Source organism: Paenibacillus sp. FSL P4-0113, assembly GCF_038009305.1.
In the GTDB taxonomy this organism is placed as follows: Bacteria; Bacillota; Bacilli; order Paenibacillales; family Paenibacillaceae; genus Paenibacillus; species Paenibacillus polymyxa_D.
In genome coordinates this window covers 4,370,656-4,601,341 of sequence record NZ_JBBPAZ010000001.1, presented here as the reverse complement: position 1 = coordinate 4,601,341, position 230,686 = coordinate 4,370,656, and the positions used below count along the sequence as shown (strand labels likewise).

The following is a 230,686-nucleotide window of genomic DNA, read 5'->3' as shown; positions in this document are numbered from 1 at the left end:
ACTATCTTGCCCCGTGGCTGTTAACGCATACCCTACTCAATTCACTCATGGAATCCACAAATGCTAGGATCGTCAATGTGGCTTCTGAAGCGTCACGCAACCATGGCGAATTAAAATTACCGGAGGATTTAACAGATATATCTGCATTTACCGCAAGAGGTTCATCTAAGATATACGGAAAGACTAAACTTCTTAATATCATGTTTACAGAAGAACTTGGACGTCAGTTGTATGGAACCGGAATCGTAGTTAACGCACTTAATCCAGGATTTAACGTTACCGGCCTTGGCCGTGAGTTAGGATTTTCTTCAGTACTTGCAAAAATATTGAACGCTTTGCACATCGGAGACCCACGAAGAGGAGCAGAAATTATTATTCGTTTAGCAACAGAATCTCAATATCGAGAAGTGACAGGTGGATATTTTAATGTTGGCACTGGTAAGCCGATTGTGCCGACATATCCTGGTGGGGATAGCAAGATGCAACGCCTACTTTGGAGTACTACTACCGAATTGTTACGGCAAAAAGGGGTTATGGCATGAAATAGGAGCTATTATCAAATAATGCCCTCCAACGAATGGTTCATTTTGTAAACTAAATCTCTCTTTTAACCGATAAATACATATGCTGGTTCTGTACTTAAATATCTCCTCCCATCTTTACATATTCAAGTACAAACGTGTATTTTTCCTAAAAGGGGGCTTCCTATGAACTATCTAGACGAGCATATACTTAGCCTCAAAGCTAAAATGGTGGATCGGAAGACAGCTAATAACGATAATGTGAAATCCATTCCAGCTCAAACTCAGAAATCGGAACAGGACGGTTCCATGTTTGAAGAAACAAAGCTACTTCATATTGAAAACGATTATCTCGCATTGGAGCCCATTACAATACTACACGGAGAAATTGGTTTCTACATTCCCAAGTCCTTTACTCCTATGCCAATGGAGCAAGCTATAATCAAATATCCTTCAGAGCATCGACCAAAGGTCATTTATACCTCATCTGAGGAGACTATCAATATCACCTTTAATCCTACAAATACCGCTCTGGAAGCGGAAGAGCTGCCCGATTTTGTAGAGCAAATGGCGGATATTTTACGGTCTGTACAACCGATTCGCAACTGGTTAGGTACCGAAATGGTTATCAACGGTTCCGGACTTTCAGTTGGGCAGATTCGTTTTGTGGCGGCGGGGATCGACGGTAATTTATACAACGAAATGCTATTCTTCATCCACAATGGACGAGTTGTCATAGGTTCCTTTAGCTGTCTGGAGGTAGATCTCGAAATCTGGTTACCTGTAGCAGAATACTGGGTTCAATCCCTTTCTGTCCTTCCACCCTCCACCTATTCTACAAATGAGAAAGGAATGACTACACCATGAGTCTGGGATACGATCAAATTCACATTCACCCTTATGAACAAATGGATCTAGAAGAGCTTACCTTAACGAAAAAAGTTAACGAGCATACTCGGCTTTATTTTACAGGTGTTATCCCCGAAGACTTGCAAGACAGTTACGTGGAAACGACAGAAAAAAATACCATCATTGAAGTCAGCCAACAAGATGAGTCTGGCGCAAGCAAGCCGTTATTTAGCGGCATTGCCCTCTCGGTCGAGGTAAAAGTCGTGCGAGGTGTGTACTATCTGGAGGTGGAAGCTATTTCCCATACGTACCGGATGGACATCAAGCAGCGTACTCGTTCTTTTCAGTATACGAAAATGACGATTCCTCAAATGCTGGAGCACATAGGTAAGGACTATGAAGGACTGGATGTGATCGACGGGGCTACTGGCGGAGAAGCCATCGGGCGGCTTGCCATTCAGTATCAGGAGACAGACTGGGCTTTTTTAAGACGCATAGCCTCCCGTTATCATACGAGTCTGATGCCTGTAGCCCGTTTTGACAGTCCCAAATTTTATTTTGGTATTGAGGACAGCCCTGCACAGGCGATACTGGATCATACCCGTTATACCGTACGTAAGCAATTGCTTCCTTTTCGTTATTTTCAGGAGAATGAACAGACCAAACTGAGTGAACACGATTTTACTTTTTATGAGGTAGAAACAGATGAGGTACTCGACTTGGGCGCTCAGTTGAATTTTCAGGGGCATAACCTGTATGTCATGGAAGCCTACACCGCCATGAGTCAAGGACTGCTGCGGCATCAGTATGTGTTGGGTTCTTACCAGGGATTTCGGCAAAAAAGCTACTACCAGGATAAGCTGGCAGGAGCCTCATTAAGCGGTGTTGTACTGGACGTACGTCAGGATCAGGTACGCATTCATCTGGATTGTGATGAACAACAAGACGCAAGCAAAGCACACTGGTTCAACTATTCTACTGTTTACAGTGGCGGTGGCCATACTGGCTGGTACGTCATGCCAGAAAAAGGCGATTCCGTTTCTCTCTATTTCCCCGGTAGTCGGGAAGAAGACGGCGTGGCAGGTAGTGCGGTGAGACGGGCAGATCGCAAGAGTACGCATAACCATTTTTCCAATCCGCAAATGAAAATATGGCGTACCCCGCATGGCAAGGAAGTTCGACTGGGACCGGATGAACTGGTCGTTACAGCCAAGGACGGCGCTATTTACATCAAACTGGATGATAAAGAAGGCATTCATATCACCAGCAGCAAGCAAGTGAATATTTCGGCAGGAGGCAATCTCAGCCTGTCTGCGGGAAAGACGATGAGCCTGTCCGCAGGTAGTCAGCTCCGTATGGATTGTAACGGCAGTCATATTGAATTAAGCGGGTCAGCGGATATGAAAGGCAGCGAAGTGAAGTCAAATTAAGGATGATTAGCAATGGAAAAGCAAACAGATGTGTTAGATCAGCAACAAGCAGCTCTTCAACAGGCTTGGTCTCTCATTCGCAAAGAATGGGCGTTGAAATGTACATCAACACAAACACAACGATTACAGCATATAGTAGAACATTTTCGCGCCTTTTGTGAGCTGGTTCGGCAAAAGCAACTCACAGGTCGTAAAGGTCATATCGGTTACATCACCTACTCCATGCTGCGCACCACATGGCTTGAACAGAAGCCCGTTTATCTTGTTGAAGCTACGGATGCCTTATGGATACTTGATGCTGAGCCCGTTCAGTTGGAATACGATGCAAGTTGGATTTTTCTCTATTGGACTCAATTACATGAACAACTTGGGGCTGAAACCTTGAACCAGCAAGTCTCCCTTTCCGAACTTGAATTAGAGCAGATCATGCTGGAAGCAGCGGGATATCTTCATACGATGATCGTTAGTCTGGTTCGTCAGGCTATGAAGCAAGCAGTCCACCTACCAGAGTTTGAGGCGTTGGATCGTGAAGAAGCTTTTGAGATTCGCGTCGGAGAGTATATGGATCATAGTGTCTCCGTGTACCGGGAAGATCGAAGACCCGTGGATGCTAACATCATAAAGTCTTGGCTGGAGGAAAAAGAAGGATCGGCCTACAGCTACCAAGCACTGTCTCAAGTGCAATTGTCGGATGGAGATTACAGTTCCTTGGATTTTCGTTATACAGTCTTTCGCCAGATCGGGATGCAACAAAGCCGATTGCATCACTGTATCCTCGTAGGCACGGTATGGCAAGAAGCTCAGCTAGATGGAACCGACTTTTCGCACAGCCTGCTTCACGGAGCCGATTTCCGTGGCTGTTCCCTGCAAGAGGCTGTACTGGACGAAGTTTTAAGCAATAGCGAATATGGATCGGATGCTTGGCTGGATTGGGAACCGTTAGGATTGGATGGAGTGGATTTTACAAGAGCTAATTTACAGGGAGCTCGTTTTCAACAGGCACAGCTTCAAGGAGCTACTTTCCAAGATGCCGCGCTGCAAAGAGCTTTATTTAACGGCGCGGATCTAACAGGTGCCTGCTTTGTAGGAGCTGATGTCACTGACGCTTCGTTTATAGGTGCATGTTTAGTAAAAGCTAATTTTACAGGGGCAAAGCTACACCGGGCAATCTTTACTGATATCCAACTAAGCGAAGCCATTGGTCTTGCTGCTGTAGAAGCACCCCTGGTTACACAGGTAACAGATACAGTGAGTAAGGAGAGTGGGGGTAAATGAGATATTTTCGACTCATGGTGGACGAGCGCGTAAAGCATCGGGTAGAGACTGCGCCCCTGTCTCCCTTGCAGGTGGAAGAACTCCTTTCGGGTCATACCATTCAGGCGGAGGACACTCCCCTGTTTTTAGCAGTACATACAGATCCACGAACCGTATATCCGGATTTTCTGGAGTTCCCTTTGCCACTGGTTTCAGACTCCATGAAAGTCCTGTTGGAAAAATATATGCCGGAGCTGGAATGGAAGGTCGCTATACTTACCGATTTTCAGAAGGCCAGGCAGGATGTGTACTGGATATTGCGTCCACCTGTGGTGGATTGTCTTTCCTCACAAACCGAGTGGTATCCTGACCATACCTTGAAGCAGTTGGTACTTAAACACGGAAAAATCCAATCGTCTATATTTCGGATCGCCGGCTTGTTGGAAGCTCATATCTATATCAATCTCGCGGTAGCGGAAAGTCTGCTGCGTCGTCCATTTACAGGTGTTCGTGTGCAAAAAGTGGAGATGTCCACAAAGGAGGAATAATCCGTATGGAAGAAGCAAGTGTGCAGCCTGGGTCAGGTGCGAAAAAAAGCTATGTCGTGGCAGGTGCGATTTTAAGCTGTAGTTACGGTACACAGCCTACGCGTTTGAAGCGCCCTTTTAGCCACGGGGTGTATGTCAAAAATAAAGCCCAGATGAATATTGGAGATTATGTGCCTGGAGTGAACATAAAATCTTTTGGAAATTGCTCCAGTCCGCTGAATCCGACTGTGCAAGCCAGTGAGATGGTCGATATTTATGGGGTGAAAAAGGCTCCATGTATTCCTGTTCTTACGATGCCTTGGCTGAACGGAAAAAGCGACATGCGCATCGAAGGCCAGCCTGCTCTTACACAGAACTGTACGCATCAATGTCTTTATTGCGGGCACATACAAATCGAAAATGACGGTCAAGAGCTGGATTAATTAGTTGCAGCCTACCAAAATAAAAACAAAATGCGCTGGTGAGAGAATGGCTATCTTCTCCACCAACGCATGAAATAGGTTATCATCGAGTTGTTCAACATGATTACATTACATTAGGTACCGCAAAAGGTTCGGTATGAGCAGTTGGATTTCTCAGGCAATGTAGAGTAAATAGCCTGTTCGTCAGAATAAGCATAAGGGTTCGAAAGAACTTCAAGGAGTTGCTCCATCACATGGTAGTCTTCTCGTTCCACCGCAGCTTCCAATGCTTCTTCTACTCGGTGGTTGCGCGGGATGATTGCAGGATTGCTGCTGCGCATCAGCTGATGCGATGAATCTTGGGATTCCTGCTGTCTGCCCAGTCTCGCCTGCCACTGCTCGTACCACTGGGTGAATTCCTCAGTGCTGAACAGAACCGTATCCTCCAGCTTGTCCAAAGTTAGGGCACGGAAGGTATTGGTGTAGTCAGCACGATGCCTCTGCATGATATTCAGAAGATCCTCAATAAGAGATTCATCCTCCTGCTCTTCGTTAAAGATCCCTAGCTTCGCTCGCATTCCTGCAAGCCAGTGACTGTGAAACATTTTTACAAAATCTGAAATTGCATCCTCAGCCAGTGTGACAGCCTGCTCCCTGTTGTCATGCAGCAGTGGCAAGAGCGTCTCAGCAAATCTCGCGAGATTCCACGCAGCAATATGCGGCTGATTGGCATAAGCATAGCGTCCCTGCCTGTCGATGGAACTGAATACCGTCTCAGGATCATAGGTATCCATGAAGGCGCAAGGACCATAATCAATGGTTTCTCCGCTAAGGGTCATATTGTCGGTGTTCATCACCCCGTGAATAAAACCAACCAGCTGCCATTTGGCAATCAGCTCGGCCTGACGCTTAATCACTTCCTGAAGCAGTGAAAGGTAACGGTTTTCGTCATTGGCAACTTCCGGGTAGTGTCTTTCCAATGTATAATCAGCCAGAGCACGGAGATCTTCGGACGTGCCCCATGCTGAGACGTATTGAAAAGTTCCGACGCGAAGATGACTGGCAGCCACACGGGTCAGAATGGCACCGGGCTGCTCGGTTTCCCGGATGATCGTCTCACCTGTGGATACCACCGCCAAGCTGCGGGTGGTAGCAATACCTAGCGCATGCATCGCCTCACTAATGATGTATTCACGAAGCATCGGACCAAGTGCCGCACGCCCGTCACCACCACGGGAGTATGGCGTTCTGCCAGAGCCCTTGAGCTGAATATCAACCCGTTCACCCAAGGGATTGATCTGTTCGCCAAGCAGCAGAGCACGACCGTCTCCTAACATGTTAAAATGCCCGAATTGATGTCCTGCGTAAGCTTGAGCAAGAGGCGTAGCCCCTTCAGGAATTTGGTTGCCGGCCAGCTCCGCTACGCCATCATTCCTTTGCAGCGCCGTGCCGTTCAACCCCAGTGATGCTGCCAACGGATGATTAAGTATAATCAGCTTTGGTGAGCGGACAGGAGTTAGGTTGAGCTTTGTAAGCATGGATTCCGGCAGACGAGAGTAACTGTTGTCGAAGTTCCACCCTATTTTATCTGCTATTTCTTTTCTCTCCGTCATAGTGTCTCCTTTTCTGCTGTGGTATCTTGGATTTTCCCCTTTTAGTTTTTACCTCTGTCCATTTATTATCCACTTTTCACCATGCTATTGTGCTTTTTAGCTTTTAACAACCTTTTTATTGTAATCGATTATCAAACATTAATTGTATTTGAATACCGAACGGGTCTTCAATAATACCGTAGGCTTGGCTAAACATATTATTAGATAAAGGCACGATAATTTTCACGCGATTATCTGTAATTAAGCTATGATAAAAATGTTTAATTTCTTCTAAGTCAGCACTTTGAATACATAATGAAGTGTTATTACCAACTGTATATTTTTCACTGGGATTCATTGTATCTTCTGCTATCATTACTTTTGTTTTTCCGATGGATAAGACAGAATGAGAAATATAATTTTCATTTTCATCCGTAATCTGTATGGAACTGTCACGTTGGGCCATGTCTTGATAGGTAACCAGAAACAATTCCTCTGCGTTGAAGTGTTTTTTGTAAAAATGTATAGCTTCCTTTGCCTTTCCGTTCATGGATAAGAAAATAGCTACTTCCAGTGTTGCACTCATGATATCAATCTCCTTTATATATAATCTTAGTCAGGATTTTGTAAAATCCTCAGGTAGATATCTTATGAATTTGATATATTCTCTTAAGCTTATTATCATATAAAAAGGTATCAAAACATGACACCTTTATAAGGAGGTTTAGATGAAGAAATCAGAAAGATTAAATGATATGATCAGATACTTAAACAGTCGAGAGTTCTTTAATTTAAATGACCTGATGGATAAATACCATATTTCAAAAAGTACAGCTCTACGTGATATTCATTCATTAGAACAATTAGGTATGCCTATTTTTTCGGAACATGGCAGACATGGGCGATATGGTATCTTAAAAAATAGGTTGTTATCTCCCATTATTTTCACGATGGATGAAGTATATGCTCTGTACTTTGCAATGTTGACGTTAGAAGCTTATCAATCCACCCCCTTTCATTTAAGTATTAATAAACTCAATGAAAAGTTTGAACACTGTCTTTCTAAAACACAAATAGACCAGATTCATAAAATGAAAAAGGTCTTACAATTTGAAGTATATCAGCATACTCATGTTAGTCGTTATTTAGATAAAATTCTAACAAGCATTCTTAATGAGAGTACCTGTAAAGTTAAATATGTAAAAAATAATCAGAAAAAAAGTTACTATATTCAATTTTTCAAAATTTCCGCTAAGTTTGGTCAATGGTATGCTACTGGCATAGAGTTAAATACGAATAAATATAGAGTTTTCAGATGTGATCGAATAACCTTAATAGAAGAAGAGGAGAGCAATTCTGACTTTTCTATAGATGAGCTCCTTAATCGTTCATTAGAAATGTATCAATCCGAGAAGAGCATTGACTTTGAAGTAGAGATTGTAGAACAAGCGAAGGACATTTTCTATAAAGAACATTATCCCTCTATGAAAATAGAAAATGGTGATAAGACAGTCATTAAGGGATTCTATAATCCTGGAGAAGAAGAGTTTATCGCTCATTATTTTATGAGATATGGTCATTATGTACGATCTGTGAAGCCTGAATCTTTAAAACAGATTATTAAAGAAAAAGTTGAGCATCTCTTGAACCACTATCAAAAATTATAAGATCATCGAAGGTTTGTTCAACATTTCCTCTACCTTTTAGCAAGGAAAAGAAGGATCAAGCTCCTTTTCCTTGCTAACGATGACATTTGAATTATGGCTTCCGTTTGGCGATAACAGCATAGGAGACCGTTCTTGTGAATCCAGTTGGATTCCATGCAGTAAAGAACCATCTGTCTTCCGCCGCAGAATAGTTATCGAGAAGAAACCCTTGCTGATTTCCAGAGAAAATCCATGAACCGCTAATCAGATTGTAGGCGTTACCGTTAATCGTAGTGCTTCTAAAGCTATTTGGGGGGATAGTAACCGCAGCGAAAGTGAAACGCGCAAATCCATCTCCAAGTTGAGTTACACGAATGGCTTTTTTAAGATTCATAACCACGTGACTTCTTTTTTTTAACTTTCTTCCCAACTTGGCTTCCGCATTTTTAATTTTCATTAAGGTTGCCTTTCTCAAAGAAATCATCTCCTTCATTGTTTTACTTATAGTTAATGATGGAGTAGATACTTTTGAATGGACAAAATCCCCGGTAAATTGGCTGGATTTTCTGGAGGTGCTAAAACAAAGAGCCCTTCCTTAAATAAAGGAGGGCTTGACACCGCTACTCTTATTATTTTCCGTTTCTATACCGATTTTGTTAAGCCAATACGAGTGATCATGGTGTCATACGGATCTAATTCCATCGTTTGTTTGCCATATTCCGTATCAACCGTCGTTCTTTGAAGTTGATCGCTATTGTTAATAACCACCAACATTTTACTTTCTGGATAATAAGCACACTCTGTATATAGGTTATCCGTAATGTACTTCGTTTCATGTAACTCATTACCTGCAAAGCGAATCATATTCAGCAACAACCTTGTGTTTTCCCAGCTGAATTCGAATGAAGGAAGGTAAATTCCCTTTCCTTTACCGAAGGCATGTGTAGACAGTGTTATCATACCACTTGCTTCCTCCACTACCGCAGCTGACCCATCCGTAAGATAAATGCTATTCTTTGGCGTTATACTTGCCCCCTCAGGCACCAAACCATACTCATCCCTAACCTCATATGTCCATCTTCCATGACCTACCCTGGAGCCTGTATCCTCATCCAGTCCGAGAACATGCGCCATTCTAAAAAAGCTGTCGTGACCTTCTACCGCCGAAGGCTGATTGATGCCAATAAAGGTACCCCCCTCATAAACCCATTGGGTCAGTAAGTCCACACACTTGTTGTCATTCCAGTACTCCCCACCACTCCATGCTGAACCAGCAGAGCCGGCATTGATCACTACATCACAATCCTGTAGAATTCCCTGACGGATATCTTCAAAATCAATGAACTGCACTTCAATCGGCAATCCGGATAAAGCTTCATTGACATGAATCAAATCATGCATATACGTTTCATGGAAATGTCCGGACAAGGTCCACGATCTCAATTCACCCCAGCTGTGCAGAATAGCTACCTTCGTCTTCATATGATAGGGTTTGCCTTCGTGGTGCAGTTCTTTAATTTCTCTGAATTCATTGGCAATCTTTTCGATGTAATCGCAAAAATCCGGGTAAGGCTCTACAAGGTGCAAATATCCGCCCAATCCAATCCGGTCAATAGGCTCCCGCAGCAAGGCGCGCCGGATATTAATCCAATACTTTTTGGCATCCAGCGTGGGGTCGCCCCCCTCCATAAAGGTAGGAAGCCCGCCTAAGCCAACCGGAAATAAGTATGGATGCAGCCGAATCTCATGCGTATTCACTTTCACACCTGAACACAGCCTCGCCTCATAACCTGAGAACACACATTTGATCAATCCGTCAAAACCAAGCTCTTGGAAACGGTCATTATAGGGCTCCATACCAACCCAACTGTCATCATAAAACACATAGGCCAGCTTGTCGTGCTTATGCACAATATCAATTAATTTCTTGCCAAATTCGATTACAAAATCATTGATAAATGCCATCCAATCCAGCTTGCGCTGCTCAGCCGGGATATGACTGACGCGGTATTTCCCGCCATTCACAAAATCCTCGGCAGTCATCGAATACCCGTATTTCTTGGCAAACAGATCAAGCGCCCTTGAGCTTACCGTAAAATCGTATGAACCCCAGTCTGAGAACAGATGGCGATTGCGCTCATTACTGCCCCAGATCCAGACGAAATTATAAAATAAGGAGGTAAACCGAACAACCGTGGTTTCCTTATGATGAAGACACCAATCTTCCATCCAATCCAGCAGATATTGTTGCGTTTCTGCATAGATAGGATCAATCTGCATCAAATGCTCTTTGTCCCAATGATTCGTGGTGTGATTGTACATGGAAATCTCTTCCCAGATCCGGTAGGCCATAAAGCTTACCGTGTATTTATGCCAAGGAACAATTCCGGTAATGACCACATTTCCGGATTCCCTTTCATAATTCCACTGTTCTCTTGGAACTTCCTCTCCGGTCGTTCTGTCAAAAACCTGCCAATAGTTAAACGCTTCTTTGGAATCATTCACTTTGAACTGTTCAGCAAAAAAATCCTCCATCAGATAGATGGACACATAATCTTGTACAGCTACCTTTGGATTTGTAATTAAAAAACACTGCTGCAGCTTATCCAGATTACGGGACGCCCACTCATTATGATCTCTGATGATACAGATTGTCGAATATATGCCGTACCCAGCGTTAATAATCTCATCGGACAATTGCGTGCCGTCACTATCACGGATGACATCGGCACCCCACCGTTCAGCTAATTTCAGGGTCAGCGCCTCATAACCGGATTCTCCCGGTAGTGTAAAGTTCCCCGTAGTTTGTTTGGACAACTTGCTTCCCTCCTAATTCAACATATCAGACAGAAAGGCCAATGCCAGGCCTTGACCCCAGCCCTGAATCCAGTCCTTTGGAATATTGCGATACCCATCCCGATCTTTCATAACCGCTGTGCCGCCCGACACACCTAGTACCCGACCGTCCTCGCTAATATGGTTCAAGATGCCCTCCAATGCCTTTTGCACGTATTTGGTATGCAGCGGATTGCCGTTATTGATCATGGCCGCCGCGATACCGCAAGATGCCGACACTTCTTCATAGGACTCCTCGTCATCCAGTACCGTCCGCCACAAACCATTCTCCGTTTGAACACCCTTTAGTGCCGCCAGTTGATCCCGAAGCGAACACTCTACGTCCATGCATTGCGGATACAAGTACCAGTCTTTTAAATGAATTTTGACTTGCGACATGGTATATGCTCCCCAAGCATTCGCTCTCCCCCAGAAAAATCCGGACATGTGATCCTGCTTGACATTATTGTAGCCATGGTACCAGAGACCGCTACTAGGGTCTTGCAGGTATTTGATATGCCAGTAATATTGATTTAAGGCGTCCTGGATCATTGCCTCATCCTTTAATTTGGTTCCTACACGGAGCAGAAAAAATGCCGCCATAAACAATGTGTCCGCCCATGCCTGTTCTGGAAAATCATTAGCCACGGATACCGTATGCTGCAAAACATGGTCTCCGAACCGGAGAGCATTGTTTTGGATGTAATCCACCTTGCTCATCACAATATCCCAATATTTTGGATCTCCTGTTTCTTCATACAATGTGATCAGCATATGGCCCATAGCACATGTGTTTACCGTCCAGTGCGGCAGACCCAGCTCGATATATTCATCTGCCCACTGCACAAGCATATTCAAATACTCTTTATTTCCTGTTTTTGTATAGGCTCTGGATACACCATAATAAGCCACACCGCAAGGCCAGTCCCACGTCAAATCCATCGCCATGGTTTTTCTGACGACTTTGTCGATAACTTTTAATATCTCTTCCTTGTCACAAACCAATTGAAGCATCTTTATTCCCCTCTCTTAGCGCCCACGCTCCCAAAAGCGCTTGAGAGCTGTTCGTCACTATTTTGAAAACGCTTTACTTATTCCATTGTACGCAGTAAAATAGTCTCCATCTAAGCATATTCGCAACAAAACTGCGCATTTCCAATCATTTATGTGAGGATTTTACAAAATCCTGATGTATATCTGCTGGTTAAAACCAAAGTCATGGGGGTATTGAATATGCCCAGAAAAAAGAAGCCCGTTATAGAATATCGACACTATAGCTTGCCCATAAATTTCCCTGTCTTGCTATTAATCGGTGAACGTTGGAAGATTTCTGATATTAAAAGTGAGCATCTCCATTTCCATAACCATTTGGAGATTGGTATATGCTATTCAGATAGCGGCGTCATGGAGATCAAAGGAGAATCTGTACCCTTCAAAGCCGGCGATGTGACCTTCATCCCCAGGTATCTTCCTCATACCACGTATAGTTCGCCAAATACAGCCAGTCTGTGGTCTTATATCTTTTTTTCACCAGAGGATCTCTTTCAACATTCATTTAAAAGTGCTTACAGCAACTTCGAACCAAATTTGTGGGTGGTGAAGGGAAAAAACTGTATATTGAATAAGGAGCAGTATCCCAAGGTTTATACACTTGCAACTTCGATCGTAGAAGAATTAAAACAGCAGAATCCTTACTATCAGGAAAGTGCCTATGGCTTATTGCTATCCCTTTACATAGAACTCCTTAGAATTCATTCCAGGAATGAACTGTTGGCAGATCAAGAAACAGAGCATAGCCTGAAAAACGATTTTGTCATTTCTCCGGTTTTGGAATACATCACGAAAAACTATATGAACCCCATTACGATGGATTTTTTGGCCGACCTGTGCCATTTAAGTACAACTCATTTTCGAAGAAAATTCCATGAAATTATGGGGACGTCGCCTCTCGATTTCCTAAACAGCACCCGAATCGAAGAGGCTTGCAAGCAGTTAAAAAGCACGGAGGATTCTATTCTTTCGATCTCCGAACAAGTCGGTTTTCACTCCATTTCCAGCTTCAACCGTTGCTTCTCCAGGCTTATGGGAAAGCCGCCAAAAGAATGGCGTAAAGGGGCACAATCTGAAGCGCAATCTGCGAAAGCGTCTATACTGGAGTTTACGGGATGGGTTTAGCATAACAGCAGAAATAAACTTGATAAAACGAACTCAACCTCATGAATATGGATTAAACCTGAGCCATATAAATATAGTCTGCATGTGGAGCCTAAAAATAAACGTAATGATGAAATCGGTGAATCTCACAATATGACAACAGATGTTATATTATACTTTGGTTGAAGTTTAAACAAAGGAGATGCTTATGATGAATCAAGAACTAAATCAACAATTAGGTGAGATTATTGAGCAGTTCATACATTCATTTATAGCAGAAAACAATAACATTCGATCTCAAAAAGTAATCAACACTGCAGATGGGGATACAATAGCTCATTTAAGGGGAATTGGTTTTCCGAAAAAAGGAAGACCGATACAAGAGGTCGTCGATGAAATGAGAAAAAACGTCTATCCTCACCAAACCTTCATGCAACACCCTCGCTTTTTCGCATTGGTTCCTGGTCCAATGTCTCTTTACTCGTGGTTAGGAGATATCATGACTAGCGCTTATAATACCCACGCCGGAAGCTGGATGCTGAGTTCGAGCGCAAGCCTTTTAGAGGGGGAAGTGATCCGATGGATGTGTGACCAAGCAGGATATCCCAATACTGCTGGAGGCTTATTTCTGTCGGGCGGGTCACTGTCGAATTTGACCGCTTTAGCGGCTGCACGCAATGCAAGGTTATCCGAGCAGGAATATGCCATTGGAACTGCTTATGTTTCAGATCAAACTCATTCATCGGTCGCCAAAGGGCTACGCATCCTCGGATTCCGTAGTGATCAAATCAGAAAGGTTCCAAGTGATAAAAATTTTTGTATAGATGTTTCAGCCTTAGAGAAAAAAATAATGGATGATCAGACGGCTGGCATGAAACCTTTTGCGATCATTGCCACGGCAGGCACAACCAATACAGGAAGCATTGACCCGCTAAACGAAATTGCTGACCTATGTGAAAAACATAATATTTGGTTGCACGTGGATGGAGCTTACGGTGCGTCAATTTTGGCTTCTTCGAAATATAAGTCTCTTTTGAGCGGGATATCGCGTTCAGATAGTATCACCTGGGATGCACACAAATGGCTAATGCAGACCTATTCCTGTAGCGTGGTTTTAGCCAAAGATAAGCAGCAACTCAAAAACTGCTTCAGCACACGCCCAGAATATTTGAAGGATGCCGAGACTAATGAAGAATATATTAATTATTGGGATTTGGGTCCAGAGTTAACCCGGCCTGCTCGAAGTCTGAAACTATGGGTGACACTGCAAGCTTTAGGCACGAATGCTGTCGGTGAAGTTATAGAGCATGGAGTTCAACTCGCAGAATGGGCTGAAGATGAAATCAAAAAACATAATCATTGGGAAATTGTATGCCCCGCACAATTAGCGATTGTTAATTTTCGATATGCACCACCTGGGCTATCCGACCAGGAATTAGATCCACTCAATAAAAGGATCTCCCAAGAAATGGTGACGAACGGGTACGCCACAGTGCTTACGACACAACTCAATGGAAAAACGGTTCTCAGAATCTGCGCAATTCACCCGGACACTACGGAAGATGAGATAAGAAATACAGTTCAGCTTTTATCGAATATAGCAAGATCATTGAATGAGAGAAAAGTTTTTTTGCGATGAAAAATTTTGAAACTAATTGCTACGATTTCTGTAAATAAGCGAAAATATTCAGCATCACACAAATAAGAGGGGCACGCCGCCCCTCTTTGCTGTTTTCCCAGACATCCAAATTATTTGCCATTGTGCAATGCAGCAACAATGAACAGCACTTAATCCTGACACGACGTGCCCCCATCAATGAAAGTTATTTATTTTCATAACGTACTACGCCGTAGTTCATAAAAATACTGCACAATGGGATGCTTTAACTTCATCTTCTCGGTCATGTTTAATATTCGTTTTTTTCCAACTCGTCTGTCCACTAAAGCTAAAATATTCAATAAGATATCATTACTCTCTAAGCTTTCCTCTATAGAAGTAGTTAAAAATTTATTAGCTACAACATTAAAATTAGACTTGCTTAATGAGGCCTGTGCTGAGAAAAGCTCCTTTGCATGTTCTGATATTTTTCTACCTCTTGCAATTACTTGTAGACGCTCCTCGGGAACGTTACCATTAGTATCTTTTCTGACCGTTTCAATGTCTTCATTGCTGATAGGAACTTGGATATCTGGATCATTCTTGATTTCCAACTCCGTCTGATACCATTTGATCGAACTAGTGATATCATTCATATTGAGTATGTTCTTCTTATCTACAGTTATATAACAGATTCCAGACTTATCAGGCAAATAACGGTAACTGGTCGCTCGGTATTCGACTCTTCCGTCTAACGCAGGACAGCGGAAGCTCTCCAGTTGTTGCTTCAATTTACTCCAGGACATATATCCTCCTATGTTTTCAATGCCTACTAACAGCCCGTCTCCCAACTTGGCAATTTAATTTCCACGTTCCTCTACCTCATCATGATCCTTGCTTCCAAACTCATCAAGCAATGTACGCACTTCACTTGTTGATTTGGCGTTCATTAAGCTGTTTCTGAGTTCACTTGCCCCTCGGAATCCACGGACATATATTTTGAAGAAGCGGGCGAGAGGGCTGAACGAACGTGGCTCCTGCGCTGAATAATGATCATGGAGATCTAGATGAAGCCGTAGCAGTTCAAGCAATTCCTCACTGCTGTGTTCCTTCGGCTCCTTCTCAAACGCAAATGGATTCTGGAAAATACCACGCCCAATCATAATGCCATCCACACCATATTGCTCAGCGAGCTTCAAGCCGGTCTGACGGTCCGGAATATCCCCGTTAATGGTCAGCAGTGTATCTGGTGCCACCTCATCACGAAGTTTCTTAATCTCCGGAATTAGTTCCCAGTGAGCGTCTACTTTACTCATTTCCTCTCTTGTCCGCAGATGAATGGACAAATTCACAATGTCTTGTTTCAAAATATGGGTCAACCAGTCGCGCCATTCGTCTACGGTAGTGAAACCGAGCCTTGTTTTTACACTGACGGGCAGTCCCCCGGCTTTGGCGGCCTGAATGATATCCGCTGCGATTTCGGGACGGCAGATCAGGCCGCTTCCCTTCCCATTCTCGGCTACATTCGCTACAGGACAACCCATATTAATATCGATGCCTTTGAAGCCTTCTTTCGCCATACCGATGCTCATTTCACGGAAATATTCCGGCTTATCTCCCCAGATATGGGCCACCATGGGCTGTTCATCCTCTGTAAAAGTCAAACGCCCGCGTACACTTTTGTTCCCCTCCGGGTGACAATAACTCTCTGTATTCGCAAACTCCGTAAAAAACACATCCGGTCTGGCTGCTTCACTTACGACATGGCGAAACACAACATCCGTCACATCTTCCATCGGTGCCAGTATAAAAAAAGGTCGTGGCAAATCACGCCAAAAATTATTCGTCATATCAAAAACTCCTCTATAAATACCAGGACAAATCTTTGGTCCCAAAATGGTAAAGCTAACCTGTTCATGTCCTTGCTTCTTCTTCACATATAACATGTTTAAGCAACGTAGTTCAAACGGCAGTATATGTTAAGCATAGACATCTAAATGAGTATATCATACTCAATAGAGGAGCATACTCCCCAAAAGACTCGCAAAAAAAGGAAGAGCGCCCGCCCCTCCTTGCCATCTTCTATAACGTACTGCGCCCCAGTTCATAGAAATACTGCACGGCATTACTTCCCCCAGCCTATGCCGTTCCCATGCGAATAGCTTAAAAAAAGAGCCGAGGAATAATATCCTTGACCCTTTTCGTCAATTTCTACACATGAATACCTAAAATTTTCAGCTGATGCCACACGAGCATATTTATCAACATCTACACGATTTCGGTACGTTTCGATAATCTTATTGATGTTTTTATCAGTAAGTTTGTTTTGATTTTTACCTTTTTCAAACGCCAATACACCTCAACTATTAATCTTTTCTGACCAATAGTGAACAGCACTCCACATGCACCGTATGCGGAAACATATCTACGGGTTGCACTTCCACAGTAATATACCCGCCATCCTCCAATATCCTTAAATCCCGCGCCAGTGTGCTTGGGTTACAGGATACGTACACCACGCGCTCTGGCTTCATCTCCAGAATGGTGTCGAGCAGGCGTGGATCACAGCCCTTACGGGGCGGATCGACAACGATAACATCAGCTGTGATCCCTTGCTCTTTCCATGCAGGAATGACGTCCTCGGACGCGCCTACCTCAAACTTCACATTGCGCATTTCGTTCAACAGCGCATTACTCCGTGCATCGTCGATGGCTTCTTTGACGATCTCCACCCCATACACCTGGTCTGCATGCTGAGCGAGGAACAGAGAAATCGTACCGATGCCGCAATACGCATCAATCACCGTTTCTTTGCCTGTGAGCCCGGCATATTCGACGGTTTTGCCATACAGCACTTCCGTTTGTACGGGATTCACCTGATAAAAGGATCTCGCAGAAATCGCAAACTGGACGTTTCCAATGTAGTCATAGATCACGTCACGTCCCCACAGTACACGAGTCTCGTCGCCAAAAATAACGTTCGTTCGCTTTGTATTCACGTTCTGGCATATGCTTGCCACGTGGGGAATATGCTCACGGATACTGCCCATCCACGCATCTGCATGCGGAATATCTCGTCCATTCGTGACGAGCACCAGCATCATTTCACCCGTGCGAAAAGCGGTCTTTACAACGACATGGCGCAGTAGCCCACGTCCGGTTTCTTCATTATATGCACTGATGCCCAGCATTCGGCCAATCTCTTTCACACGTGCGACAACTTCGTCATTACGCTCATCCTGAATGAGACAGGTATTCATATCCACAATGCGATGGCTGCCACGTGCATAGAAACCGCCGACAAGCCCGCCTTCGGTGACACCAATCGGCACCTGGGCTTTGTTGCGATATCGCCAAGGCTCACTCATACCGAGTGTAGGATGCACGACTACGCCATGTACACTCGACAAATCAACGGACGTGCCGTCGTCACTAGTCACACTCAGCTTCCCGATACGCTCCAGCACGTCCACGACATGCTGGCGTTTCCAGCTGAGCTGCGCTTCGTAGCTCATATGCTGGATCTGGCAGCCACCGCATTGATCGTAGATGGCGCACGGAGCTGCAATCCGGTCAGGGCTAGCCTGCGCAATATCCAGCAGCTTGGCATAGCCGTACTGCTTTTTCGTTTTCAACACCTTTACTCGTACCTTTTCACCTGGCAATGCACCCGGAACGAACAGCGTAAAACCCTCGACACGTCCTACACCCTCGCCATCGTGGTTCATGCCGATGATGTCTATCACGGCCTCATCGTTCTTTTGTACAGGCAGATCGCTACGCTCTACACTAGACCGGTTACGATTGGAAGCATCATGACTTCGTCTACCGTTGGAAGAACGACGAGTATCTCGTCCGTTCTTTCTCTTCTTCCGATCCGAATCATTCACATTTTCATTCACATTTCCATTTTTATGTTTGATTTCGGCTTGAAGTAGCCCATTTCCAGCTCTAACTTGAGACTGTTCTGGTTCGCTCTCTCTTGTCGCCTTCATAGTGTTTTGGTGCTGATTTCCTTGAACAGGAGTTGCTGTTGCTGCATTCCGGCGGCTTTTTCCACGTCCGCTACGGTTATTCGTCATGAATGTCACTTCTTTCTGATCTTCTTTTTATGCGGTATTTTCTTTCGTACGTCTAATTTGAATGGTCATCTAAACATACAAACATCAACTCGAAAATGCCGTTACTCCCCACGGAGAACGGCAAGAACCAATATGCTCACACAAAAAAACAACTACCTACTCTGCATTCCATATACTATATTGCGTTGCCGTCCGGAAGCAGAAATATTTCCTCATCATTCCTCACCGGAAAACATTCAAATGATGAGGTAAATTCCGGAAGGTCGCTGGCAAAGTGCCCCCCAGTTCGCCATCCAGATTAAGCTGGACATAGCCGGGTGAGGTCACTTCCATGTAATCTGTTTTGAAATAAACAATCTTCTTGTCCTGCAAATGCTCACCACGCAGCGCGAGTGTTACCAATCGGATCATTTCCGCCAGATTGCATTTCCGCACAGCGATGACGTCAAGCAGTCCATCATCTATTGTCGCCCCAGGAGCAAGCTTTTCAAACCCGCCCACCGAATTCGTATTCGCAATCAGGAAAAGCATAAATTCGTCGTGGATCACTTCCTGACCCGATGCCTTGATGATCAGCTCCTGTGGAGCAAGGCTGACCATTTTCTCCATACCTTTAAAATAGTACGCCAACTGGCCAATCATCGTTTTGAGCTTGCTCGGAACTTCATACGTAAGCTCGGTTAAAGTTCCCCCGCCTGCAATGTTGATAAAGTAGCGGTCGTTCGCTTTTCCGATATCCAGTGGCTTCGGATTTTGACGAATAACGAGGTCGCAATAATCCTCCCAGTGCTTGGGGATGCCCAGTGCTCTGGCGAAATCATTCGTCGTCCCCAGAGGAAACACACCTAGGGGCGGGCGGTTTTCTCTTTCAGCCATCCCGTTAATGACCTCATACAATGTACCGTCGCCACCAGCGGCGATAATCATGTCATACCCACGCTCAATGGCCTCTATTGCGGCACGTGTTGCGTCCCCTTCACCCGTAGTTGCATGGCAAGAGGCTTCAATACCACCTTCATCCAGGCGCTGCAAAACATCCGCAAGACGACGCTTCATTTCCTCACGCCCAGAGGTCGGATTATAGATTAATCTAGCTCTTTTCATTCCGTTACGCCACCCGTATATTTAATGATATTTATATTCACATCGCAGTTCATCATATTCAGTCTGTACAAAATATCATCATACTGGAAAAAGACCTCTTTTACAATAAAAGAAGCCAGACTTTGCCCAAATAAGGAAATTTAAGGCTGAAATGACGTTATAGCCGAACCAGACTATCTATTACTTGACCTCGCTTGCTTCTGCATGCTTTGCAATAATTCATGAATTTGCCTGTCTATCCAGCTTGTGAGCAAAGGATGCGGCAATAAAGGATCTCCCGAATAACGGTATTCGAGCCCCTGCAAGCGTTTAGGAATTATGTGACTTGTAAAATATCCCGAACTCAAAAATAGCGGCGCCACAATAACATCATGACCCCGATCCTGATTCCAGTACGCTGCCTTGTCGTACACACTCTCGGGATTTAGCAAAGCGTAGTCCGTGATGATACCACTCACGTTTTGCACCGTACGGGCCAACGAAGAAATCCCCTGCTCCCAGCGCTGAAAAAAGCCGTTATGCACACTGCCGTGACCTACGAGTAAAATAACCTCTCTCGCAGGGTCGGCTGATAGCGGGCGAACCTTGTCCCACACCATGTGAGCAACATCTTCTCCGTCATCCAGCGGTCTACCAAAATGCACTCGCGCTTTCAATCGAAACGGCTCCAAATCTGTTTCTTTGTCCGGCGCATCTTTGACACCCAGCGCATAGCTAATCTCATCTACATGCGTACTACCTGATGACACAAACAAAGGAATAACCAATATATCTGTTACACCCAAGGCTTCCAGACGGTCAATACCATTTTGAATCAATCTTTCTTTAACCGTTTCCAAAAATGAAACCTCTACCGGTATTTCTTCCGGCAAATGAAGCTTTGCAACTGCCTGATCCACCTGTTCTACCCAATATGGCTCCCTAGAGCCATGGCTGATGACCAGTATCCCAGGGCTCCGCATTAGCGTCCCAGACGTTCCAGAGTCATTTTGTATCCGTCATTACCGTAGTTCAGACAACGTTTAACACGTGAAATGGTAGCTGTACTGGCTCCTGTCTCTGCTTCAATCTGATTATATGTGCTGCCTTTGCCTAGCATACGGGCAACCTCTAGACGTTGGGAGAGGGATTGAATTTCGTTAATCGTGCACAGATCATCAAAAAACACATAGCATTCTTCCAAATTTTTAAGAGTTAAAATAGCTTCGAACAATTGATCAATACTTTTATCATTAAGCTTTTTAAGCTGCATGGATTATCATCTCCCAAGGTTACGATCTCTCCTCATTGTACCTGAGGAATAGTCAGTTTTTCAAGCATTAACGGTTTCACGCATTACAGAACAACATTATGATCATAGAAACATACCGTACGAATGCCCAAATCCGCTTTTATACCTGATTTCGGGACACGCGCCTAAACCCACTGTGCGTTTGTAACATACAGTAGAGTATCAACCTGCAAAGGAATGTGATCTCATGCCTGGACATTACTATCATCGGAGAACGCAAACGCGTTCCATTTCCGATCCGTATAGTTCAACTCCCTATCCTGGACTCGATCCATACAGCGAGGTTCCGCAAGTCGATTCCTCCGCACTGGTTCCTTACGAGGCGCCAGCGAGTATAACAGACTCTGCCGTGGTTACACCAGACCCCGCCCCTGCCAAAGGAGGACTGCTTGGCGGCCTTGGCAATCTTGGTAATCTCAACGATATTAAAGGTATTATTGACCGTATGGGCGGTATTGACGGGATTGTTGCTACGGTCGGCAAGGTACAAAAGATCATGTCTAGCGTGCAGCAATTTGCTCCGATGGCAAAACTGATTATGGGCTCGCTCCCAGCATTCAACAAAAACGCAAGCAAAAAATCTACAACACAAATTACTGAGGAACTGGATGAATATACACCACCACGCCGACGCCGGAAAAAGACACAGCGCAAAAGTACCACTACCCCGCGCAGACGTCCGCGCAAACGCACAAGAAAGTAGACTATACTATTTGAACCAGCCTCGGCGCATAAACCAGACTACCATGGCAACACTCAACAAAAACATGAAAAACAGTACGCCAAAATATCCATATTTCCAGCCCAACTCGGGCATATTCGAAAAATTCATACCATAGATTCCTGCAATCAGCGTCAAGGGCATAAAAACGGTCGTAATTACGGTTAGCGTCTTCATAATTGAATTCATGCGATTGGAATTGAGCGATATATAACTGTCTCTCAGGTCGGCTGTCATCTCGCGGTCGGCCTCCAGCATGTCTGTCAGCTTCAATAAATGATCATATATATCGGTAAAATAAGCCATATGATCTCCTTGGCCCTGCACATGCTGCGAATTCAAAACTCGGTACATCAGATCACGCATAGGTACGATGGTACGGCGCAGCTTGAGCAGCCTGCCACGCAGGTCAAACACCTGCTTCATTAATTCCTCTACGGATTCGCGACCGCCCAAGCCCTCCAGCTCAGCCAATTCATCCTCAATCATAAAAAGGCTCGGAAAATAGTTATCTACCAGTTTGTCCATCACCGTGTAGGCTGCAGCCAGCGGTCCTCGCGACCATATTTTGCGTTCATTCGCATGCTGGACAATCCGCTCCCAGGCTTGATCCAGCTCCTCTAACTCATGATGGTGATATGTTACCAAAAAACGAGCGCTGATAAACATATCCACTTCTTCCGCAGCTAACGTATCTACATCGAGCGCATGCACGACCAGAAACTGCACATCCTCGTAATAATCCAATTTGGGACGTTGCAGAACATGCATACAATCCTCCACAGCCAATGGGTGAAAATGAAAATAACTTGTCAGCAGCTCCGTCTCGCGATCTGTAGGCTCGCTAAAATCTACCCACATCCATATGTAATCCTCCATGACGATCTGATCCAATGGTTTTCCCACTGTTACCTGATGATCATGACCTATAGCCAATGTACGTATCACCGTACGTCCCCCTCGCTTACACTTCCGTCTGATATGTCATTTATATTTTATATAAGCCAATCAGCATTATACAAATCTCAAGCTCTACATTCCCATACACTAAATAAGAAAAGGATATCTCCGGGTCAACAAGCCGTCCCAAGATATCCTTTATCCTCGTGCAGAGCAGTTCTTATCTTCAAAGCAAGCCTTCCACTTCAGAATTTTGCAAAATCCTCACTTATGAAAATAAACATCATAAGCCACTAAGCGGTCGGAGGCTTACCTCGCCCCTCGGCGCAGCAAGCACCGAGCTGCGTCGCGCCCTCTTCCCCTGCACCCACTCATTCAAAAGTGAGGCAGGCTCATGGCACGAAAAGGGCAATCAGCGAGCCGTAGCGTAGCGGTCCATTTGAATCTGGAGAAGCGGAGCGTTCGCCTTTGCCCCTGTATTTTAACCTTTTCATGTGTTATACAATCCAAAAAAATTCAGGGGCAACAGCGATCGAAAGATCAAATGGAACGCGGAGCGTCTTACAACGAGATCCCCGCCTACATCCACAAACCCTGCCTCACTTTTAATCCTCTTACAATACTTTTTCTAAGAAACTAATAGTCCGTTCATTTTTCGGATTACCAAATACCTCTTGTGGCGTTCCTTCTTCTACGATGTAACCACCGTCCATAAAAACAACACGGTCGCTTACTTCGCGTGCAAAACCCATCTCATGCGTTACGATCATCATCGTCATGCCTTCACGCGCCAGATCATTCATTACGCCAAGCACTTCGCCCACCATTTCAGGATCGAGCGCCGAGGTCGGCTCGTCGAACAGCATAATGTCTGGGTTCATGGCCAGCGCACGTGCAATCGCCACACGCTGCTTCTGACCGCCGGAAAGCTGTCCTGGCAGTGCATCTGCCTTATCGGCCAACCCCACACGATCCAGCAGCTTCATGGCCGTTTCCCGGGCCTCTGCCTTGGACTGCTTCCCCAGTTCAGTCGGCGCGAACATAATGTTCTTAAGCACGGTCATATGCGGAAACAGATTGAAGTGCTGAAATACCATACCTATATTTTCACGAACTTTGTTAATGTCCACGTTTTTGTCACTCAAGTTGTAGTCATCGACAATGACCTCACCTGCGGTAATTTCTTCAAGCATGTTCATACAACGCAAAAACGTACTTTTTCCCGAACCAGAGGGGCCAATGACACACACAACTTCGCCTTCACGTACTTGCATGTCGATGCCTTTTAGCACTTGATTACTACCATAGCTTTTTTTCAGGTTTTTAACGATAATTTTACCCACGGCGAACTCTCCCTTCAAGACGGTTGGAAATTTTGGTCAGGACTGTAATGACGATAAGATACATCACCGCTACTACCAGCCAAATATCAAAGGATTGGAATGTCCGCGCAATAATGATCTTACCCGATTGGGTCAATTCGACCAGACCGATAACAGACAAAATGGACGTATCCTTCAACGTAATAACCAACTGATTGATAAACGACGGGATCATGATTTTCACAGCTTGTGGCAAAATGATTTTAAGCATAGCCGTCCGATAGGGTAGACCAAGCGAACGGGCTGCTTCCATTTGTCCCGGATCAATGGACTGAATACCACCACGGATAATCTCAGTTACATACGCACCCGCATTCAGGGATAGCGTCAATACAGCCGCAACAAAAAGTGGCATTTTGAAGTCCAGTGCCTGTGGAATACCAAAGTAAATAAAGAAAGCAAGCACGATCAGCGGAATACCGCGGAATATATCGACGAAAACAGTTGTAATACCACGGAACACCTTGTTATGGCTTACTTTCATAAAGCCAAACACCAAACCTAGGATAAAGGCTACGAGTAAAGATACAAGTGTGTACAACAACGTATTTCCCATGCCTTTAATCAGCGAAGGCAGCGAAGCGGAAATCAGCCCCCAGCGGCTGGTCTCTACAGGCGCCACACCTTTGCCCGATTCGCCAAGGTATTTAGCCAAAATCTTATCGTATTCCCCGCTATTACGCAGATTAACAAGCCCTGCATTAAATTTCTCCAGCAACTCCTTGTTTTTGCCTTGGTTAACAGCAAACCCGTAAGAAGCACCTTTTTCCTTATCTGTTACCAGCTTAAGGCCGTTATTCTGGTTTACACCGTATGCCAGTACCGGATAGTCATCAAAGCAGGCAACCGAATTACCTGTTTTAACTTCATCATACATTTGAGAAGAATCGTCGAACGGTACTGTAGTAAAGCCGTATTTGGCCTTAATGGACTCTGCGAATGTATAACCTTCCGTTCCTGTTTTGACAGCGACACGCTGCCCTTTCAAGTCCTCATAGCGTTTAACCGTATCATTATCCTTACGGACCGCCATGACGACGCCTGAATCAAAATAAGGCTCAGAAAAATCAAATTTCCGCTTGCGTTCATCGGTAATACTCATCCCGGCAATGACACCATCCACTTGATTCGTTTCAAGGGCCTGCACTGCCGCGTTAAAGCCAAGAGGCTTAATGGTATATTCAAAATTCTGATCCTTGGCAATAGCTGCCAGCAAATCCATATCAATTCCGACGAATTTACCATCTACATCTTCAAACTCAAAAGGCGCGAACGTTGTATCCGTGCCGATATCATACTTTGTTTTATTTTCTGCATGTGCCACTACACCGAAATTACCGGCCAGGGCAACCACAAAAAACAAACAAATGATAAGTGCTATTAGTTTTCTAGATTTTTGCATAATTTCCTCCAGTCAGTTGAACGGTTCAAAGTTTTCTGTTTATTTTACAGGAGTTATTAAAAATTGACTACTTTGATGTCAGGTATTTTTGAAAAACGTTTCATGGAACTATCTGGAGGTGTAAACTTTGAAGAAGCCGTTTTGCCCCAGAATGCCAATAAGCCCCTGCCGCAAAAAGCGGACGGAAGCTTATTGTGTGTTCTATAGTGTGTACCTATTTTTCAAGAAATAATAACGAACTAGAAAAGAATTTTGAAAATCAATCCAGATAACAGCGCAGCAATCGGTATCGTTATCACCCAAGTAATAATAATTCGACCGGCCAGCGACCAACGCACAGCGGAAAAACGCTTCGCAGAACCCACACCCAAAATAGCCGAAGTAATGGCATGAGTGGTACTTACGGGCAAATGAAGCAATGTAGCTGTGAAAATAACAGAGGCTCCCGAAATGTCGGCTGCAAATCCGTTAATTGGCTCGATTTTAAAAATCTTGGTTCCCATCGTCTTGATGATTTTCCAGCCCCCGATAGATGTACCTAGCGCCATGGCTGTTGCGGCTGAAATTTTTACCCACATGGGTACTTCCAAATGGTCCTGATACCCCGACGAAACGAGTGCGAATGTAATAATCCCCATCGCCTTTTGAGCATCATTCGTACCATGCGTGAACGACTGAAGCGCTGCTGTAATGACCTGCATTGTACGGAACCCTTTGTTCACCGTATGCGGACTACGATGAGCGAAGATGTATTTTAAAATCATCATCACGATGTAACCGACAACAAAAGCAATCAACGGGGAGAAAATAAGTCCTTCGACAATCCCGATGAAGCCGCTCCAGTTTAATTTTTCCGATCCTGCACCTACATACACCGCTCCAGCCAATGCACCAATCAATGCATGAGAAGAGGATGAAGGAATACCGAACCACCAGGTTAAGAGGTTCCAGATAATCGCAGCGATCAGCGTCGCAATGACGATATCAATTCCATTCGTAAGCTTGGTTGGATCAGCCACACTTCCACCAATCGTCTTCGCAACCCCTGTAAACAATATTGCCCCGAGAAAGTTCATGACCGCAGCCATAATAATCGCACGTCGCGGGGTCAATGCACGGGTCGATACCGAAGTTGCAATCGCGTTCGCCGTATCATGAAACCCATTAATAAAATCAAATGCCAGAGCAAGAAAAATAACAATACCCAATACCAGTAAACTTGTATCCATGTAAAAGGACTCCTTACGAGTTACGCATAATGATGGATTCCAGCATATTTGCAACATCCTCGCATGAATCCGTTGTCGTTTCAAGGCGTTCGTACAATTCTTTGCGTTTAATCAGTTCAATAGGGTCAGTTACAGTTGCAAACAGGTTTTTGATGCAAATACGCAACAATTCATCCCCCTGATTTTCCAAATCATTCAGACGAATAGTGTATTCACGAATGGCCAGCAATTTTTTCTGTGAAAGCAGATGTACAGCTTTCTGAATTTCGTAAGCTGATTGACGCAGAATATCAGCGAACTGCACAATATACTCGTCCGGCTCCGTAATGTTGTACATATAAAAACGGGAAGCCGTCGCTTCAAGACCGTCCAACACATCATCCATGGTTGTTGTCAGTTCCATGATGTCGTCGCGTTCCAACGGCGTAATGAAGGTCTTGTTCAGTTCAGTAATAATCGTGTGTGTGTAATCATCACACTTATTTTCATACTTCTTCATTTCATTTGTAAACAAAGTCACATCTTGAAGATTTGAAGTATGTTGGGCAAAATAATCGGCTGCTTGCACGATCGTATCTGCCATATTTTCCAACGTCTCGAAGAATATATCCTTTTTCTTCAATCTCATAACGATTACCCCTTTACGAAAATATCCGCAACCTGTTTCGACTGCAATAGACAACCTTTGCTATCTTATCACACTCATCAATGTTTTTGTAATGTTTGTAAAAGCAAATTTCATGATATACGTATACAGTGCCCGACATATAAGCTCATTATCCGACAATTTTTTCCTAAAAAGGTGTAATTCGTTTTCTAATTCACTTCTATGGTTACATGTTCCTTTAGTGGTGTATCTGCAGGCACCACATGTATATAGGATGTACCTGGCGTTAACGGAATTTCAACCCCATTCTTCATAAAACGAATCGCATCACCTGGCGTATGTTGCCACTCAGCCTGTATTAACTGTCCTTGTTGAAACACCATGGCCTCTCCGCTGCCGTCCAGTTCAACACTTAATCTGCCTACATCATCCAACGTTCGATGCCTGGTGCTCATCACAATGACATTGGCTGCTGAGAGCTGTTGGTTATTATTTTGATCCACATGTGACTTTTCGTTCACAAAACGCTTATATTGTTGATCCGCTGGATCATAGGTATAAGATACCCGGTAGCTTTTAAGCAAAAACCGGATTTGTAAAGATGTTGCAGTCTCGTCCACCATAACTGGGGTTTCGCCGGATTTAAGGTAAGTATATACTGGAACGTCCGTATGCGTAGCATACCCTTTACTATCGCTTCCTTTGCGCAGTCTATTCACGTCCGTGTATAGATTATGCGGAGGACGACGATCTTTGCTTCGCCAGAAGTATGCCCCTCCATTTGAAATCTCATCTAAATGTTCCTTCCGCTGCTGCTGTAAAATCGCATAGGCATCTGTGCTTCCCCCTGCGTGTATCGGCAACGCACCATAAGTTTCGCCCAGCTCAATCAAATACGGACGAATGCTACGGACCGGACCAACCTTTACATCTCCGCCATGACTTTGGAAAAAAGCGACCAGACGGGTAATTCCGCCTTCTGCAAGAACTTCATATACCATATCTGCCTGACTAAGTCCTGCCTGCGGACGTGCTGCTGGAGCATTGTTAATCATGACAGCGAGCGGTCGCTCCAAAACTGGCTGCTCCACCGGAAGACCGGTAAGCGGAGCTGTAAATGCCGGAGTAGACTGCTCCTTCGGCGGTTCAAGCGCCTCCTTCTCTGTTTTATGCTTGGTCGGTTGAGGAACGGGTTCAGTATCTCCCGTATTGGACATAGCAGAACAAGACATCAGCGTCATGCATAACAGAGCTGAGGCCATTACACGCAACCAATGATTTCGTTGGGAAATGGGCCCGGACAAGTTCATCCCTCCACTTCGTTATTTTTCTCATTATAAGCTTTATTTCCTGTTTTTGTCTTGATTGAAGCATGACCTCTCTATAGAATACTTATCTGAAGACATTAAAATTTTAAAAATATTCATACTTTGTGATTTTTATCACAAATAACTGTAACTGAACCTACTACAATAAAGGTGTAGCAAAGATGATCATCCCAACAAAATGAAATACAACCAACATTATAGATTAAGAAAGAGGAGTGGTTTGAATGTTTAATAGCTGGTTACGTGAGAACAAAGTCGCAATGTGGTTGCTGACTGTCGTACGGGTTTATCTAGGTTATGAATGGATGACTCACGGACTTGAAAAGCTGACAGGTGGATTCGATGCAGGCGGATTTATCTCGGGGGCCATTGCTAAAACAGGTGGAGACCATCCCGCTGTACAAGGCTGGTGGGGATCGTTCCTCGAAGCCTTTGCCCTGCCGAATGTAGGTTTGTTCAACGTCCTGATCCCGTTGGGTGAGTTCTTGGTCGGGGTTGGCCTGCTTCTCGGTACATTGACTACACTGGCTGCTTTGATGGCCATGGTTATGAACTTCTCGTTCCTGTTCTCGGGTACAGTAAGCACCAATGCAATCTACCTGCTGTTTGAAATCTTCCTCGTAGTTGCTGGCGCAAATGCCGGAAGAATTGGCTTTGACCGTTGGGTACTGCCCTTCCTGCGTGGACTGTTTGGTAAAAATAAAGATACCTTTCCAGCGGACCCTAGTCGAAAAATCGCTTAAACATCCCCCAAATAACCGTTATCCTCCGGGATAATGGTTATTTTTTTGCGCTGTTATGCTCACAAGGAGGATTTTAGCTCCTCCTAACTCGGACTCTTTTATCGGATTCATTATCCTCCCCAAACGTTTACAAGTTGGATACAACATGGAATGCTCACGATACATTTACCCTATACACTACAGTTACATCAAAGAACGTAATGGAGGGTTATATCATGAAAAAAATCACCAAAGCCTATCTCATGCTCGCAGCAGTAACTTTCACAGTGCAGACTATGGGATCGGGATATACGGCATCAGCCCAAGCGGCGACGTCTACTACGACATCTCAGGCAGAAAGTGTACAACATATCTCCAAGACCTTCGAGCAGCTACTAGGCCAACCCGGCAAGCTATCTCAGGCATTCACTTATTTGCAAAAGCATATTCAATCCATTCCAGCTTCTCAAGCTACCCTCATGGTGCTTCATCTGGAAAATGCACAGAACCAGCAATTGGATTCCTATGCACAGACCCTATACCCGACCTCTGTTCAAACCAAAATAAATCAAATCTATAAACCCGGTGATTCGTTCACAAATGTAATCAGCCGTACAAGCGATGCGAACCTGAAAAAGTTGCTAACTCAAACAAGAGATGCCGGCTACAAACTTGAAACCGCAGAAGGCATGTATTACCCAATCATCAACTATGAAAAATATAAAGTATTCGGGAAGCACACCACGGCAGATATCCGCAGCTATATTGACATCATGTCGATGGAATCCGGACAGGCTGCTACCAAAGATGCCGCGCTCCGTATCGGCTATCAACAGTTAGCCGGACGAGTGCTGGCACAGGAATTGTTTTTAAACCAATATCCACATTCCAATCGTACACAAGCTATAAAAAAATTGCACGATCTGTACTTTTTCTATACTTTCTACGGCACGAACAATACGCCATTATTCGATCATGATACCGGGAAGATTCATCCGTATGCCAAAAAAGGGTATCAATGGTTCGTTCAACGTAATATGGATTCGAAGAGCACCTATATTCAAAAGCTGAAAGCATTTATGACACTGTTGGATCAAAATGGAGATCAACGTACTTCGCAGGTATCCACTTGGCTAAAAAAGAACGTGCCTTCTAATTAATCGAAGACGCAAAAAACACAAAAGAACTTCCATTCCCACACAGCATGTGGATTCGGAAGTTCTTTTTTACATTTACGTATCACTTTCTTGACCAAAAGCCCAACAATTGAGACTCAGCGAGCCAAGGACATACGACTGAAAAAGCTTATGCGCGGAGCGCTCCTGATCCGCAGCCCCCATCGCATAAAACAAAGGTGAAAAATGCTCTATTCCATAAGAAGGTACCGCTTGTTTGGCATATGGAGCCTTCTTGTCATATTGGAATAAGTGACGTAAATTCCAGTCTTGAAGCTGCTGTGCAATCCAGTCATCATATTGAACGGCCCAATCGGCTGGCTCACTCGTCTGCTTGAGTGTCCGCAAGTTGTGGACCAATCCGCCGCTACCGATAATCAAAATCCCTTGTTCTCGCAACGGCGCCAGCATCCGTCCAATCTCGTATTGCTCTTGAGGAGCGCGCCGAGAATCAATAGATAACGGTACGACCGGTATGTCCGCATCAGGATATATATGCCGCAAAACCACCCATGCTCCATGATCCAGTCCCCGGTTCCGAACCGGCTGGTGGAACAAGTTATGCTGACTGAACAGATGCTCTATCTCCTCATACAGCTTTGGATCGCCTGGTGCAGGGTAATCGATTGAGTACATTTCTTCAGGAAAGCCATAGAAATCGTGCAACGCTGCATGCTGATCATCCGCGCCAATACATTGATCGGGGCTATCCCAATGCGCGGAAAAAATGACAATTCCTTTGGGTCGGGGCAGGCTCGCGCCCAGCTTTGCAAGAAAGCTGGTATATGCGTTATTTTCTACAGCCAGTGTCGGTGAACCATGCGCAACAAAAATTGAGGGTAATGTCATCGCTGCCAACCTCCACACGCCAGTATAGTGTTACTCTTCCATTTTACTCCGGCGGAGGCGCAATTTCCAATACAATCCGTTACACACTGAAATCAGATCATCCAGTGCTGCCAATCACGTTGAATATTTTCCTGTTCATCCAGCCATTCAAGCGTCCGATCAATGAGCCGTTGCCGCTCTTTACCTGACGAGAAAGTGTGATCTCCCTGGAAAATAATCTCTTTATCACAGCGTCCCTCTGGACGCATCCAGAATATCTTTTGAAACAGAAATGCATAATCGACAGGAATAATATCATCCGAGGTTCCATGAATGACGAGCACATCCCCGTTAAATTTAACGGCCTCCTGGAACGGCTGAAATTGAGCTAACGACTCAAAGTAAGCAGGCGTAAACTTATAGCCCAAATAATCGGCATGACCAGTTTTAACAGACTCATCGTACACGCTTCGCTCCGTAATTTTGACGATGTCATTGAACGGATAGCCCACTGCTGACCAAAGGACCAGATTTTGTACTCTCTTGTCCCGTACGGCTGTGAGAAGAGCAACCGCGCCCCCCAGACTGTGACCGATCAGCGTCACCTTGGTCGGGTCAATGTCCGCACAATTGACGGCGTAATCCAATACGGTACGTGTCTGATTAATCATGGACTCGAGCCCCTGCTTGCCGTATTCACCTGTGCTCTCCCCACAACCGGCAAAATCAAAGCGCAGGACAAAATATCCCCCTTCGGCCAGTTCACGCGCAGTCTTGACGAATAATCGATCTACGCCGATACGATTGCCTACAAAACCGTGACATATAACAACGAGGGGAACTCGTCTCTGACGCTCTCCCTCATTTGTACGGTTTGGATAATGAATTGTTGCGGCCAGCTCTTCATGTTCAAAACGAATTCCAATTTGCCGTTCCATCCTGATTCCCCCTGTTTCAAGCTTCACTACACATTTATGAATTCGAACTCATATAGTAACGTGGAATATCCATCCAGGATATTTATTCACTTTAATTCCGATGAGTTTAATAAGTTTTATAGTAAAGTCAGTCTATCATCGCCCTGCTTCCTTGTCAACCTGTCAGTTCACATCGTTAAAAAAGTAAACAAATAGCGCTCCCCGATGCGATTCCGGAGAACGCTATACTACACTTATGTGAGTGAATCCACTACATTTAAAGTGACATTCGTTATTCGTAGCTGTTCCTGAACATTTGGTGGGTCTCCGTTCGTCCTTCCCACTGCAGTTTACAAGAGTCGCCGTTATGTTCATCCTCATGCCACAGGCTGCGGTAGTTCTGTGCACCTAGCTCACCTGCAAATTCTGTATCCTCAGCCACTTCGATATCGTCCACTATACGGTACGTTGGAGATGTTCCTTGAACGCTCCGGTGACTCACATTTGTAGACGAGGCCGCCCCGCTATTCCCATTCGAAGCGTTTCCCAGTCGTTTTTGGACTAAATAATCTGCCTGGTTCTCCAGTTTCATGATGCCACATCCTCTCAACGTTTATATTCAGGTTGCTCCACGTGCTCACCCTCTATCCAGTTTGAGGAGAATGCAACGGTAATATACATGCTATAGATAAAGTCTTTTGCCATCCGACGCTTCCTCACGTATACTGTCTTTGTTACGAAATGGCGGTTCCATCAGCTTGGAATACGCTCATAAAGCAGGAGGAAGCAATGAATAAAGCAAAAAATTATACGCTTATTGCATGGGTTGCCTTGTCCATGTTTTTTTTGACACAGGCGATTATCGGATGGTTTGTCACCTTTACAGGCGGAGATCTCAAACCCTTTGAAGAAATCAGCCTATCCACTCTTATCATCATCGCCGCAGGAGCCATTCTACTCGTTGAAGCCCTGATGAATTTTATGGATCGTCTCGAAGAAGGCGAGGAGATACAACATCCAAACCCCGTCCCCGTAAAGCCCCAGATGAATCTTAAATCCATCTTGATGTATGTTGTGTTAGTTGTCGTGATTCTTGTCGCCGGACTAGCGCTGCGCAGTGTACTGCCAGTATTCAGGATCTCACCTTGGGTAAATTTAATTCTCGCCGCCATCGGCTTTATTGGACTCAAACCAATTTTTCTGCGTAAAAAACGTTCATAGCCCGCAATTTTCATTATATGGAGCTGCCCCATTTTGGGTCATAGCAGCTCCTTTTCATTTCGATCAGGCAATCGACTTACAGCTGGGGTGTGCGCCAAAAAGCCGTATTCCTGGCCTGCAAGAAGCTGCATGGAGGAATACGGCTTGATATATTTTAGAACTTATTTGGAAAATAGTTGTTCTGCATTATCCAGAGCAATTTTGTGTCCCATTGCGGAATAGTCCAGCCAAGGCTGTCCGTCCAACATGTAGACATGCCCTTGCTTCACCGCTTTGAGACCTTGCCATACTGTGTTTCCTTTCAGCTGCTTGTATACCTTTTGGGCATCCGCGCCTTTACTGATGATAACAAGAATCGCATCGGCATCATAATCCGGTAAAACCTCTTGGGAAACCACCTGATAAGCCTTGTTGATCTTTTCTACACCTTTGGCTGGCTTCAAGCCCAAATCCTGATATAACAGCGGTCCTACCGGACGCTTCATCCCCATAACACGAACCTCTTTCGCCGTCACACGTACAGCCATAACCGTTCCGTCCCCAATTTTTGAATGAATCAGCTTTTTGACTCGTTCCCTCTGTGTATCATAGTCTTTTAGAAATGCGTCTGCCTGTGCTTCATGTTTGACCATAACGGCTATTTTTTTCAATTGATCTTTCCATGTGCCTTCATCCAGATCAAAAACGTCGGTCGGCGCAATTTTTTCAAACTTGGCCACATCGGTTCCCGAATATTTTTTGTCTAAGAAAATATGATCAGGTTGAAGCTCCAGTACCGCTTCCATATCCGGATCAGTGACAACACCTAGCTTACGGGTACTTTGAAGACGATCTTTTACATGCGGTAGAAAATCCTTCACATCTCCGCCAATGACCGAACCAGCCGGAGTAATGCCCAATGCCAGCAGGTTGTTCGTCAAATGAATTGACATCGAAGCAATACGCGAATCCGCACTAATGGTTGTCTGCGCACTGTCCGCCGCTTTCGTATCGGCAGTCTGTTTGTCGGCTGCTTGTCCGCAAGCAGATAGCATGATCATGCATACAACAAGAGTTGTGACTACCCATGAACGTTTAAAACCTGAACCCTCAAATTTGTGTTTTCTCATGTTTATTCTCTCCTATGCTATAGAAGCTCTACATTATAATGATCATTATAGAAGGCTTCTTCTGTCATTTTGTTCGGGACAACAAGAATAGAAAATACGGAGCTCCTACCACAGCAACCACCACACCTGCGGGAATCGCATTTGGCTGAAACACCGAACGCCCAATCGTGTTGGCGGTGACCAGAATGACGACCCCGACCAAACAGGCTACTGGCAGCAAATGCTGGTACATCGGCCCAACCAGACGGCGAGCCAGATGAGGCGCAATCAGCCCGATAAAGCCGATGCCTCCGGCCATAGATACACTGGCACTAGATAGAGCCACAGCTGCGCCTAGCAGTAATAGGCGCTGGCGCTTCACACTTGTACCGATTCCAGCCGCGGTCTCGTCACCCAACGACAGGTTATTCAGACTGCGCGTCTGCGACAGAACGTAGGGTAATACAATGACTAACCAAGGCAGCAAAGCTGCTGCATGTATCCAGTCCCGGCCCCAAACGCTGCCAGCCAACCAACGTGCGGTAAATGCGTATGTATCCTCATCCAGCCGTAAGGACCAATACAGCGTTATAGCGCTAAGGCCCGAGGCTACACCGATACCGGACAAAATCAGACGCACGGGCACGATTCCTCTGTTACGGCTATAGGACAACAAAACAATCAGCACCGCCGCAATGACACCTCCTGCAAAGGTAAACAAGGGGATCAGGACGGCGGCCGAACCGTCCAAGTCGCGAAAAAAGCTAACGAACATTACCAGTCCCAACGCAGCCCCTGCATGAAGACCGAGCACTCCCGGATCAGCAAGTCCGTTCCGCGACAAGCCTTGCATGACCGCCCCGGCTGCGCCTAGTCCCGCTCCAGCCAGCACCGTTACAGCAATACGAGGCAGACGATACTCGAACAGAACGATATGATCACGTCCGCTGCCACCGCCAAACAACGTATCCAGCACGCGTAGCGGTGGAATACGAATCGTTCCGGTATTCAAACCCAAAACAAGGACGGCAAAGCTGATTCCCGCCAATACCAAACAAACGAGCCAAGCCTTTTTCGTTCTTGTGTCCCCAATCCCTAAAGAGCGACTCACTATAAATCCCTCCTTTCCTTACGGGCGAGAAAGAGGAAAAAGGGTACTCCGATAAAAGACACCATAATTCCAATAGCTAGCTCCTCTGGCGGATTTGCCATTCTCGCTCCCAAATCTGCCAGCACCAGTAACACGGCTCCCAATAACGCAGACAGCGGCACGATCTGGCGATAATCCACACCGATTAGCTTGCGAGCGATATGTGGGATAACCAAACCTACAAAGCCGATGGCTCCAGCAGCCGATACAGAGAGTCCGGCCAGTACCACTACGGTCAGCAGACCCAAAAGCCGAATGCGCCTGAGATTCAACCCAAGGTTTAACGCCACCTCATCGCCCATCGAAATCAGCGAAATAGAACGTGCCAGCCCCATAGACCAGGCGATCACAATAAGCAAAATCGGTGCAAGAATCTCAAGCTGCGACCATTTGATCCCGGCTACACCCCCCGCATACCAGAAGGCTAAATCCTGACTTAAATCAAAATAAATCGCAATCCCCGAAGTCATGGAACCTAACAGGGCAGCCGTCACAGCTCCAGACACCGTCAGTCTCATAGGTGTCAATCCACCAGGCGCAGATGCTCCCAGACCAAATACCAGTAAGGTACTCATTAGCGCCCCCAGGAACGACAATACTATTAACGTCCCATAAGGAAGATCGGGAAAAAAGGCAAAACTCACTGCAACTACAAACATCGCTCCTGCGTTAATGCCCAGCACACCTGTATCTCCCAGCGGGTTGCGCGTAATGCCCTGAATCAGAGAACCTGCAACCGCAAGCGCAGCTCCAATAACAGCTGCACCGAGTACACGCGGCAATCTCAACTCATGAATGATCTGATGTGTCATCAGCGAACGATCATAGTGAAATACTGCCGACCACACGGTGCTTACGGTCAAGTCCTTGGCTCCGAGAGAAATGGCGGCGAATATGGCCAAACCCAACAATACAGCCGAAGCTGTGAACAACAACGCCTGCCGAATCCTACCCGCTCGAAGTACTGGACGTGCTGTTATGACTACTTCAGGAACTGCCCTCTCTGTCCGAGCTGTATGTTTGTCCATGCTGTCTTTAGACTGCATTTGATGAGGTCACTCCCTCCGTACCTGAAAAAATCATTACGTTTTCCAAAATGATAACGATAATGATAATTATTATCAACTTGATACATAATAGCATGTTTCTATGACATTGCAAGCCAAAAACTGTTCCCCATAAGAGGAACAGTTTTTGAATATATCTATATGATTTTACTACATAGGTGACTCCAAACGGTCCTCTCTTTAGTACGTAGGCCAGCCTGCCGAATCCCATTTTAAATCACTAATCAGAAGTTTTGGATTACCTTTATCAGTGGCATCGTAGGCATGACGCGCAATGACACTGTTGTTATAGACGGATTGGCCACCAGGTCCCTTCCAACGGTCATTCCCCGCATCCAGTATCGTTCCGCCGCCGTCCATCAGGCTTTTGCCGCTCTTGTCCACATACGGTCCGGTAATACTAGTAGAGCGCCCGTAAATAATCTTATAATTACTGTCTACGCCTTTGCAGCAGTTATCAATGGAAGCAAACAGATAATAATAGCCGTCCCGGTATGTAACATGTGGCGCTTCCAAACCACCAGCCGTACGCTTGGCGATAGAATAGATCTGGCCCGTAGGCTTCATCGTATTTTTATCCAGTCGAGTCACTTTCAAGCCTGAATTCCATGAACCAAAGGAAAGCCACGGGTTACCGGAAGCATCAATGACGAGATTCGGGTCAATCGCATTATAATCGTTGGCATCCGTCGTACGCAGCACGAGTCCATCATCTCTCCAGCTTCCCGCACCAATGCTTGTTGCTGAAGTTAATCCAATGGCCGAAGTGCGCGACCCGAAAGTTGAAATGGAATAGTAAACCCAGACACGTCCATTGTACTTCTGAGCGTCCGGTGCCCACACATCGTTAGGCTTTTGCTTAGGTACATACGATTTCCACCATGATGGCGGCGACAGGAATATTTGCGGCAATCTGTAAAAATTGCGTCCGTCGTCCGATCTTTGAACCTGTATCCCCTGCCCTGTGGAGAAAATATACCAAGCGTTGCCTTCCTTCGTAATGGACGGATCATGTACTGCCACATCACCAGTTAACGCCCAGTGCTCTGCGGATGCAGATGGCATCACTGAAAGTAACAAAGCAGCCGAGGTTACAGCAGCAAACGCCGTTCGGGTCAATTTACTCCGTACTGATTTTTTCCATGCTTTCAACATTTCTTTCGCACCTCCGAATGAGTATCTTATAATGAAATTCAGGTGACACACCTATTACATTAGTGTTTATACTTATGAAGTTACCCATATATTAACCTATCACATTCTGTTTTGTAAACGCTTTATCTCAAATAAAAAGAAATTTATAAACTACGCATAACGCTTTACATACGAGGATTTTGCAAAATCCTGATACAAAAAAAGGAGCCCGCAGGCTCCTTTTCAAATTAGCATATTAAATAGATTTTCGTTTTTATTCAGTTCCGTATATTTAAGCCCCTTGCGGTTCATTCGTTCAATTAAAGGAAAATAGTCTTCCTTGTGGAACAGCTCAATGCCGACCAGAGCTGGTCCATTTTCCTTATCATTCTTTTTCGTATATTCAAACCTAGTAATATCGTCGTCCGGTCCAAGCACATCCTGTAGAAACTCACGCAGTGCCCCAGCTCTTTGCGGGAAATTCACCATAAAATAATGCTTCAGTCCTTCGTAAATTAGGGACCGTTCCTTAATCTCCTGCATTCGATCTATATCGTTGTTACCACCGCTGACGATACAGACAACCGTTTTGCCTTGAATCTGCTCGCGGTACAGATCAAGTGCTGCAACAGGCAGTGAACCCGCAGGCTCCACAACAATCGCATTTTCATTATACAGCTCCAGAATCGCGGTACATGCTTTACCTTCCGGTACCTTCACAATATCGTCCAAGGTATGTTTACAAATATCGTATGTCAGCTGACCCACACGCTTCACCGCAGCTCCGTCAACAAACTTATCTATTTGATCCAGTGTAACCACCTTGTGTAAACGCATCGCTTCCGTCATCGACGCCGCGCCAAGGGGTTCCACACCAATTACCTTGGTGGATGGACTCACGGTTTTAACATACGTACCTACGCCTGCCGCCAAACCGCCGCCGCCAATCGTTACGAACACATAGTCCATAGGTGTATCTAGACTCTCCATCACTTCCATCGCAATCGTACCATTGCCCGCAATAATTTTCGGCTGATCAAACGGATGGATGAAGGTCATTGCCTGCTCGCTACACACCTTCATGGCCTCATCATAGGCATCGTCAAACGTATCTCCAGTCAAAATGACCTCTACACTGTTTCCCCCAAAGCGACGAACCTGCTTCACTTTCTGATTAGGCGTTGTACTCGGCATAAATATTTTACCGTGGATACCAAGTGCATTACATGAAAAAGCCACACCTTGCGCATGATTCCCTGCACTCGCACACACGATGCCTTTTTCCATTTGTCCGGGAGTCAAGCTACGAATCATGTTGTAAGCACCACGGATTTTAAAGGACCGCACGACTTGGAGATCCTCTCTTTTCAGATACACATTACAGTTATATTTGGCCGATAGGACGGCATCCCTCTGTAAAGGTGTACGTACAATCACCTCACGCAGCATATGATGCGCCCGTACAATATCCTCCATGCCAACGGTTGACGCCATGGCCGGGTCAGTTTTCTGGGTTTCTGTTGGTTCCATAGGTTCTCCACGCTCCGCCTGAATATTTCTGTATTTGAAATCTTTCAAATATCATACCACGTTTACCCATAGCTTGTGCAGATGATAGCATGAAAATGAGCATGAAAATGAGAATGAAAATCAATCAAATCTAAAAAAAGGAAGACCGGGACAATGCCCGATCAACCTTTTCTGACGTTGCACATTTCTTGTATTCAATCGCTCCATTGAATACCTTTCCGATTACCCTTTTACTCCACCTGCCGTCATTCCTTCAATAAAGTAACGCTGGAAGAATAGAAACACGACCAGAATCGGTAAAATAGCCAAAACGGAGCCCGCAATCAGCACATCATAATTGTTGCCATATGGCGTCAGCAGACTGGACAGTCCAATGGGCAGTGTCAGCATGTCGTTGGTCCGCAATACAATCATCGGCCACAGGAAGTTATTCCAACTGTTCATCGCCTGCAAAATAGCCATTGCCGCAAATGCAGGCGCCATTAGAGGCATCATAATGCGTACGAAAATGCCATATTCTGAGCAGCCGTCAACCCGCGCAGCATCCATAAAATCCTTGGGTACTCCACTCAAATATTGACGGAAGAAAAAGATTGGGATCGGCGCGACGACGAAGGGTAGAATTACACCCCATACTGTATTAATCAGCTTCATGCCGATCATTAGCTTGTAGAGCGGCAGCATGATAATTTCTACCGGAATCATCATTACAACCAGCACCAGTGTGAAAATCACATTTTTCAATTTAAAACGGTACATCTCCAGACCATAGCCCACCATCGCGGACAATATCAGACATAACACCGTAAACAAGACGGTAATAACAATACTGTTCCAGTACCATTGAAAATAATCCGTCGTCCCCTGAAAGATGAACGCATAGTTTTTCAAGGACATGATGTCCCACTCCAGCTTAAGATTCAAGCCGTAGCGCAACAGCTCCGTCGATGGCTTGAACGAGGCAAGCGTCACGGCAAATAGCGGAAACAGGGCAAACCCGGCAAACAGAATGAACAGGACAACGAGCAATGCGGATAATGAGCCTTTTTGTTTCTGAGCCATCGCTTAATCCTCCTTCCGGAACATGCCGAAAAATTTGAGCTGGATCAGGTTCAGCACGAGTGTAAATACGAGCAATACAATGCCCACCGCAGCTCCGAAGCCCATACTGTTCTGCTCCAGACCTTGGCGATAGAGATAGCCAACAATCGTTAAACCAATATCGTTCGGGGAGTTATTTCCGTTCCACAACATGTAGCTTTCCGTGAACATGGACAACCCCGCATAAATGCTAATCGTAAATACGTAGATCGTCACTGGTTTCAGCATAGGAATCGTAATCCGCCAAAATGAATCGAATCGACTGGCTCCATCAATCTGCGCAGCTTCATACAACTCGGGGGGAATGTTCTGGAGTCCCGACATGTAGTACAGCATATTTACGCCCAACCATCTCCACAAGGCCAGCACGATCAACGCTAAAAAGCCGGTGTTGGCGTTCATTAGCCATTTATACGGCTCCAGACCGAAGACCCCCAACAGGGAGTTCATCAGCGAACCATCCAATTCCCCGAACATGAGGCGGAAGATCGTTCCTGCTACCACCACCGAGGTTAGTGCAGGTATAAACATCACGGAGCGAAACAACCCTCTGCCCGGCATTTTAGGCGAATTCAGCAATACTGCCAATACCAGCGGCAGAGGAATCAGCACGACCAGTGTAAGCAGCGTGTACAGGACGCTATTCAATATCGCCTTTCCAAACGTAGGATTGATTAAGTCCTTATAATTTTCCAGTCCAACATAAGTTGTTATCCCTGGCAGGACTTCCTGGAAGCTCATAATGACCGTCGAGATGACCGGATAGGCAAAAAATAACGCAAAGGACAGTAAAAATGGAAGGACAAACACATACGGTGCCGTACGACTGGAATGAATAAATCGGCTCCATTGGCTTCTGGCCGGACGCTGAGTTTTTGGCGGCTGACCTGTCGGTACATTAGCGTTCGTATGAACGGGCGTTGCCATGAATCTCACTCCCTTTCCTGTTGGGGTCTATCTCAGTTCATCTGCTAGCTCATGCAGCACCGTGGCTGGATCTTCGCCACTCTGTAGTGTCCGATAAAGTATTTTATTGCGTACAGCACTGGCGATGTCAGGCGTTTTCGGTCCAATATGCACCGCATTGATCTCATCTTTGACTTCGATCAGCGTGTCAAAAATATTTGTTCCGAAATACTCCGTAAATTTGTTTTTGGCTTTGGCTTCCGGCATTGTCCACACTTCACTGCGGATGGGATCAAACCCTAGCTGCTTCCAAATCTCCACATTCCCTTGCTTGGACAGCTTGGCAAAGGCTAGAAAACGCATCGCCAGATCCTGGTGCTCTGATTGGTTCGTGACTACCGTTCCGGTTCCGCCCATACCCGCTGAGCGATAGCCGCCTTTTTCCCACGCCGGCATGGGTCTGATGATAATTTTACCTTTCAGGTCAGGCATGTAATCCGTAAAACGCCCCATGTACCACATCGGCATCCATACCGAAGCAGCCCCGCCTTTGTTCATAAACCCGTAGTATTCCTCCATATGATGCCCGCCGCCCGGTGAGGGAATAGCGACTTTGTCTTTTACCATCTGTTGAAGAAACTCAAGTGTTTTAATATTGGTTTCGTTATCCAACGTCAACTCGCCCTTGTCATCCAGAAAATCTGAATTTTGCTGGGAGATCATCGGCCAATAGCTCCACAGGTCATTCGTTTCTAAGGTCGCCATTGGCTTGCCTGTTTTCGCAAGTACTTGCTTGCCTGCAGCAGCATAGTCTGCCCAGGTGACGATGGAATCCGGGTTTACCCCCGCCTGGTCCATAATCTCTTTATTGTAATACATCACTTCGGCTCCAACGTGGAAGTCAATGCCGTAATATTTACCGTCTTTGCCGTAAATCTGTACTCTGGAAGGTACAATGTTATTGATCTCGGGGTCAATCACCGGATTGAGCGGGACCAGTTGCGGTATCCCTTTGAGGAAATTACCGATCTTGTTCACCTCGATATCCGCGATATCCGGCGCTCCCACCCCCGATTGCAGCGCAATCGACAGCTTGCTGTGATGGTTGTCATAAGGAAATGTATTCGCTTTCAAATTAATCAATTCATCAGGGTGCTGTTGGTTCCATTGGTCAGCCATTTGCAGAAAAAACTTCTCATGCAGTTCATTGAACGTCCATAATACAAGTTCTGTTCCCGGCCCTTCCTTTTCATCGGTCTTGAAAGAACAGCCTTGCAGCAGTCCAGCCATCAAAACCACCGCCATAAGTATCAAAGCCATGCTTTTTCTTCGCAGCAGCATATCCTTCCCCCTTCGCATGATGAAATCCTAATTCATAAATGATTGCGCTTTCTTTTATTATTTAACATCAATACAAATTAGTTTACAACAACATTATTTATAAAATTTTTATTTTCAACGAAGATTAGCGTCTCCACTGCATTATAGGGGGCAATTGAAATGAATGCAGTTATGATGATTTTTGCATAAAAAAGAGGCCCCACCCGAATTAAAACTCGAAGTTGGGCCTCTCTATTTTTACTACTCTTGGGAATGAGCTGCTTCGTCCTTCACTTCTTCGCGAAATGATCTAATACTTTCTTTACGACGATTATTTTTTTCTTCGATCTGCTGACGCTCCTCGTTGCTGATTTCAGAGGAAAATTCATTTAGATATCCTTCAGCTTCACGCAGGTTCTGCTGTGTGTTCTGAATACTTTGTTGCAAGTGTTCAACATTATCGGCTCGATTATCCGGTTTTGCCATTGGTTTGACGCCTCCTAATTTAGAATCGCTCACGGGAGCGCTAAACCGTAGCTTGATCGTTATCGAGTTATTTTATACATTAAAATGCTTTCCAAACCATTGGCCTGCGGCGGCAGCTTCTGTACGGGTCAATTGATGACCATTGCGTTCCCAATATGCTTCCACCTGCGCTCCGGCTCCCTCCAATAATGCTTGCAGCTCCCGGGATTCCAAAGTCGGAACAATCGGGTCATTTTCACCGGAAGACAGAAATACAGGGACACCGTTCAATTCAGGCAAGTCCAGCCCACGCAACGGCACCATTGCATGGTGCAAAATAGCTCCGCGTAACGCTTTTGCATCGTGAAAGAGCATGCTGGCGGCTATGTTTGCACCATTGGAATAGCCCAGAGCCACCACGTTATTACGGTCAAAATCGTATTGCTCTGCAGCTGTGTCCACAAATTCGCTCAGTTCTTTGGTACGAAATACGAGATCCTCAATGTCGAACACTCCTTCTGCCAAACGGCGAAAGAAACGCGGCATCCCATTTTCCAGCACATTTCCTCTTACGCCTAACACAGAAGCTCCCGGTGCTACCATCTCAGCCAAAGGTATTAAGTCTTGTTCATTCCCGCCTGTACCATGCAACAGCAAAATAACCGGGGCTTGCGGATCATTTCCTTTACGAAAGACGTGTTTCATATCTATTCCCTCCTCTAATTAACTTTAAATTAAGAATCTTATTTTTGTATAAATTGATTATAGCCCATTTCACTACTTTATACAAACATAATTGACCTCGTTAATTTTTTCTAAAATGATGTCTTGTTCCATTGACATGTAGTATAGCTGTATTTTACTATGGTGTTAGATATTTAGAATATTATCTAAATATCTAAAGGAGGAAATGTATTTTGAACGATGCCTTCAAAGCTTTGGCTGATCCGACCCGGCGTACAATCTTGCAGCTTTTAAAGGAAAAAAGCATGAGCGCAGGCGAAGTAGCTGAACATTTTCAAATTAGCAAACCCAGCATCTCCCACCATCTCAATATCCTAAAGCAGGCTGGGCTGGTGCTGGATGAACGACAGGGGCAAAACATTATATACACCCTGCATACAACGGTTGTGGCGGATGTCATCGGTTGGATGTTCAGTATAGCCCACTCCGATACCCCTGCCAGGAAAAATGTGAATCATATTAAGGATGGGGAGGAATCTGAATGAAATTTCGAACACCTTGGAGCTTGACGGATGTTTTGACAACTTTGATTGCCTTATCACCCGCCATAGGCGCTATACTGCTGTACGACCGGCTTCCCAATGTTCTAGCCTCGCATATTAACTTTAACAATACAGCAGACGGGTATACGAGCAAAAGTGGTTCTATTATCATGCTCGTGTTGTTGGGCCTAGTCCCGCTGGTCATTCGATTGGCACGCCACATGGACCCCAACAGAGCTAATTATGAGAAATTTTCAAAAGCCTATGAAGTTACGCGTGCAGGTGTTTCTGTAGTTCTCGCTGTAGCTGGATGGGGAATGCTGCTGTATAACCTGAATATACGACTGCAAATGAATGCTATAATTTTAGGGTTAATAGGCCTGATGCTGATGGTGATGGGGAATTATATGACTCAGGTACAGCCGAACTATACGTTCGGTATCCGCACGCCGTGGACTCTGTCTAACCCCGAGGTATGGCGTAAAACGCACCGTTTCGGGGGGCCTATGATGATGCTTGGCGGTGCTTCAGCGTTGGTGGCGGCATGGATCGGTGGAATGGCGGGAGTAGTCATTTTCCTAACCGTACTGATCATATCCGTTATCTCTCCTGTACTCTATTCTTACTTGTTGTATCGTAAGCTAAGCAAGTAAATAGACAAAGCCACACCTGAACCTAAAAAAGGAACCTCCCAAACCGCGATAAACGCAGAATGGGAGGTTCTTTTTACAAGTGAATATTTATTTAAAACAACAGCTTATCGGGATGGGTGCCTACACGCTCATCCAGATGAAGACCATTAATTCGGTCAATATCCTCAGTCGTTAGTTCAAAATCGAATAAATCAGCATTTTCGCGAATACGATGCGCGGTTACCGATTTGGGAATCGTCACAATCCCCCGATCCAGATGCCAACGCAAAATGACCTGCGAAGAGGTTTTACCGTATTTGGCAGCAATCTCAACGATGTCCGCTTGCTCGGTTAATTTCCCCTTCATCAGCGGGCTCCACGATTCTAGCTGAATCTGGTGCTCCCGGCAGTATTGATGCAGCTCTTGTTGTGTCAGACGTGGGTGAAGCTCCACTTGATTGATGACAGGAACCATGTTGCTATCTTGGAGGAGGTCTTCGAGATGGTGAACTTGGAAGTTACTAACGCCGATAGCGCGTACGCTTCCTTCTTCATACAAGCGTTCAAATGCTTTCCAGGTTTCCTTGTACTTATCCTTACCAGGCCAATGAATGAGATACAGATCAATGATATCCAGACCCAGCCGTTTACGACTTTCCTCAAAGGCACGCAGTGTTGAATCGTAGCCCTGATCCTGATTCCATAGCTTGGTGGTTACAAACAGATTTTCTCTAGCCGCTCCACTATCACGAATGGCTTGTCCAACCAGTTCCTCGTTGCCATAGATCGCCGCTGTATCAATGTGACGGTAACCGACCTCAATAGCTGTTTTGACCGCTTCGTAGACCTCATTACCTTCCGCCTTGTAGGTACCAAAACCAAGCCAAGGCATCTGAACTCCGTTATTCAGTACAGTTGTATCTGCAATGTTCCCCATGTCTATTCCTCCTGTTCCTGATTATGAATTATCCAACGGGATGGTTACAGTTTAGTTGCATCCTGAAAAGCATTCACTTGAAGCGGAGCAGCCAACAATTCTTTAGCGGCGGCAACAAATGCCTGGAAATGGGCAGAATTATTATGGAAATCTACAGCAGCAGCATCTTTCCACTCTTCAACCATCGTAAATGCGTTGGGATCATTCAGATCCTGCATTAACGTGTAACGTACATTGCCTTCTTCAGCTTGGGATGCGCTGATCAGCCCTTGGGTTTGTTGCAAAAAAGTTTCTCTTTTCTCAGGTAAAACTTTCATATCGGCATGAATAATAATCATATTATGTTCCTCCTCGTATTATGTAACTATTTCTATTATAGACCATTCTTTCGATAGAATAAAAGTGCGGGCGTTTCTGTAATGCAGTAAAATGGATCGTATGAAGGAGATTATCGGCTGATTCGTTCCTCCTATATTTTGTTTAACGGCGGTGAAGGCATGTGCGTTTTCAGACAAAACTAATAGTATTTATATCCCTTTTAGTACTGGTAGTTACCGGGCTGTTGGGATTATCCTTTCGATATATGATCACCTCCGCTCTATATGATGAAATCGGAAAAAGGGCGCTAACCGTCGCCAATACCCTCGCCGTAGATGCGCAGGTCAGAGACGCTCTGGAGCGGACCGAGACGACGCAATTGCGTTCGCGTATCAACGAGGCCATAAAGCCCGTCCAAGCCAGCAGCGGAGCTGATTTTATTACTATTGCTGATCGCCATCTCATCCGGCAGTGGCATGTAAACCCGGAGCGCATCGGCACGCCTATGATAGACCCCATGAATGATAAGGTACTGCAAGGGCAGTCCTTGATCACTGAATCGACGGGCTCTCTCGGACCGTCAATACGCGCCAAAACAGCCGTTTATGATCAGCAAGGTAAGGCCATCGGGCTCGTCTCTGTAGGTTTTTTAATGACAGATGTGCAGCAAAATATTCGTACATACACATATGCATGGCTCTGGTTAATGGTGGGTGCGCTGATGATCGGCATATTGGGAAGCCTGATTATAGCGCAACGGGTACGCCGCGCATTGCATGGACTGGAGCCAGTGGAGATCGGACGGCTGTACCAGGAAAAGCAAGCCATTATTGAGTCCATCGGCGAAGGAATTATTGCGGTGAATAGCCATGGACAAATCACACTTGCCAATCCACAGGCAGCTCGCTTGATCGGACTCCCGTCGGAAACCTCTATCTACGGATGCGACCTTCGTCACTTGACTGGTGTTCCGGATGTACTGGTTGATATGCTTGTTGCCGATTACACAGTAGAGCATTCAACGACGGGGCCAGATCAGGGACAGTACATATGGAATGAGGAAATTGAAGTCCAGCAGCGAATTGTAGTCGTCAGCCGTGTGCCGATCCAGGATCGTTCCGGTCGCATCATGGGCACGGTTGCCAGTCTACGTGACAAGACCGAACTGCTCCACATGACACAACAGTTGACAGAGGTCAAAGATTATGCGGAAGTACTGCGATCACAAACACACGAATACGCCAATCGGCTGTATCTCATATCCGGCCTGATTCAGTTGGAGTGTTATGACGAAGCAGTGGACTTTATCACACAGGAGTCAGAGGAATATCGTGTACACAGGCCGATTGCCACAGCTCTCCTGCCCGATTCAATCATCGCCAGCCTACTGATCGGTAAGAAAAAACAGGCGCTGGAAAAAGGGGTTTTACTCCATTCTGATATTAAAGGAGCATTCTCAACCCAGTCTCCTACGTTGGAGTGGTCCTTTCTCGCTTCCATAGCCGGAAACCTGCTGGACAATGCCATGGAAGCTGTTGCGATGTCCTCTATCTCTGATGGACAGGTCTGGTTCCGGCTTGAAGAAACGACTGAAGCCATCATCGTCGAAGTTGCAGATAACGGATCGGGAATTTCGGACGATATCCAAGAAAAGCTGTTTGTCAGAGGAGCTTCGACCAAAGCAGAAGCAGGACATGGATATGGCCTTGCTCTCGTGCAGGAGTACACTGAACGAATGGGCGGCTCTATAGAAGTGCACGAACGGCCTGGTGGAGGAAGTATTTTCGAGGTATACATTCCTTTACATAGAACAGATACGAATAATGATGCAAAAGGAGGTTATGCCCATGAATGAGCGGGTTTTATCGGACATTGAGGTTCTAATTATTGAAGACGATTCGCGAATTGCGGAGATTAACCGCCGATTTATTGAAAAGGTAGACGGGTTCACCGTATGTGCAATCGCGACGAACGAATTTGAGGCAAAACTTCAACTGGACGTGCTCCGTCCTCCTCTAGTCGTGCTGGATGTTTATTTTCCTGATACGGATGGTCTAACCCTGCTATCGTTCATCAAGCAACACTATCCGGGTACAGATGTTATTATGCTGACCGCCGCCAAAGAAGCTGAAACAGTGGTACAAGCCGTTCGAGCAGGCGTGTTTGATTTTATCGTAAAGCCGCTTATATTCGAGAGATTGCGTGCGACCTTGGAGGAATATGCCCGGTTTCGGCGACAAATCACAACATGGCAAGAGGAACAATCCACAGTAGAGCAATCTGAAATTGACAGTTTACTTCAAAGCGTGGGCACCGGTCGGATGGCGGGGAACGGAGTCGGAGAACTATGGGCCAAAGGCATCGATAAAGTAACTTGCGACAAAGTGCTAGATCTCCTGAATCGACGGGGTGAGGTGACTACAGGTACAGTGGGAATTGAGCTGGGTATGAGCCGTTCTACAGCTAGAAGGTATCTGGAGTATTTAGTGGAAAGTGGAGACGCACACCACGATCAGGTGTACGGAACCGTCGGCAGACCGGAGCGTATCTATCGCCGACAGCGGAGAGATTCATAACCCACCCAACTCTGATGTCCTGGTACTTCCCCCTCCTCCTATTCATAATTTTATTGAATTTAATTCACTTAATCGATCAAAACGGTTTAAATGACCACATTATTTACGTCCTCCTTCCCGATTGCTAGAATGATCAACAGTTAGTTGATTGATAATGATTATCAGTTTCTCTGATAATCATACTGGAACGGGGGATAACATATGGCAACACCGAAACAACCACTGCGCACAGGCATGCTGCTTGCAATGATCCTGGCACTACTGACGGTCATTATGGCGGGATGTGGAAGCCAGTCACAAGATAACAGCGCAGCAGCGCCTCAAACAACAGGCGACACTCGAATGATTAAACATGAGATGGGAGAAACCAAGGTTACTGGTAAACCCAAAAGAATCGTAACCCTGGAATTCTCTTTTGTCGATGCTACAACCCAACTGGGCGTAACACCTGTCGGCATAGCTCAGGAAAATGACGATGATATTGAGGGGCTGCTCGGCAAGAAAATAAACTTCACACCAGTAGGCACGCGCAAACAGCCCAACCTGGAGACGATCAGCTCCTTGAAGCCGGATTTGATTATTGCCGATCTGAATCGTCATAAAAGCATATACAAAGAACTAAGTGAGATTGCTCCGACCATTGTTCTAAAGAGCCGCAATTCCTCCTATGAACAAAACCTGGCATCCTTCGGTGTCATCGCCGATGCGTTAGGTGAGAAGGAAAAAGGCGAGCAAATTCTCGCTACGCATAAAGCTACAATGGAAAAGTTGAAAGAAGGCATCAAAGCTGGTGAGCCACGTAGCGTATTGCTAGGGGTATTCCGTTCTGATTCACTATCGGCTCACGGCGCTTCATCCTTTGATGGACAACTGCTGGAGCAAGCGGGTATCCACAATGCCCTTCAAAATACAACCGAGCCTACTGTCAAGCTGACACTGGAACAGATTTCACAAGCGGATCCTGATGTGATCTTCTTGGTGGAAGCCGATGAGAAGCTGATTGCGGAATGGAAGCAAAACCCGCTTTGGCAAAACATTACGGCCGTCAAAAAAGGGGAAATTTACGAAGTAAACCGGGCACTGTGGACCCGGTACCGTGGACTCGGCTCAGCCGAAAAAATACTGGAGCAAGCCATTTCGCTTCTGTATCCCACGCAAAGTAAAGGAGACGGCTCCCGTTGATCGGACAAGCCTCACGCGACCGGCTGAATAAGCCGGTCTTCTTTGCACTTATCGCTGCGTTGCTGGCTGGATTGCTGCTCAGCGTGGCGATTGGCCCAGTCAGGATGGACATCCCCACCATGCTGACTGCGCTGTTCACCGAGCACCCGTCCAAGGATCAGCTCATTGTCTTGACGGTACGCCTACCGCGTGCCGTTATTGGCCTAATCGTCGGGGCCGGGCTTGCCGTGGCAGGAGCCCTGATGCAGGCCATCACACGCAACCCGCTGGCTTCGCCGCAGGTATTCGGGGTCAGCTCAGGCGCTTCGCTGGCTGTCGTGCTGTCCGTCGTGCTGCTGCCGAATATCGGATCGTCCGGCAGCATTTATTTTGCTTTCGCCGGGGCCATCGCAGGCGGCTCCTTCGTATATGCGCTGGCCGGAACGGCGGGCATGACGCCGGTCAAGCTGGCCCTAGCCGGGATGGCCGTGCATCTGCTGCTGGCCTCCATCACCCAGGGACTGCTCGTGTTTAACGAGCAAATATCTGATGTGCTGTATTGGCTCGCCGGAGCCATCGACGGGTCGACTTGGGCCGACACGCGTCTGGTGCTGCCATGGTTCGCCGTGGGTATGATTCTTGCACTGGCGCTAGCCCCTTCGCTATCTGTGCTGAGCCTCGGGACGGAGGTCGCACAGGGATTGGGACAAAACGTACGTCTTGTCCGTCTACTGGCCTCGGCCTCAGTGATTATGCTGGCAGGCTCTGCCATAGCGGTAGCCGGGTCCATCGGCTTTGTGGGCCTGATGGTACCGAATATCATCAAGATGTTTACAGGCGACAATTACAGACGGATCATCCCCCTGTCTGCAATCTGCGGAGGTCTTCTGCTGACCTATGCAGACGTGCTTGGACGATTTATTGCATTTCCTTATGAATCGCCCGTTGGCATTGTAACCGCGCTGGTGGGTGCGCCCTTCTTTTTATATCTAGCGCATAAGAACGGGAGGGCTTCACGATGAAAAAACTGTGGATTTTACTCGCGCTCATGCTGAGTTTTGCTTTTATAGCTATAGGCGTGGGCAGCACCTACATTACGCCCTCTGAGCTGATCGCGGCTCTGACTGACCGGAATGCTTCTTCCTGGTTCATCGTTCACCATTATCGGCTGCCGCGCGGCCTACTGGCCATCATGGCAGGAGCTGGGCTGGCAGTAGCCGGTGTTCTGCTGCAAGGTATGATCCGCAACCCGCTAGCCTCGCCAGATGTGGTAGGTGTATCCAAGGGGGCTGGCTTTGCGGCGGTTCTCGTCATCGTACTGCTCCCCTCATCCCCAGTGGCGCTGTTGCCTGTAGCCGCCTTTGTCGGTGCCGGGCTAGCTGCACTGTTGCTCGTACAGCTTTCGATGAAGGGAGGCATGCGTCCCAACATGCTAGCCTTGACCGGACTGGCGGTGGGCGCTATTTTTCAGGCTGCGACCGACTATATACTGGTCAAGTATCCACTCGAAGCCAGCGACACGCTCACTTGGCTAGCTGGAAGTCTGTGGGGCAAAGGCTGGGACGAAGTGTATGGGCTACTGCCGTGGTTAATCGTGTTACTACCTCTCGCCTATGCACTACAGCGCAAGCTGGATATTATGAGCCTAGATGAGGAAAGCTCTGCTGGGCTGGGACTTAGCGTGAAGCGTGTGCGTACAGGACTGCTAGCCGTGTCAGTCGCCTTGGCTGCCTCCTGTGTCGCTGCCATCGGCTCCATCGGATTTATCGGACTGCTGGCACCGCATCTGGCACGACGGTTATTTGGCAATCGCCACCGCTATCTATTGCCCGGCTCGGCGATGATCGGCGCGCTGATTCTCGTCCTCTCCGACGCGCTCGGACGGGGTCTGAAGCCGCCGCTCGAAATTCCCGCTGGCATCGTGACAGCCGTCATTGGCGCGCCATATTTTTTGTATCTATTACTACGGGAACGCAAACAGAAAGGCAGCGGATAGGATGAGGATAAGGAGTTGCGCAACGCAGCTAAACGCTGTATTATACCGTAGCGTTTAGCTGCGTTACCTTCTCACCTGTACACCGATACGCTGATTAATTTCTTTTGTAAACGATTTATCATGTAGTAATCTCTTTTTAAAATCATTTATCATTTCAGGCAAGCTAGCATTTGTGTTAGGATCCAAATCGTTAAAAAAGACAGCTAGCTCTGTCAAATGCCCTTCCTTATCTGTCGCATACATGGCCAGTGTCAAAACGTAAGCTGTGGAGCCACCTTTTTGCCCAGTATGTTTCAGAAATTGCTGGTTTTCAGGAAGAACCATAAGTGGTTTCTCCATGACCTCGGACAATAACTTTTGCTCAACTTTTGTGAACCCTTGACGGCGGTTCAGCTTACTCATTAAAAAGGCATAATCGGCTGTCGTTGAAGCTATAAAACGATCCGTATTGATACGGTCATAATCCTGATCATACCAGGTCTTAATATCTGCGTTTCTCTTGTAAGAACCACTCACATCACGGCGCAGCTTGTTATGAATCACACGGGCATATCGGCGAAACTCCGTGTCAGACATCGCCTGGATGGCTTCTTTGGCAGAAATATTATTCTTTGTATTATTCCAATTCTCATCTTGGCTCTCCTTCATACGTTCGTAAGGAATCAGAATAGAGGATACAAAAGGATAAATAGGATCATGATTTTGCAAACCCAAGTTGGCTCTCGTCCGATTGATCGCTTCCAACCCCAGTTTGTCCATTAAATACTCCGCATTGGCGTTGGAACTGAATTGAATCATCCCCTTGGCAACCTCGCGTACAGATACAGTTTCATTCTGTATCCGCCCTTTAGCTTCCATATCCTGTAGCCACGCCGCATGAGCACCACCATCCAAACCCGGCAAATAAAACCTTTCCAGCGAAATCAGCTTCACTCTCTTATCCGGGTTAATCTGACCCACCGCCGCTTGCTTGGCATATTCAATCGCAATGATCGTTTTGACAGTGCTCGCCAAAGGCATCATCCGGTTCTCTTCTTGGCCTGCCAGCTTTTTTCCATCTCTCAGAATCGTAATCGAAACCTTTTCTGCATTCGTCTCCACAAAATGAAGCAAACACCGAGCAGCATCCTGTTCCTTCGTTTCACCCTGAACCTCGGCTACAATCGCAGTTGTGGGTCGGACGGTATTCGGGGGATTAGCCACTTGATTCTGCACGAAAGATAGTAATCCTGTTGTCACACCCATAACGATGAGCACTGTAGCCACAATAGTTGCTATTATGATAAGGCACTTTCGTTTCACTATAACCTCCCCCTGTATGCATTTCATACATAGGTTTATTTTCCCATTTTTATATTTCAATTTCTATTTTAAACGAAACCACAGTACAAAAAGTTTCATTACGTGTCATATTTTCAAATAACATAAAAAAGAGAGCCTCCTGTATATAACACAGGCTGACTCTCTTTCATTATTCTTCAACACTTATGCTGGATAGGGTACTTCGGTTCCATTCAAAATGAGGTGCATTCGAATTTCCGCTTTTAAGGAATCGGATACGGCACAATATTTTTCCTTACCCATCTGAATTGCTTTCCATACGCGGTAATCCGGAATATCTCCATCTACGTGGAATGTCAGATCAATCGCTGTAAAGCCTGTCGGCGTTTCTTCCTTGCGCGTACCTTCTGCGTCAATATCAATACGAGCAATGTCCGACAAGAAACGATCCAAAATCATTGTGATATCAATACCCATACATCCTGCCAGACCTGCCAACAGCAGTTCCATGGGTGTCATTCCTTTACCATCACCGCCATAAGCCGCCGTAGCATCCATCCCTACCGAATAACCGGATGGTCCCTCCGAAGTAAACGCGCGTTTACCGTGCCAAGTTGTAGATACTTTCATGTTCAAAGGCCTTCTTTCCATTTTAATAATCTATGATTCATCCTCGATCTTATTTTAAAATTCACTGATTTGGCGTAAAAATTTCTGTGTTCTCTCATGCTGGGGAGTATCAAAAAACGCCTGTGGCGCTGCCTCCTCCAAAATGATACCATCTGCCATAAATACGACCTTGTCCGCCACCTCACGAGCAAATTTCATCTCATGGGTAACCACGACCATCGTCATCCCATCTTGAGCCAATTCTCGCATAACACCCAGCACTTCCCCTACCAGCTCGGGATCAAGCGCCGATGTCGGCTCGTCGAACAGCATAATTGCCGGGTCCATCGCCAGCGCACGCGCAATGGCTACCCGTTGCTGCTGTCCACCGGACAGACGTGAAGGATGTACATCCTGCTTGTCCGATAACCCCACCCGCTCCAACAACCGTTGTCCGATGGACATAGCCTTGTCGCGCGGCATTTTTTTTACGGTCAGCAGTCCTTCAATGACATTGCCGATGGCGGTTTTGTGCGGATACAGATTGAATTGCTGGAACACCATCCCCGTCTGTTTGCGAATATCACGAATGGCTGCTTGGCGGACACGAACGGGAGCTGTAGCATCGACCTCAATCCCATTTACCTCAAACTTGCCGGAAGACAGCTCTTCCAGACCGTTCAGGCAGCGCAGCAAGGTACTTTTACCTGAGCCGCTCGGGCCGAGTAATACGACGATTTCACGAGCGGCAACCTGAAAATCAATGCTTTTCAGAACCTCTACCTGTCCGAATCGTTTACCTAAACCGTTTGTTGTTATCATCATCTATCATCTCCACCTTAATAAGCTCGAGCCAGACGCTTTTCCACCCGCTCCAGTATAGCGGAGAATCCAATGCTCATAATCCAGTACATCAGGCCAATTTCGAGCAGAAACGGCATGTAGAGCAAATACTGTGCTTGTAAAAGCTGGGCCTGTCGCATCAATTCACTGACCCCGATCACCGACACCAGCGATGTTTCTTTAAGCATACCCACAAATGTATTCCCCATCGGTGCAATTGCAATGCGTACCGCCTGAGGAAGAATAATACGCCACATCGTTTGACCGGGCGACATTCCCGTCGCATAAGCTGCCTCGGTCTGACCCTGGGGTACGGCCAAAATAGCTCCACGGAACGTCTCCGACAAGTACGCACCTGTATTAATACTGAGTGCCAGACAAGCAGCCGTCAGCGATCCGAATGATATTCCATAATCATCCAGTCCATAATAAATGACCGCAATCTGCACCAAAACCGGCGTCCCCCGGATGATCGATACATACATGCGCGCCAGCCATCGCACGGGTCGATTCCCCTTCAACCGGGCCACAGCAACAACCAAACCAATGATTAAGCCAAAAAACATAGAGACAATCGTAATATATAGCGTATAATAAGCACCCTTTAATAAAAAAGGGACGTTCTCCCACATTAATTCAAGCATCGGTTATATTCCCTTCTTTCAGACGAGTGGCCCCATGTCAGCATAAAAGCCAAGACTGGAGCCAGACGCCTCTAACAGGCTTACGTTATTCTTTTGGCTCCTCGCCAAACCACTTTTTGAAAATTGTTTTATAAGTGCCGTCTTCCTTCATTTCCTTCAAAGCCTTGTTCAAGGCTTCTTTGAGCTCAGGAGTTTTCTGGTTAATGGCTACACCCGCTTGATCCGATTTAATCGGCTCGCCTACGGCTTTAATTTGGAACCCGTTTTTATCGATAATGGGCTTGAGAGCATACAGATTGTTGATGGTTGCGTCAATACGACCAGAGTTTAGATCCTTTAAGGAAGTAATGACATCATCATATGTTTTAATCTCAAAATCGCCTACCTTCGGCAGTACTTCATTCCGCAGATAAGATTCATCATTCGTTCCCAAGCCGACACCAATGGTTTTGCCTTTAAAGTCCTCCAGCTTGGTAATATCATTTGTTTTGCTGTTTACGATAATGTTTACATTGTTTGTGATATAAGGCTCTGTGAAGTCAATGGCCTTCTTACGATCCTCTGTAATCGTCACCTGACTAATCACTGCATCGAATTTTTTCTTTTGCAAACTTGGAACCAGTCCCGAAAATTCTTGTGCCGTGAACTCCGGTTTCACTCCAATCCGCTTCGCCAATTCTTTGGCAATATCTACATCAAATCCGTCCAATTCCTTGTTGTCGTTCAAAAAATTGTACGGCGGATAGGTGCCCATCATGCCTACCTTCATTACACCAGCCTTTTTGATTGCTTCGAGCTGGTTACTCGCTGCCACATTACTGCTACCCGCTCCATTGCTAGTATTAGAAGCTTCTGGCTTAGTACCGCAAGCGCTCAGCACAAGGCTGAACAATGCCAGAGCCATAAGTATAGTTACCAAGAACCCTTTTTTACGTGTTTTCATGTATCCTTCTCTCCTGTCTGGATGTAAATGATTGAGTTCATATATGTGATTTGGCTATATTATTTGTTGCCAACTACCCATTCATGCGATGTTGACCCTCTAGCTTTGACCTAATAATCCGTAAAATTCAAAATTAGCCGCTTCTTCTGCCAATCTTTTAGCAGTTATCTGCGTGATGTGGTCATGTGTTCCCTCTGAACCGAATAGCCAGCGTGTAATGACACCTTCGATCATGCTCATGAGTAGTGCCGCCCTTAATTCGACATCCAATTCAGCAGGCAACATGTTCAGCTCGATCGCTCTTTCCATATTGCGCCGGAATGCCAGCTCCATCGCAGCCCTTGTCTCTCGGATACTCTGGCGCACCGGTTCATCGACACCGCTGCCGATCAGCAGCAACCCCATCAGATAGCGGTTCTCCAATGCAAAATCAAATAATCGAACAAACAGCGCTTCCGAAGCCTTAACCATATCAGCCAGCGTTCCCGCATCACGGCGATATCCCTGTCCAATCGCTGACAGTAGTTGTTCACGACCGGTGGCGATAATCTCCAGCGCCAGTGCCTCTTTGCTTTTAAAATGCCAATAAAACGTGCCTTGGGCTACTCCCGCCTCTACCACGATATCTGAAATCTTCGTTTGGTGGTAACCCTGCTCGGCGAACCGCTTTAATGCAATGTGAAGAAGCTGTGTTCTGCGGTCTGTTTCTTCTCCCGCATGCTCAGCAGGTTGGTCATTTGAGTCAATCTCGGACTGCTTCGCCTTCCGTGGCTGCATGGATTTCCTCCTCCCGATTGATCAGTCAGTCAGTTTTGTATTTTTAATCCTATAGGATAAGTATACTTTTGTCAAAGAAAAAAGTGTCAGAAGAAAAAAGTGTCAGAAGAAAATAAAGTTTTGCTGCTCCAAGCGGCTTTTAAATTTTAAAAACCGACAGATCCCATAAAATAAGTATTAGACTGGCGCCAACAAAAAAGACAGCGGCAGTCTCAGACTACCGCTGTTTTATTAAACTAACGTTTCTCGTTAGCGTAATGGGTTCTGTCATTAGCCTCAACCGCTTACTTGTTTGCTCAGACTCCTGGCAACAGCTGGGGCATGATGCTTTTGCCATAATCCAAGACGTACTTATTAATCTCTGAGACAAGTTTTGTGTCCTTAGTTTTGTAGTGCATCTTGTTAATTACGAAGTAACCTGTACTAGAATATTGCTCATCACTCGAAAACATCAACGTAAAACGATAAAACAAAAAAGCCGCTAAAATAGCGACTTCAAATGGGACTATGCTCTTGTCCCCCGACAGTTAATCCAGATACAAAATCTCAATCTCGCCCGGAGCGAAGGATTGCTCTGCGTAATTCCCCCCCCAATCACAAAGCGATCTCAAAATGGGTTCAAGTGATTGACCCAGTTCCGTCGTTGAATATTCCACCTTAGGCGGTACCTGATTGTACATCTTTCTGCGAATTAATCCGTCTGTTTCCAGTTCCCGAAGAGTTTGAATCAGCATCTTTTGCGATATATTATGAACGAGTCGCTTAAGCTCTCCCGTCCGTTTAGGTCCTTTTATTAAATAGTACAGAACAAGCCCCTTCCACTTTCCTCCGATAACCTCTAGTGTAACTTCCAGTTCACAGAAAAATGTTTTCATATCAATACACCATCTCCCGATCTAAGAATATCCCCTTCATGTATCGCTTGATCCTTCAAGGAGCACTGAAGGAAAAATTGAACGTTACATGGAGGGGATAATACAATCGCATTTAAGTTGAATTTAAAAATCTTTGTCGTTTGAAAATTATTATGTCCTGGTTAAACTTGAGCTACTCCGCCATCTACGAATAATTCAACGCCGTTCATATAGCTGCTTTCATTAGAGGCTAGGAACATGACAGCATTGGAGATCTCTTCAACCTGCCCCACTCTGCCGAGCGGAATATCATTTTCTGCCTGTTCCAGGAAATGATCTAGTTCAGAGCCAAATAACTCATCGTACGCCGGCGTTACGATTGTTCCCGGACTAAGGATGTTTATACGAATTTCGGTCCCTCTCATATCAAGAATCCAGCTGCGGACGAGCTGTCTGATCGCTGCCTTGGATGCACCATAGATACTAAACGCTGGCATCCCCGTCGAGCCAGCAGTGGATCCCGTTAGAATAATCGAACCTCTTTTATTTGGAAACAAAGCTAATGCCTTTTGTACTGTAAAGATGGTTCCTTTCACGTTGACATCGAAAGTCTTGTAGTATTGTGCTTCTGTAATTTCTCCTAATGGAAGCAATGACCCTAGTCCGGCATTTGCAAAGAGAATGTCCAAGTGTCCCTTTTCTCGCTTAACTGTTTCGAATAATATATCTAGATCTTCCGATTTAGATATGTCACCTCGGACACCTGTAACATTCTTTCCGATCTGCTTTACTGCTTCATCCAGTTCACGTTGTCTGCGTCCCGTGATAAAAACGTAAGCCCCTTCTTTTACGAACTGTTGTGCCGACGCGAGACCGATGCCGCTTGTACCTCCGGTTACAACTGCTACCTTCCCGTCAAATTTCCCCATTCTATTACACTCCTTTTATAATGATTTATATGGTATAGGATGCTCTGTCTGCTTCATGAACCTCCTATGAACGATAGTATGGGGGAAAAGTTACAAGAAAAACAGTACCCACTTTTTTGTGATATAGTCACCAAAAAGTGATAATTGAGGCGGCACAAGCGTTTGTTTTTACAGCCTAACAGATGGAAGTGAGCTCCATTAAGTTTGAGATTGTATATGTGCTTTTAATTTCTGCCGGACTTCTTTGTCCGGTTCTGTTGACCCAACAGGTGTCAATGCCCGACTGAAGACCACCATCTGAAATATGACTTATGACGTAATTGAAAAATTCTCCCTTCGGTTTTTGATAACCAATGCTTTGCGAATCAAAGATATCCTCGAAAAACTTATATAGCCCAGACTGCTTCAAGCGTTTGATTTGCGTGTGAGTGATACCATTCGTGATTACGAACATTCGATGGGTCTTTGATAAGCGATGACAGACATCCATTGCGCCTTCCATAAGCAATTGGTTTCCATCTCCCAACAATTCTCTATACAAACCTTCCCATTCCAAGCCGACCACGATTTCCCTCATTCTCAACATTGTAAAAGAGGGCTCCATTAATTACTCACCACATGATACCACGTATTTGAACTATCCTGCCCGTTAGCTTAAACAAGTACCGGCAGTCTAATGTGGTGTAGTGCTTATGAAAAGTAAATAAGCCCATAACCGTATTTGGAAGCAAATGAATTTTCCAATTTATAAGGGTATGGGCTCTCTTTGATCCTAAATAAGGCAGTGTAGGTTCTTATCACTTATAAAACATCATCGTCTGCTAATATACATTAGCATGTTGCTCTTATATGGTAAAAGCAATTTGTTGAGATATCGTACCCGTCGTTCAATGCCAATCCCATTCCGAATAATGGTGATTATTAGGCCCTGTTAGAGCCTCGCGAACGTGATGTAATCGACTTGGACAGGCTCTACCGATTCGATCCGAAGCGCCCGGTTGATCTGTCCCCGGTGATATTGCCCATGTAAGAGGACCTGTGACAGGATGTCCCGGACGGACGTTTGGAACGGAACCCCGCTCTGATTCGCATAGTCGATCATCTCGTCCAACTCGGATTCCTCAAGTCCTTCGATATAGACGCGATATTGCTCGGCGTTTTCTTCGAACATCGTCCGGATCGCCGTCAGGTCTTCTGCTTCCTCCCACAACGAATATTGGGCGCTGCCCTTGCCCGGCAATCGGGACAGCCAGACTCGTTCCGCGACCGCGACGTGCCGAACCAGCTTCAGAAGGTCCTTGTTCTTCGTCTCACTCTTCTCGAGCGCGTCCAGGATGCGTCCGTCCGCCCAGTACAGGTGGTCCATCATGCACTTGATCGTCTTCATTTCGGTTTCCCCTCTTCGTCTCATCGATTACTTGAACCTACTATTAACCGTTAGTTTAAGCATTTAAATGAACTAAAACAACCTTTACACCAGCCTCATTTTTACGTTCAGCCTTGAAAAATCTTTGATACTTTAATTTCATAACTCTTCTCAGGCAGTGCCTTTTTTAAAAAAAATCATTTGGCTAGGTCTATTTTGTTATTGTCTTTTTCGGGTTTTTAGCTGCTTTAACTTTCATGGGAGTTCAATAAAAAAGGAAGCTCCAGCGCCAAATATTAATTAAAGAACATACGCGGGTAGCATGTAGTGCTTCTAAAGGAGCCTTATCTTAATCCAAGCACTAAGAAAATGCTTTATTTGCTCAGTCTACAACTTTATTTTCTTTAAACAAAAAGAGAACCTCCACAGAGGTTCTCTTTATCCTATATGTTGCTGCTACAGCAATGCTTTTGCCGCAATGTCCGTACGGTTTTGTTTACCTTCAAAGGTAATACGAGCCGCCTGTTCGTAAGCTTTATCCCGTGCCCCGGCAATATCACGTCCCAAGCCGACCACACCTAATACACGTCCGCCGTTCGTTACCCACTCGCCCTGTTCGTTGATGCTCGTTCCAGCATGGAACACGATAGCTTCGTCTACCTGTTCCAATCCGTGGATAGGTACACCTTTGGCGTAAGCTCCAGGATAACCTCCAGATGCCAGCACCACACATACCGCCACTTCATCCTTCCACTCGATCTCCACCTGATCCAGCGTGCCATTTACAGCAGCAAGAAAAATATCGAGCAGATCGGATTTTAAACGAGGCAGAACCACTTGAGTTTCCGGATCACCGAAACGTGCATTAAACTCAATGGTCTTTGGCTTGCCGTCCGGCGAAATCATCAATCCGGCAAATAATACACCTCGGAACGGGCGCCCTTCAGCAACCATGGCCTTGGCCGTCGGCTTAATAATCGTCTCAATAGCTTCCTCAATAATGGAATTGGCTATGTGAGGCAACGGAGAATACGTACCCATGCCACCTGTATTCGGGCCTTTGTCACCATCAAAAATTGGCTTGTGGTCTTGCGCCGCGGCCATCGGACGAACCGTTTCACCGTCGACAAAGGAGAGAATCGACATTTCCTGACCAGCCAGGAACTCCTCGATCACGACTTGCGCCCCGGCTTCACCAAACACCTTGATCACCATAATGTCAGAGAGAGCCTTTTCCGCTTCCTCCATCGAGTAAGCGACCGTTACCCCTTTGCCTGCCGCCAGTCCGTCTGCCTTAATGACAACCGGAATCGGTTGTTCCTTCAAGTATGCATGTGCTTCCTCGTAAGTATAAAACTTGCGATAGGTTGCTGTCGGAATATGATATTTATGAAGCAAATCCTTCATGAAGATTTTGCTACCTTCAATCTCCGCTGCATTTTTACGCGGTCCGAATACTGGAATGCCTTTCGCTTCAAAAGCATCCACAATGCCATCTGCCAGCGGATCATCGGGACCAACCACGACAAGTCCTACCTTTTTGGATTCCGCCAGCTCTGTCAGCGCGTCAAAGTCACTCACCGGAATCGGCACGCACTCCGCTAACTGTCCGATACCAGCATTGCCTGGTGCGCAATAGATTTGCCCGGCCTTGGGGCTTTTCTTCAGCGCCCACACAATTGCATGTTCGCGGCCGCCCCCTCCGATAACTAAAATATCCATTCAGGTGTTTCCTCCCGCTCCCATTAAGATTGTTCAGGTAAAAATGCTGCTGCATCCTCAACTCATACAAGTTAGTGCTTGAAATGACGTACGCCTGTAAAGACCATGGCAATGCCGTATTCGTTAGCAACCTTGATGGACTCTTCGTCTTTGATGGAGCCGCCCGGCTGAATAACTGCCGTGATGCCTGCTTTAGCTGCCAACTCCAACGTATCGCCCATCGGGAAAAATGCATCGGATGCCAGTACGGCACCTTTTGCTTTGTCACCGGCCTGCTCGATAGCAATCTTGGCCGCACCGACACGGTTCATTTGTCCTGCGCCTACGCCAATGGTCATATTATCTGCCGCCAGTACGATGGCGTTGGATTTCACATGCTTAACCACTTTCCAGCTAAACAAAAGCTGCTTCAGTTCTTCCTCGGATGGTGCCCGCTCCGTTACAACTGTTAGTGCATCCGAGTCTACAGCGTGAATGTCATTTTGCTGAACTACCATGCCGCCTTCAATGGAAGTCACGACGAAACGGCTCTCTGCCTGTTCAGACCGGGAAAGCTCACCCAGATCAAGCAAACGAATATTTTTCTTTTTCGTTAAAATCTCCAATGCTTCTTTCGTAAATCCCGGTGCCAGTACAATTTCCAAAAAGATCTCACTCAGCTTATTCGCTGTATCACCATCAATAATCCGGTTAGCCGCTACGATGCCACCAAAAATCGAGGTTGGATCAGCTGCATACGCCTTGCTGTACGCTTCATAAATACTTCCGCCAATCCCCACACCACAAGGATTCATATGCTTAACTGCTACTACGGTAGGTTCGCTGAATTCTTTGACAATTTGCAAAGCGGCATTCGCATCATTGATGTTATTGTAAGACAGCTCTTTGCCGTGAAGTTGTTTCGCTGTTGTCAGTGTACCCTTCGCCGCCAATGGCTCACGGTAAAATGCCGCCTGCTGATGCGGATTTTCTCCATAACGCAAATCCTGAATTTTTTCATAGGTTACAGTGTAACGCTCAGGCAACGGCTCGCCTGTCACATTCGACAAATAATCGGATATCAAAGCGTCGTATGACGCCGTATGACGGAAAACTTTTGCGGCCAAACGCTTACGGGTATTCAGCTCCGTATCGCCATCCTTACGGATTTCCTCCAACACTGTGCTATAGTCATCAGCATCGACTACCACACTGACAAAAGCATGATTTTTTGCCGCAGAACGAAGCATCGTTGGACCGCCGATGTCGATATTTTCAATCGCGTCCTCATAAGTTACACCGGGTTTGGCAATCGTTTCCGCAAAAGGATACAGATTCACAACGACCAGATCAATATAACCCAATCCAAGCTCTTTCATCTGACGCTGATGCTCTTCATTATCCCGAACAGCCAGCAAGCCGCTGTGTACCGCAGGGTGGAGTGTTTTAACACGTCCATCCATAATTTCAGGAAAACCCGTTACCTCGGAAATGCCGATGACAGGAATGCCCTCCTTCGACAACAAGCTGCTCGTTCCCCCTGTCGAAACGATCTCCACACCCAATTTGGACAACTCGCGGCAAAATTCCACGATCCCTCGCTTATCCGATACGCTGACGAGCGCTCTTTTAATACTCACCCTGTCTCCTCCTTTAGCTCTTTCAGAATTTTGCAAAATTCTCTTTTATCATTTTATTTCCCGAGAAATATCGGAAAATGCCTGTACAGCATCCTTGATATAACAATGATATGACAAATTACAATCATTCTTAGAGAAGTGAAATCACTTTGCGACCATTTAATTGGATTTTGCCTTGGGCCAATTGGCCAACTACTTCTGGATATAGCTGACGTTCTACGGATTGAATGGCTGCGGATAAGGATTCCGCAGTATCATGGTCGCTAACCTCCACGACACGCTGGGCAATAATAGCTCCCGTATCCATGCCCCCGTCCACAAAATGAACGGTGACGCCACTTACCTTGACACCATAGGTCAATGCCTGTCCAACAGCATCTTTCCCTGGAAATGCCGGAAGTAGTGACGGATGAATATTAATGATTTTTCCTGCGTAGGCATCGACCATGACGCTGGATAGCAAACGCATGTAGCCAGCTAACACGATGAGATCAATTGATTTCTGCTCCAGTAAAGCCACCAGTTCACGCTCATAGTCTTCTCGAGAAGGATATTCCTTGGGTCGAAAGGTATGGCACGCAACTCCAGCTTTCTGTGCTCTAGCTACGGCAGGAGCCGCAGGCTTGTCACAGATGAGCAATTCTACCGAGGCATCGCCCAGTTCTCCTCGCGCAGCGGCATCCACCAATGACTGAAAATTCGTCCCTTCGCCTGATGCAAAAACAGCAATCCGGTACTCGTTCATTACACCTCGGCTCCCGTAAAGGTCACGATAGAACTGCCTTCCGTTACTTTTCCGATCACATAGGCAGCTTCGCCCTGTTCCTTCAGAACTTCCAGTGCAGTCTGTGCATGCTCTTCGCCTACAACGATTACCATGCCAATCCCCATATTAAAGGTTGTGAACATGTCTCTGTTGGAGATTGCACCTTTTTCCTGCATGAGCTGGAAGATCGGCAAAATCGGCCAAGTGCCGTATTCAATATCCACATTGACGTGATCCGGTAACACTCTTGGGATATTTTCAATAAAACCACCACCTGTGATATGCGCCATACCTTTTACTTTTACCTTGTCCAGCAATGCCAAAACGGATTTCACGTAAATTTTCGTCGGCTCCAGCAGTACATCGCCCAGTTTGCCGTTTAAGCCTTCGATTTCATCATGCAAATCATAGCCCTGCTGTTCCAATAACAGCTTGCGAACCAGTGAGAAGCCATTACTGTGAACTCCACTGGAGGCCAGCCCAATAACGGTATCTCCAGGGGCAACGGAGCTGCCGTTGATGATTTTACTTTTATCTACGATCCCTACCGTGAATCCGGCAATATCATATTCACCCTCGCTATACATCCCTGGCATTTCTGCGGTTTCACCGCCGACCAGCGCACAGCCCGATTGATGGCATCCCTCTGCGATTCCAGCGACTATAGCTTCAATTTTCTCGGGCACAACCTTGTCACAAGCGAGGTAATCCAGAAAAAAGAGTGGCTCCGCGCCCCCGACGACAATGTCGTTTACACACATCGCAACCGCGTCGATACCAATGGTGTCATGACGATCCATTGCGAAAGCAAGCTTCAGCTTCGTGCCGACACCATCGGTACCGGAAACGAGTACAGGCTCCTCGTACTTATCCTTATTCAGGCCGAACAACGCACCGAATCCGCCCAAGTCCGTCAGCACTTCGGGACGGAAGGTACGTTTAACGTGCTTTTTCATCCGTTCTACTGCTTCATTACCGGCAGCGATATCTACCCCTGCATTTTTGTATGCTTCGGACATTCATGAACACTCCTTCAAATGATTGACCCTCCTAAGTCCTCCCTAACAGGGAGGATTCCATGGGGCTGCTCCCCCTGGACCTCTCAAGAGTCGGTCAGATGCGTAGGGTTGGGTGCTGCTTGGTGTATGGTTCGTGCTGTGAGTCGCGTGCTTTCCTTTGTGAATTGCGGGGCATTCCCGCAATTCACAAGGACACGCTTTGGTGCGTTGCCGCCTTCACGGCGGCGGGGGCACGTCCCGGGCTGTTTGCTTCGCAAAGGCGGGGACGTGCCGGGCAAAGAAGTGAGCAGCGCCAACGGGCGGCTTACTTCTTTGCCCTTTGAGGCAGGCAGCTTTGCCTTGCCTGCTATTGAGCTTCGCTTCGCGGCTCAACCTTACAAGAGCAGGGTGACTTTTTACGAGTCACCGCTCCGCTAAAAACTCATGGCATGAAATAGTTATGCCATGAGTTTTTAACTGCCTTACCTATCCTCTTCTTGGTGGGAACCAAAGAGGTACAGGCACTGCTGCAATAATGCTGCATACCTGAGAAACGCAGCGGGTGGAAGGATTCTGGAGAAGCGAAAGCGTTCGCCTTTGCAGCTGGATTCCAACCCTGTAAGGGATTATTTCAATCCAGGAATCCAGCGGCAACAGCGATCGTAAGAACCTTCCACACGCGGAGTAGCCCCCTCAGAACCGCATTATATGGCGCTAGTACCTCTTTTGTTCCCTATACTAACAACTACATCCGAACTTCTCTTCGCCTTTGAAATCTACCTGAGTCGGGTAATCATTATCGAAACAAGCTAGGCACAAGCCGCCTTTGTAATCCTGTTCGTTATATCCACCTACAGCGGCAATCAAACCCTCGGCGCTCATAAAGTAAAGCGAATCGGCGTTAATTTCCTCACGAATTTCCTCGACGGTTTTAGATGAAGCAATCAGTTCCCGGCGATCCGGCGTGTCAATACCGTAGAAGCACGGGTTTTTGAAAGGCGGCGAGGTAATACGTACATGTACCTCCAACGCTCCCGCATCACGCAGCATATTCACGATTCGACGGGATGTAGTGCCCCGGACGATAGAATCGTCGATCATAATGACTCGTTTACCTTCAACAACGCGGCGTACAGCGCTCAGCTTCATTTTCACACCCTGCTCGCGCAGCTCCTGACTCGGCTGAATGAAGGTACGTCCAGTGTATTTATTTTTAATCATGCCCAGCTCATAAGGAATACCTGTCTGCTCTGCATAACCAATCGCAGCCGAAATACTGGAGTCCGGTACACCGGTAACCAAATCTGCATCAACAAAAGCTTCCAGCGCCATCTGGCTGCCCATTCTTTTGCGTGCAGCATGAAGATTAGAACCATTCAAGTCACTGTCAGGCCGGGCAAAATAAATATATTCCATCGCACATAGCGCTTTACGGTGCTTTTCTTCCGTGTAACGATCTTCATGCAGTCCATTTTTGTCCAACACCAACAGCTCACCCGGTTCGATATCGCGCAGCAACTCTGCTCCAATCGTTTCCAGGGCACAAGACTCGGATGCGAACAGATAAGCATCTCCCAGTCTGCCCATCGTGATTGGACGCAGACCATTGGGGTCGGAAGCCACGAGCAGCTTGTCGTTGGTCATAATAAGGAAAGCAAACCCGCCGACAATACGCTTCAATGCATCCTTAGCGGCCTCCACCAAATCCTTGGACGATCGTGCGATCAAATGTGCTACTACTTCTGTATCGCTGGTCGTTTGAAAAATAGACCCGCCCTGCTCCAGCTCATGCCGGATTTGCAAAGCATTCACGATATTCCCGTTGGTGGCTACTGCCAAATCGCCATCACGATACTTGAACACCAAAGGCTGTGCATTCGTCAGCTTACTGTCTCCACTTGTCGAGTAGCGCACATGTCCTATGGCAATATCGCCTGTCAGCGAAGCCATCAAATCTTTATTGAATACTTCTTTTACAAGACCCATACCACGATGATAATGGAACTCGTCACCACTGCTCACACAGATGCCTGCACTTTCCTCCCCACGATGCTGGAGCGCATGCAACCCGTAATATGCTAGGGAAGCGGCATCGGAGTGTCTATACACACCGAATACGCCGCATTCCTCTTTTAATTTATCAAACAGCCCCTCTTTACCAGAGCCTTCATTATAATAATCTCCAGTCCACAACGTCCGTGCTGTTATTTCATCAGACATGGAATGACATCCTCCCAGATTTGCTTCAAACTGGCGACTGCCTCGTTCAAAGCGGGTTGTCCGTTCACCTCAACTGTCAATTGTGATCCTTCAACTTTTCCTAATACGGTAACTGGCACTTCCAAACCACGTAGATGTGCTTCCAGCGCAGACGCTTTATCCGGCGATGCAGATAACAAAATACGGGACTGGCTTTCGCTAAACAAGGCATGGTCAGGACGCAAAGTCGTTTCTACGTTGACCTGTGCTCCCAATCCGCCGCTAATCCCGGATTCCGCAAGCGCTACAGCCAATCCGCCCTCTGCCAAATCATGCGCAGATTGTACCAATCCGCCCTGAATCGCTCCCAGTACCGCAGTCAGCAGTTTTTTCTCTACGTTCAAATCCAGCTCAGGAGGGCGTCCCTCGGATACACCGTGTACGACAGCTTGGAACTCGCTGCCTCCCAGCTCGGCCTTCGTTTCCCCCACCAAGAAAATCACATCACCCTCGGCTTTGAAGCCTTGTGTCGTAATATGATCTGTATCATGTACCAGACCTACCATACCAACAACAGGCGTCGGATAGATGGAGCCTTTGGTATTTTCGTTGTACAAGCTGACATTACCCCCGATGACAGGTGTATCCAGTACACGGCAAGCTTCTGCCATACCGTCCACGGCTTTTTCCATTTGCCAGAAAATATCCGGCTTTTCAGGGTTACCGAAGTTCAGGTTATCCGTAATTGCCAACGGCTCACCGCCGGAGCATACAATGTTACGCGCGGCTTCGCTGACTGCAATCCGTCCGCCTACCTCTGGATCAAGGTATACATAACGTCCGTTACAATCTGTCGTCATGGCGAGACCCTTACGAGTTCCACGCACGGTTACTACAGCTGCATCCGATCCCGGACGAACGGCTGTACTCGTGCGAACCATGTAGTCATACTGCTCGTATACCCATTTCTTACTAGCTACACTTGGTGAAGACAGCACCTTTTTCAGCGCACCGTTCAAATCTGTCACTTCTGCATAACGAAGTGTGTCAATAGCAGCATTTTGCTCATAATAAGCGGGGATTTCGGAAGGCTTGTCATAAATCGGGCATTCATCAACCAGTGCCGTCACTGGCATATCTCCGACCACTTCATTGTGATGGAACAAACGCAAACGACCGTCATCCGTCACTTTACCGACCTTGGCACAAATAACGCCCCAGCGCTCGAAAATTTCCAGTGCCTGTGCTTCATCCTTAGGCTCTACTACGAACAGCATCCGTTCTTGTGATTCGGACAGCATCATTTCATAAGGTGTCATACCCTCTTCACGCTGCGGTACCTGATCCAGATACAGCTCCAGGCCGTTGCCAGCCTTACTCGCCATCTCCGCGCTGGAGCAGGTGAGTCCTGCGGCACCCATATCCTGAATACCCAGCACAATACCACTATCGATCAGTTCCAGACATGATTCCATAACCAGCTTCTCCATAAAAGGATCGCCTACTTGAACCGCAGTCCGGTTCGCTTCAGATTCTTCTGTCAGCTCAACCGATGCGAATGTCGCTCCGTGAATCCCATCACGACCTGTCGGTGGGCCCACATAGAACACCGGGTTACCGACCCCTTTAGCAACACCACGCTGGATTTTATCATGGTCAATCAGTCCGACACACATTGCATTAACAAGCGGGTTGCCTTCGTAGCTTTCATCAAATACAACCTCGCCACCTACAGTCGGAATACCGATACAGTTCCCGTAGCCCGCAATACCAGATACCACATGCTCGAACAAATATTTCACACGGTCGCTCTCCAGCTTGCCAAAACGCAGAGAGTTCAACACCGCAACGGGTCTTGCACCCATGGAGAAAATATCACGGATGATACCGCCTACCCCAGTCGCTGCCCCTTGAAAAGGCTCCACAGCCGACGGGTGGTTATGGCTTTCGATTTTAAATACAACCGCTTGGTTATCACCGATATCTACAATGCCTGCGCCCTCACCGGGTCCCATCAGCACTCGTGGACCGCTCGTTGGAAAACGACGCAATAACGGCTTGGAGTTTTTGTAAGCACAATGCTCTGACCACATGACACTGAATACACCAATCTCCGTATAATTCGGCTGACGTCCCATGAATTCACAGATCAACGCATATTCGCTATCCGACACACCCATCTGCTGGTACAGTTTATGCTCGGCAACCTGCTCTGCCGTTGGTTCCTTAGCGGACACTTGCTGCGCCATGTCGATCCCTCCATGCGTTCAAAATAGATGTAAACATACGTTTGCCGTCATCCGTTCCGAGCAATGCGTCCACCGCGCGTTCAGGGTGAGGCATCATGCCCAGCACGTTTCCTTGTTCATTACAAATCCCTGCGATATCCGTCATGGAACCGTTTGGATTATCTTTATACGTAAATACGATCTGGTTATTCGCCTGCAAGCGAGCCAGCGTCTCATCATCACAGTAATAGTTGCCTTCGCCGTGTGCGATCGGAATGACGATCTTTTCACCAGCAGCGTAATCTTTAGTAAAAGGTGTTTGGTTATTCGCAACCTGCAACACCGTATCCCGGCATAGGAATTTCATCGACAGATTACGGCGTAAAGCCCCTGGCAACAGACCGGCTTCGGTCAGAATTTGAAAACCGTTGCAAATACCCAAAATATATTTGCCCTCGGCAGCCGCTTTGGCTACTTCCTTCATCACTGGTGCAAACCGGGAAATCGCACCGCAGCGTAGATAATCCCCGTAAGAGAAGCCGCCAGGAACAAGAATACAATCATAAGACGACAGATCCGTCGCAGTATGCCATACATAATCGACAGGTTCACCGACCGTGTCTTCTATCGCCTTATAGCAGTCAATATCACAGTTGGAGCCCGGAAAAACCAGAACTGCAAATTTCATGGAATTAGCCCTCCAGTTCGTAGCGGTAGTCTTCAATGACCGTGTTGGCCAACAGCTTTTCACACATCTCGATGACGCGCTTTTCAGCACTCTCGCGGTCTGTTGTATCCAGATTCAGTTCCATATACTTGCCAATTCTGACGCTGTCCACTTCTCCGAAACCCATAGAATGCAGTGCGCCTTGCACCGCAACCCCCTGCGGGTCCAAAACGCTTTGCTTAATCGTGACATAGACTGTTGCTTTCATCATGTTCCTTCAGTTCCTCCTCCGAATGAGTGAATCCTATTGGTTTAATTATGATTACTATTTACTGTGCCGTCAGACGCCGCCAAATATCCGTATATCTTGCAGTTGTTTCTTTTACGACCTCAGCTGGCAACTGATCGGGCTTGCTGTTCTTGTCCCAACCGGATGATGCCAAATAACTTCGTACCGGCTCCTTGTCCATGCTGTCAATTTCCACATCCAGCTCATACTTTTCCTGTGCCCAGAATCGGGATGAGTCCGGAGTGAAAATTTCGTCAATCAAAATAACCTTCCCGTTAACAAGACCAAACTCAAACTTGCAATCGGCTAAAATAATCCCCCGCTTTTCGCAGAAAGCACGTGCAAATTCGTACAACGCCAAACTCTTTTCCTCAAGCTCACCTGTTAGTTCAACCCCGACCAGTTCTTTCATTTGGTGAAGGGAAATGTCCTCGTCGTGTCCAACATCATTTTTTGCAGCCGGTGTAAATAAAGGCTTGGGAAAGCGTTCATTTTTACGTAGCCCCTCTGGCAATGGAATGCCATTCACCTCACCGTTTTGTTCATACTGACGCCAGCCGCCTCCGGTAATATATCCTCGCACCACACACTCAATGTCGATGCGTTCAGCCTTCAGCGTGACCATGATCCGGTCCTTCAGCAACGCTTTATTCTGTTCGTCGATCACATGCCCGAGCTTGTTCACATCAGTGTGCACGACATGGTTTTCCAACAAGTCTTTCGTCTGCTCAAACCAGAAAGCGCTGAGCTTATTCAGCACATTTCCCTTTTCGGGCACGGGTGGCTCTAACACATAATCAAAAGCCGAAATTCGGTCTGTCACGACAATCAGAAAATGTTCTCCGAGATCATACAGTTCACGCACCTTGCCTTTGTACAAGAGCGGCGCATGGATCAGACCTTCGGCAGTAGACAATGACATTTCATTACACCTCTTTCATAGAAGTTGCCCCTCCTAAATCAACCTTTGCCCCTCCTAAATCCTCCCCTCAGGGAGAACCCCCAGGGCTGCTGCCCTCGGGACTCCCGCAAGGTTGGCTGGTGAGCCGGGTGAGGGCGTTTATTATGTGACTCGAGTGGTATGAGCGCGTTTCGCCGGATGAAGGCTTGTTGGCACAAGCTTTCATCCAGCAACGCTTTTACGTCGGTACAAAATAACGTTTTTACGCGTATGCCGCCGCAATACCATTCGGCCCGTGGCCGTAGCACGGCATGCCGTGCAGCGAGCATTCTGGCTTCGCCTGTTGTGCGCATGTGTTACGCTGCGCACGGATACGGTGGCTCAAGGCTTCACTTCTTGAGCCTGCGCGTTCTCGGGAGGGCAGCGGGCTGTTTGCTGCGCAAATTCGGCAGCCCTCCCGAGAACGTTGCCTGCGATAGAAAGCAGTGGAACGCGCTTTTCCATCGCCTTTGGGGAGGTGCGGCATCTTATGTGCCGCACCTTCCCAAGTTCTGCTCCCACACGAAGGTTGGTGCTGGAAGCAGCGGAGCGGACGGAATCGTTCTGGAGAAGCATTAGCGCTTGCCTTTGCCTCTGGATTCCAACCTTTGCAGGTTTTCCAATTCAGGAATCCAGGGGCAACAGCAATCGGAAGAATGATCCGTTCGCAGAGCGGCCTCACCACGCAGCAACCTTCCCTCCTACTCCCCTAATCCCAGCTTTTTGAAGATCGTATCCACGTTCTTCAGATGCCAGGCTGGGTTAAAAGCATCCTCGATTTCGTCTGCGCTGAGCACGGCAGTAATTTCCGGGGTGGCCTCGACGATATCGCGGAACTGGCGTTGCTCTTCCCACGCCTGCATAGCACGCGGCTGCACGGTATCGTAGGCTTTTTCACGACTAAAACCTTTATCGATCAGCTTCGTCATAATACGACCGGAGAACGGTACGCCGTACGTACGCGCCATATTGCGCTTCATATTTTCAGGGAAGACCGTCAGATTTTTCACGATATTGCCAAAGCGGTTCAGCATGTAGTTCAACAGCATCGTGGCATCCGGCAGAATAATGCGTTCTACGGAAGAATGCGAAATGTCGCGTTCATGCCATAGGGTTACGTTCTCATACGCCGATACCATATGCCCGCGAATCACACGTGCCAGACCGGAGATGTTTTCACTTCCGATCGGATTGCGTTTATGCGGCATCGCGGAAGATCCTTTTTGACCCTTGGCAAAGGCTTCCTCCACCTCACGGAATTCACTCTTTTGCAGAGCACGGACTTCTGTAGCAAATTTGTCCAACGATGTGGCGATCAACGCTAACGTTGCCATGTATTCGGCATGACGGTCGCGCTGTAGCGTCTGTGTAGAAATCGGTGCAGGCTTGGTACCCAGCTTGCGGCATACAAATTCTTCTACAGACGGGTCAATGTTGGCGTATGTCCCAACTGCACCGGACATTTTACCGTATTGTACTTGGTCAGCGGCAAAACGAAAGCGTTCCAGATTGCGCTTCATTTCCTCGTACCACAATCCCATCTTCAGTCCGAATGTGGTCGGCTCGGCATGCACTCCATGTGTACGTCCCATCATTGGTGTATGCTTGTAAGCCAATGCCTTTTCCTTCAAAATTTCAATAAAATTCAAGATATCGCGTTCCAGGATTTCATTCGCCTGCTTTAACAGGTAGCCCAGTGCCGTATCAACTACGTCTGTAGAGGTTAGACCGTAATGTACCCATTTGCGCTCATCTCCAAGACTTTCAGACACCGTGCGAGTAAAAGCAATAACATCATGTCTTGTCTCCTGCTCAATTTCATATATCCGTTCAATATCAAAACTTGCATTCTTACGTAGAGCCACAGTATCCTCTTTTGGAATAACCCCTAATTCCGCCCAAGCTTCACAGGCACACAGCTCTACTTCCAGCCACGCTTTAAATTTATTTTCTTCCGTCCAAATCGCTCTCATTTCCGGTCTGCTATAGCGTTCGATCATGACTATTTATCCCCCCAAATATTGGTTTGTTCAATCCATTCCAGCGCTTGTTCCGCATCCTGGCACAGTAGATTAATATGTCCCATCTTTCGGCCTGGCTTGGCTTCACTTTTTCCATACAAATGCAGCTTGGGTACAACATCCAACCTTTCAGCTTCAACATCCGATTGCACAAACCGCCGAACCACATCCTCCAAATGCTCACCTAGCACATTGACCATCACGACGGAAGTCAGCAGCTTCGTGCTGCCCAAGGGTAAACCGCAAATCGCACGTATGTGCTGCTCGAATTGCGACGTGGCGCATGCCTCCATCGTGTAATGACCGGAGTTATGCGGTCGTGGTGCCAACTCATTAACGTACAATTGTCCGTCTTCGGTGACAAACATCTCCACAGCGAGCAGTCCCACCGCACCCAGCGACTCTGCCACAGCCAGCGCTAACTTTCGCGCTTCCTCCTGAACAGGTTCTGGCACGCGCGCAGGTACAATCGACGTGTGCAAAATGTTGTTCACGTGAATGTTTTCCGCAGGTGGAAAGGCTTTAGCTTCACCGTTCGTGCTGCGAGCTACAATCACCGAGATTTCGCAGCGAAAACGAATGAACTGTTCCAATACCAGTTCCGCACCGTCTCCTGCCAATTGTTCGTAGGCAGCTAAGGCTTCCTCCGGTTGGCGAATGACCACTTGTCCCTTGCCATCATAACCACCGACTGCTGTCTTGAGCACACACGGTACACCCAGTTCAGCTACCGCTTGGGCCATATCCGCAGGACTACTAATTTCACGATACGGAGCGACAGGGACACCAGCAGCTTCAATAGAACGCTTTTCACGAAGACGATGCTGTGTTGTGTACAAAAGACTGCTGCCTTGCGGCACGCTGGATTCCTGTTCCAAAAGTGCAGCCACACCTGCGTCCACATTTTCAAACTCATACGTGATCACATCGCACCGACCAGCCAACTCTCTGGCCGCAAGCTCATCATCATAGGCAGCACGGATTTGTTCTGACACCTGTCCACACGGGCTATCAGGTGCAGGGTCCAGCGTCACAAAACGATATCCTAGGTTTGTCCCTGCTAGCACAAGCATTCTGCCCAGCTGTCCGCCTCCTAGAAGTCCAATCGTTGTACCTGGAGGACGGATGCGACCTGCAGATTCACATGCCTCATTCATAGTGAGTCACTGCCTTCCAGCACCTCATCACGGATACGGTCGCGTCTTGCCACAACCCGCTGACTTATCTTTTCGTCAAAAGCGCCTAATATTTGCGCGGCCAGCAGCCCTGCATTCGTAGCGCCTGCCTTCCCAATTGCCACAGTGGCAACCGGAATACCACCCGGCATCTGCACAATGGAGAGCAAGGAGTCTAGACCATTCAGAGCCTTCGACTGGACAGGCACACCAATGACTGGCAAGAATGTCTTCGCAGCCACCATCCCTGGCAAATGCGCTGCCCCACCCGCTCCAGCAATAATGACCTTTAGTCCACGCCCGGCGGCCTCTTCTGCAAAACGAAACATTAAATCCGGTGTACGATGGGCTGAAACTACCTTTTTCTCATATCCGATTTCAAGCTCGTCCAGCACAGCACATGCATGCTGCATGGTGTCCCAGTCTGATGTGCTGCCCATAATGACAGCGACCTGCACTGACATGTCCTTCACTCCCTGTTTATCAATAAGCGCCAAAAATCCGGCACTCGAAAATAACGTTATTTTCAAGACACCGGACTACGAAAAAACAAACGACAGAGCCTCTTAAAGGCAAGCCAAAAGCAAGCCTCTTCCACCGCATCCAATGCGGCTTCAGCCGTATGTCTCCCGTAGTCCGGAAATTTAAGGTTTCCAGGTAGAAACTTCCGGGCCATATCCCCGGCATTATACGAGTTAGCATTGTGCCTATTCCATACCCGACGATATTCTTTACAAGTATGATCGCGGTCTGTTTCGGCTCAAACATGTGTACCTTATTAAATTGTACCTAAAGTTCATTTTTTATCGACAATACACTTCCTAGTTTAACAATTCCCTACACCTTATGTCAACTTGAAAACGAACATTACAATAATCATGCAATAGAATGTTCGTGTTTAACAAAATCAACACCCTTATATACCCACAGGTCAGGACTATTGTATTACGTTTAGCTATCTATTACCTATCCTGATAACAGCGAGCGTACCGCATTCCACTGACAAAAATAAAAGTCGGCACTCCCTATACAGGCAGTAAACCGACTTTTACTTTCTTATTCAGTTATTTTACGACCAGCACAGGAATACGCGCATGCTGCACCACATTGTGGCTTACGCTACCCAATACAAATTCACGGATACCACCTAAACCGCGGCTACCGATCACAATCACATCGAAGCCATTCTCATTGGCATAATCCAAAATGACTTCGGCTGGTGAACCTTGAATGAGCTCCACCTTGGCATCTACACCTTGCTCAGCAAGCCGCTTTTTAACTTCATCGGTAGTTTGTTCGGCCAAATCGTAATATTCTTTATTTATCGAAGCCGGAATTGGTGCCAAACCTTCGCCCATAAAAATCCGTGGAAAATCAAATGCGGTTACCACCTCAAGCTGCGAGGACGATGATGTCTTGACTAATTCAGCTGCCTTCAGCAAAGCCTTGTTGGATGCATCCGAACCGTCATAAGCAAGCAATACTTTTGAAAATAGCATAATACGCACCTCTTCCTCATTCGGTTTGTTGATTCAAAGCCTGAAATATGTACTCCTGTTGTTGTTCATTCCATGACATCACTGGATGGCTGGAATAGTCTTCTCACTCATCATTAAACTTCCCTATGAGAAGCTAAACTCCTCGCCTTACCTTAAAAAATAACCATACAACAATGCGTTCATGAATAGCAACGCAGGAATACCTAATCTGAAACTCATATGCCGTGTTTTATGGCGTTTACGGTACATGGCTATTAGCACGCCTAAGGCTCCCCCGATCAGGGCCAGGAAAAACAACGTCCGTTCAGGTACACGATCACGATGTTTACGTGCTCTCTTTTTATCTTCCGACATTACCAGATAGCCTACTGCATTGATAAACAGCAGCCATACCAACAAGCCTGTCTGCAATGTCTCTCCCCCTTTTGCACACCGTACCAAGTTCAGGTATTAGGCCTTATATATCGTTCTCCCCTCATTATAACCCCACCCCTTTTACAGAAACAACGCCTCCCTTGACTTGGATAGCGTTTTTGCGGAAATAGTAAGGTAGCATAAGGGCGATCCCCGAGTGCATCTATTTCGTCTTAAAGGAGGAACTGCAATGGAAAGCACCCATGAATACGTTGAAAAGCTGCGAGAAAATGCTAAAAAGGCAGAACGCAACCGTAAACAAGGAAAAGGAACTCCCAGCGCCAGCCTGCCGACAAAACAGCATAGCAAAAACCCCTGATCATGGGATCTGTATTCAGCTGTAGAACCATGTTATTAACGTAAAATATCAACTTTACCTTGTCGTTCTCATTGAATGAAGTTAAAGGTAAACTCAGTTGTTCACCTTTCAACAAAAACAACAAGCAGACTCCTTATGAGATTTCTGCTTGTTGTTTTGTTTTTGCAAACATTTTTTATTCAGCCGTGGTCTTTACCTTAAACAACCGACTGTTCATCTTACTACATACACCCACCATACAATAATAAGGCGGTTACATTGATAATGGATTGGTTTTAAAGTTATATTTTCTAACATAGATATTGACTAAAAACATTTTTACACTCTATAATTCGTGATATTAACTTAATCCGACAAAATATTTGTCAGTTAATCTATCATCATATTTGAGGTTTAAGATTGGAGAGGAGCTTTATATGACTAACATGAAAAAAATGACGATGATTCCCCTGTTGGCCAGCTTTATTCTCGGAGGTACCTTATGGAGTGGTGGATTTACCGCCAACGCTGCGGCAGCAGCTACAACCAGCACAACTGCACCTACTTCTACCACTATAACTTCGGGCAAATCCGAAAATCCACAAACCAATCATTTGCCCAATATTAAAATACTTGCCACGGGAGGGACCATTGCAGGATCATCTGCCGTCAATACGGATACAACCGGCTACAAAGCAGGCGCGTTGGGTGTGGAAACCTTGATCAATGCCGTTCCTGAGATGAAAAGTATTGCAAATGTCAGTGGTGAGCAAGTTGTTAATGTAGGTAGCCCTGATGTTAATAATGAAATTCTCTTAAAACTTGCCAAACGTACCAATGAACTGCTTGCCAGAGACGATGTAGACGGGATTGTCATTACACATGGTACAGATACATTAGAAGAAACAGCTTATTTCCTCAATCTTGTTATCAAAAGCGATAAGCCAGTAGTTGTCGTTGGCTCCATGCGTCCAGCTACTGCCATCAGTGCCGATGGTCCCTTCAACCTCTATAATGCAGTGAAAGTCGCCGGGGCTTCGGCCTCTAAAGGTCAGGGTGTACTCGTCCTGTTGAACGACCGTATCGGTGCAGCAAGATACATTACCAAAACAAACACAACAGCAGTCGATACGTTCAAGTCTGTAGAGCAGGGATTCCTTGGAGCTGTTGTGGGTGATCAAGTGTACTACTACAACAAATCCACACACAAGCATACGACTTCTTCTGTATTCGACATCACTAACCTGACTCAACTGCCGCAAGTAGATATTTTATACGAGTATCAAAACAATGGTCGTTATCTGTATGATGCAGCCGTAGCAGCTGGTGCCAAGGGTATTGTCGTAGCTGGTTCCGGTAATGGTTCCTTGTCCAAGACCTCCTCAGAAGGCGCAGAGGCCGCAGGTAAAAAAGGAGTGATCATTGCCCGCTCCAGCCGAGTGGGAAGTGGAGTAGTGTCCCCGTCAACAAAAGACGCAGCTTCAAACTTTGTATCGACCGATTCGCTTAATCCACAAAAAGCACGGATTTTGCTCATGCTTGCTTTGACCCAAACGCACGATGTTAACCAAATTCAATCCTTCTTTAATGAATACTAAGAACATTTATCCCAAATCAAATAAATACAACATCCTTATTATGGAAAAGAAGCAGCGATTACGGTTGACCACCGTAACTGCTGCTTCTTTTTTTGCAAGACAAGTCTAGCATTAATAACTACTTCACCTAATATCCAATCGTCTTGGTTCTATACAGTAATTCGTCGTCCCTCCCACACAGCATCAAGACTGCTGTTTGGGAATCCCATTCAAGCTTGGGGGATATTTCGCTTGCTTCTCTGGATGAGCAGCAATTTCCTCCTCCAGTATGCTTGATTTATTTTGTTGATTATTGATTTTAAGCGGTTTATGTTTGGGCATAAATACTCACCTCCTCGGCTTACCATGCCAAGGAGTGATCGTTTTTATACCGACGTATACTTGCTGATTATGTTGACTGCAGCACTTTTGGTCATCTGTCATTTGCCCTGCTTTTGTTCCATCGCAGCTTTTAGCAAATCACCCAAACTGGAGCCAAAAGATTCCTGCTTTTCAAATTGTCTTACTAGCTTTTGCTGTTCCCGTTTGTTTACCCGTTGCTTGTCCTTATCCAACGTCTCGGTAATGCCGCAGGGCAGGCATCTTACATACAATCCTGCTTTGCCCTCTTTCATTTCCATTTTCTTATGACACTGCGGGCAACGTCGATTGGACAAACGTTTTTCCCCTGAACGACGGTAACCGCAATCCGCACTTGGACATACAAGGAACTTGCCTTTCTTACCCTTCTTCTCCAATAGCTTTGTACCACAATCTGGACAATGACTATTCGTCTCATTATGAGGCTTGTACTCCGCACTGCTATTTTTCACAGTGGAAACCAGCTCTTTCGCCATAGCACGAATAGAATTCAAAAACGGTTCCGGTTGTCCTTGACCACGAGCAATCCGTTCCAGCTCCGCTTCCCAACGTGCCGTCAGCTCAGGCGTTCGAAGCTGTGGAGCTGCCAGTTCAATCAGTTGCTTACCTTTCCCGGTTGGATGCATCACGTTCCCCTGACGCTCAATCGTATCCGAGCTGACAAGCTTTTCAATCAGATCGGCACGAGTAGCAGGAGTACCCAGTCCATGCTTTTCCATCTGAGCGAGCAGGGCTGCTTCCGTATACCGCTTCGGCGGCATCGTTCGCCCAGCTCGTACAAGACAACGCTGCAATCGGACAGAGTCTCCTTTTTTCAGCTCCGGTAAAATAACGCCTCTTCCATTGTTTTCCCGATCCTCTGCTTCTTCATCATCCATATCATAATGGTTTGCGTCATATACAGCACGCCATCCGCTATCTTTTACCGTTGTGCCTTTTACCTGAAACGTCTCCTGCTCCACCGTTACTGATACAGCTACAGCATCATAACGTGCAGGTGGATAGAATAGACTAATAAAACGTCGTGCAATCAGATCATACAGCTTACGTTCTTCCGGGCTTAACTGATTAAGCAATAATGTCTGCTCAGTAGGAATAATCGCATGATGATCCGTGACTTTACTGTCATCCACAATTCGCTTTGTGATTGGTAGGTTGTTACGCAATAACGACCGTGCCAAGGAAGCATACGGACCTACTGCTACACTACTGAGCCTTTCCTTAAGTGTGTCCACCATATCGGATGTCAGATAACGGCTGTCTGTACGTGGATAGGTCACCAGCTTATGCTGCTCATACAGACGCTGAAGCAGATTAGACGTCTGTTTAGCCGAAAAGCCATAGCGCTGATTAGCATCTCTTTGTAGTTCCGTTAAATCATACGCTAGCGGGTGAGGCTCGTTCTTTTCGCTCTTTTTAACACTGGCAACTGTGCCTTTGGCTCCCTCAAGTCTACGGCGCAAAGCCTCTGCTTGAGTGCGGTCAAACATGCGTGAATCCCCGCTTTCTGCCCGCCAAGTTGCCTGAAAATCGCCAAAATCCGCCGTCAAAGTATCATATTCCTGAGAACGGAATTCGGTAATTTCTTTCTCACGCTCCATAATCATCCCCAGCGTTGGTGTCTGCACTCTTCCAGCCGAAAGTTGGGCGTTATAACGACAAGTCAACGCGCGAGTTACATTGAGACCAATCATCCAGTCTGCTTCAGCTCTACAGCGAGCCGATTCATATAAACGATCAAACTGCTGACCAGGCAATAGCTTTGCGAAACCTGCCTTAATCGCCTTGTCTGTCTGCGAGGAGATCCATAAGCGCCGGAAGGGCTTTTTCCAGTTTGCCATTTGGATGATCCAGCGTGCCAACAATTCTCCTTCGCGAGCAGCATCTGTTGCCACGATAAGCTCTCCAATGTCCTGCCGCTTCATGAGTTGCTGCACAGCTTTGAACTGATGATTACTTTCGCGCAGCACCTTTAACTTTGAACTCTTCGGAAGAATAGGCAGGTCCTCCAAATTCCAGGTCGCATACTTAGAATCGTAATCCTCCGGCTCTGCTAAGCCGACCAAATGTCCCAGTGCCCATGTCACCACGTACTGGGGTCCTTCTATATAACTTTTATGCTTCTCGCGGCTACCCATCACACGTGCAATCTCTCTGGCCACGGACGGTTTTTCTGCCAATACCAATACCTTCATGTTACGCTCCTTTCTCTCATAGTGTTAATTATACCATCCTGCCATCTTACGATAAATTCTAATACCAACGGCTCTTATTAACATGATCGTACATACTATTGCTATTACTTCTACATGGGTTAAGATAACTTACAAATCAGGCACACTCCATTTTAATAGCAGACCCGCATAGGTGAGGCCTCCCCCAAATCCATATAACAACACATGTTGTCCATACCGTAAACGTCCATCATCCAAACCACACTGCAAAGCCAACGGGATGGATGCCGCCGATGTATTGCCATACAATTCTACGCTTGTCAGCGTTTTTTCCAAAGGTACTGTACTTCTTTCACATATGGACTCGATCATTCTCAAATTAGCACTATGAGGTACAAACCAGTCAAGATCCTCTTTCTGCATATTTGCCTTATCCAATAATCGTTCGATTCCCGTTGGAACAGAGCGAACAGCCCATTTATAAACCTCACGTCCATTTTGAGCAATAAATCCATGGTCTTGCAGCTTCTCTCCATCCAAATGATCAGATAATCCCACTCGGTAAAGATGTGCTCCCCCATGCCCATAAGTACCTATATCTGAAGTTAAAAATGATCCTTCATCCTCGTCATATTCAACAAGCGCAACCCCTGCACCATCTCCAAAAAGTATACACGTCGTCCGATCCGTATAATCTGTAATTTTGGACAACGTTTCGGCTCCCACTACTAGCACCTTACGATGCAGACCACCCGTAATAAGGCCATTTGCCAAATGAAGTCCATAGGAAAAACCTGCACATGCTGCACTAATATCCATTGACCCTGTATTCGGAATATCAAAATGAGCCTGAATACGTGAAGCCGTGCTCGGAAAGTAGTAATCAGGTGTACTCGTCGCTACAATGATCATCTCAACATCGTTTATATTTACGTCATACAGGTTAATCATACGTGTAATAGCTTGTATGCATAAATCAGATACATATTGATCTTCAGCCGCAATGCGTCTTTCACGCATGCCCGTTCTTTGTACTATCCACTCGTCACTAGTATCCACAAGCTTCTCCAAGTCAGCGTTCGTCAAAATCCGTTCAGGTACATAAGTGCCAAAGGCCGTAAGCTTAGCTTTTGAATTCAACAATCTGATCACTCTCCTTTGTAATCCTTATTCACATTATAACACCAGATACTAATACCTGGTACTAAATTATTTTAAAACCGTCTTCTTATTACTAGTTAATATCCACTTATCCAGTTAAACTTATAACAAGCTCAATTTAAATAAAATCCCACTGCCTTTTAACGCAAAAGAGACTATGATCTTATGAAGATCATAGTCTCTTTTGCTTGTTGCTTGGCGACGTCCTACTCTCCCAGGACCCTGCGGTCCAAGTACCATCGGCGCTGGAGGGCTTAACGGTCGTGTTCGGGATGGGTACGTGTGGAACCCCTCCGCTATCGCCACCAAACATGAATTTGCTACGCAAATTCTTCCGTAAGGTTATTCGGTTCATCACTTATCGTGTGAATGAATAGCTATGCGCTTGTTGTATGTATTTCTACATACCTTCAAGGTTACACCTTGAAAACTGGATCCGAAACTCATTTGCGTTTTATCTTAGGATAAGCCCTCGACCGATTAGTATTGGTCAGCTCCATGCATTACTGCACTTCCACCCCCAACCTATCTACCTCGTCGTCTTCAAGGGGTCTTACATACTGGGAAATCTCATCTTGAGGGGGGCTTCACGCTTAGATGCTTTCAGCGCTTATCCCTTCCGTACATAGCTACCCAGCGGTGCTCCTGGCGGAACAACTGGTACACCAGCGGTACGTCCATCCCGGTCCTCTCGTACTAAGGACAGCTCCTCTCAAATTTCCTACGCCCACGACAGATAGGGACCGAACTGTCTCACGACGTTCTGAACCCAGCTCGCGTACCGCTTTAATGGGCGAACAGCCCAACCCTTGGGACCTACTTCAGCCCCAGGATGCGATGAGCCGACATCGAGGTGCCAAACCTCCCCGTCGATGTGGACTCTTGGGGGAGATAAGCCTGTTATCCCCAGGGTAGCTTTTATCCGTTGAGCGATGGCCCTTCCATGCGGTACCACCGGATCACTAAGCCCGACTTTCGTCCCTGCTCGACTTGTAGGTCTCGCAGTCAAGCTCCCTTCTGCCTTTGCACTCTTCGAATGATTTCCAACCATTCTGAGGGAACCTTGGGGCGCCTCCGTTACTCTTTAGGAGGCGACCGCCCCAGTCAAACTGCCCACCTGACACTGTCCTCGCACCGGTTCACGGTACCAAGTTAGAACCTAGATACGATCAGGGTGGTATCCCAAGGATGCCTCCCTTCAAGCTGGCGCTCAAAGTTCTACGGCTCCCACCTATCCTGTACAGATCGTACCCAAATTCAATATCAAGCTGCAGTAAAGCTCCATGGGGTCTTTCCGTCTTGTCGCGGGTAACCTGCATCTTCACAGGTATTAAAATTTCACCGGATCTCTCGTTGAGACAGCGCCCAAGTCGTTACGCCATTCGTGCGGGTCAGAATTTACCTGACAAGGAATTTCGCTACCTTAGGACCGTTATAGTTACGGCCGCCGTTTACTGGGGCTTCGGTTCATAGCTTCGCCCCGAAGGGCTTACCACTCCCCTTAACCTTCCAGCACCGGGCAGGCGTCAGCCCGTATACTTCGCCTTGCGGCTTCGCACAGACCTGTGTTTTTGCTAAACAGTCGCTTGGGCCTTTTCACTGCGGCCCCCTCGGGCTATTCACCCTACCGAGGCACCCCTTCTCCCGAAGTTACGGGGTCATTTTGCCGAGTTCCTTAACGAGAGTTCTTCCGCGCGCCTTAGAATTCTCTTCTCGCCTACCTGTGTCGGTTTGCGGTACGGGCACCTTCTCCTGGCTAGAGGCTTTTCTTGGCAGTCTGAGATCATGACCTTCGCTACTACAATTTTCGCTCCCCATCACAGCCCAGCCTTACGATGTGCGGATTTGCCTACACATCAGCCTCACTGCTTAGACGGACATCCATCAGTCCGCGTCACTACCCTACTGCGTCACCCCATCGCTCATAACGGATTACGGTGGTACAGGAATTTCGACCTGTTGTCCTTCGACTACGCCTATCGGCCTCGCCTTAGGTCCCGACTTACCCTGAGCGGACGAACCTTCCTCAGGAACCCTTAGGCTTTCGGCGGATCTGATTCTCACAGATCTTTTCGTTACTCATACCGGCATTCTCACTTGAATGCAGTCCAGCGCTCCTTACGGTACACCTTCAACCCGCATTCAACGCTCCCCTACCCCTGATGCAAGCATCAAGCCATAGCTTCGGTGGTGTGTTTAGCCCCGTTACATTTTCGGCGCAGAGTCACTCGACCAGTGAGCTATTACGCACTCTTTCAATGGTGGCTGCTTCTAAGCCAACATCCTGGTTGTCTGTGCAACTCCACATCCTTTCCCACTTAACACACACTTGGGGACCTTAGCTGATGGTCTGGGCTGTTTCCCTTTCGACAATGGATCTTAGCACTCACTGTCTGACTCCCGGAACTAAATCTATGGCATTCGGAGTTTGACTGAGCTTGGTAACCCTTGCGGGCCCCGCACCCAATCAGTGCTCTACCTCCACGATTCTTCTTTCCGAGGCTAGCCCTAAAGCTATTTCGGGGAGAACCAGCTATCTCCGGGTTCGATTGGAATTTCTCCGCTACCCCCACCTCATCCCCGCATTTTTCAACATGCGTGGGTTCGGGCCTCCAGTGCGTGTTACCGCACCTTCACCCTGGACAGGGGTAGATCACCCGGTTTCGGGTCTACGTCCACGTACTCAAGTCGCCCTATTCAGACTCGCTTTCGCTGCGGCTTCAGCTCTTCACCTTAACCTTGCACGGGAACGTAACTCGCCGGTTCATTCTACAAAAGGCACGCCATCACCCATAGATCGGGCTCTGACTTCTTGTAAGCACACGGTTTCAGGATCTATTTCACTCCCCTTCCGGGGTGCTTTTCACCTTTCCCTCACGGTACTGCTTCACTATCGGTCGCCAGGGAGTATTTAGCCTTGGCAGATGGTCCTGCCGGATTCATACGGGGTTTCACGTGCCCCGCACTACTCGGGATCCGTCTCGGAGAGAACAAGTTTTGAACTACAGGGCTTTTACCTTCTCTGGCGGGCCTTTCCAGACCTCTTCATCTAACCGGTTCCTTTGTAACTCCATGTGAGACGTCCCACAACCCCAAGGAGCAAGCTCCATGGTTTGGGCTAATCCGCGTTCGCTCGCCGCTACTGACGGAATCACTATTGTTTTCTCTTCCTCAGGGTACTTAGATGTTTCAGTTCCCCTGGTCTGCCTCTCACTCACCTATGAATTCAGTGAGTAGTGACTGTCGATGAAGACAGCCGGGTTTCCCCATTCGGACATCCCCGGATCAAAGCTTGCTTACAGCTCCCCGAGGCCTTATCGTTGTTCGCCACGTCCTTCGTCGGCTCCTGGCGCCTAGGCATCCTCCGTGTGCTCTTTGTAGCTTAACCTAGACTTTTCTTTGATAAAAGAAAATGTCGATGTTCGATAAAGAATGATTTTTGCCAAAGGCAAAAGATCTTTCCTTACCTGCTACCTTTATTTCACTTGTTTACACAAGATCAGCTTAAAGGAATATTCTAAAACGCAATTTCGTTTCGGTATCCAGTTTTCAAGGTGCAATTCGCTTCATCGAAGCGAAACCCGATGAATATTTCGGTTCCACACGGATGTGTGAATGAAGTATTCGTCGAAGCTTGAGAGTTTGAACTCTCAAAACTGAGCAACGAGTGAGTAAGTTCAGGATATTCATTTCATTCACACGAATGTGATGAACCGAATTGAATATCCGGTCGCAGGTACGTTATACCTGCTAATTTGAATGTTTCCATCGCAGGAAACGATTCTCCATAGAAAGGAGGTGATCCAGCCGCACCTTCCGATACGGCTACCTTGTTACGACTTCACCCCAATCATCTACCCCACCTTCGGCGGCTGGCTCCCTTGCGGGTTACCCCACCGACTTCGGGTGTTGTAAACTCTCGTGGTGTGACGGGCGGTGTGTACAAGACCCGGGAACGTATTCACCGCGGCATGCTGATCCGCGATTACTAGCAATTCCGACTTCATGTAGGCGAGTTGCAGCCTACAATCCGAACTGAGACCGGCTTTTCTAGGATTGGCTCCACCTCGCGGCTTCGCTTCCCGTTGTACCGGCCATTGTAGTACGTGTGTAGCCCAGGTCATAAGGGGCATGATGATTTGACGTCATCCCCACCTTCCTCCGGTTTGTCACCGGCAGTCTGCTTAGAGTGCCCAGCTTGACCTGCTGGCAACTAAGCATAAGGGTTGCGCTCGTTGCGGGACTTAACCCAACATCTCACGACACGAGCTGACGACAACCATGCACCACCTGTCTCCTCTGTCCCGAAGGAAAGCCATATCTCTACAGCGGTCAGAGGGATGTCAAGACCTGGTAAGGTTCTTCGCGTTGCTTCGAATTAAACCACATACTCCACTGCTTGTGCGGGTCCCCGTCAATTCCTTTGAGTTTCAGTCTTGCGACCGTACTCCCCAGGCGGAATGCTTAATGTGTTAACTTCGGCACCAAGGGTATCGAAACCCCTAACACCTAGCATTCATCGTTTACGGCGTGGACTACCAGGGTATCTAATCCTGTTTGCTCCCCACGCTTTCGCGCCTCAGCGTCAGTTACAGCCCAGAGAGTCGCCTTCGCCACTGGTGTTCCTCCACATCTCTACGCATTTCACCGCTACACGTGGAATTCCACTCTCCTCTTCTGCACTCAAGCTCCCCAGTTTCCAGTGCGACCCGAAGTTGAGCCTCGGGATTAAACACCAGACTTAAAGAGCCGCCTGCGCGCGCTTTACGCCCAATAATTCCGGACAACGCTTGCCCCCTACGTATTACCGCGGCTGCTGGCACGTAGTTAGCCGGGGCTTTCTTCTCAGGTACCGTCACTCTTGTAGCAGTTACTCTACAAGACGTTCTTCCCTGGCAACAGAGCTTTACGATCCGAAAACCTTCATCACTCACGCGGCGTTGCTCCGTCAGGCTTTCGCCCATTGCGGAAGATTCCCTACTGCTGCCTCCCGTAGGAGTCTGGGCCGTGTCTCAGTCCCAGTGTGGCCGATCACCCTCTCAGGTCGGCTACGCATCGTCGCCTTGGTAGGCCTTTACCCCACCAACTAGCTAATGCGCCGCAGGCCCATCCACAAGTGACAGATTGCTCCGTCTTTCCTCCCTCTCCCATGCAGGAAAAGGATGTATCGGGTATTAGCTACCGTTTCCGGTAGTTATCCCTGTCTTGTGGGCAGGTTGCCTACGTGTTACTCACCCGTCCGCCGCTAGGTTATTTAGAAGCAAGCTTCTAAATAACCCCGCTCGACTTGCATGTATTAGGCACGCCGCCAGCGTTCGTCCTGAGCCAGGATCAAACTCTCCATTAAAGACCAACCGAAGCTGGTTTATAGAAAGAGCGATAAGCTCATGTTGAAACTGACGAGATAAAAAATATCTCTTGTTTGATTTTGCGAACAAAATCGTTTTACTCACTCGTTGTTCAGTTTTCAAAGATCAAACATTCATTTTGTTAATTCAGCACGTCGCTTCATCAACTCTTATATCATATCATGTCCGAACCAACTTAGCAAGCATTTTTTTAAAACGTTTTTTGTAACACTCGCTCGCAATATTGTATTTCTTGGCCGGAATTAGAATATACCATATACACATCCCGTTTGCAAGCATTTATTATGTGAAATTCATAATACTTTATATATTATTCATTTTCCTTCTATATAATAGCTCCGTTGTATCTATCTGCGTCTAACTACAAACAAAGAACCTCTTCCCTTAAGCAACAGGAAGAGGTTCTTTGTTCTATATCTACTGATTATTCTGAGCCCATAAAGGCAAAGCGGATTACTACAATAATAGCAAGCACCCACATGAGCCAGTGAATTTTAACTTTAATGCTGGTAAATAGATTACTGAATACAGCCAGTACAACGTAAGACAGGATACCAGCAGAAATACCATTCGCGATTCCACCTGTGAAAGGCATCAGCACGATAGTCAAAAATGCAGGAAACGCCAACAGAAAGTTATCCCAGTCGATGTTGCGAACCTGACTCATCATTAGGACCCCAACAATAATCAGAGCTGGAGCAGTAGCGGCAGAAGGCACAACCAGAGCCAACGGTGCAATAAACAGGGCCAACAAGAACAGAACACCTGTCGTTACAGCAGTCAGTCCGGTACGTCCGCCTTCTTCTACCCCTGCGGAGCTTTCTACGAATGCTGTAATCGTACTTGTACCCAATACAGCACCGGTACTTACGCCAACAGCATCCACCAGCATCGCTTTACCGATAATTTTCTCGCCTTTTTTCTTATCTTTCATTATACCCGCGCGAGTAGCCGTACCTACCAAGGTACCGAACGTATCAAACAACTCTACAAATGTGAAAATGAAAATGATATCAAACAGACCAATATGCAAAGCTGCTTTCAAGTCTAACTGGCCTACAGCCAAATTACTGAAATCAGGAATCCAGTTGCCTGTTGTCAAGCTACTCAGATTCGTTACTCCCATCGGAATACCGATTAATGTAGTAGCTACGATCCCAATCAGCAATGCACCTTTAACCCGAACGACCATCAGTGCTGCGATAATAAGCAATCCGATTAGGGCCAGCAGTGCATCCTTTTGATGTACCAGACTTCCCAAAATCAAATTAAAAGCATGACCCGGAACCGGTTGACCAACATCTGTCCCTGGAACGATACTCACCATAACCAGATTACAAAGCTTGAAGCCGACAATCGTAATAAACAAGCCGATACCCACTGTAATAGCTGTCTTTAAATTTTCCGGAACCGCAACAAGCAGCATCTGTCTTACTCGTGTCACGGTTAAAATCAGAAAGACGATACCGGATATAAATACAGCGCCAAGTGCCGCTTGCCAAGTAATCATGCCATTAGAACTCAGGACTACAGTCATAAAATAAGCATTCAAGCCCATACCCGGCGCCATGCCGATCGGCACATTAACGAATAACCCCATCAGGATGGTAACCAAACCTGCACCTACGGCCGTCGCAAAAAAGACAGCTTCACTGGGCATACCTGCTCCAGTCGGACCTAAAAAGGTATTGTTGACCACCAAAATATAAGCCATGGTCATAAAAGTAGTAATCCCCGCTATAATTTCTGTGCGGACGTTCGTGCCATGTTCCTTTAATTTAAAGAAACGCTCCATGAGTCGTAATTCCTCCTACGCAAAGCATACTCGTATTGTTGTCGTTCGTTTGAAGTAATATTCGCATTCAATGCGCTATATTATTACATTCGTTATTTTAGGCTCTCACCTACTGCTTGTCAACAGAAAAAGCGAATGTTACAAATTAAACATATATGTATTGTTCGGAAAACAGAAAACCCGCAAGCTATTATGCAGCTAACGGGTTATCATTTAAGGGAATCAGATGTTTTTGTACTTATCAAATGCATTCGCTGTGTCTGGGATATTCTCCAGATAAACGATCTTACCTTCCGCATCCAGCCGGGCCTTGTCCACTCCAGTAAGTGTATAAACTTCGCCTGTTGCTTTTTTACCACACACTGCCCATTTGGTTTGATAGGTATCAGGTTCTCTGGGTACAGGTTTCCAACCTTCATACATATGCTTGATTTCGAGCGATCCCTCAAAGAACATATTCAAGAAGCTTTTCCAACTGTTCATACCTTGTTTTCGATCACCATTCAATACAAACTCAATCTTCTCAGAAAAAAGGCTAATTAATCGCTCTCTACTCTTCTCGTCATCTTTTGCTAAATCATAGTAGTGAAAATAATCTTCTAAAATCTTCATCGTGCGCAATTCCATTCGTGCTGTATATGTGTATTCATCCTTATGAGAAGGTTATTGCAATTTTTCCAACAGCATGGTGGGTTTCGCTTAAAGCGTGTGCATCATATAAGCCTTTTTGCGAAAAAGGAAACGTCGCTCCCACTACCGATCTTACTTTCTTTTGCTCCAACAGGTCGGCAATTTCCTGCAGTTGCTGTCCGTTGGGCTCCAGCCATATATTTTTGGCCGTTACGTTGTACTCCTTTACCAGCTCTTCGTCAAAATTGCTCACAATGGATATGATCCGTCCAGTGCCCCTTTTCATTACCTTAAAGCTATTCTTCTGAACATCCCCGCCCATCGTATCGAACACCACGTCCACATCAGATAAAACTTCCTCAAAACGAGTTGTGTGATAGTCAATGATTTGGTCGGCTCCCAATGAAGCAAGCAATTCATGATTACGCTCACTGGCTGTAGTAATGACATAGGCTCCGGCTTGTTTGGCAAACTGGATAGCAAACATGCCTACGCCACCTGCACCTGCGTGGATTAATACTTTTTCCCCTTTGGTCAGTTGACCATGTGTAAAAAGCGCCTGCCAAGCAGTCAACCCCGCCAAAGGTACAGAAGCGGCTTCCTCCCAAGAAATTGAGGCAGGTTTACGCGCCAACAGGTGATCATCCACCAAGGTATACTCGGCATAAGTACCGAACCGTGTGGTGTCCGGGCGTGCAAACACTTCATCTCCCACTTTCCAATCGGTGACCTCGCTGCCTACTTCCGAAATAGTGCCGGCTACATCCCAGCCTAAAATAATCGGGAACTCCCAATCCATCATTTGTTTTAAGTAACCTTCACGCAACTTCCAGTCAATTGGGTTGATGGAGGTAGCCGCCACTTTGACTACAACCTGATGAGCCAGTGGTGTAGGAGTAGGCACTTCTCTTTCTTTCAATTCATCCTTGCTTCCATACTGATCTATAACGATGGCTTTCATATTCATTTCCTCCTCACATTTATATATTCTTCACATTGTTAGACATACGCTGTAGTACATCTGTCAAAGCCACAATTTCCTCATCTGTAAACTTACATAGCAGCTTTTCCTGGAAGGCTTGTCTTTGCTCTGACAAAACTTGCAGCTCTTGAACCCCTAATTCGGTCAAACGTATATAGGTCACACGCTTATCCTGCTCTTTTTTACTACGTAAAATCAGACCTTCCTCTTCCAGCCTTCGTAGATGTCGAGTCACTGCTGCACCATCCAGAACGAGCAGATGTTGGAGCTCTAGCTGGCTTAGTTCCTGACGATGGTCAATATGATACAAAATTTCAACCTTGGTAAAACTGGTTTTTAACTGTGCTTCAAAAGCGTTATTCATTTCTTTACACAAAAGATGCATGCGATAAAACAACTGACTTTTTTCAGAGCAATGTTCGATGACAAACCATCCTCCTAATACTTGACCTATCAATTGATGCATCAAGTATTATACACCCTCACTAAAAATAAACAAGTCCTGAGACAAGTCTATATAGACAAATCCTACAATTCAAGAATACTCAAGCTAAACAAATAGCCTGAGCATTCTTGAATTGTAGTTAAGGTCATTCGATGAAACGATGAAATAGTCCATACATTACAGTGTATTCATAAATCCGATAATACGAGCCGCCATCCGCTCGTGGCCTGCCTGATTCGGGTGCAGGCCGTCAGGGATACCATTTTCCCCTGTAAAGTACATCTGTTTATGCACAGGCAACAGTGGTTGAATTCCAGCGATATTCCACAGATCGCAGCACGGGAAAGAATACAGTGAGGCCACTTCTCTCACGGCCTGTGCATACGCGCTATAGACTTGACCTGTGATAGCATTAGGCAGATGCTCAGGAACGGTATCACTTGATCCGTGAGGCGGGGTCAAAAAGACGATCAGCTTGTCCGGGTAACGGTTAATTAATCCTTCGGCAATATGCTTGAGCGCACCATAAAACGTACGCGTTTCTGTCGATGGCGTATCCAAGCTACCGAACGATATTTCTCCCATCGAAAAATCGTTTCTTCCCCCCATAAAAAGATCACGTCCGCATGAGGGTTCATTTTCTCATAACGCTCACACATCGGTTCAAAGCCACCGCTGGCTACACTGCTGCCGGATATGCCATGATTCTCAAAAGTTTGGAATCCTAATGCATCACTCACGAGGTGGGGGTATGGCTTTTCTCCATCACGTAATTCATATCCAAACGTAATACTATCGCCCAGGAATACGGCATGGCTACCTTGGTACTTGCCCTGATTATTTGTCAATCTAATTCCACTCCTACTCTATTAGATCGTATTATTGATTTCGATAAATTTATGTTCAATCGCTGTCATTTCGTGATTTGGCCGGGTTATTAAATATGTATCCATGTAGCCAAAGGTTGGGGGAGCGGGCAAATAGGATGTTACTTTGAATTGCCGCGCCAGCCTTTTGGACATAAGGGTGATTCCCATTCCCATCAAGGAAAATTCCACCATCGTATCAAACACACCGACCTCCACAACCTCGCCATGGGTCAATTGCATGTCCTGATACATCTTCTCTAAATACGTGAGGTACAGGCAGCCATCCGACAATATGATAATAGACGCTCCTTGGAGTACCTGTTTAAGATCCGAGCCTTCATGTATGCCTTTCCCCACCAGTACCAGTTCTTCACGGCATAATTTTTGATAATGAATATACGGGTTAGCGGGATACCCTGTAACAAAAGCAATATCGAGTTCGCCGTCGAGAATCAATCGTTCCATTCCCGTGGTGGTTCCGGTTTTTAATGTAACCGAAGCCTGCGGATACAGCTCATATACCTTCGTGAGCGCCCTCGTTGTTTCGCCCGCCACGATGGACTGCATGGTACCGATGCGCAGCTTTTCCTCCTGCGGTCTCATTTTCATCTCCGTGTCTTGCCACAGCAACAACATTTGCTTGAACTGAGCATATAAGATTTCTCCTGCAGGTGTCAGCTCCATACCCCGGGGCTTTCGGTAAAATAACGCTGTGCCGTAATGGGCCTCCAGCTTCTTTATTTTAGCCGTCATATTCGATTGCAGATGATTCAGCTTTTGGGCAGCTTCTGTCAGGCTTCTCAGCTCTGCCACCGAAACAAATGCCTGCATATTTTCAATATCCATCCCTTCACCTCCCATCAAATAAAATGATACCTATATCATAAACAAGCATTATTATTTATGAGTTAAGTGTATTATATTGACCTTGGACGCTACTTTCCACCCTCATTTAAAAATTAGGAGGTATGGCAACATGGTAATAAACAAGATTCGTGCAGGTATCGTAGGAGGTTCGATGAATAATAAATGGGCTAGTCAAACGCATATTCCGGCGTTGCTCAAGCACTCAAACCTGGATATCACTGCCGTCGGTACCTCCCGTATGGAGAGTGCACGACAAAGTGCAGAAGAAGTAGGGGCGGCACTGGCTTTTGATGATGCCAAAAAGCTCGCAGCTTCCGAGGATGTGGACATGGTCGTGGTGAGCGTAAAAGTTCCCCATCATTATGAGGCGGTGATGGCGGCAATTCAAGAGAGAAAGCATATTTTTTGTGAATGGCCCTTGGGGGCAAACACTGCGGAAGCTGCTGAAATGGTCAAGGCGGCGGCACTGGCAGGCATTCATCATACCGTCGGCTTGCAGGCACGGCAGGATCTTGAAGTGCAAACGATGAAAAAATTGGTGGAGAGCGGAGAGATTGGTGAAATTCTATCCTGTCATATGCAAGTAGCTACTTCCGGCAAAGGTGGACAAGTAAATCAGGACACTGCTTATTTGCTGAACAGAGCCAATGGCGCTAATCTGCTGACGATTAACGGCGGGCATTCTCTGGATGCGCTGCAATACATCGTTGGCGAATTCCGCGAGCTATCGGCCATCACATCATCTCGCTATAACGAAGCCACTATTCAGGAAACGGGTGAAGTCATTTCCAAGGATACAGCCGATCAGATTCTGATTCACGGACTATTGGACAAGGGGGCGCCGATATCCGTTCACATTCAGGGCGGAGTGAATTCTAAGTTTGAGATAGAGATTCAGGGGAAAAAGGGTATTTTGCGATTGACACAGAATCCTTCGCTTGGGCATGTTCAATTTGGGAATCTGACGCTCGAAAAACTTGCGTACGATCCAAGCAGTACGCAGAGTCATGGTCCTAATGGGGCGTTTGAACAAATAAGTGTAACTGCTGAGCCTGATGGCGGACTGGATTTTCCAAAACAAGGGGTAACCCTGAATGTAGCCAAGGCTCATCATGTATTTGCCGAGGATATTTTGACGGGCACCCGTCTCGCTCCTGATTTCAACCATGCCTTAAAGCTGCATCAGCTACTGGATCGCATCGAGGAATCGGCTGCAACCGGGAAAAAGATTGTATGGTAAGGTAGAATTATAAAAAAGAACATTCAGTACCACGATGATGTGGAATTGAATGTTCTTTATATTGTAATCAGTTAAAATCCTACTCCACTCGATGGTGGTAATGCAGTGGACCTTCCTCTAGAAAAATTACCTTTTTTTAATGAAGTCATGCATTCTCGACTTTTATCCTATCACCTTCAACCAAAATAACTTCCGCGTTGCTGATTGGATATAAATTTAATTGGCTGCCATATTCCTCAATGATGCTCTCCACCGCTTTTTTAAACGGGATGTTCGTATGGTGGGGGACTGGGTAGAATTCAATGATCCCGAGCGCAACAAAGGAATCCAAAGCAGGCGCTTCCTGCACATTGTCCATAAGTCGGGCATATTCGATATTCGGTGATAAAATCATCGAACCTGCCGATTCACCTATGTATAACTTCCCTGCATTAACTTCATCAGCAATGATTTTGTCAGCCCCGGTTCTTCTTAACTCTTGAAGTAAATAAAATGTGTTGCCTCCGGTAATATAAATATAGTCATTTTCTCTAATTTTACTCTCTATTTCATTCAATGGTGCTGTGCTGATTTCGATTTCATCCACGACTAATCCTAAATTCTCTAATGCTTTTTTCCCTGAATTCACATAAAACTTAACTTTCTCTGGAATACTCGCGGTTGGGATGAAGGTGACTTTTTTTCCTTCTAAGTTTTCACCAGCGAAATGGACTAAGCATGGTGCAACATCCTTAAATGAGGACGATAGAAATAATTTTTTCATCTCTTTATTCTCCTTAGAACAACGTTTAATGAAACGAGATATGTAACACTTTAATCTAGGTACATTATAAAATATATTAGTATCAAAACATGACACCATTAGAGCATGACATGAAAAAGAGGTGAACGTTTAATTTCATACTTGATTTAAACTATTTATAGCTTGAATCTAATAAAACCATATAAAAAAGGAGATACATTACCATTGAATAATATCTCCTTTTTTCAACTTCATATTCCGTTTTGCAACAACAAATGACTTCATATCTCGTCCTTGCTTGCCCCCGTAAAAAAGACTCCAACCGCATAGCGATACTTCGCCGATACGGAGGAGTCCTGATGTTGTATTGGTAAATCTTAAAGGATTCATGGTTACGGCGCGGAAGTCTCCACGCTTATTCCCACTCAATCGTAGCTGGTGGTTTGGAAGTAATATCGTACACGATACGATTCACGTTATCCACTTCGTTTACGATACGAACGGAGATTTTCTCCAGCACATCCCAAGGGATACGCGCCCAGTCAGCAGTCATACCGTCGATGGAGGTTACTGCACGAATACCTACGGTGTAAGAATACGTACGAGCATCGCCCATAACGCCAACACTCTTCATATTCGGCAAAGCGGTGAAGTATTGCCAGATTTCCCGGTCCAGACCGGCTTTAGCAATCTCCTCACGCAAAATGTAATCCGACTCACGAACAATGGTTAGCTTGTCCTCTGTCACTTCGCCCAGTACACGAATGGCAAGACCCGGACCTGGGAATGGTTGACGCCATACAATCTCAGCTGGCAGTCCACATTCTTCGCCGACTTTACGCACTTCGTCCTTGAACAGGGCATTCAACGGCTCGATCAGCTTGAACTTCATGTTCTCCGGCAAACCACCCACATTATGATGGGATTTAATGGTCTGTGCCGTTGCAGTTCCGCTCTCTACAATATCCGTATACAGCGTACCTTGTGCCAGGAAAGTAAAATCGTCAAATTGAGAAGATTCTTCCTCGAACACATAGATAAACTCGTTACCAATGATTTTACGTTTTTGTTCCGGATCATCGACTCCTGCCAGCTTGGACAAGAAGCGCTCACGTGCGTCAATTTTGACAACTTTCATATCAAATTTACCAACGAACGTCTCCATTACACTTTCGGCTTCACCCTTGCGCAGCAATCCATGGTCTATGAACATACACGTCAGTTGGTCACCGATCGCTTTGTGAATAAGCATCGCTACAACGGAAGAATCCACGCCACCACTTAAAGCACACAATACTTTTTTGTCGCCTACCTGTTGACGAATCTCGCGAATCTGATCTTCAATGAACGACTCCATCGTCCAGTTGCCTTCACAACCGCACACTTCATATAGGAAGTTGCTGATCATCTCGTTACCTTGAACGGAATGACGTACCTCTGGATGGAATTGCACCGCATACAGATTCCGCTCCAGGTTACTCATCGCGGCAATCGGCGCACTCTCTGTTCCTGCATCCAGTGTAAAGCCGGTTGGCAGATCTGTTACGTGATCCCCATGGCTCATCCATACGGTTTGACGAGAATCCAGTCCTTTAGCCAAGCGGGCATCCTGATTGAATTGCACGTCTGCTTTGCCATACTCACGCTTGCCCGCACGTTCTACCTTACCATCCAGTTGGTGAGCCATCAGCTGCATGCCATAACAAATACCAAAGATAGGAATGCCCAGGTCATAAATTGCCCGATCCACCTGAGGAGCATTGTCTGTATATACGCTGGAAGGTCCGCCTGAGAAAACAATCCCTTTTGGCGCCAGCTCTCTCAGCTTCTCCGCAGGCGTATTGTATGGAAGGAGCTCGCTATATACGCCGAGATCCCGAATTCTTCTTGCGATTAACTGGTTGTATTGTCCTCCAAAATCAAGAACTACAACGATTTCATTAGGCTTATTCATTACCGTGCCTCCCTCAATTGTTCGTTTCATTATACGCAACGATAAAACAAGACGTCAAGAAATCAACCGGAGTTGAGTGGGCATGAAAAGATTGTTAAAATGAATTGATTCTAAAATACTCAATCTGTTCGTAGGAGTGTAAACGATGGATGTGCTGAAGTGGATCGCGCAATTGTTCGAAGAATACGGCTACGGCGTCCTTTTTTTCGGCTTGCTGCTTGAGTTTATTGCTTTACCATTTCCCGGGGAAACCACCATGGCTTATGCGGGATATCTCTCCTATGCCGGTACCCTGGATTTCGGTAAACTGATGCTGCTAGCTTTTTTGGGCACGACCATCGGTATGACTATTACCTACTTTATCGGAAAGTGGGCTGGACTCCCCTTTATTCAGAAATATGGTAAATGGGTTTTATTATCGCCGGACAAGCTTCAGAAAACACAAAAATGGTTTCAACGATATGGATACTGGCTTATTTTCCTTGGATATTTCATCCCCGGTGTCAGGCATTTTACCGGTTATTTTGCCGGAATTATTGTTCTTTCTTTCCGTAAATTTGTCTTATATGCTTACAGCGGCGCTTTATTCTGGGTCATCCTCTTTCTAAGCATCGGCAAGCTGTTTGGTCCCCAATGGGATGCCATTTTCCATTTGGTAGAGCTGTATGCACTGCGAATTGCGGGAGTCGTTGGGTTCATAATCCTGCTGTATATTATTTACCGGTGGAGAAGCTTCCTATTTAGCTCGCTACGCAAATCCGAAAAGTCGGTGAAAACCAGCAACAAGGATGACACGAAGTAATCACACTCATGCTGCCTTGCGGCTACGAGTCCTTGCATAATACATCAAAATCACGATAGATATCACAATAAACCCCGCACCTCCAGCCAAACCCAACGTACGCGGCTCCATCATTTCAATCGCCACCCCTGCACCAAGCATAGAACTCCGATGATTCCTTGACTCTACGCCGTCAGCATGCCCAACAATGGACCCTGTAAATACAATGGGGTCTCCCGTATTAATAATGTATCCAGACAAATGGCCCCTACCCCGCAAGCCAACTACCGCTTAATCCATAAGTAAAATCCCCAGCAACAAAAGACATACCACTCCTCCCTTCACCGGAGCAAATCGCGAATGTCAGACTGCATTCGTTTCTATAATCGCAAGGCATAAATTCATATATTCAGAGCATACTAAGCCAACAAACTCCAATATCGGAGGATTTTACGTATGCCAAATCAGAATAAAAGTTGTCCACTTACTCATGTGTCCTCTAACTTGAAGGATAATGTGAATCATATCGAAAGCTCCTTTGGAAACAGCGGAGATGTAATCATTAAAGAGCTATTATGGATGCAAAAATGGCCAGCAGCTCTATTTTATATTGATGGTCTGGTCAATACTCAATTGCTCCATGATTCCGTTCTCCGTTCATTGATGCGAGTAAATGAACATCATGTACCGGAGGGCGCAGAACCATTCGACTATTTGAAGAATCAAGTTTTGATTGCAGGTAACTCAGGTAGTGTGGACGAAATGGATGCCTTATTCAACCAGATGCTATCTGGCGGTATTATCATTTTGCTGGACGGATACGCCAAGGGCATATGGATTGATGCGGTCGGTTGGGAGGATCGCAGTGTTAGCGAACCCCAATCCCAAAGTGTCGTACGGGGTCCAATGGAGGCTTTTACCGAAAATTTACGTACCAATACCGCTCTAATTCGTAGGCGAATCCGCGATCCGCGCCTGTGGATGGAAACAAGACAGATCGGTCAAGTCACTCATACCAATGTGTCCGTGATGTATATCAAAGGAATTGCTGACGAAGGGGTTATTCAGGAACTGAGAGAACGTTTGGACCGAATTGATATTGACGGAATTTTGGAAGGGGGTTACATCGAAGAGGAAATTCAGGATGAATCCTTCACTCCGTTTCCCACCATTTATAACAGCGAGCGTCCGGATTCGGTCGCTGCCAGCCTGTTGGAGGGGCGGATTGCTATCTTGGTGGACGGGACACCCTTTGTTCTGTTGATTCCTGCGCTATTCGTGCAATTTTTCCAGTCGGCAGAGGATTATTACCAACGTGCTGATATCAGCACGTTGCTGCGTTTGCTGCGTTTCTTTTCCTTTTTTATCGCTTTGCTTGCACCGGCAGTTTATATCGCGGTAACTACCTTTCATCAAGAGATGATTCCTACAAACTTATTGGTCAGTCTCGCTGCACAAAGGGAAGGCGTACCGTTTCCAGCCTTTGTCGAGGCGATGCTCATGGAAATTACTTATGAAATTTTGCGTGAAGCAGGAGTCCGAATTCCGAGGACAGTCGGACAGGCTGTATCTATTGTTGGCACACTGGTCATTGGGCAAGCAGCCGTGGATGCGGGGGTTGTCTCGGCGGCTATGGTCATTATCGTGTCCATTACAGCCATCTCCAGCTATGTTATTCCAGAAAACGGCCTGTCGATAGCGGTTCGTATTATACGCTTCGCCTTAATGATGCTAGCCGCAGCCTTTGGACTTCTTGGAATATTGATGGGGTTAATCGTAGTTTTGCTGCACTTGACCAGTCTGAGATCGTTTGGAGTATCTTACATGAGTCCGTTTGGCCCCTATGTGGAAAGCGATATGAAAGATACGCTGTTTCGCTTACCCTGGCCTCATATGAAGAAACGTCCTCAATCCATCTCTATCCAAAATACGATCCGCCAAAAAACGAAAAAAAGACGGATCGGCCATAAATCAAAAACCAGAAGGGATCAACCATGAAGCAGACCATACATTTGTTCTTCGTCTGGGGACTGATTGCATTACTGTTAGGTGGTTGCTGGGATCGCACGGAATTAAATGAGCTGGGCATAGCTATTGGGATCGGGGTGGACATGGAAGGCGACCAGTATCAGGTAACCGCTCAGGTGGTCATTCCTTCTGCTGTAGCTTCCAAATCTTCACCAAGTGCAGGCCCTCCAGTCGTTACTTATCAGGCCACTGCACCCACGATTCAAGAGGCCATTGAAAAAATGACGAATACAAGTCCGCGCTCCATTTATTTATCTCATATTCGTATGCTGATTTTAGGTGAGGAGTATGCGAGAAAGGGAATTGCTGATGCGATTGAAGCCATGATGCGAGAGCCTTTTACAAGAAGTGACTTTTATATTGCGATAGCCAAGAATAACAAGGCTTCTACGATGTTAAAGATCCCCACTCCAATGGAAAAGTTGCCGGCAAATAAATTATTTGCTTCGTTAGATACCTTAACCAAAACCTGGGCTCCTGCTACCAAAGTAACGATGGATCAACTTCTTAGCGATCTGGTTAATCCCGACATCCAGTCCACTCTGCCCGCATTGGAAGCTGTGGGAGATATAGAGTCGACCAATGAAAAAGGTATGGATGCCACCAAAAGTATATCGCCTGAAACCATATTGCGGTTTTCGGGTAATGGTGTATTCAAAAAAGACCGATTGCTGGGATGGATCAATGAACTTGACAGTAAAGGGCTCAGTTACATCAGGGATAAAGTGGAGTCTACAACGGGGCACACCGATTGTCAGGGTGGGGGTAACATTGCCCTATTAACCTTGAGTAGCGACACTCAAAAAAAAGTAATCATTCGTGATGGAGAACCTGTTATCTCTATATCAGTTACCAACAACAGCACAGTACGAGAAGTCAACTGCCAGCATATGAAGCTAGACAGTATGGACGATATTAAAGAAATTGAAGCCGCAAGCAATGAAAAAATTGTTGAAATTATGAAACATTCCGTAGAGACCGTTCGGCATGAGTTTAAGTCAGACATTTTCGGCTTTGGTCAACTGATTCACCAGTCCAAACCCGAGCTTTGGAAAAGACTAAAAGAAGAAAAAGAAAATCCATTTATGGACTTACAGATTGAATATAAGGCACAGACAAAGATTAAAAAAATTGGTTCCTTGTTTGAATCATTCCAAAAACAAATGAAGGAGTGAGCTGGGTGGAGGAGAAAGGGCGTATCAGCATCAGAAATATAGCCGTACTCGTATTTTTGAGTATTATCGGAGACTGCGTATTGGTGTATCCCTCCCTCATTACAAGCATATCCAAGCAGGATGCCTGGATCAGCTCATTCCTAAGTATCCCAGCAGGATTGGCTGTATTACTGCTACTCCTGCGGGTACATCAGCTATATCCTGATCTCACCTTTATTCAACTCTGCCAGAGAATTTTGGGACCGTGGCTAGGCTCCCTCATCTCGATATGGTATTTGTTCCATTTATTAATGAATTCCGCGATTTATTTAAGAGAGGTCGGGGATTTTATGAACAGCCAGACTTATGTTATGACGCCTCTGCCTGTTATCAATTTACTCTTAATTCTTGCGCTTATGTGGGGGATGTATATGGGATTAGAGCCTATTGCTCGTACGGCTCAAATCTTATTACCATTATGCTTGGCTTTCACTTTGTTTTTAATCCTGTGCTTGCTTCCCCAATGTGAAAGTCAGCAGCTTAAGCCTATGCTGGAGCAAGGTATTCCCAAGATTATGGAAGGCAGCCTATTTGCACTGTCCTACCCATTCGGAGAATTAGCTTTTTTACTCATGATTTTTCCCTATGTGAACAAAAAACCGGGTCTAAAAAAATCGGTTTTGCTAGCCGGACTTACTGCCAGCGTTCTGTTAAGCGTACTACTCTTGGTTTCTCTCATGGTTCTGGGCCCTTTTGTAACCGAACATAGTGTGTATACCTCTTATACGCTATCTAAAAAAATCAACATAGGAAATTTCTTACAGAGAGTTGAATCCATGATGAGCATAGCCTGGATTATCACTACCTTTGTTAAAACCATTTTACACTTCTATGCCTTTACCTTAGGAATGACTCAGCTACTGCGATTAGACAATGTACGGACCTTTCTTGGCCCTAGCTTTATGATCCTGTTTGGTCTGATTATCGTGTCGGCACCCAACATTACTTATTATCTGGATACGATCGTCCACGCTTGGATTTATTGGGATTTGACGGATTCCGTTGTCCTGCCTTTACTGCTGCTTGTCGTATACAAGTTGAGATCGAAAGGCAATCATAGCCTGGGATCTGGTTGAGCCTCACCCTCAAAGGAAGGAGCATCGACATGCTGATTACCACTATCATTATCTGTATCGGCTTAGCCATCGCTGCCAAAGATTTGCCAGGCTTGTACCGAAAGCATCGCTTTAAGGATATGTTCGTGTACATCGTTATGCTCGGATTAGGCACATGGCTTAGTATTCTTGCTGCCAAATTAGAGGTTACGCCAAGTCCGCTGATTCTGATAGAGATCATCTATAACCCTGTTAACGCTTTTATTTCACATGTATTTGGCTTTTAGAAGGGAGGCAGCCACAAATGTCAAAAAAAGAACGTATCAGTGTTCGGCAAGTGACTGTCCTTATGTTTATGTGTTTAATCGGGGATATGCTCTTAATTTATCCGACTATGATTACGCATATTGCTCATCAGGATGCCTGGATCAGCTCTATACTGTCCATACCGTTAGGTTTAATTATTATTTACGTGCTCCTTCGTGTCCATGAACTCTACCCGGGCCTTACACTTATTGAAGCGATCCGTAAAATTTTCGGGCCTGTATTCGGAACCATTGTCTCCTGCTGGTATTTGTATTATTTTTTAATGAACACCGCTCTTATTGCTAGAGAGGTAGGCGATTACCTGACTACCCAGTTATTTGTACAAACCCCTCTGCATGTCCTGCTCGTTATGGGAATTTCCCTAATGGTGCTTACTGCGCTAATGGGAATTGAAGTTTTCGGTCGTGTTAGCGAGATGCTATTACCAGCATATATATTAATCTTCTCTGGTCTGATCCTTGCACTCCTGCCACAAATTCAGCTTTCTAATGTACGGCCTGTTTTGGAAAACGGGTTAGCTCCTGTTGCTAAAGGAATGGTTCCAGGCGTGGCTATGCCTTTTGCCGAAATGTCTATTATGCTCATGGTTTTTCCTTATGTAAACAAAAAAGCCCATTTTAAAAAGGACATGTTGCTCGCCTCTCTTATAGGCGGATTCCTGATTAGCGTGTTTCTGCTTCTCTCTCTCCTTGTCGTTGGTCCCTTTGTGACCAATTATAGTCCATACATTTCTTCTGCTCTCACAACAAAGATTAACGAGCTCAATTATATTACACGAGTTGAATCGTTAGTAACTTTAACCTGGGCACTTGCTGCCTATTTCAAAGGTGTCCTTTTCTTTTACGCGTTTACTTTCGGAACAACCCAGCTATTCCGAATTTCTAATATCCGCTCCTTTGTCATCCCCGCAGGAGCGCTTGTGTTTGGAATGACCATTTTGATAACCCCAAATGTGTTTTATTATGTAAGAACTCTTGTTTATCCCATGTCTACCTGGCATTATACAAACGGCTTGATCATTCCGCTTGTTTTATGGGGTGTTTATCTCTGCAAGCAAAGGTGGAAGCATCGACAGAACGCATCCAAAAATTAACAAAAACCTTTTGAAACCGATGCTTAAAGAAGCATAATCCGATTCCAAAAGGTTTTTTTGTTCTTCACTTACGCCATATCCTGAATGTATGCCAGCGCAGCATCAATGTGCCCTTTTACTCTTAAACCACGCCATTCGTGAACTAAGATACCATTTTCATCAATAAGGAACGTAGACCGAACAATGCCCATGTACTGCTTACCGTACATCTGTTTTTGCTGCCATACACCATACGTCTCAGCGACCTGATGCTCTTCATCAGATAACAACTGAAAAGGGAGTCCGTACTTGGCAATAAACTTGTCATGCTGCTTGAGTGGATCAGGGCTTATCCCCAGAATCACCGTGTTCAAACCTTCAAACTCCGTATGTTTATCCCGAAAATCACAAGCCTGTGTCGAGCAGCTAGAGGTCAAGTCCTTGGGATAGAAATATATCAACACCCTACTGCCTCGATAATCTGACAGCTTAACATGCTTTCCCTCACTGCCAGGCAATTCAAAATCCGGTGCCGCTTGCCCAATAACGGTAAATGCCGCGGACATCTCATCATCTCCTATCTTGTGGGGTTCTTATATAACCTGACCTATGAGCCTGCCCCTCTGTAGCGGCGAATTCCCCAGTTCCATGCCAGTAAGCCCAAGGTCAGAAAGACAATTCCCATCACAGGAGTTAAGAGCGCCATATGGCGCATGTCCTCTCGGTGAAGGAACAGGGAGGCTGGATATACGCCAACAAAAGCAAACGGTAGTATCCAAGTCAGCACAACCTGAATGGCTCGGTTATAGATCGTTACTGGATAACGTCCGTAGCCCTGAATATTGTACATGAGCGGAATAATTCCTGTCGGCGCATCCGAAAAAAACGAAAGGGAAGTCAATATGGTGTATATCCCCGTATAGATCGCCACGGCACTTAGGCTCAAAATGATCAGCGCCGGTATGAACCACCACTCCATAGCCAAGTCCATCTGTGCCCCGCTGATCCCCATAATAATCAGACCGATCACTGAGCCGACCAGTGCGGGCGGGTCCACATTTTCAAGGAAAATCTGGAACAGATTATACGCGGGACGGGTCATGACCCGGTCGAGTTCACCTTTAACTATATAACGCTCGCTAAAGTTCCAGAGGTTGACGAAACAGCTGAATAGTCCGTAAGGAACCATAAAAAATCCATAAACGAACACGACTTCATTTTCACTCCAGCCACCCAAACTGTCTGTGTGCATAAAAATAACCAGGATAAAAATAAGATTCGTGGCCTGAAACAGCAGATCTGAAATCACTTCTACCCAAAAGTCGGCCCGATAGGTGAGCCGTGACTTCATGTAATTTTTTAAATATTCGCTAATGAGACCCAAATAGTACATCATCGGCTTACCCTCCCTGCACGAACAGACGTCTGCGCGCCAGTCGCCAAATGATGATCATCGGCACGAGCAGAACGACCAGCCAAATGATTTGGATACCCAGTACATTCCAAATGCCAACGCCTTTTACACGTCCCGTAAATACAGAGCCCGGCAAATAGGTAATCGCCTGAAACGGCATCCATTGGGCGATCGTCGCCAGCCAGCCTGGAAACAAACTGATTGGCAAAATTAACCCGGAAAACAGATCTACAACTACGCGCTTCATACGCATCATGCCCTCATTATTTTCGATAAAAAAGGCCGTTAACCCTGTAATAATATTGATCTGAGTGTTGATCAGAAAGCTGAAAAACAGCATGACCAGAAAACCAACCCAGGCTACCGGGTCACTCGGGAGCGTCACCGGAAACAACAGCATCGCAATCGCCATGCCCGGAATCATAAACAACAGGAAACGGAACATCCCCTCGCCGAGTCCCTGCATAAATTTAACAAGTACATAGTTATAAGGCCGGATCATCTGAATTGCGATGCTTCCATCACGAATATCCGTCGAGATTTCACGATCCAGATTGTTAAAATAAAAGGCCCTCGCCATCCACGATACTGCAACATACGTCGTCATCTGAGCAGCAGTAAAACCTCCAATGCTACCCGCATCGCCATATATCGCTTTGTATGTGAAATAATACACGCCAATATTCATGGAATAAATAAGAATTCCTGAATAATAGTTCACACGATACGCCAGCATCGTGAGAAATCGGATACGAATAAAATCGGTGTATACGCTAAGCATGAACTTTGGCCTCCACTACCGGATTGCCCTGGCGTTCCGCCGAGCCAGACTGATAGATACTACGGACGATATCATCCGTGTTGGTTTCAATGATTTTGATATCCGTAATGTCCGTGCGACCGACTACGCTTGCGAGCACATCCGATACATTAATATGAAGAGGAATCCATACCTTGGCAGCCAAATCGTTATCCACCGTCCAAGCCAGTGGCATATCAGCAGTCCATGCCTGTAATTGCTCCAATTGGGTCGGTGTGCCGAACTGAAACCGCACTTCTCGACCTGTCCCCCAACGTGCCTTCAGTTCCTCCAGACCACCATCATAGATGATATTCCCATCATCCAGCATAATGACGCGCGAGCACAGCGCTTCAATATCCTGCAAATCATGGGTTGTCAGCAAAATAGTCGTACCGTAATCCCGGTTCATGTCCTTTAGAAACTCGCGGATTTCGGACTTTACCATAATATCGAGCCCAATGGTCGGCTCGTCCAGAAAAACAATGGACGGATTGTGCAGCAAAGCTGCTACCAACTCACAGCGCATCCGTTGCCCGAGACTAAGCTTGCGTACCGGGCGGCTTAGCAGATCCTGCAATTGCAGTCTCTCCACCAGCTCATCCAGCCTGCGTTTGAAGTCAGTAGCCGGAACCTGATATACTTTCCGCAGTAGTTGAAAAGACTCGATCACACCGATGTCCCACCAAAGCTGGCTGCGCTGACCGAAAACAACACCAATGTTGCCTACAAATTTCTCGCGCTCCTCATAGGGGACATAACCGCCCACCTTGAGATGTCCCGATGTCGGCACGAGAATACCTGTCAGCATCTTAATCGTGGTGGACTTTCCAGCGCCGTTCTCACCGATATAACCGCATATTTCTCCTTGCGGAATACGGAAGGAGATATCTTTGACCGCGGCCACCTCGTTGTATTCGCGGGCGAATAAATCAAGGAAGGCACCTTTTAGGCCCTCGCGATTTTTTTGAACCTTAAATGTTTTGCGCAGATCCTGCACATCAATTGCCAGCATGTTATACCTCTCAATCAGGAATTGTAAAATCCATAGTTAAATTGATTGTGCTCCAAAAAGAAATTATAATGTAATGAACTGAAAAGCGAAAGGGAGAGCATCCATGACAAGCAGAACCAAAAGGACGATATGGTCGGTTCTAGCCGTGGTTATCGTCGCGATTGTCGGCTTTGCCGTGTACTATTTTACATCCATTTATAATCAGCTGGATAATCTGCATAAAGAGGGTGCTAACTCCCCCTTCAAAAATGTAAAGCAGGTCGATCAGGTTCGTACGCCAGAACCGCCCAAGTGGGAAGGTACCGATATGGTCAATATTTTGCTAATGGGTGTCGATGGGCGCGGTATCCAAAAAGGGGAAGTTCCCCGATCAGACAGCATGATGGTCGTGTCACTGGACCCCGTCAAGAAAAAAATCCACCTGTTCTCTATTTTGCGTGATACGTACGTGGATATTCCCGGCTACGGAAAAAATCGAATTAATACCGCCATTACTCACGGACCCAACACAGCCATGAAGACGGCTGGCGATCTGTTAGGCATTCCGGTGCAATATTATGTGTACACGGATTTCCAGGGCTTTATCAAACTGGTGGATGCCGTAGGCGGGATTGATTTTGAAGTGGAAAAGGATATGCATTATACAAGTAATGCGGATAAACATCAGTACGATATTGATTTGAAAAAGGGTATGCAGCATCTGGATGGCAACACGGCGCTTCAATATGTGCGGTTCCGCCACGATGCGATGTCCGACTTCTCCCGATCAGGACGGCAACGCGCATTTTTGGAGGCCGTAGCCCAGAAAATGCAGACCACAACTTCCATCGCCAACTTGCCGAACATTTTAGAGCAGGTTAACCCATACATCGACACGAATCTCAGTGTTAACGATATGTGGAAGCTGGCGAATGTGGGGTACCAAAGCAACTTTGCAGGCAGCGAACAGGTTCCACCGATGAAGATGCTCGGAGAAGAGAATGTGGGCGGCGCGGCAGTTCTTACTGTCCGCGATCCGGAAGAACTGAAAACGTATGTGCAGGATATTTTTAATAATCCACCCACACAAACAAAGGAACAAAATAAGGATCAGACCGAAACGAAACAGCCAGACAGTGCATCGTCTACCAAGACGGATAAAGCCTCTTTTACAGGGGGCAGTAAAGCCAGTGATGAGAATGCTTCCAAACAATCAACAACAAAGACAGGTCAAAAAGAGCTATAATGATGTATGCAGGGGCAGCCGTGAACGCTGCCCTTTGGCGTGTATATACCCTATTTTAATGAACGGAAAGGAAGTTTTTGAAGATGAAACGGGAAAACTCCGAAGCACTATATAAAGAAGCCCTGGAGCATATTGTCGGGGGCGTTAACAGCCCTTCACGTTCCTTTAAAGCTGTGGGCGGCGGTGCTCCAGTATTCATGAAACGCGCCCAAGGCGCTCATTTCTGGGACGAGGATGATAATCGGTATATCGATTATTTGGCGGCCTACGGCCCTATTATTACCGGACATGCTCACCCCCATATTACGAAGGCGATCAGCGAAGCGGCCGCGAACGGCGTATTATACGGAACCTCAACGGTATTGGAAATCAAACTGGCCAAGATGCTGAAGGAAGCCATTCCTTCTATGGACAAGGTCCGGTTTGTGAATTCCGGCACAGAAGCAGTCATGACGACGATTCGTGTGGCACGGGCCTATACTGGGCGGAACAAGATCATCAAATTTGCCGGCTGCTACCATGGTCACTCGGATCTGGTACTTGTAGCTGCTGGCTCCGGACCTTCCACGCTGGGCATACCTGACAGTGCAGGCATTACAACCAACATTGCGAGCGAGGTCATTACTGTGCCATTCAATGACCTCGACGCGTTGCGCCAAGCTTTGGAGCGCTGGAGCGACGATGTGGCGGCAGTCATGGTCGAGCCCATTGTCGGTAATTTCGGCATGGTCATGCCGCAGCCCGGTTATTTGGAAGGGTTGTGCTCCATGGCGCGTGCGAACGGCTCACTTGTCATTTATGACGAGGTCATTACCGCATTCCGATTCCACTTCGGCTCTACCCAAACATATGCAGGTTTGGACAACCATGATGCGATTCAGCCAGATTTGACCGCGCTGGGCAAAATCATGGGCGGTGGTCTGCCAATTGGTGCCTACGGTGGCAGCAAGCAGATCATGGAGCAGGTTGCCCCACTCGGCCCGGCTTATCAGGCGGGTACAATGGCCGGCAACCCGGCGTCCATCTCGTCAGGCATCGCCTGCCTTGAAGTCCTTCAAGGAGAAGGCGTGTATGAAGAGATGGAACGTCTGGCTGTGAGGCTGACGGACGGTATTCAGTCCTCTGCCGAACGCTACGGCGTGCCATTGACGATCAACCGTATTCGTGGAGCGTTCTCGACGCATTTCTGTGATCATCCGATCACGAACTACGCGCAGGCGCAGGATACGGATAGCGAAGCATTTGCATCCTTCTTCCGTCACATGCTGGATCGCGGTATTCATCTGGCACCATCCAAGTACGAAGCCTGGTTCCTCACAACAGCGCATACGGACGAAGATGTGGATGCTACGCTGGAAGCGGCGGACGATTCATTCCGGGCGATGTCACAAGGGAAGTAAACTAATCAGTAAGTGATAGAATTTGACTAGAACATGAATAGGATAAGAGCTGGAAGTAGTCTTAGGGAAGGGTATTCGACCTCTGGGACTTCGTTCCGGCTTTTTTTATTTCACAACTGTACCCGTACAGTTGTAGATTTTATGGATTGTTTCATGTTATGCCATCCGGGTATATTGAGAGAACCACAGGTTAAGGTCATGACTACGGAGGTTTATTATGCACAGTCGTTCCAGAAATGGAGCCGCTTATCTAGCAGCTCTCAGCTATGCAGCTATACTTGGATTTTCATTTTTATTTGTAAAATTGACGGTCACAGAGGCGAGCCCGCTGGATGTGATCGCCCACCGCTTTGCGCTGTCTTTTATCGCTTTGACCGTTCCAGTGCTGCTCGGTTGGATTAAGCTCAACATCAAGTTGCGTGACATTTTGCGCATTTTACCACTGGCACTGCTCTCCCCTTTAGTGTATTTTCCACTGCAAGCCTTCGGGCTGATGAGTACTTCTTCATCGGAAGGTGGAATTATTCAAGCAACCGTTCCCATCTTTACGCTGTTGTTAGCTTCCTATTTTATTAAAGAGCGTACAACAGTAGTCCAAAAGATTTCCTTACTGCTCTCTGTCTTTGGTGTGGTTTTTATATTTGTGATGAAAAGCGGAGCACCGCTAGCATCCAGTAGCTATGGTGGTATTCTTCTGCTTGTGCTCTCTGCGATATGCCTATCCGGCTATAACGTGCTTGCACGTCCATTAACACAAAAGTATAGCCCCATGGAATTGACCTACGTTACCTCTATTTTGGGATGTATCGCTTTTAACGTGGTCGCACTGGGATACCATGCCATAGACGGCTCCATGAGTGCCTATACTGCTCCACTGGTGAAGCCTGGTTACTGGATGGCACTGATTTATCTGGGCATTCTGTCTACCCTCGTCACCTCGCTGTTATCGAGCTTTGCCTTGAAGTGGATCGAAGCCTCCAAAATGAGTGTGATCGGTAATTTATCCACCCTCATTTCCATGATTGCCGGTGCTTACATTTTGAAGGAGCAGCTCGCCTACTATCACATTGTCGGGGCTGTGATGATCATTATCGGCGTGCTGGGTACCAATTTCGGAGGGCGAAAAAACTTCACGCCGCTCAAAACAACTTCGGCAAAATCACAAAAAACGGGCTGAAAATAGACACTAATCTACCTGCAAAAAAGAAATCTCCCAGCTGCGCAATTCCAGCCTGGAGATTTCTTTTTTAACTCTATAGTCCTCGTCGGACTAGACCGGATACGCCATGACACTCATTAACGCCAATTCCGGCTGTGTCGTGTCCAATCTGCTATATTGTACGATTATGGGCACATCGCTAGTAACCGTGATTGCGTAAGGAATGCCTGTCGGAATCCGCTCGCCGGATTTCTCCAACGAGGCTGTTCGGATATGACGGGTTCGTCTTCCTTCCACCACCTCGGTCAATCCCTCCAATGGTTCGCGGTCTTCAAAATAGATGTCTATACTCAGCTTTGCCACACGGCTCCCACAATTCAGCACGCATATACTCTCATGACTGAGCAGCTCTCCCCGGCTTTCCGGTGGAATATACCCATCGGGGATGACCCAGAATAGGCTGCCTCGCGGCTGATTAGCTGCCTTTTCCTGAGAAATCTCCTGTAAAAGTTCAGTATCTCCCATGCTATCGACCTCCTTTACCCGAATTACTTTTGGGCGCTTATGCCCCTTCTTCTAGCCGTACGGATTCTCCTTGGTACGCAACAGTTGAGCCAGAAAAGCAAGCGCCAATCCCTGACCCCAGCCCTGAATGCGTTTGTAGGGAACGTTCCGATAGCCGTCAATATCGTTCATTACAGCAGTTCCAGCGGATACCCCCGTAACTGTGCCGTCCTCCTTAATGCGGGAAAGAATACCATCGATCGCCTTTTGTGTGTATTTGTTAAACAACCGCCCTTGCATAAGCAAGGCAGTCGCGATTCCTGCCGAGCCCGAGGTTTCCAGATAAGAGGTATCATCGTTCAGCACCGTATGCCACAGCCCTTCGGGGGATTGCAGCCGCACCAGTGCATTGAGCTGGTCACGCAGCGAGCCGTCGATGATCATATAAGATGGATGCTGCACCTCCACAAATTTAAGCGCTTTTGCCATCGTGAGAGCTGCCCATGAATTGCCACGCGCCCAATATATTCCTGACATCCGGCTTTGATTCGCATGATCCCAGCCGTGATAATACAGATTCGTATCCGGGTCCTGCAAAAATTCTTCATGCCCGTGATATTGACGAACCCCCTCCTCCCAATACTCCTTGTTGCCCAACAGATGACCGATGCGCAGCAAATAATAACCGGCCATAAACATCGTATCCACCCATGCTTGCTGCGGAAATACATCATGAAGTGAGTTCACCGTATGCTGGAAAATGCCGTCGGCAAACCGCTCCGCCTTTTTGGCCAAGAATTCTGCCATCTCGATGGCAATATCAAGGTATTTTTGCTCACCTGTAGCCTGATGAAGCGTCAACAAACAGTGCCCGACAGAAACACCGTTCACCGAGAGAGACGGAAGCCCATCCTCGATATTTTCGTCAACCCATTCTTTCAGCTGGATCAAATACTTTTCGTTCCCTGTCGCTTCATACGCTTCGCATACTCCGTAAAAGGCTACTCCACCCGGCCAATCCCAGCTGTAGTGCATTTGAAATGTGCGTTCTACTACCCGGTCGATCACCTGCTTAACCTGTTCTTCATCAAATATCAATGCAGGCATTTCCACGTCTCCCCCTTTGGTCAGTTTCACGTGAGTTACCTCCTTGACGCCCGTATATGAAAAGGTCGTCCTTCAACGTAAATACATGCGTAGTGGTTGCAAATCCAGTTCCCTCACAGCATCCACCACCTTGTCTGCAATACGAACCGCGCCATTCTCATGAAAATGTGTGTTATCCTCTAAGCCGCCGGAAAAGTTCATGTATTCACCAGGCAGCAGCCACATAAAAAGCTCTTTACTCTCTTCTGGGCCCAGCTGCTCATATAACTCCTGCGTGCGGGCAGACAAATCAATCAGCGGTACATTCGCTTCTTCCGCCAGCTCACGAACCGCTGTTACATATTCACCATGTGTATCGGATAGCGTACCATCCTCATTAAAATAGCGACGATGTACGGGCGTGACCAGTACCGGGGTTGCTCCATGGCTTCTTGCGCCGTCGATGTAGAGGCGAAGATGCTCCTTGTAGGTTGTAAAAGGCTCTGTAGCCCGCTCAGGATCAGGCTTCTGATCATTATGGCCGAACTGGATGAACAGGAAGTCTCCTGCCTTTATTTCGCCCAAAATGGCACCCAGCCGCCCTTCGTCCACAAAGCTTTTGGAGCTTCTTCCCGATACGGCATGATTATCCACGCAGACATCATGCTTGAACAGGGCGGGCAAAGCCTGGCCCCAGCCAGTATACGGATAACCGGATGCATCCTGATCCGTAACCGTGGAATCTCCGGCTAGGAATAGCCGGAGGGTCTGTGGCGCTGGAGTAATCTCCAGCGCATTGAGCCGTGGCGCGGTGCCTGATACGGTGAGGCGCAGCTTGCCACCCCGGACAGGCACCGCAAACAGGGCTTCGGTGAACTGGCCCGGCAGCGTGTGTACCGGGGGAAGCATGTGCTTACCTTCACCAGCCTTGAGTCGCGTGAACGTTTCCGCCTGCGAATCGCCGACCAGTATAGTGACGAGATACATTCCGTCCGGCACATCTGCAACAAATGCAGTGTTTAGTGGAATACAAAAGCTGTTTCGCAGCCGCGTGCGTGCATCCTTGGCTGCACTCTGCCTTTTTCGACCGTACACATGCTCCGTAGTCTCGAAGCCATAGCCCTGTTCAGTTGTATATAAGCAATCCGGAGACACTCCCTTGTAGCCATCCGCAGGTTCCCCCGGACCAAAATCAAACTTCCACAATTTACTCACCTCTCAGCCATCGCCCTCAAGTCCCGTCCATTCAATTGTATAAACCCGGATGCCATCCATCTCCACTCGTAAGCTTCATATCCTCACGCTATGGATTTTGGATCTTACCCCTTCAAACCACTTGTACTCATTCCTTCTACAATTTGCTTCTGGAATGCGAAGAATACAGCGATAACTGGAAGCAGGCTTAAGATAGACATCGCGAACATTCCTCCCCAGTTGGAAGCCGACTCGCTGTCGAGGAACATCTTGAGTGCAATAGATACGGTATATTTCTCCGGCGAATTCAGATACAGTACCGGACCAAGCAAATCCTCCCACTTCCAGTAGAAAGAGAAGATTGCCGCTGTAGCCAACGACGATTTGAGTAAGGGTAAAATAATTCTGAAATACAGCCGGAACTTGCCGCATCCGTCAATCGTCGCCGCTTCATCCAACTCTGCTGGAATCGTCCGTATAAACTGCACCATCAGAAAGATGAAGAACGGCATCCCGAAAAAGGAGGGTACCACCAACGGTAAGATCGTATTGATCCAACCGAGCTTGGTGAAAATAATATATTGCGGTACCAGTACCACATCCCCTGGTAGCATAAGCGTCACCATCATCAAAGCAAACCACAAGTTACGCCCTTTGAATTTCAAGCGTGCGAAGCCAAATGCGATCAATGAGGAGGAAAGCACGGCTCCAATCGTTGAAATCACCACGATCGTGAGCGAGTTCAGAATGTACGTGCCAAAGTTGTATCCAGTCGTTCCTTTCCAGCCTGTTACATAGTTTTGCCAGATCCATTCTGTAGGGAAAAGCGAGGATGCCGTGACGAATATCGTCCGACTTTCTTTAAACGAGCTAAACAGCATCCAAAAAACGGGATACAGCATCAGGAGCGCCAGTGCAGCAACCAGTATGTGATAAATTGGCCATTTGACCGTTTTCCATGCCATCGGTATCAGCGCCCCTTTTCCGTTTCATAAAATACCCAGTATCTGGAGGTTATAAATAATATCGCTGTCAGTATCCCAATCATAATGAGCATGACCCAAGCCATGGCTGCCGCATATCCCATGTTGCTGAACATAAATGCCTGCCGAAACAGATACAGTGAATGCAACATCGTTCCATCCATCGGGCCTCCTTCGCCCTTAGAAATAACATAAGCCGGGACGAAGGTCATAAAGGCGCTGATCGTCTGCATAATCAGATTAAATAGAATAATGGGGCTAAGCAACGGCAGCGTAATACTGAAAAATTTTCGTACTGGCTTAGCGCCATCTACACTGGACGCCTCGTACAATTCAACAGGAATGTTCTTCAAACCTGCCAGAAAAATCAGCATGGAGGAGCCAAATTGCCATACGGACAGGGTGATCAGCATCGTAAGCGAAGCATCCGGATCACCAAACCATTTCACCGGAGTCGCCCCTAAGGTCGAAAGCAGGCTGTTCACTATGCCGTTATTACTGAAAATATTCCGCCACATAATGGATACCGCAACGCTACCTCCGATAATCGACGGTAGATAGTACATCGTCCGATAGGTGCCGACCATGCGCGATTTGGTATTCAAAATCATAGCCACAAACAGTGCGAAAATCAGTCGCAACGGTACACCGACCAATACATACGTAAACGTGACCCTGATCGAATTCCAGTATTTCGGGTCGCCTGTAAACATTTTTTCGAAGTTGCCCAGACCAATCCATTTGGGCGGGGTGAACAGGTTGTAGGTGGTAAAGGACAGATACAGCGAAATAAACATTGGAATTAACGTAAATGCCAGAAAGCCCACAATAAACGGGCTGATAAACGCATATCCGGTCATATTGGCTTTCAAGCTCTGATGATTTCGCAAGCTCATCAAGCCTCCCTTCTGTTGCATTTTAAAGAATTAGCAAAACTTTAATATGTTATTAATCAGTTGTTATATGAATAATATTATGATATCTGCAAAGGGTGCTTGAGCAGTTGGTTCGTCGAATCAACCGTGCGCAATCATGCTTTGGACTACGCACGGTTAACTTAACGAACCGTTCCTTCGATCTTGTCGTTCTTATGCTAAAACGGTGTCAGATATCCTAAAGGTCTCATTACGCTTATTATTGCTTGTTATTCGCAAGGATGGTATTCGCATCAGCCCGGAATTTGGCCGCTGCGTCTTCAGCCGTCATCTGTCCGAAATTGACCTGCTCAATATAATCGGTCAGAGTCGCAATCACTTCCGGCGATCCGACTGGTGGCGGCGGACTCATTGGAGAAGCCTTTGGCTCCATGGAAGCTACAAATTCAAACACCTGCTTCGTAGGCTCGCTCAACTCTGGTGCAACAGCTTCCTTGATTTTGGAGGAAATCGGCACGCCACGTTCGCCTTTAATCAATTTATTCGCTTCTACATCATTCATCCAGAAATCAATAAACTTTGCGGCCTCATCTTTCACCTGTGAACGGGAAGCAACCGTCCAGTACATCGTAGGCTGCATGTATACGCCTTTTTCCATATTCGGCCCAAACATTGGAGCCAGTGCCATTGGGCGGTTAACAACCTGCTGTAAGCCCACATACTGATTGGACCACTGCCAAATGCCGATGCCTGTTCCTTTTACGATATCGGATTCCTCAAGAATCCCCTTGGTCTGGTTCATAATTTCAGGAGGCGGGGTCGCTCCCTTCTTAATCAGATCAGCCAATCCGCTGAAGAAGTCAACAAACAGCTTATCGTCGTCATACCCCAATCCCGTTCCTTCCGCATTGTAGAGAGTCTTTCCTTGAGTACGCAAATAGTAGTGGAAGAAAATGTCGGCAGCCATCGAGCTGTCAAAATATACTTTATTGGAACCAGCCTTTAAAGCCATTTCTTTGTATTGATCCCATGTCCAATTGTCAGGAATTTTGTCTATACCCGCTTTTTTGAGCAACGCCGGATCATACTGGAAACCAAGAACATTAACACCGGTTGGGATACCATATTGCTTTCCTGCTATTACGCCGGTACTGAGTACATTTTCGTTCACATCAGCGACCTGAATTTTTTGATTCAAGTAAGGCGCGAGATCCTCCAGTTGACCATTTTTTGCATATTGGCTAATGTACGAAATGTCCATTTGCACGATATCTGGCAACTGATTAGCCGCAGCCTGTGGAGCGAGCTTTTTCCAATAGTCATCAAAAGAGGCATATTCCACATCAATCGTTACATTAGGATTTTTCTGCTTATACAAATCAACGACCTTCTGCGTGTATTCATGACGTGTATCCGATCCCCACCAAGCGATACGTAACTTTACTTTTCCGTCTGCACTTGTGCCCGAATTTCCGCCGCCGTCCGCTCCGCTACATGCCGTCGTCAAAACGAGCAGCATAGCTATGATCAGAAACCATCCCTTTTTGCCCACCTATCTCTCCCCTTTTCGCTGTTCTAGAAAGGAGCCGAATTACGAGTGACAACGCACTTTCGTAATTTTGATAGCGTTTACATTAGCTCCTGTTGTTATTTTCCCAAAAGCTGAGAAGCATTGGAATACACAAATCAGGTTTCCTGGGTTTAAAAAACAGTGGGACTCCAGCGGCTCATCCCCGTTCATGTGATTTAATGTACTCGGAAGGCGTCATACCCGCCCACTTTTTGAACACCTGGCTAAAATATTGCGCGTTGCCACCGAAGCCGAACCATTCTGCCAGTTCAAATACCTTCACGTCTCCAGTCTCCCGAATATGCTCAGCCGCACGTTCGATCCGATAACGATTGACGTAGTGTGAGAAGTTTTCCCCCGTCACCTTTTTGAAAATCTTCCCTAAGTAGTCGGAATTCATATACAGCATTTGACCTGCCACTCCGTTCAGCGACAAATCGGATTTTCTGTAGTTTTGCTCAATAATAGTGATCATTTTATCAACGGTAGAAGATTGGCGATACACATTACTTTTATAATAGATTGCGGTCATTCGTTCGGCAGCTTCCTGTACAAAAGATTTGAGACATGCCAGCGTTTTTTGCTCTGCCAGCACCACCATTCGGCTCGTAAACGCCGCACGCTCCTCCTCAGGACATATACGGATCATAGCAGCATAGAGCTGAAGCACATAGGAGCGGGTCACGGAGATTTCCAGCTTCATACGGGACAGAATACCGAACAACCGATCCACTTCCTGTGCAACCTCCACCGTATTTCCAGCCTTGATCAGCAGACCGAACTTCTCCTCGTCCAACTCCAAATCTGCCATCTCCCGGGTATCCTCAGCCGCTAAATCCTCTTTCGTAATCAGACTGCCCTCCCCGGTGTAAAAACGGTGATTCATACAATGCAGTGTCTCCCGGTACATCCCCCGTGAATGCTGCATACTATCCGACTCACTAACTGCCACCGTTACCTCCAGCTTATAAAAGCGATGAAATGTCGCACGTACCGCTTCAATCTGTTTCATAAACCTTGACGTGTCATCCTCGCTTTCCAGCACGATGAGCAATTGTCCCTGCATGGTCGTACTGAGCAAGACATCATCCATCAAATCTGCCGCTATATTTTGCAATGCAAATAAATGCTCCGGCTCATGGGATTCCTCCACCCGCAGCAGCAGCATTCGAACCTGCTTATCTTGCAATTCAAGTCCGAATAACCGCTCATAAAATGCGATATCACGGCTACCGTAAGTTTTATAGGAAATAAACTCCTTCAAAAAGTGTTCCTTCACATGAGGCAGCATACGCTGAAAATCCAGTTTCATCCGGTTTACAAACTGCTTGCGTTCTTCCTGCTCCTCCCGCTCCTGCCCCAACTCGGTCAGAGCCTCATGAATTTGCCGTTCATTGCAGGGCTTCAACAAGTAGTGCTTCACCCCGTATTGCATGGCCCGACAGGCATAGTCGAAATCTTTGTAACCAGACAACAGAATAAAACGGACGTCTGGAAAATGCTCCGTCGTCTTGGCAACTAGTCCGATGCCGTCCAATCCTGGCATAGAGATGTCGCTAATCACAAAGTCAGGCGGGCTGGCCTGAATCTGATCATAAGCTTCAATCCCGTTACGTGCTGTACCGACCAATTTCGTTCCCGCTTTACCCCAATCAACCACCTGTGATATGCCCTCCAAAATCATACGCTCATCATCAACCAGTAGCACCTTGTACACGACCCTGATCCCCTTTCACATATGGAATACAGACATGAATCGACGTTCCTGTTCCTGACTCGCTATGCAGCTCTATCCCCCAAGGTGTACCAAAGGTCAGGTTAATCCGTTCCTGAATATTCGTAAGTCCAATGCCCTGCCCACGAGTCGTGACCTGCCCGCTCCGCAGCTTTTCCAAGAAATCCGGCGTCAATCCTAATCCGTCATCTTCAACTCGCAATAATAGAGCCCCCTCGCTTTCTCTCGCAATAATAGCAATGCGACAGGGCTCAATTCGCGGCTCCAGCGCATAATGGATGGCATTCTCCACCAAGGGCTGAAGCGTTAGCTTCGGAATTTGCGCGTCCATCAGTTCTTCCGGGATATCCAGATGGAAAACGAGACGCTCATCAAAACGTGTTTTTTGGATCGTTACATAGCTCCTTACAATATCCAATTCTTTTCGAAGCGGAATTAGTTGCTCTTCAAAACTGACCGCACTGCGTAGTAGAAAAGCGAGGGCTTCCACCATCTCTGAAATCCGATCCTGTTTATTCGCCTTGGCAAGCCAGTTCACGGACTCTAATGTATTGTATAAAAAATGTGGATTAATCTGTGCCTGGAGCGCCTTTAGCTCTGTTTCCCGCAATAATAGCTGCTTGGCAACATTCTCATTAATGAGTTCACGGATGCGGCGAATCATTTTCTTATATGTCCGATGCAGCAGCCCCACCTCATCCTGTGTGGAAAGGGGGACCGCGCCAAGCGCTTCTTCTTCCAAACGGTCGAGATCGCCTTTTTCTATTTTACGCATATTCTGGATTAATTGAACGATCGGTTTGGTAATGCTACCTGACAACCTAGCCCCCAGTGCCAATGCAATAAGAAGCATAATGACAAAAATAGCGCTTACAATTTCTTTGATGATCGTAATGCTGCGAAACATATCATCGAAGGGCGTCATATGCAAATACGTCCAACCCGTATAAGAGGATTTAATTTGAGCAGCGAAAAAGGTTCCTCCTGAGTAGGTCGCAATCCCGTAAGGCTGCTTCCGGCCCAGCTCGGCCTGAATATCACTTTCACTCAAAAGTGGTGTTTCGGGATAAATCATCCGCCTTCCATCTGTAATCATCAGTTGTCCGTCACGACCGGAGGTCTGCACACGGTCCGCTACAATCCGGTCAATTCGCACACGAATCGCAAGCGTTCCGAGCCCATTCAGCGTAAAATTGGAATCGGTAAAGGATTTGAACTGCCGAGCTGCCAGCAAGGAGGAATGACCTGCGGCATACCATGCATTGGAACCGTCATGTTCGTCTGCCAGCTCCGACAGGGTGGATCGAAGCTCTTGGGGAATACCTTCGCGGTTGCCCGCACTCATGACCTGTCCCTCTTTGTCGATGACCATCATAGAATAGACATAGGTTTCAGAGCCGGCAAAGGCGACAAGCCTATTCGTTATTTTTTTACGCAGCACCATTTTGGCATAAGGGGATTTCTCCTTTTCCAATTGCAGCAAATAACGTTGAAGCTGCTCGTCCGTTGTTACCTTGAAAGTAACTTTTTCCACATCCTTCAGCTCATTTTCTATACCGATTGAAGAAATATTGAGTACTTCGGATGTTTTTTTGTACATTTGATTATCATAAATGTGAAATACGTACTTAAGTATGACTGCAACAACTGCAAAATTAACCAGCATAAGCACCGTTATCAGCAGTACCATTTTATGATGGATTCCAGCATTTTTGTAAGCGCTTTTAAAGTAGGTAATCAGTGATTGTCGCCTCCTTTATAACATACAAAATACCCCATGCCTTGGTCATTCGGCAAGAGGTATTTGCATTTGCTTAGCGTTGATCGGTTGGTTTCGATTTGTCCGCCTTGCTCATATATTCGTCGTATCGGTCATCAAGTTCCCGTGCCATACTCCGGTATTTACGCGTTTCCTCAACAATGGGATCGATATGAGTCTGAACCCGCACCTCATATTTAGGGCTGAGCCGTTCCCGCTTTTGGGCCTCATTCTCACGAATTTCGCCTTCCGTCAGCAGTTCACTGAGCTGGCGTTCCAATTCTTCGGATTGACTCATCGCGATTTCCTCCTTTAGGGTGATGGTCCCTACGTAGAATTATAACCCGGTTGCGTCTGCTTCTTTCAGCACTTGAATAAGTTGAGAATGAATAGCTGTATTCGTAGCTGCAATATGCCGTACACTCAGGTCATAAGGTCTGCCCAATGTATCGGTAATGGTACCGCCTGATTCCTGCACCAGTAAAGCGCCCGCTGCTACATCCCACGCATTCAAACCAATTTCGCAATAGGCCGATAACCGTCCCGACGCCACATAAGCCAGATGCAATGCTGCCGAGCCCAGCGCCCGAATGCCGCGTACCTGAGGTGTAAGAACCTGCGTGATTTTCATATTTAGCGGTTGTGCATACGTACGATCTGGCGGGAAGCCGATGCACACCAGACTATCTCCCAGTGTTTCTTCTCTTGAGGCTTGCATGCGATTACCATGTACATATGCGCCTTTTCCTTTTTCCGCTACAAACATTTCATCACGGGACGGATCATAAATAACCCCGACAATCACCTCTCCACGATGGGCCAAGGCAATGGACACACTGTAATACGGCAGACTGTGTACAAAATTGGTCGTGCCATCTACCGGATCAATAATCCATAAATATTCCTCTTCACGGGCAGCCTCTAGTGCGCGGGCCGAAGCTTCGGCTCCCGGCTCTACACCCTCTTCACCCAAAATCGCATGATCGGGAAAATGGGTCAGAATCAGTCTGCGAATCATCTGTTCTGCACCTTTATCTACCTCGGTCACTAGATCCGTAGGAGACTGTTTGGTATTCAAATGTTCAACAGTTCCCAGCCTGCTCTTAATCCATTCCCCGGCTTTGGATGCCGCGTTAATAGCCACGGCAGTATAGCTTTTTCCTGATACGATATAGGGAACCTTTTCGTTTTCATGTTCGTTCAACGTGTTCACTCTACTTTCTATATCATTGTTACGTGGTTTACGAAGCTGGCCTACAGCACAGTCTCTTAACCATCTCTGTTTCAGTACAAGTTTGCTAGTTTACACATTCTAGTATACACAATAAACTGCATAAAGTTTCCCCAAATGAGAGATTTATCCGCAAAATACTACTTTCTAAGGCATAATTTCTACGGAAGCCCCATCCAGCACTTTGACCCCATTATCTTCCTGAAGGCGCAGTTCATTCATCAATCCGAATAACGCTTCATCCTTAAGCTTGGCTTCAAGCATGACATCAATCCGATCCGTATATCCAGCAATATTGCGCAGAAAGGTCAGCAACGGCTCCACCAGAACACCGTCTGCATGACCACGAGGGTCTTTTTCACTTTTGGGACTGGAGGCATGAATTTTTGGCGGCAATGGATGATCAGTAGAAGATCCGGCTTGGGCCAATTCCCCTTTCCAGGTATTCAATATGTCCGGCCATAGCTCCCACGGCTTCTCACCCTCGTTATTGACCCATTGATGATGAATATCGAGAACCATCGGCAAGCCCGTTATTTTGCAAGCTTCCAGTGTTTCCACCGCATTGAATGTTTTATCATCATTTTCCAGCGTCAACCGTTCTCTTAACGAAAGATCCAGAGCACTAACCTGCTCTACAAAACGCTGACCTGAGGTCACCTTATCTCCGTATGCACCACCAATATGAATGTTGTTCTTGGCTTCGGCACCGAGCCCCATGGCCTCCAGCATCGCTTTGTGGTACTTCAAGTCATTAATGGAGCTCTCCAACACCTCAGGACGGGGAGTGCTTAACACTGTAAAATGATCGGGGTGAAACGATACCCTCATCCTATTCGCCTTGACATAGTTCCCAACCTCTGCAAAGTCAGTAGCAAGGCCCTGAAACGGGTCCCAATCCCGCAGATCCTGATGGGTCGCGAGCGGAATCAGCTTGGATGAGAAACGATAGACCTGGATATCACTCGCGCGATTATGGCGCAGCAGTCTCAATGTATTATGGAGATTTTCGGCTGCTATCCGTTCTAGCTTGCGGATCGCAGCTTCTCGGTCTCCAATCTTGTTAAAGCTGGCCATCGTCATGGTTTTAGAGGGGGATGCATTTTGCACGGTAACCGACATGGCTACATAACCTAACCTTACGATCATAGGGTGTCTTCCTTTCAGTAGTTCGCAGTAGATGGTAAGGCCGCTTTCGTTCTGTGACCTAAAACCCTTTTCTACTGATCATACCCGGAAAAGCACATGCTGATTCGGTGTTATCGCACAAATTGCAAGAAGCAAACAGCTAGGATTGCTGCTGTGCTCCAAAAAACATTTCATCCGCTAATGCGGTCTGAATTCTTGATTCCTCTTCATTCAGCTTACGAATGAGGATCATTTCAACTTCGGTCACTTCATCGCCCTGGAAATTAATTTCGGCGATACAGCCCACAATCTGCACGATGGCTACTGCCACGTTGTCCACGCTGTAAGCGATGACCTTCTGGCCTGTCGGAAACACGCGCAGCCCGGATTTAACCATTTTGCCACGTCCGTATTCCAGCAGTTCGTAAAGTTCTTGTTCGCTCTTGAATTTGCACACGGAGTTAAATTCAGTTTGAAAGCCCATGTGTAGCCGCCACCTTTCATCATTAAGGGTTTAGTGAAATGCTCAAGTAAGTGCCATATATATGAACAAAAAGGAGAGTGATCAGCTCCCCTTTGTTTCGTTTATGAGTTCTCGTAGTGCAATGCGGACCTGCGCTCATAACGCTCCAGTGCAAGAGCAATCATGCGGTCCAGCAGACTTGTATAGGATACGCCAGTTTCTCTCCACAGTAATGGATACATACTGAACGGTGTAAAACCAGGCATCGTATTCACTTCATTAATAAGAATATGTCCGTCCGAGCGTCTGACGAAGAAATCGGCACGGGAAATCCCGCAGCCTTCCAGCGCGCGGAATGCTTGTAATGCGGCTTCACGAATACGATCTGCCACTTCCTCATCCAACGGTGCCGGAATAAGCATTTCCGATTGGCCATCCGTATATTTGGCAGCATAATCATAATAATCACTCGACGATACAATTTCACCCGGTACCGAGGCAATCGGCTCGTCATTGCCAAGTACGCTGACCTCAATCTCACGGGCATCGACGTACTCCTCGACAATCACCTTCAGGTCAAATTGCAAAGCCAGATCTACAGCCTTTTCCAGCTCTTCTCGGTTATTGGCTTTGGAAATACCGACACTTGATCCCAGATTGGCCGGTTTGACAAAGCAAGGATAACCTAGCTCGGTTTCCATATTACGTACCAGATCATGACTGGTTTGGGCCCACTGTGTACTATTAAAATAACAGTATTTCACCTGCGGCAATCCGGCATGCTCAAACAGCTTCTTCATGACGCCTTTATCCATACCTGCTGCCGAAGCCAGCACTCCTGCACCGACATAAGGCATATCCGCCATTTCGAACAGACCCTGAATCGTTCCGTCCTCGCCAAAGGTGCCGTGCAGCAACGGAAACAGCACATCCAGCGTCTGCTCTCCGTACAGCTTGCCGAACAACGTATCTAATGCCGCCTTGGTACCGCCCTCTGCACGTTCCAGCTTCAATTGCTCTACAGAAGCCAGAGGAGCGCTTAATAGCGCCCCTCTACGCCAATCGCCAGCCTTCGTAATATAAAAAGGAATAATCTCGTATTTCTCATAGTTAAATGCGTTCATTACCGCATACGCCGTTTGCAGCGAAACCTCATGTTCGCCCGATTTGCCACCGTACACCAGCCCTACGGTCAATTTTTGATTTGCCATGCCTATCCTCCGCTTTCCTACTTTCGTCATTATGACTGATTTGCGTCACTATACCTGTTATCCATCATCTCATTTAAAAATAGTCGGCGATGTGATAAAAGCGATATACCGTGTTGTCGGTCCACGCATACGAATTTTTATAGTCCCAATAACGATGTCTGGAGCTTACCGTATGCGCATTGACTAGCGGCATGCCGCCCGCATCAAAGGCCGTTACCACCGTGCTGTGCTGAAAGGTTCCGTCACCATCCCAATCGTAAAAAATGACGTCCCCCAGCATGAGCTGCTCCGGTCGACTCACCTGCTCAGCAGTCAAACCCCATGAGCTGGAGCCCAAATACCGCTCCAGACTGTTGGAAACTGCCCAACTGTAGCTCCACAGCTCACGTCCGGCGACCCGTCCTTTATACCACCAGCCCGATTCTCTTTTACCAGTATAGTGGATCGGTGCGCCCCCTGCAAAGAGGCATTGCGAGATATAATTGGTGCAATCCACATCAAAACCTTCAAACTCCGGGTTAAAGCTATCCCACCACTGATCTGCATAAGCTGCCGCTTCTTCACGGCGATATCGGCTGGGACGTGCTGATGTGCCAAAGCCCAGTACTCCGCGATTCAGCAGCGGCAAACTCCCTCCCTGATTAAACGAAGCCTGTTCAAAAGGAACCTCTCCCCCCGCTGGCTTCCTTTCTGCCGGATCGCGCTCAATTCTCGCTACCTGCCAGGCTTCACCCTCGCGTGTGAACGTCAGACGCTCCCGTTCAATCCGATCCTCCCGGTGAGTCATCCCGCCCTTCTCATAAAAGAGTCGGACATGCAGCTGTACATCTACCACAGCCTCATCCGGCGTATCCTGCACCATTCGTAGCGGCTTGGCGCGTGTCTCGCTGCGTAGGGGAACAGCATCCCGTTCGTTGTACCACTGCTCCAACCTGGCCGCACGTGCTGCTCGTTCCATCCGCTGGCCCACCTCCAGATACTCATCTGGCTGCGGTACACCATTGACTTCACTGCGATTGTATTGATTCACGTAAGCAAAAAGGGCCTGTTTCCATTCCCGCTCCCCCATCCCTATCCCTCCAAATTCGTCCCGCTATCCTTTTCCGGGGATAACCGGAATGATGTAGAACTTCCTTTTTCCCTCTCTGGTCTGATATGCTCTCTATCTATAAGTATGAATCTCTAAAGCTTCGTATGAACATCGAAACGCGAGGGAGCGGAACGTTTTATTTTCCAATCTGCAAGGCATCATTTAGGCCAAAAAAACTTTACGGAACTGCCTGAAAACGGTATACTTAATCCAAAAGCAATCATTTTGAAATCATGTTTCATCTAATGAAACAAACTGCATTCATCACAACCTCTAACACGTTATGAAGCACTGAAGATGTAATTGAGAACGCAACCAATTTAAACCAACTGGGCAAGACGTCGAAAAAACGACATCCCTATTTTCCCCCAAGCATTCACTTCAAGGAGGTAATACTTATGTCAGGAAAAGATCAATTCTCCATCGCCCGTAGTCTGGAAGTTAACGGGAAGCCTTATCGCTACTACAGTCTTAAGGCACTGGAGGAACAAGGAAAAAGCGGTATCGCCAAGCTGCCTTTCTCCATTAAAGTGTTGCTGGAAGCCGCGGTTCGCCAATTTGACGGACGCGCCATCACTGAAGAACATGTACAGCAGCTGACAGGCTGGGCTGAGGATCGGGACACCAACAAGGAGATTCCGTTCATTCCTGCACGCATCGTGCTACAGGATTTTACCGGTGTCCCCGTGGTTGTCGATTTGGCAGCTATGCGTGATACGGTGAAAAAAGCAGGCGGGGACCCGAAGCAAATCAATCCGCTCGTTCCCGTCGATCTCGTTATCGACCACTCGGTCATGGTCGATGCTTTCGGTACCAGTGATGCGCTGGATTACAACATTAAGGTAGAGTTTGAACGTAACGAGGAGCGGTACCGTTTTCTGCGCTGGGCGCAAACGGCGTTCAACAACTTCCGCGCCGTTCCGCCATCCACAGGTATCGTTCATCAGGTCAATCTGGAATATCTCGCCTCCGTTGCCGCTACCAAAACCATTGACGGTGAAACGGTCGTCTTTCCAGATTCCCTCGTAGGAACAGACTCCCATACCACGATGATTAACGGCCTTGGTGTTGTTGGCTGGGGTGTCGGCGGGATTGAGGCAGAGGCGGGTATGCTGGGGCAACCGCTGTATTTTGTCACTCCCGATGTGATTGGCTTCAAGCTGACAGGCAGTCTGACGGAAGGCTCTACCGCCACCGATCTGGCGCTCACTGTTACACAAATGCTGCGTAAAAAAGGCGTAGTCGGCAAATTCGTAGAATTTTACGGGCCTGGTCTGGCTAACATCAGCTTGGCTGACCGTGCGACAGTTGCCAACATGGCACCGGAATACGGCGCAACGATTGGTTTCTTCCCGGTCGATGCGGAAACACTGGCATACCTGCGCAGCACTGGACGTTCCGATGAGCAAGTAAGCCTCGTAGAGAAATATTACAAGGCCCAAGGCATGTTCCGCACATCCGATACACCGGACCCTGTGTTCAGCGATACCATTGAGCTGGATCTAGCTTCGGTTGTACCGAGTCTCGCCGGACCCAAACGTCCGCAGGACCGTGTTGAGCTTGGCCGCATGAAAGAAACGTTTGAAGGCATTATTCGTACCCCGGTGGACAAGGGCGGCTATGGACTGAGCGATGAAAAAATCGCACAGAAGATTCCGCTGACCCATCCGGACGGCTCCACCAGCGAGTTAGGTACAGGAGCAGTCGTTATTGCGGCTATCACAAGCTGCACGAATACCTCCAATCCAAGCGTTATGCTCGGTGCGGGCTTGCTGGCCAAAAAAGCAGTGCAGCGCGGGCTCAAAAAGCCAGGCTATGTTAAAACAAGCTTGACCCCAGGCTCCCTCGTCGTAACGGAATACCTGCAAAAAGCGGGATTAATCGGACCGCTCGAAGCCCTCGGCTTCCATGTGGCAGGCTATGGCTGCGCGACCTGTATCGGTAACTCCGGCCCACTTCCTGACGAAGTGAGTCAAGCTATCACAGACCATGATTTAACGGTTGGCGCAGTTATTTCCGGTAACCGGAACTTTGAAGGCCGTGTGCATGCGCAGGTCAAAGCCAACTATCTCGGCTCACCGCCACTGGTTGTCGCTTATGCGCTGGCAGGTACAGTGAACATTGATTTGGTGAATGATCCGCTCGGTTACGATCAGGACAATCAGCCAGTCTACCTGAAAGATATCTGGCCCACTTCCGAGGAAATCAAGGAAGCCATCAGCCTGTCTCTCAGCCCGGATATGTTCCGTCGCAAATACGAAAATGTATTTACTGCCAACGAAAAATGGAACTCCATTCCGGTTCCTGAAGGCGAACTGTATGAATGGGATGAAAACTCAACTTATATTCAAAACCCGCCGTTCTTTGAAGGACTTCAGGATGGCGTGCAGGATATCAAGGAAATCCGTAATGCCCGTGTGCTTGCCCTGTTGAATGATTCGGTCACGACGGACCATATCTCACCAGCAGGCAACATCGCCCCTTCCAGCCCGGCAGGACTGTATTTGAAGGAGCATGGCGTGGAACGCAAGGACTTCAACTCCTACGGCTCCCGTCGCGGTAATCACGAGGTCATGATGCGCGGTACATTCGCCAATATCCGTATCCGCAACAATGTGGCTCCAGGTACTGAAGGCGGCGTGACCAAATACTTGCCAACGGATGAGGAAATGTCCATCTATGATGCGTCCATGAAATATCAGACAGCCGATCAGAACCTGATCGTCATCGCTGGTAAGGAATACGGCACAGGCAGCTCTCGTGACTGGGCGGCCAAAGGTACGCTTCTGCTGGGCGTTAAGGCTGTCATTGCCGAAAGCTTCGAGCGGATTCACCGCAGTAACCTGGTCGGCATGGGTGTACTGCCTCTGCAATTCCAGGAAGGCTATGGCTGGTCCAGCTTGGGCCTCAATGGTCGTGAAACCTTCGACATTCTCGGCATTAACAATGACGTGAAGCCTGGTCAAGAGCTTACGGTTGTGGCTAAACGCGAGGATGGCACGAAGTTCGAATTCCCAGTAATTGCTCGTTTGGACAGCACCGTCGACATCGACTACTACCACAACGGTGGTATTCTGCAAACCGTATTGCGTCAAATGATTCAAGAGTAAAGAGCGTATAAATAACAAAATCCCCTCCAAATGCAGTGGAAACTGCACATTGAGAGGGGATTTTTTATATGCTTTAAGCCTTTAAAAGGAAACATATGCCGAGAACTGAGAACACTAGGGTTATAAGGAGTGTGAAGAGACCAGGCAGGCTTTCCATGATTGCAGAGCCTTCTTCGCTCTTGAACTGACGACTGAAATAGGGTTGGAGCATAAGCATAAGCATAAAAGATATGAGGCTGATTCCACACAACAACCATACCTCAGGGGAGGATTTGTCAACAAAACGGTCAGCCACATCATTGAAATTGTAGTGGATTGCTACATTCCTAGGCATTCTCGGATACATGAAAAGGTAGATAATGAAAGGCAAAACAGAAATAAGAAAAGACAATACATTAGAAAAATTTAATTTACTTCTCATGGAAATCCCCCTAATATGCTAAATCGATCCGCATTATACAGATATCAGCAGTCTATATTTTTATACCTATGGCTTAGAAAGAGAGAAGTAACAAAACTAATCATCGTCGGTAAACAAGAAGCGAGCACCATATACACATTAACTTCTTGTCCTAATCCTATAGCGATCCCGATTAAGCCAAAGGCTATCCAAATATAAGCAGAGATACGATGCGTCTTCTTCCATGCCTTTTCATTCGAAAGCAGCCAACGGAACTTACATCATAATTACCCTTATTCTCCATCCCGCCAAACCCTCCATATAACAAGAATTGAGTGACTCCTCTTTATTATGCATATTTCCCAATACCAAAAATGGAAGAAACATCACAAAAACAAAAAGCCGATCCCTCAGGACCGACTTCTCACCCTATTCTCCTATTACCTTATCTTCACACCACCAGTTACTTCGAAATATCCAGAAAACCCTCTCCGAACACGTCCCGCACGTCATGAATGGTGATAAATGCTGCTGTGTCGATGGCTTTCACTATCTTTTTGAGCGCCGATACCTCTTGTTTACTAATGACGATATACAGCACTTCTTTTGGATTTTTAGTGTAATAACCGTGGCCTGACAGGACAGTAACTCCACGATCCATTTTCGTAATGACCATCTCGGCAATTTTATCTTGGTGCTCCGAAATGATCATGACCGCTTTTTTGGGGTTCAGTCCTTCGATCATAAAGTCCATCACCTTCGTACCAACGTACAAAATAACGATAGTTAGCATCAATTTTTCCGGGCCAATAATAAAATAGGAAGAGAATGCGACAATCAAATCAAAAAACAGCAGGCCATAACTGATATTCCAATCCAGATACTTGTTGGCAATCCGTGCTAAAATGACCGTACCCGCCGTAGTGCCGCCTACCCGTACGATTAGGCCTATGCCAACCCCCACCAAAACTCCGGCAAATACGGCATTAATCGTCGGCTCATGCGAATCAATCCGCCAGTTGACTGTTAAATGTAAAAACAGCGAGTTAAAAGCGACCGCAATGATAGTGTACAAGGTCGTTCTCTTGTCTAAAAATTTATATCCGACAATCAGCAGCAAGCCATTAATCACCAGATTAACGATCGAGGGAGACCACTGAAACAGGTAGTACAGGATGATTGTGACCCCTGTAACGCCCCCCTCGCCAAACTCATTCGGGATCACAAACAGATTAACAGCTAGCGCGAAAAAAAACGCACCCAGAATAATAAATGCGATGTCTGCAATACATTTTTTCATATATGCTCTAATCCTCTCTCTAACATTTCAAAGGATGAATCGCCAGATCGATTGGCTGACTCTTGTTGTCAAAATACGCTGACAACCAGTTCATGGTATCTACTACCAAACATAAAGTCAATACAACTTTGACACTTTAATTCGCCACCAGACTGCCTCAATCCTGACTTGAGGAGTCCGCAAAACCCTCCTTTTACAAGGTTATTCGACAAAAAAAACACAATCCCGACTACTAAACTAAGAAAACGGGCCTCAAGCCCTTGTTTTAGACCTAGGCACATTTTCCCCTAAAACGACCATCCTCCTAATCGGCATTTTGAACACACATGACCATCTTCCTGTTTTATGTCAAAGGCGTTTTACTTTGAAAAAATGTGGGTATAATGATTGAAACATAACCAAGCAACCTACATAGCATTGCGACATCAAGTACATACAAATAGTCCTATACAGACGTCCTAAGCAACTCAATCTGAATTTGACAATATGGAATTGGAGGAATGATCTACATGAATACAATGAACTTAACCGTCCACACCCTGATGCCCTTTCACCACCAATACCAACGTGCCAACGCGGTGAGTATGCAGAAGAAAGAAGATAGCTCGGAGAAGAAGCTCAGCTTTCAGGACATTTTGAATGAAAAAATGGGTAAAAAATAAGGCGCCGTTTATCCGGTTGCATGACTCGCTTTACATAAGCCAAAAAGCCGTAGTTTCCTACATCGACTGTAGAGAACCACGGCTTTTTTTGATTCATGCGTTCCTAAACTCACACATTCGTTTTACTGACCGCCATCCCGATACTGCTCTGCCTTCTCACGCATCCCAGCGGCCACTGCTTCTTCGGTGCTCAGCCCCTTATCCGCTGCATAGGCGCGAATGTCCTGCGTGATGCGCATACTACAAAATTTGGGGCCGCACATCGAGCAAAAATGTGCTTCCTTGGCTCCCTCTGCTGGTAGCGTTTCATCATGGTAGGACAAGGCCCGCTCGGGATCAAGCGACAGATTGAACTGATCCCGCCAGCGGAACTCAAAGCGTGCCTTGGACAAAGCATCATCCCGCTGCTGCGCCCGTGGATGGCCCTTCGCCAGATCGGCAGCATGTGCCGCAATTTTGTAGGTAATGACACCCTCACGGACATCATCCTTATTCGGAAGACCCAAATGCTCCTTAGGCGTAACATAGCACAGCATGGACGTCCCGAACCAACCGATCATCGCCGCCCCGATGGCTGAGGTAATATGATCATATCCGGGGGCAATATCCGTCGTGAGCGGTCCCAAGGTATAGAAAGGAGCTTCCTTACAAATCTCCATTTGCAAATCCACATTCTCTTTGATTTTATGCATAGGGACATGTCCCGGCCCCTCAATCATGACCTGAACATCATGCTTCCATGCGATTTGCGTTAGCTCGCCCAACGTTTCCAGCTCTGCAAACTGTGCTTCATCATTCGCATCATAGATACTACCTGGACGTAGACCATCCCCGAGAGAAAAGGCCACATCATAGGCTTTCATAATTTCGCAGATTTCTTCAAAATGTGTATACAAAAAATTCTCCTGATGGTGCGCAAGGCACCAGGCTGCCATGATCGACCCGCCACGGGACACAATTCCCGTCATTCTATTCGCCGTCATCGGTATATACCGCAGCAATACACCCGCATGAATTGTAAAATAGTCCACTCCCTGCTCCGCCTGCTCGATCAGCGTATCGCGATACAACTCCCACGTCAGCGCTTCTGCTTCGCCGTTCACCTTTTCAAGTGCCTGATACAGCGGCACAGTTCCAATCGGTACAGGAGAATTCCGAATGATCCATTCACGTGTGGTATGGATATTACGGCCTGTGGATAGGTCCATAACTGTATCCGAGCCCCAACGCACAGCCCAGGTCATTTTCTCCACTTCCTCCTCAATCGAGGAGGTAACCGCAGAATTACCAATGTTCGCATTGATCTTCACGTGAAAATGACGCCCAATGACCATCGGCTCACTTTCCGGGTGATTGATATTCGAAGGCAAAATGGCTCGTCCAGCCGCCAATTCCTGCCGTACAAACTCAGGCTCCACCCCTTCGCGGATCGCCGCAAATTCCATTTCGGGCGTAATGATCCCTTGCCGTGCATAATGCATTTGCGTCACTGTACGACCTTGCGAAGCACGAAGCGGACGGTTGGTCACGCCGGGAAATTCAACTGTCTCCCGTTTGGAGCCAGGTTTCAGTCCATTATCCTCCGGTTTGACGGCGCGTCCCTCGTAAGCCTCCACATCGCCCCGTTCCAGTGCCCAAGCTCGCCGTAATGGAGACAGGCCCTGACGGATATCGACCTGATAGGCTTCGTCAGTCATGGGACCGCTCGTATCGTACACACGCAATGGCTCATGATGCTCCGTGCCCTGCGGCGTATGTGTAGGATGGAGAGCAATTTCGCGCTCTGGCACGGCAATGTCCGGCCGCGAGCCTTGAATATATACCTTACGGCTCCCTGGAAAGGGCGTTACCCCACTGGCTTGCTTCCCGTTTGTTCTCTCTACCTCAACTTCCCTTGTTCCTGCCAACCTTACTTCTGCTGATTTCAATTCTGTTCCTTTTGTTCCTTCTACTTCTGACGGCTTCATTGTCCATTCCTCCCGTTTCGATGAAATGACACACCGATCCGGAACCATTCCCAGGGTGGCGCTGATCTATGCAAAAAAGCCGGTTCCCGAGGGAACCGGCTAATCTAACGAGGCTGCTATCCAGACCGTGCACATGTGGAATAATCCTATTCCAATGCGTCACCGTAGACAGCAGCTGCGTATACATTTCAATGGCCGATTACTTCCCTACGCTGGTATGATCCAGATCAGGTGCAAAGGGTCCGGAATCTTACACGATTCCATCTCAGCCCGGCATTACAGGCTCCCCCAGTAACTGCGATACTTCTATTCACATGAGGCGGACATAACAGACATCCCGCCATCCTTATCAGACTACTTCAAATTTATGACTTTGGCAACCCTTCTAGGTTCCATTTAGCAAGAAGACGCTCCTCATCAAATCACTCTGCTTGCTTCAACTGCATTCATTCTTGTTACGGAAGCATAAGCCCCATTTCCTTAGCCGCTTCGATCAAAATCGGAGCAAAGTCATGTAGCGTCTCGGGTGCAAGCCGGCTGACCGGACCGGATACAGATAAAGCCGCAGTGACCTGTCCCTTCCGGTTCACAATTGGTGCGGCCACAGCAGCGGCCCCTGGCTCCCGTTCTTCATAGCTGGTCGCATAGCCCTTCTCGCGAATGTCCTGCAGCTGGGCTTTATAGACCTCCGCGTCTACCGAGTGCGGCCATTCATTCCCGCTTAGCAGGGCTTCCAGCTCCTGCGGCGGCATAAAGGCAGCCAGCACCTTACTGGAGGCTCCTACAGCCAGCGGCATACGCGCACCCACAGGCGCAACCCTGCGGATCGCCTGATTGCTCTGCACGGCTTGTATGCGAATACGCATGTTGCCGTCCCGTAAGTACAAGCTGACCGTTTCGCCCAGACGGTCACGCAGTCCTTCCATTGCAGGCTGTAACAACACCGCCGGCTCGTCACTTTGGGACAAATGTGTGGATAGCTCCCAAATGCGGAAGCCAAGTCGATATTTTTCCGTTTCGGCATTCCGAACGACAAAGCCACGATCCTCCAACGTAGTCAGCAGCCGATGAACCGTGCTTTTATGTAGGCCAATTTTGGAGGCAATCTCCGTTAGGCCAAGATCCGAATCTGCGGTAAAACACAGCAATATATCAAGTGCACGCTCTACAGCGCGAACGGTTAATTTACGGTCTTCCATTCGTGAACCGCTCCTCTTGTCTCCATATTCGTTTCACACTATGAAACATGGTTACATAAATTATATAGAATAGTCGCGGCTACTGTAAACCGATGTTTTTGTGACAACCATATTACAGAACGAGAACAAACATCGACAATTCTTTGCATCATTTTTACTTTTCCGGTTCAGGCGTTGACTTTGGGTAACCCCCATCATACGATAATAGGTATCTATACGGATATACACTATCATTTTCAAGTGGAATTATACCTAAATTCTATGAAACGAAGATCAATTTTATATAAGGAGGCTCTTACATGATTTCTACATCCCAGCGCAACTCTCAGCTACAGACCGCTGTTCAGGAGCCGTCCACCCCACTCTTTAATCCCCGTCTGCTGCGGTTCAAGCACGTTGTGATTGCTCTGCTGCTGTCGGTCGTTTTTTTTCTGTTGTTTTGTTTTATTGCCTTGCATGCTTACATCGCATGGGTACTTACGAATCCTACCGTCGCGCCGCTGTACTCTAATCCGATGCAGGCCAAAAACATGCCTTATGAGGAAGTCAGCTTCCCTGCCAAGGATGGTAGCCGCATGGTACAAGGCTGGTATATCCCGGCGGATCAATCGCGGAAAACGATTATTTTCAGCCATGGTTATGGAGCTAACCGCGAAGAAAGCTGGATTCCCATGTATGATCTGGCGCATTATGCCCACAGTTTGAACTTTAATGTGGTCATGTTCGATTATGGATTCGCGTCACAAAACAGCAAATCAGTCGCAACCGGAGGCAAAGCGGAATCCCAGCAGCTTCTCGGAGCGATCCAGCTTGCGAAGCAACGCGGCTCGTCGGAGATTATCGTATGGGGCTTCTCCATGGGGGCAGGAACCGCTCTTCAGGCGGGCTTGCAAACCAAGGATGTGGACGCAATGATTTTGGACAGCACTTTCCTGTTGGAGCCGGATACGCTGTACCATAACATTCACAATCAAATTAACCTGCCAAGACATCCGTCTTTGGAAATTCTGGAGTTGCTGTTTCCAGTATTGAACGGCACCAGCTTGCATCAGATTCCATATCAGGAGGTTAAAAAGGAAAACTATCCGTTCCCGATCATGTTTGTGCATGGTACACAGGATGAAAAGGCTCCTTATCCTATTGCGGAAAAGCTCGCTGCCAATCAAACCAACCCACTTTCCAGTGTATGGATTGTCAAAAACGGGATACATGAGCTTATTTTCAGAGAGCATCCCCGTGAATATCTACGGCGGGTATCGACGTTTCTAAGCAGTGTACAGGAGCTGGAGGACAAGAAAACGATCGCTGATGCCCACAAACAAACGACTACGAAGTAAAGAATTATTTTTCGAAGAACTGTATATTCTATTGTTCGCCTTGAAGAAGCCTGCCTATGGACACTTAAACCGTGCCGTAGCTGGGCTTCTTTTACGTTTTCCATGGGTATTCATTGTTCTACGTAACAGAGATGGCCTAATTGCAGGAGTTTATAGACATATTCCCGATGAGACCGCGAATATACTGGGTACGTATGCATCCAGGGCAGATCTGCCAGATCCGCCGGATAGCCATAGTGGGATACGGGAGGTATAAAACGATGCTGAGTACTTATGGGTCTTTCCTGCCCTTACGTGTGCTGGAGGAAATTCGGCATTGGAAGCAGCAGGAAAGTTGGCATGTGGAAGTGATTAAATCCGCTACCGAGGGACTGGAGCCTACTTATGTACGGCTGCTGGATGATTGGCGGACTGTATTCGAACAGACGGAACGCACCGCCATAGAGTTGCTTGAAGAGCAACGGAGCGCACTTGATCCGGCAGATCAGGCGTGGCATCAGGAATGGAAACAGCTGTCGGCTGCCCCACAAGCACATACACACGAATTCACTGAACCTCCAAAACAGTCAAGGGGATTAGACGCATCATCATCTGTAAAGATGCCATCGTCAGAGTCAGCATTAAACGCTCAGCCTGACTCACAAGAATTAAATCGTCGATTGGACGATTTGCTACAAACCGCAAACCGCCAGTCACAGGAGTATGTACGGCAGCTCGGTCTGCTGAGCGAGCACAGTCATGCATTGCGTCAGCAGCCAAAATCCGCTGGAGTTGTATTACACGCGGCACATGAAAGCCAATATTTCCTGATCTCGACAACCCCCTTTCAAGAACCTGGCTCCATCGCAAGGGCTGCTGGGTTGTATCATGTAGCGACAGAGGGTGAGAATTACCCAGAGGAAGCGTTTCGAGAACGTCAGGCAGGCATAAGGGGAGAAGGCACATGGACGACTAAAGGCGTCAAATCCAGCCAGGCTCAACCTTCGGCAACGGAAAAAACCTCAATCGGCCGGTCGGTTCCTATTGGAGGACATCGACTCCCACCGCTCCCTTACCCCTATAATGCGCTTGAACCGTATATTGATGAGAAAACGATGCGTATTCACCATGACAAGCATCATTTGAGCTATGTGAATGACCTAAATAAAGCGGAAAAAAAGCTGGAAGAAGCCCGAAAAACAGGTAATTTTGATCTCGTAAAACATTGGGAACGCGAACTGGCATTCAACGGCGCAGGCCATTACCTGCATACTCTTTTTTGGACGATCATGAGTCCTCAAGGCGGTGGAAACCCAAGCGGACCGCTGGCTGAACAGATTAAAAAAGATTTTGGCAGCTACGATGCATTCAAAAAACAATTCAGTTCGGCAGCCGAAAAGGTCGAGGGTGGCGGCTGGGCGATCCTGGTATGGAGTCCGCGCGCGGGACGGCTTGAAATTTTGCAGGCCGAAAAGCACCAGAATCTGACTCAATGGGAGTCCATTCCGCTGCTGGCGATAGATGTGTGGGAACACGCATATTACTTAAAGCATCAAAACGAGCGCAACAAATACATTGAGGATTGGTGGCATGTCGTTAACTGGCCTGAAGTGGAAGCACGCTACGATCAAGCCTCCAAGCTGAGATGGCAACCCTTCTAGAGGTTGTTCAAAAAGTCGTCTTTCCATAACGAAGCTATTCAAGAAGCGGATTCGACGTCGAATCTTGAATTCAGCCGGGCCTTCCGTTGCTCACGTAGATCTGTCTACGCTCCGCTACTCAGTCCCTAGCTTCATCCAACTTTCTCGGTCCTGAAAAGCCGACTTTTTGAATACGCACTAATAGGCTTCTAAGCTAAAGACAAACTACACCTGCAAATCGTATCGCTCTCTGAGCGCTGCCATTTGTTCGGTCCATCCTTCCGGTTGTACCAGCCAACTATCGGCAGGTAAAATGACTGTCTGGCTCTCGACGACACGACGCAGAGATGCCGTGTACGCCTCAACAGACGGCACTCCAGCCAGCTCTGCCAGGCTACCCATCGTTGCCGGATTCACCCGGGGGTAATCCTGCTGCTGCACGCCTGTCGACGTATCTCCGGCTGCCTCTGTATAGAATTGCTGTACCGCCTGTGCACGCTCTGCACCGCTGCCCTCAATCATCACGAAGGCTGTGATGATATACGCCTTGGCTTGACGTCGCTGTGCAATGCCGCAAAACTTGCGGCCCCGGACGCTGACATCGTAATCCCCGGGACAGAAGGACCCGGGGATTTCTCCGGTCTGCGCCTCGCCAGACCACGGAACCAGCGCATCGGCTATTAGCCCTGCCATGAGCCGAAAATCTTCATGCAGGCTGATGACCCGCTTTGGATTCGGCAGGATCAAGGACAGGTTCAGCATCCCCCTGTCCAGCATGACGGCCGCTCCCCCCGAGGGGCGTACGCATACCGAGGTTCCCGCGTTGCGCACTCGCTCCATCGCTTGTGGGGCGTAAGGGAGCCTGCGGTCCCGGTGACCAATCACAAGCGCTGACGGATGCCGCCAAAGATGCAAAATGGGTGCAGCTCCTTTCCCTACTTGCCGACAGGCCAGCTCCTCCCAAGCCAGCGGAGACAAAACGTCCTCCTGAGTGTCCGCAAGTGGTGCTTCAAACCACTGCAACTCAGGCAAAGCTGTTGTTTTTTCTGTTGATCTATGTACATTCTCCATACGTTATCCCCTATCTATAAAAATAACTGTTATCCATAGGCTAATCGTAATTTTAAGGCGGCTATCCCGTCGTTTATATCTGATGTTAACAAAAAAAGATGGCTACGCCTATGCGTAAACCACCCTTTTTTGTTCATCACATAAACGTCTTGCGATGTTCGATCAATCCTTAAGCAGCGACAGAAACTCTGCGCGCTGCGCTGCATCATCACGAAACGTACCGCGTACCGCAGACGTTACTGTTTTGCTGCCAGGCTTTTTGACACCTCTTGCACACATGCACAGGTGCTCGCCTTCTACGACTACCATAACCCCGTGAGCGGAGACCGCTTCATTTAAAATATCAGCGATCTGTGAAGTAATACGCTCCTGTACCTGCAATCGGCGGGTCACTGCCTCTACCAGGCGTGCAAGCTTGCTCAATCCTACAATTTTGCCGCTGGGTACATAGCCGATATGCACTTTTCCGAAGAAAGGAGCCATATGGTGCTCACACTGGCTGTAATAGACGATGTCCTTCACGATCACAAGCTCCTCGTGATTCTCGTCAAATGTCACACCCAGCGCATCCCGGGGATCAACCTCATAACCCGCAAATATTTCCTCATACATGCGCGCAACGCGTGCCGGTGTTTCCAACAACCCTTCACGCTTGGGGTCCTCACCGATCAGTTGTAAAATCTGCTCCACATGGTACTCGATTTTATCCCGGTTATCCGCAGCTTTGCGGTTAATATAATCTTTTACGCCAGCCACAGTAATCCTCCTCTATGCAGCAACCTCATGCGGCATCCGTACTCACGTTGCTCATTATTTCCGACGGCCCTGATTTTTACGCGGACCAGGCTGATTTTTGGAGAACTGTTGGTTCTTCATCATCTGCTGGGCTTTTTGCATTTGTTTCCCATTCAGGTTGTAACCCATCTGTTTGGCCATTTTTTGCAGCGTTTCAGGGTCGTTTTGCATCTTCTCAAGCTGTTTACGAAGATAATAAGCACCGATGAAAAATCCCCCAACCAAACCAGCAATCAGGGTAATAATCGGAATGACAATATTCCACACCACGAAGTCGTCACCTCTGTATATTTATATGAAACATCTTGAATTACACACGAACCTATCATAGCAAAACATGGGACAGCTAGCAAATCACTTTTTGCAAACATATGTCCTTATTGTTTCTCCAAATCCAGCAGCTTCGTCTTAACTGGCAAGCCTCCAGCATAACCGACCAAACTTCCATTAGCACCCGATACCCGGTGACATGGAAACAGAATGGGTAACGGATTTTTGTTATTGGCTTCACCCACAGCACGTACCGCCTTGGCTCGTCCGATCGATTCCGCAATATCTTTGTAGGACACACTTTGTCCGTACGGAATATTTTGCAGTGCACGCCATACCTGCTCTTGAAAAGGGGTGCCTCTCAAATCATAGGCTATACTGAATTCCCGTCGTTCTCCGGCAAAATATTCACGCAGTTGATCCGCGGCTTCGCACAGCTTTTCCGGCTCCTGCACATAGACGTATTCCCCAATCCATGTTCGGGCCCATTGCTGAAGCAGTGCTTCCTTCGCATGAAAAACGCCATAGTCTATTCGACACAGCCCCCGATCCGTAGCGCACAGCGTTAACGTGCCCACAGGTGTCTCCATCTCATCATAATAAATGGTGGTTGGACCCTGTGAATCCCCGGCCGTTACTTCTGATTTTGATAATTCAGACGCCTTTTGCTGTTCTGCCTGCTCTTGTTCCTCTAGTTTGGAATGCGCTTGCGCGATCATTTCGCGTACTTGCTCATGTTGTTCCTTCTCTGATGCTTGCTTGATCGCTGTCATAGCGTTTTCCCCTCCTATTCGACTCAAAGCCCACGCCGCCGTGCCTCGCAGCTCAGGACGCGGATCATCCAATAAAACCTCCGTTAATTTGGGCACCGCACTGATATCTTTGAAATTGCCCAGTCCAATGACTGCATTGCGTTGAATGGGCTTCTTCCCCCGCCAAGCCGCCGCACTTTGACCAAATCGGTCTTTGAATTCACGGTTGCTCAAATCCAATAACGGCAGCAGCAACGGCTTCACAATTTCAGGATCGGGTGTAAGCTCGGGATGGTGATCCCAGTTGAGACCCCGATTTTTGGGGCATACCATTTGGCAAGTATCACATCCGTACAGCCGATTCCCTATCTTCCGCATAAACTCCTCATCCAGAAAGCCCTTCGTTTGCGTCAAAAAGGATACGCACCGCTGGGCATTCAGCTGTCCAGGACCCACAAGCGCGCCCGTAGGACAGGCATCCAAACATTTGGTACATTCGCCGCAACCATCCGTTACCGGTTCATCTGGCTGGAAAGGAATGTTCGTCAACAGCTCACCTAGATAAATCCATGATCCCAGCGTCGGTGAAATCATCATCGTATTTTTGCCGCTAAAGCCAATCCCTGCACGTTCCGCAACGGCTCGATCCGACAGTTCTCCGGTATCCACCATATTTTTCATAATGGCATCAGGCACCCGCTCACTTATAAAAGCCTCAAGCTTTTCCATCGCTTCGCGTAGTACCAGATGATAATCTTTTCCCCAGGCTGAACGCGCCAAAATACCACGGTACTTCCCCTTGTCCGACTTCGGCGGGTCCTTCATTTTGGAAGGGTACGCCACCGCAATAGCAATCAGAGATGCAGGCTGTGAGCCATACAGCTCCGGGTAGATCCGCTTATCAATATCTGGCTCCTCAAAGCCGGATTCATAGCCTTTCGCACGATGCTCTTCCAATATAGCTTTCAGAGACAGAAAGGGGTCGGCGGATGCGAACCCGATGGAGTCGATACCCAGCCCTGGAGCTGCCTCAATAATTTCCTGCTTGAGCGAAGCCCAAGTCGAAGCGGTTCCGGCAGCCGCCTGAGTCAATCCGCGTTGCATCCGATACTCACCTCTCTTCCACTTTTTTATCATTACGGATATGAGGATTTTGCAAAATTCTCATATCTCAAATTTCAACAGAAAATAGCAGCAGATGCTACCGTAAATTTTTAACAGCACTGGTCGCCAGAAAATCACAGCGATTATTCAGTTCGTTGTCACTGTGCCCCTTAACCTTCACGTATTCAACCTCATGCTTACCCATCAGTTCCCACAGTTCTTCCCATAATTCCTTGTTCTCCACTGGCTGATTTTTACTGTTCCGCCAGCCATTACGAAGCCAGTTCTTAATCCAGCCCTGTTTGAAGCAATTGACGACATAGGCAGAGTCACTGTGTACTTTCACATGGCAAGGCTCCTTGAGCAGCTTCAATGCTTCAATCACGGACTTAATCTCCATACGGTTGTTTGTCGTCATTTTCTCGGCACCTGACAGCTCCTTACGATGCTCCCCATACAGCAAAACGATCCCCCAGCCCCCAGGACCCGGATTTCCCGAACAAGCACCGTCTGTATATACCATCACTTCTTTCATCATCCTCTTCCTTTCCTTGATTTCAGACTATGGTTGCTCTATAGCCATTTCCACTCAGATATCGGCCAAAATATAAATTCTGCACGTCCCAGTAAATCTTGAGATTTAATGCTGCCAAAATAGCGGCTATCCTTGCTTGCTGCAGTATGGCGATTATCTCCCATGACAAAAAAGTGCCCCGGCTCCACCGTAAAAGGACCATAATCACCATCCTCCACGTCAGAGTTGGTGTAAGGTTCATTTAGCAGTTCACCATTCACATACAAATGATTATGTTCAACTCGGATTACATCTCCGGGAATACCTATGACTCTTTTCACTAAAAATCTTGGGCTCGACAGCTTGGAATCGGGATCTTTTAAAATCACAATGTCCCCCCTGCCCGGATCTTGAAAATTATAAACCAGCTTGTTAACGAACAAATGCTGGTTTTCCATTAGCGTCGGCTGCATCGAATGTCCTCTGACCGTGGACAAGTTAAATACGAACAGGTTCAGAAGCAGCAAGACGACCATGGCGATCAGAAGAGTGACTAACCAATCGCGTATGTAACCAGAGCGACCTGCTTGTTTGGACGTTTCCGGCGAGGGAGGCGGGCCTGACGAAGGAGCCAAAGCGTCCATAATTAAACCTCCTCAACCCTGTTATAAATAGAAAAGCATATCCCGTACCCGATTGCAACGGTTACTCAGATATGCTCTAAATGTAAATATTATACTTAATATTATTCAATTCTCTTTATTTCGATTCCCGATTAATGAGGCGCCAAAATACTCAGCTTCTGAAAAGCCTGTAAAATCTGGCTTGCTCCATAGCCCATCGCTTCGTACAAAGGCATGGCCGCACTGTTATGCTTGTCCCCTGCTACCCAAATACGGCTAACCTTACGTTGCTGAAAACGCTGCTCCATGGACTCCACAAGCGATTTGCCGATTCCCATCCGACGACGATCCGGGTGAATAGCGATACGATAGTAACAACCATCATTCTGATCGATCGTGCCGATCAAAGCACCCACGATCTCTCCCTCTTCTTCTGCAACGATAATCAAACCGGAATCCCACGAAAGCTGACGGGCAAATGCTTTCACCGTCTCTTTGTAGCACTCCTCTGACAAGGCAATTTGCATGAGTTCCGTTACTGAGTTCACATCACTTAATTGAAAGGAACGAACGTGCATAAGTAATATCTCCCTTTTCGTAAGCATAATAAAAAAATTGAGACAGCACCGTCATTTTTACATAAATCCTTAAATTTCTTATCATGGTGTTAATCACAAGGCATTATGATAAAAATGCATACGATCTGCTATATATGAAATGAAGAACAGGAAAAGGGTGTATGCCCTCAAGTTCGTCATGTCATAGACATGACAGATTATAGCAGACGACAAAAAAGCCGAAATTTCTGCTTCCTTGACCATTAAACCATACTTTTTGACGGAATACATCCCTTTTTCTCATGTAAGCGCTGTATATAAAGCGTTTACATTTTAATGTTCACAATTTACCTCTTATTACCTATGTATTGTGTATTCTAAGCGGGTTTTTGGACATGCTATCTACCAGGCCGTATTGCCCAGTTTGCTATTTTACAAACAAAAATGTTGATTAAATAGGCTGAATGCGGTTTAATATAACTGTCGAGGGTATTATTACATAGGAACACTTACCCAACCATATAACCAGGAGGGATTTACTATGGCATTTCAATTACCAGAACTTCCTTACGCAAAAGACGCACTGGAACCGCACATTGATGCACAGACAATGGAAATTCACCATGATCGTCACCATAACACATATGTTACAAACTTGAACGCAGCTCTGGAGAGCGCTCCCGAACTGCAAAGCAAAAGCCTGGAGGATCTGATCTCTAATCTGGACAGCGTTCCAGAAAGCATCCGCACTGCGGTTCGCAATAACGGTGGTGGACATCACAACCACAGCCTGTTCTGGGAAGTTATCGGTCCTAACGGTGGCGGACAGCCAACAGGTGCAATTGCTGAAGCAATCAACAATGAACTGGGCGGCTATGACAAATTTAAAGAAGACTTCACTAAAGCAGCTACAACTCGTTTTGGTAGCGGCTGGGCTTGGTTGGTTGTCGGCAAAGACGGCAAACTGGCGATCACTAGCACTCCAAACCAAGATAGCCCGCTGTTTGAAGGTCTGACTCCGGTACTTGGACTGGACGTTTGGGAGCATGCTTACTACCTGAAATATCAAAACAAACGCCCAGACTACATTTCAGCTTTCTACAATGTAATCAACTGGGATGAAGTCAACAAACGTTACGCGGCTGCAAAGAAATAAGCCAGTAGCAACATTCTTATCCTATAATAAGGGCTGTCTCAAAAGTAGATTTTCTACGAATGAGACAGCCCTTTTGGCATTCCATGGTAAACTGGTGGAGATGATTCTCAAATATGGCTCTGGAGGTTGATGGATGCAGACTTTTTTTCGTTACAACTGGATGATTCGGGAACAATGGTACCGCTGGTGTGAAGAGGTGTCGCAGGAGGAATTACTGAAACAACGCGTCGGCGGAGTCGGCGGCATTCTAAAGACACTCTTTCATATCGTTGATGTGGAGTGGAGCTGGATTCAAACGATTCAGGGCAAACCCGACTTTCAGGAGGACTTCTCTCTGTATGATACGCTCGACAAGGTCCGTGAGCTGGATGCGAAGTTTCGACTCAATGTCGAGCCGTTCGTGCTCGCCTGGCATGATGGTCTGGAACGGAAAAGGTTTGAAGATCACCTCCCGGACGGCAGAATTGTAATGGATGCCTGGGGCGAGGTGATGCGCCATGTCATTGCCCACCAAATCCACCATATTGGGCAGTTGTCCATATGGTCTCGGGAGCTCGGCAAGCCTCCGGTTTCGGCCAATGTAATCGGCAAAGGGCTGATTGAAAGCGATGGTGGCATCGATTAGCTTTAACGAATGTACATGCATACCTATGTAAAGTTAGGGCCATCCTCGGTCGTTTATAACGACGGAGGACGGCCCTTTTAATTTTTCATCTATGCTCTCTTGTCCATTCCACAAATATTCTCTCCTTTAACCGTTTTCATAAAAGCTTAATTTTTTCAACCTGCTAATGTTCTTTTGGTTCAGGCTCGTGACCTCTTGCTCTTGATAGCACCGTAAGCCAATGTAAATAATGCTCCACATAACAGGGCAATAAGATGAGCGATAAGATAATTGATATGACCGTGATTATCCGACGCTGCAATTGCAAAGCCCGGAAGAGCCGTGGTTCCGAATCCTATGGCTGTCAGTTTACTTAAATATACATATGCTCCCGCAACCATTCCTCCGAGGCATCCAGCAACTAAGGGGAACTTATACTTTAAAGTGACCCCGAAGATCGCTGGTTCCGAGATTCCAAAAAGTACAGACCCGAATGCAGAGTAACCCATTTCTTTAACTTTAGTGTCTTTGCGATTCAAAAGAATATACCCCAAAACGGCGCCCCCTTGAGCCATCAAAGCTACTGATGCCAATGGGTTGATAAAATTTCTGCCTGTATCGGTTAACAGCTGCGCTTCTACCGCACCCATAACATGATGTAAGCCTGTAATAACAATGATCTGCTGAATGCCTGCAAAAAACATAAAACCGAATATTCCAAGATTTTGCGTCATCCAAAGCAGCGAAACGGTGACCAGACTGGCCAACTCTCGCCCAAGAGGGCCGATAATCGTGAACAATAGCAGGGAAGAAACAAAGACCGTCAGCAAAGGAGCCAAAAATAATTTAATCATGTCTGGAACCTTTTTGTTAAAAAACTGATCCAACTTGGCTACCACATATCCCATCATTAGAGCAATAATAATACCACCCTGAAATCCAACCAACTGTACGGGAAGGCCAAAAAGACTGATCGATTCCGGATTTTGACTCCCTTTAGCTACCTCAAAGGCATCCGCCAGGGCCGGATGCAGCATAATCGCACCCAGCACAAGCCCCAGAATAGGACGACCGCCATATCTCTTGGTTGCAGAATAAACAACAAGCAGCGGCAGGATGGTGAAAATACCCGTGGAAACGATTTGAACAAAGCGATTAATCCCTTGAAAAATTGGATACATCTCCACAATCGATTTAGGACCAAATAACCCCTTCTGACCTAACAGCCCGGTTATCCCCATTAACAATGCGGCGGCGAGAATTCCCGGCATGATCTCAATGAAGACATCTGACAGCGATTTAATGGCTTTTTGAAAAGGATTTTGCTTTTGTGCGGACTTTGATTTGACATCACTTAATGACATATCTTCTGTTCCGGTCAGTTTGGAGAACACGGCATAGATATTATTGACCAACCCTGCTCCAAAAATGATCTGCAGTTGATCCCCCGCTATGAAAACACCTTTAACCAGATCAATATCTTCAATCTTCTTTAATTCCGCTTTTTCATTGTCCTCAAGTACAATTCTTAATCTTGTGGCACAATGGGCCACACCGATAATGTTCTCTTCACCACCGATATATTTTAAAATTTCTTGAGAAATGTGCTTATACCGCTTTTCTTTTGCTTCCATCTAGTAAACCCTCCTCTAGCTGAATCAGATCTCTTCTTTAACAAATCTCCAGAACATGCCTAAAAAGTCCTGCTTCACCCTGGCAAGCGTTATGCCAACATGCATTAACTCATCACCGCCGAACAGCTCACCGGTTGCTACATTTCTATAAACGTAGTCTGGATTCAAACCTTTGAATTTTAACGTTTTAATCGCGGCAGCGGGTTGGGATAAAACCTTGAAATAGCTGGCCGCCATTTCCGTTTGGTCCTCCGACACAAAGTTCCATGCGGCTTCATTTTCATCAAACGGATTAATCATTCTGTAAAAATTTCCAAACTGAATGAGCGATCTCATTTCTTTATATAGAGCTATCTGTTTTTTCACCACTTCTTTTTCTTCAACGGTTAATGTCGTCAAATCCAGCTCATATCCTAAATTCCCGGCCATGGCGACATAACCTCTTGTCTCCAAGGGAGTTATTCTACCCACTTGATGGTTGGGTACTGTGGAAACGTGTGCCCCCATGGTAATTGGCGGGTAGACAAGACTTGTTCCCCATTGAATTTTCAGTCGGCAAATGGCATCCGTATTATCGCTCGTCCAGGTCTGAGGCATGTAATAGAGCATGCCGGCATCAAAACGGCCTCCTCCACTAGAACAGCTCTCGAATAAGACATTGGGGAACTTTGATGTAAGCTCTTCCATAATATTATAGAGTCCCAGGATATAACGATGCGCAGTCTCCCTTTGTCTCTCAGGTGGCAAGGCTGCCGAACCCACATCCGTCATGTGACGATTCATGTCCCATTTTACATAAGTAATTGGAACATCCGATAAAATATCGGAAACCGATTTAATAACGTATTCACACACTTCCTTCCTCGATAAATCCAACATAAGCTGATTTCTTCCCAACGTATACGGACGATCAGGGACATGGATACACCAATCGGGATGCTTTCTGTATAAGTCGCTGTCTATGGATACCATTTCAGGTTCAAACCACAAACCAAACTCCATACCCAGATTTCGAATGCGGTTTGCAAGATCCGGCAATCCATCTGGAAGTTTGCGACGATCCACCACCCAATCGCCTAATGAAGTATTGTCATCATCTCGTTTTCCAAACCACCCATCATCCAATACAAACAGCTCCACTCCCACACTTTGAGCTTCCTTCGCCAACTGCTCAATCTTGTTGGCATCAAAGTTAAAGTAGGTAGCTTCCCAGTTATTAATCAGGATCGGCCGTTCCTTGTCACGAAATGGTCCACGACATAATCTGTTCCTGTATAATTCATGATAAATTCTCGACATGCCGCCCAAGCCATTTTCGGTGTATACCATGACCACTTCTGGCGTTTGGAACGACTCCTCCGGTCCAAGCAGCCATGTGAAATCAAAAGGATTAATCCCCATCGTGACTCTAGTGTTCCGATAGGAATCTACCTGCGTCTGGGCCGTAAAGTTCCCGCTGTACACCAGATTAAAGGCGTATACTTCGCCCTGATCTTCATCTGTCCCTTCTCTTACAAGTGCCATAAAGGGTGCCTGATGAGGGCTGCTAGCGCCACGGCAGCTGTCTACCATTTGAATTCCGGGTACAATTTTTCGCCTTGCTATATTTTTTTCATTGTTATGCGCACCATACAAGGTAATGAGTTCATATTCATCATCTCGAAAATCCACACTGGCACTTAACGCTCTAAGCAGTTTTAGCTGTTGCCGACCTTCATTCTCGAAACGGACTGAACGGGTAATGACATCCCGCTTTTGATATAGGCTATAGGATAGTACAACCTTTACATCAATTAATGGGTCTTCAAGGACGATTTCCAGTGTTGCTACTTCGCCATCATCCTCTGCATACGTAGAAGGAAGCCCTTTCAATTTTGGTTTGCCTTGGAAAACCCGATGTTCTTTATACCGAAAATCGGTCACGGTAGAACCATTCTCCAATTGAATCTGATACGCAGGAATCCTGAAATCACTATTCCCAAATGACGGATATTCTTGTGGGATGGTATCCAGTGAAAAGGCTCGATCCTCGCCATCAGGATTGGGCGAAAATCCTCTATCCATAAAGATGATTTTATTGCTCCCCCGATAGTTCTGAATTTTCTTTCCCCAATACAGATGGGATAAATAACCACCTCGTATAACCTGCATGACATAACTGGTATTGCTGCCTTGTAAATGGAATAAAAGCTTTTCTTTATCGATGATTATAGCCATAGTGACCCCCTTGTAGCGCCAATAGTAATATTTTCAAAAAGTATAAATTATGTTGTTTGCTTATCGTTTACATTCTAATAATAATTGAATAGTTTTAATAATTATATGGAATAATGTAGACTCTATATGAAACAGTGTGATAATATGCAGAGATGAATTAAGGGGTGAAACCAAATGAGTTCGCATTTTTCCAATCATTCCTATAACAATCTGGATCTCAATCTATACACATGTGGCAAAGAGAGCTGTACCAGCAAACACTCTTATGGTCCAGCCATTCGAAGCGGATATATGGTGCATTTTATTTTAAAAGGAAAAGGGATCTTTAAAGTCAACGATAAAATCTATCATTTGGAGAAAAACGATGCTTTCTTTATTGAACCGAAGGTTTTAATTTACTACGAAGCGGATGAGCTTGACCCATGGGAATATGCCTGGATTGGTTTTAATGGGGTGCAAGCAAAAGAATATCTAAGCCGGACCTGTATCCATAGGGACAATCCCATTTTCCGGTTTGAAGCGGAGGGCAGCCTTGCCCGCTGTATGGAGAGCATCGTGGTTTCTTCTACGCTGAAATCCAACAAAGACCTGTTGCTTACATCCAAGCTGTATGAATTTCTGTATCTGATGTTTGAACTTTACCCTAATCAGGAAGTCAACCCTGAGGTAAGACAGCAGCGGTATATTAAAGAAGCGCTTCTCTTCATTCAACAAAACTACTCACACTTCATTACCGTAAGTGATATTGCTAAGTACATTTCAATTGACCGTTCGTATTTGCATCGTTTATTTAAACAGCAACTAAATAAGTCACCGCAGGAATTTTTATTACATTTGAGGATGGAAAAATCGTGCTCCCTATTAAGAAATACTTCCCTTAAAATCGGAGATATTGCTCGGTCTGTAGGGTATAAAGATGTACTCCTATTCTCCAAGATGTTCAAAACGGTCAACAAGGTAACTCCATCCGAATACCGAAAAAATCACCAAAAATAACACCTTCGCTAGCAAGTAAGTTAGGCATATTCCTCCCAGAAAACAGAAAAATAGCGGCAGCATGGATCAACCTCATGTCCATACTGCCGCTATTGTCAAAAGAAAATAAAGTTCTAGACTGAAAAATAAAGTATTAGACTGACGTTGCTTCATTAAGCTAACGAGCAGATTAGCACAACCAAGATAAGATAAGTAGATTTCGTCTGCTATAATACCTACATCGACTATGAATGGAAGGGGATTGAGCAATCAATGCTTTTAGAAGAGGAAGCTCCCACATTATTGAGGGAGGTTTACTAGTTGAAAACTTCAAATTGAAACGGAAGAGAAAACATAAGAGCAGGTTAGATGAATTACGGAGGAATGAAAATGTATTTAGATAAATTCATATTGCCTATAGATGAAGAATCCTCATTGATAGAACAAAGAATGGCATACAATGGCGGTAGGTTTGGATATGTCGACGAAACTTACCCATGTGGCATTTTCTCAAAAAATCGGTTTTCCGAATTGAGCTTTTCAAAAATCACAATTTTATATGGAGGAAACGGCTCGGGGAAAAGCACACTTCTAAATCTCATAGCGAATAAATTGGAACTAAATCGTATTGCACCATTCAATTCAAGTGAATTGTTCAGTTCATATGTTGAACATTGTAAATTTGAACTTGGACTTGACGACGAGGGATTTAAACATCGAATTCCAAATGGAAGTAGGATAATCACAAGTGACGATATTTTTGATTATATGCTTACAGTCCGCACAAACAACGATGAAATCGTGGATAGCACAGAAGATATAAGATCGGAATGGGGAAATCTGAAATTCGGCAATACAGTGAAAATGAATAGCATGGATGATTATGAAGCATTGAGGTTACAGGTGCTCTCAAGAAAAAAATCAATTTCACGCAGGGAGTTTATTCGCAGAGTCGCCGGCACCGAAATTAAACTGAACAGCAATGGGGAGACAGCCCTGAGTTATTTTAATTCCAAATTTAAAAATGACACATTATATTGTTTGGATGAACCGGAGAACAGTCTATCTCCTAAAATGCAGCTTGAACTTGTCAAAATGATAGAGGAAATGGCTCACTATTGCGGATGTCAATTTATCATTGCAACGCACTCACCGTTTTTACTGGCGATGGAGTTTACAAAAATATATGATTTAGAAGCTAATCCAGTCGACATAAAGCAATGGTGGGAATTAGAAAACCCAAAAGTGTACTTTGATTTTTTCAATAAGCATAAAGGGCTGTTTCTACACAATAAGTAAAGAAACAAGATTTGAACAAAAATATATCCGCCGCGTATATTAAAAAAAATTTGAGCTTATTTATTTATCGCTGATTACGCTAACGGGGAAACGATAGCTCAATAAATTGGCTTTTACCACGCCTTATTTAATACCAAAGAGAGCCTATCCCTTTATTAATTGGAAATGATTTAACCTCCAAATCAAAGTGATGGGCTTATTTTCTTTCTCCTAAGCACTACACTACATTAGACTGACGCTATTTCATTAAGCTAACGAGCAGATTAGTTTAAAGTCAATCGATATGAACCTTATCACAGGTAAGGTTATTTTTTTGTGCGCATTCATCAATAAAGAACAAAGCTCGCTGTCACTTCAGCGAGCTTTGTTCTTTATATGTCAAAACCAAGTCATAGTAAACCCTATTCGAGGTCTCAAGTTATCGAAAGAAATAGCGCACTTAGGCGCGTTCTCATCCGCAGGTTAAACAATATTCTCGCTGTTTAAACAGATTTAATATACACATCTGCAAAAACTTTTGCAAAGTCTTCGACCTTGACTTTACCGAGGTGGTAGTCGGTGGCACGGAGGCTGACGTAGAACTCGTCGGCGTTCTCGCAGGCGCGGTTCATTTGGGCAAAGGCATTGGCAGTGTTTTCGTGGAAGCCGATTTTTTTCATATTCTCAGCAAGAGCTTCAACGGTGATTTGTTGGTATTTGGCCTCGATACCATTCTCAGCAAGGGCATTGAGCCAGTCGTTACCTGTGGCCCAGTCACTAACAATGAACTTCGCACTTTTACCCGATGGGGTGTGAGAAATCAGGGCGTAAGCGACGTCCGCGATATCAACGGGGCTGACCCAGCCTTGTGGGATGTCAACTGAAATTGGGCTGAAGATGGTCTGCTGGGTTTTTAGGCTTTGCATGTCGGCAAAAAGATTGCTGTAAAAGCCGACAGGGCGGATGTGGACAACGTTCACGTCTTCAAGCGAGTTTAGCGCTTCTTCTGCAAAATGATAGCTGTAGAGAATGCCGGCGTTTGGGTTGTCGGCGCCGACTGAGCTGAGGTTGACGACGTTTTTTACGCCTGATTTTAGCACAGCGGCCTTATAATTTTCAGAAAGATCAATGGCGGTCTGCCACATGTCGGTGCCAGAGGCATAATTGATACCTGATATCATGAGGTAGACGACGTCGCTACCTGCAAAAGCCTGCGCGAGGAATTCGACGTCGAGGTTTGAGCCGACCGCTGGTTTGGCACCGAGCGCTTTGATGTCGGCGATACGATCTTTGGAGCTTGTGATGACGGTAACATCGTGGCCGTCTGCGATTAGGGATGGGAGGTAGTTGCGGTTAATATTGCCGAGTGAGCCGAGAACTGTGATTTTCATTGTGTAATCTCCTTTTTTAATGTGATTTCGAGAAATGGATATCGCTTATTGGGACCGTTATCCCTTCCTTGATTGGATATTCATTACAAGAGAGATTATACATCGGATAAATAAACTAAGTAAACTAATTTAATAAAATTAGTTAATTTAATAATCTTTTTAAACATTGTTTATTGATACCTCTATTTTGATATAATATGATTTGACGAGCGGTAGAGGAGGCTTCAATCGTGAGAAAACCCATGAGCGCAGATCAATATCTTAATAAAATCAAACCTGTAATTAGAAGAACCAGATTCAGCCAACTGAAAATTGACGATATCGCAAAACATATGGATATTAGTAAAGTGACGCTTTACAAGCATTTTTCATCCAAAGATGAAATCATCGAACAGGTTGTAGAGTATGGAATTCAGTACTTGCAGCAGGCTGACACCGTTGTATATGATGATTCCGTTTCATATATTGATCGCTTTCAAAAAACGTTTCTGGAATCGTTAATAGGTGTTATTTATTTATCCGATTTGTTCCTGCAAGACCTTAAGGAGTTTTATCCACGACTTTTTGAAAATATTTCCGTTGCTCAACAAAATAGAATTAAAAATTTACAATCTTTTTTTCAATCCGGTATGGATAAAAAGATTTTTAACAGAATGCACGTTGCGCTGTCCTTAGTTCAAGACGATGCTACGCTTCGGCGCATTATGGAACCGACCTTTAGTATTCAATGGTATGATCTCACCTTGAAACAAGCCGTTATGGAATTTTATAAGATGAAACAGTATCAAGTGATTAGTCCTGAGTATCTGGATACTGTTGACGATTCCGTTATCGAAAAAGAAATCATTCGTATTTTACAAACCATTTCGTGAACGCGTTCGTTTCTCCCGACTTGCTCTTATTGATGCTGTCGTCCGTTATCTGAGTAATCGTTGTAAAGTTTGTAGCTTATAACGCTAAGAAGGCCCTCCGTGTAGATGACCATTAAACTTGCCGTTACAAACAGCACGGTGAACCGTATCACAGTAAGTCATTATGCTAACGGAAAACGATAGCTCATAAAAGACAAGAAGGCAGCCGATCATAGTGATCGGCTGCCTTTGTTTAACTAACGGGCAGGATAGTTTAAAGCTTTCGATAAATCGTATGGCCTTACGAAAGACAATAAAAGCGCAGCTCATGATTGGAAAAGACCGTTTAAAAGAGCACCACCAATTCCACTGGCAATTATGCAAATTTATTAGCATTAGCGCTGCGCCACTAGGCGTACTCGTCCCATTGGGCACTGCGGAACTCATGCTGGTTGCTATACAAGAAGCGCGTGCCAATTGCGACGAGCCGTTCGCTCTATATCATTCAGCGGTTACTTTGTATATTTGGTGCAGCAGGTCGTATCCCATGCCGTCAGCCAATATGTGCACCCTGGGAACACATAATCGTCCTTTAAGTATGGCCAGATGAGATTCCCAGCAAACGCAAAGCGAGTTTCAAGCTGTGGCGTTCTTCGTGTATTCGGTCAAATAATACACGGGGAATGGGAAAGTCATTTTTTCAACTATAAACAGTTGCCTGAAAGGGCAGAGAGGATTTCCTGTGTTGTCCGGGTACGCCCGATGCGTGGAAAAATGAAATTTTTTACGTAATCATGCCCGGTTTCGGAAAATCCAGTCATAGCATCAATCGCCAAAATCAGCTGATACCCATGCATAAACGCTTCCCGCGCAGTCGTATCAACGCCCAACTCAGTAGCGATGCCGCATAAGACGATGGTATCAATTCCCCGGCGGCGCAACTGAAGGTCGAGCTCCGTTCCGTAAAAAGCCCCCCATTGCTTCTTCGTGATGATATGGTCTGTCTCGGTGACCCGCATTTCCGGGACGATTTGATCCCATCCTTCAGGCAGATTCAGGGGTGGTCCAGGCGAATCCAACTTAGGACGCGGGATATCCTTCAAATCTTTACTAGATACCCGGACCAGTGCAACCATTGAGCTTTGCTCACGGAAAGTATCTGCCAAGGCTGCGGCGTTAGACACTACCTGCTCAGCAGAATAAGGGGCGTATTGATTTCCTATCCACTTTTGCAAGTCAATAACAACCAACGCTGTTTTTTGTGGATCCCATAATCGTTCCATTCTGTATGTTCTCCTCATCTCTTCGATTTGACCGTATGTTTAATTACGCGAACATATAGTCATTTGACTTCATGTTTCGTATTTTGTACTATAATTCATGAATAGTCAAGGGGGAGATTTTTCTTATGAGTGTGACAAGGGAAGAGGTTTTAAAATCGGCGATGAAGCTTTTTAAGGAACATGGGTTTCTTTCGACGACGATACAGGATATTGCCGAGGATTGCGGTATTGCCAAAGGATCAGTCTATAAATATTTCCCTTCCAAGGAAGACCTCTTCAGCGAGGTGTTTGATCAATGCCATAACGCCTATTTTGATCAAGTCGATGAACTGAAACGCTTTCCCGAACTCTCGCCAGAAGAGCAGTTTCTGCAGCAGATCATTCTGCGATTCCGTTATTTTATGGAATACAAGCATATTCTGATCGAATTCACGGAGCTCCCCATCCAACAGGATCCCAAGTTCCAGCCGCTTAGACACAAGGTTAGAGGGCGGCTCATCCGATGGCATAAAGAGTGCTTGATACAGGTTTATGGCGAAGAAATTTATCCGTTCCTGTGGGATTTGGTTTCCATCTATCGTGCGATTCTGAAGGAGTACTTATTTTGGATCGTTTATGAAGAAAAGTCTCTATCGCTTGAGGAAACGGCAAGGTTCATTTTGGATAAGCTCAATGTGCTCGTTAAGCATATGATGGCCTCTAACCTGAAGCCTCTGCTAAAACAGGCTTCGTTCGAGAGGTATTTAAGCTGGGGGCTCGAGGACCGCCAAGGGGAGAGAGAGCAGTTCCTTACCGAGCTGTTCCGGGAGATGGATTCGGCCCTTAATGTTCTTCCATCCGGCGCAAAACATCGTTCGGAGTTGAAAGAGGTTTACCATTTTATCCAGAACGAAACTCGTAAAGCGGAACCGAACTTCCCGTTGCTGCAAGCTTCGCTCTACTTTTTGGAGAGAGAGAAAGAGCTTAAAAGTCAGGTCATCCAGTTAAGGAATATTATTTATTCAGGTAGGGGGAGATAGCTTGTTATGTGAAATCAAATCTAACCCCATTGGGGACAAGAGCGAAGACTCTAGGGGTGGAGAGAACAATACGCGAGAAAGGTACGTCTAATGTTGTTACGGTTAGCGAGCATTCCGCTAACGGGAAAGGTTAGTTCAAGGGAAACAGCGACAGTCTAGGACTTTATTTTCTCGTCCTTAGTTGTCGCCGTTTCCATTTTATAGGATAAATTAAATACTTTGTCTTTTACTGACAGTTATTTCATTAACATCAGTTCCCTTTTTGCTTCGCATAATACTCGGTGATCAGATCGAGGAACACCTTGGGAAACGCCAAGGTGGCCATATCGGCTTCGCTGATCCAGCGGTACCCCGCTGGCAGCACATTGCGCGCGTGCTCCGTCTGCTCAGCCAGCGCAATTAACGCACCTGGCTTCGCTCCGGTGCTGTAGCTGGCCCGCTGCTCGGCAGCCAGCGGGGGGCCTCCCGCCTCCTCGGCAGGGGCGGCGACCTCCTCACACTGGAACACACGCAGATTCCAGTGAATGTGGCTGAACGTGTGCTCCGCCTCACGTACAAACCGCACCGGGCGCGCAAGCACGCCCTCTGCCAGCAAATGAGCCGCCAGATGGTCCATGGCGGGCTCATCTGGCACCGGGCCGTTGTCAGCAAGCTCATGCGGCAGCTCCCACATGCGGGCCAACAGGCCCTTGGCCGGGCGCTGCCGTACGAGCAGGCGGCCGGTGTTCGCTCCGCTGCCCTCGATGAGAGCGACGGAGCGCGGCTCCAGCCGAGGCGGCTTTGCCTTGGTCTTGACTGGCAGTGTCTCCTCTCGACCTGCCAGCCTGCCCGAGCAATGCTCCATGACCGGGCAGGTCAGACAATGAGGCGACTTCGGCGTACAGACCAGTGCGCCTAGCTCCATCAGAGCCTGATTAAAATCAGAGGCTCTTCCTTCGGGAATCAGCTCCCGTACCAGGCTTTCCATATGCGCCCGTGTGCTGCCCTTCATAATATCCTCTTCAATGAGAAAATAACGCGACAGCACACGCATCACATTCCCGTCCACAGCAGGCTCTGGTCGATTGAAGGCGATACTCATAATCGCCCCCGTCGTATACGGGCCTACTCCTTTCAGTGCAGCAACAGCTTGTGTATCATCCGGCACCTGTCCGCCGTGAAGCTCAACTACTTGTTTTGCCGCAGTTTGCAAATTCCGGGCCCGCGAATAATAGCCCAGTCCTTCCCATAGCTTAAGCACATCCTCCTCGGGCGCTTCCGCCAGCGCTTCAATCGTAGGAAAACGTGCAATAAAGCGATTAAAATACGGAATGACCGTATCGACACGCGTCTGCTGAAGCATAATTTCCGAGATCCAGATATAAAAAGGATTCCGATGACGTCGCCACGGCAAATCGCGTTTGTTACGCGTATACCAATTCAACAGTTCAAAGCTGAAATAACGCTTTTGTTCCAATGTATTTGTAGTCATCACATCACGTCTCCTTATATTCGACAATCACAAAAGCAGAGGCAATGTTAGGCTGATGTGTAATACTCAAGTGAATGCTGTAATTTGAGTCACCTGTATTCGGCAATCTCAGTCGATCCCACGCGGATGAAGACAAATAAACTACTGGCTTCCCCCCAGGTTCCGGTAAAATATCCATATCGCCAAACCCGATGATTTGCCCAATTCCGCAACCGAAGGCTTTGGTTATCGCTTCCTTGGCAGCAAAGCGCCCTGCTACAAACTCCGTTAGTCTACCCTTGCGTTCCACAGCAAGCTCGCGTTCTGCCGGGGTCAGCACTCGATTCAAAAACGCATCTGCATATTTACCTGCCAAAATATGAGCCATACGGCTTATTTCCAGCACATCATGTCCAATTCCGTAGATCATTTGGGTATTCTCCGTCCTTTATACTTTACTGGATCTATTGTAACAGTGCGTCCACACCCTGGCGAGTCACAAAGGCGTAAAAACAGCACCAAAATATGTTAAAATAAGAAAGGCTATAGATGAATGTTTGAAATTCAGCTGATATGCCCATTTTAAAAAAATTCCCGTAGAAAGGAAGGATAGGATGTCAGAAACCATTATTGTTGAAGCAGGTACCGAAGCAGGAACAGATGCGGTGATCCGGGCTTCCTGGTTTCCCTCTAAAAATACAGCCAAAAGCCTGCTCATCATCGCTCATGGCTACAAAGGATTTAAGGATTGGGGCATGTTCCCCTATATAGCAGAAGCCTTGAGTATGGATAACCATGTTGTGACCTTCAACTTTTCACATAATGGCATAGGTGAGGATCTGGAGAATTTTACCGAGCTGGAAAAGTTCGCACGCAACACCTATAGCCGCGAACAAGAGGATTTGGAACTATTGCTATCCAATCTGAGAGCACGCCATGAGTTCAGAGAATTGCCGTTGTTTCTGTTAGGACATAGCCGTGGCGCGGGAAGCTGCTTTGTATACGCTCTGGATCATCCCGGCGAGATTGCTGGCGTCATTTCATGGAATGGCGTAACAGATCTTGATCTGTTTACTTTACCGCAAAAAGAAGAAATGCGCGCCAAGGGGCGCAGCTATGTGGAGAACGCCAGAACCGGGCAACAGCTTCCGCTAGATGCTATCATTCTGGAAGACCTGGAACAAAATCGCCAGCGTTTTGCCATTGTAGACAGACTTGCCAACAGCCAGCTCCCAGCTGTACTGATCCAGGGAACCGAAGATTCCAAACGTCTACGAGAAGGCTCTGCCCTGCTCACATCCGTTCGTCCCGACATCGAATGGGTACAAATTCAAGGCGGCAATCATACCTTTAATACCGTTCATCCATTCCAGGGAGGCAGTCTTCCACTGGATCAGGCGATTACCGAAACCCGCCGCTTCATTGAGTGGATCGCCAATTAATTATTACCCCTTCAATACAAACGGCGATCCGCCGGGCGGATCGCCGCATTTATTTACTTCAGAATTTTGCAAAATCCTCGCTTGAGCATTTTAAAATTACATAATGATTAATGCTTAAACTCCTGGGATGCTTGTCCGCTTATGCGCAGTACGTGTAAAGAAGCTTTCCAGCTTTTCGCGTGCCGCCGGGTCAATTTCCTTGCCTTCCAGATAGTCACTGTTTGCTTCGTAGGAGATCCCCAGTTCTTTTTCATCCGTCTGGCCTTCCCACAATCCTGCTGTAGGCGCTTTGTCCAAAATGGCCTGCGGAACTCCTAGATAGCTGGCGAGCAAGCGCACCTGACGTTTGTTCAGCGTGCTAAGTGGCGTAATATCGACCGCACCATCGCCCCATTTGGTATAAAAGCCTGTGATGGCTTCGGAAGCATGATCTGTGCCAACAACGAGCAAATTCAGCTCATTCGCAAGTGCGTACTGAACCACCATCCGTGTTCTTGCCTTTACATTCCCTCTCACTTGCGGAGTAATCGAACGCTCAAGACCGATATCCTTTAACGTATGCTCCACTTCTACGGCAACCTTGTCCACGGCTTCCTTAATATTCGTTTCCCCGGCATATTTCAGGTCGAACGCTTTGGCAACCGCGTAGCTATGCTCGATATCTTCCTGTTGGCCGTATGGCTGGAATACACCCAACGTTTTGTATTCGTCTCCTTGTTCCTGCGTCAATTCATCTGTAGCCCGCTTGCACAAAGCAGCTGCTACGGCACTGTCAATCCCGCCACTGATGGCGATCAACAGCCCTTTGCTTCCCGTTTTCGTTACATACGACTTGAGGAAATCCACACGCTTACGGACCTCTGCCTCTACGTTAATCGTAGGCTGTACTCCCAATTCAGCAATAATCTGTTCCTGCAAACTCATCAGATAAGCACCTCTTTTTTAGGAATTTCCTTCACAAGCCAACATGCAAAAGCCCCGGCAAGTTTCGCAGGCGAAAAATGCGGGGCATAGCTTGAGCAGTCTTACCGGCAAAAACGATCAAATGCACTGGTCAAATCAGCAGCAATCTGATCTGCCGAACGATCCTCCACCTGATGACGCTCGATGAAGTGAACCAACTCGCCGTCTTTCAACAGCGCGATAGAAGGGGAAGACGGTGGGTAAGGTGCGAAAAATTCGCGAGCCTTTGCCGTTGCTTCCTTGTCCTGTCCGGCAAAAACCGAATACAGATGATCTGGCGTAATATCATGCTTCAGTGCTTCACCCACACCCGGGCGGCATTGGCCTGCGGCACAACCACATACCGAGTTCACAACCACCAGCACTGTTCCTTTACTATTAGGCAGCTTGGCCTCCACATCTTCAGAGGTACGCAGTTCCTGAATCCCAAGATTCGTCAGTTCATCGCGCATCGGCTGAACTGAATCTCTCATATATTGATCGAAAGACATAGACATATTCTTTCACTCCTTTTCCGAAAATCATGTATAGTACGTTTCTAATTTCATCCTTTGCCGTAGTAAAGGCATGGACATCTAAATTTCATTATACAATCTTTTTCACGTAATTTGCAAAAATCCGGCTATATTTTTGAACGATTATTTCTGTATCGGACTCATGACAGGAGGCTCAGAATGATCCCGGTAAGTCGGGACGGTTCTGCGCAATCGAACTTTAAACTGCGTGCCCATTCCCTCCACCGAATCTACGGCAATCGTACCGTGATGACGCTCCACTATACTTTGACATAAGGCCAGACCCAGACCTGTACCTTTCGTTTTGGTGGTGTAAAAAGGTTGGAACAGCTTTTCAAGCTGTTTTTGCGAAATTCCAGGCCCTGTATCCTTTACTTCCAGTTCCACGAAATCCCCTTCCTCATGAGTAGAAATGGTCAGCACTCCCTTTTCCCCCATGGCTTCCATCGCATTACGCGATAAATTAAGCAGCAATTGCTTTATTTCCTTAGGGTTCAAATGCAGCATCGTCACATGATCCTCCAGCTTTAGATCAATCGTCTGCCCCCTCAGATTCGCATCTGCCCACAATAAAGGCGTCAGTTCGCGAATAATATCATGCAGATGACATTGCTCCTTCTCGACAATTCGATTCTGGGCCAGTGAAAGAAAATCGTTAATAATCCCGTTCGCCCGGTCAAGTTCCTCCATCACAATGCGGTAATAATGGTTGAGGGATTCTGGGCTTTTCTCACGCATAAGCTGTAAAAAACCACGCACAACCGCCATCGGATTACGTATTTCATGAGTAATGCCCGCTGCCATCTGTCCAACCAGGCTGAGCCTCTCGAAATTGCCCAGCTCACTGCGCAGCGTCTCAAGCTCTGTAATATCTTGCAGGGCGATAATGACGCCTGTCGTTTGGTTTACATGTTTATCCCGAATAGGAAGGAAACTGGAGAAGAATACTTTGGGAGTAACATTTATAAAATCAGCACCCGCCTCTCCTTCCAATGCTTTCGCAACTCGTTCGTTAACCACAGGTAAAGTGTCAAAACCATATAACGTGCTCAATGGACGACCCACTATCTCAGGCAGTGTAATGTAGGGATCGTAGTTTCGATAGAGTTCCAGCATCGTTTTGTTCATATGTATAACTCGTTCTTCGCTGTCCAGAGTAACAAGAGATAACGGCATCAAATCCATAACTTGACGCAGCTTATCCACTTCAATTAAGTATTTGCTCGTAAACTCAGTCACATCACGCCGAAGCGTCAGTTTCTCAAAGGCATTATGCATTAGACTCACGACCGTAAAACTTGCCAGCACCCCTGCACCCATATTCCAAAACGTTGTAAGTAAGTCAGGAATGTATACAGAAACATCCTGTTTGCCCCACAGTAGCGGAAATATCGCCTTAAACAGCATATCAGCCACAACATATGCAGAGATCAGGAGCTTTTTGTCCAGCAATGTTCCTCTTTGAAAAAACTTGACATGCAGGAGCATAAAAGGAAAAAGGATAAAACCAGTGCCCACATACATTGGGGACATTTCTGTCGACTGGGCTATAATCAGGACACCCATCAGTGCGGAAGCAGCGAGCACAAAGGCAGTGCGACGTCTACCGTACATGATGCCAACAGCAAGGGGAATAATACCGAGATTAGAAGGTAGACCATACGGAGACTGATATTGAAAGAGTGTACATAGCAATATGGCTGGTAAGCAACACAAATACAGTATTCCTTGAGTGGGTCCAGGAAGCAGATTGCCGCCCCAAACCTTTTTCTTATCCCCATAATCCGTTAATATAGAGAAAAAACCCGCCGATATAACGGCAAGGAGAACTTGGAGCACACTTTCCTTCAACGCAATTAACAAGGACTTCTCCCCCTCATCATCTTTCCTTGACGCCGTTAGTTGAATTAAAGCACAGGCTACAATATATTACAATATATGTGTTAAAATTCCGGTATAGAACGACAAAATCTGCTAAATACCAGATGTATATAAGAAGATCGTTTTTACGCGTTTTAAAATCCTGTAAATTGAAAAATATACACGTTTACCGTGCCCTTAGGTTATCTAAAATGACGGTATTGCGATATGATGAAAAATTGGTTACGCCGTTCTGAATTTTTTGAAAATTTGTCGACGAAAAGGAAGAGGTTTATGACTTACGACGTTATTGTGATCGGAGGCGGCTCAGCCGGATTAATGGCTGCTGCCGCTGCCAGCAGTGAGGGCGCCAAGGTGCTTTTACTTGAAAAAGGAAATAAACTCGGGCGAAAGCTGGGGATCTCTGGTGGAGGCCGTTGCAATGTCACGAATGCCAAAGAGCTGGACGAACTCATTCGGCACATCCCCGGCAATGGCCGTTTTCTGCACAGTGCACTGGCGGATTTTGGCAATCGGGATATCATCGCCTTTTTTGAACAGCTGGGTATAGCCTTAAAGGAAGAAGACAATGGGCGTATGTTTCCAGTGACGGACAAAGCCAAAACAGTAGTCGATGCTTTGATTAACAAGGTACGCTCTCAAGGAGTCGAAATTCGGACAAGTCGTCCTGTTCAAGAGGTTATTTACAAAGAAGGTCATACAGCTGGGGTACGGCTGCGTTCCGGTGAAATCCTACATAGCCGTAATGTCATTGTAGCCGTCGGTGGCAAGTCCGTCCCGCATACCGGCTCGGAAGGTGACGGCTATGCATGGGCAGAACAAGCGGGGCATACCATTACGGAGCTGTATCCAACAGAGGTGCCATTGACCTCAGGCGAAACGTTCATCCAGACGAAAGAGCTTCAGGGACTATCCTTACGCGACATCAGTCTGACCGTATGGAATGCGAAGCAAAAGAAAGTTGTCGTCCATGAAGGAGATATGATTTTTACACATTTCGGTCTATCTGGCCCAACTGCTTTGCGGTGCAGTCAATTTGTCGTCAAGGGAATGAAAAAAGATAAGGTAAACACGGTGTTATTGACTCTCGATTTGCAGCCTCATAAACATGCCGATGAAGTCTACCGTGAGACGCTGGAGTTGGCATCGGTCGATGCTAAAAAAGCGATCAAAAACGTGCTTAAGCCTTATTTACCGGAACGCTTGATTCCATTGTTGCTCCAGCAAGCCGAACTGCGTGAGGACTTGACCTATGATCATATTCCCAAGCAGCAATGGCAAGAACTTGCTCATCGCATTAAGGCGTTTCCAATCCGTGTGAACGGTACGCTCTCTCTGAAGGAAGCATTTGTTACCGGGGGCGGTGTGAATTTGAAGGAAATTAATCCGAAAACGATGGAGTCCAAGCTGATGCCTGGATTGTTCTTCTGCGGTGAGATTCTCGATATTCACGGTTACACAGGTGGTTATAATATTACAGCGGCGTTTACGACAGGGCATACAGCAGGGACACAAGCGGCCGTAAGCGATTAAGACGCTGCGCGTAGAACTTGATCTTACGATCGCTGTTGCCACGGGATTCTCTTGATTATATAAAACATTTAAGGGTAAGAATTCCGTGGCAAAGGCGAACGCTGTCGCTTCTTCAGATTCAAATCCTCCGCTGCGCTGCATACCACCACTGCATCCTCATTTTTTGGGGGAGATAGGAAAAGGAAATGAAAAAGACTTAAATCAGTTGAATTGCTGAGTTAAGTCTTTTTTTGAGTAATCGTGTATTGAACAAGCTCTATCTTGTTTTGACATTTGCCGCTATCTTAAACCTCAATAATGATAGGTAAAATCATGGGTCTTCTCTTCGTCTGATTGTAAATGAACCGACCAACATCATCTTTTAACATCTGCTTAATCAGTCCCCACTGACTCATTTCGATTTCTGTTAGCTCGTTCACTGTGGACATAATCGTGTCGTGGATCTGACTCATGAGCTCTTCGGAATCCTTAACATATACAAAGCCTCTTGAAATGACCTCTGGCGCTGCGAGCATTTGCTTCTCATTTTTACTCAACGTCATCACAATAATCAGCATTCCGTCTGAAGAAAGTTTTTTACGGTCACGCAGGACAATATTACCTACGTCACCGGTCACCAACCCGTCTACCAAGCTATTGCCGGCTGGTACTTTAGGCCCCAGGGATGCCCTTCCCTCTTCAATTTGAATCGTGTCACCGTTATGGACGATAAATACATTCTCCATCGGAATCCCCACAGACTCCGCTAGCTGACGATGCTGATACAGCATTCTGAATTCACCATGTATAGGAATCAAATACTGTGGTTTCATCAAAGTCATCATTAATTTCAGTTCTTCCTGGCTACCATGACCGGATACGTGCATTCCTGTAGAGCTGCCTGATCCATAAATAACCTGGGCACCCAGCACATACAGGTTGTCAATGACCTGGGAAAGGTTTCGCTCATTCCCCGGTATGGCTCCCGCAGCAATGATGACCGTATCACCAGGCAAAATTTCGATTTTGGGATGCAGGGAATTGGCTAAACGTGACAATGCGGCCATCGGCTCTCCCTGGCTTCCGGTACATAAAACTGCAATTTCTTCTGCGGGAAACCGCTCTGTTTCTCCCGCCTCAATCAGTAAATCCTCAGGCATATGCAAGAAGCCCAGCTCCTTGGCCACTGACACCACATTTATCATACTGCGTCCGAGTAAAACCAGTTTCCTGCCAGTTTCCACAGCCGCATCAATGATTTGCTGGACACGGTTAACATTAGAAGCGAACGTGGAGATAAATACCTGCTGTTTGGCTCTGGCAAATGCATCTAGAATATGCCCGCCAACCAAACGTTCTGAAGGGGTAAATCCTGGCCTTTCCGCATTTGTACTTTCGGAGAGCAGCACTTTCACCCCCTTCTTTCCTATTTCAGCCATTCGATGAAGATCCGGAAAAGGTCCGCTTACGGGAGACATATCGAATTTGAAATCGCCGGTATGAACCACATTTCCTTCCGGTGTCTGAAAAAAGACACCCAAGCAATCTGGGATACTGTGGACCGTGGTGAAAAAGGATGCCTGAATCGTTCCCGCTTGAACGGTTGAATCCGCATCTATAAGATGAAGCTCGGCATCACGCAAAAGGTTATGTTCCCTTAGCTTAATCTTAATTAATTCGATGGTGAGCTTTGTCCCATAAACAGGCATGTTAATCTGCTTGAGCAGATAGGGAATACCTCCGATGTGATCCTCATGCCCATGAGTCACAATGAGCGCTCTGACTTTATCCTGATTTTCCAGCAGATAGGTGACATCGGGCACAATAAGGTCAATACCAGGCAAGTTCTCATCAGGAAACTTCGAACCACAATCGATTACGACGATATCCTGATCGTATTGGATGAAATACATGTTTTTCCCGATTTCATTCACACCGCCTAGAGCAGCAATGAGTAATCTATTATCACCAAGCATCAAGTTTATTTCCTCCTTAGAAAAAGGCTATCCATATTATTCATTTTCCACGTAAACTTATACACAAAAAGAAACCCTTGTCTCTAAAGACAGGGGTTCTCACTTGATTTACTAAATACCCACCGCAGCCGAAATAGCAGCGAAAATAGCAGCAACTAACCACAGGATGGGGAATAGCTTGAAGATTACCTTCAGCCACTGTCCAAAGCTGATCCGGGCAATGGCCAATCCTGCTAGCAGAACTCCACCTGTCGGTGAAATGAGATTGGTTAACCCGTTACCAAACTGGTAAGCTGTGACTACGGCTTCACGATTGATGCCTACAAGATCGCCAAGCGGTGCAAGTACAGGCATAGTTAGTGCTGCTTCCCCCGAAGAAGATGGGACCAGGAAAGTAATAATATTATGTGCAACCAACATAATGGTTGTGAACAAGTAATTTGGCAAGCCTTCCAGGATGCCTGCGAGTGCATTCAATACGGTATCGATGATCATACCCTGCTCGGCGATGATCAGAATTCCGCGAGCGAGACCTATAATCACTGCAGCGTAGATGAATTCTCCACACCCTTTTACAAAATTCTCAGCTATCTCCTTCTGGCTCATTTTGGTAACTACCCCGACAAAAAGACCGAGTGCGAAGAAAAGGGCGCCGATTTCAGTCATATACCAGCCTTTGGCCAAAATTCCCCAGACAATGGCTCCAAGCGTTACAATAAATCCACCTATAATTAATTTGTCCCGAAACGTGAAGACGACGTCCTCACCTGTATTTTCTTTTATAAATTGCTCACGATTTATAATATCACTCTGAAAAACAATGGATTTCTCCGGATTTCTCTTAACCCGGTGCGCATACCACATCGTAAAGGCAATAGAAATCATAGTAAATACAAGCCATTCAATAAATCTCAGCCAGAGCTGTGGATTCCCCTCCACTCCTGCGATCCCCTGGGCAATCAATACTGAAAATGGATTCACAGTCGAACCAACATAGCCAATTTGCGTTCCCAGAAATAGAATGAGAATAGCAGTCATAGAATCGAAGCCTAGGGCAAACATTAACGGAATAAAAATTGCATACAGCGGGATAATTTCTTCGCTCATCCCAAAGGTAGAGCCTCCAAGACTGAATATAACCATGGCAATTGGAATAAGCAAAATCCCCTTATTCTTCAGTCGCCTGGCAAGAGCCGTCAGAGCACGATCGATGGCTCCCGTCTGCAGAATAATCCCGAAGGAGCCGCCTACAATAAGGACAAAAGAGACCACATCGGCAGCATTGATAATCCCTTCAATCGGGGCGCTAAGGATTTGGGGGATTCCCTGTCTTAAATCACCATTCTCACCCGTTTTGGGTACAGTGTGATAGGTTCCCGAAACGATTGCCGTTTTGATCACACCGTTCACTGTCACTTCATGACGCTCAAACTGTCCGCTGGGTACAATCCATGTCAACGTAGCGACCGTAATAATAATCAAAAATATTAAAGTATAACTATGGGGCAAGGATAATTTCCATTTCTTATTCTTGATGTTCATGTTTATCCCTCATTCCAAGAATGGTTATACGTAACCTTCCCTCCCATAATGGTCAATATCACTTGGGCATCCCTGATGTCGCTAGCGGATGCGTTAAGGAGGTCGCGATCAAAAACGGCGATGTCAGCATATTTTCCAGCCTCCAGCGTACCTGTAACCTCTTCCATATAACAATGTTTGGCTCCATTAATGGTCCATGCCCTTAAAACTTCGGATGGCGGCATCCCTTGGTCAGGATACCAGCCTCCTGCAGGCGAGCCATCCGGGAATAATCGGTGAGAGGCTGCATACAGTGAATCAGGGACACTAGTGATAAATAAAGGCAGATCAGTCCCAATGGTTATTGGCACGTTAGCCTCCAGCATGGATTTATAATTATAAAAGCGGTTTTCATTGTCTTTACCTACCACAGCAGACATATAAGCATCCTCGTAAGAAGGATTCAGTAGCAGGATTTGGGCGTAGACTTCGGCAAAAATTTCGTTCTCGCCCATTCTAATCAGATCATCTGGATGAGGATACTCTAGATCACTGATCGAATGTCTAATAAGGTGATTACCTTGTTGTTCGCGGCATTTTTCAATCATCGATACTGCCTGGCGAATTGCAGCATCCCCTTCTGCAGTTAGGCAGCATTTGATACCTTGGCTGTCTGCTTCCAGAACTGAGGCTTCAATTTTTTCATAATCAACCGTTCTTAAATTCGTGACTTCAGGCATATCTGCGTAAGGCTCCAACATATCCCCTGTATGATCGGCTACAACGCCGTCAAGCATCAGCTTGTATCCTTGGAAACGAATAAGGTCTCCATTATAAAGTGCTTTATACTTGATACCGGTGCCAACATCCAACGGTTCAACAACGGGTTCAAGCGAAAAATGAAATCGGAGTGGCAGTTCTCCTGCTTCTTTCAATTCTTCTAGAATCGGCAGTAGCTCGCTATGTCGGTCAAAGCCAATATCCTTTATGGAAGTAACTCCTCGTGCAGCCAGCAGGCGGCAAAACTCCACAAACTCTTGTTTGACAAGGCTGCGATCCTGCATCATGGCTTGGAGTAGCAAAGCGCGTGCCTCAGCACTGCATTGATCCGGCAAAAATTGATATTTCTCCTGAGCCAGTCGGTTCATCCAGCAGTAGCTTTTATTTAGGTTAATGGCAATTACCGCCCGATCAGGGAACATCTCGTCCAACAACCTTTGTTCCGGCAGCTTGCCCCATCTTTCCTCGCTCCAACCGTAAGCGATTACATCTTTCCCTGGCGGGAGATTGTTTGCCGCTTGCAGCATGGATTCCACTGCTTCTCCAATCGAGGCTGCATGAGTCAAATCCACGCCCCGATGCATCGACATATATCCGGTAAAAAATACATGATTGTCATGAACTCCTGGCATGATAAAAGCATCACCCAAATCACAGACAACCGTTTCAGTTCCTATCCAAGCTTGTGCTTCCTCGGGACGCCCCACTGCTGCAATACATTCTCCCCGCAGTGCAATAAACCCAGGCGAAGCTTCATTTTCTAAGCCATTAAAAATAGCATTTGACAGTAGAACCTTGTCCGCTAATGTGTCCTTCTTCCCTTGCACAGTTTCACCTCCTCATTATTTATCCGCTTCATAACATAACGTAATATAACGTTATAATATTGCTTCTGCTTCTCTCATGGAGTGGAAGCAGAAGCTGCGCCGTACCTGAATAACATTACATAACAGGCAACGGATTTATATTGAGAATTGATAACGGTCCCCAATGATGTACTGCTTACCTACATGAACGGGGCTTCCATGCTGATCATAAATAATCGTATGCATGTAGAACAACGCCTGTCCGATGGCCGTCTCTAGCAGCTTTGCCTGGTATTCATCCGCCAAGGCGATTTGTAATATCGTTTCTCCCGGTTGGTTAGGATCGATGCTGTATTTATGACGCAATAGCTCATATACAGAGCCCTCTAACTGCTCTTCCATTAGAAAAGAAAATCGGTCATAAGGGTAAAAATTATTCTCCAGCATGAGCGGTCGATCACCGGCGTATCTTTGGCGCTGAATATATAACACTTTTTCTCCTTGTGGCAGCTGCAACTGATGTGCAATTTCCTCATCTGCTTCTATGATTTCACGTTCTGTGACCACACTGTGTGAAGAGAGGCCGTTGGATTTGCAGGCAGCCGTAAAGCTGATCACATGTTCAATCTTCCGCCCAATTTTGGGTACATTGACAAAGGTACCTTTTCCTTGACGTTTGGTCAGATAACCTTCATGAACCAATTCGGCAATCGCTTTTCTTACGGTAATTCGACTTACATTGTAGGTCTCGCTTAGCTCAGTTTCGGTCGGTATACGACTTCCCTGCGTATATGTTCCATTATGAATAGCAGTTTTGACCGCTTTTTGTAATTGAATATATAATGGCTCTGCTTGATCTGAATTCAACATAATGTACCCTCACTTGTCATATAACGTTATATTACTCCCACTTAGAGTATCAAATGTTACATATTCTTACAAGTGAAGATATTTGAAAAAAATAATTAGTAACGGACGCCGTATCCGAATGAACCTTCTACCAGACAGCTCTGGGCGGCAACCCTCGATCCTTCTGCCATAGCGTCCTGAATATTACCCTTTTTCAAAAAACTCAGTAAAAAGGCGGTGATATAGGAGTCTCCTGCCCCCATCGTATCCACAGCGTCCACGGAATCAGGCGTTTGAAAATAGAACTTGGTACCATCATAGGCAATAGATCTATCTCCGCCGCGTGTGGCTACTAGAATTTGCCCCTCTTTTTTTCGATTGGAGCGGATATAGTTCTGTGTCTCTTCATCCGTCATATGACTGCAAGAGAAGAATGCAAAATCGGCGTACGCAATATATCTCTCCACCTGTTCATCTACGAAATCATCTGAAAAGTCAAAAGAAAGAGGGATTCCCAGCGTCTCCAATTCAGGCAGCAAGTGCCCTGTATGACTGTACAAGCCCGTGTGAATAAGGTCGAACCCGCCAACATAGGCCTTGTCATCTTCACTCAGCCTCAGCGGATGGAGACGTGTAACTCCTCCCTCATTGCTGCCCAGAAATACTCTGTCCCCGTCTTCCAGGGTTACACGTGCACAGCCGTTCTCACCGCTGTGATATCTGCACCGTGAAATGTCGATTTCCAGCTCACGGAGAATGTGTTCTACATGCTGTGCTTCGTTATCATCCCCGAATACTCCGATAAAGGCTGCATCTACTCCCGCTTTTTTGGCAAACACACTGAAATTAAGCGCATTGCCGCCAGGATACATCATGCGCAGATGAACATATTTATCTACCACATTATCGCCAATGCCTAGAACTTTCATGATGGTTTCCTCCTGTTGGTAATTGCGCTTAGTAAGCTACTTTGCCCATATAACGGCGAGTTTCCAGTGGGTGATTGCGTACATTTGCGAGTGCTTCACGATAAACACATACAATGCTGTAAAATAAAACCGGGTTAAAAAACTCGACGACCTCGTCGGCAATGGTTCCGATTCCAAGCTCCTTCGCATCGATCACTTCCACTTTCTCGGCATATTGATTCAGGAAAGTCTGTGCCCGCTCATCCAATGCCCGTGTGCGTCCTTCGTTGATCATCAGAATAAATGGAGTTTCTTTATCCGTTACTTCAAACGGACCGTGGAAAAATTCACCGGAATGGATTGAAGCCGCATGAAGCCATTGCATTTCCATTAGAGAACAGATAGCAAATCCGTAGGCATGTCCATAAGAAGCTCCGCTGGTCAGGATATAGAAGAGATCTTCATTGCGGTATTTGTCAGCGAATACACTGGCACGCGGTTCGACTTGTATTTTGGCCCTGTTAATAATTCCATTGATTGCTCCCAAGCCGTTCTGGAAAGCTTGATAATGCACATAGCCTTCAGCGGCTTGAAGCAGCTCAACAGTAAGCTCCAAAATAATAGCCATCGGGTTATTTTTGACATCGCTCTCATCTCCCCACTCGTAGAGGAATGAATAATCAGAGTAATTGAGCAGTGTCGCTTCACTATTGTGGGTTAAGCCGATGGTGTAGGCGCCTTTCTCTTTGGCTGATTTAGCAGCCGCAACCGATTCCGGCGTGTTTCCTCCATGGGAACACACGATGACAACTGAGTTTTTACCTAATCGTTTTGGCAGCGCGTGCACAAACTCATTCGCCGTATACATCCCTGCTACCAGCTTCTTTGCTTCACTATCCAAAAAATATTTTGAGGGATACATATCGACTAATGAGCCCCCGCAAGCTACTAAATAAACCTCAGAAATCTCGCCATTCGCTTGCTCATAAATCGTCTGAACCGTCTGTTGTACATTCATCATTTTTACCTCTCCTTTTTATATAACGTTATATAACGTATTGTTTATGGAATAAATATAAGCGCTTTCACTAAAAGTGTCAAGCCCATTTATTCAATGAACTTTTAATGATCTGCATTCAAAAAGCTCTAATCCTTTTGTCGAAGAATTAGAGCTCCTATTGGGATTTGATTTATTGAGTGTTTGGTCATAACGAGATTAAACCTACAATATACGCACGCAAAAAATTGGTCTTACCCATGGGTTTGTCCGAATAAACTAAAATAGACAAATACATAACAGCCCATAAAAAATTAAGGAGGAAAACACCATTAATACATTTATCAGTTATATTTTTCTCGGTCTGTCACTTTCGGCCCCTATTGGGCCGATTAATGCTGCACAGTTGGATCGAGGTATTAAGAATGGATTTTGGCATGCTTGGTTTATCGGGCTTGGGGCAATAACCGCAGATATAATCTATATGCTGCTTGTTTATTTGGGAATGATCCACCTTCTCAATGCCCCGTTTGTTAAAGCTTTTTTATGGTTGTTTGGTTTTTTCGTACTTGTGTATACAGGTATTGAAAGCATCAAAAATGCAGGTGTGATTTCAGAATCTGAATTAAGGGGAAATGGCAATACCTTAATCAATTCATTTTTGGCAGGCTTTCTGATGTCATTATTTAATCCTCTCTCCATCCTTTTCTGGCTTGGCATTTATGGGTCCATACTGGCCAACGTCGCTAATACATATCCAGTACAACAGCTAATGATCTTTAGCGGAGCGATTGTATTAGGTGTGTTACTCTGGGACGTAACCATGGCAGCCGCTTCAAGTATTTTCCGGAGGTTTCTAAAAACCGGATTACTTAAAACCATCTCTTGGATGTCTGGATTATCTCTTATCGGTTTTGGTTTTTATTTTGGTGTACAGGCATTTCAATTACTTTTTTTACACTGACGATTAACTCCCTGACAAAGTTAACGAGATTCCTTGGCGTGCTTTCGGCGAACCCATTGTACAATGAGGTCACATATTGCAATGAACAAGACCAGAAGTAAGCTGATGTAAACCCCAGGACGGCTAAGCTTATGAAAAAAGGATCCGACCACAGCCATAGCTATCAACAATAATCCAACCCAGCGTTTAATGTTGCTAGATGTGCTCGATTCCAGTAACTTACCTGAAGACAGCAAAATAAAGCACCAGTTATACAACAGCATTAACCCTGCAGCCGTTGTAATATATTCATACACTTTTCCCGGCAGCAGCAACGACATTACGATGGCTGAGATTAATCCAACGGAGATCAAACTAAGTGCATACAGAGGATATTTGCCCTTCCACTTCCGTGAAAACAATGTGGGCGCATCTCCCTCCTGTGCAAGTGTAATCATCATAGATGTCTCTGCATATAGGGACGCTGTCATTGTTGAGAACCCTGCAATAATAAGCACTCCATTAAATAAATGAGGCACAAAAACCAGATGGTCGCTACTCAGCGCAAGCACAAATGGACTTTCTTTCGGGTTAAAGGCACTTAAGGGTACCATAGACACAGCCAGACCAATCGAAAGCACATATACTACAACGAGCGTCATCAGCATTACTTTTCCTGCTTTAGGTGCATCCTCCGGTTTTTGAAGCCGATTAGACATTATTCCGAGCACTTCAATACCTCCGTATGCATAAAAGGCAAAAATAAAAGATGACCATAATCCCATACCGCCGGTAGGAAAAAAGTCTTTGTAACTGATGGGGAACTTTGGATTATATTTTCCTCCTCCGATCCAGCCTGCCAAAAGAGCAACGGCCAAGACCAGAAACATAACAATAGCTGCCATTTTAATAATAGCCAATACATTTTCAACTCGATCAAAACCCTTGTTACCAAAAAAAACAATCACAAGCCCTAAAATCCCGAAGCCTGCCGCAAAAATCCACATCGGTACCTGAGGAAACCAGAAGCGTGAGAATATAGATAGCGCCGTTAGTTGGCTCCCATTGATAAGCAATTCTGAGAACCAATACACCCAGCCACTACCGAAGCCTGCCCAATTACCAAATGCTTTTTGGGCATAGGAACGGAAAGAGCCCTGTTCTGGATGATCTGCCGTCATGCGCGAAAGGGCGTCAAACACCACATACGTTCCCACCGCTGCCAAAAAGTATGCAATGAGTACGGCTGGGCCACCGATGGAAATCGCTAAGCCGGACCCGAGGAAATATCCTGTACCGATGGTACCTGCAACTCCTAACAAGCTTAGTTGCCACCATTTTAGTTTTTTTTCTTTTTGCATACGATCCGAAGACTTACCCATAAAAGAGAATCACCCTATTCCTGAATTTGAGACCGAGTTCTCTATTTTAAGATTGCCTATTTCACCATATTTCATGTGAAGCATGACTTGGCTTTATTTATGAATAAAGAAGCACCAGAACCCCGTTAAGGTTTACTGGTGCTTTGTAAATGTATAAAATTGTCCGAGGGGTTAAGTGAAACTCAAACGATCAAACTTTAGATAAAGAAAGGGCCTTATCGGCATTTTGAATATCCATTTGTATTTGCTGCTCCGGATCATAAGCGTTATAGTAACCGTTGTTCTTCATGTAATTAAAGATTTGTTCATGAAGATTAACCGCTTTGCTCAATTGGTCACAAAGAACATTGCGAACTTCCGAACTGGTTGACTCTGTCAGCGCAAGAGCATAGTTCTTAATTCCGCTTTTAGCTGAAATTAATAAATCAGAAGCAATCACCTGATCGTTCATGGGACTCGTTCCAGTCATATTCTCAACAAAAGAGTTCACGTTAATCCTCCTTTAAAATTACACAAGTAGATTTTCTAAGCTGTTGAATATCTTGTGTACCACCGTTGACATCCTGCTGCAAAATGTTTTTTAAGTTTGTGTCTGACACTAAAGGAATCATGGTTTGGGCTTTTGTGAGACAAGTTGTTTTAAATGTAAGCAGCTCATGTAATTCCAATTTTTCGTGAACTCCTAATTTTTGCATGGTCAAGACCTCCTTTCTGAAATTGTTATTCCCTGCTATCGCTGCTATTTATGCAAATCCTGCAGAGTTTCAGTTCTGGCAAAAGCTCTAACTGAGTTTTTCTCACACAAAAAAAAGCTCCTTCAAAGCCACAATAATCCATGGTCTTATAGGAACTTTTCCTTAAAATGTGCTGGACAGTGAAGACTCAAATTTCTAATCATGATTTTAGGATAAAAATCAGGTATGGATGCTTCCAGAAAATCCATCCACATCGTCCTCGAGTTGAGGATCAGAGCTGACATTGTGTTCCTCCGTCGTATTAGTGTACGTTTGAGAGGAGCCATTTTTATAAGCTTCGCTCCAGTCTTCGTTGATCGTATGTGCTGGGATAATCCAGTCTTCCGGGCTATAACCTGGATTATGTACACCTATATTTCCTTGCAAACCGGGATATTCATCCGGTTTAGAGAAAAGAGTCCCTACCTCAATCATGCTTCCTTCATAGGCTTGGCAAATTTCCAATGCAGACAGTACATCTTGGTTCTCAATATGTACATTGAGACCTGTGTCACCGTTCGTGCTGGCAGAGTATCCAATTTCCTTTAATGTTTCACAGGCTTGAGCAGCTTGCTGCGGATCACGAAATTGAAAACGGAAAGAACCCGTATCCATGTGTTTCATCTCCTCTAAATTAGCTTATTTTGTTAATTTGTTCATTAGGTTAGGTATGTTCTTTTTTAATATAACCAACCAGAACAGTATTTTTACATTCAAATCCTTTATTTTTCAAAAATTTACTTTAATGCTTTGAAATTAAATAGTTAAAAAAGCAGCTACTGTGACAAATCGCATGTTTTCGCTATGTAAATCCCTTTATGCTAGTAACAAGGGTATGGTTGCCCGGTCATCCGAGCCGAGCGGTCAAAGGATGCCCAAATCCATACATAAAGGCGGAATGAAGATGATAGATTACCGAACATTGGTGACACAGCAATCCATGCATTTGTATAGCGTGTTTGCCAAGTCATTCAAAAGTGTAAACGAACATGCGGTTGCTGGCATCAAAACGGTGGGCTTCAACCCAACGGCCTTTGCCGTGATGGAAGTTTTATATCACAAGGGCGCGCAGCCAATCCAACAAATTGGAGCAAAGCTGCTTCTGCAAAGCGGAAATGTCACTTATGTTATTGACAAGCTGGAAAGTCGCGGTTATTTGCACCGTCACCCGTGCGACCAAGATCGTCGGATTATATATGCAGAATTGACGGACGAGGGACAACGTGTCATGGACGAAATTTATCCTGATTATACACGTCAGATTGAACGTGCCTTTAGCGGAATCAGTGAAACAGAAAGAGATCAACTCATCGGCTTGCTTAAAAAATTGGGTCGTAGCGCTGATAACCTGTCACCTTATCACAAATAGAATGTATAGTAATTTTAGCAAACAAACATTTGTGAAGAAATGAACAATCTTTAGCTGTGCTAAACGTAGATTAGATTTATACTAGAAAAGTCCACCCTTATATTCATGGGTGGACTTTTTATATACCTGAATAGAGCGAAATATGCCCAAGCTTACGAGCAGCATAAGTATCTGCTATCGACTAAAATGTTTGACCACTACATTGTTAAACATAGCCGGACCGCCATCGGAAAAAAGAGTAATTTTCTGATCCTCTAATCGTGGAAATATTAAGGAGGAATAAGCTACTTCTCCATCATCTACAAACACTTCAATGCTGGTTTTATCGACGAGAATGTTTAGGTGGACCTTTTTCTTATTAGCATCAAAAGGCGCCTTGCTCTCTACATATTTCCCACTCTGATCCGGATGTCCGGTATTGGCTCTATTTACGTAGGAGTATTGCCCATCCACCGAAACACCGACATCCACATGGCGCTTGCCATCTGCTGACTCTCGAAGCCTCAGTCCCGCATTTTTGATCGTTGACCAAGATACATCTGCCTCTAACTGATAGGTATCGCCTGCTACCGGAAGCGAGTAAACACCGTCTACTTTGATCTGTCCAAATGATTTCGTAGAAGTTTGGAATCGATCCAAAGTTTTTACTGGCTGTGAAACCAAGCGATACCCAGCATCTGCTGTATGCTTCAACCGAATTTGACGAACAATCGAATCCATTCCATTAAAGCCTTCCTTTAGGGTAGGCGTGTTATTGGCATAATCCCAATTATTCATCCAGGCCAGAGCATAACGGTGACTGTATTTATCTTTGTCTTTTCCTTCCTCGAACGTAACTGCACCATACCAGTCAAACCCATAATCCAGCCACTCAGGTTCACTGTGATCAGGGAGAAATGCTTCTCCATTAAAATCTCCCGTCCAGTAGGCATACGTGTTGGGTCCGCCTGTTGGTTTGCTATTGGCGCTCGCGCCCAAAACCCATTGATAGGTTCCATCATCTGCACGCATCTGGTAAAGGTCAGGACATTCCACAAGCCCGATATTTTCCGTTTGAAAGCCACTCGTAAACTGCCAATCCTTTAAATTTTTAGACTTATAAAAGCCAATCTTCGTTCCCTCTGCCATGACCATCATCCATTGATTACGCCCAGTATCTCGGATGATTTTGGGATCTCTGAAGTCCTTTGTACCGGGATTGGACATCACAGGCTTGTTGCGGTAAGAAGTAAACGTCTTGCCGTTATCCTTACTGTACCACAAAAATTGTTCCTGCTTTCCGCCATCTGCGGAGGGCTGTGTCACAATGGCTACCAGCGTCCCTTTTCCAAAACCTGCGGTATTCTTATCATCGATCACGACCGAACCGGACCAAGGATCTCCATTCCGGTTCGTATATTTGGGAATCGCCACCCCTTCATCTTTCCAATGAACCAGGTCGGTTGATGTAGCATGTCGCCATTCTGTACCGTTCTTTTTGGGATAGTCACGATTGTATAAATAGTAATAATGATATTTTCCATCGAAATAAATGGGCCGTTGGGGGTCATTCTTCCACTTATCCGGAACGGTAAAATGATAGGCTGACCGATAGGTCGGTGTTGTATGCTTACTTTGTTTAGCTTGACTTTTTGGAGTTGCAGCAGATTTTGGGGGTTCGGCTGTATCCTGTTGGTACATACTCCAACCCATAGCTATGAATATAGTTAAGCCTGTGATGATTACAACGGATCGTATCCAAATGCTCTTGGGAGTTTTTTTTTTCATTATGACGATCCTCCTTACCTCTCATTGCATCGTTATGTACCGCCCGATGGACGACAGATCGGGTTGCTACCAATCTACCGCCTTCGGACATACTGCATTACATATACCTACTTATTTCTTTCCATACTCATTTGGAGATTCTTTTTTGTCATTCGTTGGATCAATCGTGATTTGCCCTTGCTCCAAAATACCGTTTTTCACAACAGAGGTTTTCGAGCCTTTAATATTCAGCAGGAAGCTTGGTGCGAAAGTAGATTTGTGATCCGGGAAAAGCCCGCGATTGGTCATATAACTCGAAACGACTACGTTATTGCCTTTGCCTTGCGGGATAGCAAAATGGGCATACGTCCAGGTAATATCATCACGATCCAGATCCTGATGAAGAACGAGACCGGTTCCATTCAAGGGTTTATAAGGCCCTGTCAAGGAAGTAGAAACATAACCCAGCATGTAAATATCATCGTCACCGATCGCATCTACAGTCACCTTGGAACCTCTCGTACTCGTAAATAAATACCACAAACCGTTCATTTTGAACACATTTGCCCGTTCAATTTCATCTGTTACCAAATTGGAAGCAATCAAAGGAGGCATTACATTTTTCAACGTATAATCATCATTCAATTCAACGATGCCCAGTGCGCCGTTAGCCAGCTCAGCTCCCTTTTTCTTGGGACTTTGCAACAAATTTTGTTGCTCTTCCGTGAAGAATTTCTTATTGCCGCCATAATAAGCTGGGTTTTGAAGCGAATCTTCGCCTTGGTAGCCGGTTTCTGTTCCTGTGTTGGCTTCAAATATAATATATTTGTGGCCTTGATCCTCGACATAGTGAGGGTCTCTAAACGTATGGTTGTCCATATCTATTCCGACGCTTTGCTGTACATTTTGATAGGTTTTCCCATCTCCACCGTCATAGATCGATTTCAAATCCTCGACTCCATCTACTTTCAGTGTCTTGTCATCAGGCTGAGAGACATTAATTTGAGCCGTGCTCAAGGTTTGTTTGCCGTATAGTTGGTTATTTGGCTCAAAGGGCTGTCTGCTGGTATAAAATAAACGTACTTGTCCATCAGAGGTTAACGTAGCAGAACCGGACCATTCTTCTGACTGATTTTTTAGAATCGGATCGTTGGCAAGTAATTTATCATTGTCTTTAAATACTCTTCCGGCATTTTTCCAGCCGCTCAGCGAGGTATTACCCGCTTTTTGATAGAACAGATATATAAATGTATCCTCTGCTCTTTTAGGATCGCCTGCCAATCCAAAAACGATATTATACCCTTTGTAATTGGCTACTGTGCCATCGGCATTTTGTAACGGCCAAGAGTCCCAGACATCAAAATCAGTCAGCTTGCCTGAGCTGTCGCGACCAATAGCAGAAGGAATATTCTTAATTGTAGACGCATCGAAGGACGGAACCTCATATTTCTCTTTGCCTTGCTGTTTGAAAATATTCAGCATGTCATTACGCGTAATTTGCGTAAATGCATTGTCTGTTTTGAGATCAGATGCATCATTTTCCTCGGCAAAAGCCTGAACGCCGCCTCCTAACAGCAAGGTAGTTGCTACTGTTGCAGTGGCTGCTTTACTGAACCATTTGTTAAACTTCAAGTACTCCATCTCCCTTAATCTAATTATGCTTCTAGATTTGAAAACCAACTTTTTGGTTGATAGGGCCATTTTATATGGTATGTCAAACGATTGATATAGACTGAAAAGCCCTATTATGTGAGGTAAGAAAACAGGTTCCTCTATGAATTTCATCCTCATATTTTCCTAGTAATTTTCTGAAAATCCCTTTTTTTTCATTCTTATTACATTCAGAAAAATTTGCTACTTGATTTTTTTCCGTGTTTCATATTGCTAGCTTGGTTGCTTCATTCACATGCAAAATCATTCTAAAATAAATCATACAAAGCCCAATTTGTAAGCGGGTTCAAAAAAATAGTTCCTTAGTACCCTACAGCTCCATCCAGAAACAAATTTTTTGTTACAATTTCTTAAGACTTTTTTACTATTTTGTTACCTATACCATATGAATATATCGCAGTCTCAAGGGGATTTTTATTTCCTTTTTGTATGCTGGGAAATTTATTGGTCCTATGCGAGGTGTTTTTTTGTTGAATCATTAGGAGGAGAGACCTTTGAATAAAGAGATAGCCCGGACTTTTATTCAAAGGTCCGGGCTATCTCTTTTATAATGAAAGATTTATATTATTTTTTATGCGTGTTCTCTTTGTGGTGTCTTTACGCGCTGATCTGCCTCTTCTTCCGTACCCGGCGGACGGTTCCGCAGTCCGAGCACGACAAACCAGCTAATCACTGCAATAACGACCATGATAACGAACAGGGAATGCAGACTGTTTTCCAGTACAGAACGAAGCAATCCGGCAACCTTGTCACTTAGACTCTGTGAAGCATGAGGTGCAAGCAGACCGTTAATATCCTCCTGCGTAACCCCTTGCTGTGTAAGCTGTCCTTCTGCTGTCTGGGCAGCAATGCGATAATTCAGCCATGAACCGAAGGCAGCAACCCCGATCGTTTGCCCCAACGTGCGCAGGAATGTATTCAAAGCTGTAGACGCGCCACGCAGTTGGAATCCGACCGAGGACTGGGCAATAATCGTAAACACGGTTATCGAGAAGCCGAATCCCAGTCCATACAACAATGTAGACAGGAAGAGCAGCCAGATCGGAGCCGTTTGGCCCATCAAGGTCATGACGAAGGCTCCCAATACAATCAGGGTCAGTCCAATCAATGAGGTTCGACGCGAGCCCAGCGTCAGCAAAATGCGTCCTCCGATCATAGAGCCAAATAGCCAGCCTATGGACATTGGAGCCAATGCGAGACCAGATGAAGCGGCATCCCCACCGTATACACCTTGAATCCATAGTGGAAGATAGCTAGTCAATCCGATCAGCAGGGTGCTGACTAACAGGGCTGCGGCACAGGAAAAAGCGATATCCCGTATCCGAAATAACTTTAGTGGCACCATCGGTTCCTGAGCGCGTTTTTCTATAACCAAAAACAGAATCAGGAACAAAATGGCTACGGCAGCCAAGGCCAGCAATTCAGGAGAAGCCCAACCGATATACTGTCCGCCCAGTGCCAATACGAGCAAGAGAGCCGTCATCCCGATGGTAAAGGTAACCGCTCCGGGTACGTCGATACGTGCGGTACGCTTGCTTACCTGTTCACGCAAGTAACGGGCGATGAAGTACATAGCCAGCAATCCAAAAGGAACGTTAAAGCCGAAAATCCACTCCCAACCAAAATAGGTGACCACATAACCGCCCAAGAGTGGCCCGATCAGGGAAGAAATTCCCCATACTGAGCTGATCATGCCTTGGACTTTGCCACGTTCCTCCATTTTGTATATATCACCGATGATGGTAAAGGTAACAGGAATGACACCACCCGCACCAATCCCCTGAATGGCCCGGTAGATAATAAGCTGCTCCATAGTACCAGCTATCATACAAAGTAAAGAGCCAAGTACAAACAACGAACAGCCGATTAAAAAAATGGGTTTTCGGCCAAACAAATCGCTAAGCTTTCCGAAAATAGGTGTGGTCACAGCCATCGTCAGTAAATATGCCGTAAAAATCCAGCTGAGCAAATTCACGCTGCCCAGTTCACTAACAATCGTCGGTCCCGCTGGACCGATAACCGTTCCTTCAATTGCGGCCAAAAAAGTGGCCAATAGAACACCTGTCAGCACGAGTCCGCGCTTCATAGGTTTATCGTCTCCCAAGCAAATCACAAATCCTTTCCTTATAAAAACTGTGTTGTATCTGTGCAGTTTTCCCTCTCAGATGGATGATTACCCGCACTGTATAATCGTAAACAGGCGGCCTATATAGGCCGCCTGTTTTGTACGATGTATATATATTATTGTCTACATATCCTTAATTTTTGTCAACTGTAATCGTATGATCATTCCAGCTATTTTCCGTTTTATAGAGATACCCCTCTTCCATACGAAGAACATGGCTGGCAAAGCGTTCAGCTACCTGTATATCGTGGGTGATGATCAGGAATGCCGCGCCTTCGGTAGACTGCTCTGTGCACATACGGAGCAGAATATTCGCCCCTTCGTAATCCGTTCCTGCGGTAGGCTCATCCAGAATGTAGAGCTTTTTGGGCAAGATAAACTGTGCTGCAACGCTCAAGAGCCTTTTTTCGCCTCCACTTAGCAGATACGGGGAGGCATCCAGTCTGTGCTCCAGCCTGGCGGCAGCCAGCAAGTGATGCGCCCGTTCCACATATGCGGCGGGAACTGGCTCCCGGGTCCGTAAACCAAGCTTGGCGCGAACGCTGTACAAGCACTCTTCCCACACCGTTGCAGCTGCAAACTGATGCTCTGGCTGCTGGAACACATAGCCGATTTCGGTAGCCAGCTGGTGAATGGGCAGCTTCGCCATATCCTGCCCCTCCCACCACATGCACCCCTTCGGTGCGGGGAGTAGGCCCATGAGCAGCTTGCCGAGCGTGGTTTTACCTGAGCCGTTCTCGCCCAACAGCACGGCTCGTTCGCCAGGCGCAAGGGCAAGACTCACGCCCTTGAGCGCCGGGCGCTGGCTGCCGGGGTAGGTGAAGGGCAATCCCTTCACCTCCAGCAACGGCTGTCCAGCGCGGTCCGCCGCTGACCCGGGCTTCGCGCCCGGCTCACGCGGCACGTCTCCCCTCTCTGCGGAAGAGGGGAGCAGCCCCAAGGCGGCCAGCTGCGCACCATGTTCGCGCAGCAGCGTTTCGGGCGGACCCTGCAGCTGCACGGTCCCGCCCTTCAGGACGATGATGCGCTGCGCTGCCCGTGCGCCATCGTCTATGCGGCCGGACGCGGTAACTACCGTCCGGCCTTCGGCATGGAGCCGCCGACATAACAGGACGAAGTCGCAGACAGCCGGCGGGTCTAACTGCGCAGCTGCGTCGTCGAACACGACCAGCGGCGCTTCCAACGCCAGTACCGCTGCAATCGCGGTGCGTTGGCGCTGGCCTCCCGAGAGGCGCCGCACGAAGGAGTCGCGCTCGGGAGCTAGGCCGACGGCCTCCAGCGCAGCGGCAATGCGCTGCGCTATTTCTGCCGGAGGCACGCGCAGGTTCTCCGGCCCAAAAGCAATCTCGTCTTCGACGATTCCCTGCACCAGCTGGGCATCCGGGTCCTGAAGCACGACGCCGACAGTGGTGGCGACAGTAGCCAGATCAGCGGTATCGGGGTCCATCCCGTACACGGTCAGCTCACCCGTTCGTTCGCCCTCGCCAGAACGGGACAATCCGCCATGAAGCAACTGGCATAGCGTAGATTTTCCACTTCCGCTGGCTCCGACAATGGCTACATGCTCGCCCACCGCAATGTCCAGTGTCAGGCCATGTAACGCTGGCTCCACCTGATCATCATACCGATAGCCAAAATTCTTCAAGGATACGGCTATTTTACTGTTCAAATTATAATCGCTATGTTCATTCATAACTGAAATATCCTCGATCCCCATTGTTGAAGATATAACCACATGCATAGCCACCCACGGCTATGCACGTGAAGCGCGTCCTAGTTCAAACCGTTTTAACAGTCCCGTACGATTTAAGGCATCGCCCAGCACTTTCGTCAGCAGACCACACAGGACAATGCCGCTCAGGATACGAACGACCAGTGCAATCGTCAGCACCTTCCACCCCCAATGCATATAGCCAAACATATTGGCTGCCACAATAAACCACAGCGGAACCATAGCCCCACCCACTAGCATCAGCGAAACTGCGTTCCAGCGCCGATACCGCAACAAGGCAAATACCAACTCAGCCGCAATCATATAGCAGACAGCCGCCGCAATAATAGAAGCAATTCCATAGGCAGAGCCCATAAAAGACTGCACTACCGCACCAAAAGCATAAGCAATAACCGCCGTACCCGGCTTACGAATAATATAATAGGCCAACAAACCGTATATCATGTACAGACCGACAATAGTGGAAGTTGCGATAGGCCCTCCCAGACTGTTTAATGTTTTGTTAATGATCGACAAATACACGGTCATGACGCCGTTCAACGTGGCCAGCATCGCCATGAGTACGATATCCAGCGTTGTAAACTTTGCAAACATACGAGATTCCTTCATATGTATTCTTGACTCCTCTCCCTATCTAATCTATAAGATTGCAGCTCTGATCCTTATACAAGCTGCTACTGTATAAATGTATTCATCTGCAGCCTTATTGTCAACCTAATTATATTTAAAAGGTTGACAATAAGAACAAAAATAAGAGGCTTCACTTTATAAGCTCCACCCTAAAACAGCCGTAGCTACTACAGCAGTCACAGCACATAAGTTGCCTAAACGCCCATTCTTCAGTGTGCGAAGATAGGTCCGTTCTGCATAAGCGCCGAAACCTTTACCCTCCATAGCCAGCGCCGTCTGCTGAACCCGTCTTACAGCATTCACCAATACGGCAGCCGCATACCCGCTCCACCATGATAACCGATTGCCCCACCCCCGTGGTGGTTCCTGTCCACGAACACGCCGTGCTGCCATAATGGTTCGCCCTTCTTCTTCCAATAAGGGGAGAAACGTTAGTGCCACTGAAATACCGAACGCAAACCGATAAGGAACACGCAAGCGCAGATTCAATGCCTGCACAAAATCTCGGGGATCGGTCGTCGAGAGATAGATATAAGATGCCAAAAACAACACAAAAATCCGCAACGTTAACGCCCCTGCGATATCCAGTCCCTCTGCTGTAATGACAATGGGTCCCCATGAAGCCACGGGATGTCCTTCTCGAATCGCTAGGATAGACAGTATAAAATACGGGATGCCTAACCCAATCAGGAATGACATAGCCCGAAGTTGGCGTGCTAAGGTCAAACGTGCGCCCAAGCTAGCCACAGCAATCAGTACAGCCAAGAGAACTGCTTCCCGCAGCGTCGAATCCCAAACCATCGACAGGAGGCTAAAGCATCCCACCCATATTAGCTTACTTAACGGCCCTAACCTGTGCAGTGGTGATGAACCGCCGTTATACTGAAACAGCATTTCGTTGTGCCTCCAGTCTGAGCCATTCTTCATGCAGTAAAGAATACATCAGCATATCCTTAAAGCCTGTAGATGTATGCTGTACCTGCCGCAACAGTCCTTCCTGTGTCCAGCCCATCGAGGACAGCAGAGCTTGCGAGCCTGTATTGCGCGGGTCCACCAGCGCTTCGATCCGATTCAACCGAATCGTGTTATACCCGAATGACAGCACCAAGCGTAGCGCCTCGGTCATGTAACCCTGTCGCCAATAAGGCTTAGCTACCTCATAACCAATCTCAGCTTTATAAGCTCCCGCTGTCTGCCAATAATTAAAACCACAGCTTCCAATCAACTTCCCGTTCTCCTTCAGCTCTATTCCCCAGCGCAGCGCATCCTCCGTCTTCGCCAGCTCATTCAACAGCTCAATCATATCCTCTGCGTCCTCACGTCCTGACATACCAGAAAGGTTCATATAACGGTGAACCTCCGGATCAGACCAGCAGGCGAACATCATAGCCGCATCTCCGCTTTCCATTCTTCGCAGCCGAAGACGCGGACTTTCCAGCGATGGTATATGCCCCTTACATGCATATGCACACATGTTCAATCATCCTTCCAGCATTTAAAATAACAATAAATATACGCTACATTTAAGCATACACCTTCAACAAACACAACCTTATTTAAAGCTGAGAAGCTTATATATATATAGAAGATGCCCTTCTGTTCCTAGGATTAGGAATTAGAAGGGCATCTTCTATTTTATAAGAGATTAAACCGTTTGAGAGCTTGTCTTCCGAATCAAAAGTATTGAGCATCTAAGCCTTTTAAGAAGAGACACGGGTAGTGGTGCGTGTCGTTTTCTTCACAACATCCTTGTACAGTACATCCAGCATCGACTGAATTTCCTGTAATTCATCGATCCCTGCACCGGTAATGCTGTACATATCATCATGCGGTGTCAGAAAGTTTTCCTGCGTCAGATTTTCAAGCTCCTGCTTGACCTCCCGTTCTCCTACACGGTAACCGCGCTCTTCCAACACAGGTTGAATATCTCTTATCGTGAGATCGTTCTGATGTGCATAAGAAAGCATCTGTATACGGATAAACAAGTTCTGAACATCTGCATGCATAATTGTAACTCCTCCCTGGCCTAGGCCAACCATGTTACACTGTTTTTACCCATAGAGGATAAGCTGGAAACAGATGAGGGCAACCCTTGCTGAATTACTTTCGATATTGTTTGCCCCGCTAAAACGTATAGTTTTCCACTTGACTGAATATACACAATCGTTATATCTTAAATTAATTAACCAATGGTAAAAGCGAATTGCATAATTACCTATTTTTGGCGATTTATACAGCACTTCATGTGAAAATTTAATGTTAGGAGCGTGAACTCTACATGTTTCAAACTATACCTTACGAAGGCACACGTCATGAACAATTCGAATCCGTTCTCGGGCAACTCCGGGCACTGATTCATGATGAATCCAATACCATTGCTAATCTGGCAAATGCTTCAGCATTACTCGGTCACTTCCTTCCAAATATTAACTGGAGCGGTTTCTATCTTTATGATGGCACTGAGCTTGTACTTGGTCCTTTCCAGGGCTTACCTGCATGTATACGGATTCCGTTGGGACGTGGCGTATGCGGTACCGCAGCAGCAGAACAACGAACGCTTGTTATAGATGATGTACATGCGTTTCCAGGACATATTGCCTGTGACGCTGCTTCCAATAGTGAAATCGTTATTCCCCTTGTCAAGAATGGGGAGCTGATAGGAGTGCTGGACATTGACAGCCCACTTAAAGGTCGTTTTGATCACGAAGATCGTGTATTCCTAGAGGAATTTACGGCTATTCTGTTAGCCAGCCTATAACCAAAAATAGCGCATATATATCGTCTTCCTTCGCCACAATATAGGAGGGTCTGAAACCCAAAACTATCCGGCGAAGGAGATTGATGATCAATGTTCAACAACATGGCTCCACAACAACAACTTCATCAATGTGAACAAATTATTCAGCAATTGGCACAACAAACACAGCAAGGAACCGCCATGTATCAGCAGTTGCTGCAACAAGAGCAACAAAATGCATCCAGCCTTGAAAACCTGATGCAACGTGAACGTAATGCAGCTCAAATGATCCAAACCGCAATCCAGGACCACCAAAAAGCTATGCAACAATACCAACAAGTTATTCAACTGTGTAGTCAGCTGGAAAACACTATCCGCTCGAGCAGCCAAATGACTCAGCCTGGATTTGGCGATAACTATGCTTCCCGTAGTATGCAACCATCCACCTTTAGTGCAGGAAGCCATATGAATCACAGCTTTCCGCAGCATATGGGGTCGACCGGACAGCATTTTGCAGGCAGTGGTAACATGCAGCAGTTCGGAAACAGCAGTCAGCAAGGCATGAGAACAGTACCAAGCAGCATGTAAGCTGTTTTACACAAAAAAAGGGTGAACAGCAGGCCGTCAAATCGGCTTGTTGTTCACCTCTTTTTCATATCATTTAAGCCCTTTCATCAGCTGTTGCTAGTTTAATTCCCGTTCGGCCAGCACCTTCATTCCGTCTCGCAAATACTCAGCCAGCCCGGGGCGATAGCCTTCATACATTTTATTGAAATCCTCATGCTCGACATACAAATCTCCCAGCCCGCTATAAATTTCTGCGGTAGGAGTATAAAATCGGCTTACCCATTGAAGATGACGGCGGATCAGCGCCTGTACTTCTTCACTGTTATGCTTCAATCCTTTATTCATGGCTTCAGCCAGCCGTCGATGAATCTGGTCAGCCTCTGCCTGCGAATCCAAATAATCCTCTTTGCTCCAGTTCTCCGTCGCCGTCTTGCTCTCCTGAATTGTTTTCTGAGCCTCTTGACCATAACGGTCTGTCAAATCATGTTCATACATTTCCTGCTTTTCCGGGTTAAACCCTTGGTACATTTGCTCTGGTTTCATTGCTTGTTCCCCTTTCAAATGAGCCACCGTTTCGTCGATGGTTTGTAGGAGAGTATGCAAGCGGAAGACTTTGGCCTCGACCTTGGCTCGATGCTCTTGCAAAACCTCGGCCTTTTGTTCCTTGGTTTGCTCCAGCATATTTCCAATTTCAGATAAAGGCAAATCCAGTTCCCTATATACCATGATTTGCTGAAGCCTCAACAGTTGTTCCTGTTCGTAATAGCGATATCCATTATTTCCAATATGATGCGGTTTCAGCAATCCTATTTCATCATAATAATGCAAGGTTCGTACGCTGATTCCCGACAGATTAGATACTTCCTTCACCGTATAAGCCATTCCGCTTCACCTCCCTTGCTTGACAGTCTACAGTCTCACGTGGCGTGAGAGTCAACGCCCCCACTTGCCCACCTTGGTACTACACTTTTACCCTATAAGCGCATTGTGAACCGCTCATTTACCAACCATTTTTCATACTTGCGACCTACAATCGGCATCTTTAGATAACTATGCAAAAAAAAGCCCACCAACGAGCATTTTCAAATATGCTGGGGGCTCCATATATTCGATTTGACTTAACCACTATTTACAGATCAAACGATACCTAAGAGAGGCTTTTTCCCATAACCACACGATCATAAAAAGCTATCTTTTGAATAATTTTCTCCAAATTGTGCTGCGTTTGTGCCACATGTTCCTCCACCTTCTTTTTGTGGGCTACAAGGAAATCTCTTCTCTCTTGGATTGTGGCTTCTCCTTTTACATTTAGCTCAAGGTATGCCTTAATTTCTTCAATGGTCATCCCTGTATCTTTCATAGCCATAAGGAACCTGATCCAATCGATTTGTTTTTCGGTATATACCCTTCTTCCCCCTTCATCCCGACCGACATCAGGTAATATGCCTTCTTTTTCATAATAACGAAGGGTAGATGCGGGCAATCCGCTCTTGATTTGAACTTCTTTAATGGAGTACATGGTTATTCCCCTCCTCATTCTTATATTTTCTCTTCAAGTCAGCTTTAACGATAAGTATAAGTTTTCATAGTAAAGAGTGCAAAATTAAGATTCCTACTACCTTACAGCAGCGAGGCAACCTTCTTATTGCCCGTCAGTCCGGACAGAAAATAGAACGTGGGCATTTGTGCCTCGTAACCAAAATCGTCAACATGGCTGATAATATCGTCCACAATCTGGTCGGTCTGAAGACCTTCACGTGCTAATCGAGTTCATACCCGCACCGCCTTATATTGCATCCAATTCTACACACCAAACGCCACCTCATACAGCATGGGAATCGATTGCCACCACAGCTTGCTCCTTATCCGGTATTACTAAAAATTTTATTGCCAACTAGAATATTATTTATGAATATATATCGGTAATTCTTTATAATTACCCTCACACACCCCTCAATAAATAAACACATATTGGTAATTACTTGTATACTTTTCAACAGTTTACTAAATATATGCGATTGCTTCTCTAAGCCTATTCTTTTTTATCATAACTATTTAGTATTATAAGGATATAAAAAAGGAGGTTATCATTTGAAAAGTACAGGTATGACACGTCCCCTAGATGCGTTAGGCCGTATCGTTATTCCCAAAGAAATGCGAATTTCCATGGATTATAATGTGGGTGATCCTGTTGAGATTTTTGCAGATGAGGAAACTGGTATTCTCGCCTTTCGAAAATATACTGGGGTGACGTGTAAAATGTGTGGTTCAACAGAACAATTAACTTATTTTAGAGACAGCTTTATTTGCGGGGAATGTATTGAGAGTTTAAAGAAGGGGGTAAATTTCAGCCCAGTCCTAAGACCAGCCAAATCAGCTTTATCCAACTCACAACGATCTAATAAAGAGTCCAAACGTCTGCGGCGATCGACACAACAGATGATCGAAAGTCTAAAAGAATTAATGCAAAAGCACCCCAATGCAGCACAGCACGAATATGCCAAAATACTTGAGGTTTCCCAAGCCCGTATATCCCAGCTCAAAAAAATGCTATAACCACAGCTTGATACCCTACATAGATATACACCAGTGATTTCATCATGTACAGCTACTTTTGAACCGTGATACGCAGCATCATAGCTAACCGACAAAATGCAAAAACGTCCATGCGAAAATTCCAAACCAGGTATAAAGACCCACTGAATGACTTACAAGCGAGAACGCCTATAGCAAAAGGCAGTGCTACATTTAATATTGGTTCCTGAATTAAAAAATGGCCTTCTTTAATTAGAGAAGGTCATTTCATTTATTTATTCATTTTTCTGTAGTAAAACATCCTATACTTTTTCTTTTCGTCAGTTTTTCGTCATTTCATTACATCTTCTCCTCATAAAAAAATAGTATTCGTTTTATAGATAGAGAAAGGATGTGTGAACCTAATATGAACAAACCTGCTCAAATTTTTTCTATTCTTATACTTTCCGTAAGTGTAAGTGTGTTTGCTGGTTGTGGAAAGCAGGAAACAACAGATACATCTACCAATGAAACAGTACCAACAACCTCAGAAACGGTAGTCAAAGAAGGAACAGATCAACCAGCCGCCCTGCAAAGTTTCCATTCCTTCTCATTGCGGAACTTTTCAGAGCCTCGCGAACGTGATGTAATCGACTTGGGCAGGCTCTGCCGATTCGATCCGAAGTGCCCGGTTGATCTGTCCCCGGTGATATTGTCCATGTAAGAGGACCTGCAACAGGCTGTCCCGGACGGACGTTCGGAACGGAACCCCGCTCTGGTTCGCATAGTCGATCATCTCATCCAACTCGGATTCCTCGAGCCCTTCGATATAGACACGATATTGTTCGGCGTTTTCTTCGAACATCGTCCGGATCGCCGACAGGTCTTCAGCTTCCTCCCACAACGAATATTGCGCGCTGCCCTTGCCCTGCAATCGGGACAGCCAGACTCGTTCCGCGACCGCGACGTGCCGAACCAGCTTCAGAAGGTCCTTGTTCTTCGTCTCACTCTCCTCGAGCGCGTCCAAGATGCGTCCGTCCGCCCAGTACAGGTGGTCCATCATGCACTTGATCGTCTTCATTTCGGTTTCCCCCTCTTCATCTCATCGATTACTTGAACCTACTGTTAACCGTTAGTTTAATCATTTGAATGAACTAAAACAACCTTTTTTGGGGTGAATTCCTTGTTGCTGTAAACTTCCAAGGAGAAACGTGCAATTTCAAAGGGTTTAGTGGCTTGTCGCTCCCTTTTGGGAAGAACTCATGGGAGATTAAGCCTACTCTGGTTGCTGCACCATCCTCATTTTACGTTTAGCCTTGAAAGATCTTTGATACTTTAATTTCATAACCCTTCTCAGGCACTGCCTTTTTTAAAAAATCATTTGGCTAGGTCTATTTTGTTATTGTCTTTTTGGGGCTACGACCATCCTTCATTATATTCCATTTTTAAATATTAATTAAAGAACATACGCGGGTAGCAGTAGTGATTTAAAAGAGCCTTATCTTAATCTAGCACTAAGAAAACACTTTATTTTCATCTGATAATCACGTAGAAGGTGCCAAAAAAGCCTATCTAATGAACAGACATACGCAAAACGTATTATCTATGTCCATCAGATAGGCTTTTATATAACTACTACCGTTTAATAACGATCAGCTTTGTTTCCAGCATTTCTTCCATGGCATACTTTACGCCTTCGCGTCCGGTGCCACTTTGCTTCACACCACCATACGGCATATGGTCGACACGGAAGCTTGGAATGTCATTGATCACCACGCCGCCAACCTCAAGCTTGTCTGCTGCATCCAGCGCAGTCGTGATATTACGTGTGTAAATTCCCGCCTGCAGGCCATAGATCGAATCATTCACATGGTTTACGGCTTCATCTATAGAGCTAACAGAATGAATCAGCACAAGCGGGGCAAACACTTCACGACAGGATACCTTGGAAGTCGGGTCCACATTAAGCAAAACCGTCGGCTCCAAAATACCTCCCTTGGCTTGACCACCCAGAGCGATCCTCGCACCTGCTTGAACGGCTTCTTCCAGCCACTCACGGACACGTTCGACATCCTTGGCTGAAATAAGCGCGGATACATCCGTGTCCGGCTCTAGCGGATCTCCCATTTTTAAACGTTGAGTTGCTTCTATAAATCGGGATACAAAGGTATCATACAGTTCATCGACAACGTAAATACGTTGAACTGATATGCACACCTGCCCTTGATTGGCAAAGGCTCCACTCACACAACGGTCGATGACCGCTTCCACATCCGTATCACGGTCGATAATAACGGCCGCGTTGGAACCCAGCTCCAGCGTGACCCGCTTCAAGCCAGCCTTGGAGCGAATTTCTGTACCGACCGCCGGGCTACCGGTAAAAGTGATATAGCTGACGCGCGGATCAGTGACAAGTACGTCGCCATTGGTTTTACCATCGCCGCTGATCACGTTAAGAGCGCCCGCAGGCAATCCAGCATGCTCTAGCAGCTCCGCGATTAGGTAAGCCGACAACGGCGTCTGCTCCGCAGGCTTTAATACGACTGTATTGCCTGCTGCCAGCGCGGGACCCACTTTATGAGCGACCAGATTCATCGGAAAGTTAAATGGTGTAATAGCTCCTACTACTCCGACAGGTTCTTTGAGCGTGTAGGCCATACGGCCCTCGCCGCCCGGTGCGGCATCCAGCGGAATGGTTTCCCCGTGAATCCGTTTGGCTTCTTCAGCTGCGAACTTGTAGGTTTGCACCGTCCGGTCAACCTCCGCCAGCGCAGCTTTCCATGGTTTTGACGCTTCGCGTGCAATGATGCGCGCTGCATCCTCACGCCGCTCTTCCAGCAGGTCAGCCAGCTTCTCCAAAATGGCTGACCGCTGGTGCGCTGGCATGGCCCGCATCTCCGAGCGTGCATCAGAGGCCGCCTGAATAGCAGCCTTGGCATCTTCTGGCGTGGCCACTGCCACCTCAGCAATGATTTCCCCAGAGTACGGTGATTTCAACATCGTGTACGATGAAGCTGCCTTCCATTCTCCTCCAATAAATAAATGCTGCTGCATGCTTTTTCCTCCTTTTCTCTATATTAACGTCTCTTTTACCATCTATTTTACCGTCAGCACCGGACAAGGTGCATGCTGAATCACATGATGGCTCACGCTGCCCAGTATCATTTCAGAAACAAGTCCTTTTCCCCGTGTTCCCATAATGATCAGATCCACCTTTTCCTGATCTGCAACTTCACAAATGACACTCGCCGGATTACCATGACCCGCCAACATACGGCAAGGGATGTCCGCGTCCTTTAAATAGTCGGATGCAGGTTCCAGGATATGACGACCTTCCTCTTCGATCCGCTCATCCACATCAATCCCAATCGGTGGCTCATTCATGGATAAAGCCGGGTTTACATGCAATACAGTCAGATGCGGGTCCCCCTGAAGCTGCTTAGACAACGTTTTGGCGGTCTCCAACGCCTTCATCGCGTGTTCCGAACCATCAATCGCGACCAGAATCTGTTTGAATTCGCTCATCCTCTTTTCCTCCTCAGAAGTTCAATGTTAGTGTGCATCTACCTGAATATCCTGCATATGTCGACGACGTCCGATCAGCACAACTACACCAATCAGGACCATCAATGCTCCAAAATAAAACGGGGTTTCTGCTGAGTACCACTCTGACAGCTTCCCTGCAAGCCACGGCGAAATGGCCCCGCCCAAAAACCGCATGAAGCTGTAGGCCGCAGATGCTGTCGAGCGCTCCACTGGAGCAGCCTGCATAACAGCAGTTGTAATCAATGTATTGTTAATCCCCAGGAAAATACCAGCTACAATGACGGCGACAATGACAGTCGTTGGCGAGCCAGCTACCGTCCCAATCGCCATAACACCTAAATCAATGGCAAATAGCGTCAGCATGATACTAATGGAAGATACCACGCTCAAGCGTGCTTGAATCTTTGGTGCTACAAACACCGAGGTAAAGGCTAGCATAATTCCCCAGCCAAAAAATACATAACCCAAACCATGCTCGTCCAGATGCATTACATATGGAGAATACGCCATCAACGTAAAAAATCCAAAGTTATATAACAACGCTACAATACCGAGCGTGAGTAAAGCTGGATAACTAAGCGCTTTGAACGGATCGGCAATGGAACCGCGTTTTTTGGGCTTTGGAATCGAAGGCAGCATAAACGTAATGAACAAAAATCCCACGACCATTAGTCCGGCTACACCGAAAAACGGACCACGCCAGGAAATGGAGCCTAACTCACCGCCCAGCAGCGGACCCACTGAAATCCCGAGGCCCAAGGCCGCTTCATACAAAATAATTGCTTTAGCTGTTCCAGAAGTAGACAGACCTACAATCGCAGATAACGCTGTTGCGATAAACAAAGCGTTCCCCAAGCCCCAGCCTGCCCGGTAGCCCACAATTCCGCCAACTGTATTGGCCGTGCCGCCAAGTCCAGCAAACACAATAATAAACAAAATCCCGGTTAGTAACGTCCATTTGACACCCAATCGACTAGATACGACGCCCGTAATCAGCATCGCAACGCCTGTTACCAGGTTATAGCTGGTGAACAGCAATGACACTTGGCTTTTCGTAGCATGAAGCTGATCGGCAATGGCCGGAAGAATCGGATCGACCAATCCCAGGCCCATAAATGAAATAACACAAGCAAAGGCGACCGCCCATACCGCTTTAGGTTGAGACAGCAAGCCTGAGCGTTCTTTTAGCTCTTCAGGTAATGCATGTTGTGAACTCATATTATGATGTTACCTCCACATCTGAATGTAAATGTTCTTGTTATGATGGGTTGTGATCAAGTTCCTCATCCAAAAGGGTTTTGCGTTCACGAACCCTGACCCGCAACTCCTCCAACTCAGTCTGGAGCAAACGGATGCTGTTGATTTTTCCCTCCATTAATTCCAACTGTTCGTTCAGTGTACCTTCCATATCCTCCAACATGGCCCGTCGCTCGTTCGGTTGCAAATGCTCCGTTCGCTCGCGATATTCCTCCCGCTGACCCTTGAGCATTTCCGCTGCGGACATGTAACGCTGAAGCTCTTGCAAGGAGAATCCAAGTACTTCCTTGGCACTCACTATTTTTTTTAGTAAATCCACATCCTCCTGCGTATACAGGCGCATATTTCCTTCACTGCGTTGCGGGGAGGGCAATAATCCGATCTCCTCATAATAACGAATAGTTCGCTTCGTCAGACCACTTTGCTTGGCGACCTCATCAATTTTATACGTAACCATGACACCCACCTTATGAAAAAGATTATATATAAATACTACGCCTATATAACGTTAACGTCAACGTAAACTTTGATATAAAAAGAAACCGCCTCTATTGGAGACGGTTCCTGTTTTGACTAGCACGGTCATAGACCCGAAGCATCGGCGCTCAAGCCCATGAATATAGCTTTAGATGAAAATGGTACGTGTGATGATAACCAGCAAAATGAAGAGTACCAGAATAACACCAGTGGAAGTAAACATGTTGTAGCCGCCACCACCGCAACCTCTTTCTACTTCACCCATCTTAAGTTCCTCCTCCCTCTGTCGATTACAACAAATCGCCCGAAATCAGATTCATGAGCTACGAATTAGATGACGAATGCTTTGGAAATAATAACGAGCAGAATGAAAAGTACCAGAATCGCTCCTGTAGATGTAAAAGCTCCATAACCAGCGCCTACTCCAGACATGGTGATTCCTCCCTTCATGGTTTACAAGAGCATCTTATGCTTATGCCATCATTCATGATAGGGACAAATGCCGCGCCTGCCGCCCAAATCTAGGTTTGGTATTGTATAGTCCTGTTATTCTTCGGACCCGAGCATGCCGTGATACAGGAGGTTTCGTGCCTGCTTGGCAAGCACAGACGGACTTTCACGTCCAGGTAGCAATTTCGTTAACGTCAGCCGTTCAATCAAGCCGATCACGCATTCTGCTATCAGTTCAGGGTCCAGTTCCTCACGGCACGAGCCCCATCGTTGCGCAGCCAGCAGATGCTTTTTGATATGCTCGGCCATTTCCGCCTTAATGCGCACCGAGTCTGCCGCCTGGTAAAATCCGACACGGGTGATCGCCGGATTGTTAGACAACACGCGAAAAATAGCCTCCAGAAACACTTGTCCCCGTTGCAAAATTTCAGCTTCGCTTTGATCCGGACCTATCTTCATGCTTTGAACCGTTTCATTCACCAAAGTACGAAAGCTCTCCACAAGCTCATCATACATCTGTTCCTTGCTTTCAAAATGAATATAAAAATCCGGCTGCGTCAATCCTGCGCGTGCCGCGATCGAACTTACCTTTGTCTGATAAAACCCCGTCTGAGCGAACTCTTCAGCCCCTGCTTCCAGTAACAACCGTCGACTCTCCCGACTTCTGACTCCTGCTCCCATCACGGTCTTGCCCCCTTACGCCACAAATCTATCGTATTATAAAGTTCCTTTGCAGTAAGAACAACGGGCTTGAGGATGATATATACCTGTCCTTCAAAAGTCCTAATACAGAAGGACTGAAAGTTTTGGAAAATCAAGGGCATCTCCCTACAAGGTATAATTAACCAATCTGACGGTGAGCGAGCAGGATTTATTACGCTCAGTGATGAGGACAATATTTGCGCATCATCTCAATCGTCGTCAGATCATCATCCAGCCCCCGTTGTTGCAAGCCGTCGATAATTTGCTGACGTTCCTGATCTTTGACATTTTGACCGAATTTAAACTTGGCGGTCCAATCCTCCGGTACAATTTTGATCAGAGCGACCCCTTTCAAACGTGAGGCATACCGAGAATCGCTAGCATCAATCGTGTCATACCCGCCTTCCGGTTGCAGCTTACTCATAAAAATGGAAAAGGCCGATGCTTTTTCTTCCAAATCCACTACATGCTCCGCATGACCACGCACGGTAATGCTTTTAAAAAATGAAGTCGCCGGACATGCCATATGTTCATCCGTAAAATAAGATGGAATGAGCGCATATTCTTTGGCGGCTGAAAAAGTAACCCGATTATCCTCTTTCATCCGTTCCATCTTTTCTCCAGCACGGCTGCCATGAATATAAAAAACGCCATTTCCATAAGCGAAATTCAAGGGAACCACACGCGGAAAACCATCCTCGCTGTTCATGCCTAAAAATCCGAAACTGACCTCGCTTAGAAACTGCTCTATTTCCTCTAGTTCTGCCACCGCAAATTCTTTCCTTCTCATAGTGAACTCTCCTTCCATCTATTGACCAATGATACATTTCAGATTATGTTGAAAATGGATTCATAAAAAGACCCAATATGAACGAAAATGAGTGGCCCAATCGAAGGAGAAGAATATGGATATTACGATTGCTTATCAGCGTGCGCTTCAAAAATATCATCTAAAATATTTGGCATTGTATCATGCTCTTCGTGAGGGAATCCTCAATGGTTCCCTTGCCAGTGGTACGCGTCTGCCTTCCACTCGTGATCTGGCTGTGATATATGGAATTTCGCGAGGGAGTGTTAAAGAAGCATACGATATGCTGCTGGCAGAAGGATATGTAGACTCGGCAGTAGGCAGAGGAACCTTTGTTATGCAACAGACAGCGGTGCTACCAAACCCATCTCAAATCGGCCTGCAGAATCAGAATCCACCCGTTTCCAAGCAAAAATCCCCTACGCTGTCAGCATGGGGACAACGAATCATGCAGATCGAAAGGGAACGAAACTTACAGTCGTCTCCTGTTTCTGCTACAGATAGAGACCGTGCACAACAGCCTTTGATTTCTTTTCAGGCAGGAGAAGTTGTATTGGAGGGCAATTCACAGATCGCATGGAAAAGCGCACTGACTGCCGCTGGAAAAGATCTGCAAAAGCCCTCGGCTGACGAAACTACTGCGCCAGTGAGCGGTGATGAATGGCTACGTGAAGCGATTTGCCATCATGTTGGCAGAACACGCGGAATTACGGCCAGCCCGGATCAAGTCGTATTATGCAGTGGTTCCATGGAAGTAATCACGTTATTAAGTCAGTTGCTTATTCATGAACAAGATCGAATTGTATTGGAGAATCCTTGTTATTCCGGCATCTACCGTGCAGTTACTGCCTCAGGCGGACAGATACTCGCTGCCGAAATGGATCAACACGGAATTGTCCCACAGGATTGGGATTCCAAATTGCTGTTTGTTACACCTGGACGACAGTTTCCAACCGGGGCAGTTTTGCCATTAACACGACGTCAACATATTTTGCAATGGGCAGCATCCAAGGGAGCGTGGATCATTGAGGACGATTATGACAGTGAATTCCGCTGGGCAGGACGACCCATTGAACCGTTAAAAGCACTGGATTGCGCAGAATGTGTCATCTATGTCGGTTCCTTTTCCAAAAGCATGTTCAGCAGCCTTCGGCTCGGGTTTGCAATCCTGCCCGTTGAATTAGCCCAAGCGCTGACAGCTGCCAAACGACTATACGATCCCCTGCCGCCTGCCCGCTTGGAACAGCGCGCACTGGCACGTTTTATGATGCGCGGCGACTACGTTCGCCATGTGCGTCGGATGACTCGCATATACAGGTCTCGCTACGACGTGTTCCAGCGGGAAATACAGCAGTTGAATGAACTGTTTCACTGGCATCAGAACAATTGCGGACTACATGCCTATGCCATCTGGAAGCATGATTCTGCCCAGTATCATCATTTGATGCAGACAGCACGATTTTACGGAGTCACATGGCGTGATGCCGCCGATTACCAACTGACACCGGGACCTCCATCAGCTTGCTTTATCTTTGCCCATCTATCGGAGCAACAAATTATTGAAGGGTTTAACCGTCTGCGCCAGGCATGGGACAGTATCAAACATGAGTATCACGGAGCAAAGCTGAGGCTTTAAAAAGGTACTCCATTCGCGCTTTGTATATAGCAAATTAGACTAACGATAAAGAAGAATTGCCCTTTCCATTCCCTTACTTTTTCATATGATGCTAGTAACTTAAAAGAATTGGAGTGAGAGAAATGGCAATTAGTCCGCTTTGTAGACAGTTTGCAGCTATATTAAAAGCAACACCTCAAATCATCAACGGAGTTTGTACTGCATCTACAGTCAGAAATAACATCAAGCCGATCATTTTAGGGAAAAGGGCCAGATCCTTTCTTGCCATACCCCAAGCTTTTTCTTTCGAAAGTATTGGCCGTAACGGAAAAGGTTTATGTCTTGGTGAAACCGTGATTTTGACCGCAGAAATTAATCCGTTTATTTCTCGACTTCGTAAACATGATATCAAAGTGACGGCACTGCACAATCACTGGCTATTTGATAACCCCAATCTCTGGTACATCCACTTCGAAAAAGTAGAAAAACCGCTTGTTTTCGCCACAGAAGTGCGTGACGCGCTTAATGTCTTGACAACGAAGCCTGTACGGCCGGTTATTAAGAAAAAGTAAGCTATCAATAAATGCAAAGATCCGCTTTGGCGGGTCTTTTTTTGTTATGGGCGGAACATAGGACAAAACAGATTAATATTCTACATTAGCCCATTTATCTAAAAGGAGAGCTTTATGAAAAACAAATTAATCTTTGATTATATTGTCGTAGGAACAGGTCCTGCGGGTGCTGTAATAGCGAAAACCCTTACGGATGATAAGCAAACATCGGTTCTTGTGCTGGAAGCAGGGGAAAATAACGATAAAGATAAACCCATTAGGGACTCTACCTTTGCCCCGGAGCTGGAGGAACAATTTTTCCCTGAATACTTTTGGCAAGGGGAAGGCATTCCACAAAATGGAGTAGACGATCGGTCATTCGAATGGACCACAGGACGGCTGCTAGGCGGTGGCTCTTCAATTAACGGCGAGCAGTATGTACGGCCTACTTCGGCTGTATTTAGAGAATGGGAAAAACTTTTAGGCCCATTATGGTCACCTAGAAGAGCCATTCGCCGATTCAAAAAACTAGAAAAATATAATGGAGAAACGAATAATCCAAGGGTTCACGGATATAGCGGACGGATTGATATCAGGCAAGCTCCTGTAAATCCCACGTCTATGGCGCAAAAACTAACCTTGGCCATTGAACGTGCTACAGGTTTTCCGGAAATCCTCGATTATAACGATCCTAAAACTCCCCTTGGTCCCTTTACCCGATGGCAGTTGTTCCAAAAACCAAATGGACACAGGGAAAGCTCTTCAACCGCTTTTCTCTCGCCAGGCATCATGACTTCTTCCGGACAGGGCGTAAACGGCCGGAAGTTGAGGGTTTTCTTTAAATCAACAACTTTGCGCGTTCTTTTTACTAACAAGCGCGCTGTAGGAGTGGAATTCCTCCGTGAAGGAATATGTACACGAGCTTATGCGCGGAAGAAGGTTATCGTCTCAGCAGGCATTAACAGCGCCCAGTTATTAATGCTATCCGGAATCGGACCTGAAAAATCGCTTAAAGACAAAGGGATTCATGTAGTATTTAATAATCCCAATGTAGGCAAACGCCTGCGTAACCATACTCTGAACTTTGCCTCCTTCTCAACCAATCCCAAGGATCGCGCACTGCCTTCTAATGATCCAAGTGCTCTATATACGGGTGGAGCCTTCTTGCCTGATCCCAATGGAACGGAGGACCATCGTCGGGCGGTTCAAATGCTAGGTATAGGTTCGGAAGGCATGCTTACCTTAGGTTTGATTTACTTACGCCCTGCAAGCCGGGGATCGATCAAACTGCAAAACAACGACCCTCTGAAAATCGTGCTTGCAGATGAAGGCTTTCTCTCGAATCCCGAGGACATGGAAGCGGTGAAAAACATATATAAAAATTATGTCAAAAACATAGCGGCAGAGCTGACGGCCATTGATCCATCATATCAGCTCGTTTCTCCTACGCTTGACGTTATTGACAACGACTCTAACCTGGAGGAGTTTATCAAGCAAAATTTTGGCCATAATCATCACCAGCAAGGCTCTCTTCGCATGGCCCCATTAAATAGAGGAGGCGTCGTGGATCGCAGAGGTAACGTGCATGGAGTCAAAAATTTAATCGTTGCCGATGCTTCCATCATCCCCTTCACGGTCGATGGCAACACATCCGCTGCTGCATACCTGATAGGATATACCATAGCACGACAATTAAAGCTGCTGGATAAAAATATACGCGCTCGAAAGTTAAGACGGCAACGATATGAAGAATATGAAGAGTAGCCTGAGACTCGTTCGTTATTTGCGGCGGATGACTCGAATATATCCCCTTATTTAATTACTAGCCCCAAAAGGCCCACAAAGGATGAAGCCTGATGCGGTGAGATGATGCAGCCATTCAAGTCTTCTATCTCTACTTGTAATCCATCAAATTCGCAATCACTGAGATCAATTCCCTTGAGCTTGGACCCCGACAGGGTGGCTTGATCCAGATTGCAACGGGCAAAAGAGGCTTTTTGTAGTGTTAAATGATACAGATCTGCACTTATCAAAGAACAATCCTCAAAACCAACTTGCTTGAAATTAGCAAAACGGAACATCGAATAATCCCCTAAACAATCCGAAAAACGAACGTTTTGGAACCTGCTTCTCGAAAAATCCGTTCCGAGCAATTTGCAGTTTCTGAACTCTACCCGATGGATAAAGGAACCTGAAAAATTAACATTCGATAGATCGCATTTATCAAAAATAACGTCTGTCCATTCACTTTCCGGCAATGACGATTCCATGATCGTTACATTTTTAAAAGTCATCTTCTCTAATGAAACCTTAACCGCTTCCATATTGTCCAAAATGATATCCTCTACAGACCCTATACTGAGTTCGTCTTTGGATCGTATGGAGCGCATTTCTTCATTTAATACGGGTAAATCCGCAGGAATCTTTGGCAACTCCATTTTATTTTTCATTATATCTCTACCTCCACGATTGAGAGCCCTCTAGGATATCTATATGAATCTATTTTCTATCAATTCTCATACATAGGGTAGCAAAAGTATTTCTCACACATATATTAACGTAGTGAGCACGCTCACGAACCTTTGTTAGGAGGTTGATAACATGGCAGTACAGCTATCTAATCAAGTGTTCTCCATCTCTGTCGGAGATTACGGGGATCTCTCTTCCTTGCGACTGGTAGGGGACACTTTTAATACCAACTATGTTATGAACAGCTCCAACGCACCTAAACAGAATACGTCGGATCATCAATGGCTGGGTGAACTCATGTTCACCTATCGTCTCGGCAACGGAGCGTGGACTCGGGCATGGACAAGCAATTCTGCTGATGCGCGCCAGATCACCTCTTCTGGAAACAGTGTCCAGGTAGCCTATCAGAATTCATCAAACCATCAGGGAATACGTAATTTCATTTTACATGAAACTTATTCGTTGGTTAACGATTATTTGCACTGGCAAATGAAAGTAACGAACAGCTCTAATCAAACGCTGGAGATCGGAGATTGGGGACTGCCACTTCCGTTTAACGAGTATTGGTCCGGTGGCAATAATGAACAAATTTATGAAACCAGAGTACTCTCACACTCCTTTGTAGGCCATAATAGTTCCTTTATTACCGCTGGACGACCTAGCGGCATCGGACCGTATGTACTACTAATCCCTGATGCCTCAACGGGGGCTGGTCTCGAATATCAGGACCATTGGAGAACTGAGGAGCATCCCGGCAGCACATGGGCTATGGAGCAAGGGGGCTGGTCCGAAGGACTGAATGTGTTCTATATCCACTCCAATGTCATCAAGAGCACCAACCGTGGCTATCTTGGAAGCACCAGTCTGTCGCTGGCTCCTGGTGAAAGCAAAACGTATGCTTTTAAATTTTACAAGGTAGCGGACGAGCAGGCCGTAAAGGACAGGCTGTACAGTGAGGGACATGTGGATGTGACCGTGGTTCCGGGTATGATCTTCCCAACCAATCTCAAGGCTAAATTCGATCTGCATACCAGCAAATCCATTACCTCTGTCACCGCGCAATATCCGTCGGAAACGACCATCAGCTATCTGGAAACAGCCCCTACAAACCATAAAATATATGAACTTACACTGGGACGACTGGGACAAAACAATATTACGGTTAACTATGGTAACGGCGAAAAAACCGTTCTCCAGTTCTATGCCATCGAGCCAATCGAAGCTGCACTTCAGCGTCACTCTACCTTCATGGTCAACAGCACCCAATGGAACGTTCCGGGCGACCTGAGGGATAAGGTCTTTGATGACTGGATGATGCAGTACAAGGCCAAACGCAACAGCTTTGCTGGTTACTGGGGCTGGGGTGACGATTGGGGGCTAACTCACGGTCAGTTTCTGGCGGAGAAAAACGTTCAGAAGCCCGTGGCATCTGAGATCAAGGCAGTCGATGATTATTTGGAAGTGGCCATCTGGACGAATTTGATGGAAGGCCATCATAGCGATTATCTGGTTCCTGATTTCCTGATGCCGCAGCCTAATACGACACCAACGTACCGGGGCTATGCCTATCCGCACATTTATAATACGTTTTTTAGCATGTATAAACTTGCCAAGCTGTATCCCAACCTGATCAGCTATCGCAATAGCAAAAACACATATTTGCTACGTGCTTATCATATTTTTAAAGCGTTGTATGAAGGCCCTGTTGCCTATAACTGGAACACGGGACTCATGGGTGAGCTAACTACACCTGATATTATTAAAGCGCTTCAGGAAGAAGGCTTGACCACCGAGGCTAACGACCTGATTGCCAAAATGGCTACCAAGTACAACAATTTCAAGAATACCACCTATCCTTATGGCTCTGAGTATAACTATGACAATACAGGCGAAGAAGCCGTATATACACTCGCCAAAATGAACAACAACACGACGATGATGAGCAAAATCAACGCCAAAACGCGTGCTGCACGCGGTCATATGCCTGTCTGGTACTATTACGCCGATCCGGTCACCATTACCGGAGAGAATTGGTGGAACTTCCAGTACACGACCTCACTGGCCGGCTATGCGATGGATGACTGGACACGTCGTTATTCGTCCAAGCCTGAAGTGGATCAGCGTCTATCCTATGCCGCCAAGCTGGCGAACATCGGGGCGATTAACTCGGGACAGATCAGCTCTGATCCTGCCAATATCGGGGCGGTATCGTGGACATATCAGGCAGGCAAGGGCAATTACGGCGCCCTGGGTCTGGACGGCGGCCCTCTCTTTAACGGATGGCGTGGCATGTCCGGGGAAGCCGATCTAGGGCTGTTTGGAGCCATTAAAATTCTAAGCTCGGATGTTGCTGTCGATCCCATATTCGGTTTGTTCGGTTATGGCTGTGACGTTACAGAAAGCAATAACAGCTATACGGTTACTCCAAAAGACGGCGTATTCCAACGTCTGCATCTGATCACCCAGAAGCTGAGTCTGGAGTTGAACCGGGATCAATATAGCTTGGCCATCGTGTCCAAGTCCAAGAACAACATGCGCCTGACACTGAAAAATATGACCCCAGGCACGACTCATACTACCGTTATGAGCTTGACCGGACTCGCGGCAGGTACGTATGACGTGCTCGTAGACGGCACAAAAACCGGATCAGTCACGGCTGCTAACAGCTCTGCGATCACGGTCAGACTGAATATCGGTACGGCAGCCAACTATGATATCCGTATTCAGTCGAGTACAGGTAATCCGTCTCCCGCTGGAGACATCATAGCCCGTTATGAATTTGACGAAACGGCCGGATCTACCGCAGCCGATTCGTCAGGTTATGGACAGCAGGCCAGTGTAAATGGAGGCGCGTGGGGAGCCGGACGGAAAGGCAATGCCCTGCACTTTAACGGTACAGACGCCTATGCTAGCCTGCCCGGTGGTATCGTTAGCAGCCTCAATGACTTTACCATTGCCGCGTGGGTACGGGTGAACACGCATAACGGCTGGGCACGCCTGTTTGATTTTGGAGCAGGCACGGATCGGTATATGTTTTTGACACCTAAGGCCGAGGGAACTGGTATGCGCTTCGCTATCACTATCTCGGGGAACGGAAAGGAACAACAGTTGAATGCGCCGGAGCTGGCAACAGGGGTTTGGAAGCATGTCGCCGTGACTTTGTCAGGCAATACTGGAATGATGTATGTGGACGGTGTAGAGGCGACGCGTAACACGAACATGACGCTGAATCCTTCCAGTCTTGGACTGACAAACCGGAACTATATTGGGAAATCCCAGTTTGATGATCCCTATCTGAACGGCGCAGTAGATGAACTGATCATTTACAACAGAGCCCTGACCGCTCAGGAAATCCGGGGCTTGGCCTCGGCAAGTAGCATCATTACAGCCCCTGATGTGGGAGTCCAAGCATATGCTGAGGGGGCAGATTAGAATGCATTATGCATTCATTTCATGCCATTAACGTTTTAGATTGTGAATGATTTGTACCGTGAATCATCTGTGTCGTGAATCATTTGCGTCGTAAATGATTGGGATCGTGAATTACTTCTGCTGGTGCTTCTCATTGCCTCCACCCCGGATTTCTTATATTAATTCTGTAATCAGGGGTGAAATCCGGGGAGGTGATGCTTCCGAAGTGAGCCGCCCTATGGAAAGCATTTAAATTGACGCCTTACCGGGACGATCAGCGGCAATTTTTCCATCGGGAGGGCGTTTAGCTCCGTCTAATGCGTGTCGTTCTTGGTCTTAAGCGAGCCAGTTCCTCACTGGTGAGCTGCCTAGTATAAGAGCGAGGGGAAGATCCTGTATCTACCCTCAGCACCCTGCCTGCCCCGTTGGGGCGGGCTACCCGTGTGTTGAATACCTGCATGGCCCACTGCACTGGAAAGGCTATGGATAAGCGACCATCTGCCGTGCCTGCATAATTAACCGCAGCTGCATAATTATCAGACTGTCTGAGCCATACAGAGCCAGAATCCCCGGGTAGTGATACAGGAGTCGTACCTCTAATAACCGTCTGATCTTCGAAGGTCAGTAAGCCCAACTCTCCACCATAATTGATTTGCAGGTCCGTATAGACGGACTCTACCGTGCCATTGACCCGCCCGGTCGTACGCCCTACCTTCTTCAACCTATCCCCTATGCGATAAGCGGTCACATGACCCGGAATCGCTCCTACTGTGGCATAACGCGGATTGAGCAGGTTGTTACGGGTCGGAAGCGAAAGCGCCCCATCAATCAGGTTCGTTCCGGTAGGATTCAAGCGCACGTAACGATATAGCCGTCCTATACGATCCTGAGCAACCGTCCCCCCATCGGCTCCGCCTGGCTGAATTGTAGCCTCCCGATTGTCTGTATTGGAGGGATTGAGGACATGGTTGTTGCTAAAAAGATAACGTGTAGCCGGCGCTCCAGTTGGGGCAACGATGAGTCCGGTTGTACCGGAGCCTTCAATCGTCCCGACACTGTAGCCGGCGATGACCGGGCGTATGCGCACTCTGTAGTCCGTAGCATTGGCTCTGATCTTTCCAGTCTTTACAATTCGGACTGGAACGTTTGTTTTCTTTCCTAATGCGGTGGCCGACAGGAGTCCAGTATAGGCCGACGCTAAACGGTCCGTGTACACAATGACAGCGGCTCCCCTTTTGGGATGGGCAGGGTCCCTGTATCCTACGCCAATGCCGTGGACACCGGACATTTTTAAGACTCGCTTGGCCATCCGCTTTTTCACTTGAAGCGCGGCCGAGAAGGTAGCCAACATGATCATCTCCTTTTACATTCAGATGAAATATTGTATGGCTAAGGCCGCTTCGCGTTCCATTTGATCTACGATCGCTGTATTGAAAAGCATATGAAAACATACCATAAAATGGTACACTTATTTCCGAAATTGACATCTTATCATTTGATTCTGATGTTCAAGGAGGTACTTTATGTTTTCAATCATGTTGACATACAGCATACAAGCAATTGCAATTTTACTAATTATCTTTGAATTGTTGAGAAAAAACAGAAAAAAAGTAGGCTGGGGATCACTTTCACTGCTGTTATCTCTTCTTGGCATGGCTGTTTCTTTTGAATTTGGCGATTACATATTGGGAGACCAGTTGCTTTCCTTTTTTGGATTGTCCGCATGGTCCAATCCTGTCGATAATACTAGGTTTCACTACACCATTTATCTATCCAGTATTTTTTTTATTCCCAGTTTAATCATTGGATATAAAAATCCTAAAGAGTTTGGAGCTACAATCGGAAAACGGGTTTCTAGTATATATCTAACTTTGATCATCATTTCGCTTTTATTTTTTATTATAAGTATTTTCTCGAAGTAACGTTGGATGTGCGTCGTTCCAAAACAAAAGCCTTTCTCAGCGGAGGGTTTCTGTTTTATCACATTAATTCCGAACATTCCTGGGTGGGTAATTAGATTAAGGAGCTGATATTATCTATAATTCATTTACCTCAACATTTTTTGCTGCGTTAACTGCAATCACCCTCATAACGCTGCCAAAATTAGAAGCTAGGGTGAGTAAGAGAACAATGTTGAAAGTGAGAATTTCCATAATAACAACAGTTCTGCTGATCGGAGTCGTGTTGTATATCATTGACCCTCAGTGGTGGATCATTGTAGCCTTTGCAATTTTGTTTGTAACCCTTCCTATCTTTTTATTGAAACGTTGGCGCGAAAAAAGCTGAATCAGAGAAAAAGCCTTCCTTATTGATAGGAAGGCTTTCCACCTTATCCCTTAACCGCTCCCTCCGCGATTCCTTCCATAATGAATTTCTGAAAGAATGCATAGATCAGGATAACCGGGATGGAGGTCAGCACGAGTGCGGCCAGAATAAGCGACCATTCCTTGTTGTACTCTCCAAACAGCATATTGGTCGAGAGAATCAGGGTGTAATGGTTCACATCCGTCAACATCAACAATGGAAGTAAAAAGTCATTCCAAATCCACAAGAAATCCAAAATCGCGATAGTAACTGTAATCGGCAGCAGCAAAGGAAATATAATGCGAAAGAACGTCTGAAACTCATTACAACCGTCCATTTGTGCGGATTCTTCCAGCTCACGCGGGATGGATTTGACAAATCCATGATACAAAAAGATCGCCATATTCACACCCAAGCCGATATAGATCAGGGCCAAGCCGTACGTACTGCCCTGAACGGACAAATCTTTTGCCATTCGTGTAAGCGGTATCATAATGGAGTGAAACGGCACCAGCATCGATGCGACAAATAGGAAGAAAATCGCACTGCTCAGTTTCCCCTGTGTACGAGACAGCTTGTAGCCTGCCAGCGCCGAACAGATCACAATGCCACCAATGCCGATAAAAGAAATAATCGTGGAATTCAGAGCGCTGTTTAGCAAATGAGTCTGATGAAAAGCCTGACTGTAATTTTCAAAATGAAGCTTTGTCGGCAGCGCTGTAAAGGATGCAAACATCTCACCCTGTGTTTTAAACGAATTAATTACCGCCATGTAGATCGGGAAGAAGGACACGACTGCGCCCACGCACAAAATCAGCGTAATCAGCAAGGAATTGGCTTTCTTCAACCTCATGCCTCCACCTCCCTCTTCTTCATGACACGCAGTTGAATCAGGGTGAAAATGAGAACAATCGCGAACAAAATAACAGATTTGGCACTCGCATAACCATAACGGAAGTTGTTGGAGAACGCCTCCTCATAAATGTTCATTGTAATCACCTGTGTACTGCGCCCCGGCCCCCCGCCAGTCAGTCCGTATACGACCTCATACACCTTGAAGGCACCATTCAGCGTCAGGAAGAAACAGATCGTAATCGCATGAGTAATCATCGGCATCGTCACACTTCGCAATGTCTGAAATGCGTTCGCCCCGTCAATAATCGCAGCTTCCTTCAAGCTTTGTGGTACACCTTGAAGCGCAGCCAGATAGATGATCATCATATAACCGACACCATTCCAGAGCGACACGATAATAATAGCGAAGAAAGATACTTTCGGATCGCCCAGCCACGATTGTCCCAAAAAGGCGATAGCCGTCTTTTCGGCGATCTGTGGCAGCACGGAGGAAAAAACGAATGTCCACATAAATGCGCTAATAATGGTACTGATCATATTGGGCATAAAAAATATCGTCCGGAAAAATCCTTTGGTACGTGTACGCGACTCAATCAACACTGCCAGTGCCAGCGCCAGTACATTTTGCAGCACAATCATGACGAATACGTATTTAAGGGTAAACCAAAGGGAATTGAGAAAATCGGGGTCTTCTTTCAACGATTCCACAAAGTTCCCCAAGCCGATAAAGCTGTAATTGGGATTCAATCCGTTCCAGTCTGTAAAGCTGTAGTACATGCCGCTGATCGTTGGAATGAGCAGGAAGATGGCATAAAAGATCAGCGCCGGGGCTGTAAACGCCAGTAGCATGACGTATTTTTTATAGATTTTAAAAGGCATGGAGTCTCTCCCTCCTGGTGTAATTCTGTAGGTTACCGTTACTTGTTCACTTTGTTATACGATTTCCATGCCTTATCCAGCGCCTTAATGACATCATCCTGCGAGAGCTGACCCGCATAATAGGATTGTAGCGATTTGCCTGCCTCGTCCTTGACCGCTTGCGGGATCGATGGATCTTGGTACGACTTGCCTGCTTTTACGTATTCGGTAGCGTCATTAACCCAAGGATAGCTTTTAAACGTATGCACTTTGGAGATCGGGTTAAATTTCAATGCTTCATAGAACGCACTGGAATCCTTGTCATCCAGCACATAGTTAACAAAATCGAGCGCAACCTCCTTATTCTTGCTTGTAGAGGATACAGCCAGCGAAGTCGAAGTGGACAAATTGATCAATGTCGCATTCGGATCGTCATTGATCGGCAGCGGAGCTACCCCAAAATCCATCTTCGGATCCGATTTTAAAATCGTTTCTGCAAACCACGGTCCCTGAATCCACATCGCCGCTTTACCCGAGGCAAACGCAGCCGATCCATCATCCCCACCGATTTCCAGCGCCTTGTCCGTACCGTTACTATTCACCAGATCAATAATATCGAACATGCTTTTCATTTCGGAAAAAGAGCCTTTATCCTGATTCATCCGGTCGATAAAATCCTTATTCTGTGTGTTCATCATCGCACCCGCTGTCAGCGGCACGAACAGCTGTGGAATCCAGGATTCCTTGTAGGACAACAGGAACGGTTTCACATTATTCGCTTTCAGTTTCTCGACCACTGCCTTCATTTCGGTCAACGTTCCCGGCGGCTGCAAATCCAAATCCTTAAATATCTTTTTATTGTACAAGTAGCCCCATGAGATCGTCTCCAAAGGAACCGCTACGACCTTTCCGTCTTTGGTTGTTACCGAAGGCTTCACACTATCCATCAATTTGTTAACAAAAGGCAGACCGGACAAATCCTCCAAATAGCCCGCTTTATAAAACGGAGGGATTTCATTCACCGCGTGCAATGCAAATACGTCCGGCGCATCGTTGGATGCGAGTCTTGTCTTCAAAATTTGTGCAGCGTTATCCGCAGGCGGCATCTCCAGTTGAACCGTAACGTCGATATTTTTATCTTTCTTCTCTTTCGCTACGAACGCATTAATGTATTTATCGTAGTGCTCCTTCAAACGGGGCTGAGCAATAAACATTTTGAGATTCACCGTTTTGCCGTCTCCACCGGAACCGCTGCTGTCACTGCCTGAAGAATTCGCTCCACACCCGGCCAATAACGTGCCAACCAGCATTGTGCTCAATACACCTTTCCACATTTTCATAAAAAATGACCTCCCCTATTTTGAAAATAACTGCTACCCACCGGCAAATCAGTTGTTATTCAAAGCAGCTATGCCGCCGGTCTTCAACCTCTATTCGGCTCTGTGCGAACTTCATAAAGGCCAAATTCCTTTGTATCGCCCCTTTTGTATACGCTTTCATTATAGAATGGGAGGTCACTTCTGCCATTGGACACCCTTAGCTTATTGGATTGGACTTTTTTAAACTTCCTTCCTCATTTCACCGGGTGCCATGCCAAAATGCTTTTTAAATACCCGATAGAAATAAGACACATCCTCATATCCTGCCATCTCCGCAACTGCTTTAATTGAAACCTGTTTATTGACCAGCCATTCTCGCGCCTTTTCCATTCTTCGCGCTACAATATAGTCCGTTACATTTTGACCATACTCCTGCTTAAATACCTTGCTCATATACTCCTTGCTCACAAAAAAGTTTTTCGCCAACTGCTCCAGTGTAATCGGCCCAGCAAAGTGACTGTCGATATATCGCCGTACCTCTTCTAAATTCAGCTTGTTTTTGTATTTCCGCTGCCGAATGAGCTGATCCAGTTCCTGAACATAGCACGACGATACGAATTCCAACGCATGTTCTACAGAGGATACGGCATCCTGCGACAGTAGAGATCCTGCCTTTGCCGTAGAAGTATCCAGCCCGTTATCCGCTGCCAGCTCTTTCAGCAGGGAAAGAAGCTCCTGCACTAGCCTGCCTAGCATAGGTGGACTCGGCGCTCCATAACTCTCCAGCTCCTGCATAACCTGTCTGCAGGTTAGGTTCACCCCGTCACAGTTCAACTCATTAAAATAAAGACGCAGCAGTTGCTTATACCGGGTCAGCTTGTGAAAAAACTCATAATCCAGCTCCGTCGCTTCTTGCTGCTGTTCAGCAGCCTTGACCTCCAGATCGTTTTTGCATTTGAGCAACACTGCATTCAGCTCGGCAGGATTGACTGGCTTTAACAAATAATCGACGGCCTTGTAACGGATGGCATGTTTGGCATACGCAAAGTCATCATATCCGCTCACGACAATGATTTTTACATCAGGACAATGGTTATTTAGCGCTTGCAGCAGCTCCACTCCGTCCGCACCCGGCATGTGCATATCCGTAATCACAATATGGGGAGCTAACTCCCCGACTAGTCTGAACGCCTCGTCTCCGTCCTCAGCCTCACCCACTACCAACATTCCGAGTTTTTCCCATGTGCCAAATGTCTTCAGAATATCGCGATTCCACGGCTCATCGTCCACAATTAATACTCTGATCATACTTTTCCCTCCTCTGCTGAGATGAATGGAATGCGGATGGTAACACGTGTACCAACACCCTGCTCACTATCTATCATCACTCCGTAGTGCACTCCAAAATTCATCCGTATGCGTGAAGACACATTGCTCAATCCGATATGACTACCCTGCGCCCAGATCGGTTCCTCCGACGCGTTTTCCAGCTTTGCCCGTACCTTTTCCAGCTTGTCCGGGGTCATGCCGTTTCCATTATCGCAAACCGTAATACACACATCTTCTCTCATAATCTCCACTCGAATTCCCATTCGCCATGCCCCTGCCTTACGGTCAAGACCGTGCTGAAACGCGTTTTCTAACAATGGCTGAAGCGATAGCTTAGGCAGACGAATATCCATCGCCTGTTCTTCCGTCTCCACCTGAAACACTAATCTTTGTGGAAATCGACGTTGTTGGATGCGCATATAATGCCCTACATGGTCGAGCTCTGCGCGTAAAGAGGCCAAATCCTGAGGCTCCCGTACCACGTAACGGAACATCTCACTCAGCGACCGAATAACTTCATAGGTGTCCTCCGGCTTTTGAGAAAATACCATACTCCCGATCATTTGCAGTGTATTTTGCAGAAAATGTGGATGAATCTGTGCCTGGAGCGCTTTCAATTCAGCCGTCTTTTTTTGCAAATTGATACTGTATTCCGTCTGGATATGCTCGCGGATTCGGCCTGCCATCCCATGCAGACTTCTTTCCAGCAGTCCTATCTCATCCGGACGTGTACTTGGCTGTCCAACCGGTCCTTTGATCATATCCAGCTCCTGTACGGAACGTGCCAAATGAACAATCGGACGTGCAGTCCGCCATGCGATGAAAACGGCAATGCAGATGGAAACCAGGATTGAAATCACGCCGACGATGATACCATACAGCATCGTTGAAAAGGCGCTGTGGTTAATGGAGGAAGTGGGTACGATTTTGACCAGCTTCAGCCCAACTACATCCAGATCATTATAGAACACATAATGTTCAGCAGTTTGAATCATCCCGGGGCCCGGCTTAACGTCACGCAGAGCTGTCAGCACTCCTGCAGGAGGAGGCGACTGAAGAGCCTGTGCTGGATACATAACCCTGCCATCTGCATCTGTAATCAACACTTGATGCTGATCCCCTCGTCCCAGCAGGCCCAGCGTCTGATCGAATTGAGACCACAATACATCCAAAGAAATAGCTCCCGTCTGCTTTTGGTCTTCAAAACGCCGAATACTGCGCGTCAGAGTAAAGCGTTCCGGGTCAGTAGAGCTTGGGCGAATCAAATAATCCTTATTCGCTTGCCACATCTCGGCATACTGTGGGGGAATACCGCTCACCGTCGTAATTTCATTTTGCATGCTATTGAAGGTAAACAAGGTTTGCGATTGCTTCGAATAAAGCTGGATGCCGATCACATGACTTCCGGCCGAATAATACACATTCGCCATCGTATTCAGCATTTTTCGCTGGGCATTAAATTGGCTTGAAAGATTGTCAGGCTCGCGCTCATTCAAATAATCGCTCAGATCAGGACTGATCTGAATGCTGTAAATCAGATGATTCAGACGATCTAGCTGATCGCTGATATAGATCCCCGTCCATTTCATATTGGACATGTTCGTCTCTACCACTTCCGTTTCCATGGAAGCTCTGCTTTTCTCCGCAGCCAGCACCGTGACAGCAATGACCGGCAGCACAGACAAAACAACCATCGTCAAGATCAGCTTGAGCTGAATGCTACGTCGATACGGGGCCGTCAGCGCCCGGAACCAGCGAACTGCTCGGGTTGGCATAGCGATGCACTCCTCTTTCAGCCATATGCGAAAACGCCCCGCAATTCGCAGGGGCGCTTCATGTACCGGATACTCCCGGGGAAAACCTATATGATATTATTCGTAAGTTGGTTTCAGCTCATTATTCATCATTTACGCTTCTTCGATAATTATAACACCCCAAGGCTCTAATGGAAGCGTTTCTCCTTGGGTAACCGCATGCTCCCCAATCAGCTCCTTGCCGTCTCCATGCGGATAGACCACCGAGCCTGCTTGTTCAGAATAGTTAAAATAGTACCGGATTGTCCGTCCTAGCTCATTCGTGCCGGATTTAACAATGATCGGATAAGACGTTTCCTGATCCAGTCCCCATACTCCTGCCTTTTTGGCTACAGAGCTGAATAGTTCGCGGATGACCGCCGGGCTGACGATACAGCCGATATAGGTCGCTGTTCCCTGACCATAGCGGTTTTGCGTAATTGCTGCATATTTGCCCCAATGCGGGTGATCGTAATAGGCCAATACTTCGGCGGTCGTCGGGGTAATCAGCTCCATCCACGTATCTACCTGATTGTCCTCTGGTGCCACCCCAAAAGGATTATTCTTAAGCGTCACTTTCTTCGGCTCCACGAACAAGCTGTAATGAATGCCGCAGGCTTCGCTAATCACGCCCGGCTGTCGGGACGTTCTCACCTGCACATGCTCGTTGGTAAATCCGCTTCGGAATGTGTATACTACATGACCACCTTTTTCCACATATCGGTTCAGCTTCTCCAGTAGTGCATCTGGGGCAGAATAGAGAACCGGGACGATCAAGAGATCATAGTCGTCAAACGATTCTGTACCTGGATGAACAATATCTGTCCCGATATTCAGTTTATACAACTCGTCATACAAACGACGTACGATGTCATTGTAATTCAACGGACTACTCATATTAAATTTAAACCAGTCAATTGACGTCAATGCTTCGTTGCTGACCAGAATCGCCGTTTTATTTTTTTTTTTCAAGTTGACCAAATGCGGAGACAATCTTGCAAAATCCTTCCCTATGGTCTGTGCTTCCTCATACACTGGATTCGGCTCAAAATCATGGCTCAGCAGACCCTTCCAGTAGGTTTCGAAGGAATTATGGATGGAATGCCAGTGCCAGTATGCCACCATATTGGCCCCTGAAGCCAGATGGCTGAACGCTTGCAGACGCAATTGCCCCGGATAGGGAACCCAGTGGGTAAAAGCCTGCGCTTCCGTTTCTAGCACTAGATAGTTGTTATTTTTCGTCGAACGTGCCACATCGCCACCGAAGGAAATTTCAATACCAGTCAGGTCATCCTGTGATGGATGGTAAATATCCACCCCAGTCACATCAAAGGCTTGCGATGCCGCAAAGTGATCCACGTCTGGCTGAACACCAAAGGAATGACCTCTCCATTCAAAATCAAAGTTTTGCGTAATAAATTGGTCCTCCCGCTTATATTCCTTCACCAGCGCGACCTGCCATGCCAGAAAGTCCGTCACCAGCTTGCGCTGGAATTGGGAAAAGGCTGCGCCCAAACTTCCATTAATCGTTCCGACCACTGAAGGAAAGTCCCCCCAGCTATTGATGCGATTACTCCAATAGTCCAGACCAAATTTGCGGTTTAGCTCCTCCAGCGATTCGAACCGCTCTCGCAGATACTTTACAAATTGCAATTGCACATTAGGCCCACTCGTGTTGTAATGCTTGGTCTCATTATCCGTCTGAAAGCCAATGACCGCCGGATGCTGACTCACCCGTCCGATCAGCTTGCGTATGATTCGCTCGGCATGAAACAGGTAAACCGGATTCGTAATGTCCATAATCTGGCGAGCACCATATTTGCCCGGCCCTTGAGGCGTTGTCGCCAATACATCAGGATGCTCCTTCACCAGCCACGTGGGTACGGCATAGGTGGGCGTCCCCACAATGGCTTCAATGCCCGCCTTATGCATGGCGTCCAGCACCCGATCCACAGAAGTAAAATCAAACACGCCATTTTGCGGTTCATGCGTACTCCAGGTGGATTCCGCAATCCGCACCACGTTGATGCCCGCATCCTTCATCATTTGGATATCCTGGTCCAAACGGTCATATGGCATATATTCATCATAATAGGCAACACCGTACAGTAGCTTTTTCATCAAGTCGTCCTCCAATTAGGTTCATCAGGATTTTGCAAAATTCGATTCCAGCCACTCCGAAGATCGGAGCACTAAGTGCATTCCATATACGGGCTAGTACAAATAGAGTACTGATAATTGAAACAGATATGTCAACATAATCCGCATCACTTTCAAAATGTCTATATATAAGCACTTTCTTTTATATAAAAGCTTATACAATAGCATTTGTAAGCGCTCTTTTATTATAGTTAAATGTTAGATACAATGAGATTGTCTAAGCGGTGTAAAATTTACCCTAATCGAAGGTGATCTGATGATATTAAATCCTGATGTTGATCCATCTCTATTTCATGATTGCCAATGGCTGCCCATTATTGACTGGAATGTGAAATTTTTTGGCGCCCATATTCACCGGGTCCAAGCGGATTGGTGCATGCCGGAGGAATCTCATATCGGTTTTGAAATTGCACTCATTTTAGAAGGTCGTCAGGAAACGATTATGGAAAATAACGTATATTCGGTTGGAGAAGGTGATATTTTAATCATTCCGCCGGGTTTTAAACATGTGAGTCAGTGTGTTTCCCCAAACGGCATGTACTATTTTAGCTCTCATTTTAATGTCGATGATCCATTATTCCGTCAGGAAATGATTAAAAGCAATCAGCTCTTTTTTCCGGCGGGTACTGAAACGAATGCCAAGCTGCAAAAGGTTGTCCATAGCTGGATTGGCATGGTGCGGAAAAGCGGAGAATATACGACAGCAGACCGTTTTCGCATGCAGATTGCCTTATTTGAGCTATTCGGGATATTCTCGCAAATGATATCTACCAGTTTGGAGCCCAGAATTGCGCCTTCATCCGTTCAATATGCCAAGGCCATCATGGAAGCTATTCAATCGAGGTTTAAGCCTTATCGGGAAGATGAATCTGGCGAGCAAGCGTTCCGACTTGAAGATGTGGCGGCTTCTCTCGGGATCAGTCCTGGCTATGCCCAGGAAGTGTTCCGCAAGGTATACGGCTATTCACCACGTCACTATCTATCGGAAACCAAGTTGCATGAAGCTAAGGTGTTGATCCAGCAGCCCAATCTACCACTCAACAAGGTAGCTTCCCTGCTCGGATACTCCAGTCTGGCTCATTTCAGCAGACAGTTCAAGCGCTGGACAGGCACCAGCCCACTTAAATACCGCCAAACGTTAAAACCGATTACTAATGAACAAAGGATTAAGATATAAGGACGGATAGCAAAGGCTCCACCGTGTTATTCAACCCAAAAAAAGAGCGTGACACCGAATATTGCGGCTGTCGCGCTCTTTTGTCTCTATTTTCTACAAGCTGTACCGTTGCCTTAATGATCTAAAATCTTCACCAAGCTCTCATCATTCGGATCACAGCCTAATATCCCCTATATGCTGGTGCACCACATACATCATCCCCATCAGGAATACGGCCAAAGCCAAGTAACCGATGCCGAATTTCCAGCGCGATGATGCGGGTACTTCGTAATACTTATCATTTTCAAACGGAATATAATCAATCCCACACAGCAATCTGAGCTGGTACGCATCCGGCGTCGGTATATGTTCCACACCGTTCAGCCATACATCCTGGACAAGACACTGCTGTGGCAGCAGAAGTGTCTGCTCCACATCCAGACTTTCCATATACACCGTCACATATTGCTGCCCCTCTAAATCCGAGTAGGTATTAAAAGATAATCTGCGCGTGTGCTCCGGTCCAGGCAGCGGATATCCTTGTTCATACAGATGCTGTACGTTCACCAGTGGCTTTTGCAAAAAGGATTGGACCTTAGCCTCTTCTTTATTGCGTTTAACATATTTTTTGTACAAATCGTAGGCAAAGAACGCCCATATCAAGAAAAATAAAAAGGATTTTAAATATACTACGACTACAATTCCACCCAATAGACCCACCAGCCACAGCCAACGCGTCACTGCCGTGGAAATCCGTCCTCCGTCGAGCGGATGAATCGGCAGCAGGTTGATCAGGTTCAGGAAAAAGCCGACATACGAGAGCGCATACAACAGGGGACTGTCTGTTGCATAGGCTCCTGCGTATACTGCCATAGCCCCAATCGTCCCCAGTAACGGGCCGCCCATGGCCACATAAGCCTCTGTCTGCGCATCCAAAGGTTGACGTTTCATGGTGATCAGCGCACCGAGAAAAGGAATAAATAATGGTGCTGATACGGGAAGCCCCTTGCGCTTGGCGGCCAATACATGTCCCAGCTCATGTACAAACAACAGCAACACGAAGCCGACCGCAAATCCCCACGGGTAAATGATCGCATATGTGCTAATCGTTATCGCCATAGATATCAGCGCACCGCCAAATTTACTGAATTTTAAAAGGGCAAGTAACGACTTGCCTTTCAGAAGAAGCAATGCTGCTGCACTACCAAGGTACCATTTGGATGAGCCGGATTTGGAATCGGTCTTTTTCTCTTCATTTTGCAAAAGTATCCGTCTCCTTTCTCTAACACTTCCATTGTATCCTGCTATGTGCAGCTTGTAAAAACTTCTCTACCTTCATTACTGTACAGCGTCTGTACGTTTCATCAATTCAACATACTGAATTAACTCTGCCTTTTGTTGCTCTAAAGTATGAATTCTGTTCGTTAACCCGACAAAAAAAGCTTCAATTTGGTCTCTGATAGCATTGGCCGAATGCCCAGTCCATTCATGCAGACGCCCATATAATACACGTGCCGCTTGTTCATCTGTGCGAAGTTTGGCGAGTAGCCAGGTCAGCTCCTTTTCGGCAAGCAATAGCTCTTCCAGTTCGACCCGTAATTGTCCGTTCAAATTACTGGCCACCTCCTATGTATTCATTTTTCTATATCGTTAGTACCTTGTTATTAGCGTTATTAGCTAATATCTGCCTGGATAAACTGCTCTATTTTGTACTCGAGATTGTAAAGAAATTCATTAGTCGTCCGTAAATGCCACTGACTAAATTCCATCATGGAGGAGTCAAGCTGTGTTACAATCGGCTGCAACCGCCGACTCTGACTACTGTGCAAATAGCGTGAAAGCCTGGCTCTGACACGTTGGAAATCTGCATCACATTGTTGTGCATTCGCCTTCCATTTTTCAGCTACAGCGAGTAGATGCTCCGGCATGACTTGAATCGTACCTGCTGAAGCAGATGTTGCCGCCGTTACCAGCGCTGCCTTTTGGAATTGAGTTAAGGTCTGTCCTAATTGCTGTATCCAGCCGTCCACCGTTTCCATTAGGTTAAAGTCAGATGGAATACGCGGAGATTCCGCGATTCGTTCGCCTGTTACAGGATCATATAGCGGGTTGGATACATAGCCATTCTTATCAAACTTATAATGATTGAGTGAGTGATAGGAAGGCCCACCCAACGTGTTGTCCACTCTCTCTTTTAGTCCTAAGCCTTCATTAGCTGTTTGATAATTATTGTCAATATGGTAGGAAGCTCCTACGTGAAGATCGTACCCTCCCCCAATAAAGCTAGCTATCATATCACTGGGATGCAGAAAATTCGTAATTTGATGGTCAAACTCACCATTTTCTGCTTTCTCTCTGTACTCCGGTGTCAGACTGGAAATGACCGAAGGCGCACAGAATGTAACCGCATTTAACCCTGTATAAGCAGCTACATATTGTGCATTCCCTCCTCCCAGCGAATGTCCAGTTAGCGAGAAGTTGTAGTTTTTGTACTTGTTTTGTATATCCTTCGCATAGTCCTCTGCCTGATAGAACTGGTTCGAGCTGCCGAACAAAGCCTTATCTACGCTTTTTTCTTTCTCTCCCATCCAGTTGTTAAACGCCGTGAACCCTAAAGCGTCGTCCATTTTTTTCATTTTTTCATTATATTCATCTGAATGAATATTCAAACTACCGTGAATTTTGCGGTTAATTTCAGGAAGTGCAAGAGTCACATCGTTATACAGATCCTGTGGATCATCCGTTTCCGTCCCACGGTAGGCGATAACGGCCTGTTCCGTTTCTTCGTTGTAAAATGTGACAGCGGCAAGTCCCGAATCCTCGCGATCGAGCGTGTCTAACACTTTCCAGCCGGGGAGTTCTTCTGATGGTTCAGCACCTTTTTTCATTTTTTTATAGGCCATTTCAGACATTATTTTATAAGTTTCGTCACTTACTTGAAGTGAACTCATACTATTTACACTCCTCTGATCTAGTGATTTTTCTTTTTATCTTGAAAGCCTGGATAAGTCCCATTTTCAATAAGCACCTTTTTTAGCTCGGGACTTATAGCAAAATTCGAAGTTTCCTGATTTTCATAGTTTACAGAAATCGTAAAATCCTCTTCTGCATGACCTATTACATTGCCACTTATATCTACCTTGTTTGTTACATAAGGAGGAAATTTTTTTGCATATGTGATTTCAACGTCTAGTTCGTATTTTTCCTTCAAATATTGAACAGCCGTAGCTTTCGCCTTACTGATCAGTTCAGCATCTTCGTCTTTATTCACCTTGTGGCATCCTCCCAGTATTAAAATAAGGGCTATCAACACCATCATTCCTTTTAGATATCGGTGACTGATCCTAATCATCCCTTTCATATGCGTAACATCCATTTTATATCCACAAAATCCCTTTTATAAATTGTACCTTTTGTTTCCAAAGACAATCAATACGCCATAAGACATGGGATAGGGTTAAGTCTACGGTATCAAATCGGTGTGGAAACCTTCCGTTCTTAGCTGATAAGTTTTATTTCTCGTATAATATCATCCATATTTTTCAATTACATTCCCCACATGTCCATCCTCCTGTCTGTTCTGTTATCATGTAAGAAAACGGAATAACCCAGGAAAGGATTACGAACCATGAGTTTTGAACTTACCCGACGAGCCATCAGACAACTATGCAGTCAAGCCGCTTATGACGACGGGGATGCCTATTACCGGGCCAAAAGAGTGGCCTTTACACAAATAGATCATGATGAAGGTGTATACGAAGCTACGGTCAAAGGAAGCAGCTTTTATGCTGTTGCGGCGATGATCCGATCCAATGGAAGTATCCGAGCAGAATGCACCTGTAGCACATTTCAGAACACCGGTCGATATTGTAAACATATCGCAGCTGTTCTCCTTAACGCCCATGATATACGCCGTGGAAAGAGTCTGTCTGTGCGCTCCTATGCCTCCAGACTTCATCCCGGTACTGCCCCAGATACAGCAGGAAGCCTAGATTCAGACGGGATGTACACATCTACAGATGCTTCATATGATCACACTGCTAGAACAGCACGATCCTCTGACATCACACAAGGCGATCTCCAGCTGACCGACAGTATGTTAAAACTATTTGAACGCAAGCGACCGCTTCGCAGCACGCCTACCCTGCTGGATACTCGTGCGGTCTTGGATTTTCAGTTCGTGATCCGACCTTTTGCCTACGGTTACCAAAAATATATGTTTGGTGTAGAAATGAAGGCTGGTCCCAAACGATTATATATCGTCCAGAAAATTCGTCCGTTTCTGGATAGTATTGACCGTGGGGATAGCTACATGTTCACGAAAAGCTTCTCGTACGAGCCTGAGCTGTACCGCTTCCGACCTGAACATGACGCTATTCTCCAGCAATTATCCCAGGTGTGCCACCATGAGCGTATGATTCGGGAAACCTCAGGTACGTATTCATCTTCAGGTAGTCATATGAGCGGTGAACGAATGCTCCTCATCCCGCCTGCGGCTTGGGAAAAGCTGCTCCCCTTGCTGACAGCAGCACAGGGCGTCTACTTTGAAATTCACGGAAACATGAACGAGGGTATTCCCCAGTCCGACCTGATGCTTCCGCTGCAATTTGAATTTGATGAGGTTGAGGCCGAAACCGAAGGCTACCAGCTAAGCATACAAGGATTGGATGACTTGACCATCATGGAAGACTATGGTGTCGTCATTGCCGATGGCAAGCTTGTCAAACAGAAAGCCGACCCCTTACGGCGTTTGTCCGAGCTAAAACGGATGGTAGAAGTACACCACAGGCGAAAAGTTCAGATCGCGCCAGAGCAGATGGAATCTTTTATGGACAAGGTTGTACCCGGGTTAATGAAGCTCGGACGTGTTCATATAACACGTTCCGTCTCAGATCGGGTCACACAGCAGCCATTGAAGGCCAAGCTGTATCTGGACCGAGTAAGAGACAAGCTGCTGGCAGGGCTGGAGTTCCAATATGGGGATATCATCATCAACCCGCTGGAAACAGATGCACGAACGCCTGGTAACGACCGAATTCTGATACGTGATGGAGAACAGGAGCAACGGATTTTGGAGCTGATGGAGCATAGCTCCTTTGCCAGAACAGACAGCGGATATTTTATGGAAGATGAAGATGCAGAGTATGATTTTTTGTACCATACGGTTCCGCAACTGGAAAAGCTGCTGGACGTCTATGCTACAGGTGCAGTCAAAGCAAAAATAAACAATACTCTGCCTACCCCAAGGATACGCGCGGAGTGGGATGAACGTACAGATTGGCTTGAATTTAAATTTGATATGGAGGGCATACCGGAACCGGAAATTCGCAAACTGCTCAAATCGTTAGAGGAAAAACAGAAATATCACCGTCTGCCGAATGGTGCCTTGCTGCCGCTGGAAACAGAGGAATACAAGGAATTGATTCGGTTCATGAATGAAACAGGTATCCGCAAAAGTGATCTGGATGCAGCCCAAATTCGTGTTCCCGTCACGCAAGGACTGTACTTAATTGATCCTCACGATCATGGGAAAAACCTGACTTTGGGTAAAACCTTTCGCCAGCTACTGGAAAATATACGCAACCCAGACCATCTCGACTTTCCAGTTCCAGACATGCTTGCCCCAATCTTAAGAGATTATCAGGTTTACGGCTTTCAATGGCTTAAGACATTGGCGCATTACCGTTTTGGGGGCATTTTGGCAGATGATATGGGGCTGGGTAAAACGCTGCAAAGTATCGCCTTTCTCGTCTCAGTATTGCCGGAAATCCGCAGCCAGCAGCTTCCAGCCATGATCGTGTCCCCTGCATCACTGGTGTACAACTGGCGGAATGAGCTGGAGAAGTTTGCTCCACATATCCGCGTTACTATCGCAGATGGCAGCCCGGAAGAACGCGGCCGGATCATACGGGATGCCGCCAGTTATGACGTCGTCATTACGTCCTACCCGCTGCTACGACGCGATGCAGATGTGTACAGCAAGCCATCGTTTCATACGCTCATTCTGGACGAGGCACAGGCTTTCAAAAATCATGCCACCCAGACGGCACAGGCTGTTAAGGATGTAAAAGCTCGTTACCGTTTTGCCCTGACAGGAACGCCAGTAGAAAATACGTTGGAAGAGCTGTGGTCCATCTTTGACGTTGTATTTCCTGCGTTATTTCCCGGCGGGAAAAGAGCGTTTCACAACCTGCCTCGAAATGTGATTGCCAAGCGGGTTCGTCCTTTTTTGCTGCGCCGTCTCAAGAGTGATGTCCTCAAGGAGCTGCCGGAAAAAATCGAATCCGTGCAGGTATCCCGGCTTCTGCCAGATCAGAAAAAGCTGTATACGGCCTATCTGGCCAAGCTCCAGCATGAAACGTTAAAGCATCTCAACGAGGAAGGATTTCAGAAAAATCGGATTAAAATTCTCGCAGGTCTAACCCGGCTTCGTCAGCTCTGCTGTCATCCTGGCTTGTTCATCGAAGGATATACGGGAAGCTCCGCCAAATTTGAACAGCTGTTGGAGATCATTACGGAATGTCTCAGCTCCGGGAAACGGATGCTCATTTTTTCACAGTTCACCACGATGCTTCAAATGATCGGACGCGAGCTTGCTCGAGAAGGAGTGTCCTACTTTTACCTGGATGGGCAGACTCCCGCTCTGGAACGAGTCGAACTGTGCAATCGCTTCAACGAAGGAGAACGCGAGCTGTTCTTGATTTCCCTAAAGGCAGGAGGTACTGGCCTGAACCTCACCGGCGCAGATACAGTCATACTGTATGATCTATGGTGGAATCCCGCTGTAGAGGAGCAGGCTACCAACCGTGCACACCGAATGGGCCAGAAAAAAGTCGTGCAGGTTATTCGTCTCGTCGCCCAAGGCACAGTAGAGGATAAAATGTATGAACTGCAACAAAAAAAGAAAAACATGATCGACCAGGTCATTCAGCCGGGGCAAGAAACCCTTTCGGCACTGACCGAGCTGGAGATTCGCGAACTGCTCATGATCTAGCTAATTCCACATGCACAAAAAGGTCCAATCACGGTAGAAATCTTCCCGTATTGGACCTTTTTGCTTCTAATATGATTGTTTGGATCGAGCAGATTAATCCTGTTTTAATACTCTAGGTTCAATGGGAACCAGGTTAGACTCAATCTGGGTGCGCTGAGGCTCATACCATTCAGGCAGCATCAGCTTGTGCCCCAACTCATTCAATTCCTCATCCACCGTAAATCCGGGCGGATCGGTTGCGATCTCGAATAGAATACCGCCTTGCTCGCGGAAGTATACGGCATTGAAGTATTGGCGATCTACAATGCCACTAGTCCCAAAACCCTGCTGGTGAACCCATTCGTTCCACGCTTGATGCTCCGTATCATCCTGCGCGCGCCAGGCAATATGGTGAACCGTACCGGCACCGCCATTCCCCCACGGGACATCTTTGACCGGAATATCGATCAGGTTGCCCAGATCACCTGTCGTCTGATAGCGGATGTAGCCTGCATTTGCGTCTTCTCCGATGAGAGTCATCCCCAGGACGTTCTCCAACACCCCTTGCGTATGTTTGGAATCCGCACTGTACAGTACCGCCCCGCCAAAGCCCTTGATCGCTTTATCCGTAGGCACACCCCCGGCTGTCCACTTGTTCAACGGGCCACCTTCCCGCTCCACCAACTCCAGATGTAAGCCCTCGTTGTCTCGGAACTGGATGAATGACTCGCCAAAACGATTAGCCTTCGTGAAAGATACCTTCAAGCTGTGCAGACGGTTTTCCCAGTATTCCAAAGCACCGGATGGCACGACATACGTCGTAATCCCAACCTGTCCGCCTCCAATCTTACCCTTGCGTGTACCCGGAGCTGGAAAAAAAGTAATGATTGTTCCCGGGCTGCCCTCTTCATTACCAAAGTACAAATGGTATACTTCTGGAGCATCAAAGTTGATCGTCTTTTTAATCAATCGCAGACCAAGTACGCCTGCGTAAAAATCAACGTTGCCCTGCGGGTCGCCTGCAAAGGACGTGATATGGTGAATTCCAGCGGTTTTCAATGACATCTTTATCACTCCTTCATTAACATGTTGATTTATTTACACAAATGATTTACAAATTTCAAAATCCATTGTAGCTGACAAATTGTCCAACCGGCTTGCGGTATCCCCGTGCCCGCTGACCCGATTCGTCCTCTTTACCCAAGGTAATCATCATCACGGGTACAAATTGCTCTGGAATATTCAATACTTCCTGCACCTTCGCCGGATCAAAACCGATCATCGGGCAAGTATCCCAGCCTTTGTCCTTGGCAATCAGCATAAATTGCATAGCCGACAGGCTGGCATTACGGATCGCTTCTTCTCTCTGGAAGACAGGTCCCCGCTCGCGATAAAACTGAGTTACCGATTCCACTGTACTATCATATTCCTGCTTGCTCAGGACACCTAAATTCAGGAATCCTTCGTTGAGGTCAGCTACCTTGGTATAAGCTTCTGTATCCCCCAACACTACAATGGTCGCCGAAGCCGTTAATATTTTATACTGCTTACTTGCCTCATCATGCAGTCTTTGTTTGGTATCCGCATCCTGCACTACGATATAACGCGCATGCTGTAAATTAAAAGCCGATGGAGCAAACTTCACCAACTGAAATATTTCTTCTAGTTCTTTTGCATCTATAGTAACATCAGGAATAAATTTAGAAGCTGATCTTCTCTCTTGAATAATATTCACCAGTTCGCTCATGTTAAGTTCCACTCCTTGATATTATTTTCAAATGAATTATCTTTAAATTAAGAATATATCTATTTGTGATTTCTGTCAAGTAAAACTATAAGTATTTTTGGATACAAAAAAAGGGCTTCACTCAGCCCTTTACAGATCCGTTGCCCGTATTCTCATCGTAATCGCTTCACGTTGCGCTTTGGTTAAGCTCTTGAAGACCAGCTCATACGAATGGTCGATCATGCTGTACAAATCCTCCAGTGGGAAGGTAGCATCAACCTCAATCGTATTCCAATGCTTTTTATTTAAATGATAGCCTGGCTTAATCGCCTTGTTTTGTTCACGCAAATTTACCGCAATGACTGGATCACATTTCAAGGATACATGGCTAATACCATCCTTTTCAGTCAGGAGAGCAAACATCTTGCCCCCTACTTTGAGTACCAGGGGATCAGCACCAAACGGGTAATTCTTAACGGCCTCTTTTTGGCTCAAACCATATGCTACAATTTGCTCAAACACCAGCCTTCTCTCCTCTGTTCCGAGTTATTTGTTCTACGAACCTACCTATTTGCGCCCTATTATATCACCTTCATACGCTACATATACACTAAGTCCGTGCTACATTTAGGGGAACTGTGCTAAAGGTGAACCACTACGGATACCGTCGCACACACTGTTCGGATTGGCTCTATATGGGACAGGATAACTGGTTCGCGAAAAATAATAATGACTACTGTTAGGCGCAATAAGGTAGCGCCTATTTTCCTCTTAATTCACTTCATCCCCCTTTAATCATCCATGTAAAAAAGTGTTTTATTTATATAAGCTTATACGGAAGCGAAAGCTTTTTTAAGCGGCAAAAAATAAATAAAGGAGATTTTTTTCGTGAACTCAAACACTGCTCTTATAAGAAAAGGCGGTGCAAATGTGTCGTCTTCCAAACGTCTCCCGTGGGTCGGGTTGCTGGCTTTAGCCATGGCGGGATTCATCTGCATTCTTACAGAAAGCCTGCCTGCTGGATTACTGCCACAAATTGCACAGGATCTAGGGGTCAGTTCATTAAGATTAGCGGGGCCTTTGCCGATGCTTTCAGACTGCACGCTCGGTACTTCCGATCTATGTAAAATTGTAAGCATTACGAATAAACTCAATATAGTCAAAGAGCGTTAACCTGTCAACACGAAAAACGGACGCTGTCCTTGAAGAGACGGCATCCGTGTGAATATAAGAAGCGCTTTAGATCGAAAAGCTCGTTTTCTTCAATTCTTCCGTGCTGAACAGAATATCGTAATCCTTGATGTCTTCCCGCCGAACAAATTGCTCCGCAACTTTCCGAACAGACGCTTCATCGGGTCCATGAATCATGGCGTATAAATTATACGGCCAATCGGGGTGCGTCCGGCGCTTGTAGCAGTGGCTGACTTCCGAATAATCGGCCAGCCTTTTTCCTGCCTCAGGTATATGCTCCTCAGGAAGTACGCAGATGAACAGGCCATTTGCTGAAAATCCCGCTTCCCTATGCTTTAGAACGGCTCCGATTCGTTTGAGTGCTCCTCCTGCCTGCAGTGCCTGCAAGCGCAGAAACACCTCTTCCAAGCTGCAACCTGTCTTATTGGCAATCTCGGTATACGGTTCAGTTGACAACGGAAGATCTCCCTGCAGTTCGCGGATCAGCTGCACATCCGTTATTTCTATTTTGCATGGTTCCTGTTTGGAGGTTGCGACTCCATTCAAGTTCGGGCTGGGTGTAATGGCTGATGCATCAGCCGTTTCTTCCATATTCAGAAAGACCTTTAGTTTGAATAATTGCTCGGAGGGAAACTCATATAGCAGCGGCCCTCCCGCCGCTTCACGGATCGTTTCAAGAATAGCCCCCCGTTCTTCCTCGGTCCGGGAAGTCAGCGTGAACCACATATTGAGCCTGCTGCGCCGGCGGTAGTTATGGGTTACGCCTCTATACCTGTTGACGACAGCAGCGGTCTGGTAAAAAAGCTCCTCCCTGACTGCCATCGCATACAAACAGCCTCTAAATCCCAGTCCCGCCGGATTAAACACCCCGCCGATCCGCCGGATAAATCCCTCTTTCTTCAGCCTTTCAAGCCTTTGAAGCACATCTTCCTGGCGTAATTCCAGTTCCTCCGCAATGGCATTCCAAGGGCGTCTGACCAGAGGAAGCCCGATTTGCAGCCGATTCAGCAGCTTCCGGTCGTTCGAATCCAGGTCCACTATTCCCACCTCCCCAGCTTACAGCGCCGCCGATCTTTTGTAACACCACGGCTCTTCGGCCATGAAATTGCCGCCGCTGTAATAGTACGATCTCGCCCGGCAGCCGCCACAAATGCCCACATCGGGGCAGGAGCCGCATTCTCCTTCATATTTCTTGAAGTCCCTTAAATCCCGAAACACCGGATTATCCCGCCATATTTCATCAAAAGGCTGCTCGCGAACATTCCCCACCTTGACCGGCAGGTACGGACAAATATGCACCTCGCCATTCGGCAGCACAGAACAATAGGAGACCCCGGCCAGACAACCGCGCGTGTACCGCATTTCCAGCCCCATGCTCTTGGCAAGCGGCATGAACTGGGGAGCGCATGTCGGTTTGATTTCAAGGGATGTTGACTTCTGTTTGGACAGAACACTGCGCAGAACCGAGTAATACCGTTCCCGCTTCAGCCCGTCTTCTTCGATATGGACGGCCCGTCCGGTCGGGACGAGAAAGAATGGGTGCAGAGAGGACACATGAAGCTCCTCGGCAAGCTGGGCAACCTGCACGAAGTCATCCATATTTCCCTCGGTCAGCGTCATGTTAATCTGCACTCTCAGCCCGGCTTCCCGGGCATAACGAATGCCCTCCAATGCTTGCTGCCAGCCTTCTGGCGCATTCCTGAACCGGTTGTGATACTCAGGCGTGGCGCTGTCTATGCTGATCGCAATGCCCCCCAGCCCTGCTTTTTTCAGCTCCGCAGCTTTGGCGGCGGTCAGAAGCGTGCCGTTGCTGCCAAGTGCGGGACGAAGGCCGATAGACGAGGCATACGCGATCAATTCGCAGAGATCTTCACGGATCAAGGGCTCGCCGCCGCTGAATATGAGAAGCTTGAATCCAGCCTGCTTGATCTGATCAATGAGCCGGATGCCTTCCTCCGTGGTTAGCTGGTCTTCTACAGACGATGTCGGCCCCGAGTCGCGATAGCAGTGTTCGCAGTATAAATTGCATTTCTTGGTCACATTCCAGGAAACGAGCATGCGTATTCAGCCTTCCTTTCCAGTGTTATACGATTCCAATTTCACGGTCACTTAAATAACAGGATGGGTCCTCCGCCCAGAAATCACCGCTTACCGAAGCCCGGGCCCGGAAATTCCCGTTACAGATATCCAGCCAATTGCATTCTCTGCAGCGTCCCTTTAGCAGCGGTTTACGGTCGCGCAGGCCGACCATTAGCGGATGAGCGGCATCACGCCAAATCTCGCTGAATTTCTGCTTGCGGATATTACCGATTTCGATATCTCTCGTGAACTGATCGGGATAGACGTTGCCGTGCCAATCCACGCAGCCGATGGCTATTCCGGAACGGTTGCCGCCGTTTCTCTGAAGCAAGCCAAGCAGTTCAGCTGCGCGCTCCGGGTCGCGCTCCATCATCCGCTGGTATAAGTAAACGCCATCCGCATGGTTATCAACGGTGAGCAATTCCACCGGTTTGCCTTTGCCATGCAGGTCCACCGTTTTAGCCATAATCCGGTCAAGAGCATGCCGGGATTGTTCATGGGTAACATCCTCTTGCTGCAGGGCGCTCCCGCGGCCGGAATAGACGAGATGGTAGAAGCAGGCCCGAGGAATATTTTCCCGCTCGATCAAATCAAGGACACCATCCAAGTCTTCATATGTATGTCTGCTGATCGTGAACCGGACCCCTACCTTCTGGCCGATGACCAAGCAGTTTCGGATACCCTGAAGCGCCTGCTTAAAGGCTCCTTTTCGCCCGCGAAATTCATCATGGCGCTCTTCCAGCCCATCCAGGCTTACACCGACATATTTAACCCCTGCTTCTTTTAGCATCTTCGCTCTGTCCATGGTAATCAATGTGCCATTGGTCGATACTACCGGCCGAAGCCCTTTGCTTGACGCATAAGAAATCAGCTCATAAATATCTTTGCGGATCAGAGGCTCTCCACCGGAAAAAAGCAGTACCGGCACCTGGAAGGCGGCCAGATTATCAATAAATACCTTAGCTTCCTCCGTCGACATTTCATCGGGATCATGGGCAGGACAGGCATTCGCATAACAATGTTTACAGGTTAAGTTGCAAGCCCGTGTCGAATTCCATACGACGACAGGCCCTCTGCCCGCAGAAACGCCATGAGGTTTGTGGCCCGGCTTAATGGTATAACGAAGGTCATCGCCTTCTCCCTTCATACCGGTAAGTAGTTTCGTTACATTAATCATTTCCGTTCCCTCATCTCCCTATAATTAGATACCAGTTCTTTTTATCTTAAGATAACTTGTGAGAATAAGGATATGCGCTATTATCTTGCTCTCGCGCCGCATTAATGCTTGGGTCTGCAATAAGAAGAAACGTCTGACGGCGTCTTATTAGAGCTTATGCTTCCGAAGTAGCGATATGAGTATCGCTTTTAGGTACGTTTACCCGTAATGCTGCGGGTATCAAAAAGGTCGTGGCCGAAATGATTTTTTCTTACAGCTGAAAAAGTGCTAGCAGGTTTCACGGTTACACACAGCCATGACATTCAGCGTGAAATTTGGCAAAAGTATATATTTGTTGCCAGCATGAGCGGAACACTTCTGGCATTGGCTAATCGTAATATGTCATATCCGATACTTGAAACGGTGTATGCCCGATTAAAGGTCTATGAGCGTTTGCTGGACACAACTAATATTAGATAACTGGTGAATTCCTGCCGTTGAATATGTAGTAGGTGGCCATTCAAATAAGCAGATCCTTCTATGATGAAGGATCTGCTTTGGATTTTCCTATACCTGTCCTCTGCATGCTTGCTCAAGCCCTTGAAGTAATGCCTCCATTTCCTGTCTAGTTTCAGCGTTTGTAATGATGCCTTCTGAGTTCAGCTTTAATGTGATATGCGGAATAATGACCTTTCCATTCTCCACAATCTCTGCGTTGATCATTTGCAATGTGAGCAGCAGCGAGGCATGCGCCAGATGGCCGCCCATAGGAGACGGTGACGCGCTAATGACCGCTGTTGGTTTATTTACAAATTCACCTGAAGATACAAGCCAATCCAAGGCATTTTTCAAAGCACCCGGTACCCCATTTCCATATTCCGGTGTACAGATCAGCACTCCATCCACTTGTTTCAATTGTTCCCGTAGCCCTCTTACGGAAGCTGGCCCCTCATCTACATCCAAGTCAGGGTTAAAATGCGGGAGATCTTCCAACCCATCATAGACTGTGAACATCATATTTTCAGAAGCCAGCCCCATAGTAGCCTTCATAAGTGCTGTATTGGAGGACTTTTGACGAAGGCTACCCGATATAGCCAATACCTTAATTTTCTGTTCCAACCGTATCATCTCATTT

The 230,686-nt window shown here is 46.4% G+C and carries 216 protein-coding genes, 3 rRNA genes, 1 pseudogene and 2 riboswitches (1 of these 222 cut by a window edge); of the genes and pseudogenes, 60 read left to right on the top strand and 160 right to left on the bottom strand.

All coding sequences use genetic code 11. The annotated features are described in order from the left end of the window. The 6 genes from MKX46_RS20010 to MKX46_RS19985 form a co-directional block, all read left to right on the top strand. On the top strand, positions 1 to 542 hold the 3' portion of the coding sequence (locus MKX46_RS20010) for an SDR family NAD(P)-dependent oxidoreductase (RefSeq protein ID WP_340954341.1). 334 nt of this gene lie to the left of the window's left edge; the window shows 542 of its 876 coding nt (coding positions 335-876); its start codon lies beyond the left edge, outside the window; its stop codon occupies positions 540 to 542. 165 nt (positions 543 to 707) lie between these two features. Further along, positions 708 to 1,388, top strand: coding sequence for a hypothetical protein (locus MKX46_RS20005; RefSeq protein WP_318628227.1), 681 nt, complete (start codon positions 708 to 710; stop codon positions 1,386 to 1,388). Further along, on the top strand, positions 1,385 to 2,800 hold the full coding sequence (locus MKX46_RS20000) for a phage baseplate assembly protein V (protein WP_341071687.1): 1,416 nt from the start codon (positions 1,385 to 1,387) through the stop codon (positions 2,798 to 2,800). Before MKX46_RS20005 ends, MKX46_RS20000 begins: the two co-directional genes overlap by 4 nt. A gap of 12 nt (positions 2,801 to 2,812) precedes the next feature. After that, complete coding sequence (locus tag MKX46_RS19995) at positions 2,813 to 4,075, top strand: pentapeptide repeat-containing protein (RefSeq protein WP_069012892.1); 1,263 nt, start codon at positions 2,813 to 2,815, stop codon at positions 4,073 to 4,075. Further along, on the top strand, positions 4,072 to 4,602 hold the full coding sequence (locus MKX46_RS19990; protein WP_176715766.1) for a hypothetical protein: 531 nt from the start codon (positions 4,072 to 4,074) through the stop codon (positions 4,600 to 4,602). Before MKX46_RS19995 ends, MKX46_RS19990 begins: the two co-directional genes overlap by 4 nt. 5 nt (positions 4,603 to 4,607) lie before the next feature. Then, positions 4,608 to 5,024 carry a DUF4280 domain-containing protein gene (locus MKX46_RS19985; RefSeq protein ID WP_069012891.1) on the top strand — a complete coding sequence of 139 codons (417 nt, stop codon included), beginning with the start codon at positions 4,608 to 4,610 and terminating at the stop codon, positions 5,022 to 5,024. 113 nt (positions 5,025 to 5,137) lie between these two features. Here the strand turns inward: MKX46_RS19985 and MKX46_RS19980 are convergent, their stop codons facing one another. Together MKX46_RS19980 and MKX46_RS19975 are read right to left on the bottom strand one after the other, a co-directional pair. Next, positions 5,138 to 6,616: a protein adenylyltransferase SelO gene (locus MKX46_RS19980; RefSeq protein ID WP_341071686.1), complete on the bottom strand. Its 1,479-nt coding sequence runs from the start codon at positions 6,614 to 6,616 to the stop codon at positions 5,138 to 5,140. 115 nt (positions 6,617 to 6,731) lie between these two features. Further along, positions 6,732 to 7,181, bottom strand: coding sequence for a VOC family protein (locus tag MKX46_RS19975; protein WP_340954330.1), 450 nt, complete (start codon positions 7,179 to 7,181; stop codon positions 6,732 to 6,734). Between the two features lie 142 nt (positions 7,182 to 7,323). Here MKX46_RS19975 and MKX46_RS19970 point away from each other — a divergent pair, with 142 nt between their 5' ends. Beyond that, complete coding sequence (locus MKX46_RS19970; protein WP_029517106.1) at positions 7,324 to 8,262, top strand: helix-turn-helix transcriptional regulator; 939 nt, start codon at positions 7,324 to 7,326, stop codon at positions 8,260 to 8,262. Between the two features lie 91 nt (positions 8,263 to 8,353). Here the strand turns inward: MKX46_RS19970 and MKX46_RS19965 are convergent, their stop codons facing one another. The 3 genes from MKX46_RS19965 to MKX46_RS19955 all read right to left on the bottom strand — a co-directional run bounded on the left by MKX46_RS19965 (position 8,354) and on the right by MKX46_RS19955 (position 12,090). Then, a complete protein-coding gene (locus MKX46_RS19965; protein WP_238437976.1) occupies positions 8,354 to 8,725 on the bottom strand; it encodes a hypothetical protein in 372 nt (123 codons plus the stop codon). Positions 8,726 to 8,883: 158 nt separating this feature from the next. Further along, complete coding sequence (gene gnpA / locus MKX46_RS19960; protein WP_341071685.1) at positions 8,884 to 11,058, bottom strand: 1,3-beta-galactosyl-N-acetylhexosamine phosphorylase; 2,175 nt, start codon at positions 11,056 to 11,058, stop codon at positions 8,884 to 8,886. Positions 11,059 to 11,070: 12 nt separating this feature from the next. After that, positions 11,071 to 12,090 carry a glycoside hydrolase family 88/105 protein gene (locus tag MKX46_RS19955; RefSeq protein WP_341071684.1) on the bottom strand — a complete coding sequence of 340 codons (1,020 nt, stop codon included), beginning with the start codon at positions 12,088 to 12,090 and terminating at the stop codon, positions 11,071 to 11,073. A 219-nt stretch (positions 12,091 to 12,309) separates the two neighbouring features. On the opposite strand from MKX46_RS19955, the gene MKX46_RS19950 reads away from it, so the two are divergent. Then, entirely contained in the window at positions 12,310 to 13,251 is a 942-nt protein-coding gene (locus tag MKX46_RS19950) for an AraC family transcriptional regulator (RefSeq protein ID WP_341071683.1), read from the top strand. 190 nt (positions 13,252 to 13,441) lie between these two features. Next, positions 13,442 to 14,869: a pyridoxal phosphate-dependent decarboxylase family protein gene (locus MKX46_RS19945; RefSeq protein WP_341071682.1), complete on the top strand. Its 1,428-nt coding sequence runs from the start codon at positions 13,442 to 13,444 to the stop codon at positions 14,867 to 14,869. Between the two features lie 194 nt (positions 14,870 to 15,063). On the opposite strand, the gene MKX46_RS19940 is transcribed toward MKX46_RS19945, so the two are convergent. The 7 genes from MKX46_RS19940 to MKX46_RS19910 form a co-directional block, all read right to left on the bottom strand. Continuing rightward, positions 15,064 to 15,633 (bottom strand): SF0329 family protein, encoded by a 570-nt coding sequence (locus MKX46_RS19940; protein WP_340884425.1) that lies wholly within the window; start codon positions 15,631 to 15,633, stop codon positions 15,064 to 15,066. A gap of 54 nt (positions 15,634 to 15,687) precedes the next feature. Beyond that, positions 15,688 to 16,677, bottom strand: coding sequence for a tRNA dihydrouridine synthase (locus tag MKX46_RS19935; RefSeq protein WP_013308869.1), 990 nt, complete (start codon positions 16,675 to 16,677; stop codon positions 15,688 to 15,690). 275 nt (positions 16,678 to 16,952) lie between these two features. Further along, on the bottom strand, positions 16,953 to 17,180 hold the full coding sequence (locus MKX46_RS25620; protein WP_425312655.1) for an N-6 DNA methylase: 228 nt from the start codon (positions 17,178 to 17,180) through the stop codon (positions 16,953 to 16,955). A gap of 13 nt (positions 17,181 to 17,193) precedes the next feature. Continuing rightward, positions 17,194 to 18,909 (bottom strand): 23S rRNA (uracil(1939)-C(5))-methyltransferase RlmD, encoded by a 1,716-nt coding sequence (gene rlmD / locus MKX46_RS19925; RefSeq protein WP_341071681.1) that lies wholly within the window; start codon positions 18,907 to 18,909, stop codon positions 17,194 to 17,196. Between the two features lie 222 nt (positions 18,910 to 19,131). Next, positions 19,132 to 20,013: a diacylglycerol kinase gene (locus tag MKX46_RS19920; protein ID WP_013308843.1), complete on the bottom strand. Its 882-nt coding sequence runs from the start codon at positions 20,011 to 20,013 to the stop codon at positions 19,132 to 19,134. A 173-nt stretch (positions 20,014 to 20,186) separates the two neighbouring features. Further along, positions 20,187 to 20,975: a sirohydrochlorin chelatase gene (locus tag MKX46_RS19915; protein WP_341071680.1), complete on the bottom strand. Its 789-nt coding sequence runs from the start codon at positions 20,973 to 20,975 to the stop codon at positions 20,187 to 20,189. Further along, entirely contained in the window at positions 20,975 to 21,265 is a 291-nt protein-coding gene (locus MKX46_RS19910; RefSeq protein WP_007428885.1) for a YerC/YecD family TrpR-related protein, read from the bottom strand. Before MKX46_RS19910 ends, MKX46_RS19915 begins: the two co-directional genes overlap by 1 nt. A gap of 226 nt (positions 21,266 to 21,491) precedes the next feature. Here MKX46_RS19910 and MKX46_RS19905 point away from each other — a divergent pair, with 226 nt between their 5' ends. Then, positions 21,492 to 22,007, top strand: coding sequence for a hypothetical protein (locus tag MKX46_RS19905; RefSeq protein ID WP_029517119.1), 516 nt, complete (start codon positions 21,492 to 21,494; stop codon positions 22,005 to 22,007). A gap of 6 nt (positions 22,008 to 22,013) precedes the next feature. Here MKX46_RS19905 and corA read toward each other — a convergent pair whose 3' ends face one another. From corA to MKX46_RS19890, 3 genes are all read right to left on the bottom strand, one after another. Beyond that, on the bottom strand, positions 22,014 to 22,973 hold the full coding sequence (corA, locus tag MKX46_RS19900; protein ID WP_029517120.1) for a magnesium/cobalt transporter CorA: 960 nt from the start codon (positions 22,971 to 22,973) through the stop codon (positions 22,014 to 22,016). A 566-nt stretch (positions 22,974 to 23,539) separates the two neighbouring features. Continuing rightward, a complete protein-coding gene (locus MKX46_RS19895; RefSeq protein WP_029517121.1) occupies positions 23,540 to 24,268 on the bottom strand; it encodes an amino acid ABC transporter ATP-binding protein in 729 nt (242 codons plus the stop codon). Then, complete coding sequence (locus tag MKX46_RS19890; protein ID WP_341071679.1) at positions 24,261 to 25,709, bottom strand: amino acid ABC transporter substrate-binding protein/permease; 1,449 nt, start codon at positions 25,707 to 25,709, stop codon at positions 24,261 to 24,263. Before MKX46_RS19890 ends, MKX46_RS19895 begins: the two co-directional genes overlap by 8 nt. Before the next feature lie 63 nt (positions 25,710 to 25,772). On the opposite strand from MKX46_RS19890, the gene MKX46_RS19885 reads away from it, so the two are divergent. Continuing rightward, the gene (locus MKX46_RS19885) at positions 25,773 to 25,916 is read left to right on the top strand and encodes a hypothetical protein (RefSeq protein ID WP_155271710.1); all 144 of its coding nucleotides are present in this window, start codon (positions 25,773 to 25,775) and stop codon (positions 25,914 to 25,916) included. Between the two features lie 32 nt (positions 25,917 to 25,948). Here the strand turns inward: MKX46_RS19885 and MKX46_RS19880 are convergent, their stop codons facing one another. The 3 genes from MKX46_RS19880 to MKX46_RS19870 form a co-directional block, all read right to left on the bottom strand. Next, on the bottom strand, positions 25,949 to 26,938 hold the full coding sequence (locus tag MKX46_RS19880) for an inorganic phosphate transporter (RefSeq protein WP_029517123.1): 990 nt from the start codon (positions 26,936 to 26,938) through the stop codon (positions 25,949 to 25,951). Positions 26,939 to 26,951: 13 nt separating this feature from the next. Further along, the gene (locus MKX46_RS19875; protein WP_007428879.1) at positions 26,952 to 27,566 is read right to left on the bottom strand and encodes a DUF47 domain-containing protein; all 615 of its coding nucleotides are present in this window, start codon (positions 27,564 to 27,566) and stop codon (positions 26,952 to 26,954) included. A gap of 188 nt (positions 27,567 to 27,754) precedes the next feature. Continuing rightward, positions 27,755 to 28,849: a DUF3048 domain-containing protein gene (locus MKX46_RS19870; RefSeq protein WP_165149957.1), complete on the bottom strand. Its 1,095-nt coding sequence runs from the start codon at positions 28,847 to 28,849 to the stop codon at positions 27,755 to 27,757. A 248-nt stretch (positions 28,850 to 29,097) separates the two neighbouring features. On the opposite strand from MKX46_RS19870, the gene MKX46_RS19865 reads away from it, so the two are divergent. Both MKX46_RS19865 and MKX46_RS19860 read left to right on the top strand, forming a co-directional pair. Then, on the top strand, positions 29,098 to 29,616 hold the full coding sequence (locus tag MKX46_RS19865; RefSeq protein ID WP_029517125.1) for a DoxX family membrane protein: 519 nt from the start codon (positions 29,098 to 29,100) through the stop codon (positions 29,614 to 29,616). Between the two features lie 215 nt (positions 29,617 to 29,831). Further along, positions 29,832 to 30,755: a hypothetical protein gene (locus MKX46_RS19860; RefSeq protein WP_029517126.1), complete on the top strand. Its 924-nt coding sequence runs from the start codon at positions 29,832 to 29,834 to the stop codon at positions 30,753 to 30,755. A gap of 72 nt (positions 30,756 to 30,827) precedes the next feature. Here MKX46_RS19860 and MKX46_RS19855 read toward each other — a convergent pair whose 3' ends face one another. The 3 genes from MKX46_RS19855 to MKX46_RS19845 form a co-directional block, all read right to left on the bottom strand. Continuing rightward, positions 30,828 to 31,619, bottom strand: coding sequence for a dioxygenase family protein (locus tag MKX46_RS19855; RefSeq protein WP_029517127.1), 792 nt, complete (start codon positions 31,617 to 31,619; stop codon positions 30,828 to 30,830). Between the two features lie 92 nt (positions 31,620 to 31,711). Beyond that, positions 31,712 to 32,536: an alpha/beta hydrolase gene (locus tag MKX46_RS19850; RefSeq protein ID WP_029517128.1), complete on the bottom strand. Its 825-nt coding sequence runs from the start codon at positions 32,534 to 32,536 to the stop codon at positions 31,712 to 31,714. 271 nt (positions 32,537 to 32,807) lie between these two features. Continuing rightward, on the bottom strand, positions 32,808 to 33,107 hold the full coding sequence (locus MKX46_RS19845; RefSeq protein ID WP_029517129.1) for a hypothetical protein: 300 nt from the start codon (positions 33,105 to 33,107) through the stop codon (positions 32,808 to 32,810). Positions 33,108 to 33,304: 197 nt separating this feature from the next. Here MKX46_RS19845 and MKX46_RS19840 point away from each other — a divergent pair, with 197 nt between their 5' ends. Beyond that, a complete protein-coding gene (locus MKX46_RS19840) occupies positions 33,305 to 33,736 on the top strand; it encodes a hypothetical protein (protein WP_341071678.1) in 432 nt (143 codons plus the stop codon). A gap of 161 nt (positions 33,737 to 33,897) precedes the next feature. On the opposite strand, the gene MKX46_RS19835 is transcribed toward MKX46_RS19840, so the two are convergent. The 10 genes from MKX46_RS19835 to MKX46_RS19790 all read right to left on the bottom strand — a co-directional run bounded on the left by MKX46_RS19835 (position 33,898) and on the right by MKX46_RS19790 (position 44,202). Beyond that, positions 33,898 to 34,845: an ABC transporter substrate-binding protein gene (locus tag MKX46_RS19835; RefSeq protein ID WP_341071677.1), complete on the bottom strand. Its 948-nt coding sequence runs from the start codon at positions 34,843 to 34,845 to the stop codon at positions 33,898 to 33,900. Positions 34,846 to 34,909: 64 nt separating this feature from the next. Next, the gene (locus MKX46_RS19830) at positions 34,910 to 35,935 is read right to left on the bottom strand and encodes a FecCD family ABC transporter permease (RefSeq protein ID WP_341071676.1); all 1,026 of its coding nucleotides are present in this window, start codon (positions 35,933 to 35,935) and stop codon (positions 34,910 to 34,912) included. Continuing rightward, positions 35,935 to 37,020 (bottom strand): FecCD family ABC transporter permease, encoded by a 1,086-nt coding sequence (locus MKX46_RS19825; protein WP_318628218.1) that lies wholly within the window; start codon positions 37,018 to 37,020, stop codon positions 35,935 to 35,937. Before MKX46_RS19825 ends, MKX46_RS19830 begins: the two co-directional genes overlap by 1 nt. A 201-nt stretch (positions 37,021 to 37,221) precedes the next feature. Beyond that, positions 37,222 to 38,196 carry a glycoside hydrolase family 43 protein gene (locus tag MKX46_RS19820; RefSeq protein ID WP_029517134.1) on the bottom strand — a complete coding sequence of 325 codons (975 nt, stop codon included), beginning with the start codon at positions 38,194 to 38,196 and terminating at the stop codon, positions 37,222 to 37,224. Positions 38,197 to 38,418: 222 nt separating this feature from the next. Next, positions 38,419 to 39,705 (bottom strand): threonine ammonia-lyase IlvA, encoded by a 1,287-nt coding sequence (gene ilvA / locus MKX46_RS19815; RefSeq protein ID WP_039272546.1) that lies wholly within the window; start codon positions 39,703 to 39,705, stop codon positions 38,419 to 38,421. A gap of 222 nt (positions 39,706 to 39,927) precedes the next feature. Then, positions 39,928 to 40,767: a carbohydrate ABC transporter permease gene (locus MKX46_RS19810; protein WP_318628216.1), complete on the bottom strand. Its 840-nt coding sequence runs from the start codon at positions 40,765 to 40,767 to the stop codon at positions 39,928 to 39,930. A 3-nt stretch (positions 40,768 to 40,770) separates the two neighbouring features. Further along, the gene (locus MKX46_RS19805; protein ID WP_029517137.1) at positions 40,771 to 41,733 is read right to left on the bottom strand and encodes a carbohydrate ABC transporter permease; all 963 of its coding nucleotides are present in this window, start codon (positions 41,731 to 41,733) and stop codon (positions 40,771 to 40,773) included. A gap of 27 nt (positions 41,734 to 41,760) precedes the next feature. Continuing rightward, the gene (locus tag MKX46_RS19800; protein WP_340931356.1) at positions 41,761 to 43,053 is read right to left on the bottom strand and encodes an ABC transporter substrate-binding protein; all 1,293 of its coding nucleotides are present in this window, start codon (positions 43,051 to 43,053) and stop codon (positions 41,761 to 41,763) included. Between the two features lie 240 nt (positions 43,054 to 43,293). After that, a complete protein-coding gene (gene tlp, locus MKX46_RS19795; protein WP_025721177.1) occupies positions 43,294 to 43,518 on the bottom strand; it encodes a small acid-soluble spore protein Tlp in 225 nt (74 codons plus the stop codon). Positions 43,519 to 43,590: 72 nt separating this feature from the next. Then, complete coding sequence (locus MKX46_RS19790) at positions 43,591 to 44,202, bottom strand: alpha/beta hydrolase (RefSeq protein ID WP_318628214.1); 612 nt, start codon at positions 44,200 to 44,202, stop codon at positions 43,591 to 43,593. A gap of 212 nt (positions 44,203 to 44,414) precedes the next feature. On the opposite strand from MKX46_RS19790, the gene MKX46_RS19785 reads away from it, so the two are divergent. Together MKX46_RS19785 and MKX46_RS19780 are read left to right on the top strand one after the other, a co-directional pair. Continuing rightward, positions 44,415 to 44,726, top strand: coding sequence for an autorepressor SdpR family transcription factor (locus MKX46_RS19785; protein WP_029517140.1), 312 nt, complete (start codon positions 44,415 to 44,417; stop codon positions 44,724 to 44,726). Next, positions 44,723 to 45,376, top strand: a complete 654-nt coding sequence (locus tag MKX46_RS19780) for an SdpI family protein (RefSeq protein WP_318628213.1) — start codon at positions 44,723 to 44,725, stop codon at positions 45,374 to 45,376. Before MKX46_RS19785 ends, MKX46_RS19780 begins: the two co-directional genes overlap by 4 nt. 91 nt (positions 45,377 to 45,467) lie before the next feature. On the opposite strand, the gene MKX46_RS19775 is transcribed toward MKX46_RS19780, so the two are convergent. Next, entirely contained in the window at positions 45,468 to 46,292 is an 825-nt protein-coding gene (locus MKX46_RS19775; RefSeq protein WP_318628212.1) for an aldo/keto reductase, read from the bottom strand. 44 nt (positions 46,293 to 46,336) lie between these two features. Continuing rightward, a complete protein-coding gene (locus MKX46_RS19770; RefSeq protein WP_013308817.1) occupies positions 46,337 to 46,630 on the bottom strand; it encodes a putative quinol monooxygenase in 294 nt (97 codons plus the stop codon). 161 nt (positions 46,631 to 46,791) lie between these two features. Between MKX46_RS19770 and MKX46_RS19765 the strand changes: the two genes are divergently transcribed. The 5 genes from MKX46_RS19765 to MKX46_RS19745 all read left to right on the top strand — a co-directional run bounded on the left by MKX46_RS19765 (position 46,792) and on the right by MKX46_RS19745 (position 52,343). Next, positions 46,792 to 48,465, top strand: a complete 1,674-nt coding sequence (locus MKX46_RS19765) for a sensor histidine kinase (RefSeq protein ID WP_341071675.1) — start codon at positions 46,792 to 46,794, stop codon at positions 48,463 to 48,465. After that, complete coding sequence (locus tag MKX46_RS19760; RefSeq protein WP_341071674.1) at positions 48,458 to 49,186, top strand: response regulator; 729 nt, start codon at positions 48,458 to 48,460, stop codon at positions 49,184 to 49,186. Before MKX46_RS19765 ends, MKX46_RS19760 begins: the two co-directional genes overlap by 8 nt. Positions 49,187 to 49,387: 201 nt before the next feature. After that, on the top strand, positions 49,388 to 50,368 hold the full coding sequence (locus MKX46_RS19755; RefSeq protein WP_341071673.1) for an ABC transporter substrate-binding protein: 981 nt from the start codon (positions 49,388 to 49,390) through the stop codon (positions 50,366 to 50,368). Beyond that, entirely contained in the window at positions 50,365 to 51,369 is a 1,005-nt protein-coding gene (locus tag MKX46_RS19750; protein ID WP_322252443.1) for a FecCD family ABC transporter permease, read from the top strand. Before MKX46_RS19755 ends, MKX46_RS19750 begins: the two co-directional genes overlap by 4 nt. Further along, positions 51,366 to 52,343 (top strand): FecCD family ABC transporter permease, encoded by a 978-nt coding sequence (locus tag MKX46_RS19745; protein WP_341071672.1) that lies wholly within the window; start codon positions 51,366 to 51,368, stop codon positions 52,341 to 52,343. The genes MKX46_RS19750 and MKX46_RS19745 overlap by 4 nt, the downstream gene beginning before the upstream one ends. Positions 52,344 to 52,406: 63 nt before the next feature. Here MKX46_RS19745 and MKX46_RS19740 read toward each other — a convergent pair whose 3' ends face one another. From MKX46_RS19740 to purM, 14 genes are all read right to left on the bottom strand, one after another. Further along, positions 52,407 to 53,645 (bottom strand): serine hydrolase, encoded by a 1,239-nt coding sequence (locus MKX46_RS19740; protein ID WP_341071671.1) that lies wholly within the window; start codon positions 53,643 to 53,645, stop codon positions 52,407 to 52,409. 183 nt (positions 53,646 to 53,828) lie between these two features. After that, positions 53,829 to 54,254 carry an OsmC family protein gene (locus MKX46_RS19735; RefSeq protein ID WP_039272373.1) on the bottom strand — a complete coding sequence of 142 codons (426 nt, stop codon included), beginning with the start codon at positions 54,252 to 54,254 and terminating at the stop codon, positions 53,829 to 53,831. A 54-nt stretch (positions 54,255 to 54,308) separates the two neighbouring features. Further along, positions 54,309 to 55,058 (bottom strand): amino acid ABC transporter ATP-binding protein, encoded by a 750-nt coding sequence (locus tag MKX46_RS19730; protein WP_080710711.1) that lies wholly within the window; start codon positions 55,056 to 55,058, stop codon positions 54,309 to 54,311. Positions 55,059 to 55,072: 14 nt separating this feature from the next. Further along, positions 55,073 to 55,720 carry an amino acid ABC transporter permease gene (locus tag MKX46_RS19725; protein WP_013308808.1) on the bottom strand — a complete coding sequence of 216 codons (648 nt, stop codon included), beginning with the start codon at positions 55,718 to 55,720 and terminating at the stop codon, positions 55,073 to 55,075. Between the two features lie 85 nt (positions 55,721 to 55,805). Continuing rightward, positions 55,806 to 56,663 carry a transporter substrate-binding domain-containing protein gene (locus tag MKX46_RS19720; protein WP_039272370.1) on the bottom strand — a complete coding sequence of 286 codons (858 nt, stop codon included), beginning with the start codon at positions 56,661 to 56,663 and terminating at the stop codon, positions 55,806 to 55,808. A gap of 99 nt (positions 56,664 to 56,762) precedes the next feature. After that, positions 56,763 to 57,440, bottom strand: a complete 678-nt coding sequence (locus MKX46_RS19715) for a TetR/AcrR family transcriptional regulator (protein WP_029517156.1) — start codon at positions 57,438 to 57,440, stop codon at positions 56,763 to 56,765. 527 nt (positions 57,441 to 57,967) lie between these two features. Further along, entirely contained in the window at positions 57,968 to 58,315 is a 348-nt protein-coding gene (locus tag MKX46_RS19710) for a winged helix-turn-helix transcriptional regulator (RefSeq protein WP_019685981.1), read from the bottom strand. A 161-nt stretch (positions 58,316 to 58,476) separates the two neighbouring features. Then, positions 58,477 to 59,223 (bottom strand): SDR family NAD(P)-dependent oxidoreductase, encoded by a 747-nt coding sequence (locus MKX46_RS19705; RefSeq protein ID WP_341071670.1) that lies wholly within the window; start codon positions 59,221 to 59,223, stop codon positions 58,477 to 58,479. Between the two features lie 175 nt (positions 59,224 to 59,398). Continuing rightward, positions 59,399 to 59,809, bottom strand: coding sequence for an HAD family hydrolase (locus MKX46_RS19700; RefSeq protein ID WP_238437971.1), 411 nt, complete (start codon positions 59,807 to 59,809; stop codon positions 59,399 to 59,401). 345 nt (positions 59,810 to 60,154) lie between these two features. Then, positions 60,155 to 60,610 carry a DinB family protein gene (locus MKX46_RS19695; protein ID WP_165150840.1) on the bottom strand — a complete coding sequence of 152 codons (456 nt, stop codon included), beginning with the start codon at positions 60,608 to 60,610 and terminating at the stop codon, positions 60,155 to 60,157. Positions 60,611 to 61,045: 435 nt separating this feature from the next. After that, positions 61,046 to 62,311: a phosphoribosylamine--glycine ligase gene (gene purD / locus MKX46_RS19690; RefSeq protein WP_341071669.1), complete on the bottom strand. Its 1,266-nt coding sequence runs from the start codon at positions 62,309 to 62,311 to the stop codon at positions 61,046 to 61,048. Positions 62,312 to 62,382: 71 nt separating this feature from the next. Then, positions 62,383 to 63,930 (bottom strand): bifunctional phosphoribosylaminoimidazolecarboxamide formyltransferase/IMP cyclohydrolase, encoded by a 1,548-nt coding sequence (gene purH, locus MKX46_RS19685; protein WP_013308804.1) that lies wholly within the window; start codon positions 63,928 to 63,930, stop codon positions 62,383 to 62,385. 130 nt (positions 63,931 to 64,060) lie between these two features. Then, positions 64,061 to 64,675 (bottom strand): phosphoribosylglycinamide formyltransferase, encoded by a 615-nt coding sequence (purN, locus tag MKX46_RS19680; protein ID WP_341071668.1) that lies wholly within the window; start codon positions 64,673 to 64,675, stop codon positions 64,061 to 64,063. Continuing rightward, positions 64,675 to 65,715 (bottom strand): phosphoribosylformylglycinamidine cyclo-ligase, encoded by a 1,041-nt coding sequence (gene purM / locus MKX46_RS19675; RefSeq protein ID WP_209950368.1) that lies wholly within the window; start codon positions 65,713 to 65,715, stop codon positions 64,675 to 64,677. The genes purN and purM overlap by 1 nt, the downstream gene beginning before the upstream one ends. 126 nt (positions 65,716 to 65,841) lie before the next feature. On the opposite strand from purM, the gene MKX46_RS19670 reads away from it, so the two are divergent. Further along, positions 65,842 to 66,132 (top strand): hypothetical protein, encoded by a 291-nt coding sequence (locus MKX46_RS19670; RefSeq protein WP_341038756.1) that lies wholly within the window; start codon positions 65,842 to 65,844, stop codon positions 66,130 to 66,132. Positions 66,133 to 66,432: 300 nt separating this feature from the next. Here the strand turns inward: MKX46_RS19670 and purF are convergent, their stop codons facing one another. From purF to MKX46_RS19615, 11 genes are all read right to left on the bottom strand, one after another. Further along, complete coding sequence (gene purF / locus MKX46_RS19665) at positions 66,433 to 67,914, bottom strand: amidophosphoribosyltransferase (protein ID WP_029516033.1); 1,482 nt, start codon at positions 67,912 to 67,914, stop codon at positions 66,433 to 66,435. Next, on the bottom strand, positions 67,899 to 70,142 hold the full coding sequence (purL, locus tag MKX46_RS19660) for a phosphoribosylformylglycinamidine synthase subunit PurL (protein WP_039272360.1): 2,244 nt from the start codon (positions 70,140 to 70,142) through the stop codon (positions 67,899 to 67,901). The genes purF and purL overlap by 16 nt, the downstream gene beginning before the upstream one ends. After that, positions 70,120 to 70,809 carry a phosphoribosylformylglycinamidine synthase subunit PurQ gene (gene purQ, locus MKX46_RS19655; RefSeq protein ID WP_039272358.1) on the bottom strand — a complete coding sequence of 230 codons (690 nt, stop codon included), beginning with the start codon at positions 70,807 to 70,809 and terminating at the stop codon, positions 70,120 to 70,122. The genes purL and purQ overlap by 23 nt, the downstream gene beginning before the upstream one ends. A gap of 4 nt (positions 70,810 to 70,813) precedes the next feature. After that, the gene (purS, locus tag MKX46_RS19650) at positions 70,814 to 71,059 is read right to left on the bottom strand and encodes a phosphoribosylformylglycinamidine synthase subunit PurS (RefSeq protein ID WP_007428837.1); all 246 of its coding nucleotides are present in this window, start codon (positions 71,057 to 71,059) and stop codon (positions 70,814 to 70,816) included. Positions 71,060 to 71,117: 58 nt separating this feature from the next. Continuing rightward, positions 71,118 to 71,999, bottom strand: coding sequence for a phosphoribosylaminoimidazolesuccinocarboxamide synthase (locus MKX46_RS19645; protein WP_341071667.1), 882 nt, complete (start codon positions 71,997 to 71,999; stop codon positions 71,118 to 71,120). Between the two features lie 241 nt (positions 72,000 to 72,240). Further along, a complete protein-coding gene (locus MKX46_RS19640) occupies positions 72,241 to 72,702 on the bottom strand; it encodes a hypothetical protein (protein WP_318628461.1) in 462 nt (153 codons plus the stop codon). 16 nt (positions 72,703 to 72,718) lie between these two features. Further along, positions 72,719 to 74,017: an adenylosuccinate lyase gene (gene purB, locus MKX46_RS19635; protein WP_340884366.1), complete on the bottom strand. Its 1,299-nt coding sequence runs from the start codon at positions 74,015 to 74,017 to the stop codon at positions 72,719 to 72,721. Between the two features lie 2 nt (positions 74,018 to 74,019). After that, complete coding sequence (purK, locus tag MKX46_RS19630) at positions 74,020 to 75,195, bottom strand: 5-(carboxyamino)imidazole ribonucleotide synthase (RefSeq protein WP_341071666.1); 1,176 nt, start codon at positions 75,193 to 75,195, stop codon at positions 74,020 to 74,022. Next, positions 75,192 to 75,677 (bottom strand): 5-(carboxyamino)imidazole ribonucleotide mutase, encoded by a 486-nt coding sequence (gene purE / locus MKX46_RS19625; RefSeq protein WP_341071665.1) that lies wholly within the window; start codon positions 75,675 to 75,677, stop codon positions 75,192 to 75,194. Before purE ends, purK begins: the two co-directional genes overlap by 4 nt. A 148-nt stretch (positions 75,678 to 75,825) precedes the next feature. Continuing rightward, positions 75,826 to 75,927, bottom strand: a riboswitch (purine riboswitch). Between the two features lie 350 nt (positions 75,928 to 76,277). Next, complete coding sequence (locus MKX46_RS19620; RefSeq protein WP_039272354.1) at positions 76,278 to 76,712, bottom strand: universal stress protein; 435 nt, start codon at positions 76,710 to 76,712, stop codon at positions 76,278 to 76,280. A 147-nt stretch (positions 76,713 to 76,859) separates the two neighbouring features. After that, positions 76,860 to 77,123, bottom strand: a complete 264-nt coding sequence (locus tag MKX46_RS19615) for a DUF1294 domain-containing protein (RefSeq protein WP_025719814.1) — start codon at positions 77,121 to 77,123, stop codon at positions 76,860 to 76,862. 193 nt (positions 77,124 to 77,316) lie between these two features. On the opposite strand from MKX46_RS19615, the gene MKX46_RS19610 reads away from it, so the two are divergent. After that, the gene (locus MKX46_RS19610; RefSeq protein ID WP_013369463.1) at positions 77,317 to 77,445 is read left to right on the top strand and encodes a DUF4023 family protein; all 129 of its coding nucleotides are present in this window, start codon (positions 77,317 to 77,319) and stop codon (positions 77,443 to 77,445) included. A 416-nt stretch (positions 77,446 to 77,861) separates the two neighbouring features. Beyond that, complete coding sequence (locus MKX46_RS19605) at positions 77,862 to 79,022, top strand: type II asparaginase (protein WP_029516041.1); 1,161 nt, start codon at positions 77,862 to 77,864, stop codon at positions 79,020 to 79,022. A gap of 183 nt (positions 79,023 to 79,205) precedes the next feature. Here the strand turns inward: MKX46_RS19605 and MKX46_RS19600 are convergent, their stop codons facing one another. From MKX46_RS19600 to MKX46_RS19540, 13 genes are all read right to left on the bottom strand, one after another. Then, complete coding sequence (locus MKX46_RS19600) at positions 79,206 to 79,343, bottom strand: hypothetical protein (protein ID WP_016819760.1); 138 nt, start codon at positions 79,341 to 79,343, stop codon at positions 79,206 to 79,208. 98 nt (positions 79,344 to 79,441) lie between these two features. Next, positions 79,442 to 81,577, bottom strand: a complete 2,136-nt coding sequence (locus tag MKX46_RS19595) for a DNA topoisomerase III (protein ID WP_029516042.1) — start codon at positions 81,575 to 81,577, stop codon at positions 79,442 to 79,444. A 129-nt stretch (positions 81,578 to 81,706) separates the two neighbouring features. Continuing rightward, on the bottom strand, positions 81,707 to 82,699 hold the full coding sequence (locus tag MKX46_RS19590; RefSeq protein WP_340884361.1) for a ketoacyl-ACP synthase III: 993 nt from the start codon (positions 82,697 to 82,699) through the stop codon (positions 81,707 to 81,709). 211 nt (positions 82,700 to 82,910) lie between these two features. Continuing rightward, a 5S ribosomal RNA gene (gene rrf / locus MKX46_RS19585) occupies positions 82,911 to 83,027 on the bottom strand. A 150-nt stretch (positions 83,028 to 83,177) separates the two neighbouring features. Continuing rightward, positions 83,178 to 86,105 (bottom strand): 23S ribosomal RNA (locus tag MKX46_RS19580). Positions 86,106 to 86,508: 403 nt separating this feature from the next. Beyond that, positions 86,509 to 88,064: ribosomal RNA gene (locus MKX46_RS19575) — 16S ribosomal RNA — on the bottom strand. The 16S, 23S and 5S rRNA genes sit together here, the layout of an rRNA operon. Positions 88,065 to 88,510: 446 nt before the next feature. After that, complete coding sequence (locus MKX46_RS19570) at positions 88,511 to 89,881, bottom strand: NCS2 family permease (protein ID WP_341071664.1); 1,371 nt, start codon at positions 89,879 to 89,881, stop codon at positions 88,511 to 88,513. A gap of 222 nt (positions 89,882 to 90,103) precedes the next feature. Further along, the gene (locus tag MKX46_RS19565) at positions 90,104 to 90,493 is read right to left on the bottom strand and encodes a nuclear transport factor 2 family protein (protein WP_220027006.1); all 390 of its coding nucleotides are present in this window, start codon (positions 90,491 to 90,493) and stop codon (positions 90,104 to 90,106) included. A gap of 40 nt (positions 90,494 to 90,533) precedes the next feature. Continuing rightward, a complete protein-coding gene (locus tag MKX46_RS19560) occupies positions 90,534 to 91,472 on the bottom strand; it encodes an NADP-dependent oxidoreductase (protein ID WP_029515744.1) in 939 nt (312 codons plus the stop codon). 19 nt (positions 91,473 to 91,491) lie between these two features. Then, positions 91,492 to 91,962 (bottom strand): MarR family winged helix-turn-helix transcriptional regulator, encoded by a 471-nt coding sequence (locus tag MKX46_RS19555; RefSeq protein WP_341071663.1) that lies wholly within the window; start codon positions 91,960 to 91,962, stop codon positions 91,492 to 91,494. 153 nt (positions 91,963 to 92,115) lie between these two features. Then, a complete protein-coding gene (locus MKX46_RS19550; protein WP_341071662.1) occupies positions 92,116 to 92,523 on the bottom strand; it encodes an SGNH/GDSL hydrolase family protein in 408 nt (135 codons plus the stop codon). After that, a complete protein-coding gene (locus MKX46_RS19545; RefSeq protein ID WP_341071661.1) occupies positions 92,433 to 92,786 on the bottom strand; it encodes an SGNH/GDSL hydrolase family protein in 354 nt (117 codons plus the stop codon). Before MKX46_RS19545 ends, MKX46_RS19550 begins: the two co-directional genes overlap by 91 nt. Before the next feature lie 21 nt (positions 92,787 to 92,807). Beyond that, positions 92,808 to 93,653 carry a LysR family transcriptional regulator gene (locus MKX46_RS19540; protein ID WP_341071660.1) on the bottom strand — a complete coding sequence of 282 codons (846 nt, stop codon included), beginning with the start codon at positions 93,651 to 93,653 and terminating at the stop codon, positions 92,808 to 92,810. 130 nt (positions 93,654 to 93,783) lie between these two features. On the opposite strand from MKX46_RS19540, the gene MKX46_RS19535 reads away from it, so the two are divergent. After that, positions 93,784 to 94,914, top strand: coding sequence for a Gfo/Idh/MocA family protein (locus MKX46_RS19535; protein ID WP_340931324.1), 1,131 nt, complete (start codon positions 93,784 to 93,786; stop codon positions 94,912 to 94,914). 145 nt (positions 94,915 to 95,059) lie between these two features. On the opposite strand, the gene MKX46_RS19530 is transcribed toward MKX46_RS19535, so the two are convergent. Then, positions 95,060 to 95,677: a peptidase E gene (locus MKX46_RS19530; protein ID WP_209949437.1), complete on the bottom strand. Its 618-nt coding sequence runs from the start codon at positions 95,675 to 95,677 to the stop codon at positions 95,060 to 95,062. Between the two features lie 394 nt (positions 95,678 to 96,071). After that, positions 96,072 to 97,610 (bottom strand): glutamine-hydrolyzing GMP synthase, encoded by a 1,539-nt coding sequence (guaA, locus tag MKX46_RS19525; RefSeq protein WP_013308777.1) that lies wholly within the window; start codon positions 97,608 to 97,610, stop codon positions 96,072 to 96,074. A gap of 145 nt (positions 97,611 to 97,755) precedes the next feature. Here guaA and MKX46_RS19520 point away from each other — a divergent pair, with 145 nt between their 5' ends. Then, positions 97,756 to 98,412, top strand: a complete 657-nt coding sequence (locus tag MKX46_RS19520) for a DedA family protein (RefSeq protein ID WP_029515749.1) — start codon at positions 97,756 to 97,758, stop codon at positions 98,410 to 98,412. A gap of 6 nt (positions 98,413 to 98,418) precedes the next feature. Here MKX46_RS19520 and MKX46_RS19515 read toward each other — a convergent pair whose 3' ends face one another. After that, the gene (locus tag MKX46_RS19515) at positions 98,419 to 98,652 is read right to left on the bottom strand and encodes a hypothetical protein (protein WP_029515750.1); all 234 of its coding nucleotides are present in this window, start codon (positions 98,650 to 98,652) and stop codon (positions 98,419 to 98,421) included. 195 nt (positions 98,653 to 98,847) lie between these two features. Between MKX46_RS19515 and MKX46_RS19510 the strand changes: the two genes are divergently transcribed. From MKX46_RS19510 to MKX46_RS19490, 5 genes are read left to right on the top strand one after another with little or no spacing between them, the layout of a single operon-like run. Beyond that, positions 98,848 to 100,389 (top strand): spore germination protein, encoded by a 1,542-nt coding sequence (locus MKX46_RS19510; protein ID WP_318627562.1) that lies wholly within the window; start codon positions 98,848 to 98,850, stop codon positions 100,387 to 100,389. Continuing rightward, complete coding sequence (locus MKX46_RS19505) at positions 100,386 to 101,594, top strand: Ger(x)C family spore germination protein (RefSeq protein WP_069011289.1); 1,209 nt, start codon at positions 100,386 to 100,388, stop codon at positions 101,592 to 101,594. Before MKX46_RS19510 ends, MKX46_RS19505 begins: the two co-directional genes overlap by 4 nt. Positions 101,595 to 101,599: 5 nt before the next feature. After that, positions 101,600 to 102,709, top strand: a complete 1,110-nt coding sequence (locus tag MKX46_RS19500) for a GerAB/ArcD/ProY family transporter (protein WP_029515753.1) — start codon at positions 101,600 to 101,602, stop codon at positions 102,707 to 102,709. A 29-nt stretch (positions 102,710 to 102,738) separates the two neighbouring features. Next, a complete protein-coding gene (locus MKX46_RS19495; RefSeq protein ID WP_029515754.1) occupies positions 102,739 to 102,975 on the top strand; it encodes a hypothetical protein in 237 nt (78 codons plus the stop codon). 17 nt (positions 102,976 to 102,992) lie between these two features. Beyond that, positions 102,993 to 104,108 carry a GerAB/ArcD/ProY family transporter gene (locus MKX46_RS19490; protein WP_341071659.1) on the top strand — a complete coding sequence of 372 codons (1,116 nt, stop codon included), beginning with the start codon at positions 102,993 to 102,995 and terminating at the stop codon, positions 104,106 to 104,108. A gap of 68 nt (positions 104,109 to 104,176) precedes the next feature. Here MKX46_RS19490 and bcp read toward each other — a convergent pair whose 3' ends face one another. From bcp to MKX46_RS19470, 4 genes are read right to left on the bottom strand one after another with little or no spacing between them, the layout of a single operon-like run. Continuing rightward, the gene (gene bcp, locus MKX46_RS19485) at positions 104,177 to 104,653 is read right to left on the bottom strand and encodes a thioredoxin-dependent thiol peroxidase (protein WP_029515756.1); all 477 of its coding nucleotides are present in this window, start codon (positions 104,651 to 104,653) and stop codon (positions 104,177 to 104,179) included. A 41-nt stretch (positions 104,654 to 104,694) separates the two neighbouring features. Beyond that, on the bottom strand, positions 104,695 to 105,483 hold the full coding sequence (locus tag MKX46_RS19480; RefSeq protein ID WP_025718032.1) for an ABC transporter permease: 789 nt from the start codon (positions 105,481 to 105,483) through the stop codon (positions 104,695 to 104,697). A 4-nt stretch (positions 105,484 to 105,487) separates the two neighbouring features. Continuing rightward, a complete protein-coding gene (locus MKX46_RS19475) occupies positions 105,488 to 106,282 on the bottom strand; it encodes an ABC transporter permease (protein ID WP_069081078.1) in 795 nt (264 codons plus the stop codon). Beyond that, positions 106,275 to 107,315: an ABC transporter ATP-binding protein gene (locus MKX46_RS19470; RefSeq protein ID WP_307352963.1), complete on the bottom strand. Its 1,041-nt coding sequence runs from the start codon at positions 107,313 to 107,315 to the stop codon at positions 106,275 to 106,277. The genes MKX46_RS19475 and MKX46_RS19470 overlap by 8 nt, the downstream gene beginning before the upstream one ends. 103 nt (positions 107,316 to 107,418) lie before the next feature. On the opposite strand from MKX46_RS19470, the gene MKX46_RS19465 reads away from it, so the two are divergent. From MKX46_RS19465 to MKX46_RS19455, 3 genes are all read left to right on the top strand, one after another. Next, the gene (locus MKX46_RS19465; protein WP_341071658.1) at positions 107,419 to 108,540 is read left to right on the top strand and encodes an LCP family protein; all 1,122 of its coding nucleotides are present in this window, start codon (positions 107,419 to 107,421) and stop codon (positions 108,538 to 108,540) included. An 83-nt stretch (positions 108,541 to 108,623) separates the two neighbouring features. Continuing rightward, positions 108,624 to 109,940: a glutamate-1-semialdehyde 2,1-aminomutase gene (locus tag MKX46_RS19460; protein WP_274386683.1), complete on the top strand. Its 1,317-nt coding sequence runs from the start codon at positions 108,624 to 108,626 to the stop codon at positions 109,938 to 109,940. 217 nt (positions 109,941 to 110,157) lie between these two features. Further along, positions 110,158 to 111,117 (top strand): DMT family transporter, encoded by a 960-nt coding sequence (locus MKX46_RS19455; protein ID WP_341071657.1) that lies wholly within the window; start codon positions 110,158 to 110,160, stop codon positions 111,115 to 111,117. Between the two features lie 93 nt (positions 111,118 to 111,210). Here the strand turns inward: MKX46_RS19455 and MKX46_RS19450 are convergent, their stop codons facing one another. The 14 genes from MKX46_RS19450 to MKX46_RS19385 form a co-directional block, all read right to left on the bottom strand. Beyond that, positions 111,211 to 111,624 (bottom strand): sensory rhodopsin transducer, encoded by a 414-nt coding sequence (locus MKX46_RS19450; protein WP_341071656.1) that lies wholly within the window; start codon positions 111,622 to 111,624, stop codon positions 111,211 to 111,213. 51 nt (positions 111,625 to 111,675) lie between these two features. Continuing rightward, on the bottom strand, positions 111,676 to 112,710 hold the full coding sequence (locus MKX46_RS19445) for a glycoside hydrolase family 88/105 protein (protein ID WP_341071916.1): 1,035 nt from the start codon (positions 112,708 to 112,710) through the stop codon (positions 111,676 to 111,678). Positions 112,711 to 112,782: 72 nt separating this feature from the next. Then, on the bottom strand, positions 112,783 to 113,895 hold the full coding sequence (locus MKX46_RS19440) for a rhamnogalacturonan acetylesterase (RefSeq protein ID WP_341071915.1): 1,113 nt from the start codon (positions 113,893 to 113,895) through the stop codon (positions 112,783 to 112,785). A 113-nt stretch (positions 113,896 to 114,008) separates the two neighbouring features. Continuing rightward, a complete protein-coding gene (locus MKX46_RS19435) occupies positions 114,009 to 114,848 on the bottom strand; it encodes a carbohydrate ABC transporter permease (protein WP_023987016.1) in 840 nt (279 codons plus the stop codon). A 5-nt stretch (positions 114,849 to 114,853) separates the two neighbouring features. Further along, positions 114,854 to 115,762: a carbohydrate ABC transporter permease gene (locus tag MKX46_RS19430; RefSeq protein WP_023987015.1), complete on the bottom strand. Its 909-nt coding sequence runs from the start codon at positions 115,760 to 115,762 to the stop codon at positions 114,854 to 114,856. Positions 115,763 to 116,000: 238 nt separating this feature from the next. After that, positions 116,001 to 117,293 carry an ABC transporter substrate-binding protein gene (locus tag MKX46_RS19425; protein ID WP_039270672.1) on the bottom strand — a complete coding sequence of 431 codons (1,293 nt, stop codon included), beginning with the start codon at positions 117,291 to 117,293 and terminating at the stop codon, positions 116,001 to 116,003. 175 nt (positions 117,294 to 117,468) lie between these two features. After that, positions 117,469 to 119,028, bottom strand: a complete 1,560-nt coding sequence (locus tag MKX46_RS19420; protein ID WP_076160626.1) for a response regulator transcription factor — start codon at positions 119,026 to 119,028, stop codon at positions 117,469 to 117,471. Further along, on the bottom strand, positions 119,006 to 120,736 hold the full coding sequence (locus MKX46_RS19415; RefSeq protein WP_341071655.1) for a sensor histidine kinase: 1,731 nt from the start codon (positions 120,734 to 120,736) through the stop codon (positions 119,006 to 119,008). The genes MKX46_RS19420 and MKX46_RS19415 overlap by 23 nt, the downstream gene beginning before the upstream one ends. A 124-nt stretch (positions 120,737 to 120,860) precedes the next feature. Then, positions 120,861 to 121,103, bottom strand: coding sequence for a hypothetical protein (locus MKX46_RS19410; RefSeq protein WP_029515768.1), 243 nt, complete (start codon positions 121,101 to 121,103; stop codon positions 120,861 to 120,863). Between the two features lie 39 nt (positions 121,104 to 121,142). Then, a complete protein-coding gene (locus tag MKX46_RS19405; protein WP_013308756.1) occupies positions 121,143 to 122,009 on the bottom strand; it encodes an inositol monophosphatase family protein in 867 nt (288 codons plus the stop codon). A gap of 174 nt (positions 122,010 to 122,183) precedes the next feature. Next, positions 122,184 to 123,185 (bottom strand): UV DNA damage repair endonuclease UvsE, encoded by a 1,002-nt coding sequence (gene uvsE, locus MKX46_RS19400; protein ID WP_341071654.1) that lies wholly within the window; start codon positions 123,183 to 123,185, stop codon positions 122,184 to 122,186. Between the two features lie 139 nt (positions 123,186 to 123,324). Further along, positions 123,325 to 123,648 carry a hypothetical protein gene (locus MKX46_RS19395; RefSeq protein WP_007428793.1) on the bottom strand — a complete coding sequence of 108 codons (324 nt, stop codon included), beginning with the start codon at positions 123,646 to 123,648 and terminating at the stop codon, positions 123,325 to 123,327. A gap of 101 nt (positions 123,649 to 123,749) precedes the next feature. Further along, positions 123,750 to 124,838, bottom strand: a complete 1,089-nt coding sequence (locus MKX46_RS19390) for a D-alanine--D-alanine ligase (protein ID WP_341071652.1) — start codon at positions 124,836 to 124,838, stop codon at positions 123,750 to 123,752. A gap of 73 nt (positions 124,839 to 124,911) precedes the next feature. Beyond that, complete coding sequence (locus MKX46_RS19385; RefSeq protein WP_029515772.1) at positions 124,912 to 125,907, bottom strand: amidase domain-containing protein; 996 nt, start codon at positions 125,905 to 125,907, stop codon at positions 124,912 to 124,914. A 419-nt stretch (positions 125,908 to 126,326) separates the two neighbouring features. Between MKX46_RS19385 and acnA the strand changes: the two genes are divergently transcribed. Further along, entirely contained in the window at positions 126,327 to 129,038 is a 2,712-nt protein-coding gene (gene acnA, locus MKX46_RS19380) for an aconitate hydratase AcnA (protein WP_341071651.1), read from the top strand. Positions 129,039 to 129,111: 73 nt separating this feature from the next. Here acnA and MKX46_RS19375 read toward each other — a convergent pair whose 3' ends face one another. The 3 genes from MKX46_RS19375 to MKX46_RS19365 all read right to left on the bottom strand — a co-directional run bounded on the left by MKX46_RS19375 (position 129,112) and on the right by MKX46_RS19365 (position 130,738). Further along, positions 129,112 to 129,459 carry a DUF1648 domain-containing protein gene (locus MKX46_RS19375; RefSeq protein WP_341071650.1) on the bottom strand — a complete coding sequence of 116 codons (348 nt, stop codon included), beginning with the start codon at positions 129,457 to 129,459 and terminating at the stop codon, positions 129,112 to 129,114. A gap of 44 nt (positions 129,460 to 129,503) precedes the next feature. Next, on the bottom strand, positions 129,504 to 129,704 hold the full coding sequence (locus tag MKX46_RS19370) for an SdpI family protein (RefSeq protein WP_341071914.1): 201 nt from the start codon (positions 129,702 to 129,704) through the stop codon (positions 129,504 to 129,506). A gap of 197 nt (positions 129,705 to 129,901) precedes the next feature. Continuing rightward, positions 129,902 to 130,738, bottom strand: coding sequence for a YitT family protein (locus tag MKX46_RS19365; RefSeq protein ID WP_029515776.1), 837 nt, complete (start codon positions 130,736 to 130,738; stop codon positions 129,902 to 129,904). A 509-nt stretch (positions 130,739 to 131,247) separates the two neighbouring features. Between MKX46_RS19365 and MKX46_RS19360 the strand changes: the two genes are divergently transcribed. After that, positions 131,248 to 131,400 carry a hypothetical protein gene (locus MKX46_RS19360; protein ID WP_010348453.1) on the top strand — a complete coding sequence of 51 codons (153 nt, stop codon included), beginning with the start codon at positions 131,248 to 131,250 and terminating at the stop codon, positions 131,398 to 131,400. A 122-nt stretch (positions 131,401 to 131,522) separates the two neighbouring features. On the opposite strand, the gene thiC is transcribed toward MKX46_RS19360, so the two are convergent. Both thiC and MKX46_RS19350 read right to left on the bottom strand, forming a co-directional pair. Further along, positions 131,523 to 133,367 (bottom strand): phosphomethylpyrimidine synthase ThiC, encoded by a 1,845-nt coding sequence (thiC, locus tag MKX46_RS19355; RefSeq protein ID WP_341071649.1) that lies wholly within the window; start codon positions 133,365 to 133,367, stop codon positions 131,523 to 131,525. A gap of 187 nt (positions 133,368 to 133,554) precedes the next feature. After that, positions 133,555 to 133,667, bottom strand: a riboswitch (TPP riboswitch). 155 nt (positions 133,668 to 133,822) lie between these two features. Beyond that, complete coding sequence (locus MKX46_RS19350) at positions 133,823 to 134,566, bottom strand: IclR family transcriptional regulator (protein WP_341071648.1); 744 nt, start codon at positions 134,564 to 134,566, stop codon at positions 133,823 to 133,825. Positions 134,567 to 134,865: 299 nt separating this feature from the next. Between MKX46_RS19350 and MKX46_RS19345 the strand changes: the two genes are divergently transcribed. The 3 genes from MKX46_RS19345 to MKX46_RS19335 are packed head-to-tail and all read left to right on the top strand — an operon-like array spanning position 134,866 to position 137,543. After that, positions 134,866 to 135,903, top strand: a complete 1,038-nt coding sequence (locus tag MKX46_RS19345; protein ID WP_029515779.1) for an alpha/beta hydrolase — start codon at positions 134,866 to 134,868, stop codon at positions 135,901 to 135,903. After that, complete coding sequence (locus MKX46_RS19340) at positions 135,875 to 136,159, top strand: hypothetical protein (protein ID WP_341071647.1); 285 nt, start codon at positions 135,875 to 135,877, stop codon at positions 136,157 to 136,159. Before MKX46_RS19345 ends, MKX46_RS19340 begins: the two co-directional genes overlap by 29 nt. 4 nt (positions 136,160 to 136,163) lie before the next feature. Beyond that, positions 136,164 to 137,543, top strand: coding sequence for a Fe-Mn family superoxide dismutase (locus MKX46_RS19335; RefSeq protein ID WP_029515780.1), 1,380 nt, complete (start codon positions 136,164 to 136,166; stop codon positions 137,541 to 137,543). A 204-nt stretch (positions 137,544 to 137,747) separates the two neighbouring features. On the opposite strand, the gene MKX46_RS19330 is transcribed toward MKX46_RS19335, so the two are convergent. The 7 genes from MKX46_RS19330 to MKX46_RS19300 all read right to left on the bottom strand — a co-directional run bounded on the left by MKX46_RS19330 (position 137,748) and on the right by MKX46_RS19300 (position 143,229). Further along, a complete protein-coding gene (locus MKX46_RS19330) occupies positions 137,748 to 138,593 on the bottom strand; it encodes a lipoate--protein ligase family protein (protein WP_341071646.1) in 846 nt (281 codons plus the stop codon). Positions 138,594 to 138,755: 162 nt separating this feature from the next. Next, the gene (gene folE / locus MKX46_RS19325; RefSeq protein ID WP_013308743.1) at positions 138,756 to 139,349 is read right to left on the bottom strand and encodes a GTP cyclohydrolase I FolE; all 594 of its coding nucleotides are present in this window, start codon (positions 139,347 to 139,349) and stop codon (positions 138,756 to 138,758) included. Positions 139,350 to 139,403: 54 nt separating this feature from the next. Beyond that, on the bottom strand, positions 139,404 to 139,658 hold the full coding sequence (locus tag MKX46_RS19320) for a YneF family protein (protein ID WP_013308742.1): 255 nt from the start codon (positions 139,656 to 139,658) through the stop codon (positions 139,404 to 139,406). A gap of 107 nt (positions 139,659 to 139,765) precedes the next feature. Further along, on the bottom strand, positions 139,766 to 141,514 hold the full coding sequence (gene queG, locus MKX46_RS19315; RefSeq protein ID WP_341071645.1) for a tRNA epoxyqueuosine(34) reductase QueG: 1,749 nt from the start codon (positions 141,512 to 141,514) through the stop codon (positions 139,766 to 139,768). Between the two features lie 97 nt (positions 141,515 to 141,611). Further along, positions 141,612 to 142,049 (bottom strand): ribonuclease HI, encoded by a 438-nt coding sequence (gene rnhA, locus MKX46_RS19310; protein ID WP_023986996.1) that lies wholly within the window; start codon positions 142,047 to 142,049, stop codon positions 141,612 to 141,614. A gap of 38 nt (positions 142,050 to 142,087) precedes the next feature. Then, a complete protein-coding gene (gene lepB, locus MKX46_RS19305; protein WP_341071644.1) occupies positions 142,088 to 142,672 on the bottom strand; it encodes a signal peptidase I in 585 nt (194 codons plus the stop codon). Positions 142,673 to 142,803: 131 nt separating this feature from the next. Further along, a complete protein-coding gene (locus MKX46_RS19300) occupies positions 142,804 to 143,229 on the bottom strand; it encodes a GNAT family N-acetyltransferase (RefSeq protein WP_160789290.1) in 426 nt (141 codons plus the stop codon). Positions 143,230 to 143,749: 520 nt separating this feature from the next. Here MKX46_RS19300 and MKX46_RS19295 point away from each other — a divergent pair. Both MKX46_RS19295 and MKX46_RS19290 read left to right on the top strand, forming a co-directional pair. Further along, on the top strand, positions 143,750 to 144,364 hold the full coding sequence (locus tag MKX46_RS19295; RefSeq protein WP_029515786.1) for a superoxide dismutase: 615 nt from the start codon (positions 143,750 to 143,752) through the stop codon (positions 144,362 to 144,364). Positions 144,365 to 144,497: 133 nt separating this feature from the next. Next, positions 144,498 to 144,989 (top strand): DinB family protein, encoded by a 492-nt coding sequence (locus MKX46_RS19290; protein ID WP_029515787.1) that lies wholly within the window; start codon positions 144,498 to 144,500, stop codon positions 144,987 to 144,989. A 179-nt stretch (positions 144,990 to 145,168) separates the two neighbouring features. Here MKX46_RS19290 and MKX46_RS19285 read toward each other — a convergent pair whose 3' ends face one another. Next, the gene (locus MKX46_RS19285; protein ID WP_340884340.1) at positions 145,169 to 146,602 is read right to left on the bottom strand and encodes a PTS transporter subunit EIIC; all 1,434 of its coding nucleotides are present in this window, start codon (positions 146,600 to 146,602) and stop codon (positions 145,169 to 145,171) included. Between the two features lie 24 nt (positions 146,603 to 146,626). Next, positions 146,627 to 148,819, bottom strand: a complete 2,193-nt coding sequence (locus MKX46_RS19280) for an alpha-galactosidase (RefSeq protein ID WP_341071643.1) — start codon at positions 148,817 to 148,819, stop codon at positions 146,627 to 146,629. Positions 148,820 to 148,993: 174 nt separating this feature from the next. Between MKX46_RS19280 and MKX46_RS19275 the strand changes: the two genes are divergently transcribed. Beyond that, positions 148,994 to 149,815: an AraC family transcriptional regulator gene (locus MKX46_RS19275; protein WP_039270637.1), complete on the top strand. Its 822-nt coding sequence runs from the start codon at positions 148,994 to 148,996 to the stop codon at positions 149,813 to 149,815. A gap of 348 nt (positions 149,816 to 150,163) precedes the next feature. Further along, complete coding sequence (locus MKX46_RS19270) at positions 150,164 to 151,093, top strand: AAA family ATPase (protein ID WP_090738462.1); 930 nt, start codon at positions 150,164 to 150,166, stop codon at positions 151,091 to 151,093. A gap of 482 nt (positions 151,094 to 151,575) precedes the next feature. On the opposite strand, the gene MKX46_RS19265 is transcribed toward MKX46_RS19270, so the two are convergent. Then, positions 151,576 to 152,463, bottom strand: coding sequence for an NAD(P)H-binding protein (locus MKX46_RS19265; protein WP_069011272.1), 888 nt, complete (start codon positions 152,461 to 152,463; stop codon positions 151,576 to 151,578). Positions 152,464 to 152,693: 230 nt separating this feature from the next. Between MKX46_RS19265 and MKX46_RS19260 the strand changes: the two genes are divergently transcribed. Then, entirely contained in the window at positions 152,694 to 153,335 is a 642-nt protein-coding gene (locus MKX46_RS19260) for a TetR/AcrR family transcriptional regulator (RefSeq protein ID WP_029515793.1), read from the top strand. Between the two features lie 683 nt (positions 153,336 to 154,018). Here MKX46_RS19260 and MKX46_RS19255 read toward each other — a convergent pair. Then, a complete protein-coding gene (locus MKX46_RS19255) occupies positions 154,019 to 154,597 on the bottom strand; it encodes a hydrolase (protein ID WP_029515795.1) in 579 nt (192 codons plus the stop codon). Positions 154,598 to 154,722: 125 nt separating this feature from the next. Between MKX46_RS19255 and MKX46_RS19250 the strand changes: the two genes are divergently transcribed. Further along, complete coding sequence (locus MKX46_RS19250) at positions 154,723 to 155,616, top strand: TetR/AcrR family transcriptional regulator (protein ID WP_165148399.1); 894 nt, start codon at positions 154,723 to 154,725, stop codon at positions 155,614 to 155,616. A gap of 250 nt (positions 155,617 to 155,866) precedes the next feature. Here MKX46_RS19250 and mutY read toward each other — a convergent pair whose 3' ends face one another. Together mutY and acpS are read right to left on the bottom strand one after the other, a co-directional pair. Further along, a complete protein-coding gene (gene mutY / locus MKX46_RS19245; protein ID WP_165148396.1) occupies positions 155,867 to 157,087 on the bottom strand; it encodes an A/G-specific adenine glycosylase in 1,221 nt (406 codons plus the stop codon). 4 nt (positions 157,088 to 157,091) lie between these two features. Next, positions 157,092 to 157,496 (bottom strand): holo-ACP synthase, encoded by a 405-nt coding sequence (acpS, locus tag MKX46_RS19240; RefSeq protein WP_029515799.1) that lies wholly within the window; start codon positions 157,494 to 157,496, stop codon positions 157,092 to 157,094. A gap of 184 nt (positions 157,497 to 157,680) precedes the next feature. Here acpS and MKX46_RS19235 point away from each other — a divergent pair, with 184 nt between their 5' ends. After that, positions 157,681 to 158,508: an alpha/beta hydrolase family protein gene (locus MKX46_RS19235; protein WP_029515800.1), complete on the top strand. Its 828-nt coding sequence runs from the start codon at positions 157,681 to 157,683 to the stop codon at positions 158,506 to 158,508. 114 nt (positions 158,509 to 158,622) lie between these two features. On the opposite strand, the gene nadE is transcribed toward MKX46_RS19235, so the two are convergent. The 3 genes from nadE to MKX46_RS19220 form a co-directional block, all read right to left on the bottom strand. Then, positions 158,623 to 159,432 (bottom strand): ammonia-dependent NAD(+) synthetase, encoded by an 810-nt coding sequence (gene nadE / locus MKX46_RS19230; RefSeq protein WP_025722646.1) that lies wholly within the window; start codon positions 159,430 to 159,432, stop codon positions 158,623 to 158,625. Between the two features lie 101 nt (positions 159,433 to 159,533). Then, positions 159,534 to 159,968, bottom strand: coding sequence for a BrxA/BrxB family bacilliredoxin (locus MKX46_RS19225; RefSeq protein ID WP_029515801.1), 435 nt, complete (start codon positions 159,966 to 159,968; stop codon positions 159,534 to 159,536). Between the two features lie 141 nt (positions 159,969 to 160,109). Further along, positions 160,110 to 161,849 carry a two-component system sensor histidine kinase NtrB gene (locus MKX46_RS19220; RefSeq protein ID WP_039270619.1) on the bottom strand — a complete coding sequence of 580 codons (1,740 nt, stop codon included), beginning with the start codon at positions 161,847 to 161,849 and terminating at the stop codon, positions 160,110 to 160,112. A gap of 291 nt (positions 161,850 to 162,140) precedes the next feature. On the opposite strand from MKX46_RS19220, the gene MKX46_RS19215 reads away from it, so the two are divergent. Next, positions 162,141 to 163,400 carry a BaiN/RdsA family NAD(P)/FAD-dependent oxidoreductase gene (locus tag MKX46_RS19215; RefSeq protein WP_029515803.1) on the top strand — a complete coding sequence of 420 codons (1,260 nt, stop codon included), beginning with the start codon at positions 162,141 to 162,143 and terminating at the stop codon, positions 163,398 to 163,400. A gap of 284 nt (positions 163,401 to 163,684) precedes the next feature. Here MKX46_RS19215 and MKX46_RS19210 read toward each other — a convergent pair whose 3' ends face one another. From MKX46_RS19210 to MKX46_RS19185, 6 genes are all read right to left on the bottom strand, one after another. Further along, positions 163,685 to 165,355, bottom strand: a complete 1,671-nt coding sequence (locus tag MKX46_RS19210) for a ribonuclease J (protein WP_341071913.1) — start codon at positions 165,353 to 165,355, stop codon at positions 163,685 to 163,687. A gap of 111 nt (positions 165,356 to 165,466) precedes the next feature. Further along, a complete protein-coding gene (locus tag MKX46_RS19205) occupies positions 165,467 to 166,897 on the bottom strand; it encodes a YfcC family protein (RefSeq protein WP_341071642.1) in 1,431 nt (476 codons plus the stop codon). Between the two features lie 2 nt (positions 166,898 to 166,899). After that, positions 166,900 to 168,483 (bottom strand): amidohydrolase, encoded by a 1,584-nt coding sequence (locus MKX46_RS19200; protein WP_341071640.1) that lies wholly within the window; start codon positions 168,481 to 168,483, stop codon positions 166,900 to 166,902. 135 nt (positions 168,484 to 168,618) lie between these two features. Further along, positions 168,619 to 169,332 (bottom strand): GntR family transcriptional regulator, encoded by a 714-nt coding sequence (locus tag MKX46_RS19195; RefSeq protein ID WP_029515807.1) that lies wholly within the window; start codon positions 169,330 to 169,332, stop codon positions 168,619 to 168,621. A gap of 95 nt (positions 169,333 to 169,427) precedes the next feature. Continuing rightward, positions 169,428 to 170,240 (bottom strand): PfkB family carbohydrate kinase, encoded by an 813-nt coding sequence (locus tag MKX46_RS19190; RefSeq protein WP_322251860.1) that lies wholly within the window; start codon positions 170,238 to 170,240, stop codon positions 169,428 to 169,430. A gap of 28 nt (positions 170,241 to 170,268) precedes the next feature. Next, the gene (locus tag MKX46_RS19185; protein WP_341071639.1) at positions 170,269 to 171,240 is read right to left on the bottom strand and encodes an SIS domain-containing protein; all 972 of its coding nucleotides are present in this window, start codon (positions 171,238 to 171,240) and stop codon (positions 170,269 to 170,271) included. A gap of 307 nt (positions 171,241 to 171,547) precedes the next feature. Between MKX46_RS19185 and MKX46_RS19180 the strand changes: the two genes are divergently transcribed. Then, the gene (locus MKX46_RS19180) at positions 171,548 to 172,180 is read left to right on the top strand and encodes a LysE family transporter (RefSeq protein WP_341071912.1); all 633 of its coding nucleotides are present in this window, start codon (positions 171,548 to 171,550) and stop codon (positions 172,178 to 172,180) included. A gap of 20 nt (positions 172,181 to 172,200) precedes the next feature. On the opposite strand, the gene MKX46_RS19175 is transcribed toward MKX46_RS19180, so the two are convergent. The 4 genes from MKX46_RS19175 to MKX46_RS19160 all read right to left on the bottom strand — a co-directional run bounded on the left by MKX46_RS19175 (position 172,201) and on the right by MKX46_RS19160 (position 174,890). Further along, positions 172,201 to 173,541 carry an amino acid permease gene (locus tag MKX46_RS19175; protein WP_069012138.1) on the bottom strand — a complete coding sequence of 447 codons (1,341 nt, stop codon included), beginning with the start codon at positions 173,539 to 173,541 and terminating at the stop codon, positions 172,201 to 172,203. Positions 173,542 to 173,731: 190 nt separating this feature from the next. Continuing rightward, a complete protein-coding gene (locus MKX46_RS19170; protein ID WP_165148387.1) occupies positions 173,732 to 174,031 on the bottom strand; it encodes a spore coat protein in 300 nt (99 codons plus the stop codon). Between the two features lies 1 nt (position 174,032). Beyond that, positions 174,033 to 174,236 (bottom strand): hypothetical protein, encoded by a 204-nt coding sequence (locus tag MKX46_RS19165; RefSeq protein WP_341071637.1) that lies wholly within the window; start codon positions 174,234 to 174,236, stop codon positions 174,033 to 174,035. Positions 174,237 to 174,455: 219 nt separating this feature from the next. Continuing rightward, positions 174,456 to 174,890: a hypothetical protein gene (locus MKX46_RS19160; protein ID WP_341071636.1), complete on the bottom strand. Its 435-nt coding sequence runs from the start codon at positions 174,888 to 174,890 to the stop codon at positions 174,456 to 174,458. 289 nt (positions 174,891 to 175,179) lie between these two features. Here MKX46_RS19160 and MKX46_RS19155 point away from each other — a divergent pair, with 289 nt between their 5' ends. Further along, on the top strand, positions 175,180 to 175,644 hold the full coding sequence (locus MKX46_RS19155; protein ID WP_013369372.1) for a MarR family winged helix-turn-helix transcriptional regulator: 465 nt from the start codon (positions 175,180 to 175,182) through the stop codon (positions 175,642 to 175,644). A gap of 174 nt (positions 175,645 to 175,818) precedes the next feature. Here the strand turns inward: MKX46_RS19155 and MKX46_RS19150 are convergent, their stop codons facing one another. The 8 genes from MKX46_RS19150 to MKX46_RS19115 all read right to left on the bottom strand — a co-directional run bounded on the left by MKX46_RS19150 (position 175,819) and on the right by MKX46_RS19115 (position 185,554). Continuing rightward, on the bottom strand, positions 175,819 to 177,411 hold the full coding sequence (locus MKX46_RS19150; RefSeq protein WP_069012139.1) for a glycoside hydrolase family 32 protein: 1,593 nt from the start codon (positions 177,409 to 177,411) through the stop codon (positions 175,819 to 175,821). Between the two features lie 111 nt (positions 177,412 to 177,522). Beyond that, the gene (locus MKX46_RS19145) at positions 177,523 to 179,022 is read right to left on the bottom strand and encodes a glycoside hydrolase family 68 protein (protein ID WP_069012140.1); all 1,500 of its coding nucleotides are present in this window, start codon (positions 179,020 to 179,022) and stop codon (positions 177,523 to 177,525) included. 610 nt (positions 179,023 to 179,632) lie between these two features. Next, positions 179,633 to 181,147 (bottom strand): MDR family MFS transporter, encoded by a 1,515-nt coding sequence (locus tag MKX46_RS19140; RefSeq protein WP_069012141.1) that lies wholly within the window; start codon positions 181,145 to 181,147, stop codon positions 179,633 to 179,635. A 172-nt stretch (positions 181,148 to 181,319) separates the two neighbouring features. Continuing rightward, a complete protein-coding gene (locus MKX46_RS19135) occupies positions 181,320 to 182,879 on the bottom strand; it encodes an ABC transporter ATP-binding protein (RefSeq protein ID WP_341071911.1) in 1,560 nt (519 codons plus the stop codon). A gap of 60 nt (positions 182,880 to 182,939) precedes the next feature. Next, positions 182,940 to 183,527, bottom strand: a complete 588-nt coding sequence (locus tag MKX46_RS19130; RefSeq protein ID WP_322251863.1) for an ECF transporter S component — start codon at positions 183,525 to 183,527, stop codon at positions 182,940 to 182,942. Positions 183,528 to 183,683: 156 nt separating this feature from the next. Further along, the gene (locus MKX46_RS19125; RefSeq protein WP_341071635.1) at positions 183,684 to 184,442 is read right to left on the bottom strand and encodes an energy-coupling factor transporter transmembrane component T family protein; all 759 of its coding nucleotides are present in this window, start codon (positions 184,440 to 184,442) and stop codon (positions 183,684 to 183,686) included. Then, positions 184,426 to 185,022: a GNAT family N-acetyltransferase gene (locus tag MKX46_RS19120; protein ID WP_341071634.1), complete on the bottom strand. Its 597-nt coding sequence runs from the start codon at positions 185,020 to 185,022 to the stop codon at positions 184,426 to 184,428. The genes MKX46_RS19125 and MKX46_RS19120 overlap by 17 nt, the downstream gene beginning before the upstream one ends. A 226-nt stretch (positions 185,023 to 185,248) precedes the next feature. After that, positions 185,249 to 185,554: a hypothetical protein gene (locus MKX46_RS19115; RefSeq protein WP_322251867.1), complete on the bottom strand. Its 306-nt coding sequence runs from the start codon at positions 185,552 to 185,554 to the stop codon at positions 185,249 to 185,251. Between the two features lie 272 nt (positions 185,555 to 185,826). On the opposite strand from MKX46_RS19115, the gene MKX46_RS19110 reads away from it, so the two are divergent. Both MKX46_RS19110 and MKX46_RS19105 read left to right on the top strand, forming a co-directional pair. Then, positions 185,827 to 186,306 (top strand): GAF domain-containing protein, encoded by a 480-nt coding sequence (locus MKX46_RS19110; RefSeq protein WP_029515824.1) that lies wholly within the window; start codon positions 185,827 to 185,829, stop codon positions 186,304 to 186,306. Between the two features lie 90 nt (positions 186,307 to 186,396). After that, positions 186,397 to 186,873, top strand: coding sequence for a hypothetical protein (locus tag MKX46_RS19105; protein WP_029515825.1), 477 nt, complete (start codon positions 186,397 to 186,399; stop codon positions 186,871 to 186,873). Positions 186,874 to 186,969: 96 nt separating this feature from the next. Here MKX46_RS19105 and MKX46_RS19100 read toward each other — a convergent pair whose 3' ends face one another. Together MKX46_RS19100 and MKX46_RS19095 are read right to left on the bottom strand one after the other, a co-directional pair. Further along, the gene (locus MKX46_RS19100) at positions 186,970 to 187,734 is read right to left on the bottom strand and encodes a MerR family transcriptional regulator (RefSeq protein WP_165148360.1); all 765 of its coding nucleotides are present in this window, start codon (positions 187,732 to 187,734) and stop codon (positions 186,970 to 186,972) included. 265 nt (positions 187,735 to 187,999) lie between these two features. Continuing rightward, positions 188,000 to 188,371 (bottom strand): MerR family transcriptional regulator, encoded by a 372-nt coding sequence (locus tag MKX46_RS19095; protein ID WP_029515827.1) that lies wholly within the window; start codon positions 188,369 to 188,371, stop codon positions 188,000 to 188,002. Positions 188,372 to 188,943: 572 nt separating this feature from the next. Here MKX46_RS19095 and MKX46_RS19090 point away from each other — a divergent pair. After that, positions 188,944 to 189,408: an AbrB/MazE/SpoVT family DNA-binding domain-containing protein gene (locus tag MKX46_RS19090; protein ID WP_029515828.1), complete on the top strand. Its 465-nt coding sequence runs from the start codon at positions 188,944 to 188,946 to the stop codon at positions 189,406 to 189,408. 583 nt (positions 189,409 to 189,991) lie between these two features. On the opposite strand, the gene MKX46_RS19085 is transcribed toward MKX46_RS19090, so the two are convergent. From MKX46_RS19085 to MKX46_RS19050, 8 genes are all read right to left on the bottom strand, one after another. Then, positions 189,992 to 190,447 (bottom strand): DinB family protein, encoded by a 456-nt coding sequence (locus tag MKX46_RS19085; protein ID WP_029515829.1) that lies wholly within the window; start codon positions 190,445 to 190,447, stop codon positions 189,992 to 189,994. A gap of 554 nt (positions 190,448 to 191,001) precedes the next feature. Then, positions 191,002 to 192,420 (bottom strand): aldehyde dehydrogenase family protein, encoded by a 1,419-nt coding sequence (locus tag MKX46_RS19080; protein ID WP_341071633.1) that lies wholly within the window; start codon positions 192,418 to 192,420, stop codon positions 191,002 to 191,004. Between the two features lie 42 nt (positions 192,421 to 192,462). Continuing rightward, a complete protein-coding gene (locus tag MKX46_RS19075) occupies positions 192,463 to 192,891 on the bottom strand; it encodes a universal stress protein (protein WP_029515831.1) in 429 nt (142 codons plus the stop codon). A 27-nt stretch (positions 192,892 to 192,918) separates the two neighbouring features. Beyond that, positions 192,919 to 194,130: an MFS transporter gene (locus MKX46_RS19070; RefSeq protein ID WP_029515832.1), complete on the bottom strand. Its 1,212-nt coding sequence runs from the start codon at positions 194,128 to 194,130 to the stop codon at positions 192,919 to 192,921. A gap of 40 nt (positions 194,131 to 194,170) precedes the next feature. Continuing rightward, positions 194,171 to 194,626: a MerR family transcriptional regulator gene (locus MKX46_RS19065; protein ID WP_069010957.1), complete on the bottom strand. Its 456-nt coding sequence runs from the start codon at positions 194,624 to 194,626 to the stop codon at positions 194,171 to 194,173. A gap of 350 nt (positions 194,627 to 194,976) precedes the next feature. Next, a complete protein-coding gene (locus MKX46_RS19060; protein WP_014599460.1) occupies positions 194,977 to 195,078 on the bottom strand; it encodes a hypothetical protein in 102 nt (33 codons plus the stop codon). A 114-nt stretch (positions 195,079 to 195,192) separates the two neighbouring features. Then, a complete protein-coding gene (locus MKX46_RS19055) occupies positions 195,193 to 195,777 on the bottom strand; it encodes a TetR/AcrR family transcriptional regulator (RefSeq protein WP_069010956.1) in 585 nt (194 codons plus the stop codon). 199 nt (positions 195,778 to 195,976) lie between these two features. Continuing rightward, on the bottom strand, positions 195,977 to 196,588 hold the full coding sequence (locus MKX46_RS19050; protein ID WP_341071632.1) for a pyridoxamine 5'-phosphate oxidase family protein: 612 nt from the start codon (positions 196,586 to 196,588) through the stop codon (positions 195,977 to 195,979). 115 nt (positions 196,589 to 196,703) lie between these two features. On the opposite strand from MKX46_RS19050, the gene pdxR reads away from it, so the two are divergent. The 3 genes from pdxR (at position 196,704) to MKX46_RS19035 (ending at position 200,536) form a co-directional block, all read left to right on the top strand. Next, a complete protein-coding gene (pdxR, locus tag MKX46_RS19045) occupies positions 196,704 to 198,242 on the top strand; it encodes a MocR-like pyridoxine biosynthesis transcription factor PdxR (protein ID WP_341071631.1) in 1,539 nt (512 codons plus the stop codon). A gap of 122 nt (positions 198,243 to 198,364) precedes the next feature. After that, the gene (locus MKX46_RS19040; RefSeq protein WP_039270545.1) at positions 198,365 to 198,793 is read left to right on the top strand and encodes a DUF1259 domain-containing protein; all 429 of its coding nucleotides are present in this window, start codon (positions 198,365 to 198,367) and stop codon (positions 198,791 to 198,793) included. Between the two features lie 114 nt (positions 198,794 to 198,907). Further along, positions 198,908 to 200,536: a GMC family oxidoreductase gene (locus tag MKX46_RS19035; protein WP_029515838.1), complete on the top strand. Its 1,629-nt coding sequence runs from the start codon at positions 198,908 to 198,910 to the stop codon at positions 200,534 to 200,536. 47 nt (positions 200,537 to 200,583) lie between these two features. Here MKX46_RS19035 and MKX46_RS19030 read toward each other — a convergent pair whose 3' ends face one another. Next, entirely contained in the window at positions 200,584 to 201,222 is a 639-nt protein-coding gene (locus MKX46_RS19030) for a pentapeptide repeat-containing protein (RefSeq protein ID WP_341071630.1), read from the bottom strand. Between the two features lie 151 nt (positions 201,223 to 201,373). Here MKX46_RS19030 and MKX46_RS19025 point away from each other — a divergent pair, with 151 nt between their 5' ends. After that, on the top strand, positions 201,374 to 204,673 hold the full coding sequence (locus tag MKX46_RS19025; RefSeq protein ID WP_341071629.1) for a DUF5695 domain-containing protein: 3,300 nt from the start codon (positions 201,374 to 201,376) through the stop codon (positions 204,671 to 204,673). A gap of 283 nt (positions 204,674 to 204,956) precedes the next feature. On the opposite strand, the gene MKX46_RS19020 is transcribed toward MKX46_RS19025, so the two are convergent. Continuing rightward, positions 204,957 to 206,003, bottom strand: a complete 1,047-nt coding sequence (locus MKX46_RS19020) for a hypothetical protein (protein WP_341071628.1) — start codon at positions 206,001 to 206,003, stop codon at positions 204,957 to 204,959. A 172-nt stretch (positions 206,004 to 206,175) separates the two neighbouring features. Between MKX46_RS19020 and MKX46_RS19015 the strand changes: the two genes are divergently transcribed. Beyond that, the gene (locus MKX46_RS19015) at positions 206,176 to 206,574 is read left to right on the top strand and encodes a hypothetical protein (RefSeq protein ID WP_029515842.1); all 399 of its coding nucleotides are present in this window, start codon (positions 206,176 to 206,178) and stop codon (positions 206,572 to 206,574) included. Between the two features lie 407 nt (positions 206,575 to 206,981). Here the strand turns inward: MKX46_RS19015 and MKX46_RS19010 are convergent, their stop codons facing one another. The 6 genes from MKX46_RS19010 to MKX46_RS18985 all read right to left on the bottom strand — a co-directional run bounded on the left by MKX46_RS19010 (position 206,982) and on the right by MKX46_RS18985 (position 215,231). Next, positions 206,982 to 207,809 carry a carbohydrate ABC transporter permease gene (locus MKX46_RS19010; protein WP_029515843.1) on the bottom strand — a complete coding sequence of 276 codons (828 nt, stop codon included), beginning with the start codon at positions 207,807 to 207,809 and terminating at the stop codon, positions 206,982 to 206,984. Beyond that, a complete protein-coding gene (locus MKX46_RS19005) occupies positions 207,806 to 208,690 on the bottom strand; it encodes a carbohydrate ABC transporter permease (protein WP_029515844.1) in 885 nt (294 codons plus the stop codon). The genes MKX46_RS19010 and MKX46_RS19005 overlap by 4 nt, the downstream gene beginning before the upstream one ends. Positions 208,691 to 208,728: 38 nt before the next feature. After that, positions 208,729 to 210,009, bottom strand: a complete 1,281-nt coding sequence (locus MKX46_RS19000; protein WP_029515845.1) for an ABC transporter substrate-binding protein — start codon at positions 210,007 to 210,009, stop codon at positions 208,729 to 208,731. A gap of 219 nt (positions 210,010 to 210,228) precedes the next feature. Further along, positions 210,229 to 211,296, bottom strand: coding sequence for a response regulator transcription factor (locus tag MKX46_RS18995; RefSeq protein WP_029515846.1), 1,068 nt, complete (start codon positions 211,294 to 211,296; stop codon positions 210,229 to 210,231). After that, the gene (locus MKX46_RS18990; RefSeq protein WP_029515847.1) at positions 211,293 to 213,092 is read right to left on the bottom strand and encodes a sensor histidine kinase; all 1,800 of its coding nucleotides are present in this window, start codon (positions 213,090 to 213,092) and stop codon (positions 211,293 to 211,295) included. Before MKX46_RS18990 ends, MKX46_RS18995 begins: the two co-directional genes overlap by 4 nt. 132 nt (positions 213,093 to 213,224) lie before the next feature. Beyond that, positions 213,225 to 215,231 (bottom strand): beta-galactosidase, encoded by a 2,007-nt coding sequence (locus MKX46_RS18985; protein ID WP_029515848.1) that lies wholly within the window; start codon positions 215,229 to 215,231, stop codon positions 213,225 to 213,227. A 295-nt stretch (positions 215,232 to 215,526) separates the two neighbouring features. Here MKX46_RS18985 and MKX46_RS18980 point away from each other — a divergent pair, with 295 nt between their 5' ends. After that, positions 215,527 to 216,447: an AraC family transcriptional regulator gene (locus MKX46_RS18980; protein ID WP_029515849.1), complete on the top strand. Its 921-nt coding sequence runs from the start codon at positions 215,527 to 215,529 to the stop codon at positions 216,445 to 216,447. A 153-nt stretch (positions 216,448 to 216,600) separates the two neighbouring features. Here MKX46_RS18980 and MKX46_RS18975 read toward each other — a convergent pair whose 3' ends face one another. From MKX46_RS18975 to MKX46_RS18960, 4 genes are all read right to left on the bottom strand, one after another. Further along, the gene (locus MKX46_RS18975) at positions 216,601 to 217,689 is read right to left on the bottom strand and encodes a site-2 protease family protein (protein ID WP_029515850.1); all 1,089 of its coding nucleotides are present in this window, start codon (positions 217,687 to 217,689) and stop codon (positions 216,601 to 216,603) included. Between the two features lie 75 nt (positions 217,690 to 217,764). Beyond that, positions 217,765 to 218,037 carry a hypothetical protein gene (locus MKX46_RS18970; RefSeq protein WP_029515851.1) on the bottom strand — a complete coding sequence of 91 codons (273 nt, stop codon included), beginning with the start codon at positions 218,035 to 218,037 and terminating at the stop codon, positions 217,765 to 217,767. A 62-nt stretch (positions 218,038 to 218,099) separates the two neighbouring features. Then, complete coding sequence (locus MKX46_RS18965; RefSeq protein WP_029515852.1) at positions 218,100 to 219,377, bottom strand: lipase family protein; 1,278 nt, start codon at positions 219,375 to 219,377, stop codon at positions 218,100 to 218,102. Between the two features lie 20 nt (positions 219,378 to 219,397). Continuing rightward, positions 219,398 to 219,697, bottom strand: a complete 300-nt coding sequence (locus MKX46_RS18960) for a hypothetical protein (RefSeq protein WP_029515853.1) — start codon at positions 219,695 to 219,697, stop codon at positions 219,398 to 219,400. A 357-nt stretch (positions 219,698 to 220,054) separates the two neighbouring features. Here MKX46_RS18960 and MKX46_RS18955 point away from each other — a divergent pair, with 357 nt between their 5' ends. Then, the gene (locus MKX46_RS18955; RefSeq protein WP_029515854.1) at positions 220,055 to 223,420 is read left to right on the top strand and encodes a DEAD/DEAH box helicase; all 3,366 of its coding nucleotides are present in this window, start codon (positions 220,055 to 220,057) and stop codon (positions 223,418 to 223,420) included. Between the two features lie 93 nt (positions 223,421 to 223,513). On the opposite strand, the gene MKX46_RS18950 is transcribed toward MKX46_RS18955, so the two are convergent. The 3 genes from MKX46_RS18950 to MKX46_RS18940 all read right to left on the bottom strand — a co-directional run bounded on the left by MKX46_RS18950 (position 223,514) and on the right by MKX46_RS18940 (position 225,647). Continuing rightward, complete coding sequence (locus MKX46_RS18950; RefSeq protein ID WP_029515855.1) at positions 223,514 to 224,464, bottom strand: ring-cleaving dioxygenase; 951 nt, start codon at positions 224,462 to 224,464, stop codon at positions 223,514 to 223,516. A 55-nt stretch (positions 224,465 to 224,519) separates the two neighbouring features. Continuing rightward, positions 224,520 to 225,146 carry a nitroreductase family protein gene (locus tag MKX46_RS18945; RefSeq protein ID WP_029515856.1) on the bottom strand — a complete coding sequence of 209 codons (627 nt, stop codon included), beginning with the start codon at positions 225,144 to 225,146 and terminating at the stop codon, positions 224,520 to 224,522. Positions 225,147 to 225,275: 129 nt separating this feature from the next. Beyond that, a complete protein-coding gene (locus tag MKX46_RS18940) occupies positions 225,276 to 225,647 on the bottom strand; it encodes an MmcQ/YjbR family DNA-binding protein (RefSeq protein ID WP_341071627.1) in 372 nt (123 codons plus the stop codon). Between the two features lie 366 nt (positions 225,648 to 226,013). Between MKX46_RS18940 and MKX46_RS18935 the strand changes: the two are divergent. Then, positions 226,014 to 226,217 (top strand): annotated as a pseudogene (locus MKX46_RS18935) (MFS transporter); the annotation flags it as partial. 147 nt (positions 226,218 to 226,364) lie between these two features. Here MKX46_RS18935 and ahbB read toward each other — a convergent pair. The 4 genes from ahbB to MKX46_RS18915 all read right to left on the bottom strand — a co-directional run bounded on the left by ahbB (position 226,365) and on the right by MKX46_RS18915 (position 230,679). Continuing rightward, positions 226,365 to 227,354: a siroheme decarboxylase subunit beta gene (gene ahbB, locus MKX46_RS18930; RefSeq protein WP_029515859.1), complete on the bottom strand. Its 990-nt coding sequence runs from the start codon at positions 227,352 to 227,354 to the stop codon at positions 226,365 to 226,367. An 18-nt stretch (positions 227,355 to 227,372) separates the two neighbouring features. Further along, positions 227,373 to 228,374 (bottom strand): radical SAM/SPASM domain-containing protein, encoded by a 1,002-nt coding sequence (locus tag MKX46_RS18925; protein WP_029515860.1) that lies wholly within the window; start codon positions 228,372 to 228,374, stop codon positions 227,373 to 227,375. A gap of 25 nt (positions 228,375 to 228,399) precedes the next feature. Next, positions 228,400 to 229,572 (bottom strand): radical SAM/SPASM domain-containing protein, encoded by a 1,173-nt coding sequence (locus tag MKX46_RS18920; RefSeq protein WP_029515861.1) that lies wholly within the window; start codon positions 229,570 to 229,572, stop codon positions 228,400 to 228,402. A gap of 546 nt (positions 229,573 to 230,118) precedes the next feature. Beyond that, a complete protein-coding gene (locus MKX46_RS18915) occupies positions 230,119 to 230,679 on the bottom strand; it encodes an NADPH-dependent FMN reductase (RefSeq protein ID WP_029515862.1) in 561 nt (186 codons plus the stop codon). Positions 230,680 to 230,686 lie beyond the last annotated feature (7 nt).

Bases quoted from the DNA above. Each gene is read 5' to 3' on its own strand.
- MKX46_RS19030 (WP_341071630.1), bottom strand. From the start codon at position 201,222: ATGAAAAATAAAATGGAGTTGCCAAAGATTCCTGCGGATTTACCCGTA.
- MKX46_RS19505 (WP_069011289.1), top strand. From the start codon at position 100,386: ATGAAGCAGACCATACATTTGTTCTTCGTCTGGGGACTGATTGCATTA.
- MKX46_RS19520 (WP_029515749.1), top strand. From the start codon at position 97,756: ATGGATGTGCTGAAGTGGATCGCGCAATTGTTCGAAGAATACGGCTAC.
- MKX46_RS19105 (WP_029515825.1), top strand. From the start codon at position 186,397: ATGTTCAACAACATGGCTCCACAACAACAACTTCATCAATGTGAACAA.
- MKX46_RS19560 (WP_029515744.1), bottom strand. From the start codon at position 91,472: ATGAAAGCCATCGTTATAGATCAGTATGGAAGCAAGGATGAATTGAAA.
- ilvA (WP_039272546.1), bottom strand. From the start codon at position 39,705: ATGGAACCAACAGAAACCCAGAAAACTGACCCGGCCATGGCGTCAACC.
- MKX46_RS19065 (WP_069010957.1), bottom strand. From the start codon at position 194,626: ATGGTTACGTATAAAATTGATGAGGTCGCCAAGCAAAGTGGTCTGACG.
- MKX46_RS19205 (WP_341071642.1), bottom strand. From the start codon at position 166,897: ATGAACATCAAGAATAAGAAATGGAAATTATCCTTGCCCCATAGTTAT.
- MKX46_RS19235 (WP_029515800.1), top strand. From the start codon at position 157,681: ATGTCAGAAACCATTATTGTTGAAGCAGGTACCGAAGCAGGAACAGAT.
- MKX46_RS19385 (WP_029515772.1), bottom strand. From the start codon at position 125,907: ATGGGGGAGCGGGAATGGAAACAGGCCCTTTTTGCTTACGTGAATCAA.
- MKX46_RS19820 (WP_029517134.1), bottom strand. From the start codon at position 38,196: ATGTTGAAAGCATGGAAAAAATCAGTACGGAGTAAATTGACCCGAACG.
- MKX46_RS19100 (WP_165148360.1), bottom strand. From the start codon at position 187,734: ATGGCTTATACGGTGAAGGAAGTATCTAATCTGTCGGGAATCAGCGTA.
- thiC (WP_341071649.1), bottom strand. From the start codon at position 133,367: ATGAAGCCGTCAGAAGTAGAAGGAACAAAAGGAACAGAATTGAAATCA.
- MKX46_RS18915 (WP_029515862.1), bottom strand. From the start codon at position 230,679: ATGATACGGTTGGAACAGAAAATTAAGGTATTGGCTATATCGGGTAGC.
- purN (WP_341071668.1), bottom strand. From the start codon at position 64,675: ATGAACGAGTACCGGATTGCTGTTTTTGCATCAGGCGAAGGGACGAAT.
- MKX46_RS19465 (WP_341071658.1), top strand. From the start codon at position 107,419: ATGACAAGCAGAACCAAAAGGACGATATGGTCGGTTCTAGCCGTGGTT.
- MKX46_RS18965 (WP_029515852.1), bottom strand. From the start codon at position 219,377: ATGAGTTCACTTCAAGTAAGTGACGAAACTTATAAAATAATGTCTGAA.
- MKX46_RS19360 (WP_010348453.1), top strand. From the start codon at position 131,248: ATGAATACAATGAACTTAACCGTCCACACCCTGATGCCCTTTCACCAC.
- MKX46_RS19530 (WP_209949437.1), bottom strand. From the start codon at position 95,677: ATGAAAAAATTATTTCTATCGTCCTCATTTAAGGATGTTGCACCATGC.
- MKX46_RS19790 (WP_318628214.1), bottom strand. From the start codon at position 44,202: ATGAAACACGTCTTTCGTAAAGGAAATGATCCGCAAGCCCCGGTTATT.
- MKX46_RS19300 (WP_160789290.1), bottom strand. From the start codon at position 143,229: ATGCACGTTCGTTCCTTTCAATTAAGTGATGTGAACTCAGTAACGGAA.
- MKX46_RS19250 (WP_165148399.1), top strand. From the start codon at position 154,723: ATGAGTGTGACAAGGGAAGAGGTTTTAAAATCGGCGATGAAGCTTTTT.
- MKX46_RS19755 (WP_341071673.1), top strand. From the start codon at position 49,388: ATGGCAACACCGAAACAACCACTGCGCACAGGCATGCTGCTTGCAATG.
- MKX46_RS19085 (WP_029515829.1), bottom strand. From the start codon at position 190,447: ATGAAGACGATCAAGTGCATGATGGACCACCTGTACTGGGCGGACGGA.
- MKX46_RS18995 (WP_029515846.1), bottom strand. From the start codon at position 211,296: ATGATCAGAGTATTAATTGTGGACGATGAGCCGTGGAATCGCGATATT.
- MKX46_RS19540 (WP_341071660.1), bottom strand. From the start codon at position 93,653: ATGGATATTGAAAATATGCAGGCATTTGTTTCGGTGGCAGAGCTGAGA.
- MKX46_RS19125 (WP_341071635.1), bottom strand. From the start codon at position 184,442: ATGCTGTTTCAGTATAACGGCGGTTCATCACCACTGCACAGGTTAGGG.
- MKX46_RS19715 (WP_029517156.1), bottom strand. From the start codon at position 57,440: ATGCAGCCACGGAAGGCGAAGCAGTCCGAGATTGACTCAAATGACCAA.
- MKX46_RS19735 (WP_039272373.1), bottom strand. From the start codon at position 54,254: ATGAAAGTATCTACAACTTGGCACGGTAAACGCGCGTTTACTTCGGAG.
- MKX46_RS19365 (WP_029515776.1), bottom strand. From the start codon at position 130,738: ATGAAAAAATGTATTGCAGACATCGCATTTATTATTCTGGGTGCGTTT.
- MKX46_RS19945 (WP_341071682.1), top strand. From the start codon at position 13,442: ATGAATCAAGAACTAAATCAACAATTAGGTGAGATTATTGAGCAGTTC.
- MKX46_RS19995 (WP_069012892.1), top strand. From the start codon at position 2,813: ATGGAAAAGCAAACAGATGTGTTAGATCAGCAACAAGCAGCTCTTCAA.
- MKX46_RS19280 (WP_341071643.1), bottom strand. From the start codon at position 148,819: ATGGCTATAATCATCGATAAAGAAAAGCTTTTATTCCATTTACAAGGC.
- MKX46_RS19860 (WP_029517126.1), top strand. From the start codon at position 29,832: ATGAAAAAAATCACCAAAGCCTATCTCATGCTCGCAGCAGTAACTTTC.
- MKX46_RS19350 (WP_341071648.1), bottom strand. From the start codon at position 134,566: ATGGAAGACCGTAAATTAACCGTTCGCGCTGTAGAGCGTGCACTTGAT.
- MKX46_RS19160 (WP_341071636.1), bottom strand. From the start codon at position 174,890: ATGGATACGGGTTCTTTCCGTTTTCAATTTCGTGATCCGCAGCAAGCT.
- MKX46_RS19810 (WP_318628216.1), bottom strand. From the start codon at position 40,767: ATGGCTCAGAAACAAAAAGGCTCATTATCCGCATTGCTCGTTGTCCTG.
- MKX46_RS19950 (WP_341071683.1), top strand. From the start codon at position 12,310: ATGCCCAGAAAAAAGAAGCCCGTTATAGAATATCGACACTATAGCTTG.
- MKX46_RS19745 (WP_341071672.1), top strand. From the start codon at position 51,366: ATGAAAAAACTGTGGATTTTACTCGCGCTCATGCTGAGTTTTGCTTTT.
- guaA (WP_013308777.1), bottom strand. From the start codon at position 97,610: ATGAATAAGCCTAATGAAATCGTTGTAGTTCTTGATTTTGGAGGACAA.
- MKX46_RS19095 (WP_029515827.1), bottom strand. From the start codon at position 188,371: ATGTACTCCATTAAAGAAGTTCAAATCAAGAGCGGATTGCCCGCATCT.
- MKX46_RS19005 (WP_029515844.1), bottom strand. From the start codon at position 208,690: ATGCCTTTTAAAATCTATAAAAAATACGTCATGCTACTGGCGTTTACA.
- MKX46_RS19265 (WP_069011272.1), bottom strand. From the start codon at position 152,463: ATGAAAATCACAGTTCTCGGCTCACTCGGCAATATTAACCGCAACTAC.
- MKX46_RS19395 (WP_007428793.1), bottom strand. From the start codon at position 123,648: ATGGGCTTTCAAACTGAATTTAACTCCGTGTGCAAATTCAAGAGCGAA.
- MKX46_RS19110 (WP_029515824.1), top strand. From the start codon at position 185,827: ATGTTTCAAACTATACCTTACGAAGGCACACGTCATGAACAATTCGAA.
- MKX46_RS19565 (WP_220027006.1), bottom strand. From the start codon at position 90,493: ATGAAGATTTTAGAAGATTATTTTCACTACTATGATTTAGCAAAAGAT.
- nadE (WP_025722646.1), bottom strand. From the start codon at position 159,432: ATGAGTTTGCAGGAACAGATTATTGCTGAATTGGGAGTACAGCCTACG.
- MKX46_RS18925 (WP_029515860.1), bottom strand. From the start codon at position 228,374: ATGCTCGTTTCCTGGAATGTGACCAAGAAATGCAATTTATACTGCGAA.
- MKX46_RS19335 (WP_029515780.1), top strand. From the start codon at position 136,164: ATGCTGAGTACTTATGGGTCTTTCCTGCCCTTACGTGTGCTGGAGGAA.
- MKX46_RS19080 (WP_341071633.1), bottom strand. From the start codon at position 192,420: ATGCAGCAGCATTTATTTATTGGAGGAGAATGGAAGGCAGCTTCATCG.
- MKX46_RS19075 (WP_029515831.1), bottom strand. From the start codon at position 192,891: ATGAGCGAATTCAAACAGATTCTGGTCGCGATTGATGGTTCGGAACAC.
- MKX46_RS19480 (WP_025718032.1), bottom strand. From the start codon at position 105,483: ATGATGTACTATTTGGGTCTCATTAGCGAATATTTAAAAAATTACATG.
- MKX46_RS19140 (WP_069012141.1), bottom strand. From the start codon at position 181,147: ATGAAGCGCGGACTCGTGCTGACAGGTGTTCTATTGGCCACTTTTTTG.
- MKX46_RS19495 (WP_029515754.1), top strand. From the start codon at position 102,739: ATGCTGATTACCACTATCATTATCTGTATCGGCTTAGCCATCGCTGCC.
- MKX46_RS19970 (WP_029517106.1), top strand. From the start codon at position 7,324: ATGAAGAAATCAGAAAGATTAAATGATATGATCAGATACTTAAACAGT.
- MKX46_RS19700 (WP_238437971.1), bottom strand. From the start codon at position 59,809: ATGTTGAGAATGAGGGAAATCGTGGTCGGCTTGGAATGGGAAGGTTTG.
- purL (WP_039272360.1), bottom strand. From the start codon at position 70,142: ATGGCGCAGCAAGTGTCCGCTAAGGAACCAACGGCAGAGCAGGTTGCC.
- MKX46_RS19410 (WP_029515768.1), bottom strand. From the start codon at position 121,103: ATGAGTCAATCCGAAGAATTGGAACGCCAGCTCAGTGAACTGCTGACG.
- MKX46_RS19550 (WP_341071662.1), bottom strand. From the start codon at position 92,523: ATGGGAGAAATATCGTTCGGTAGCTTGGATACGCCATCGACAGAAACG.
- MKX46_RS18950 (WP_029515855.1), bottom strand. From the start codon at position 224,464: ATGTCATTGAAAACCGCTGGAATTCACCATATCACGTCCTTTGCAGGC.
- MKX46_RS19345 (WP_029515779.1), top strand. From the start codon at position 134,866: ATGATTTCTACATCCCAGCGCAACTCTCAGCTACAGACCGCTGTTCAG.
- tlp (WP_025721177.1), bottom strand. From the start codon at position 43,518: ATGGCAAAACCGGATAATCGAGCCGATAATGTTGAACACTTGCAACAA.
- MKX46_RS19155 (WP_013369372.1), top strand. From the start codon at position 175,180: ATGATAGATTACCGAACATTGGTGACACAGCAATCCATGCATTTGTAT.
- MKX46_RS19600 (WP_016819760.1), bottom strand. From the start codon at position 79,343: ATGCCCAAACATAAACCGCTTAAAATCAATAATCAACAAAATAAATCA.
- MKX46_RS19070 (WP_029515832.1), bottom strand. From the start codon at position 194,130: ATGAGTTCACAACATGCATTACCTGAAGAGCTAAAAGAACGCTCAGGC.
- MKX46_RS19645 (WP_341071667.1), bottom strand. From the start codon at position 71,999: ATGTCATTGTCTACTGCCGAAGGTCTGATCCATGCGCCGCTCTTGTAC.
- MKX46_RS19880 (WP_029517123.1), bottom strand. From the start codon at position 26,938: ATGGATACAAGTTTACTGGTATTGGGTATTGTTATTTTTCTTGCTCTG.
- MKX46_RS19980 (WP_341071686.1), bottom strand. From the start codon at position 6,616: ATGACGGAGAGAAAAGAAATAGCAGATAAAATAGGGTGGAACTTCGAC.
- MKX46_RS19150 (WP_069012139.1), bottom strand. From the start codon at position 177,411: ATGAAAAAAAAAACTCCCAAGAGCATTTGGATACGATCCGTTGTAATC.
- MKX46_RS18985 (WP_029515848.1), bottom strand. From the start codon at position 215,231: ATGAAAAAGCTACTGTACGGTGTTGCCTATTATGATGAATATATGCCA.
- MKX46_RS19275 (WP_039270637.1), top strand. From the start codon at position 148,994: ATGAGTTCGCATTTTTCCAATCATTCCTATAACAATCTGGATCTCAAT.
- MKX46_RS18990 (WP_029515847.1), bottom strand. From the start codon at position 213,092: ATGCCAACCCGAGCAGTTCGCTGGTTCCGGGCGCTGACGGCCCCGTAT.
- MKX46_RS19445 (WP_341071916.1), bottom strand. From the start codon at position 112,710: ATGCCTGCATTGATATTTGATGAAGAACAGGTTAAGCAGGTGATCGAC.
- MKX46_RS19450 (WP_341071656.1), bottom strand. From the start codon at position 111,624: ATGGGAGATACTGAACTTTTACAGGAGATTTCTCAGGAAAAGGCAGCT.
- MKX46_RS19010 (WP_029515843.1), bottom strand. From the start codon at position 207,809: ATGAGGTTGAAGAAAGCCAATTCCTTGCTGATTACGCTGATTTTGTGC.
- MKX46_RS19730 (WP_080710711.1), bottom strand. From the start codon at position 55,058: ATGATGATAACAACAAACGGTTTAGGTAAACGATTCGGACAGGTAGAG.
- MKX46_RS19185 (WP_341071639.1), bottom strand. From the start codon at position 171,240: ATGATGAATGTACAACAGACGGTTCAGACGATTTATGAGCAAGCGAAT.
- MKX46_RS19135 (WP_341071911.1), bottom strand. From the start codon at position 182,879: ATGAATGAACATAGCGATTATAATTTGAACAGTAAAATAGCCGTATCC.
- MKX46_RS19915 (WP_341071680.1), bottom strand. From the start codon at position 20,975: ATGCGGAGCCCTGGGATACTGGTCATCAGCCATGGCTCTAGGGAGCCA.
- MKX46_RS19195 (WP_029515807.1), bottom strand. From the start codon at position 169,332: ATGTTGAATTCAGATCAAGCAGAGCCATTATATATTCAATTACAAAAA.
- MKX46_RS18920 (WP_029515861.1), bottom strand. From the start codon at position 229,572: ATGATTAATGTAACGAAACTACTTACCGGTATGAAGGGAGAAGGCGAT.
- MKX46_RS19455 (WP_341071657.1), top strand. From the start codon at position 110,158: ATGCACAGTCGTTCCAGAAATGGAGCCGCTTATCTAGCAGCTCTCAGC.
- MKX46_RS19340 (WP_341071647.1), top strand. From the start codon at position 135,875: ATGCCCACAAACAAACGACTACGAAGTAAAGAATTATTTTTCGAAGAA.
- MKX46_RS19490 (WP_341071659.1), top strand. From the start codon at position 102,993: ATGTCAAAAAAAGAACGTATCAGTGTTCGGCAAGTGACTGTCCTTATG.
- bcp (WP_029515756.1), bottom strand. From the start codon at position 104,653: ATGTCCGCGGCATTTACCGTTATTGGGCAAGCGGCACCGGATTTTGAA.
- MKX46_RS19670 (WP_341038756.1), top strand. From the start codon at position 65,842: ATGGTTCGTGCTGTGAGTCGCGTGCTTTCCTTTGTGAATTGCGGGGCA.
- MKX46_RS19000 (WP_029515845.1), bottom strand. From the start codon at position 210,009: ATGAAAATGTGGAAAGGTGTATTGAGCACAATGCTGGTTGGCACGTTA.
- MKX46_RS19780 (WP_318628213.1), top strand. From the start codon at position 44,723: ATGAAATTTCGAACACCTTGGAGCTTGACGGATGTTTTGACAACTTTG.
- MKX46_RS19415 (WP_341071655.1), bottom strand. From the start codon at position 120,736: ATGGTACTGCTGATAACGGTGCTTATGCTGGTTAATTTTGCAGTTGTT.
- purM (WP_209950368.1), bottom strand. From the start codon at position 65,715: ATGTCCGAAGCATACAAAAATGCAGGGGTAGATATCGCTGCCGGTAAT.
- MKX46_RS18980 (WP_029515849.1), top strand. From the start codon at position 215,527: ATGATATTAAATCCTGATGTTGATCCATCTCTATTTCATGATTGCCAA.
- MKX46_RS19710 (WP_019685981.1), bottom strand. From the start codon at position 58,315: ATGAAAACATTTTTCTGTGAACTGGAAGTTACACTAGAGGTTATCGGA.
- MKX46_RS19290 (WP_029515787.1), top strand. From the start codon at position 144,498: ATGCAGACTTTTTTTCGTTACAACTGGATGATTCGGGAACAATGGTAC.
- MKX46_RS19890 (WP_341071679.1), bottom strand. From the start codon at position 25,709: ATGCAAAAATCTAGAAAACTAATAGCACTTATCATTTGTTTGTTTTTT.
- MKX46_RS19935 (WP_013308869.1), bottom strand. From the start codon at position 16,677: ATGACGAATAATTTTTGGCGTGATTTGCCACGACCTTTTTTTATACTG.
- MKX46_RS19435 (WP_023987016.1), bottom strand. From the start codon at position 114,848: ATGGCATGGAAAACGGTCAAATGGCCAATTTATCACATACTGGTTGCT.
- MKX46_RS19375 (WP_341071650.1), bottom strand. From the start codon at position 129,459: ATGAGAAGTAAATTAAATTTTTCTAATGTATTGTCTTTTCTTATTTCT.
- MKX46_RS20005 (WP_318628227.1), top strand. From the start codon at position 708: ATGAACTATCTAGACGAGCATATACTTAGCCTCAAAGCTAAAATGGTG.
- MKX46_RS20000 (WP_341071687.1), top strand. From the start codon at position 1,385: ATGAGTCTGGGATACGATCAAATTCACATTCACCCTTATGAACAAATG.
- MKX46_RS18955 (WP_029515854.1), top strand. From the start codon at position 220,055: ATGAGTTTTGAACTTACCCGACGAGCCATCAGACAACTATGCAGTCAA.
- MKX46_RS19390 (WP_341071652.1), bottom strand. From the start codon at position 124,838: ATGGCAAATCAAAAATTGACCGTAGGGCTGGTGTACGGTGGCAAATCG.
- MKX46_RS19285 (WP_340884340.1), bottom strand. From the start codon at position 146,602: ATGGAAGCAAAAGAAAAGCGGTATAAGCACATTTCTCAAGAAATTTTA.
- MKX46_RS19570 (WP_341071664.1), bottom strand. From the start codon at position 89,881: ATGGAGCGTTTCTTTAAATTAAAGGAACATGGCACGAACGTCCGCACA.
- MKX46_RS19165 (WP_341071637.1), bottom strand. From the start codon at position 174,236: ATGCAAAAATTAGGAGTTCACGAAAAATTGGAATTACATGAGCTGCTT.
- MKX46_RS19850 (WP_029517128.1), bottom strand. From the start codon at position 32,536: ATGGAACGGCAAATTGGAATTCGTTTTGAACATGAAGAGCTGGCCGCA.
- MKX46_RS19610 (WP_013369463.1), top strand. From the start codon at position 77,317: ATGGAAAGCACCCATGAATACGTTGAAAAGCTGCGAGAAAATGCTAAA.
- MKX46_RS19130 (WP_322251863.1), bottom strand. From the start codon at position 183,527: ATGAAGGAATCTCGTATGTTTGCAAAGTTTACAACGCTGGATATCGTA.
- MKX46_RS19215 (WP_029515803.1), top strand. From the start codon at position 162,141: ATGACTTACGACGTTATTGTGATCGGAGGCGGCTCAGCCGGATTAATG.
- MKX46_RS19475 (WP_069081078.1), bottom strand. From the start codon at position 106,282: ATGCTTAGCGTATACACCGATTTTATTCGTATCCGATTTCTCACGATG.
- acpS (WP_029515799.1), bottom strand. From the start codon at position 157,496: ATGATCTACGGAATTGGACATGATGTGCTGGAAATAAGCCGTATGGCT.
- MKX46_RS19535 (WP_340931324.1), top strand. From the start codon at position 93,784: ATGGTAATAAACAAGATTCGTGCAGGTATCGTAGGAGGTTCGATGAAT.
- MKX46_RS19270 (WP_090738462.1), top strand. From the start codon at position 150,164: ATGAATTACGGAGGAATGAAAATGTATTTAGATAAATTCATATTGCCT.
- rlmD (WP_341071681.1), bottom strand. From the start codon at position 18,909: ATGACGAATAACCGTAGCGGACGTGGAAAAAGCCGCCGGAATGCAGCA.
- MKX46_RS19905 (WP_029517119.1), top strand. From the start codon at position 21,492: ATGCCTGGACATTACTATCATCGGAGAACGCAAACGCGTTCCATTTCC.
- MKX46_RS19875 (WP_007428879.1), bottom strand. From the start codon at position 27,566: ATGAGATTGAAGAAAAAGGATATATTCTTCGAGACGTTGGAAAATATG.
- MKX46_RS19255 (WP_029515795.1), bottom strand. From the start codon at position 154,597: ATGGAACGATTATGGGATCCACAAAAAACAGCGTTGGTTGTTATTGAC.
- MKX46_RS19840 (WP_341071678.1), top strand. From the start codon at position 33,305: ATGAATAAAGCAAAAAATTATACGCTTATTGCATGGGTTGCCTTGTCC.
- MKX46_RS19040 (WP_039270545.1), top strand. From the start codon at position 198,365: ATGGCAATTAGTCCGCTTTGTAGACAGTTTGCAGCTATATTAAAAGCA.
- purK (WP_341071666.1), bottom strand. From the start codon at position 75,195: ATGAATGAGGCATGTGAATCTGCAGGTCGCATCCGTCCTCCAGGTACA.
- MKX46_RS19060 (WP_014599460.1), bottom strand. From the start codon at position 195,078: ATGTCTGGAGTAGGCGCTGGTTATGGAGCTTTTACATCTACAGGAGCG.
- MKX46_RS19470 (WP_307352963.1), bottom strand. From the start codon at position 107,315: ATGCTGGCAATTGATGTGCAGGATCTGCGCAAAACATTTAAGGTTCAA.
- MKX46_RS19225 (WP_029515801.1), bottom strand. From the start codon at position 159,968: ATGTCTATGTCTTTCGATCAATATATGAGAGATTCAGTTCAGCCGATG.
- mutY (WP_165148396.1), bottom strand. From the start codon at position 157,087: ATGACTACAAATACATTGGAACAAAAGCGTTATTTCAGCTTTGAACTG.
- MKX46_RS19770 (WP_013308817.1), bottom strand. From the start codon at position 46,630: ATGATTATTATTCATGCCGATATGAAAGTTTTACCTGAGAAAAGAGAA.
- MKX46_RS19940 (WP_340884425.1), bottom strand. From the start codon at position 15,633: ATGTCCTGGAGTAAATTGAAGCAACAACTGGAGAGCTTCCGCTGTCCT.
- lepB (WP_341071644.1), bottom strand. From the start codon at position 142,672: ATGGACGCTTTGGCTCCTTCGTCAGGCCCGCCTCCCTCGCCGGAAACG.
- MKX46_RS19855 (WP_029517127.1), bottom strand. From the start codon at position 31,619: ATGACATTACCCTCAATTTTTGTTGCGCATGGTTCACCGACACTGGCT.
- MKX46_RS19430 (WP_023987015.1), bottom strand. From the start codon at position 115,762: ATGAGCTTGCGAAATCATCAGAGCTTGAAAGCCAATATGACCGGATAT.
- MKX46_RS19210 (WP_341071913.1), bottom strand. From the start codon at position 165,355: ATGCTTGGTGATAATAGATTACTCATTGCTGCTCTAGGCGGTGTGAAT.
- MKX46_RS19295 (WP_029515786.1), top strand. From the start codon at position 143,750: ATGGCATTTCAATTACCAGAACTTCCTTACGCAAAAGACGCACTGGAA.
- queG (WP_341071645.1), bottom strand. From the start codon at position 141,514: ATGCAACGCGGATTGACTCAGGCGGCTGCCGGAACCGCTTCGACTTGG.
- purE (WP_341071665.1), bottom strand. From the start codon at position 75,677: ATGTCAGTGCAGGTCGCTGTCATTATGGGCAGCACATCAGACTGGGAC.
- MKX46_RS19705 (WP_341071670.1), bottom strand. From the start codon at position 59,223: ATGGGGAAATTTGACGGGAAGGTAGCAGTTGTAACCGGAGGTACAAGC.
- MKX46_RS19055 (WP_069010956.1), bottom strand. From the start codon at position 195,777: ATGGGAGCAGGAGTCAGAAGTCGGGAGAGTCGACGGTTGTTACTGGAA.
- MKX46_RS19330 (WP_341071646.1), bottom strand. From the start codon at position 138,593: ATGGAGAATGTACATAGATCAACAGAAAAAACAACAGCTTTGCCTGAG.
- MKX46_RS19865 (WP_029517125.1), top strand. From the start codon at position 29,098: ATGTTTAATAGCTGGTTACGTGAGAACAAAGTCGCAATGTGGTTGCTG.
- MKX46_RS19460 (WP_274386683.1), top strand. From the start codon at position 108,624: ATGAAACGGGAAAACTCCGAAGCACTATATAAAGAAGCCCTGGAGCAT.
- MKX46_RS19990 (WP_176715766.1), top strand. From the start codon at position 4,072: ATGAGATATTTTCGACTCATGGTGGACGAGCGCGTAAAGCATCGGGTA.
- MKX46_RS19775 (WP_318628212.1), bottom strand. From the start codon at position 46,292: ATGGGGAACATTGCAGATACAACTGTACTGAATAACGGAGTTCAGATG.
- MKX46_RS19965 (WP_238437976.1), bottom strand. From the start codon at position 8,725: ATGATTTCTTTGAGAAAGGCAACCTTAATGAAAATTAAAAATGCGGAA.
- MKX46_RS19015 (WP_029515842.1), top strand. From the start codon at position 206,176: ATGTTTTCAATCATGTTGACATACAGCATACAAGCAATTGCAATTTTA.
- acnA (WP_341071651.1), top strand. From the start codon at position 126,327: ATGTCAGGAAAAGATCAATTCTCCATCGCCCGTAGTCTGGAAGTTAAC.
- MKX46_RS19760 (WP_341071674.1), top strand. From the start codon at position 48,458: ATGAATGAGCGGGTTTTATCGGACATTGAGGTTCTAATTATTGAAGAC.
- MKX46_RS19845 (WP_029517129.1), bottom strand. From the start codon at position 33,107: ATGAAACTGGAGAACCAGGCAGATTATTTAGTCCAAAAACGACTGGGA.
- MKX46_RS19175 (WP_069012138.1), bottom strand. From the start codon at position 173,541: ATGGGTAAGTCTTCGGATCGTATGCAAAAAGAAAAAAAACTAAAATGG.
- MKX46_RS19020 (WP_341071628.1), bottom strand. From the start codon at position 206,003: ATGTTGGCTACCTTCTCGGCCGCGCTTCAAGTGAAAAAGCGGATGGCC.
- MKX46_RS19800 (WP_340931356.1), bottom strand. From the start codon at position 43,053: ATGCTGCTGCGAAGAAAAAGCATGGCTTTGATACTTATGGCGGTGGTT.
- purF (WP_029516033.1), bottom strand. From the start codon at position 67,914: ATGTCTGATGAAATAACAGCACGGACGTTGTGGACTGGAGATTATTAT.
- MKX46_RS19835 (WP_341071677.1), bottom strand. From the start codon at position 34,845: ATGAGAAAACACAAATTTGAGGGTTCAGGTTTTAAACGTTCATGGGTA.
- MKX46_RS19605 (WP_029516041.1), top strand. From the start codon at position 77,862: ATGACTAACATGAAAAAAATGACGATGATTCCCCTGTTGGCCAGCTTT.
- rnhA (WP_023986996.1), bottom strand. From the start codon at position 142,049: ATGAAAGAAGTGATGGTATATACAGACGGTGCTTGTTCGGGAAATCCG.
- MKX46_RS19805 (WP_029517137.1), bottom strand. From the start codon at position 41,733: ATGGCAACGCCCGTTCATACGAACGCTAATGTACCGACAGGTCAGCCG.
- MKX46_RS18945 (WP_029515856.1), bottom strand. From the start codon at position 225,146: ATGAGCGAACTGGTGAATATTATTCAAGAGAGAAGATCAGCTTCTAAA.
- MKX46_RS19035 (WP_029515838.1), top strand. From the start codon at position 198,908: ATGAAAAACAAATTAATCTTTGATTATATTGTCGTAGGAACAGGTCCT.
- MKX46_RS19955 (WP_341071684.1), bottom strand. From the start codon at position 12,090: ATGCTTCAATTGGTTTGTGACAAGGAAGAGATATTAAAAGTTATCGAC.
- MKX46_RS19975 (WP_340954330.1), bottom strand. From the start codon at position 7,181: ATGAGTGCAACACTGGAAGTAGCTATTTTCTTATCCATGAACGGAAAG.
- MKX46_RS19695 (WP_165150840.1), bottom strand. From the start codon at position 60,610: ATGAAGACGATCAAGTGCATGATGGACCACCTGTACTGGGCGGACGGA.
- MKX46_RS19115 (WP_322251867.1), bottom strand. From the start codon at position 185,554: ATGCATGCAGATGTTCAGAACTTGTTTATCCGTATACAGATGCTTTCT.
- MKX46_RS19025 (WP_341071629.1), top strand. From the start codon at position 201,374: ATGGCAGTACAGCTATCTAATCAAGTGTTCTCCATCTCTGTCGGAGAT.
- purB (WP_340884366.1), bottom strand. From the start codon at position 74,017: ATGATCGAACGCTATAGCAGACCGGAAATGAGAGCGATTTGGACGGAA.
- MKX46_RS19920 (WP_013308843.1), bottom strand. From the start codon at position 20,013: ATGAAAAGAGCTAGATTAATCTATAATCCGACCTCTGGGCGTGAGGAA.
- purS (WP_007428837.1), bottom strand. From the start codon at position 71,059: ATGATGAAAGCAACAGTCTATGTCACGATTAAGCAAAGCGTTTTGGAC.
- MKX46_RS19720 (WP_039272370.1), bottom strand. From the start codon at position 56,663: ATGAAAACACGTAAAAAAGGGTTCTTGGTAACTATACTTATGGCTCTG.
- MKX46_RS19190 (WP_322251860.1), bottom strand. From the start codon at position 170,240: ATGAAAGTTCTAGGCATTGGCGATAATGTGGTAGATAAATATGTTCAT.
- pdxR (WP_341071631.1), top strand. From the start codon at position 196,704: ATGGATATTACGATTGCTTATCAGCGTGCGCTTCAAAAATATCATCTA.
- MKX46_RS19825 (WP_318628218.1), bottom strand. From the start codon at position 37,020: ATGCAGTCTAAAGACAGCATGGACAAACATACAGCTCGGACAGAGAGG.
- purQ (WP_039272358.1), bottom strand. From the start codon at position 70,809: ATGAAATTTGCAGTTCTGGTTTTTCCGGGCTCCAACTGTGATATTGAC.
- MKX46_RS19985 (WP_069012891.1), top strand. From the start codon at position 4,608: ATGGAAGAAGCAAGTGTGCAGCCTGGGTCAGGTGCGAAAAAAAGCTAT.
- MKX46_RS19620 (WP_039272354.1), bottom strand. From the start codon at position 76,712: ATGCTATTTTCAAAAGTATTGCTTGCTTATGACGGTTCGGATGCATCC.
- MKX46_RS19725 (WP_013308808.1), bottom strand. From the start codon at position 55,720: ATGCTTGAATTAATGTGGGAGAACGTCCCTTTTTTATTAAAGGGTGCT.
- MKX46_RS19595 (WP_029516042.1), bottom strand. From the start codon at position 81,577: ATGAAGGTATTGGTATTGGCAGAAAAACCGTCCGTGGCCAGAGAGATT.
- purD (WP_341071669.1), bottom strand. From the start codon at position 62,311: ATGGATATTTTAGTTATCGGAGGGGGCGGCCGCGAACATGCAATTGTG.
- uvsE (WP_341071654.1), bottom strand. From the start codon at position 123,185: ATGATCGTAAGGTTAGGTTATGTAGCCATGTCGGTTACCGTGCAAAAT.
- MKX46_RS19910 (WP_007428885.1), bottom strand. From the start codon at position 21,265: ATGCAGCTTAAAAAGCTTAATGATAAAAGTATTGATCAATTGTTCGAA.
- MKX46_RS19510 (WP_318627562.1), top strand. From the start codon at position 98,848: ATGCCAAATCAGAATAAAAGTTGTCCACTTACTCATGTGTCCTCTAAC.
- MKX46_RS19120 (WP_341071634.1), bottom strand. From the start codon at position 185,022: ATGTGTGCATATGCATGTAAGGGGCATATACCATCGCTGGAAAGTCCG.
- MKX46_RS19050 (WP_341071632.1), bottom strand. From the start codon at position 196,588: ATGAGAAGGAAAGAATTTGCGGTGGCAGAACTAGAGGAAATAGAGCAG.